At 48.2% G+C, this 230,686-nt stretch carries 209 protein-coding genes, 3 tRNA genes, 1 other RNA gene and 6 pseudogenes (1 of these 219 cut by a window edge); 191 read left to right on the top strand and 28 right to left on the bottom strand.

The genetic code is table 11. The features are described 5' to 3' along the window. Positions 1 to 287 precede the first annotated feature (287 nt). From SPSPH_RS15835 to buk, 23 genes are all read left to right on the top strand, one after another. Entirely contained in the window at positions 288 to 689 is a 402-nt protein-coding gene (locus tag SPSPH_RS15835) for an acyl-CoA thioesterase (protein WP_075757280.1), read from the top strand. 73 nt (positions 690 to 762) lie between these two features. Beyond that, positions 763 to 1,584, top strand: a complete 822-nt coding sequence (gene murI / locus SPSPH_RS15830; protein WP_075757281.1) for a glutamate racemase — start codon at positions 763 to 765, stop codon at positions 1,582 to 1,584. A gap of 54 nt (positions 1,585 to 1,638) precedes the next feature. Beyond that, a complete protein-coding gene (locus SPSPH_RS15825; protein ID WP_083945675.1) occupies positions 1,639 to 2,181 on the top strand; it encodes a hypothetical protein in 543 nt (180 codons plus the stop codon). An 11-nt stretch (positions 2,182 to 2,192) separates the two neighbouring features. After that, a complete protein-coding gene (locus SPSPH_RS15820) occupies positions 2,193 to 2,864 on the top strand; it encodes a coenzyme F420-0:L-glutamate ligase (protein ID WP_075757283.1) in 672 nt (223 codons plus the stop codon). A 66-nt stretch (positions 2,865 to 2,930) separates the two neighbouring features. After that, positions 2,931 to 3,923 carry a 2-hydroxyacyl-CoA dehydratase family protein gene (locus SPSPH_RS15815; protein ID WP_075757284.1) on the top strand — a complete coding sequence of 331 codons (993 nt, stop codon included), beginning with the start codon at positions 2,931 to 2,933 and terminating at the stop codon, positions 3,921 to 3,923. Positions 3,924 to 3,955: 32 nt separating this feature from the next. Then, positions 3,956 to 4,720 carry an acyl-CoA dehydratase activase gene (locus SPSPH_RS15810; RefSeq protein ID WP_075757285.1) on the top strand — a complete coding sequence of 255 codons (765 nt, stop codon included), beginning with the start codon at positions 3,956 to 3,958 and terminating at the stop codon, positions 4,718 to 4,720. Between the two features lie 52 nt (positions 4,721 to 4,772). Further along, a complete protein-coding gene (locus SPSPH_RS15805) occupies positions 4,773 to 6,446 on the top strand; it encodes a hydantoinase/oxoprolinase family protein (protein ID WP_075757286.1) in 1,674 nt (557 codons plus the stop codon). Further along, positions 6,443 to 7,768, top strand: coding sequence for a histone deacetylase family protein (locus tag SPSPH_RS15800; protein WP_075757287.1), 1,326 nt, complete (start codon positions 6,443 to 6,445; stop codon positions 7,766 to 7,768). The genes SPSPH_RS15805 and SPSPH_RS15800 overlap by 4 nt, the downstream gene beginning before the upstream one ends. Before the next feature lie 195 nt (positions 7,769 to 7,963). Further along, on the top strand, positions 7,964 to 8,707 hold the full coding sequence (rph, locus tag SPSPH_RS15795) for a ribonuclease PH (protein ID WP_075757288.1): 744 nt from the start codon (positions 7,964 to 7,966) through the stop codon (positions 8,705 to 8,707). A gap of 3 nt (positions 8,708 to 8,710) precedes the next feature. Then, positions 8,711 to 9,337 (top strand): XTP/dITP diphosphatase, encoded by a 627-nt coding sequence (locus SPSPH_RS15790; RefSeq protein WP_331250342.1) that lies wholly within the window; start codon positions 8,711 to 8,713, stop codon positions 9,335 to 9,337. After that, positions 9,315 to 9,791 carry a metallophosphoesterase family protein gene (locus tag SPSPH_RS15785; RefSeq protein WP_075757289.1) on the top strand — a complete coding sequence of 159 codons (477 nt, stop codon included), beginning with the start codon at positions 9,315 to 9,317 and terminating at the stop codon, positions 9,789 to 9,791. Before SPSPH_RS15790 ends, SPSPH_RS15785 begins: the two co-directional genes overlap by 23 nt. Before the next feature lie 266 nt (positions 9,792 to 10,057). After that, positions 10,058 to 10,261, top strand: coding sequence for a 4Fe-4S dicluster domain-containing protein (locus SPSPH_RS15780; protein ID WP_075757290.1), 204 nt, complete (start codon positions 10,058 to 10,060; stop codon positions 10,259 to 10,261). A gap of 14 nt (positions 10,262 to 10,275) precedes the next feature. Beyond that, positions 10,276 to 11,343, top strand: coding sequence for a 3-methyl-2-oxobutanoate dehydrogenase subunit VorB (locus SPSPH_RS15775; RefSeq protein ID WP_075757291.1), 1,068 nt, complete (start codon positions 10,276 to 10,278; stop codon positions 11,341 to 11,343). A gap of 2 nt (positions 11,344 to 11,345) precedes the next feature. Then, positions 11,346 to 12,098, top strand: coding sequence for a thiamine pyrophosphate-dependent enzyme (locus SPSPH_RS15770; RefSeq protein WP_075757292.1), 753 nt, complete (start codon positions 11,346 to 11,348; stop codon positions 12,096 to 12,098). Then, entirely contained in the window at positions 12,095 to 12,646 is a 552-nt protein-coding gene (locus SPSPH_RS15765; protein WP_075757293.1) for a 2-oxoacid:acceptor oxidoreductase family protein, read from the top strand. Before SPSPH_RS15770 ends, SPSPH_RS15765 begins: the two co-directional genes overlap by 4 nt. A gap of 79 nt (positions 12,647 to 12,725) precedes the next feature. Next, the gene (locus tag SPSPH_RS15760) at positions 12,726 to 13,937 is read left to right on the top strand and encodes a sodium:solute symporter family transporter (RefSeq protein ID WP_233139160.1); all 1,212 of its coding nucleotides are present in this window, start codon (positions 12,726 to 12,728) and stop codon (positions 13,935 to 13,937) included. Positions 13,938 to 13,973: 36 nt separating this feature from the next. Then, on the top strand, positions 13,974 to 15,269 hold the full coding sequence (gene larA, locus SPSPH_RS15755; RefSeq protein ID WP_075757294.1) for a nickel-dependent lactate racemase: 1,296 nt from the start codon (positions 13,974 to 13,976) through the stop codon (positions 15,267 to 15,269). Between the two features lie 106 nt (positions 15,270 to 15,375). Beyond that, positions 15,376 to 16,758, top strand: coding sequence for an FAD-binding oxidoreductase (locus tag SPSPH_RS15750; RefSeq protein WP_075757295.1), 1,383 nt, complete (start codon positions 15,376 to 15,378; stop codon positions 16,756 to 16,758). 3 nt (positions 16,759 to 16,761) lie between these two features. Further along, positions 16,762 to 18,066, top strand: coding sequence for a (Fe-S)-binding protein (locus SPSPH_RS15745; RefSeq protein ID WP_075757296.1), 1,305 nt, complete (start codon positions 16,762 to 16,764; stop codon positions 18,064 to 18,066). Continuing rightward, the gene (locus SPSPH_RS15740) at positions 18,042 to 18,173 is read left to right on the top strand and encodes a hypothetical protein (RefSeq protein WP_269147953.1); all 132 of its coding nucleotides are present in this window, start codon (positions 18,042 to 18,044) and stop codon (positions 18,171 to 18,173) included. Before SPSPH_RS15745 ends, SPSPH_RS15740 begins: the two co-directional genes overlap by 25 nt. Positions 18,174 to 18,233: 60 nt before the next feature. Continuing rightward, positions 18,234 to 19,955, top strand: coding sequence for a methyl-accepting chemotaxis protein (locus tag SPSPH_RS15735; protein WP_075757577.1), 1,722 nt, complete (start codon positions 18,234 to 18,236; stop codon positions 19,953 to 19,955). A gap of 27 nt (positions 19,956 to 19,982) precedes the next feature. Next, complete coding sequence (locus tag SPSPH_RS15730) at positions 19,983 to 20,912, top strand: phosphate butyryltransferase (RefSeq protein ID WP_075757297.1); 930 nt, start codon at positions 19,983 to 19,985, stop codon at positions 20,910 to 20,912. Further along, positions 20,902 to 21,978, top strand: a complete 1,077-nt coding sequence (gene buk / locus SPSPH_RS15725) for a butyrate kinase (protein ID WP_075757298.1) — start codon at positions 20,902 to 20,904, stop codon at positions 21,976 to 21,978. The genes SPSPH_RS15730 and buk overlap by 11 nt, the downstream gene beginning before the upstream one ends. Before the next feature lie 154 nt (positions 21,979 to 22,132). On the opposite strand, the gene SPSPH_RS15720 is transcribed toward buk, so the two are convergent. Then, positions 22,133 to 22,846 (bottom strand): FadR/GntR family transcriptional regulator, encoded by a 714-nt coding sequence (locus tag SPSPH_RS15720; protein ID WP_075757299.1) that lies wholly within the window; start codon positions 22,844 to 22,846, stop codon positions 22,133 to 22,135. Positions 22,847 to 23,205: 359 nt separating this feature from the next. On the opposite strand from SPSPH_RS15720, the gene SPSPH_RS15715 reads away from it, so the two are divergent. The 25 genes from SPSPH_RS15715 to SPSPH_RS15600 all read left to right on the top strand — a co-directional run bounded on the left by SPSPH_RS15715 (position 23,206) and on the right by SPSPH_RS15600 (position 43,950). After that, positions 23,206 to 24,417, top strand: a complete 1,212-nt coding sequence (locus SPSPH_RS15715; RefSeq protein ID WP_223226375.1) for a hypothetical protein — start codon at positions 23,206 to 23,208, stop codon at positions 24,415 to 24,417. Positions 24,418 to 24,787: 370 nt separating this feature from the next. Further along, complete coding sequence (locus SPSPH_RS15710; protein WP_075757300.1) at positions 24,788 to 25,765, top strand: GntR family transcriptional regulator; 978 nt, start codon at positions 24,788 to 24,790, stop codon at positions 25,763 to 25,765. A 5-nt stretch (positions 25,766 to 25,770) separates the two neighbouring features. Beyond that, positions 25,771 to 26,181: a methylaspartate mutase subunit S gene (gene glmS, locus SPSPH_RS15705; protein WP_075757301.1), complete on the top strand. Its 411-nt coding sequence runs from the start codon at positions 25,771 to 25,773 to the stop codon at positions 26,179 to 26,181. Positions 26,182 to 26,197: 16 nt separating this feature from the next. Continuing rightward, positions 26,198 to 27,580, top strand: a complete 1,383-nt coding sequence (gene glmL, locus SPSPH_RS15700) for a methylaspartate mutase accessory protein GlmL (RefSeq protein ID WP_075757302.1) — start codon at positions 26,198 to 26,200, stop codon at positions 27,578 to 27,580. A 23-nt stretch (positions 27,581 to 27,603) separates the two neighbouring features. Continuing rightward, positions 27,604 to 29,052 (top strand): methylaspartate mutase subunit E, encoded by a 1,449-nt coding sequence (locus tag SPSPH_RS15695; protein ID WP_075757303.1) that lies wholly within the window; start codon positions 27,604 to 27,606, stop codon positions 29,050 to 29,052. 165 nt (positions 29,053 to 29,217) lie between these two features. Next, the gene (locus SPSPH_RS15690) at positions 29,218 to 30,462 is read left to right on the top strand and encodes a methylaspartate ammonia-lyase (RefSeq protein WP_075757304.1); all 1,245 of its coding nucleotides are present in this window, start codon (positions 29,218 to 29,220) and stop codon (positions 30,460 to 30,462) included. 18 nt (positions 30,463 to 30,480) lie between these two features. Next, the gene (locus SPSPH_RS15685) at positions 30,481 to 31,422 is read left to right on the top strand and encodes an alanine-tRNA synthetase second additional domain-containing protein (protein WP_233139162.1); all 942 of its coding nucleotides are present in this window, start codon (positions 30,481 to 30,483) and stop codon (positions 31,420 to 31,422) included. Positions 31,423 to 31,441: 19 nt separating this feature from the next. Then, positions 31,442 to 31,732: a citrate lyase acyl carrier protein gene (gene citD / locus SPSPH_RS15680; RefSeq protein WP_075757305.1), complete on the top strand. Its 291-nt coding sequence runs from the start codon at positions 31,442 to 31,444 to the stop codon at positions 31,730 to 31,732. Further along, the gene (locus SPSPH_RS15675; RefSeq protein ID WP_075757306.1) at positions 31,732 to 32,604 is read left to right on the top strand and encodes an HpcH/HpaI aldolase/citrate lyase family protein; all 873 of its coding nucleotides are present in this window, start codon (positions 31,732 to 31,734) and stop codon (positions 32,602 to 32,604) included. Before citD ends, SPSPH_RS15675 begins: the two co-directional genes overlap by 1 nt. An 8-nt stretch (positions 32,605 to 32,612) precedes the next feature. Then, a complete protein-coding gene (gene citF, locus SPSPH_RS15670; RefSeq protein WP_075757580.1) occupies positions 32,613 to 34,151 on the top strand; it encodes a citrate lyase subunit alpha in 1,539 nt (512 codons plus the stop codon). Positions 34,152 to 34,444: 293 nt separating this feature from the next. Beyond that, complete coding sequence (citC, locus tag SPSPH_RS15665; RefSeq protein ID WP_075757307.1) at positions 34,445 to 35,491, top strand: [citrate (pro-3S)-lyase] ligase; 1,047 nt, start codon at positions 34,445 to 34,447, stop codon at positions 35,489 to 35,491. A gap of 67 nt (positions 35,492 to 35,558) precedes the next feature. After that, positions 35,559 to 36,404, top strand: coding sequence for a fumarate hydratase (locus SPSPH_RS15660; protein WP_075757308.1), 846 nt, complete (start codon positions 35,559 to 35,561; stop codon positions 36,402 to 36,404). Positions 36,405 to 36,416: 12 nt separating this feature from the next. Beyond that, positions 36,417 to 36,974: a Fe-S-containing hydro-lyase gene (locus SPSPH_RS15655; RefSeq protein ID WP_075757309.1), complete on the top strand. Its 558-nt coding sequence runs from the start codon at positions 36,417 to 36,419 to the stop codon at positions 36,972 to 36,974. A 113-nt stretch (positions 36,975 to 37,087) separates the two neighbouring features. After that, positions 37,088 to 37,164 (top strand) — tRNA-Pro (locus SPSPH_RS15650). A gap of 21 nt (positions 37,165 to 37,185) precedes the next feature. Beyond that, positions 37,186 to 37,259 (top strand) — tRNA-Gly (locus SPSPH_RS15645). Positions 37,260 to 37,277: 18 nt separating this feature from the next. Next, positions 37,278 to 37,353, top strand: a tRNA-Arg gene (locus SPSPH_RS15640). 473 nt (positions 37,354 to 37,826) lie between these two features. Continuing rightward, entirely contained in the window at positions 37,827 to 39,215 is a 1,389-nt protein-coding gene (gene ltrA / locus SPSPH_RS15635; RefSeq protein ID WP_075752891.1) for a group II intron reverse transcriptase/maturase, read from the top strand. A gap of 161 nt (positions 39,216 to 39,376) precedes the next feature. Further along, a complete protein-coding gene (locus tag SPSPH_RS15630) occupies positions 39,377 to 40,468 on the top strand; it encodes a hypothetical protein (RefSeq protein ID WP_075757310.1) in 1,092 nt (363 codons plus the stop codon). Positions 40,469 to 40,529: 61 nt separating this feature from the next. Then, positions 40,530 to 40,943, top strand: a complete 414-nt coding sequence (locus SPSPH_RS15625) for a hypothetical protein (protein ID WP_075757311.1) — start codon at positions 40,530 to 40,532, stop codon at positions 40,941 to 40,943. 125 nt (positions 40,944 to 41,068) lie between these two features. After that, positions 41,069 to 41,419: a hypothetical protein gene (locus tag SPSPH_RS15620; RefSeq protein WP_075757312.1), complete on the top strand. Its 351-nt coding sequence runs from the start codon at positions 41,069 to 41,071 to the stop codon at positions 41,417 to 41,419. 144 nt (positions 41,420 to 41,563) lie between these two features. Next, positions 41,564 to 42,286, top strand: coding sequence for a polysaccharide deacetylase family protein (locus tag SPSPH_RS15615; protein WP_075757313.1), 723 nt, complete (start codon positions 41,564 to 41,566; stop codon positions 42,284 to 42,286). A gap of 116 nt (positions 42,287 to 42,402) precedes the next feature. After that, on the top strand, positions 42,403 to 42,948 hold the full coding sequence (locus tag SPSPH_RS15610; protein WP_075757314.1) for a hypothetical protein: 546 nt from the start codon (positions 42,403 to 42,405) through the stop codon (positions 42,946 to 42,948). 47 nt (positions 42,949 to 42,995) lie between these two features. Then, positions 42,996 to 43,130, top strand: coding sequence for a DUF2310 family Zn-ribbon-containing protein (locus SPSPH_RS15605; RefSeq protein ID WP_233139164.1), 135 nt, complete (start codon positions 42,996 to 42,998; stop codon positions 43,128 to 43,130). Beyond that, a complete protein-coding gene (locus SPSPH_RS23570; RefSeq protein ID WP_075757315.1) occupies positions 43,093 to 43,554 on the top strand; it encodes a DUF2310 family Zn-ribbon-containing protein in 462 nt (153 codons plus the stop codon). The genes SPSPH_RS15605 and SPSPH_RS23570 overlap by 38 nt, the downstream gene beginning before the upstream one ends. A gap of 126 nt (positions 43,555 to 43,680) precedes the next feature. Then, positions 43,681 to 43,950: a hypothetical protein gene (locus SPSPH_RS15600; protein WP_075757316.1), complete on the top strand. Its 270-nt coding sequence runs from the start codon at positions 43,681 to 43,683 to the stop codon at positions 43,948 to 43,950. A 138-nt stretch (positions 43,951 to 44,088) separates the two neighbouring features. On the opposite strand, the gene SPSPH_RS15595 is transcribed toward SPSPH_RS15600, so the two are convergent. Beyond that, positions 44,089 to 44,286 (bottom strand): hypothetical protein, encoded by a 198-nt coding sequence (locus SPSPH_RS15595; RefSeq protein WP_075757317.1) that lies wholly within the window; start codon positions 44,284 to 44,286, stop codon positions 44,089 to 44,091. A gap of 249 nt (positions 44,287 to 44,535) precedes the next feature. On the opposite strand from SPSPH_RS15595, the gene SPSPH_RS15590 reads away from it, so the two are divergent. Next, positions 44,536 to 44,952 carry a cupin domain-containing protein gene (locus SPSPH_RS15590; protein ID WP_075757318.1) on the top strand — a complete coding sequence of 139 codons (417 nt, stop codon included), beginning with the start codon at positions 44,536 to 44,538 and terminating at the stop codon, positions 44,950 to 44,952. Positions 44,953 to 45,125: 173 nt separating this feature from the next. Here SPSPH_RS15590 and SPSPH_RS15585 read toward each other — a convergent pair whose 3' ends face one another. From SPSPH_RS15585 to SPSPH_RS15570, 4 genes are all read right to left on the bottom strand, one after another. Beyond that, a complete protein-coding gene (locus SPSPH_RS15585) occupies positions 45,126 to 45,593 on the bottom strand; it encodes a hypothetical protein (RefSeq protein WP_198931010.1) in 468 nt (155 codons plus the stop codon). Continuing rightward, the gene (locus tag SPSPH_RS15580; protein ID WP_338735850.1) at positions 45,542 to 46,327 is read right to left on the bottom strand and encodes a hypothetical protein; all 786 of its coding nucleotides are present in this window, start codon (positions 46,325 to 46,327) and stop codon (positions 45,542 to 45,544) included. Before SPSPH_RS15580 ends, SPSPH_RS15585 begins: the two co-directional genes overlap by 52 nt. A gap of 640 nt (positions 46,328 to 46,967) precedes the next feature. Beyond that, positions 46,968 to 47,114, bottom strand: coding sequence for a hypothetical protein (locus SPSPH_RS15575; RefSeq protein ID WP_158027105.1), 147 nt, complete (start codon positions 47,112 to 47,114; stop codon positions 46,968 to 46,970). 140 nt (positions 47,115 to 47,254) lie between these two features. Further along, positions 47,255 to 47,785: a hypothetical protein gene (locus tag SPSPH_RS15570; protein WP_075757319.1), complete on the bottom strand. Its 531-nt coding sequence runs from the start codon at positions 47,783 to 47,785 to the stop codon at positions 47,255 to 47,257. A gap of 325 nt (positions 47,786 to 48,110) precedes the next feature. Between SPSPH_RS15570 and yddG the strand changes: the two genes are divergently transcribed. The 4 genes from yddG to fliD all read left to right on the top strand — a co-directional run bounded on the left by yddG (position 48,111) and on the right by fliD (position 53,673). Further along, positions 48,111 to 49,028, top strand: coding sequence for an aromatic amino acid DMT transporter YddG (gene yddG, locus SPSPH_RS15565; RefSeq protein WP_338735846.1), 918 nt, complete (start codon positions 48,111 to 48,113; stop codon positions 49,026 to 49,028). A 390-nt stretch (positions 49,029 to 49,418) separates the two neighbouring features. Beyond that, a complete protein-coding gene (locus tag SPSPH_RS15560; protein ID WP_075757321.1) occupies positions 49,419 to 49,841 on the top strand; it encodes a Fur family transcriptional regulator in 423 nt (140 codons plus the stop codon). A 17-nt stretch (positions 49,842 to 49,858) separates the two neighbouring features. Continuing rightward, entirely contained in the window at positions 49,859 to 52,054 is a 2,196-nt protein-coding gene (katG, locus tag SPSPH_RS15555; RefSeq protein ID WP_075757322.1) for a catalase/peroxidase HPI, read from the top strand. 320 nt (positions 52,055 to 52,374) lie between these two features. Then, a complete protein-coding gene (fliD, locus tag SPSPH_RS15550; protein ID WP_075757323.1) occupies positions 52,375 to 53,673 on the top strand; it encodes a flagellar filament capping protein FliD in 1,299 nt (432 codons plus the stop codon). Between the two features lie 109 nt (positions 53,674 to 53,782). On the opposite strand, the gene SPSPH_RS15545 is transcribed toward fliD, so the two are convergent. After that, the gene (locus SPSPH_RS15545; protein WP_075757324.1) at positions 53,783 to 55,252 is read right to left on the bottom strand and encodes a sigma-54 interaction domain-containing protein; all 1,470 of its coding nucleotides are present in this window, start codon (positions 55,250 to 55,252) and stop codon (positions 53,783 to 53,785) included. A 280-nt stretch (positions 55,253 to 55,532) separates the two neighbouring features. Between SPSPH_RS15545 and SPSPH_RS15540 the strand changes: the two are divergent. The 12 genes and pseudogenes from SPSPH_RS15540 to SPSPH_RS15480 all read left to right on the top strand — a co-directional run bounded on the left by SPSPH_RS15540 (position 55,533) and on the right by SPSPH_RS15480 (position 70,835). Further along, a pseudogene (locus SPSPH_RS15540) lies at positions 55,533 to 56,338 on the top strand (pyrroline-5-carboxylate reductase family protein). Positions 56,339 to 56,562: 224 nt separating this feature from the next. Further along, positions 56,563 to 57,201: a cobalamin B12-binding domain-containing protein gene (locus tag SPSPH_RS15530; RefSeq protein ID WP_075757325.1), complete on the top strand. Its 639-nt coding sequence runs from the start codon at positions 56,563 to 56,565 to the stop codon at positions 57,199 to 57,201. 30 nt (positions 57,202 to 57,231) lie between these two features. After that, positions 57,232 to 58,644: a trimethylamine methyltransferase family protein gene (locus SPSPH_RS15525; RefSeq protein ID WP_075757326.1), complete on the top strand. Its 1,413-nt coding sequence runs from the start codon at positions 57,232 to 57,234 to the stop codon at positions 58,642 to 58,644. 558 nt (positions 58,645 to 59,202) lie between these two features. Beyond that, the gene (locus SPSPH_RS15520) at positions 59,203 to 59,841 is read left to right on the top strand and encodes a corrinoid protein (protein WP_075757327.1); all 639 of its coding nucleotides are present in this window, start codon (positions 59,203 to 59,205) and stop codon (positions 59,839 to 59,841) included. Between the two features lie 15 nt (positions 59,842 to 59,856). Then, positions 59,857 to 60,657 (top strand): methyltetrahydrofolate cobalamin methyltransferase, encoded by an 801-nt coding sequence (locus SPSPH_RS15515; protein ID WP_075757328.1) that lies wholly within the window; start codon positions 59,857 to 59,859, stop codon positions 60,655 to 60,657. 56 nt (positions 60,658 to 60,713) lie between these two features. Further along, complete coding sequence (locus SPSPH_RS15510; RefSeq protein ID WP_075757329.1) at positions 60,714 to 62,114, top strand: trimethylamine methyltransferase family protein; 1,401 nt, start codon at positions 60,714 to 60,716, stop codon at positions 62,112 to 62,114. 181 nt (positions 62,115 to 62,295) lie between these two features. Beyond that, positions 62,296 to 63,894: an L-carnitine/gamma-butyrobetaine antiporter gene (caiT, locus tag SPSPH_RS15505; protein ID WP_075757330.1), complete on the top strand. Its 1,599-nt coding sequence runs from the start codon at positions 62,296 to 62,298 to the stop codon at positions 63,892 to 63,894. A 174-nt stretch (positions 63,895 to 64,068) separates the two neighbouring features. Beyond that, the gene (locus tag SPSPH_RS15500) at positions 64,069 to 65,607 is read left to right on the top strand and encodes a BCCT family transporter (RefSeq protein ID WP_075757331.1); all 1,539 of its coding nucleotides are present in this window, start codon (positions 64,069 to 64,071) and stop codon (positions 65,605 to 65,607) included. 91 nt (positions 65,608 to 65,698) lie between these two features. Then, positions 65,699 to 67,666 carry a hydantoinase/oxoprolinase N-terminal domain-containing protein gene (locus SPSPH_RS15495; RefSeq protein WP_075757332.1) on the top strand — a complete coding sequence of 656 codons (1,968 nt, stop codon included), beginning with the start codon at positions 65,699 to 65,701 and terminating at the stop codon, positions 67,664 to 67,666. 60 nt (positions 67,667 to 67,726) lie between these two features. Further along, the gene (locus SPSPH_RS15490; protein ID WP_075757333.1) at positions 67,727 to 69,682 is read left to right on the top strand and encodes a glycine betaine ABC transporter substrate-binding protein; all 1,956 of its coding nucleotides are present in this window, start codon (positions 67,727 to 67,729) and stop codon (positions 69,680 to 69,682) included. 102 nt (positions 69,683 to 69,784) lie between these two features. Further along, a complete protein-coding gene (locus SPSPH_RS15485; RefSeq protein WP_075757334.1) occupies positions 69,785 to 69,967 on the top strand; it encodes a hypothetical protein in 183 nt (60 codons plus the stop codon). A 181-nt stretch (positions 69,968 to 70,148) separates the two neighbouring features. Continuing rightward, on the top strand, positions 70,149 to 70,835 hold the full coding sequence (locus SPSPH_RS15480; protein ID WP_075757335.1) for a vitamin B12 dependent-methionine synthase activation domain-containing protein: 687 nt from the start codon (positions 70,149 to 70,151) through the stop codon (positions 70,833 to 70,835). Between the two features lie 158 nt (positions 70,836 to 70,993). Here the strand turns inward: SPSPH_RS15480 and SPSPH_RS15475 are convergent, their stop codons facing one another. The 4 genes from SPSPH_RS15475 to SPSPH_RS15460 form a co-directional block, all read right to left on the bottom strand. Continuing rightward, positions 70,994 to 71,836, bottom strand: a complete 843-nt coding sequence (locus tag SPSPH_RS15475; protein WP_075757336.1) for a prohibitin family protein — start codon at positions 71,834 to 71,836, stop codon at positions 70,994 to 70,996. A 300-nt stretch (positions 71,837 to 72,136) separates the two neighbouring features. Next, positions 72,137 to 72,616, bottom strand: a complete 480-nt coding sequence (locus SPSPH_RS15470; protein WP_422396905.1) for a DUF1638 domain-containing protein — start codon at positions 72,614 to 72,616, stop codon at positions 72,137 to 72,139. A 151-nt stretch (positions 72,617 to 72,767) separates the two neighbouring features. Beyond that, entirely contained in the window at positions 72,768 to 73,526 is a 759-nt protein-coding gene (locus SPSPH_RS15465) for a 4Fe-4S binding protein (RefSeq protein ID WP_075757337.1), read from the bottom strand. A 57-nt stretch (positions 73,527 to 73,583) separates the two neighbouring features. After that, positions 73,584 to 74,030, bottom strand: a complete 447-nt coding sequence (locus tag SPSPH_RS15460; protein WP_109298186.1) for a MarR family winged helix-turn-helix transcriptional regulator — start codon at positions 74,028 to 74,030, stop codon at positions 73,584 to 73,586. A gap of 342 nt (positions 74,031 to 74,372) precedes the next feature. Between SPSPH_RS15460 and codB the strand changes: the two genes are divergently transcribed. Together codB and SPSPH_RS15450 are read left to right on the top strand one after the other, a co-directional pair. Then, positions 74,373 to 75,641 (top strand): cytosine permease, encoded by a 1,269-nt coding sequence (gene codB, locus SPSPH_RS15455; protein ID WP_075757339.1) that lies wholly within the window; start codon positions 74,373 to 74,375, stop codon positions 75,639 to 75,641. A gap of 4 nt (positions 75,642 to 75,645) precedes the next feature. Then, positions 75,646 to 76,923: a cytosine deaminase gene (locus tag SPSPH_RS15450; protein WP_075757340.1), complete on the top strand. Its 1,278-nt coding sequence runs from the start codon at positions 75,646 to 75,648 to the stop codon at positions 76,921 to 76,923. Between the two features lie 118 nt (positions 76,924 to 77,041). Here SPSPH_RS15450 and SPSPH_RS15445 read toward each other — a convergent pair whose 3' ends face one another. Then, a complete protein-coding gene (locus SPSPH_RS15445; protein ID WP_158027106.1) occupies positions 77,042 to 77,188 on the bottom strand; it encodes a hypothetical protein in 147 nt (48 codons plus the stop codon). Between the two features lie 714 nt (positions 77,189 to 77,902). Here SPSPH_RS15445 and SPSPH_RS15440 point away from each other — a divergent pair. The 14 genes from SPSPH_RS15440 to SPSPH_RS15375 all read left to right on the top strand — a co-directional run bounded on the left by SPSPH_RS15440 (position 77,903) and on the right by SPSPH_RS15375 (position 94,548). Continuing rightward, positions 77,903 to 79,819, top strand: coding sequence for a sigma 54-interacting transcriptional regulator (locus tag SPSPH_RS15440; protein WP_075757341.1), 1,917 nt, complete (start codon positions 77,903 to 77,905; stop codon positions 79,817 to 79,819). Positions 79,820 to 80,048: 229 nt separating this feature from the next. Continuing rightward, positions 80,049 to 81,395, top strand: coding sequence for a glucarate dehydratase (gudD, locus tag SPSPH_RS15435; protein ID WP_075757342.1), 1,347 nt, complete (start codon positions 80,049 to 80,051; stop codon positions 81,393 to 81,395). 87 nt (positions 81,396 to 81,482) lie between these two features. After that, a complete protein-coding gene (gene garR / locus SPSPH_RS15430; RefSeq protein WP_075757343.1) occupies positions 81,483 to 82,367 on the top strand; it encodes a 2-hydroxy-3-oxopropionate reductase in 885 nt (294 codons plus the stop codon). 34 nt (positions 82,368 to 82,401) lie between these two features. After that, positions 82,402 to 82,857 (top strand): tripartite tricarboxylate transporter TctB family protein, encoded by a 456-nt coding sequence (locus tag SPSPH_RS15425; protein ID WP_075757344.1) that lies wholly within the window; start codon positions 82,402 to 82,404, stop codon positions 82,855 to 82,857. A gap of 14 nt (positions 82,858 to 82,871) precedes the next feature. Then, positions 82,872 to 84,383 carry a tripartite tricarboxylate transporter permease gene (locus SPSPH_RS15420; RefSeq protein WP_075757345.1) on the top strand — a complete coding sequence of 504 codons (1,512 nt, stop codon included), beginning with the start codon at positions 82,872 to 82,874 and terminating at the stop codon, positions 84,381 to 84,383. A 49-nt stretch (positions 84,384 to 84,432) separates the two neighbouring features. Beyond that, complete coding sequence (locus tag SPSPH_RS15415; RefSeq protein WP_075757346.1) at positions 84,433 to 85,458, top strand: tripartite tricarboxylate transporter substrate binding protein; 1,026 nt, start codon at positions 84,433 to 84,435, stop codon at positions 85,456 to 85,458. 334 nt (positions 85,459 to 85,792) lie between these two features. After that, entirely contained in the window at positions 85,793 to 86,989 is a 1,197-nt protein-coding gene (locus tag SPSPH_RS15410; RefSeq protein ID WP_158027107.1) for a uroporphyrinogen decarboxylase family protein, read from the top strand. A gap of 36 nt (positions 86,990 to 87,025) precedes the next feature. Continuing rightward, positions 87,026 to 87,658, top strand: a complete 633-nt coding sequence (locus SPSPH_RS15405) for a cobalamin B12-binding domain-containing protein (protein ID WP_075757348.1) — start codon at positions 87,026 to 87,028, stop codon at positions 87,656 to 87,658. A 35-nt stretch (positions 87,659 to 87,693) separates the two neighbouring features. Then, on the top strand, positions 87,694 to 88,488 hold the full coding sequence (locus SPSPH_RS15400; RefSeq protein WP_075757349.1) for a methyltetrahydrofolate cobalamin methyltransferase: 795 nt from the start codon (positions 87,694 to 87,696) through the stop codon (positions 88,486 to 88,488). Positions 88,489 to 88,510: 22 nt separating this feature from the next. Then, positions 88,511 to 89,416: a 4-hydroxy-tetrahydrodipicolinate synthase gene (gene dapA, locus SPSPH_RS15395; RefSeq protein WP_075757350.1), complete on the top strand. Its 906-nt coding sequence runs from the start codon at positions 88,511 to 88,513 to the stop codon at positions 89,414 to 89,416. 117 nt (positions 89,417 to 89,533) lie between these two features. After that, positions 89,534 to 90,835 carry a lactate racemase domain-containing protein gene (locus SPSPH_RS15390; RefSeq protein ID WP_075757351.1) on the top strand — a complete coding sequence of 434 codons (1,302 nt, stop codon included), beginning with the start codon at positions 89,534 to 89,536 and terminating at the stop codon, positions 90,833 to 90,835. A gap of 4 nt (positions 90,836 to 90,839) precedes the next feature. Then, entirely contained in the window at positions 90,840 to 91,928 is a 1,089-nt protein-coding gene (locus SPSPH_RS15385; protein ID WP_083945681.1) for an iron-containing alcohol dehydrogenase family protein, read from the top strand. Between the two features lie 141 nt (positions 91,929 to 92,069). Then, a complete protein-coding gene (locus SPSPH_RS15380; protein WP_075757352.1) occupies positions 92,070 to 93,440 on the top strand; it encodes a hypothetical protein in 1,371 nt (456 codons plus the stop codon). A gap of 13 nt (positions 93,441 to 93,453) precedes the next feature. Next, positions 93,454 to 94,548 (top strand): DUF362 domain-containing protein, encoded by a 1,095-nt coding sequence (locus SPSPH_RS15375; protein ID WP_075757353.1) that lies wholly within the window; start codon positions 93,454 to 93,456, stop codon positions 94,546 to 94,548. A 65-nt stretch (positions 94,549 to 94,613) separates the two neighbouring features. On the opposite strand, the gene SPSPH_RS15370 is transcribed toward SPSPH_RS15375, so the two are convergent. Continuing rightward, a complete protein-coding gene (locus SPSPH_RS15370; protein WP_075757354.1) occupies positions 94,614 to 95,771 on the bottom strand; it encodes a glycerate kinase in 1,158 nt (385 codons plus the stop codon). 242 nt (positions 95,772 to 96,013) lie between these two features. Here SPSPH_RS15370 and SPSPH_RS15365 point away from each other — a divergent pair, with 242 nt between their 5' ends. Then, positions 96,014 to 97,174, top strand: a complete 1,161-nt coding sequence (locus SPSPH_RS15365; RefSeq protein WP_075757355.1) for a CdaR family transcriptional regulator — start codon at positions 96,014 to 96,016, stop codon at positions 97,172 to 97,174. Here the strand turns inward: SPSPH_RS15365 and SPSPH_RS15360 are convergent. Next, entirely contained in the window at positions 97,171 to 97,755 is a 585-nt protein-coding gene (locus SPSPH_RS15360) for a YueI family protein (protein WP_075757356.1), read from the bottom strand. The genes SPSPH_RS15365 and SPSPH_RS15360 overlap by 4 nt on opposite strands. 159 nt (positions 97,756 to 97,914) lie before the next feature. Here SPSPH_RS15360 and SPSPH_RS15355 point away from each other — a divergent pair, with 159 nt between their 5' ends. The 8 genes from SPSPH_RS15355 to hpf all read left to right on the top strand — a co-directional run bounded on the left by SPSPH_RS15355 (position 97,915) and on the right by hpf (position 104,264). Beyond that, entirely contained in the window at positions 97,915 to 98,649 is a 735-nt protein-coding gene (locus tag SPSPH_RS15355) for a DUF169 domain-containing protein (RefSeq protein WP_075757357.1), read from the top strand. Positions 98,650 to 98,832: 183 nt separating this feature from the next. Continuing rightward, on the top strand, positions 98,833 to 99,948 hold the full coding sequence (locus tag SPSPH_RS15350) for an HD-GYP domain-containing protein (protein ID WP_075757358.1): 1,116 nt from the start codon (positions 98,833 to 98,835) through the stop codon (positions 99,946 to 99,948). Positions 99,949 to 100,286: 338 nt separating this feature from the next. Further along, positions 100,287 to 100,583: a zinc-ribbon domain containing protein gene (locus SPSPH_RS15345; RefSeq protein ID WP_075757359.1), complete on the top strand. Its 297-nt coding sequence runs from the start codon at positions 100,287 to 100,289 to the stop codon at positions 100,581 to 100,583. A 283-nt stretch (positions 100,584 to 100,866) separates the two neighbouring features. Beyond that, the gene (locus SPSPH_RS15340) at positions 100,867 to 101,655 is read left to right on the top strand and encodes a basic amino acid ABC transporter substrate-binding protein (RefSeq protein WP_075757360.1); all 789 of its coding nucleotides are present in this window, start codon (positions 100,867 to 100,869) and stop codon (positions 101,653 to 101,655) included. Between the two features lie 206 nt (positions 101,656 to 101,861). Beyond that, positions 101,862 to 102,527: an amino acid ABC transporter permease gene (locus tag SPSPH_RS15335; RefSeq protein WP_075757361.1), complete on the top strand. Its 666-nt coding sequence runs from the start codon at positions 101,862 to 101,864 to the stop codon at positions 102,525 to 102,527. Continuing rightward, a complete protein-coding gene (locus SPSPH_RS15330; protein WP_075757362.1) occupies positions 102,514 to 103,233 on the top strand; it encodes an amino acid ABC transporter ATP-binding protein in 720 nt (239 codons plus the stop codon). The genes SPSPH_RS15335 and SPSPH_RS15330 overlap by 14 nt, the downstream gene beginning before the upstream one ends. Positions 103,234 to 103,316: 83 nt before the next feature. Next, a complete protein-coding gene (locus tag SPSPH_RS15325; RefSeq protein WP_075757363.1) occupies positions 103,317 to 103,517 on the top strand; it encodes a cold shock domain-containing protein in 201 nt (66 codons plus the stop codon). A gap of 207 nt (positions 103,518 to 103,724) precedes the next feature. Beyond that, complete coding sequence (hpf, locus tag SPSPH_RS15320; protein WP_075757364.1) at positions 103,725 to 104,264, top strand: ribosome hibernation-promoting factor, HPF/YfiA family; 540 nt, start codon at positions 103,725 to 103,727, stop codon at positions 104,262 to 104,264. A 65-nt stretch (positions 104,265 to 104,329) separates the two neighbouring features. Here hpf and SPSPH_RS15315 read toward each other — a convergent pair whose 3' ends face one another. After that, the gene (locus SPSPH_RS15315) at positions 104,330 to 104,554 is read right to left on the bottom strand and encodes a hypothetical protein (RefSeq protein WP_223226254.1); all 225 of its coding nucleotides are present in this window, start codon (positions 104,552 to 104,554) and stop codon (positions 104,330 to 104,332) included. 267 nt (positions 104,555 to 104,821) lie between these two features. Here SPSPH_RS15315 and SPSPH_RS15310 point away from each other — a divergent pair, with 267 nt between their 5' ends. The 21 genes from SPSPH_RS15310 (at position 104,822) to rd (ending at position 132,190) form a co-directional block, all read left to right on the top strand. After that, the gene (locus SPSPH_RS15310) at positions 104,822 to 106,081 is read left to right on the top strand and encodes a [FeFe] hydrogenase, group A (protein WP_075757365.1); all 1,260 of its coding nucleotides are present in this window, start codon (positions 104,822 to 104,824) and stop codon (positions 106,079 to 106,081) included. A 13-nt stretch (positions 106,082 to 106,094) separates the two neighbouring features. Beyond that, positions 106,095 to 106,406, top strand: a complete 312-nt coding sequence (locus tag SPSPH_RS15305; RefSeq protein WP_075757366.1) for an iron hydrogenase small subunit — start codon at positions 106,095 to 106,097, stop codon at positions 106,404 to 106,406. A gap of 12 nt (positions 106,407 to 106,418) precedes the next feature. Further along, positions 106,419 to 107,117 carry a cytochrome b/b6 domain-containing protein gene (locus tag SPSPH_RS15300; RefSeq protein ID WP_075757367.1) on the top strand — a complete coding sequence of 233 codons (699 nt, stop codon included), beginning with the start codon at positions 106,419 to 106,421 and terminating at the stop codon, positions 107,115 to 107,117. 236 nt (positions 107,118 to 107,353) lie between these two features. Further along, positions 107,354 to 109,876, top strand: a complete 2,523-nt coding sequence (gene secA / locus SPSPH_RS15295; RefSeq protein WP_075757368.1) for a preprotein translocase subunit SecA — start codon at positions 107,354 to 107,356, stop codon at positions 109,874 to 109,876. 43 nt (positions 109,877 to 109,919) lie between these two features. Continuing rightward, a protein-coding gene (prfB, locus tag SPSPH_RS15290) for a peptide chain release factor 2 (RefSeq protein WP_181382928.1) occupies positions 109,920 to 111,021 on the top strand; the annotation gives its coding sequence in 2 pieces (ribosomal slippage) (positions 109,920 to 109,991 and positions 109,993 to 111,021; 1,101 coding nt in all). 34 nt (positions 111,022 to 111,055) lie between these two features. Continuing rightward, complete coding sequence (locus SPSPH_RS15285) at positions 111,056 to 111,748, top strand: DUF2993 domain-containing protein (protein WP_075757369.1); 693 nt, start codon at positions 111,056 to 111,058, stop codon at positions 111,746 to 111,748. Between the two features lie 63 nt (positions 111,749 to 111,811). Next, a complete protein-coding gene (locus tag SPSPH_RS15280) occupies positions 111,812 to 113,884 on the top strand; it encodes a DUF5693 family protein (RefSeq protein ID WP_075757370.1) in 2,073 nt (690 codons plus the stop codon). Further along, entirely contained in the window at positions 113,877 to 114,965 is a 1,089-nt protein-coding gene (csaB, locus tag SPSPH_RS15275) for a polysaccharide pyruvyl transferase CsaB (RefSeq protein WP_075757371.1), read from the top strand. Before SPSPH_RS15280 ends, csaB begins: the two co-directional genes overlap by 8 nt. An 18-nt stretch (positions 114,966 to 114,983) precedes the next feature. Then, positions 114,984 to 115,829 carry a YitT family protein gene (locus tag SPSPH_RS15270; protein ID WP_075757372.1) on the top strand — a complete coding sequence of 282 codons (846 nt, stop codon included), beginning with the start codon at positions 114,984 to 114,986 and terminating at the stop codon, positions 115,827 to 115,829. Positions 115,830 to 116,021: 192 nt separating this feature from the next. After that, positions 116,022 to 116,867 (top strand): transketolase, encoded by an 846-nt coding sequence (locus tag SPSPH_RS15265; RefSeq protein ID WP_075757373.1) that lies wholly within the window; start codon positions 116,022 to 116,024, stop codon positions 116,865 to 116,867. 65 nt (positions 116,868 to 116,932) lie between these two features. Continuing rightward, positions 116,933 to 117,877, top strand: a complete 945-nt coding sequence (locus SPSPH_RS15260) for a transketolase family protein (RefSeq protein ID WP_075757374.1) — start codon at positions 116,933 to 116,935, stop codon at positions 117,875 to 117,877. 497 nt (positions 117,878 to 118,374) lie between these two features. Next, complete coding sequence (locus tag SPSPH_RS15255; protein WP_075757376.1) at positions 118,375 to 119,115, top strand: site-2 protease family protein; 741 nt, start codon at positions 118,375 to 118,377, stop codon at positions 119,113 to 119,115. A gap of 203 nt (positions 119,116 to 119,318) precedes the next feature. Beyond that, positions 119,319 to 120,005 carry a cell division ATP-binding protein FtsE gene (gene ftsE, locus SPSPH_RS15250; RefSeq protein ID WP_075757377.1) on the top strand — a complete coding sequence of 229 codons (687 nt, stop codon included), beginning with the start codon at positions 119,319 to 119,321 and terminating at the stop codon, positions 120,003 to 120,005. After that, the gene (ftsX, locus tag SPSPH_RS15245; protein ID WP_075757378.1) at positions 119,995 to 120,882 is read left to right on the top strand and encodes a permease-like cell division protein FtsX; all 888 of its coding nucleotides are present in this window, start codon (positions 119,995 to 119,997) and stop codon (positions 120,880 to 120,882) included. Before ftsE ends, ftsX begins: the two co-directional genes overlap by 11 nt. An 8-nt stretch (positions 120,883 to 120,890) precedes the next feature. Further along, positions 120,891 to 122,018, top strand: a complete 1,128-nt coding sequence (locus SPSPH_RS15240) for a murein hydrolase activator EnvC family protein (protein ID WP_075757379.1) — start codon at positions 120,891 to 120,893, stop codon at positions 122,016 to 122,018. 301 nt (positions 122,019 to 122,319) lie between these two features. Next, positions 122,320 to 123,456, top strand: a complete 1,137-nt coding sequence (locus SPSPH_RS15235) for a S41 family peptidase (RefSeq protein WP_075757380.1) — start codon at positions 122,320 to 122,322, stop codon at positions 123,454 to 123,456. A 62-nt stretch (positions 123,457 to 123,518) separates the two neighbouring features. Then, entirely contained in the window at positions 123,519 to 124,760 is a 1,242-nt protein-coding gene (locus tag SPSPH_RS15230) for a trypsin (RefSeq protein ID WP_075757381.1), read from the top strand. A 176-nt stretch (positions 124,761 to 124,936) separates the two neighbouring features. After that, the gene (uvrB, locus tag SPSPH_RS15225) at positions 124,937 to 127,021 is read left to right on the top strand and encodes an excinuclease ABC subunit UvrB (RefSeq protein ID WP_075757382.1); all 2,085 of its coding nucleotides are present in this window, start codon (positions 124,937 to 124,939) and stop codon (positions 127,019 to 127,021) included. A gap of 237 nt (positions 127,022 to 127,258) precedes the next feature. Then, on the top strand, positions 127,259 to 130,102 hold the full coding sequence (uvrA, locus tag SPSPH_RS15220; protein ID WP_075757383.1) for an excinuclease ABC subunit UvrA: 2,844 nt from the start codon (positions 127,259 to 127,261) through the stop codon (positions 130,100 to 130,102). A gap of 24 nt (positions 130,103 to 130,126) precedes the next feature. Next, positions 130,127 to 131,935 carry an excinuclease ABC subunit UvrC gene (gene uvrC, locus SPSPH_RS15215; RefSeq protein ID WP_075757384.1) on the top strand — a complete coding sequence of 603 codons (1,809 nt, stop codon included), beginning with the start codon at positions 130,127 to 130,129 and terminating at the stop codon, positions 131,933 to 131,935. A 96-nt stretch (positions 131,936 to 132,031) separates the two neighbouring features. Further along, positions 132,032 to 132,190 carry a rubredoxin gene (gene rd / locus SPSPH_RS15210; RefSeq protein WP_075757385.1) on the top strand — a complete coding sequence of 53 codons (159 nt, stop codon included), beginning with the start codon at positions 132,032 to 132,034 and terminating at the stop codon, positions 132,188 to 132,190. Between the two features lie 117 nt (positions 132,191 to 132,307). Here rd and SPSPH_RS15205 read toward each other — a convergent pair whose 3' ends face one another. Beyond that, positions 132,308 to 133,417, bottom strand: a complete 1,110-nt coding sequence (locus SPSPH_RS15205) for a PucR family transcriptional regulator (protein ID WP_075757386.1) — start codon at positions 133,415 to 133,417, stop codon at positions 132,308 to 132,310. Between the two features lie 175 nt (positions 133,418 to 133,592). On the opposite strand from SPSPH_RS15205, the gene SPSPH_RS15200 reads away from it, so the two are divergent. After that, positions 133,593 to 133,781: a hypothetical protein gene (locus SPSPH_RS15200; RefSeq protein WP_075757387.1), complete on the top strand. Its 189-nt coding sequence runs from the start codon at positions 133,593 to 133,595 to the stop codon at positions 133,779 to 133,781. 125 nt (positions 133,782 to 133,906) lie between these two features. On the opposite strand, the gene SPSPH_RS15195 is transcribed toward SPSPH_RS15200, so the two are convergent. Next, positions 133,907 to 135,016, bottom strand: coding sequence for a PucR family transcriptional regulator (locus SPSPH_RS15195; protein ID WP_075757388.1), 1,110 nt, complete (start codon positions 135,014 to 135,016; stop codon positions 133,907 to 133,909). A gap of 332 nt (positions 135,017 to 135,348) precedes the next feature. Here SPSPH_RS15195 and SPSPH_RS15190 point away from each other — a divergent pair, with 332 nt between their 5' ends. The 43 genes and pseudogenes from SPSPH_RS15190 (at position 135,349) to smpB (ending at position 181,329) form a co-directional block, all read left to right on the top strand. After that, positions 135,349 to 135,906, top strand: coding sequence for a DUF3841 domain-containing protein (locus tag SPSPH_RS15190; RefSeq protein ID WP_075757389.1), 558 nt, complete (start codon positions 135,349 to 135,351; stop codon positions 135,904 to 135,906). After that, positions 135,864 to 136,472, top strand: coding sequence for a DUF3841 domain-containing protein (locus SPSPH_RS15185; protein WP_075757390.1), 609 nt, complete (start codon positions 135,864 to 135,866; stop codon positions 136,470 to 136,472). The genes SPSPH_RS15190 and SPSPH_RS15185 overlap by 43 nt, the downstream gene beginning before the upstream one ends. 212 nt (positions 136,473 to 136,684) lie before the next feature. Beyond that, entirely contained in the window at positions 136,685 to 137,698 is a 1,014-nt protein-coding gene (locus tag SPSPH_RS15180) for an alpha-hydroxy-acid oxidizing protein (RefSeq protein WP_075757391.1), read from the top strand. Beyond that, entirely contained in the window at positions 137,692 to 138,231 is a 540-nt protein-coding gene (locus tag SPSPH_RS15175) for a methylated-DNA--[protein]-cysteine S-methyltransferase (RefSeq protein WP_083945686.1), read from the top strand. Before SPSPH_RS15180 ends, SPSPH_RS15175 begins: the two co-directional genes overlap by 7 nt. 127 nt (positions 138,232 to 138,358) lie before the next feature. Further along, the gene (locus SPSPH_RS15170) at positions 138,359 to 138,703 is read left to right on the top strand and encodes a phage holin family protein (RefSeq protein WP_075757392.1); all 345 of its coding nucleotides are present in this window, start codon (positions 138,359 to 138,361) and stop codon (positions 138,701 to 138,703) included. A gap of 67 nt (positions 138,704 to 138,770) precedes the next feature. Further along, positions 138,771 to 139,568: a Cof-type HAD-IIB family hydrolase gene (locus SPSPH_RS15165; protein WP_075757393.1), complete on the top strand. Its 798-nt coding sequence runs from the start codon at positions 138,771 to 138,773 to the stop codon at positions 139,566 to 139,568. A 124-nt stretch (positions 139,569 to 139,692) separates the two neighbouring features. Then, positions 139,693 to 140,118: a response regulator gene (locus tag SPSPH_RS15160; RefSeq protein WP_075757394.1), complete on the top strand. Its 426-nt coding sequence runs from the start codon at positions 139,693 to 139,695 to the stop codon at positions 140,116 to 140,118. A 14-nt stretch (positions 140,119 to 140,132) separates the two neighbouring features. Continuing rightward, positions 140,133 to 141,821, top strand: coding sequence for a putative bifunctional diguanylate cyclase/phosphodiesterase (locus SPSPH_RS15155; protein WP_075757395.1), 1,689 nt, complete (start codon positions 140,133 to 140,135; stop codon positions 141,819 to 141,821). 115 nt (positions 141,822 to 141,936) lie between these two features. Next, entirely contained in the window at positions 141,937 to 142,812 is an 876-nt protein-coding gene (gene rapZ, locus SPSPH_RS15150) for an RNase adapter RapZ (protein WP_075757585.1), read from the top strand. A 165-nt stretch (positions 142,813 to 142,977) separates the two neighbouring features. Next, positions 142,978 to 144,333: a gluconeogenesis factor YvcK family protein gene (locus tag SPSPH_RS15145; RefSeq protein WP_075757396.1), complete on the top strand. Its 1,356-nt coding sequence runs from the start codon at positions 142,978 to 142,980 to the stop codon at positions 144,331 to 144,333. A gap of 17 nt (positions 144,334 to 144,350) precedes the next feature. Next, entirely contained in the window at positions 144,351 to 145,316 is a 966-nt protein-coding gene (gene whiA / locus SPSPH_RS15140) for a DNA-binding protein WhiA (protein ID WP_075757397.1), read from the top strand. Then, a complete protein-coding gene (locus SPSPH_RS15135; RefSeq protein ID WP_075757398.1) occupies positions 145,313 to 146,065 on the top strand; it encodes a polysaccharide deacetylase family protein in 753 nt (250 codons plus the stop codon). Before whiA ends, SPSPH_RS15135 begins: the two co-directional genes overlap by 4 nt. A gap of 94 nt (positions 146,066 to 146,159) precedes the next feature. After that, complete coding sequence (locus SPSPH_RS15130; RefSeq protein WP_083945687.1) at positions 146,160 to 147,251, top strand: copper amine oxidase; 1,092 nt, start codon at positions 146,160 to 146,162, stop codon at positions 147,249 to 147,251. Between the two features lie 97 nt (positions 147,252 to 147,348). Further along, on the top strand, positions 147,349 to 147,489 hold the full coding sequence (scfA, locus tag SPSPH_RS15125; RefSeq protein ID WP_075757400.1) for a six-cysteine ranthipeptide SCIFF: 141 nt from the start codon (positions 147,349 to 147,351) through the stop codon (positions 147,487 to 147,489). A gap of 194 nt (positions 147,490 to 147,683) precedes the next feature. Beyond that, the gene (gene scfB, locus SPSPH_RS15120) at positions 147,684 to 149,039 is read left to right on the top strand and encodes a thioether cross-link-forming SCIFF peptide maturase (protein ID WP_075757401.1); all 1,356 of its coding nucleotides are present in this window, start codon (positions 147,684 to 147,686) and stop codon (positions 149,037 to 149,039) included. Between the two features lie 61 nt (positions 149,040 to 149,100). Continuing rightward, positions 149,101 to 151,365, top strand: coding sequence for a carbamoyltransferase HypF (hypF, locus tag SPSPH_RS15115; protein WP_075757402.1), 2,265 nt, complete (start codon positions 149,101 to 149,103; stop codon positions 151,363 to 151,365). Between the two features lie 2 nt (positions 151,366 to 151,367). Further along, complete coding sequence (locus SPSPH_RS15110) at positions 151,368 to 151,595, top strand: HypC/HybG/HupF family hydrogenase formation chaperone (protein ID WP_075757403.1); 228 nt, start codon at positions 151,368 to 151,370, stop codon at positions 151,593 to 151,595. Then, positions 151,579 to 152,676 (top strand): hydrogenase formation protein HypD, encoded by a 1,098-nt coding sequence (hypD, locus tag SPSPH_RS15105; RefSeq protein ID WP_075757404.1) that lies wholly within the window; start codon positions 151,579 to 151,581, stop codon positions 152,674 to 152,676. The genes SPSPH_RS15110 and hypD overlap by 17 nt, the downstream gene beginning before the upstream one ends. Further along, positions 152,669 to 153,685 carry a hydrogenase expression/formation protein HypE gene (gene hypE, locus SPSPH_RS15100; protein ID WP_075757405.1) on the top strand — a complete coding sequence of 339 codons (1,017 nt, stop codon included), beginning with the start codon at positions 152,669 to 152,671 and terminating at the stop codon, positions 153,683 to 153,685. Before hypD ends, hypE begins: the two co-directional genes overlap by 8 nt. A 71-nt stretch (positions 153,686 to 153,756) precedes the next feature. Further along, complete coding sequence (gene rpoN, locus SPSPH_RS15095; RefSeq protein WP_075757406.1) at positions 153,757 to 155,166, top strand: RNA polymerase factor sigma-54; 1,410 nt, start codon at positions 153,757 to 153,759, stop codon at positions 155,164 to 155,166. 165 nt (positions 155,167 to 155,331) lie between these two features. After that, the gene (locus tag SPSPH_RS15090; protein WP_075757407.1) at positions 155,332 to 155,901 is read left to right on the top strand and encodes a glycerol-3-phosphate responsive antiterminator; all 570 of its coding nucleotides are present in this window, start codon (positions 155,332 to 155,334) and stop codon (positions 155,899 to 155,901) included. Between the two features lie 336 nt (positions 155,902 to 156,237). Next, positions 156,238 to 156,966, top strand: a pseudogene (locus SPSPH_RS15085) (MIP/aquaporin family protein); the annotation flags it as partial. 57 nt (positions 156,967 to 157,023) lie between these two features. Further along, complete coding sequence (gene glpK / locus SPSPH_RS15080) at positions 157,024 to 158,520, top strand: glycerol kinase GlpK (protein WP_075757409.1); 1,497 nt, start codon at positions 157,024 to 157,026, stop codon at positions 158,518 to 158,520. Between the two features lie 143 nt (positions 158,521 to 158,663). Then, positions 158,664 to 160,274 (top strand): anaerobic glycerol-3-phosphate dehydrogenase subunit GlpA, encoded by a 1,611-nt coding sequence (gene glpA / locus SPSPH_RS15075; RefSeq protein ID WP_075757410.1) that lies wholly within the window; start codon positions 158,664 to 158,666, stop codon positions 160,272 to 160,274. Further along, positions 160,261 to 161,505, top strand: coding sequence for an anaerobic glycerol-3-phosphate dehydrogenase subunit GlpB (gene glpB / locus SPSPH_RS15070; protein WP_075757411.1), 1,245 nt, complete (start codon positions 160,261 to 160,263; stop codon positions 161,503 to 161,505). The genes glpA and glpB overlap by 14 nt, the downstream gene beginning before the upstream one ends. A 12-nt stretch (positions 161,506 to 161,517) precedes the next feature. Continuing rightward, entirely contained in the window at positions 161,518 to 162,714 is a 1,197-nt protein-coding gene (locus tag SPSPH_RS15065; RefSeq protein ID WP_075757412.1) for an anaerobic glycerol-3-phosphate dehydrogenase subunit C, read from the top strand. A 31-nt stretch (positions 162,715 to 162,745) separates the two neighbouring features. Then, positions 162,746 to 163,579: pseudogene (locus tag SPSPH_RS23565) on the top strand (methyl-accepting chemotaxis protein); the annotation flags it as partial. Positions 163,580 to 163,621: 42 nt separating this feature from the next. Next, positions 163,622 to 164,566: a phosphate/phosphite/phosphonate ABC transporter substrate-binding protein gene (locus tag SPSPH_RS23560; RefSeq protein WP_422397037.1), complete on the top strand. Its 945-nt coding sequence runs from the start codon at positions 163,622 to 163,624 to the stop codon at positions 164,564 to 164,566. Positions 164,567 to 164,583: 17 nt separating this feature from the next. After that, entirely contained in the window at positions 164,584 to 166,341 is a 1,758-nt protein-coding gene (gene pyk / locus SPSPH_RS15055; RefSeq protein ID WP_109298188.1) for a pyruvate kinase, read from the top strand. Between the two features lie 146 nt (positions 166,342 to 166,487). Continuing rightward, complete coding sequence (locus SPSPH_RS15050) at positions 166,488 to 167,510, top strand: sugar-binding transcriptional regulator (RefSeq protein WP_075757415.1); 1,023 nt, start codon at positions 166,488 to 166,490, stop codon at positions 167,508 to 167,510. Positions 167,511 to 167,667: 157 nt separating this feature from the next. Further along, positions 167,668 to 168,675 carry a type I glyceraldehyde-3-phosphate dehydrogenase gene (gene gap, locus SPSPH_RS15045; protein WP_075757416.1) on the top strand — a complete coding sequence of 336 codons (1,008 nt, stop codon included), beginning with the start codon at positions 167,668 to 167,670 and terminating at the stop codon, positions 168,673 to 168,675. A gap of 78 nt (positions 168,676 to 168,753) precedes the next feature. Continuing rightward, positions 168,754 to 169,941, top strand: coding sequence for a phosphoglycerate kinase (locus SPSPH_RS15040; protein WP_075757417.1), 1,188 nt, complete (start codon positions 168,754 to 168,756; stop codon positions 169,939 to 169,941). Positions 169,942 to 169,957: 16 nt separating this feature from the next. Further along, the gene (gene tpiA, locus SPSPH_RS15035) at positions 169,958 to 170,719 is read left to right on the top strand and encodes a triose-phosphate isomerase (protein WP_075757418.1); all 762 of its coding nucleotides are present in this window, start codon (positions 169,958 to 169,960) and stop codon (positions 170,717 to 170,719) included. 25 nt (positions 170,720 to 170,744) lie between these two features. Continuing rightward, complete coding sequence (gpmI, locus tag SPSPH_RS15030; protein WP_075757419.1) at positions 170,745 to 172,286, top strand: 2,3-bisphosphoglycerate-independent phosphoglycerate mutase; 1,542 nt, start codon at positions 170,745 to 170,747, stop codon at positions 172,284 to 172,286. Between the two features lie 19 nt (positions 172,287 to 172,305). Next, positions 172,306 to 173,592, top strand: a complete 1,287-nt coding sequence (gene eno / locus SPSPH_RS15025) for a phosphopyruvate hydratase (protein ID WP_075757420.1) — start codon at positions 172,306 to 172,308, stop codon at positions 173,590 to 173,592. A 28-nt stretch (positions 173,593 to 173,620) separates the two neighbouring features. After that, a complete protein-coding gene (locus SPSPH_RS15020) occupies positions 173,621 to 173,830 on the top strand; it encodes a hypothetical protein (protein ID WP_075757421.1) in 210 nt (69 codons plus the stop codon). Positions 173,831 to 174,051: 221 nt separating this feature from the next. Next, positions 174,052 to 174,282: a preprotein translocase subunit SecG gene (gene secG / locus SPSPH_RS15015; RefSeq protein WP_075757422.1), complete on the top strand. Its 231-nt coding sequence runs from the start codon at positions 174,052 to 174,054 to the stop codon at positions 174,280 to 174,282. Positions 174,283 to 174,365: 83 nt separating this feature from the next. After that, positions 174,366 to 176,372, top strand: coding sequence for a sodium-translocating pyrophosphatase (locus SPSPH_RS15010; RefSeq protein WP_075757423.1), 2,007 nt, complete (start codon positions 174,366 to 174,368; stop codon positions 176,370 to 176,372). Between the two features lie 190 nt (positions 176,373 to 176,562). Then, a complete protein-coding gene (locus SPSPH_RS15005) occupies positions 176,563 to 177,291 on the top strand; it encodes a gamma-glutamyl-gamma-aminobutyrate hydrolase family protein (RefSeq protein ID WP_075757424.1) in 729 nt (242 codons plus the stop codon). Positions 177,292 to 177,319: 28 nt separating this feature from the next. Continuing rightward, on the top strand, positions 177,320 to 178,054 hold the full coding sequence (locus tag SPSPH_RS15000; RefSeq protein ID WP_075757425.1) for an alpha/beta hydrolase: 735 nt from the start codon (positions 177,320 to 177,322) through the stop codon (positions 178,052 to 178,054). 49 nt (positions 178,055 to 178,103) lie between these two features. Then, positions 178,104 to 178,499: a PaaI family thioesterase gene (locus SPSPH_RS14995; protein ID WP_075757426.1), complete on the top strand. Its 396-nt coding sequence runs from the start codon at positions 178,104 to 178,106 to the stop codon at positions 178,497 to 178,499. A 1-nt stretch (position 178,500) separates the two neighbouring features. Further along, positions 178,501 to 180,777 (top strand): ribonuclease R, encoded by a 2,277-nt coding sequence (rnr, locus tag SPSPH_RS14990; protein ID WP_075757427.1) that lies wholly within the window; start codon positions 178,501 to 178,503, stop codon positions 180,775 to 180,777. A gap of 81 nt (positions 180,778 to 180,858) precedes the next feature. Then, positions 180,859 to 181,329, top strand: a complete 471-nt coding sequence (smpB, locus tag SPSPH_RS14985; protein ID WP_075757428.1) for an SsrA-binding protein SmpB — start codon at positions 180,859 to 180,861, stop codon at positions 181,327 to 181,329. 14 nt (positions 181,330 to 181,343) lie between these two features. Here the strand turns inward: smpB and SPSPH_RS14980 are convergent, their stop codons facing one another. Next, a complete protein-coding gene (locus SPSPH_RS14980; protein ID WP_233139168.1) occupies positions 181,344 to 182,255 on the bottom strand; it encodes a DMT family transporter in 912 nt (303 codons plus the stop codon). Between the two features lie 184 nt (positions 182,256 to 182,439). Here SPSPH_RS14980 and ssrA point away from each other — a divergent pair. The 5 genes from ssrA (at position 182,440) to SPSPH_RS14955 (ending at position 186,239) form a co-directional block, all read left to right on the top strand. Continuing rightward, positions 182,440 to 182,785, top strand: a transfer-messenger RNA (tmRNA) gene (gene ssrA / locus SPSPH_RS14975). Positions 182,786 to 182,851: 66 nt separating this feature from the next. Then, on the top strand, positions 182,852 to 183,019 hold the full coding sequence (locus tag SPSPH_RS14970; RefSeq protein WP_158027108.1) for a hypothetical protein: 168 nt from the start codon (positions 182,852 to 182,854) through the stop codon (positions 183,017 to 183,019). A gap of 226 nt (positions 183,020 to 183,245) precedes the next feature. Then, complete coding sequence (locus SPSPH_RS14965; RefSeq protein WP_075757430.1) at positions 183,246 to 184,805, top strand: ASKHA domain-containing protein; 1,560 nt, start codon at positions 183,246 to 183,248, stop codon at positions 184,803 to 184,805. 212 nt (positions 184,806 to 185,017) lie between these two features. After that, the gene (locus tag SPSPH_RS14960; RefSeq protein ID WP_233139170.1) at positions 185,018 to 185,710 is read left to right on the top strand and encodes a metallophosphoesterase; all 693 of its coding nucleotides are present in this window, start codon (positions 185,018 to 185,020) and stop codon (positions 185,708 to 185,710) included. A gap of 361 nt (positions 185,711 to 186,071) precedes the next feature. Then, on the top strand, positions 186,072 to 186,239 hold the full coding sequence (locus SPSPH_RS14955; RefSeq protein ID WP_158027109.1) for a hypothetical protein: 168 nt from the start codon (positions 186,072 to 186,074) through the stop codon (positions 186,237 to 186,239). A gap of 156 nt (positions 186,240 to 186,395) precedes the next feature. Here the strand turns inward: SPSPH_RS14955 and SPSPH_RS14950 are convergent, their stop codons facing one another. Then, positions 186,396 to 187,586 (bottom strand): M24 family metallopeptidase, encoded by a 1,191-nt coding sequence (locus SPSPH_RS14950; RefSeq protein WP_075757432.1) that lies wholly within the window; start codon positions 187,584 to 187,586, stop codon positions 186,396 to 186,398. Between the two features lie 339 nt (positions 187,587 to 187,925). Then, complete coding sequence (locus SPSPH_RS14945; protein ID WP_075757433.1) at positions 187,926 to 189,260, bottom strand: dicarboxylate/amino acid:cation symporter; 1,335 nt, start codon at positions 189,258 to 189,260, stop codon at positions 187,926 to 187,928. 712 nt (positions 189,261 to 189,972) lie between these two features. On the opposite strand from SPSPH_RS14945, the gene SPSPH_RS14940 reads away from it, so the two are divergent. Both SPSPH_RS14940 and SPSPH_RS14935 read left to right on the top strand, forming a co-directional pair. Next, entirely contained in the window at positions 189,973 to 192,255 is a 2,283-nt protein-coding gene (locus SPSPH_RS14940) for a cation:proton antiporter (protein ID WP_075757434.1), read from the top strand. Positions 192,256 to 192,756: 501 nt separating this feature from the next. Further along, on the top strand, positions 192,757 to 193,158 hold the full coding sequence (locus tag SPSPH_RS14935) for a hypothetical protein (RefSeq protein WP_075757435.1): 402 nt from the start codon (positions 192,757 to 192,759) through the stop codon (positions 193,156 to 193,158). Between the two features lie 106 nt (positions 193,159 to 193,264). Here SPSPH_RS14935 and SPSPH_RS14930 read toward each other — a convergent pair whose 3' ends face one another. Beyond that, a complete protein-coding gene (locus SPSPH_RS14930; RefSeq protein ID WP_198931003.1) occupies positions 193,265 to 193,744 on the bottom strand; it encodes a MarR family winged helix-turn-helix transcriptional regulator in 480 nt (159 codons plus the stop codon). 348 nt (positions 193,745 to 194,092) lie between these two features. On the opposite strand from SPSPH_RS14930, the gene SPSPH_RS14925 reads away from it, so the two are divergent. Then, positions 194,093 to 195,211, top strand: a complete 1,119-nt coding sequence (locus tag SPSPH_RS14925) for a metallophosphoesterase family protein (RefSeq protein ID WP_075757437.1) — start codon at positions 194,093 to 194,095, stop codon at positions 195,209 to 195,211. A 259-nt stretch (positions 195,212 to 195,470) separates the two neighbouring features. Continuing rightward, positions 195,471 to 196,901: a sigma-54 interaction domain-containing protein gene (locus SPSPH_RS14920; RefSeq protein WP_075757438.1), complete on the top strand. Its 1,431-nt coding sequence runs from the start codon at positions 195,471 to 195,473 to the stop codon at positions 196,899 to 196,901. Between the two features lie 147 nt (positions 196,902 to 197,048). Here SPSPH_RS14920 and mttB read toward each other — a convergent pair. Both mttB and SPSPH_RS14910 read right to left on the bottom strand, forming a co-directional pair. Then, a pseudogene (gene mttB / locus SPSPH_RS14915) lies at positions 197,049 to 198,524 on the bottom strand ([trimethylamine--corrinoid protein] Co-methyltransferase). A 30-nt stretch (positions 198,525 to 198,554) separates the two neighbouring features. Beyond that, on the bottom strand, positions 198,555 to 199,187 hold the full coding sequence (locus tag SPSPH_RS14910) for a cobalamin B12-binding domain-containing protein (RefSeq protein WP_075757441.1): 633 nt from the start codon (positions 199,185 to 199,187) through the stop codon (positions 198,555 to 198,557). Positions 199,188 to 199,837: 650 nt separating this feature from the next. Between SPSPH_RS14910 and pylSc (SPSPH_RS14905) the strand changes: the two genes are divergently transcribed. The 23 genes and pseudogenes from pylSc (SPSPH_RS14905) to SPSPH_RS14795 all read left to right on the top strand — a co-directional run bounded on the left by pylSc (SPSPH_RS14905) (position 199,838) and on the right by SPSPH_RS14795 (position 221,876). Continuing rightward, positions 199,838 to 200,671 (top strand): pyrrolysine--tRNA(Pyl) ligase large subunit, encoded by an 834-nt coding sequence (pylSc, locus tag SPSPH_RS14905; RefSeq protein WP_075757443.1) that lies wholly within the window; start codon positions 199,838 to 199,840, stop codon positions 200,669 to 200,671. 53 nt (positions 200,672 to 200,724) lie between these two features. Beyond that, complete coding sequence (gene pylB, locus SPSPH_RS14900; RefSeq protein ID WP_075757444.1) at positions 200,725 to 201,870, top strand: methylornithine synthase PylB; 1,146 nt, start codon at positions 200,725 to 200,727, stop codon at positions 201,868 to 201,870. Positions 201,871 to 201,893: 23 nt separating this feature from the next. Continuing rightward, entirely contained in the window at positions 201,894 to 203,090 is a 1,197-nt protein-coding gene (pylC, locus tag SPSPH_RS14895; RefSeq protein WP_075757445.1) for a 3-methylornithine--L-lysine ligase PylC, read from the top strand. Continuing rightward, positions 203,087 to 203,905, top strand: a complete 819-nt coding sequence (gene pylD / locus SPSPH_RS14890) for a 3-methylornithyl-N6-L-lysine dehydrogenase PylD (protein ID WP_075757446.1) — start codon at positions 203,087 to 203,089, stop codon at positions 203,903 to 203,905. Before pylC (SPSPH_RS14895) ends, pylD (SPSPH_RS14890) begins: the two co-directional genes overlap by 4 nt. A gap of 38 nt (positions 203,906 to 203,943) precedes the next feature. Continuing rightward, a complete protein-coding gene (gene pylSn, locus SPSPH_RS14885) occupies positions 203,944 to 204,267 on the top strand; it encodes a pyrrolysine--tRNA(Pyl) ligase small subunit (protein WP_075757447.1) in 324 nt (107 codons plus the stop codon). A gap of 126 nt (positions 204,268 to 204,393) precedes the next feature. Next, positions 204,394 to 205,785, top strand: a pseudogene (mtbB, locus tag SPSPH_RS14880) ([dimethylamine--corrinoid protein] Co-methyltransferase). 36 nt (positions 205,786 to 205,821) lie between these two features. After that, the gene (locus SPSPH_RS14875; RefSeq protein WP_075757450.1) at positions 205,822 to 206,472 is read left to right on the top strand and encodes a methyltransferase cognate corrinoid protein; all 651 of its coding nucleotides are present in this window, start codon (positions 205,822 to 205,824) and stop codon (positions 206,470 to 206,472) included. Positions 206,473 to 206,508: 36 nt separating this feature from the next. Further along, positions 206,509 to 207,303, top strand: coding sequence for a methyltetrahydrofolate cobalamin methyltransferase (locus SPSPH_RS14870; RefSeq protein ID WP_075757451.1), 795 nt, complete (start codon positions 206,509 to 206,511; stop codon positions 207,301 to 207,303). Between the two features lie 57 nt (positions 207,304 to 207,360). Continuing rightward, the gene (locus SPSPH_RS14865) at positions 207,361 to 207,726 is read left to right on the top strand and encodes a helix-turn-helix domain-containing protein (protein ID WP_075757452.1); all 366 of its coding nucleotides are present in this window, start codon (positions 207,361 to 207,363) and stop codon (positions 207,724 to 207,726) included. 360 nt (positions 207,727 to 208,086) lie between these two features. Then, positions 208,087 to 209,364: a helix-turn-helix domain-containing protein gene (locus SPSPH_RS14860; RefSeq protein WP_083945690.1), complete on the top strand. Its 1,278-nt coding sequence runs from the start codon at positions 208,087 to 208,089 to the stop codon at positions 209,362 to 209,364. Between the two features lie 340 nt (positions 209,365 to 209,704). Next, entirely contained in the window at positions 209,705 to 210,358 is a 654-nt protein-coding gene (locus SPSPH_RS14855; RefSeq protein WP_075757454.1) for a corrinoid protein, read from the top strand. Next, positions 210,285 to 211,748, top strand: a pseudogene (locus tag SPSPH_RS14850) (monomethylamine:corrinoid methyltransferase). The gene SPSPH_RS14855 and the pseudogene SPSPH_RS14850 overlap by 74 nt, the downstream one beginning before the upstream one ends. 218 nt (positions 211,749 to 211,966) lie before the next feature. Next, complete coding sequence (gene pylSc, locus SPSPH_RS14845) at positions 211,967 to 212,800, top strand: pyrrolysine--tRNA(Pyl) ligase large subunit (RefSeq protein WP_181382930.1); 834 nt, start codon at positions 211,967 to 211,969, stop codon at positions 212,798 to 212,800. A 52-nt stretch (positions 212,801 to 212,852) separates the two neighbouring features. Then, entirely contained in the window at positions 212,853 to 213,998 is a 1,146-nt protein-coding gene (gene pylB / locus SPSPH_RS14840; protein ID WP_075757457.1) for a methylornithine synthase PylB, read from the top strand. A gap of 18 nt (positions 213,999 to 214,016) precedes the next feature. Beyond that, positions 214,017 to 215,243 carry a 3-methylornithine--L-lysine ligase PylC gene (gene pylC / locus SPSPH_RS14835; RefSeq protein ID WP_075757458.1) on the top strand — a complete coding sequence of 409 codons (1,227 nt, stop codon included), beginning with the start codon at positions 214,017 to 214,019 and terminating at the stop codon, positions 215,241 to 215,243. Further along, positions 215,215 to 216,033, top strand: a complete 819-nt coding sequence (pylD, locus tag SPSPH_RS14830) for a 3-methylornithyl-N6-L-lysine dehydrogenase PylD (RefSeq protein ID WP_075757459.1) — start codon at positions 215,215 to 215,217, stop codon at positions 216,031 to 216,033. The genes pylC (SPSPH_RS14835) and pylD (SPSPH_RS14830) overlap by 29 nt, the downstream gene beginning before the upstream one ends. 37 nt (positions 216,034 to 216,070) lie before the next feature. Continuing rightward, the gene (gene pylSn, locus SPSPH_RS14825; RefSeq protein WP_075757460.1) at positions 216,071 to 216,394 is read left to right on the top strand and encodes a pyrrolysine--tRNA(Pyl) ligase small subunit; all 324 of its coding nucleotides are present in this window, start codon (positions 216,071 to 216,073) and stop codon (positions 216,392 to 216,394) included. Positions 216,395 to 216,493: 99 nt separating this feature from the next. After that, positions 216,494 to 217,288 (top strand): methyltetrahydrofolate cobalamin methyltransferase, encoded by a 795-nt coding sequence (locus SPSPH_RS14820; protein ID WP_075757461.1) that lies wholly within the window; start codon positions 216,494 to 216,496, stop codon positions 217,286 to 217,288. A gap of 57 nt (positions 217,289 to 217,345) precedes the next feature. After that, entirely contained in the window at positions 217,346 to 217,702 is a 357-nt protein-coding gene (locus tag SPSPH_RS14815) for a helix-turn-helix domain-containing protein (protein WP_075757462.1), read from the top strand. Positions 217,703 to 218,301: 599 nt separating this feature from the next. Then, on the top strand, positions 218,302 to 219,600 hold the full coding sequence (gene ltrA, locus SPSPH_RS14810; RefSeq protein ID WP_075753482.1) for a group II intron reverse transcriptase/maturase: 1,299 nt from the start codon (positions 218,302 to 218,304) through the stop codon (positions 219,598 to 219,600). Positions 219,601 to 219,796: 196 nt separating this feature from the next. Further along, positions 219,797 to 220,477 carry a superoxide dismutase gene (locus tag SPSPH_RS14805; RefSeq protein ID WP_075757463.1) on the top strand — a complete coding sequence of 227 codons (681 nt, stop codon included), beginning with the start codon at positions 219,797 to 219,799 and terminating at the stop codon, positions 220,475 to 220,477. Positions 220,478 to 220,755: 278 nt separating this feature from the next. Further along, entirely contained in the window at positions 220,756 to 221,211 is a 456-nt protein-coding gene (locus SPSPH_RS14800) for an O-acetyl-ADP-ribose deacetylase (RefSeq protein WP_198931005.1), read from the top strand. Positions 221,212 to 221,351: 140 nt separating this feature from the next. Beyond that, on the top strand, positions 221,352 to 221,876 hold the full coding sequence (locus SPSPH_RS14795; RefSeq protein ID WP_075757464.1) for a ferritin-like domain-containing protein: 525 nt from the start codon (positions 221,352 to 221,354) through the stop codon (positions 221,874 to 221,876). A 199-nt stretch (positions 221,877 to 222,075) separates the two neighbouring features. Here SPSPH_RS14795 and rsgA read toward each other — a convergent pair whose 3' ends face one another. After that, entirely contained in the window at positions 222,076 to 223,155 is a 1,080-nt protein-coding gene (gene rsgA / locus SPSPH_RS14790; RefSeq protein ID WP_075757465.1) for a ribosome small subunit-dependent GTPase A, read from the bottom strand. Between the two features lie 803 nt (positions 223,156 to 223,958). On the opposite strand from rsgA, the gene SPSPH_RS14785 reads away from it, so the two are divergent. Next, positions 223,959 to 224,399, top strand: coding sequence for a GNAT family N-acetyltransferase (locus SPSPH_RS14785; RefSeq protein WP_075757588.1), 441 nt, complete (start codon positions 223,959 to 223,961; stop codon positions 224,397 to 224,399). Between the two features lie 105 nt (positions 224,400 to 224,504). On the opposite strand, the gene SPSPH_RS14780 is transcribed toward SPSPH_RS14785, so the two are convergent. Beyond that, the gene (locus tag SPSPH_RS14780) at positions 224,505 to 224,654 is read right to left on the bottom strand and encodes a small acid-soluble spore protein P (protein ID WP_083945691.1); all 150 of its coding nucleotides are present in this window, start codon (positions 224,652 to 224,654) and stop codon (positions 224,505 to 224,507) included. Between the two features lie 303 nt (positions 224,655 to 224,957). Here SPSPH_RS14780 and SPSPH_RS14775 point away from each other — a divergent pair, with 303 nt between their 5' ends. Together SPSPH_RS14775 and SPSPH_RS14770 are read left to right on the top strand one after the other, a co-directional pair. Further along, a complete protein-coding gene (locus SPSPH_RS14775) occupies positions 224,958 to 225,275 on the top strand; it encodes a hypothetical protein (protein ID WP_075757466.1) in 318 nt (105 codons plus the stop codon). A 12-nt stretch (positions 225,276 to 225,287) separates the two neighbouring features. Beyond that, positions 225,288 to 225,416 carry a hypothetical protein gene (locus SPSPH_RS14770; RefSeq protein ID WP_269147956.1) on the top strand — a complete coding sequence of 43 codons (129 nt, stop codon included), beginning with the start codon at positions 225,288 to 225,290 and terminating at the stop codon, positions 225,414 to 225,416. A 69-nt stretch (positions 225,417 to 225,485) separates the two neighbouring features. Here the strand turns inward: SPSPH_RS14770 and SPSPH_RS14765 are convergent, their stop codons facing one another. The 3 genes from SPSPH_RS14765 to SPSPH_RS14755 all read right to left on the bottom strand — a co-directional run bounded on the left by SPSPH_RS14765 (position 225,486) and on the right by SPSPH_RS14755 (position 229,254). Beyond that, a complete protein-coding gene (locus tag SPSPH_RS14765) occupies positions 225,486 to 227,000 on the bottom strand; it encodes a bifunctional diguanylate cyclase/phosphohydrolase (RefSeq protein WP_075757467.1) in 1,515 nt (504 codons plus the stop codon). Between the two features lie 213 nt (positions 227,001 to 227,213). Beyond that, entirely contained in the window at positions 227,214 to 228,206 is a 993-nt protein-coding gene (bioB, locus tag SPSPH_RS14760; RefSeq protein WP_075757590.1) for a biotin synthase BioB, read from the bottom strand. 322 nt (positions 228,207 to 228,528) lie between these two features. Beyond that, positions 228,529 to 229,254, bottom strand: a complete 726-nt coding sequence (locus tag SPSPH_RS14755) for a GntR family transcriptional regulator (protein ID WP_075757468.1) — start codon at positions 229,252 to 229,254, stop codon at positions 228,529 to 228,531. 386 nt (positions 229,255 to 229,640) lie between these two features. Between SPSPH_RS14755 and SPSPH_RS14750 the strand changes: the two genes are divergently transcribed. Further along, positions 229,641 to 230,686, top strand: the 5' portion of a protein-coding gene (locus SPSPH_RS14750; protein ID WP_075757469.1) for an aspartate aminotransferase family protein. The gene runs 340 nt beyond the window's last position; 1,046 of the gene's 1,386 nt are visible here — the first part of the coding sequence; its start codon is at positions 229,641 to 229,643; the stop codon falls past the right edge of the window.

The following is a 230,686-nucleotide window of genomic DNA, read 5'->3' as shown; positions in this document are numbered from 1 at the left end:
AAATGAAAATTATTCTCAATTAAATTATAAAGTGAATGATACGTCACGTCAATAGCATGTATGGAAAATTTGAGAATTATTCTCATTAATTTTATTGTAAGGTTAAATTTACGTTACCGCTAGAGGGAGTTTGCCCCCGGCAGCGCAATCTGGCATTGACAAAAATGTCCAATCAAGAGTACAATAAATACATAAATTCTTCTACCAGCATGCTGATAGCGTGCTTTTTTTCTTATCCTAACAGCAAGTATAGCTTTTTATCAATAAATAAGGCAGGATATGTGCGTATGATTACCGTACGGGATAAAGTAAGATTTGTTGAAACCGATTTGATGGGAGTGGTACACCACTCCAATTACTTTCGCTGGTTTGAAATGGCCAGAGTGGAGTATCTGCGGCAGATTGGCATTTTGCTTACCGATATGCTGGATGAGGATATTGTTTTTCCGATTACCGATGTGGCGTGCAAATACCGGGCTTCGGCTAAATTTGATGACTGTATTCTTATCGAAGCTGTTTTGGCTGAAGTATCAAAAGTAAAAATGATTTTTACTTACCGGGTGCTGAGAGAGCATGACGGCCTGCTGCTGGCTACCGGGCGTACCCAAAACGCCTTTACGGACAGACAAGGCCGGATTATCCGTTTGCCGGACAAGTATTTTGCCAAACTCAGTACGCCTTTCCCGTAAACCTGTTCGTGTACCCTTTGCCTGCATATTATATATGGCGCCAAGAAAGACTAAGTAGATAGGAGGTGGCGTCATGGGAGATAGTGCGCCAATCGGGATTTTTGATTCCGGCCTGGGTGGGCTTACCGTTCTCCGGGAAGTGCTTAACTTATTGCCGGGAGAAGATGTTATCTATTTTGGCGATACTGCCCGGACTCCATATGGCTCACGGCCGCCTGCGGAAATTTTACGATTCTTGCATGAAATCCTACCTTTCTTTTCTGCACAGCAAGTCAAGCTGGCGATTATTGCCTGCAATACCATGAAAGCAATTGGTTTTGAACAAGCAGGTACCAAAGTCCCCTTTTTATTGACAGGAGTAAACTATGGTGCCCGGGCGGCACTGGCTGCCAGCCGCAACAAGCGCATTGGCGTTATGGCTACAGCGGCTACCATTGCCAGTGGTAAACATGTCCAGGCAATTAAAGCCGAAGAACCGGCGGCAACGGTTGCGGTTCAGGCCTGTCCCCGGCTTGTACCCCTTATCGAACAGGGAAAGCTTTTTGGGCCTGAGCTGGAAAGTGCGGTTACCGATTATCTGCTGCCACTCAAGGAAGCCGCGATTGACGCCTTGATACTGGGTTGTACCCATTATCCGTTTATTATTCCGGTGATCAGGCAGGTTATGGGTCCGGATGTGGTGCTTATTGACCCGGCCAGAGAAACGGCTGCCGAGGCGCGTACTACACTTGCCCATCATGACAAGCTTACCACGCGGGCGCAAGGACGGGTGCGGCTGTGCTTTTCCGCCGATTTGCCGCGGGCTGAGCAGTTTGTCGCCGGTGCTATTGAATTTCCCTGGGCGGAGGAACTCTCTCTCAGGTTTGAATTGGTTAATTTATTGGATTATAGATAGAAGTTTAAATTATAGGGTTTCTGTCCGATGATACCCGGATACGGAGGCAGTAGTGTGGAGTTTCTAGCTATTTTATTACTTATTGTGGTAGGCGCGGTGGTTGGCATATGGCTGTTTATCGCTAACCAGGGGGATGCTAATTTCAAATTCGTGGTTGACCAGCGTACCGCTTTCAGCCTGACCGGCATCACCGAGGATACGGCAACTTTTGTGAGCCAGATTCCCTTTGTCAATAATGGAACCCAGGGCGGTACCTTAATGGACGTATATCCCCGGCACTTGTTGCCCTGTGAACAGTTTGACGCCGTGGAGGTTGATTCCCGGCTGACGCTGGACAAGGCTAACCGGAGTGACGGTTACTGGGAAGCCTACATTGTTCTTAAGAATACCGGCGGCTCGATTATTTTGACGGTGAAATTTACGGCAAAATCAGGCGATATCAAGGCTGCACTTGCCGATATGGTAGACATGCCTATTGACATTGTCTATCAGGTGGTTGCCCGCGGTCCATGGTATATAAACAAAGAGCGGCTGGTTATGACGGCCGACGAAATACATAGGGCTCTTGCTGCCGGCGAACAGGCTGCAGCCAGATAGGGGGAATACATATGACTGAGCAGGCGCTAGCGCTACAACCGGTGCCTACCCGGATACTTACCGATAAAGATGATATTGTTGATATTATTGAAAAATATGCCAAAGAGGATATTGGTCCCCATGATGTGGTAACTGTGGCTGAAAGTGTTGTCGCCATTACCCAGGGGCGAATTGTGCGGCCGGAGGAGATGACGCTGTCCTTATTGGCCAGGGTGCTTTGCCGCTTTGTGCCGCAGGAAGGCAGTTTATCCAGCTCCTATGGCATGCAGAGTGCCATGAATGCAGAAGGCAGCTGGCGGATAGCCTGGTCGATGTTCATTGGCATGCTTGGCAAACTGGTGGGGAAAAACGGTTTGTTTTACCAGCTGGCTGGTGGGCAGACAGCGCTGATTGACGATGTTACCGGCACGATGCCGCCTTTTGATAAGCACCTGGTGTACGGGCCAGCCGACCCCCATGGGGTGGCGGAAGCCATAAAACAGCGGCTGGGGTGCCATGGTGCCGCGGTGGCTGATGTCAATGACCTCAAGCGGGCGGCCGTGCTGGGAGTGACGCAAGGGCTTGACCCTGCCGAACTGGCGCGGATTCTCATAGATAACCCGTTTGGTAATGCTAGTCAGAAAACGCCGATTGTTATTATTAAAAACTATGGTTTGGTTGCCCAAAAAGCTGCCGCGCAATAATATTCTTTCCATAAGACAGAGGATAGAGGCTATCCTCTGTCTTACATGTCTGGAGGCGAGATAACTATGACCCGCATCGGCATCACAACAACTGTGCCGGTTGAAATTATTCTGGCGGCAGGGCATATCCCTGTTGACCTTAACAATATATTTATTACCAGCCCGGAAGCCGGAAAATTTGTGGAAGCTGCCGAAGAGGCCGGGTATCCCCGCAATATTTGCGGCTGGATCAAGGGCTTGTATTCCATTGTGGTTAATCGGGATGGTAATACCGGTGACGGTATTGATAAGGTCATTGCCGTTACCCAGGGCGACTGCAGCAATACTCACGCATTGATGGAAACCTATGAGCTGGCAGGGGTTGAGACCATTCCCTTTGCCTATCCGTATGACCGGGATTATGATTTATTGAAATTGCAAATGGAAAAGCTAATGGGCGCCCTGGGAACCGACTGGGAGGCGGTAGCTGCCGTCAAACGCCAGTTAGATAAGCTGCGCCTGAAAGTAGCTGAGATTGACCGGCTAACCTGGGAGGAAAACACGGTTAGCGGTTTCCATAACCATTTGTACCAGGTAAGCTGCAGTGATTTTAATAGTGATCTGACTGCTTTTGAGGCAGATGTGGATGCTTTCCTGACCAAGACGGCGAGTGCCGCCGAATATACCGATGATCTCCGGTTGGGCTTTATCGGTGTGCCGCCGATTTTTCCTGATTTATACCCCTATTTGGAGACTATGGGGGCCCGGGTGGTGTACAATGAAGTGCAGCGGCAGTTTGCTATGCCGTTTGTTACCGACGATATTGTTGAGCAGTACCGGCTTTATACCTATCCGTACGGTGTATTTGGCCGGATTAAGGATATTGAGGCCGAGATAGAAAGGCGCAATCTGGACGGTATTGTCCATTATGTGCAAAGCTTCTGTTTTCGCCAGATTGAGGACATTATTTTACGCGAGAAACTGGACATACCGATTCTGACCATTGAAGGGGATAAACCCGGAAAAATAGATGCCAGAACCAGGCTGCGGATTGACAGCTTTCTGGAGATGCTGCGTTAGTCTTGGCAGACTACTAGAAGGAGGCAAAGCTTATGCAATGTGGTATCGATCTGGGCAGCCGTAGTGTGAAGCTGGTCATTATGAATCCCGGCACCAAACAGCTTGCCGCCGCCAATGTATATGAGACAGCCAGGTTTTACCGGGAGTATGGCCAGCGGACAGACAAGGGCCTGGCGGTGGACTTCGGGGCGCTGGGGTTGCCGGCGGTGACCAGCCTGACGGCCACCGGTTATGGCCGCAATACCATTGCTATTGTCGGCGCAACCATTATTCCCGAGCTGAAGGCCCATATGCTGGGCGCAAGCTATCAGACCGGACTGACAGACTTTACGCTTTTGGATTTAGGCGGACAGGACAGCAAAGTCATCAAAGTCCGCAAAGGCCGGATGGTGGATTTTCAAACCAATGACAAATGTGCGGCCAGTACCGGACGCTATCTGGAAAATATGGCAGCTGTGCTGGACATTTCGCTGGCAGAATTGGCCGATTACAGTGAAAATCCGGTAGAGCTTAGCGCTACCTGCGCTATTTTCGGGGAATCGGAACTCATCGGGCGAATGGTGGAAGGGTATACTACGGCTGAACTGGCAGCCGGGGTCAACTATAGTATTTATAAACGGATTAAACCCATGCTGAGTGCGCTCAAAAGCGATAAAATCGTATTTACCGGCGGTGTGGCGTTGGGCAGTGCCATCAAGACATTTATTACCCGGGAAATGGGGGCAGAGGTTATTGTCCCCGAGCATCCCCAGCTCAATGGGGCGATTGGCTGTGCCGTATATAAAGCAGATAAATAACTGACAGAGTTTTAGTGCCGGGTACAGCCGGTTTTGTTTGGAGGCGAAGGGCATGTTATTGGGAATTGATGTTGGCGGAACCTTTACCGATGCGGTACTTATTGCCGACGGCCAGGTTGTGGCTGCGGCCAAGACTCCCACCACCCGGCAGTCGCTGCTAAACGGGGTTGTTACCGTTATCGACAAGGTGCTTACAGGGGTTGATGCTAAAAAAATCCGGCGGGCTGCCCTTTCGACAACCATTGTAACCAATGCGCTGGTGGAAGGGAAAACCGACAAAGTAGCTCTATTCCTGCTGCCGGGTCCGGGGCTGAATGTAACCGGGCTGATACCCGGCGAACCTCACTTTTTGTCAGGTTATACCGACCATCGCGGGCGGGAACAGGCCTGTCCGGCAGAAGCAGAAGTGGCGGCCGTTTGCCGTAAGCTTGAGGACCATGAGGTGGCAGCCGTAGCCGCCAAATTTGCGGTGCGTAATCCCCGGCAGGAGCAGCTGGTAACCGATTGGGTTAATAAGTATCTGCAGCCCAAGCATATCACACTTGGCACCCAAGTCTCCGGTTCGCTCAATTACCTGCGGCGCATTAATTCAGCCTACTATAACTCGGCTGTTTGGCGCATCTTCAGCCGTTTTGCCCAAGCCATAGAAGCGGCTCTGGCTGAACGGGATATTATTGCGCCGGTATATATACTCAAAGCTGACGGCGGCACGCTGCCGCTGACGACAGCCAAATCAACGCCGGTTGAGGCCATCTTTACCGGACCGGCAGCCAGCGTGCTGGGGATTATGGCTTTGACCAAGCCGGTGGAACCGGCCATCTCGCTGGATATGGGCGGTACCACCACCGATATTGCTTTATGGCAACATGGTATGCCGTTATTTGCCCCGGACGGAGCCAGGGTGAAGGATTATCCTACGGCGGTTCGTTCTTTTTGTCTGCGCTCGGTGGGGATCGGCGGCGACAGCTATGTGCGCCGGGAAAACGGCCTGCTGGCTGTTGGCCCGATGCGCTGCGGCCCGGCTATGGCCAATGGCGGCTTAGCGCCTGCCGTGACGGACGCGCTTAGGGTTGCCGGGTTAATTGACTATGGCGACATCGGGCTGGCCAGGCAGGCGATGGAAAGGGTTGCTGAGGCTACGCAGACAGCGGCAGAGGCTGCCTGGGAAACGCTGCGGCTGGCCGCCGCCACCGTATGTCAGGCAGTGCAGGATATGCTGGCAGAACAGGCGGCAAGACCGGTGTACAAGGTGGAAGAACTGGTGGCAGGCCGGCCGTTTAAACCGGAATTGCTGATTGGGGTAGGTGGTGCGGCCAGCGGGCTTGCGCCGCTGGTGGCCAAGCAGCTGGAACTGCCCTGGCAGATACCGCCGGGACATATGGTAGCCAATGCTGTCGGTGCCGCTGCTGCCAGGCCGACAACCGAAATTACGCTCAGGGCCGATACGGCGCAGGGTTTTTATACAGTACCGGAATTAGGCGTTATCCAGGAGTTTGCTAAACGGCGCTTTACCTTACAGGATGCCTGGACTGCCGCCGGTACTCATCTGGCAGAGCGGGCGGCGGCCGGAGGAATGGCGGAAGCCGCCGACTGCAGTGAACGCCTGTACGAAGAAGAATTCAACCTAATCCGCGGTTTTAACACCATCGGGAAAATTATGACCTGCAAGCTGCAGATCAAGCCTGGTGTGTTGATGCCGGTACAAATGCGGGAGGCGGAACTATGAAGGCTGCATCGCTGGGATTAGTATTTTTTCCGGCGTTTGATTGGGCGATAACCCCCACTCACCCGGAACGGGAAGAACGCCTGCTCTATACCCGGGATCAAATTGTGGAAGAAGGACTGCTGGATTTGCCGGCTATCAAAGAATACCGGCCGCAGCTTGCCGGACTGGCCGATATTGAGCGGGTTCACATCGGTGTGCCCAATATTGAATCCCTGATTACCGATGCCCATCTGCTTTCCGCCGGTGGCGCCATTGCCGCGGCCCAAGCCGTGATGCGCCGTGAGGTGACCAATGCCTTTGCCCTGGTGCGGCCGCCGGGACACCATGCCATGAGGGTAGTGCATGGTACACGGGGTTTTTGCACCATTAATATTGAGGCCGTTATGGTGGAATATTTGCGCCGCCATTATGGGGTGCAGCGCATCGCCATTGTCGATACCGATGTCCATCATGGCGACGGCACCCAGGATATTTTTTATCATGATCCGGACACGCTGTTTATTTCCTTTCACCAGGATGGACGCACCCTGTATCCGGGAACCGGCGCCATGAGTGAGCTGGGCAGTCCGGGAGCCTTCTGCTCTACGGTTAATATTCCGCTGCCGCCAGGCACCACCGACGCGGGGCTGCATGAGGTGCTTGACCGGCTGGTGCTGCCGATGCTGGAGGATTTCAGGCCGGACATGATTATTAACTCAGCCGGGCAGGATAATCATTATAGTGATCCACTCGCCAATATGGCGGTGACAGCCCAGGGGTATGCCCGCCTGGCGGAAAAGCTGAAGGCCGATATTGCGGTGCTGGAAGGCGGCTATTCGATTGAAGACGCGCTGCCTTATGTTAATACCGGCATCATTTTGGCGATGGCAGGTCTGGACTATAGCCGGGTAATTGAACCGGATAATGCCCGGTGCCCGCGCCAGTCGGTGGCAACCACCAACTATATTGCCAAACTGGTAGCCGAGTGGCAGGACATTTGGCAGGGGCGGGACAGGTTGCGCCGCGAAGCCGTCGCCAAGGCCGGAGGCTGGTGGCAGCAACGCCGGAACATCTATTATGATGACAGCGGTATTCAGGAACGGCAAACGGAAACGGTGCGGCTTTGCCCCCGGTGTCATGGCTATCAGCTCATTGACACCCAGGCACAGGGCTACCCGTTCGGGATGAAATCAGCATTTGCCGCCATTATCCCCCGCAACAGCTGCCCGGCCTGCCGTGCACAGGCGCGTGATGCGGTACATAAGGCGCGGCAAGCGGGGCGGCATGACTGCTGCTTTATCCAGGATAAGCAGGAGGATATACTAGTACCTTGCGGCACTTAACATTTGAGAGTAGATAGTAAGGATTTTTTCGCCCTGCTAGGCGGAGGAGCCGCGCATATCGGACATATGTAAGGCGACGACAACGACGCAGGGTGGAAAAAGACTGCTATATAATCCAAATAGTTAGGTGACGCAAGGTACTAAACAACTGTAATCCAATCTTCGATATTTTAATATTTTTTAGGAGGGCTTTTCATGGCCAGAGCAGACGGACGCACAAACAGCGAACTCAGAAAAATAAAAATTACCCGCAATTATTTAAAATATGCCGAAGGATCGGTGCTTATTGAGTTTGGCGACACCAAGGTGATTTGTGCGGCTACTATTGAAGAAAAGGTTCCGCCATTTTTGAAAGGGTCAGGCGAAGGCTGGGTGAGTGCCGAATATTCCCTGTTGCCGCGTTCCACCCAGAGCCGCAATGTCCGGGAAGCTGCCAGAGGCAAGCAAAGCGGCCGCACTCACGAAATTCAGCGGTTGATTGGCCGGGCGTTGCGCAGTGTTATTGACCTTAAAGCCTTAGGGGAAAAGACCATCTGGCTGGACTGTGATGTGGTGCAGGCTGACGGCGGAACCCGGACAGCCGCCATTACCGGTTCGTTTGTAGCTCTGGTTGATGCGGTAAGCCGCATTTGGGGCGATAGTCAGAAGCCCTTTCCGGTCAAGGACTTTTTGGCGGCCGTGAGTGTCGGCGTCATGCCTGAGGGAGTTTATCTTGATTTATGTTATAGTGAAGACTCCATGGCTGTTGTTGACATGAATCTGGTCATGACCGGCAGCGGTGAATTTGTTGAAGTGCAGGGAACCGGTGAAAAAGGAACCTTTAGCCAAACACAGCTAAATGAAATGATTGCAGTGGGCAGTCAGGGGATTGACATTCTGCTGGACATCCAAAAAGAAACACTGGGCCAGTTGGCATGGAAAGTAGGCCGGGAGGGATAAACGGTGCAGGAAAGCATGATTGAAATTATTGTCGCCTCCAAAAATGCCGGCAAAATTGCCGAATTTAAAGAGGCGTTACGCGAACTGCCCTATAAGGTTAGTTCATTGGCCGACCTGGGGAGCTATCCGGAAGCACCGGAAGAGGGTGTGACCTTTGCCGAGAACGCCTGCGCTAAAGCCAGCTTTTACGCGCGGCTGACAGGCAAGCTTTGCCTGGCCGATGACTCCGGGTTAGAGGTGGATTATCTGCAGGGAGCGCCGGGCGTGTATTCGGCCAGATATGCGGGCGAACACGCCGGTGATGAAGATAATAACAAAAAGTTATTGGCCCATTTAATTGGTGTACCTGATGAAAAACGGCAGGCAAGATTTCGTTGTGTGCTTGCTCTGGCTAAGCCGGAGCAAGTGCTGCTCACCGCGGAAGGGACAGTGGACGGGGTTATTCTCTCCAAGCCGCGCGGGGGTAAGGGTTTTGGTTATGATCCGCTGTTTTTGGTGCCGGAGTTTGGCCGCACACTGGCAGAAATGTCATCAGCGGAAAAAAACAATATCAGCCATCGCGGCCGCGCGATACAAGCATTAGTGAAGCAACTGGCGGCGCTTGAACATGAGAATCGGCGTTATCAGTGACACCCATGGCGATATAGCCGCACTCCGGCAGGTAATTGCCGCCGCCGGTCCGGTTGATCATTGGCTCCATGCCGGCGACTACTTTCAGGATGGCTGGAAACTGGCAGAACTGACCGGCTTGCCGGTAACGGTGGTGGCGGGAAACTGTGACAGGACGACGGCTGTGCCTGTGGATGCCTATGCGGAATTGGCCGGTAAAACTATTTGGCTGACCCATGGCCACCGCTATAATGTGAAGTATGGCATGCAGGAGCTTGTCTGGTGGGGGGCCCAATATGGCGCTGATATCGTGGTTTTCGGTCATACGCATGTTCCCTATAGCGGCTGGCATGACGGACGGCTGCTGTTTAATCCGGGCAGCCCGGGAGCGCCCCGGGGCGGTTCCAGGCCGGGCTACGGAATCTTGCATATTCAGGAAAATGGTGTAATTGAAGAACATATTATGGAATTATAACCTCGCCTTTACGGCGGGGTTTTTCTTATTTTTGTTTTGCGAGAAGGCTAAAATAGTGCGTGAGAGCACTGTTTTTTGAAATGTAAAAGAAAATAAATAATATCATAATATCTTTCGCAATTGACAGATTATTTACTCAATGGTATGATGATAATATGATATTAAGGTAATACGTTGCCTGTTCATTATTGACAAAGACCAGGCTGAAAGAAGGAATGTGGAATTCATGTTTGGCAAGCTTAGTCAATTTTTAAGGAGGGGAAAGTATGCCAAAACCAACTTTTCGTGAGGAAAAATGTAAAGGTTGCGAGTTATGTTTGGATGTGTGCCCAAAAAACATTATTGTAATGTCTCCTGATTTTAATGCTAAGGGCTATCATCCCGCAACTTGCCCTGATGCTGACGAATGTGTGGGTTGCGCCTTGTGTGCCAAGGCTTGTCCGGATGTAGTAATCGAAATCTACGAATGAATGGGAGTGGAGAAATGGCAGAGAAGGTATTGATGAAAGGTAACGAAGCTATCGGTGAGGCCGCTGTTATTGCCGGTTGCAGGTATTATTTTGGTTATCCTATCACCCCGCAGTCTGAGCTAATCGAATACATGGCTAAACGCTTGCCGCAGGTAAACGGTGTATTTCTCCAGGCGGAAAGTGAAGTAGCTGCCATTAATATGGTTTATGGTGCAGCAGGTGCCGGCGCGAGAGTAATGACTTCTTCTTCAAGCCCGGGCGTAAGCCTTAAGCAAGAAGGTATTTCCTATATTGCTGCCGGTGAATTACCCTGCGTAATTGTAAACATCATGCGAGGCGGCCCGGGTCTTGGCGGCATACAGCCTGGTCAGGCAGACTACTTTCAGGCGACTAAAGGCGGCGGTCATGGTGATTATCACTGTATTGTGGTTGCACCAAACAGTGTTCAGGAAATGGCAGAATTGACTGTGCTCGCGTTTAACCTTGCCGATCAATATCGAAATCCGGTAATGCTTTTAGGCGACGGTGCTCTTGGTCAAATGATGGAACCTGTTGATTTTCATAATCTGCCGGTAATCCCGGTGGAAAAGCCGTGGGCGACAACCGGCATGGGTGAGCGGGACAAACCTAATATAATAGATACGCTTCGTCTTAACCCTGAGGCATTGGAAGCGGTAAACGACGCGCTGCAAAAAAAATACGCACTGCTTCAGGAACAGGAAGTGCGCTGGGAAGAAACCTTCACCGAAGATGCCGAGTTAGTGCTGGTGGCTTATGGAATATCGTCGCGTGTTGCGTATTCAGCGATGGAAATGGCAAGAGCACAGGGCTATAAAGTGGGTCTGTTCCGGCCGATTACCTTGTGGCCTTTTCCGAAGGCGGCGTTGTTAAAGGCGGTTGATAAAGCGGCTGCTGTTTTAACAATAGAGCTTAGTGCCGGGCAGATGGTTGAAGATGTTAGCCTGGCTATCCGATGCTCCAGGCCGGTTCACTTTTATGGCCGCACCGGCGGTATGATGATGAGCCCGCAGGATGTTTACCAACAAATAGTGGAAATATTTGAAACAAAAGGGGGCAAATAACAATGGCGGAGAAGTTGTTTGCTAGACCGCAATCGCTGCTGGATGTATCGACACACTACTGTCCGGGTTGTCAGCATGGTATTATTCATCGTTTAGTTGCAGAAGTGATTGATGAGCTGGGGATACAAAAAAAGACGATCGGTGTTGTACCTGTTGGTTGTTCTGTACTGGCAGATCAATATTTTAACATAGATTCCCAACAGGCAGCACATGGCCGTGCTCCGGCGGTGGCTACCGGTATTAAGCGTGTGCATCCGGAAAATGTAGTGTTTACATACCAGGGAGACGGAGACATCGCCGCCATTGGTATGGCGGAAGTAGTGCATGCCGCTGCGCGGGGTGAAAAGATAACAACAATATTTGTAAACAACGCCATTTATGGTATGACCGGAGGCCAAATGGCGCCGACAACCTTGGTAAACCAAGTAACCGCAACCTCTCCTTACGGACGCCAGCTGGCAGTGGCGGGGTCGCCTATCCGTTTATCCGAACTTTTGGCAACCCTGGACGGAGCTAAATATATAGCCCGTGTTTCGGTTAATGATCCGGCTAATATGACTAAGGCCAAAAAAGCCATTAAAACCGCTTTCGAAGTTCAGATTCGCGGTGAAGGTTTTGCCTTAGTGGAAGTATTGGCTACCTGCCCGACAAATTGGGGCAAGACGCCGGTAGAGGCCAAAACCTGGTTAAAAGAAAACATGCTGCCGCAATTCCCGCTTGGCGTTTATAAAAATATTGAGGAGGTGAAACAATGAGACACGAAATTGTCATGTCAGGCTTTGGCGGTCAAGGGGTTATGGTTATGGGACAATTGTTGACCTATGCGGGAATGCTTGAAAACAAGAATGTATCATGGATGCCGTCTTACGGTCCTGAGATGCGCGGCGGCACCGCTAACTGCTCTGTCATCATTACCGACGGGTCTGTGGGGGCGCCGATTGTTACCAAGCCGGCAACTGCCGTAATCATGAACTTGCCGTCACTGGATAAGTTCGAGTCAGCCATGGCGGTTGATGGAGCGATGATTATTAATAGTTCTCTTGTCAGTAAGGAGGTGGAGCGCCAGGATATCAAGAGCTACCTTGTACCCATCAATGAAATTGCTAATGAGTTAGGTAACATCAAGATGATCAATATGGTGGCATTAGGGGCATTGCTGGCTGCTACCGCTGTGGTAGCCAAAGAATCTCTTATGGATGCTTTTGCCAAGAAATTTGCCGCGAAGCCCGGAATGATACCGGCAAATCAAGCGGCGCTAACCAAAGGGTATGATTATGTGATGCAGCTTAAAACCAAGCAGTAGCTATTTTTCAGTTGTAACTTAATAAGGGGTAGTAAGTCTGCGTTCTTCCAGGTGAAATATATACATTGGAGGCGTGACGATGAGTAATATCAATAAAGGGCAGCAACTGACCGGTTTGCCAAGTGCAGAGCCAGGCGGGAGAAAACCGATGACAATGGGGTGGGGAGTCGGGCTTTCCATGGGAGCGGCCTGGTTTGCCACTCATTGCGGCGGGGGATTTGCCACAGGCAACCAGGAAGTTAATTTTTATGTCAGGTTTGGCTGGTATTCGATTATCCTGCCAATATTTGCGATGATTATTCTGGGCTGGTGTCACCGGAATGCCCTCGTATTGGCCAAGGATCATAAGGCGTACAACTATAAAGCCTATGCCGATGTTCTGTTTCATCCCTATGAAAAATATTTTGGTCTTGTATTTGAGTTCGGGAATCTTATGCTGATTGCCTGTGCTGTGAGTACGGCGATAGCGGGCGCAGGTTCCCTGCTCCAGAGCACCATTGGACTTAATTACGGTATCGGTATCACGGCGGTAGGATTTGTCACCTTAGTCTTAACCATCTTCGGCGGCCAACTGGTTATTAAGGCCTTAAACTTTAAGGCGTATTTCCTGGTTCCCACTCTCGGTCTTTTAGCCTATCTGGGCATTGAGTCCGGTGCGCTCCAATGGAAGAATTTTCTTGCTACCCAGGAAAGTTTCGGGACCAGCTTCGGGGAAGCCTTTTGGCTTATGCTGATCTATATCGGGTTCCAGTCCTTTACCATTATGCCCATGCTGTCGGCAGCGCAAGGTATTAAGAGCACCAAGGAATGCAACTGGTTCATGGTCTTTGGCACCCTGTTCAACGGCGTATTTTTGCTGCTTGTCTGCATCATGCTGTTGGGGTTTGCGCCCGGTTCTCTGAAACAGACCTTGCCGGTATATTATGTTACTACTCAATTGGGTATAGACTGGCTGAAGGTGCTGTACAGCGTCATTTTGTTCGTGGCTCTCTTAGGCAGTGGGGTAGCGCTGACCTTTGCCGCCGTTGCCCGGTTTGAATCAGTGATAAAGCCTGCCGGCATGTTTGCAAGCCTCCAGATGCGAAGAGTTTTTGTTTCGTTTATCACCATCGCTATCTGTACCGGTATATCGATTTTCGGCCTGACCAATATTGTTGTAAAAGGTTATGGCTCGGTTGGTTATATCGGCCTGTTCTTCGTAATTATCCCAGAGCTTATCGTCGGTACCATCAAGATCAGGAATAACGCCAGAAAGCGCAAAGAAATGGGCATTGACGAAGAAGCGCTGTAAAAGGCAAGGCAGAAGACGAAAAATAGGAGGGATAGTATGCGTGAATCCGTATTTGAGTTTGGTTACGGCAATGGCAAGATAGCGGTAGCCCTGCCGGAAGCAAAGATCATTAATAATGTTGTGGGCAAGCCATGTCCGGCAATTGCCGATATACCCTCAGCCGTGCGTGAGGCACTCCGTAATCCAATCGGAACGCCGCCGCTTAAGGAAGTGGTAGAGCCTGGCGACAAGGTTGCCATAGTAGTTAGTGACATAACCCGCGCCTGGGTAAAATTTGATCAATTTCTGCCGGTTTTATTAGATGAATTGAACGATGCCGGCATTCCCGACCAAAACATATTTATTGTCATTGCTCCCGGCGCCCACCGTTTGAATACGGAAGAAGAGTTTGTCATATTGTGTGGCGATAAGGTCTGCAAGCGGGTCGCCGTTGCTAACCACGACTGCCATAATCAAGATCAGCTTGTATACACCGGTAAGACCAAAAACGGGGTTGATTGCTATATCAATAGAAGCGTTGCCGAGGCCGACAAGGTGATTTTGACCGGTGGCATTGTTCACCATTTAATGGCCGGTTTCGGCGGCGGACGCAAAGCCATTTTGCCTGGTATTAGCGGTTTTAAGACAATTCAGGGTAATCATCTGTTTTGTATGAATAAAGAAGTGGGCAAAGGTCTTAATCCGAACTGTATTTCCGGTAAGCTGGAAGGCAATGAAATGAATGAGGATATGATTGAGCAGGCGGCTCTGGCTAAACCGGACTTTTTGCTGAATGCCGTATTTACACCGGAGAATCAGTTTGCCAGGTTTGTGGCCGGACACTGGCATGAGGCCTGGCTGGCAGGAACTAAGATGGTAGATGATATCTACGGAGTTCCCGTTACGGCGCAAGCTGATTTGGTTGTTTCCAGTGCAGGCGGTTTTCCCAAGGATATCAATCTATATCAGGGCGTGAAAACAATCGACAATGCCTATATGGCGACTAAGCCGGGAGGTGTTGTAATTTGTTTCATGGAATTGCCGGATATTATGGAGCCGGCCGAATTTAGTAATTGGTTTAACTATCCGACAATGTTAGAGCATGAGATGGCTCTGCGGGCCAACTTTACCATCCCCGGATTTTTGGCTTACAGGCTGCTCGATATAGCTCGCCAAATATCGCTGATCATTGTGACCAAACAGGAGAATGCCGGGTTTATCCGGAAAGCCGGCATGATTCCGGCGGCAACTGCGGCAGAAGCGCTGGCAATAGCGCAAGAAAAGCTTGGACGGGAAGATTACACAATTACGGTAATGACTGCGGCAGCAAATACAGTACCTGTAGTTAGGTGAAAACAACAATAAGTATAGTTTTTTAATACACCACTTGTATTTGGGACACGCTTGGGCGTGTCCGCTTTTCTATAACACTAAAATAAAAGAAAGAAGTGAAAAAAGTATGGAGAGCTGTTTGTTAAATGAATTAAGAAGGATAGTAGGAACAGCGTATGTTCTAACCGATAAAGAAGATCTTCTCTGCTATGCCTATGATGCGACTCCTGGTTTTTCACATATGCCGGATGCCGTCGTGTCTCCTGCAAATACAAATGAAGTTTCCCAGGTATTAGCGCTGGCCAATACGGAAAAGATACCCGTTTACCCTCGCGGTTCAGGCACCAATCTGAGTGCCGGTACTGTACCGACAAAAGGCGGGATTGTCCTTCAGATGACCCGTTTTGATAAAATCCTTGAAATCGATGAGGCGAATCTTGTTGCCACCGCCGAGCCGGGAGTTATTGTTGCCGCTCTTAACAAAGCGGTCGAGCAGTTTGGGCTGATCTATCCGCCTGACCCCGGTACCGTAGCCACAGCAACCCTTGGCGGCACGGTAGCGGAGAACGCCGGCGGCTTGCGCGGCCTTAAATATGGTGTTTCCAAACACTATGTAATGGGTTTGGAAGTTGTGCTTGCCGACGGCAGTATCTTACAAACCAGTGGCAAGAATGTGAAAGACGTAGCCGGCTATGACCTAACCAAGCTATTTACCGGTTCGGAAGGCACCTTGGGGGTTATAACCAAAATCATTGTCAAATTGGTGCCCGCCCCGGAAGCAAAAAAATCCATGATGGCCATATTCTCGAACTTAGACAATGCCGGCAACTCTATTGCCGCAATCATTGCCGGCAAAATCATTCCCGCTACCCTGGAAATACTGGATAACGCAACCATACGAACGGTAGAAGATTACGCCAAAGTGGGGCTGCCGACAGAAGCCGAGGCCGTGCTGCTTATTGAGGTTGACGGTATTCCCGAAGTAGTGGAAAAAGAAGCCGCCAAAGTGGTGGAAGTGCTCAAAGCCAACCATGCCGATCAAATCCAGGTAGCGAAAGACGCTGCCGAGCGTGACAAAATATGGGCAGCCCGGCGTGCGGCCCTGCCGGCCCTGGCAAAACTCAGGCCCACTACGTTTACCGAAGACGCAACTGTTCCACGCAGTAAGGTACCGGAAATGATCCGGGCGGTAAATCAGGCAGCCGCAAAACATAAAGTCACAATCGGCACCTTCGGCCATGCAGGCGACGGCAACCTGCATCCTACCATCGTCTGCGATCTGCGCGACAAAGAGGAAATGGAACGGGTCTATAAAGCAATGGATGAAATCTTTACCACTGCCATCAGGCTTGGGGGTACTCTTAGCGGTGAGCATGGAATCGGGCTGGGAAAATTGAAGTATATGGAGGACCAATTCGGCGAGGTCGGTATGAAAACCATGCGCGCTATTAAAAAGGCGTTAGATCCTAACTGCATCCTCAATCCTGGAAAACTAGTCGGGGAGTGTTAAGGTATGAAAGAGGATAAAAAGCTGCTGACAGACATTGAAGATGCTCTTGCTAACTGTATGAAATGCGGCAATTGCATGGAAGTATGTCCCATCTATAAAGAAATTCAGACAGAAGCGGCGGTGGCCCGGGGTAAGCTGTCGCTTATGGAGGCTGTAATCAACGGTAATGCCGAAATTTCCGCAGGCTTTGATCAGCGGATGGCTATGTGTGTGTCCTGCAAGGCATGTGCTGTTAAATGTCCCTGTGGTGTCAAAGCTGACGAACTTATCTTGCGCGGACGCCAGGCAGCGGTTAAAGCCAGAGGTCTGAACCCGATAAAAAAACAAGTGTTTGCATTGCTTGCTAACCGGACGCTGTTTGATTTCGCTCTGCGCATGGCCGGCCTGTTCGGTCCGCTGCAAATGAAAAAACTGCCCGGACGAATGGCTGTTGTTGCCCGCTTTCCGATGCCCGGACTTGACCGGCGGCGAGTGTTAGCTCCCTTTGCGGCCACGCCGCTGCGCAGCCAATTTCCTGAACATATTAATGCAGCTAAACCACGGATGAAAGTGGCATTTTTTACTGGCTGCACCATTAACTATGTATACACCGATATCGGTCAGGCAGTAATCAATGTACTGAAAGCCAATAATGTGGCAATCACCATACCGGCGAAACAACACTGCTGCGGTACGCCGGTGTATATGTCCGGTGACGTTGAACTGGCTAAAGTTTTTGCCAAACACAATGTTGAAACTTTTGAACGCGTCAATGCTGATTATATTGTTGCCGCCTGCGGCTCTTGCGCGGAAGCCTTTAAAATCGAGTATCCGGAACTGTTCCATGATGAGCCGGACTTACAGCGGCAGGCCAGGAACCTGGCTGCTAAGACCTATGAAATCAGTGAGTTTTTGGTTGATGTCTTGCGATTCCGGCAAGATACTTTGGGACCGGTACCTGCCACGGTAACTATGCATGATCCCTGCCATATGGCCAGGGGAATTGAAGTGACTGCTCAGCCGCGTGCCATTGTCGCTGCCATCCCGGGAGTGAAATTCGTCGAAATGAAAGAACCGGCCCGCTGCTGCGGGGCGGGCGGCTCCTTCAGTTTGGCGCACTATGATGTTTCCCGAAAAATCAATGATCGCAAAATTGCCGATATTGCTTCAACGGCTGCCGATACGGTTGTAACCAGCTGTGGTTCCTGCCGAATGCATATTGTTGACGGACTGGTTCAAAATGGAAGAAATCAAGAATGCCTTCATGTTGTGCAATTGCTCGACAAGGCATATGAAGCGGGGAAATGCCTGCAATTCAAGCAGCCATAAATCAGGAAACACCCAAAATTACATTACCTGGCCGCCTGGCGGCTGCTATTTTCCGTAAAGCAGGCAGCCGCCGGGCAATATGCCGGTCACTGGAGACCTCAGGCTAAGACTCATAGTAAAAACATGAGAAATTCAAGGGGGCTGAACAGAACTTTATGGGGCGCAATATGAAAGTAGGTACAAAAATTACGCTTGGCTTTATGGCAATGATGTTCTCAATTATAGTATTAAGCATAATTTCCTATTACTCCGTTAACGGCATCCGGGATCAGGTAATAGAATTAGAGAGGGCTACCACTAGGTTGACCTTATCATTAAAAGTAGAAAATGAATTTACCGGGGCGATTGGTGAGGCACGGGGTTTTGTTGCGTATGGCAATGAAAAAATGTTAGATAACTTTAGTAAAAAGTTAAATAATGCCATTGAAATAGAAAAACAGATTATGGCAGTAACTGATGCGGCAGAACAGCCTGTAGTAGAAAAACTGATAAGCGACACTACTATATATACAAAGGGGACAGAAAGTGAATTTGTGACAATTATCCGGGAGCAAATGGCCGAACAGAAAGCCGGTAATTTGGAACAGGCTAAAGCATTACAAATCCAGTCTGTTGAAATCGGAAAAAAATATGTACCTTTTGCTGAAGGGATTATGAAAGGCAGTCACATGTTAGCTGAGGAAAATACGCAAATTGTTAAATCCCGCCTGGCGGTTATCCGGGAAATTATACAAAAGATTATCATGATTTCTGCCGTCATTGGTACTGTAACTATGCTTATTGCCGGATTTTTGACAATCACCATTCCCGGCTATATAAAAAAATCCTTACATTCCATTCTTGATTCAACAAAACGCTATGCGACAGGCGATCTAAGGTTAGCTATCGCTGCTGACAGACCTGATGAATTTGGTGAGATTAGCAGTGCTATTAACGCAATGGCCAAAGGCATTAGCAATATGGTGGTAATGATGGCTCAATCCTCAGAGCAGTTGGCGGCAGCTTCCCAGCAATTGACTGCCAGCGCTGAACACTCAGCTCAGGCGGCAACCCAGGTGGCCGGATCAATTAATGATATTGCCCAGGGTGTAGAAAAACAAATGAACGAAATCGATGCTGCAACCACTGTAATTGAAAAGATGTCAGTCAGTATCACCGAAGTGGCTGCTAATAGCAGCCATGTATCGAAAATCTCATGCAAGGCCGCCGATAAAACCCAAGAAGGTAATGCCTCTGTGGTGAAAGCTGTCAATCAAATGACTTATATTGAACAGACTGTAAACCATTCTGCCCAGGTTATCACGAAACTGGGTGAACGCTCCCAGGAAATTGGCCAGATTGTTGATACAATATCAGGCATTTCCGGGCAGACAAACTTACTGGCGCTTAATGCTGCGATTGAGGCTGCCAGAGCGGGAGAGCAGGGAAGAGGCTTCGCGGTGGTAGCGGAAGAAGTGAGAAATCTTGCGGAACAATCTCAGCAAGCAGCAAAGCAAATCGCCACTTTGATTTTTGAAATTCGGGAGGATACCAATAAAGCAGTGGTTGCAATGAGTGAAGGTACCCGGGAGGTTAAGGTGGGAACAGAGGCTGTAACTATGGCCGGGTATGCGTTCAGTGAAATAGCAACACTGGTAACACAAGTATCTGAACAAGTGCAGGATATTTCTGTTGCCATAGAGCAACTGGCAAATAGCAGTGAACAAGTGGTAGCCTCTGTGGAACATGTCGACGATTGCAGTAAAACGGCAGTTGGACAAGCCCAAAAAGTAACGGCAGCTACCGAAGAACACTCGGCTGCCATCGAGGAAATTGCCGCTTCCAGCCAGAGCCTGGCCAAGCTGGCTCAGAGTTTCCAGACAACGATAAATAAGTTCCAAATTAGTTGATCCTATTTTAGCTGGAGGAGGTAGTGCATGATAACAAGGTTCGAAGAAATTGTAAAGATTTCTCAGCTGAAAGGGCCTAAAACCATTGCTGTGGCAGTTGCCCAGGACTGTGAAGTGCTGCTGGCAGTCAATAGTGCCCGGGAATTAGGGATAGCTGCCGCCATATTAGTCGGCAATGAGACTGAAATCCGGCAGATCGCGCAAGACAACCATATTGCTATAGATAAGTTCAAAATCATTGACCAAAAAAACAGTATTGAAGCCTGTAGAACGGCGGTACGACTGGTTGCACAGGGAGAAGCGCAAATAGTTATGAAAGGACTGGTAGATACTGCCGTAATACTAAAGGCTGTACTTGATAAAGAATTCGGGCTTAGGACGGAAAACGTACTGTCTCATGTGGCGGTAGCCGGTGTGACCGGCTATGACAGATTGTTTTATATTACCGATGCGGCCATGAATATTGAACCAGATGTAGCGGTAAAAAAGCAGATCATCCAAAATGCAGTACAAGTTGCTAATGCACTTGGCAATGATAATCCCAAAGTAGCTTGTATCTGCGCGGTAGAAAAAGTGAATACCAAGATGAAGGCTACCCTGGAGGCCGAGGCATTGGTAAAAATGAACCAAGCCGGCGAACTAACAGGCTGCCTTGTCGCAGGACCGCTTGCCTTGGATAATGCAGTATCACCAGAGGCCGCTAAACATAAGGGCATTACCCAGCCGGTGGCAGGTAATGCCGACATTCTGCTAATGCCGTTTATCGAAGCGGGAAATGTATTGTATAAATCCATCGTGTTTTTTGCAAGAGGCCAAATAGCGGGAATCATCGTGGGAGCTAAAGCCCCGATTGTTTTGACATCACGGGCCGATTCCGATATTGTAAAGCTCAACTCCATAGCAATCGGTGTTTTAATGGCAAGTAAAAGTGAGGAGGAAAAAAGCTATGAAGGATAAGTTTAGAATATTAGCAATCAATCCAGGATCAACGTCGACCAAAGTGGCGGTCTATGACAATGAACAGTTGCTGTATGAAGAGGTAGTCAGATATTCGAATGCGGAACTGGCAGCATTTACAACTGTGATTGGACAATACCAGTTTAGAAAAAATGGGATACTTACACTATTGGCTGAAAACAACATAGCTATTGATATCCTGGATGCCGTAGTGGGGCGGGGCGGCTTGTTAAAACCCATTGAAGGCGGCACATATGCGGTTAACGAAACCATGATCAAAGATCTGCGTCTTGCCCACAGGGGGGAGCATGCTTCGAACCTGGGTGGAATCATTGCGAAGGAAATCGCGGATACTCTGGCTATTCCTGCGTTCATTGTTGATCCGGTGGTGGTTGATGAACTTGCCGACATTGCGAAAATATCCGGTCTTCCCGCTTATGACAGGATAAGTATCTTTCATGCGTTGAACCAGAAGGCGGTTGCCCGTAAAATCTCCAGGGAGTTGGGAAAACCGTATAATGAAGTTAATCTAATTATTGCCCATATGGGCGGTGGTATATCTGTCGGTGTCCATACGGGAGGAAAAGTCGTTGATGTCAATAACGCCCTTTGCGGAGAGGGGCCATTCTCCCCGGAACGGGCAGGTGGTATTTCTACCGGCTACTTGATTGAATTGTGCTTTTCCGGGAAGTATTCAATGAGTGAAGTCAGGAAGTTGCTTGTCGGCCAAGGGGGATTAGTAGGTTATTTGGGCACCAATGACGGCAGGGAAGTGGGAAGAATGATTGCAGCAGGTAATGCCAAAGCAAAACTTGTTTATGAAGCCATGGCTTATCAGATTGCCAAAGAGATTGCGGCAGGTTCGGCCGCAGTGGCCGGCCGGGTGGATTCTATTGTTCTGACCGGTGGCCTTGCATATGATCAGCTGCTTGTCAAACTGATTACAGACCGGGTACAATTCATCGCCGATATTAAGGTTGTTCCGGGAGAAAATGAAATGATTGCTTTGGCGGAGGGGGCGCTGCGAGTGCTTAGCGGTGAGGAGCAGGCCAAAGTATACCAGTGAACTTGTTCCAGCTTTGCTGAAACATCGTGGGTTCAGGTGGAGAGTCGACTCCACCTGAACTGACACCGCCTGTAGCGGCGGGAGTCTTGACTCACCATACCAATAAAAATAGCCCCTGGAAGGGGCTATTTTTATTGGTATGGTTCCGTAGAACCTATTTGTTATTTTCCCGGCTTTTTCTGTGAGAAACATCTGATAAAACAATTCCCGGCAATAAGGATAAATGTTGCTGCATGCAAGCTTGGGCTTTCTTGGCATCGTTTTTTTCAATGGCTTTAATAATCTGTTTGTGGGTTTCCCATGCTTGCTCCGGCACACCCGGTATATTGGCTATGCGGGTTTGTTCTTCCTTAATCAGAGACATGATGGAAGTCCAGAAACCCAAAAGAATTGGGTTGTCACTTAATTCAATAAGCAACTGATGAAATAAGAAATCCTGTTTTGGGAAATTTTGGGGAGTCAAGTTATCTTTTTCTGAGCTAATACTCTCATAGAGTCTGGCAACATCCTCGGCGGTAGCACGGTTGGCAACTAATTTTATCGCATACATCTCTAAACATTCTCTGGCTTCCAAAAGCTTGGTCATATCGGTATTGCCGAATATGAAGGCAGAGTTGATATGGTTATATATAGTAGGTGGCGGACCATCGTTTACATAGGTTCCGTCACCTTGGCGAATAGACATTTTGCCCAATAATTCAAGTTTTTGAAATGCTTCTCGCAAGGTCGTCCGGCTGACACCAAATTCTTTTGTCAAAACACTTTCTGACGGGATTTTTTCCCCAGGCTTAAACCGGCCGTTTTCAAGAGCCTTTAAAACTTCTTCGACTACTGTATCAGATAATTTGACTTTTTTAATTTGAGCCATAGTTGATCCTCCGGTAAATCTAGGATATCTTATTTATATTACATGAATTTGAAATATTTTTCAACTCGACAGGTAAAAGTTTTCAGTTCAAAGATTCAATTTTTTTCAGATTCATAATTATGGAATTATGAATCTCGCCTTTACGGCGGTTTTTTTTGTCCTGACAGCAAGTATAACTTTCTGCTAGGACAGGATAAGGGTAACACCGATGCCATAATATCTTTCGCGATTGACAGGTTATTTACACAATAGTATGATGGTAATATCATATCAAGAAAGGAAGAGTATGCCAACAACGAACTTTATTATTTTTAGGCCATTAAAGGCGGCGGTGAACTACATACATTGGAGGCGAGAGGATGAGTAATATCAATAACGGGCAGCAGATGACCGGCCCGGGAAATGCAGAACCAGGCAGGAAAAAACCGATGTCAATGGGGTGGGGAATCGGACTTTCCATGGGGGCGGTCTGGTTTGCCACCCACTGTGGCGGGGGGTTTGCCACCGGCAACCAGGAAGTCAACTTTTATGTTAAATTTGGCTGGTATTCCGTTTTTCTACCAATAATCGCTATGATTCTTTTAGGCTGGGGCCACCGGAATGCCCTTGTGTTAGCCAAAGATCACAAGGCATACAACTATAAAGCCTATGCCAATGTTCTCTATCACCCGTACGAAAAGCAGTTTGGAATTATATTTGAATTCGGGAACCTTATGCTGATCGCCTGTGCCGTAAGCACGGCGATAGCGGGTGCGGGCTCCCTGCTCCAGAGTACCATGGGACTTAATTATGGTATCGGTATTACGTCAGTGGGTTTCATCACCTTGCTGTTGACGATCTTCGGCGGCGGTTTGATTATTAAGGCCTTGAACTTCAAGACTTATTTCCTGATCCCCACCCTTGGCCTGCTTGCCTATCTGGGTATTGAGGCCGGCGCGCTCCAATGGCAGAATTTTATCGCTACCAAGGAAACCTTTGGCACCGGTTTTGGAGAAGCCGTTTGGCTGATGCTTATTTATGTCGGGTTCCAATCGTTCACGGCGATGCCGATGCTGTCGGCGGCGCAAAATATTAAGACCACCAAGGAATGCAACTGGTTCATGTTCTTCGGCACATTGTTCAATGGCGTCTTTCTGTTGCTTGTCTGTCTCATGCTGCTTGGTTTTGCGCCCGGTTCTGTGAAACAGACGCTGCCGGTATACTATGTCACTACCCATCTGGGCATAGACTGGCTGAAGGTGCTGTATAGCCTCATTCTGTTCGTTGCCTTGCTGGGCAGCGGGGTAGCGCTGACCTTTGCTGCCGTTGCCCGGTTTGAATCGGTGATAAAGCCTGAAGGTATGTTTGAAAGCCTCCGGGTGCGCAGAATTTTTGTTTCGTTTGTCACGATTGCAATCTGTACAGGCATATCGATTTTTGGCCTGACCAATATTGTCGTAAAAGGTTACGGCTCGGTTGGTTATATCGGCTTATTCTTCGTACTTATTCCGGAAATCATTGTCGGTACCATCAAAATCAGGAACAATGCCAGAAAGCGCAAAGAAATGGGAATTGACGAAGAAGCACTATAAAAGTAAGGCAGAAGTCGAAATGCCATATATATCAGTAGGTTAGAATAAAAGACAACAATATAGGGTTGCTGATGCATGATTTGTACTTGGGGCACGCTTAGGCGTGCCCCAAGTTTTGTTATAACCCCTCTTTGTTTTGTCCTGACAAGATATATATGTTTTGCGTGCCCAACATAAGACCTGGCGGACGGCTAAAAATACATAGCCAGGAAACACTATTTTCAGAGGTGAAAAGCAGATAAAAAAAGTTTAATGAATACAGTATTTTTTTGTAGAATTTTCTTGCTTTTTCGCAAATGGTATGAGATAATAGCTTTAGAAATTCAAATTGGATTAATCCAATGGTCCAATTTGGTGGGATGATGATATTATGATTGTGCAAAAACTTGGCATACCTATTTATTTGCAGGTAAAAGCGTACATCTTGGACAAAATCAAGACAGGCTATTACCAAAAAGGCGATAAGCTGCCGACAGAACGCAGTTTGGCCGAAGAACTGGGCATTAGCCGCAATACCGTCAGTGTTGCCTATAAGGAACTTTTGCTTGAAGGAGTTCTTGAGGCCCGGCAGGGACGCGGTACTTTTGTCCGCGGACAGGCTGGAGATATAACGGCGGCTGGCGCGGATGTCGCAGGCAGCCGGATTGAACGGGCGCTCAAAATTATTGACGCGGCAATGGTACAGGTGGTTGAACTGGGGTTTACTGTGGAACAGTTTGCCAACATTACCGCCATCCGGGCCAAAGAACGCGAACTGTCAACCAGGCAGCTCAGGGTGGCTGTTGTGGATTGTACCCTGGAATATGTGGAACAGTTCATCGCTCAGCTCAGTCAAACGGCGCATGCGCAATTTGAACCGGTAGTGCTGTCAGACCTCTTAGCCGGTGTGGTAAAGGTTGAATTTCTTGCCGCCTGTGATCTGGTGATCACGACGGCGGAACACCAGTCGGTTGTTGCGGGGGTGCTCGGCAATACTGCCAAGTTGCTGGCTGTGGCTTCTGTACCCAATCTCGAAGCGGTCATTAAGCTGGCCCGACTGCAGCCTGGTACTGAGGTGGCTGTTGTTGCTAAAACACAGGAATTTGTGGATGCGCTTGATCGTCTCCTGACCAAGATTGGCTGTAACGGTATTGGGCTGAAAGCCTGTACCGGGACTGAACGGGAGCAGGTTAGGCAATGTATAGCCGGGTATAAGGTCATTATTGCCGCCGAGTCGATGAAGCAAATGGTACGCCAGGCAGCTGCAGAAACACAGGATATCATCACTTTTTACTACGAAATAGACCAGGGATCGCTCCAACAGGTCATCGGCCGGTTGGTAGCAGAGACTGATAAAGCAAAGGAGTAGTGGAGATGACAAACAAGGAAAAGGTTATTTTAGGCGTAATTGGCGCTGACTGCCATGCAGTCGGCAACAAAATCCTCAACCATGCTCTCACAGCGGCCGGTTATGAAGTAATTAACCTGGGGGTGCTGGTGCCTCAGGAAGAATTTGTTAATGCGGCAATCGAAACCGATGCCAAGGCAATTTTGGTGGCTTCGCTTTATGGACACGGCGAAATTGACTGCCGTGGTTTAAGAGACCGTTGCCGTGAAGCCGGCATTGAAGACATTCTGCTGTATGTTGGCGGTAACCTGGTTGTTGGTAAATCTGATTTTACTGAAGTTGAGAAAAAGTTCCTTGCTATGGGCTATGACAAAGTATATGCGCCAGGCACACTGCCTGAGCAAGTGCTTGCCGATTTGAAAGAGGACTTGAAATAATAAAGGGGTCTTTGCTTTGAATAACGTTTTGCTTATCGATTTTGGCAGTACATATACCAAAATTACAGCAGTAGACGTTGAACAGGAGCAAGTGTTAGGTACTGCCAGAGGTATTACTACTGTCGAGACAGATATCATGGACGGTTTGAATCAAGCATTAGCCGCACTCACTGCCAAGACTGGCAAGCTGGAGTTTGAGAAGGTGCTTGCCTGCTCAAGCGCTGCCGGCGGGCTTAAAATGATAGCTGTCGGCCTGGTGCCTGAGATGACTGCTGAAGCAGCCAAACGGGCTGCCTTGGGAGCCGGTGCCAAGGTGCTGAAGGTATTTACTCATGAACTGAATGAATATGAGATTGAAGAAATTGCCGGACTTAAGCCGGACATCATTCTCTTGGCCGGCGGCACCGACGGCGGAAATCAAAAAGTAATTTTGCATAATGCCAGGATGCTCGCTGAACTGGGGCTGGATGTGCCTGTTGTCGTGGCAGGCAACAAATCGGTAGCCCCGGCGGTGGTCAAAATTCTATCAGAAAAGCTTTCTGTAGTGCGTCCTACCGAAAATGTTATGCCAAAGCTGGATGAACTCAATATTGAGCCCGCCCGCGCCGTGATCCGGGATATCTTTTTGAAGCGGATAACCGAAGCAAAAGGCTTGAACCGGGCCAATAAAATGGTTGACCGTATGGTAATGCCGACACCGGCTGCCGTGCTTAGAGCCGCTGAGCTCTTAAGTCAGGGAGCGGGCAAGGAGCCTGGTCTGGGTGATTTGATGGTTGTTGATATCGGCGGGGCAACTACTGATGTCTATTCCATTGCCAAAGGCGACCCGACGGTCGGCGGGGTAAACTTAAAAGGTTTGGCTGAACCGTTTGGCAAGCGCACGGTCGAAGGCGACCTGGGTATGCGCTACAGTGCCGGAGCGCTGTTAAAGGCAGCCGGAGCTGAGTTGATTGCCGAATTTGCCGGAGTTACCGAAGCAGAAGCTGCGGCCTATGTGTTAAAAGTGGAAGCTGATATTGATCACCTGCCGCAAACCGAAGCCGAGGCCAGGATTGAAATTGCCATGGGCAAAGCCTGTGTGCGGCTGGGGGCGGACAGGCATGTCGGACACTTAATCACCTACTTTACGCCAATGGGCAGCTCGTTTGTCCAGCATGGCAAGGATTTGACAAAAGTGACGGCAGTAATTGGCACAGGCGGGGTTATTGTCAACAATCCCGAGCCGGAAGAAATTTTAAAAGGCATATTGTTTGATGAAGCCGATCCGCTGGTGCTCAAACCGAAAGAAGCCCGGTTCCCTATTGACAAAGAATATATCATGTCCGCAATGGGCCTGTTGGGAGAAGAATACCCGCAGGTTGCTGTACGGATGATGAAAAAGTATATCGTAACGAAATAAATGATTAGAGGAGGCTACTTAGCATGGAACTTAAGAATAAAAAGTGGTCGCTTGACGAATTTAATGCCATTCGCGCAGAAGTTCTCAAAACCTGGCCAACTGGTGAAGGTGTAAATTTTGAAGAAGGCGTAAAATATCAGGAAACTATTCCGGCCAAGCGTCATTTTGCCAAGCTGTTGGTAAAAGCTAAGAAAAACGGGGAAACCCTTACTCAGCCGCGTGCCGGTGTTGCTCTGATTGATGAGCATATCAACCTCTTGAACTTCCTTAGAACAGAAGGGGAAGCTGATCTTCTGCCTTCGACTATTGACAGCTACACTCGTCAAAACCAATACAAAGAAGCCCAAAACGGCATCGAAGAAAGCCTCAAGGCCGGTCGTTCACTTTTGAATGGCTTCCCGGCTGTTAACCATGGTGTAGAAGGCGTTCGCCGCGTAGTGGAAAGCGTAGACGGAGCGCTTCAGGTTCGTCATGGCACTCCTGATGCCAGACTGTTAGCAGAAATTACCATGGCTGCCGGTTACACCTCTTACGAGGGCGGCGGTATTTCCTACAATATCCCGTACGCAAAAAGCGTTTCTCTGGAAAAAACCATTTTTGACTGGCAGTATTGCGACCGTCTGACCGGTCTGTATGCTGAGCACGGTATCGAAATTAACCGCGAGCCGTTCGGACCGTTGACAGGTACCTTGGTACCGCCAAGCATTTCCCATGCGGTTGCTGTAATTGAAGGTATCCTGGCTGCCGAGCAGGGTGTAAAAAATATTACCCTGGGCTATGGCCAGTGCGGTAACCTGGTGCAGGATATTGCTGCCATCAGAGCATTGGAAGAGCTGGGCGAAGAATACATGGCCAAACATGGCTATCAGGATATGGTTCTTACCACTGTTTTCCATCAATGGATGGGCGGATTCCCGCAGGATGAAGCGAAAGCCTTCGCTGTAATTTCCTGGGGTGCTGCGGCTGCGGCTCTGTCCAAAGCCACGAAGGTTATTGTTAAGACTCCGCACGAAGCGCTCGGCATTCCGACCAAAGAAGCCAACGCTATGGGCCTGAGGACTACCAAGCAAATGATCAACATGCTCAAAGATCAGGTATTCCCACAGACCCGCGAACTGGAGCTTGAAATTAACATGATTAAAGCCGAAACTCGCTGCATTCTTGACAAAGTATTTGAATTGGGCGGCGGCGACTATGCTATCGGTACTGTACGCGCTTTTGAAGCCGGTGTACTTGACGTACCGTTTGCACCAAGCAAATTCAGCCTGAACAAAATCCTGCCTGCCCGCGACAATAATGGCGCTGTTCGCCTGTTTGACGTTGGCAACCTGCCGTTCACGCCTGATATTGTTGCTTTCCACCAGGACAAAATTGCTGAGCGTGCCAAGGCAGAAGGCCGTGCGGCAAGCTTCCAGATGGTAATTGATGATATCTATGCCATCTCCAAAGGCCGTCTGGTAGGCCGTCCGTAATCCGGATATAAGAACGCCGTCCAAATCGTAAATTAAGAAAAAACGGGGGGTGAGATTGCTGCGCAATATTGCAATAGCTACAGGAGGGTACCAATCTCATCTGTTGTCAAGCAAAGGCAAAGCAATCTCACCCCTACATTTTTAAAAATAAGGAGAGATTTTATCATGAAAATAGTTGACGTAGTATGCTCCAAAGGCCGTACCGGTTTTTACTTTGACGATCAGCGGGCGATCAAAGCCGGCGCTGGCCATGACGGTTTCACTTACATCGGAGAACCTATTACCGAAGGTTTTAAATCAGTTCGCCAAGCCGGCGAAGCGGTATCGGTAATGCTTGTTCTTGAAGACGGACAAATTGCTTACGGCGATTGCGCAGCCGTTCAATACAGCGGTGCAGGCGGACGCGACCCGCTGTTCCTGGCCGACGACTTCATTCCTGTTATTGAAAAAATGATTAAGCCCCGTCTGGTTGGCCGTGAGCTTTCCTCTTTCAGAACGCTTGCCGAAGAAATTGACAGCCTGAACGACGAGAGTGGCAAGCGGATTCATACCGCCCTGCGTTATGGCGTAACCCAGGCCATCCTTGACGGTGTTGCCAAAGCAAAAAAACAACTCATGTGCGAAGTGGTTGCCGAAGAATACAATACTACCGTCAGCGACAAAGCCATTGCTATCTTCACCCAGTCCGGCGACGACCGCTATAACAATGTTGACAAAATGATTATTAAAGCCGCTGAAGTACTGCCGCACGGTCTTATCAATAATGTTAAAGAAAAACTGGGCGAAAACGGCGAACTGCTGGTTAAATATGTTGCTTGGCTGAGAGACCGTGTAGCCCAGCTCAAAACCACTGGCGAGTACCAGCCGGTATTGCATATTGACGTGTATGGAACTATCGGCCAGGCTTTCAACAACGATGTTGAGCGCATCGTAAGCTATATGCGTGAACTGGAAAAAACCGCAGCTCCTTTAAAACTCCGCATTGAAGGTCCTGTTGACGTGGAAGAGCGTGAAAGACAAATTGAAGTACTTGCCCAAATTACTTCCCGTCTGCATGAAGAAAAAATCAATGTTGAAATTGTTGCCGACGAATGGTGCAACACACTGCAAGACATCAAAGACTTTGCCGATAAAGGCGCCGGTGACATGCTGCAAATCAAAACTCCTGACCTTGGCGGCATCAACAACACCATCGAAGCTGTACTGTACTGCCATGAAAAAGGGGTTGGCGCTTATCAAGGCGGCACCTGCAACGAAACTAACCGTTCAGCCGAAGTATGCGTCCACGCTGCTATGGCTACCAAGCCTGTACAAATTCTGGCTAAACCTGGCATGGGTGTAGACGAAGGTTATATGATAGTTTATAATGAAATGCAACGTATTTTAGCAGTACGTAACGCCCGTAAGTAATAAAGGGGGAGCTCGTTTATGAAGTCTGCCATGATGCCAGGTTACGGCAATCAACTGATGTATTCCAGTTATTTTGCGCCGCGTGGACGCAACCGGATGTACGCTTTGGGACAGCAATTAAGTGAACGGTATTTATCGCCGCTTGACCGGCTTATCGGTATTATCGGTGATGCCGGCGCAGGCAAATCATCCTTGGTCAAGGGCATGTTTCCCGGTCTTGAGCTTACCAATGATGACGACGGCGTAAATATCAGACCACTGCCGCTGCTCAAAAATATCGACAGAGGCTTTTTTTCAAGCCATACCTATCATGTGGATATCCGGTTTGAACTGGCGTTTACGCAAATACACGAATTAGTTGAAGCTGTTACCCTGGCGCTGGCTCATAATAAACGGGTTATCGTCGAACATTTTGATCTTTTGTATCCTATGCTCAAAACCAACGCCGATGTACTCATCGGCGTTGGCGGCGAGGTTATTGTTGTAAGGCCGACGGTGTTCGGGCCGGTGCCGCAGGAAATACGCGACGTTGTTGTCAAAACTTTGCAGTTCCGTAAGATGGCACACACGGCGGAAGACCTTACCAACCGCATTCTGGTGGAAGAGTATGGCGCTATTCTGGAATTTAGCCATCGTGATGTCCATCACGGTTTTGTCCTTGAATATCCGCTGGAGCTATCTGCCGATATTAAAGAAGTTGAAGCTAAGGTTAAGAAGCTGATTGATGAAGGAATAGCTATAAGCTACTGTGATGAAGGCCATATTAAGATTGGCGATTTGTCCTGGTCGTGTTCAGGACCGCGCACCCATGTGCGCAATACTGAAGATATTGAGAATTTCCGGCTTGTGCCGGAATATAAATATGACCCTAAAACGCGTACCTATCTCATTATCGGTCTTGTTGGACCGAGGTCTGACACCCTTGATGGCTTTACACTTTTAAATACCATCAATTGCTAGAGGTTTTCAGGAGGTTAGTATGAATGCACTCAAACCGGCGCAAGCCGGTACTTTAGAATCGAATGATATTATGATAACAGTTGCGCCGGGCAGTAAAGGCAGCGGTGTCGTTATTGAGCTTGAGAGCAACGTTTTGACCCAGTACGGTCAGGCGATCAAGCAAGCTATTGCCGCCGTAGCTGCCAGGCAAAATGTTACCGATGTATATATTAAAGCCGTTGACAGAGGGGCACTTGACTGCACAATTCAGGCCCGTACCCTTACGGCTCTGAGCCGGGCCGGCATTATTCTCCAAAAGGAGATGATATAATGGATTTGCGCCGGACTATGCTCTTTATGCCAGGCAACAATCCTGGCATGCTGCAAAACGGCGGCGTATTCGGGGCCGATGCCCTGATTCTCGACCTGGAGGATGCAGTAGCGCCTCAGGAAAAAGACGCTGCCCGTCTGCTGGTTGCCCAAGCATTACAAACCGTGGATTATGCCACAAGTGAAAAAGTAGTGCGCATCAATCCCCTTGATACCTTTGCCGCAGAAGACATCAAGGCAATTGTGCCTTGCCGCCCGGATGCGCTGCTTGTTCCCAAAGTGGAAAAACCGGAAGATATTATTGAAGTGGTTCGTATGGCAGCAGCTGCCGAACAGCCGGGACAACCCCCGGTTAAGCTGATTGCTCTGTTGGAAACTCCTGCCGGTATTGCCGAAGCTTATCGCATTGCCAAAGCAGATGCGCGGGTAGTGGCGCTGGCTTTTGGCGCGGAAGACTATACCGCCGCCCTTGGTGCCAAACGTACCAAAGAAGGAACCGAAATTTTCAGTGCCAGGAGCATTGTGGTCAATAGTGCCGCTGCTGCCGGCATTCAATCGATCGATACCCCGTTTACCGATGTAAATGACCGGGAAGGTCTGCTTGAGGATACTGAACTCGCCAAACAGCTTGGGTTCAAAGGCAAATTAGCCATAAATCCGCGGCAAATTGACGACATCCACAAAGTGTTTAATCCTACTGACAAGGATATTGACTGGGCACAGCGGGTGATAAAATCCATCCGCAAAGCTGAAGCCGAAGGCTCAGGCGTAGCTTCGCTTGACGGCAAAATGGTGGATGCGCCCATTGTTGCCAGAGCGGAACGTATCCTGTATTTAGCCCGTTTGCTGGGCCTGGCAAAGGAGGGCGTATAATGAATCAACTGAAAAATGCCATCGGCCGCGAACTGCCTGAATATATTGAGGGGTATGGCAAGGTACGGCCTTTTGCCGGCGCTTTTGCCACCAGGCCTGATATGGAGCGCCGGGCACCTAAAGTGAAACGGATTCTGCCTGGTGAGCAAAAACTGGCAGATGATTTGGAAACCGTGTTTAAACGTATCCCGGTTACCGACGGTATGACCTTGTCTTTTCACCATCACCTCAGAAATGGTGACGGTGTTGTAAATATGGTGCTGGCAGTGGCTGCCAAGCTGGGAATTAAAGATCTGACCGTTGCGTTAAGCTCTGTTTTCCCGGTGCATGCGCCAATTCTTGAACATGTTAAAACCGGTGTGGTTACAGGACTGGATACCAACTACATGTCCGGTCCGGTAGCCCAGGCCGTATCACGCGGTGAGTTTCCCCGTCCGGTTGTACTTAGAACCCATGGCGGCCGGGGCCGCGCCATTGAATGCGGCCAGCTCAAAATTGACGTAGCCTTTATTGCCGCCCCGGCGGCTGACGACTACGGCAACCTGAATGGCATCGAAGGTCCTGCGGCTTGCGGCTCACTGGGCTATGCCATGCCTGACGCGCAATTCGCTGATCATGTGGTGGCCATTACCGACAACCTGATGCCTTATCCGCTGTCTCCTATCTCCATCCCGCAAACCCGGGTGGATTATGTGGTTAAAGTAGACTCAATTGGTGACCCCAAAGGGATAGTGTCCGGCACAACCAAGATAACCCGCGACCCGGTGGGACTTAAAATTGCCGAAACTACCGCGAAAGTCATCAAAGCCGCCGGACTTATTAAAGACGGTTTTTCTTTTCAGACCGGAGCGGGCGGAGCATCACTGGCTGCTGCTTACTATGTGCGCCAAATGATGGAAGAAGCCAATGTCACCGGCAGTTTTGCCTTAGGCGGAATCACCGGCTATATGGTAGAAATGCTGGAGTGCGGCTTATTTAAGAAGCTTATTGACGTGCAAGGGTTTGATTTGGAAGCCGTACGCTCTCTGGCAGCCAATCCCAATCACTTGGAAGTGGGGGCCGACTTTTATGCCAGCCCGTTCAACCAGGGGGCAGCCGTAAACAAATTGGATGCTGTAGTATTGGGTGCTACTGAGATTGATACCAATTTTAACGTCAATGTTGTAACAGGTTCTGACGGTGTGGTTATGGGCGGTTCCGGTGGACACAGCGATGCTGCCGCCGGTGCTAAAGTAACCATTATTGTTGCCAATTTGCTGCGCGGTCGCCTGCCGATCATCATGGACAGGGTGCTGACAGCAACCACACCCGGCGAAACCGTCGACGTGCTGGTTACCGAACGCGGTGTTGCGGTTAATCCCCGCCGTACCGATTTGTACGAGCAGTTTAAAGCGGCAGGTTTACCGCTTAAAACTGTGGAAGAATTAAAAGAACTGGCTGAAAAAATTGCCGGTGTACCGGAAAGCATCTCCACTCAGGACAAAATTGTTGCTGTAGTTGAGTACCGTGACGGTACGGTAATTGATGTTGTAAAACAAGTAGGCTAGTACTATGTTGACCATAACCTGAGATTGCTCCGGCTGCCTCCTGGCAAGTGACTTACCGTCATTGCGAGTGCCAGCGTGGCAATCTCGGTTTTTCATGTAGTACCTTGTCGCATCTAAAATTTGAGATTAGATGGCAAGGATTTTTTCGCCCTGCTAGGCGGAGGAGCCGCGCATATCGGACATATGTAAGGCGACGACAACAACGCAGGGCGGAAAAAGACTGCTATATAATCCAAAGAATTAGGTGCGATAAGGTACTATGGCGCCGGTGTTTTAAGGAGGGGTGTGTGTGTATGTGGGGTAACTATGATATGCGGGAAATTAACCTTGACAGTACCCGGGAAGTGGAGGCTGTCCGTGCCTTTTTGGCAGACTTTGACCTCACTTTTGACGGTGCTGTTGAATATACGGTAGCCTTTTTTCAGAATGAGGAGATGGTTGCCACCGGCTCGCTGGCAGGTGAAGTGCTGCGAAATATTGCTGTTTCACCCCGGCTGCAGGGAGAAGGGCTAACCGCCAATGTGGTAAGCCAGCTCATGCAGCAGGCCAGACAGCGCGGCATATATCATTATTTTATTTACACCAAACCTACTGCCGCTCCGATGTTCGCCGGATTAGGTTTTAAAGAAATAGCCCGCGCCGAACCGCACGCCGTGCTGCTGGAAGCAGGCTTAGGTTCGATTGAGGAATATTGCCGGGAAATAGCTAAAAAGGCTGAAAGCCTGCCTGCAGGTCCCCGAGCGGCGCTTGTTGTTAACTGCAACCCGTTTACCCTGGGGCACAAAGCGGTAATTTCCAAGGCAGCCGCAGATAATAAGGCAGTTGTTGTGCTGGTTGTCAGTGAAGAGCGGTCTTTGTTTCCTTTTGAAGTACGCTTGCGCCTGGTACAGGAAGGTTTGGCCGAATTTGATAATATTCTGGTATTGCCTGCCGGAAAATATATTATTTCAGCGGCGACCTTTCCCGCTTACTTTACCCGGGGGGAGGCTGCTTTTCAAGCTCAGACCCGTCTGGATGCCACGGTATTTGCCCGCTACATTGCGCCGGCACTTGGTGTTGACAGGCGGTATGTCGGTGATGAGCCATATTGTGCGACAACTTCCAGTTATAACGAAGCTTTGGCTGACCTATTGCCGCAATATGGAATCAGTCTTACTGTTATGCCCCGGATTATGAGCGGCAGTGAGCCCATCAGTGCCTCGCGCGTGCGAGAACTCGTGCGCCAGGAAAATTGGCCTGCCATCAAAGAACTGGTGCCGGCAACAACCTATCAGTATTTGCTGTCACCGGAGGCTCAGCCTGTCATTGCCCGCATTAAAGCCAGTCATTCACGGCATTAATGTAACCGTCTTAAACCGATTCGAATCGTACAACGAGTTACGCGTAACCGTTAAAAAGGAGGATATGATGCGTACAATTGAAGCTTCTCAAATCACAGCCGCTGTAGCTAAACTGGCTGTTGATGCCAACTATTATTTGACAGATGATATCCGCGCCGCTTTGGAGGCTGGCCAGGAAAGAGAAGAATCACCCCTGGGCAAAGCCATTCTTGGCCAGTTAGTAGAAAATGCCTGTATTGCCCGTGACGAGCAAATGCCTATTTGCCAGGATACCGGCATGACGGTAATTTTCATGGAGATTGGCCAGGATGTCCATATTACCGGCGGCAATTTAGAAGATGCCGTTAACGCCGGGGTAGCCAAAGGCTATACCGAAGGCTATCTGCGCAAATCAGTGGTTATGGAACCGCTGTTTAACCGTAAGAATACCGGGAATAACACTCCTGCAGTACTGCATACCAGCATTGTTCCTGGTGACAAATTAAAAATTACCCTGGCTCCCAAAGGCTTTGGCAGTGAAAACATGAGCACTTTAAAAATGTTCAAGCCGTCCGATGGATTGCCGGCAATCAGAAAATTCCTTGTTGATACCATCTTTAACGCCGGCTCTAATCCCTGTCCGCCGATCGTTGTTGGTATTGGCATTGGCGGCACTATGGAAAAAGCGGCCCTGCTGGCGAAAAAAGCCTTGTTGCGCCCTATTACCAAACGCAACCCGCATGAAGAGTATGCCAAGCTGGAACAAGAATTCCTTGAGCTTGTCAACAATACAGGTGTCGGTCCGCAAGGCCTTGGCGGCCGGGTGACAGCGCTGGCTGTTAACATTGAATATTATTCAACACATATTGCCGGGTTGCCTGTGGCGATTAACATCAACTGTCATGCTACCCGTCATGCCGAAGTTGAATTGTAGGAGGAACGCCAGATGAAAGAAGCTATTAAAATAGTCACCCCGTTGACTAAAGAAAAAGCCTGTGAACTTAAAGCCGGTGACCTGGTGCTTATTACCGGCACTATCTATACATCCCGGGATGCTGCTCACAAGCGTATGACCGAAGCCTTGGCGGCAGGTGAGAAGCTGCCGGTTGATTTCACCGACCAGATCATCTATTATGTCGGTCCGGCTCCTGCTAAGCCAGGCAATGCTATCGGTTCAGCCGGCCCCACCACCAGCGGCCGTATGGACGCATACACTCCGCGTATGCTGGAAGAAGGCTTACGTGGCATGATTGGCAAAGGCTATCGTTCGGCGGAAGTGGTAGAGTCCATGAAAGAGCATGGTGCCGTATATTTTGCCGCCACCGGCGGTGCAGCGGCGCTTATTGCCAAAACCATTAAGAAATATGAAGTAGTAGCTTACGAGGATCTTGGACCTGAAGCATTGTCCCGCTTAACGGTAGAAGACTTCCCGGCCATTGTTGTTATTGACAGTGAAGGCCGGAACTTCTATGATGAAGGACAGGCTAAATACCGCAATCTGTAAAATAACAGGCTGCTGCCCAATGCCGAAACAGGTGTTGGGCAGCAGTAAAAAATACCTTACAAGTAGCTGCTTGACAAACAATTGAAATATCAGTATAATATGTTTTGTGACTACGGGGCGTGGCTCAGTTTGGTAGAGTACCTGGCTTGGGACCAGGGGGTCGCAGGTTCGAATCCTGCCGCTCCGACCACATCATATATGACCATTTGTTGCGGGTGTAGCTCAATGGTAGAGCACTAGCCTTCCAAGCTAGCTACGAGGGTTCGATTCCCTTCACCCGCTCCATTCTATTTTCATAATTATGCGCCTGTAGCTCAGAGGATAGAGCAACCGCCTTCTAAGCGGTTGGTCGTAGGTTCGATTCCTACCAGGCGTGCCAGAGAAATCAAGGCTTCCGAGAAATCGGAAGCTTTTTGTTAGTTTGCCTCGAATGGGTGATAACTTGGTGGTGAAAGTCCACTACAGGCTTGGCAGTAGGAACTGTTAGCAGAGGGCAAGGGTGTCCGCCGTGAGGCGGAATCTGAAGTAAGCCTAATGCAAACCCTTGGTCTGACGAATAGAAACTACATATAAGGCATATGCAGGGAGGACGAGTTTGCTAACTAAAACAAAGTCCAATACTGCCCGAACCCTGTGGTGTAAATGTAGCAGATATATGAGGGGAAGGTTATCGCTCTTAACGGGGGAGGTCTCGCAAGGCTCCGAAAGACATAGGCAACCCCATGACACCCGGAGAACCCATGCAGTGATGTATGGCTAAATTGCAAGAAGTCAGCAGAGGTCATAGTACCGGATTTTTTTTCCGGGAAGGACCGAACAATAGTAGTCTTTGAACGAGAGGACGGTGAAGCAATGCAAAGAGAGCAGAAAACGACGAAAGTCGGCTACCGGTGTGAGGGTATGTTGGAAACAGAGAGTAATAGCGGAGCGCGGAGCATTGTTACGCCTGAAACCGCAGAGAAAGACGGTGCAAGTCGTTTGCTCGAAGCCATATTACACAGGGACAACCTCAATGCAGCCTACCTACGAGTAAAGCGAAACGGCGGCGCTCCGGGAGTTGACGGAATGGCAGTAGAAGAAATGCTGCCCTATCTAAAGGACCATAAAGAGGAACTGTTGGCAAGTATTCGTGCCGGATGGTACAACCCCAAACCGGTCAGACGAGTAGAAATACCAAAGCCAGACGGGGGAAAGAGAAACCTTGGAGTACCAACGGTCATAGACCGTATGGTACAACAAGCCGTAGTACAGGTAATGCAACCCATGTTTGAGCCCCATTTCTCCGAAAACAGCTACGGTTTCCGACCGGGGCGCAGCGCCCATCAAGCCATGAAGAAGGCCGAAGAATATTATAAGCAGGGTTATATCAGAGTCGTAGACATAGACCTCGCTAAATATTTTGATACAGTCAATCATGACATTCTCATAGATAGGATAAGAGAAGTAATTAAGGATGAGCACGTCATCAAGCTGATACGTAAGTTCTTAAAGAGCGGCGTTATGGCAAACGGCTTAGTCAGTCCGACAACGGAGGGAACGCCACAAGGAGGCAACCTTTCACCACTTCTCAGCAACATATACCTTACGGCTTTCGACCGAATGCTGGAAAGCAGAGGTCATAAGTTTGTAAGGTATGCGGACGACTGCAATATTTACGTCAAAAGTCAAAGAGCGGCCGAGCGGGTAATGACCAGCAGCACGAAATATCTTGAGAACAAATTAAAACTTAAGGTAAACCAGGAAAAGAGCAAGGCGGGGAGCCCATTAAAACTTAAATTCCTAGGTTTTTCCCTATTTAAGACAGGGAAAAGAATGGGTATACGGCCACATGCCAAGTCGATGGAGAAATTCAAGAACAAAATCAGGCAATTAACAAGCAGAAAGCAAGCCAAGCCTATCCCGGCAATTCTAAACAATATCAGGAAATATACAACCGGATGGTTAGGCTATTATGCAATAGCTGAAATGAGTTCCAAGATAAAATCTCTTAACGAATGGATACGCCGAAGAATAAGGCAAATCTTTTGGAAACAGTGGAAGAAACCCTCCGCAAAATTTAAGAACCTCATGCTCCACGGTATACCAAAGCAGAAGGCTAGAGAATGGTCTTATTCCCGACTAGGATATTGGCGTATTGCAGGTAGCTGGATTTTATGCAGGTCATTAACGAACGAATACCTCGCATCCATCGGCTATGATGATATAGCCAAAAGATACGAGGTATTGCACTTAAGCTATTGAACCGCCGTATACGGATCCGTACGTACGGTGGTGTGAGAAGTCGGCTACTCAACTAATGCGTAGCCTCTTACTCGATTGTAAATGTTGATGTTTATTTCAAAACAGGGAGGATTTTACAAATATATGTATAATTTGTAAAGTATTTATATATAGTTTTGGGGGTGGATACTCTGCTAGACATACAAAACATAACGCATCATAGTGATCTGCTGAAACTTTCAAAAAATCAATTAGTTGAAATTTGTACTGATATGAATTTACCGACTGATGGTTACCGACCGGAGCTTGCCTTTACTATTTGGGAAAAGATAAAGGGAAATACTGAACTTCAAAATGAAAAACTGAAGGCTTGGAAAACAAGGCTTCTGTGTGGACGTACATCCGTGATGTGGTACCAGTTAGATGTAGGTACATCCAAAGGGATAAAAGAAACCCTTATAAAGCAATGCGGTTTTAACCCGTTTAATTATATAAAAATGCCACCGAAAGAAGAATTAACGAGTACACCAATTTTAATTAGTGCTGCTAATGGTGATACTGAAAGCGAGTATTTCCTAAGGTTCATTTATAAATCTGGAGTAACAAAAAATATTTATGGAGATGAAATGCAGCTAATCCCTAGCAGTAGTATTGTTACGGTATATGTTAATGAAGAGTTAAATTGTTTTGAAGTTCGCTCTGAACCTGGAACTGCTTCAAAGGTGGCAAGAAGTTTTGCGCGTTTAATTAACCGTGAAATAGCATTGACACCTAGGAACATACTAGTTCCTTTTGGTAATAATGTAGAAGCAATGGCAGATGCGTTGGAGGGAAATTTGATTGAAGCTCTTTCCAAACCTGAGTCGTTGCTTGAGGATTTTACAGCAGAACAAACAGAAGCTATTGCAAAAGTGCTGACTGCATTTGATGAATACTTGGCTGCTGAGGATGTCGATAGTTTAACTAAAGAGCTAAAAGACGCAAAGATTGCTTTCGGAGGTGAAATGCTAAGTGTTCCTTTTGCAGCATTAATATTATCGGGAATTGAAAAGGTATCATTGGGCGTTGCTGGTCGGGATCTGAGAGAGCTAGTATTATACGATTTTTTAAAACCGTATTTGCAGCATCAAGGTGGTTTCATTCAGTTTGTAGTATCGGATGAAGGTTTGCCACAAAGTTATACAATAAAGGTAGGTCTTAAAAGCAATAGTGTATATTTTGTTACACCTGCGACAGAAAACGTTTTAAAATTTGTTCGCGAACGTATCTTTTAACCTTGACAAATGGTATAATTTATAGTAATAAATATATACAAAAAGAGGGAGGTGACTGGGTATGGCTTTAGTATGGAAGATAGATGAGGTCGTCAATGAAATAGCATTGTGGCCTGTAAAGAAATTCTATCCTACACTGATTGCAAAGCGTACCGGCCTCCCGATAGATACTGTTTTTACTCGCCTTCTGGAATTAACCAAGGATCATAAACTATGTGTAAAGTGGGAATTAAGATGCCCAGGAGATAACTGTGCACGTACACTGCTGGTTCTTGACGAAAAAGCTGTTAAGCTTAGAGATGTGTTTTGCCAGTATTGCGGTCATGATTTTTGTGAAGGCGACGATGGTGATGTATATGATTATATCTATCCTGCTTTTGAAGTCTGCAAAGATTACAAAGAATATCTAAGGCAATTGGACCTGCAAACTAAAAAAAAACAACCACCAATGAAAGGCAAGAAACATTTAAACTAGCAGAAAACCAACCAATATCTTTAACGCAGATATTTAAGGGTAATATTGGTAATCTTCCATCGGAAATAAGTGCACCACTTATGGTTAATATTTTTCGGAATTGCGATTTTGCGGAGGGGTTACTAGTGAATTCCAAAAACAGTTTTGGCGGAGTTACTGTTAATGATAACCATGGCTCTTTAGGGATCGGTTCTGATCAGACAATTGTTAATATAAATCAAACGGCTAAAGAATTGTCAGCAAATTTAATTAGAGAAATAAAAGCATCAGATATTCCAGATACAACTAAAAAAGAGCTGGAAGAATCTATTAACGAAATTGATAAACAGGTTAATTCAGGCAGCCCTAATAAAATTACCTTAACCGGCATATTAAGTGGAATTAATGCAGTAATCAATACTATAAATAACTCCCCGTCATTAATAGAAACATTTACAAAGTGGAAAGACTTTATAATTCCTTTAGTTGGAAAATAATTGGTAATTGTAATAGCCGCACCTCATCCGGGGTGGGGCTTTTTTTTTTGTCAATAATTTAAATTTAGTGAAATATTTGAGTACACCTTGCATATATTTGGCACAGTGAGGTGCTTCTGATGAAGCGAAGGGAGGTAAGTACCGATGAGAAGATTTCACTTGATGCTATGCGCTGCAGTAATAATGGCTGCAATGTTTGTGCTAATAGATAGGGAGTCATCCAACGATACCAAAATAATTTCTAAAGTTCCTACTACTCAGAAAGTCGTTGCATTGACAATAGATGATGGACCACACAATAAGGTGACCCCCGAAATACTTGCAATCTTAAAAGATAAAAACGTAAAAGCAACATTCTTTGTTTTAGGAAAAAACGTTGAGGATAATCCTCGAATTTTTGCTCAAGAAATAGCCGACGGTCACGAAGTTGGAGTTCATACTTATAGTCATTCGTCGTTACCAAAGTTAAGCGATAAAAAAATTGAAGAGGAATTTGAAAAAGCGGAAAAAGTGATCCTGCCAATTACTGCTATGCCGACTTTATTCAGACCTCCCGGAGGAGCTTTCAACGAACGGGTGATTAGGATAGCCAAGCAACGGGGCTATCAGGTGGTTTTATGGTCAATAGATACACGAGACTGGGAGTGTCCACCAGAAAAGAGAATTATTGATGAAGTTTATAAAGCAGTAAAGCCTGGAAGTATTATTTTAATGCATGATGGACAATATCCAATTCCAACGCCACGCGTACTTGGTACTATAATAGACGGTCTTCGGGAGCGTGGTTATATATTTGTTACCGTAAGTGAATTATTACAGTACAATGAGGTTGGGCATACATTCAGGCCTTTTGGTAGTCCTTTTTAAAATTAAGCCGGAGATGTTTTTGGGACTGTTACTTGCTTATAAAGGTTTTTAAGGACAAGGGAAGAAAATAGAAGTAGTATAATAAATGAGTTTGTGAATTCCAAGGATGTGAATGCATGTTTAAATTCGGTAGTCACAGCAACAGCGAATCCCAGGAGTATCATTACTTTGACATATATAATGTGGAGCAAAACAGTAGCTATGAAAGAATTGTTTTGGGACTCACGCAAAGCCATATTGATACAATGTTAGATTTAGTAGGCGTATGCAATGGACCGTTTTACATCTTGTATGTCCTGCACACCCCGCATTCATGTGAAGAAGGTAGATACCAAACTGGGGAACTTACTTATGATGAAGTCAGTACGCTGCTTAATTGCTATAAAGAGTTTTTTGAGAATGACGGACGTCATGATATATGGATTCATTCACCTGAAACAAATACAACGATCGTTTATGATCGGCATAATCTCATATATTTATATGGTTTTACAGGTGATCACCTACATATTATTGACAGAATGGGATTAAAGAAGGAATCAGTAAATATTCCATGCCCTCACGTGCATTGCTATAACTCCGAATATGACAACTTTGAACTAAAACTCATCAATGAATATCGATGGAAAAGGAGGCCGCTGCATGAAGAGGATAGGCAGTAATCAAATATGCTACTTGTGGAATCTTTTAATAAAGGAAGAATGGAGTCATGTTTGTTGTAGAAGGTATCTTTAAACCTGCCGTATCGCAGGACCCTGAGCAAATACAGGAGGTACTTGATCATTTATTAGGCGCATTAAGGATGAATGGGCAGATTCTGGGGCGAGAAGTATGTATCACTTGAATCACCCATCCGGTGTGGAGATTGTTTTGGGGGTATACCTTTGTATCGATTGCCGGCAACCAGGGATGATGAATACGGGGATATCATTACCTGGGAAAGCGATTATAAAGCCTGTGATACTCTTCAAATGAATTGCAGTACAGGAGAACGGTTTGGCCTTTCTCAACTTTCGAAACACGATAGTAGTTTAGCAATAAGAGGAAGAGAGATTTGTAACCGAATAACCGTTACGACTGGAATACCCACATACTATTATCTGCTGAAATCAAGCGGTAAGGGACTGAAAGCAGAGCAAGCAAGGAAATGTCCATCATGTAAAGGTGAATGGTTACTCCAAGAGCCACTTCATGGATTATTTAATTTTCAGTGTGACGGTTGCAGGTTATTATCAAATATTGCCTGGTCAGTTCGATCAATAGGCTAGCAATAAGTATTTATTACTTATAAGACAATAGAGGATGGCAAGGGCAGATTTGTCATGGAAAGAAAAGTTTTCGAACTTCGTTATCGTGGCAGGCATGATATGCTATAATAATTGCTAAGAGGTGGTATGGTGGAAGAATTACTAAAACAGATGCTTGCTGAGATTAAGGAACTCAAAGCAGGACAGGCACGTATTGAAGCTGCTACAACACGCATAGAATATAATCACGGTACTATGTTAAAGGCTTTAATTGACGCTAGAGAAGTTCAACAAGATGTTAATGATATGATAATAGAGAAGCTTAATACTATAGCTATGAAGGTTGATACACAAGACTTATTAATACGTAAACATGACAGAGAGCTAGATAGGCTTAAAAAGGTTATTAATATATAAACCGGTATAATAGCCGGCTTTTTTTTTATCCAACAGAAAGTAGAACTTAATTGGGGTTGGGTTCTGAAATAAGCCTGCTGGCCTTGAGTGGTTAAACATCACTATGTGGGCAGGAACAAGGGGCTTGTCCATGATTGGCTAGTTATTTCCACCTAATACAATGTAAAGCATAAGAAAAAAACCTAACACAATGATCCAATTTTTTATCCGTTCTTTTATCTTTGGGAATTTTGGCTGGTTGCGCCGAGCACGTTCAGCCTCGATGCGTTCTCTGGCCCTAATACGTTCACGTTCTTCTTCATAAATTTTTTTCTTTTGCTCTTTGGTTAATGGCATATGAACCACCTCCAAAACCTTCCTATATATTAATTGCCATGTTAATATTTTCCAATTATAAAATACGATTAACTTACAGTATATTCCTGCTTAGAATGTAATATTATTACAGGGACAAAGACCAGGTACCTTGTCCCTGTGTGATTCCCTTCATCCGCTCCAGTATGGAAGACATAATAGATTACATCACCTAATTCTGCGCAGCGTCATATAATGGTAATAAACTCCGGAAAAGGAGGATGATATCAATTGTCTGACCATGGTCCAAAACCTTTTGTTATAAATATAGCGCAGACAGCAAAACAAAATAAGGCATTTCGCACCACTATGTGGACGGGCGAATTTATGCAGCTAACTCTAATGTGTATTCCTGTTGGCGGTGAAATCGGGTTGGAAGTTCACTCCGATCTTGACCAGTTCATTCGTATTGAAAAAGGGGTAGGGATTGTTAAAATGGGTCTTCGCAAAAATGATTTATGCTTCCAAAAAAACGTAGGCCCTGGTTATGCCTTTATTATTCCGGCAGGGACCTGGCATAACTTAATTAATACTGGGGAAAGACCGTTGAAACTGTATTCAATCTATGCGCCACCCCAACATCCAAAAGGAACAATACATCTAACAAAGGCAGATGCCGAGGAAGACGAACACGAGCACAGTTATTAACAAACTAATAAACAGCCCGCAGCTAGAGCATGACCCATTCAGAATTGCTGATATTTTAAATAGTAAAGAAACGGTATTTTCGGAATCGATATTACGAAAGAGCGGCTGGTCAATTGACCAGCCGCTTTACAATGGAATTTATAATCTGAGCACCAAAATACTGGTACTTAAATTTATGCCAAACGCATAATCAGACCGCCATTAAATCCCATCGTTGGTGCTAGCGCCAATGATGGACCTACGGGCATTTTAAGTCCCAGGCAGATCATGACTTGTGTTCCCTTTGTCAATGTAACACTAATGTCATTTGATTCGCCGTTTACAATAGTAGTATTAGCGGGGTAAATTTGTCCCCCTAGATATGGTGCTGTATCAAAATAAGTTTCTGGAACAAATGTGAAGTTTCTGCTATCAGGTGGTGCAGTCGCAATAACAATATAGGGAACAAGGTTGTTAAAAGCAGTGAGATCAATAGCTGCGCCGTTCACCACACTTGCCACTATCTTAGTGAGTATTACGTCAGCAGGTAAGGTAAACATATAAAAATCATCCGCTATAACAGGCGAAAAAGTATTGCCGTTAGGCGCTCCTAGTGCAATGTTAAGTCCACTTTCTCCAAATCCAGTAACCGCAATGCGCAAAGATTGGCCAGCTGCATTTGTTGTGGGGGTTGCGATAGCAGTATATCCAGTAGAGAATGGGACCATAAATAGACCAGCCGTTCCAGTAGGTCCAGTCGGGCCGGTAGCTCCAGTTTCGCCGGTAGGTCCAGTCGGGCCGGTAACTCCAGTTTCGCCGGTAGGTCCAGTCGGGCCGGTAACTCCAGTTTCGCCGGTAGGTCCAGTCGGGCCGGTAACTCCAGTTTCGCCAGTAGGTCCAGTCGGGCCGGTGGTCCCAGTTTCGCCAGTAGGTCCAGTTGGTCCGGTAACACCAGTTTCGCCAGTAGGTCCAGTTGGTCCGGTAGCTCCAGTTTCGCCAGTAGGTCCAGTCGGGCCGGTGGCCCCAGTTTCGCCAGTAGGTCCAGTTGGTCCGGTAGCTCCAGTTTCGCCAGTAGGTCCAGTCGGTCCGGTAGCTCCAGTTTCGCCAGTAGGTCCAGTTGGTCCGGTAGCTCCAGTTTCGCCAGTAGGTCCAGTTGGTCCGGTAGCTCCAGTTTCGCCAGTAGGTCCAGTTGGTCCGGTAGCTCCAGTTTCGCCAGTAGGTCCAGTCGGTCCGGTAGCTCCAGTTTCGCCAGTAGGTCCAGTCGGTCCGGTAGCTCCAGTTTCGCCAGTAGGTCCAGTCGGTCCGGTAGCTCCAGTTTCGCCGGTAGATCCAGTCGGTCCGGTAGCTCCAGTTTCGCCAGTAGGTCCAGTCGGACCGATAGGAGTAATATCTTCAATTGTCACAATTGCAGAGCCTTCAGTCACAGTAATATCCAGTGTTGTGGATTGGAAGATTAAACTCTCGCCAAACCCTACAGTGGCTGTTCCTACAGGGCCAAGTACGCTAAAGAGAGTTTCTCCGGTATCAAAGGCGCCAGTAGCACCTGTAGGTCCGGTTGCACCGTCGGCTCCAGTGGGACCCGTTGGACCGGTTACTCCGTCAGCACCTGTAACACCAGTCGGACCTGTTGCTCCCGTAGCGCCTGTCGGTCCAGTTGGTCCCGTGGGGCCGGTAGGACCTGTCGACAAGTTGGAACCTAAACAGTTGTTAATTATAACCGTAGGTTCACAACAGCATTCTTTCTCGTGAGGATGATAGCAGCATTCCTTTTCACTATAATATTTTCTGTCCATACGCTAACCTCCAATATAATACCACATACAAAAAAAAATACTTTATGCCATTATATGCAGTATTACATAAATATGCTTTGGTAGTGAATGCTAAAAACAAAAAAGGGGTGTCGCAAAACGCTTTATGAAAAAGCGCAAAGCGACCCCTCTTTTTAATGGGACAAACGGCCTGTCCCGGCGTCCCTTGAAGTCGATAGAGTTACCGGGGGAAAAAGAATATACCGCCTTTTAGGCGGTATATCGTCATTTTTCTCTATTTCCCTCCGGTAACTGAGGTTTATTGATCGAATTTACTTCTTTGGCACTTTCCTTGTTGGAAACGTATTTAGGATCACCAAGGGTAACGCGGGGAGAATTTCCGGTTTGCTTGCTTTGATATAGATCGCTCATATTGCACCTCTTTGGAGTAATGGTTGATATTAGCGTTTCCCTGGATGAGGCAGGCCATACTCTCAGTAATAATTGATTGGGAGAATAAGCAATGAGAATAGTTCTCAAAGCAATGAGCACGAAGTTAGAATAAGATGTAGTTAGTCATTGGGATTATCATCACGGAGTGACTTCGCCGCTGCTGGTTGTAATTTTGTTCTGCAGATGTTTTTTTCAGACCTAACCAATATTCCCTCTTGCCACATTTGATAACCGTATATTAATACACCATCAAGCGTAGTAATTACAGCGTTTACAAAAGGGGTAATGCCTACTTCCTGAAACAGTCCTCTACTGCCAAGAAAATAAACATGAAATAAATAGATAAATCCAAAGTTTAGGAGTATGTCAATTACCAGATAGAACCAAAATCTACCATAGGCAAAGTGGAATAACCATATAGTTGTCACAATATTTAATCCAAAAATAACATACGAATGCGTTCTTAGCGGCAAAGCAACTTCTGCATAAATAAACCAACCTAGATTTTCTCCTGTCTCTACAACCAGTATACTTGTAAGTGCAGAGAATAGAGCGACAGGCATATAATATTTGATATTTTCTTTAGGTATGAAGAATAGTGTTAACCAAGGAACGATCAGCATTGACCATAATATAGCTTGATTACTCATAGGGCTCACTCCTTATTTAATGTATTGCTTAGTATCTGTCTTTTCAGATTTTTAATGCCCGCATAACTATAAGGACAAGGTGGCGGATACCTAGTCCCATTATATTTTCAGATATGATACTTTCTCATATCTGAAGTAAGAATTTGTCGTTTTACTTTATAGTAAACCCGTTGTATAGTACAATAGGTAAATGACAAGGTACAGGTGACAGGGGGCAATTGTATGCAATATGGATATTACGGCAAGTGAAAGTTGCGCTAGCTGACTTTATTGGGCATTTTTAACAAGCCTGAATTACTACTTCATTAAAAAGGGGATTATGTCGTTGAATACACGCACCAGGAGCAATGCTACTTTTATTGGACTAATTGCTATCATACTTTGGAGCACAATGGTTGGTTTAATTCACAGTGTAAGTGAACTGCTTGGCCCGATTGGAGGTATTGCTATGATCTATACCTCCGCGTCTGTGATTCTTATTGTTACGTTTGGAGTACCCAAAATAAAAACTTTCCCTTGGAAATATTTGCTACTGGGAGGTTTTTTATTTGTGGCCTATGAAATATCTTTTGCGATGGCGATTGGCTTTGCCAACAATGGGAATCAGGCAATTGAAATCAATATTATAAACTATCTGTGGCCTTGTCTTACCATTGTATTTGCTATCCTTTTTAATAAACAAAAATCCACACTTCTGATAATTCCGGGGCTGATCCTTTGCCTTCTTGGCGTTTGTTGGGTATTAGGAGGCGAGAAAGGTCTGGATGTAAGTGGGATGATTAGCAATATAAAAAGCAATACATTTAGTTATGCTTTAGCCTTTGCAGGCGCTTTCATTTGGGCTGCATACTGCACTATCACAAATAGGTTAGCGGCAGGGAAAAACGGAATTACCCTATTTTTTATTCTTACTGCTGCAGTTCTTTGGGTTAAGTTCTTCATTAGCGGAGCTGCTGTGCCCAATCTTAGTGTGCGGGCCATAATGTATGTGCTGGTGGCAGGCTGCGCGATAGGTTTTGGGTATGCTTCCTGGAATTATGGTATTTTGCATGGCAATGTCTCAGTACTTGCCAGTGCCTCCTATTTCACGCCGATATTATCATCGTTGTTAGGCTCGTTGCTTTTAAATGCCCCGCTTTCAGTTCCCTTCTGGCAGGGTGTATGTATGGTATGTTTGGGATCAATATTATGTTGGCAGGCAACTAAGAACCAGTCAGAGAAAAATAAGGTTTGCGCTTCATAATTATTTTTGAGCACTTTCGTACCTGTGCGGGCAGTTCAAGCTGTCTGACACAGGTATAATAATATTGTGATATCATCTTTGAGCCGCTAACATTGTTAGCGGCTTTAGGTATTGGGAGAACACTTAGTGTCCGGCTATTGTGCTTGCAGGAATTTAATGGAATTTGTCGAATGATTTAGTGTATAAGCTATCAATGCAGCTAGGGAAGCGATGCTGTAAATTGACGCGTCAGCAAACAGCTTATTACTTCAGCTCCAAGGATTTTTCTACTGAAGCAGTTTTACAGGTAATTAGAGATTGACAAGTTTTAATTTATTGAATAAAATAAAAATGTAATCATTACAAAACTGTAATGATTATTGTTAACAAGAGAGAAACGCAGGGATTATAATGCTGAGAAACAATCCGTTTGTGCAGGAACTGCTAAAAAGAAATATTACCCCGTCGCATCAGCGTGTCATGATTTTACGGTATTTGATTGAAAACCGATGCCACCCTACGGTGGAGCAGATTTTCAGCGCGCTGCGCAGTTCGATCCCTACTTTGTCCAAAGCTACCGTATACAACACATTGAATATCTTCCTTGAGGCCCACTTAGTTCGCATTTTGTCGGTTGAGGAGAATGAAACGAGATATGACATCGTGATGGAAAACCATGGGCATTTCAAATGCTCTTCCTGTGGCAGCATCTATAATTTTGCAGTGAATATCGACCAGTTCGTATCAGAAGAACTGCGTGGTTTTCAAATTGCGGAAAAGAATGTCTATTTCCATGGTGTATGCCCTAGTTGCATTGCCAAAATAGAAAAATAAAAGAAGGAGTTGGTCTCATGAGTAATGAAAGCAAGTGCCCGGTGACAGGCATGACCAGAAAAGCCGTTGCCGGTGGTGGCACCTCAAACCGGGATTGGTGGCCTAATCAATTGAACCTGAATATTCTGCATCAGCATCCTGCAAAATCCAATCCGATGGGCGAGGATTTCAACTATGCAGAAGAGTTCAAGAGTCTGGACCTTGACGCCGTAAAGAAGGACCTATATGCGCTGATGACCGATTCCCAGGATTGGTGGCCTGCTGATTACGGTCATTATGGACCGCTTTTTATCCGGATGGCGTGGCATAGTGCCGGTACCTATCGTCTGGGGGATGGACGCGGCGGCGCGGGTTCCGGCTCACAGCGCTTTGCCCCCCTCAACAGCTGGCCTGACAATGTAAATCTCGATAAAGCCCGCCGGCTGCTTTGGCCGATTAAACAGAAATATGGCAGGAAGATTTCCTGGGCAGACCTGATGATTCTTGCCGGAAACTGCGCTCTGGAATCCATGGGTCTTAAAACCTTCGGTTTTGCCGGTGGACGCGTTGATATTTGGGAACCGGAAGAGGATATTTATTGGGGCTCTGAAGGCGAATGGCTGGGCGATAAGCGTTATTCCGGCCAGCGGGATCTTGAAAATCCGCTTGCCGCCGTGCAGATGGGCCTGATTTACGTGAATCCGGAAGGTCCTAATGGACAGCCCAGCGTACTTGCTTCCGGCCGTGACGTTCGCGATACCTTTGCCCGTATGGCTATGAATGATGAAGAAACGGTCGCACTTGTTGCCGGCGGTCACACGTTTGGCAAATGCCATGGCGCCGGCCCCGCGACCCATGTAGGGCCTGAACCTGAAGCCGCCGGCCTTGAAGAGCAGGGCCTCGGCTGGAAAAACAGCTTTGGGAGCGGCAATGGCGGTTATACCATCGGCAGCGGCATTGAAGGCGCCTGGAAACCAAACCCGACAACCTGGGATATGGGTTATTTAGAGACTTTATTCAAATATGACTGGGATTTGGTTAAAAGTCCTGCCGGCGCCTGGCAGTGGATACCGACCGACCCGGCTGCGGCAACTACGGTGGAGGATGCGCACGACCCGTCCAAGCGTCATGCACCGATGATGACTACCGCAGATCTTTCCCTAAGAATGGATCCCATCTATGGTCCGATTGCCAAGCGGTACCGTGATAACCCTGAGGAGTTCGCAGATGCTTTTGCCCGGGCCTGGTTCAAGCTGACACATCGTGATATGGGACCCCGTTGCCGTTATCTCGGACCGGAAGTTCCGGCAGAGGAGCTAATCTGGCAGGACCCGGTGCCGGCGGTCGATCATGAATTGATTAACGAACAGGATATTGCAGAACTCAAGGCAAAGCTGCTTGCTGCCGGTCTGTCGATTCCCGAGCTGGTTTCAACAGCCTGGGCGTCGGCCTCCACCTTCCGCGGCTCTGACAAGCGCGGTGGAGCCAATGGGGCGCGCATTCGTCTCGCTCCGCAAAAAGACTGGGAGGTTAACCAGCCGGAGCAGCTTGCGAAGGTGCTTGCAGCTCTGGAAAAAATTCAGGCAGAGTTCAACAAGGCACAGCAAGGCTCTAAGAAGGTTTCCCTGGCCGATCTGATTGTTCTGGGCGGCTGCGCGGCTGTCGAGAAAGCGGCAAAGAATGCCGGTTATGAAGTGACTGTTCCCTTTACGCCGGGTCGCACGGATGCCACCCAGGAACAGACTGAAATTTATTCTTTTGCCGTGATGGAACCAAAGGCGGACGGCTTCCGCAATTATATGAAGGCCAAATATGCCGTATCAGCCGAGGAAATGCTGGTAGACCGGGCACAGTTACTGACTTTGTCCGCTCCGGAGATGACCGTTTTGGTCGGCGGCATGCGTGCCTTGAATGCCAACTTCGGGCAGTCTCAGCACGGCGTGTTCACCAAGCGTCCGGAAGCGCTTACCAATGATTTCTTTGTGAATTTGCTGGATATGGGTACGGTGTGGAAGGCCGTTTCCGAGGAAGCCGAGGTCTTTGAAGGCCGCGATCGCACCACCGGTGAACTTAAATGGACCGGCACCCGTATTGATCTCATTTTCGGCTCCAATTCACAGCTCCGGGCAGTTGCGGAAGTCTATGGCTGCCAGGATTCTCAGGAGAAATTCCTGCAAGATTTTGTAGCGGTGTGGACTAAGGTTATGAACCTTGACCGTTTCGAGCTTGCCTAAGTCTGGTTGGGTGCTGTAACCAACTGCTAAACAGCCGGACAACGAAGCTTCCCATTACCAGCGGCTGCTGCCGGGGAAGCAGGCGACAGAAAATAATTTAACAGGAAACAGCCTGGGATGATCCGCTTTGGATTGCCTCAGGCTGTTTTAGTTGCTTATCTCATTCCTCATTAAAGAACTTCACCTTTAAGGTTTAGCAATTTACAAGATTTTCTTGCAAAACTCGGGGGATTGTGGTACAAAAAAAGTAAGGAAGGCGTGTCCAAACACAGCAGAAGGCGAATCAGGGATGAACGTCCGGGTGCAAAGGAGTGAGCAGCGTGTTTAGGAGCGGTTCTGTTGCTAACCAATATACCTCGTGGGGACAATATGGCATTTATGCGTCAATGCTGCAAAGGCAGGATTTTGCCAATAACGGTCAGACAGGCCGCACAGGCACCCTCTTGCCCGGCGGGTCTGATGTGCTTTATGATTATGCGTCAGACAGCAGGAACCAATTGGCCAGTATCCTGGCTGACCGGCAGAAAAAACTTGCTATGGCCACAGAGATTGTCGAGAATTACAATAACCTGGCGTCAAGCTTTTACAACGGCTTTGATTCGTCGATGAAAGCATTGAAGGATGCAGCTTATGATCTGAAAAATACCAGCCTGAACAGCGCCGTCAACCAAATTGGCTATGGCAGTGATAACAGCAAGGTCGTCACGGTGACGTCCAAGTTTGCACCAGGCCGTGACAGTTTTAATGTGGAGGTAAGTCAGCTTGCCGGCGGACAGAAAACGGCCTATGCTGCTCTGGCTGCGGAAGGTGCGGGAGCTTTTGCCGGTAAGAGCAGTCTTACCTTGAACAGCGGTGATAAAACCTATAAGTTTGACTTTAATTTCACTGCCGGCACGACCAACAAGCAGGCCTTGCAGTCAATCGCAGAGAAGGTCAATGAATCAGGCGGCAGCCTGAAAGCCAGCGTCACGGAAAAGGACGGTAAAAGTCAGCTGCAGCTTTACACCAGCGGAACAGGAGCCGCAACCGCCTTCAGCGTGACCATGACCGGAGCGCTGGAGCAGCAGTTGCAGACAGAGCGCCAGGAGACGGCGCAGGATGCTGTTTACCGTGTGAACGGTGTTAGCCATACTTCCGGGAAAAATGAAATTGAACTGGCCGAGGGCGTTTCCGCTACCCTGACCGGAACCGGCGAGGCTAAGGTAAGTCCGGATCAGATGGATGCCGGTAAGCTGGTGAACGCGGTTAAACAATTTGCCGGCGCCTATAATGCTGTGGTGGAGCATCTGAAAGCCAATGCCGGTTCGTCAAAAGCTATTTCCAATCTGGCCGGTTCATTTGCGAACATTCGCTTTTCCGCTGGTTCTTTGTCCCAACTGGGGATTGACGTGGGTGCCGGCGGCAAGCTCAGCGTTAACGAGAATCGGCTGACAGAAGCGGCAACGAACAATCTGGATTCCTTGCAGCGGCTGGTAGGCAGTTCGGACGGCATTGCCGGTGTAACTTACAACAAGGCTTTCAGCGCGCTTATCCATAAGGATAATCTGCTGCCGCTGCCCAGTCTTACCAATGGCTACTACGGCGTTGCCAAGGGATTATTTTTTGATATAATGGCATGACATGTTAAAGAAGCCGCCAGCTGCGAGTTCCACTCTCGCGCCTGGCGGCTTTTGTTGCAGTGTAATTAACCGGTTACGGTGGTTGGCGGCCACAGTAACCGGTTTTCGTTTAAGGCACAGGGGAATCTGTTGCATCGCCGACAGACTGGGCTTTATACAAAACAGCTTTAATTCCATGCCGGCGGAGGTGATAATGCAAATTTTGCCTGGTAATTCCCAGTTGAATAGCGCACTGGCTTACGTTCCCATTCTTTAGTATCAGTGCGTTTTCAATGGTTTCTTTCTCGTATTGACGCAACAGTTCGGCTAGCGACTTATTGGCACCTGCTTCACTATCACTTGAGCCGGACTTTGTTTGATCACTCATCAGTCTCTTTTTTAACATCCTGGGCAGATGCTCCCTGGATAATATGGTTTCTGTATTTTCGGCCAGGCTCATCGCGCTTTCAATGATATGCTCCAATTCACGCACATTTCCCGGCCAGCGGTAATATAAAAATAGCTGCATCAAATCCTGGGATATGATTTTTATGTTTAGCGCCAGTTCATCGTTAAAGCGGTCTACAAATTCTCTTGCCAGCAGCGGTATGTCCTCTAACCGCTCACGTAAGGGCGGAATATCCGCAATAACGGGAGTCAAACGGTATAACAGATCTTCACGGAAAAGGCCGCTCTTTGCCAGCGCAAATAAGTCCTGATTGGTTGCACTGATTATCCGGCACGAAATCTTGCGTTCTTTATTATCGCCCAGGCGTCGTATTTTTTTATCCTGCAGTAATCTTAGCAGTTTTGCTTGCAAGGAAATAGACAGCGAGTTTATTTCATCTAAAAATAAAGTTCCATTTTCAGCCTGCTCAAAAAAACCGGGCGTATCCAATGCTCCGGAAAATGCACCCTTTACAGTTCCCATCATCAGGCTTTCCATCAGTGTTTCCGGGATTGCGGCGCAGTTTACGGCAATAAAGGGGCGGGATTTGTAAGGACTGGCGTTATGTATACCTTGGGCAAACAACTCTTTACCTGTGCCTGTTTCCCCCACAAGCATGACGGTAGACTGGCTCTGCGCCATTTTGCGGGCTTGTTTCAGGGTTTGCCGGATGACGGTACTGCTGCCGATAATATCTTCCAACGTATAGATGGTGCCATTGGTGACTCTGTTAGATTTTTTACTGTTAAATGAATTTAGCACCATGGTAACTAATTCGTTTATGGAGGGCTTATCTCTGCCAATGGAAATGACGGCAGATAATTTTCCATCCTGAAAAAACGGGTAGGAATTATATACAATATCAACTTTTTTGCCGCTTATCGACGTATAGGTCATATGCTGATCCCGCAATGGTTCGGGATTTTTGCATACAACATGCCGCTGGAAGTTTTCAAATCCCGGATATACGTCAAAATCTTTTTTTCCCACCATCTGGCTGCGGGTTGTCCCCTCCATTTTTTCAAAGGCTTTGTTGTAGAAGAGAACAGTGCCATCCACGCTTACTGCATAAGCCCCGTCGGATACTACATCAAACATGGCATGCAATAAGCGGTTTTCAGACTCCAGCTCTTCATACGTTTTTTTTACCATTAAGCGGCCTCCCTGTCAATAAAAAGATCGGCACATGTTCTTATCAACTGAAGGGATTTTTTCAGTTATTATAACATCTTTTGCGATAATTAGTAAACTGCATTTATTTTAAATATTCGCAAAACAAAATTATCCATGTCCGGTTGCGGTACAAGTTTGTCTTGCTAAAAAATACGTTGCTTTTTAACATATTCAAAAACTGGTACGAATTTTGCAATAGTCAAAGGTGATGGCACGATAGTTGTGTCATACTACATAATATTTTTTAGGAGATGTTTTAATGAGTACAATAGTTGGCTGTATAGGAGCTGGTAATATTGTAAAGGCATTGCTTGCAGGGGTAGAGAAGAGCGGTGTTTATTTTCCGAACCGGATTGGAATTTTCGATGTCTCACAAAAAGTATGTGATGATTTTAGGGAAAAGGGGTACACCGTTTTTTCATCAATTGATGATTTGGTTAAAAGCGCTCGCGTTGTTGTAGTTGCTGTAACCCCTCAGGTAATCGATTCAATCATGCAGCAAATTAAGAATGCTTTATCTGCAGACACTATTTTTCTTTCACTTGCAGCAGGAGTCAGCATCAAATGGTATCAGGAACAATTGGGAAAAGACTGTAAAGTGATTAGGTGTATGCCTACGCTAACGGCCCAAGTGGGATTGGGCGCTTTTGCAGTTTCACGCGCTGAAACAGTAGCTGATGATGACTATAAAGCAGTTGAATGTTTTTTGTCAAGTTGCGGTATTGTAGAAGAAATACCGGAGTCGCTTATGTGTGAGGTGGTTCCAATTAATGGATCTGCCCCGGCTTATTTTTACCATATGACTCGTGTTATCTTGAAAGAAGCCGTACATATGGGATTTGACGAAGATACTGCATTACGGCTTTTTGTGCAAACCATGAAAGGCGTGCAGAGATGCTGCTGAATTCCGGGATGAGTGCCGAAATGCTGGAGGATAAGCTCCGCTTGAAGGGTGGAACAACGCTTGCAGCGCTTGATAAAATGGACGAACTCGGCTTTGACCGTTGCTTAACAGAGGGTATAAAAGCATGTGTTTCACGTTGCAAAGAGCTGGGTAATTTATAATTATTTATAAGACGGGGGGCGGTGGCATTGTCTTGCTTGAATTGGTAAGACGATACCACCGTCCCCCGTCTTGCTGGTTTTTGAAAAAGAGATTATGTTATTTTTGCAACATAATCAATAAGTGGCACGAATTGTGCAATAGTTATGGGCAGTGGCACAAGCACGTTTTTACCGGTGTCATTATGCGTATAATCAATACCAAATTTTTAGGAGGTCGGTACTGTATGAGCAATTTCGAAAAGCTGGCAGAAGCGGTGTATCAGGGTGATGATTTAGCGGTAAAGACAATTACCCAGGGTATGGTAGCAGCCGGGGTAAATCCGATGGAGATTGTCAGCAAGGGCCTGCTGGCCGGCATGGACATCGTCGCGCCCAAGTTCAAGGCCGGAGAGATGTTTATTCCGGAAGTTATGATGTCGGCCAAAGCCTTATCCGAAGGGCTGAGCATTGTCAAGCCGCTGTTGTCGGCGGAGGATTCGGCCAATGTATCCACCTTTGTCATGGGCACGGTAAAAGGCGATTTACATGATATCGGCAAAAACCTGGTAGTCATGCTGCTGGAAAGCGGCGGCTTCAATGTAGTAGATCTGGGTGTGGATGTTACGCCAGAGGCTTTTGTTGCGGCCATTAAGGAGCATAAGCCCCGGATTGTCGGCATGTGCGCACTGCTCACCACTACCATGATGGCCATGCAGGATACTCTTGATGCCATCACCGAAGCCGGCCTGAGAGATAAGGTGAAGGTGCTGGTTGGCGGCGCTCCCTTATATCCGGAGTTTGCCGAAAAAATCGGGGCTGACGGCTATTGTGTCGATGCCGTGGCCTGCAAGGAAATGGCTGCTAAGATAGTGGCCGGTAACTAACAGAAAAGGGATAAGAATAGGGGGATGGACATGAGTGTAGCGACTATGACGGAAGACTTAAAGCAGATACATCTGGCAACGGTGAAAATTCTTGAAAAAACCGGCATGAAGTTTCTTCATCCGGACGTAATTGAGCTTTTACAGAAAAACGGAATCAAGGTTGACGGGCAAACGGCTTATTTTACCGAAGAACAACTGCTGGAGTGGATTGGCAAGGCTCCGTCGTCCTTTGCGATGTATGCGCGTAATTCCAAGTATGATATTACCGTGGGCGGCGATAACGTCGAGTGCTTCCCCGCCTATGGTCCGCCGCTCGTACTGGAGCTTGATGGCAGCAAGCGGCCGGCGCAAATGGAGGATTATGTCCGGTTTTTGAAGCTTTATCAACAATGCGACCATTTTAACGCCAATGGAGGGATGATTGTCCAACCGGCTGACCAGGGTATCGGTGCCTTGTTATACGCTACACTGCTGCATTCCGATAAATGCATTGTTACCGGATCAGGCAAAGCCGATGAGGTAGAAGCGCTTATGGACATGTTAGGCATCGTTTTTGGTAAAGCTGACTTGGTAAATAAGCCCAGGGCGACGACCATTGTCAATACTAATACGCCGCTGCAGTTAGACCGTACGATGTTAGAGACCTTATTAGTCTTTACTAAGTATTCTCAGCCGGCAGTTATTGCGGCCTGCGCTATGGCGGGGACGACTGCGCCGATAACCCTGGCAGGCACAATGGCCTTGCATAATGCAGAAGTTTTGGCCGGTATTGCCGTCGCTCAGATGATGAATCCAGGCACACCTGTGGTATACGGAACCCAAACCACCACCTCTGATATGAAGAGCGGCAGTATTGCCAGTGGTTCGCCGGAAGGAGCGTTATGTTATCAGTACGGGGCGCGGCTGGCAAAGGCCTATGGACTTCCTTGCCGGGGAGGTGGTGCTGTAACCGATGCGAAGTCGCTGTCAATACAAGCCGGTTATGAGAGTATGCTCACACTGTTGGCCGCACATGGGGCAAAAACCAATATCATTATCCATGCTGCCGGTATTGTTGACAGTTATAGCTGCATAAGTTATGAAAAGCTGATTGCGGATTTTGAGATTATCGGTATGGTCAGACGTTTCTTAAAAGGGATAGAGGTTAACGAGGAGACTCTTGCTATTGATGTAATTAATAACGTAGGCATTGCTGGTCATTTCTTAACTCAGACTCATACTATGCGGCATTGCCGTAAAGAATCTTTCTTACCGGAAATCAGCCTTAAAGGGGCTGTTACCGGTGATCCAAACCAAGAAATACTGCAGAATATCAATAAAAAGATGGATAAAATGCTGGCAGCGTACGCAAGACCGGAACTGCCTGAGGCTACTGTCCGGGAGCTTAAAAAATATCTCGCAGATAAAGGGCTTAACCAGGCAGAACTTGATAAACTGGGCTAGACAAAAAGGCCGCGTTGGACTGTCGTTCAACGCGGCCTCTTTTTGCTGATTCACAGGATGTAAGGTTGTGTGTGTTTAAAAGGGCAACTTCGGCTTCCATCGTCGCCAAAGGCTCGGCGCAAGCCGTGTTTTCTTTACCGCCTGCAAATATTCCTATCAACTGAAAGAAAAACTTTCACTGCCTTGCACTACTTTTCACAATAGTCAGCAAGGTGCTATTTTGTTGAAATATTCGAAAAATAATGACAGCAGTAGCTGTAATTTTCCTGTATTTGAGTGAAAGGAATCCTTTCGGTAGGGAAGGTCCGCGGCACTGATTTCGTGGTTTTCAGGGAAAGTGGTTAATCTAGGCACCCGGGTTTACCGGCTAAAATGCCCCAAAATGCTTTTATTACGAATAGTTTATTGAAAAAAATGAGTAATTTTAAAAAATTTCCATTCTTTACACTATTTTTATCGCCTGCAAAAAAGGGTGGCACGAATTGTGCAATAGTTAAAAGTGACGGCACAATAACGCTGAAGGAAAGCAAAATTCAAATTTTAGGAGGTAGATATTGTATGAGCAATTTCGAAAAGTTAGCAGAAGCGGTGTATCAGGGTGATGATGAAGAGGTAAAGACGATTACCCAGGGGATGATAGCAGCCGGTGTAAAGCCGATGGAGATCGTCAGCAAGGGCTTGCTGGCCGGCATGGACATCGTTGCGCCCAAGTTCAAGGCAGGCGAAATGTTTATTCCGGAAGTTATGATGTCGGCCAAAGCTTTGTCTGAAGGGTTAACCATTGTTAAGCCGCTGTTATCGGCGGAGGATTCGGCTAATGTATCCACCTTTGTCATGGGCACGGTAAAGGGCGATTTGCACGATATCGGCAAAAATCTGGTAGTCATGCTGCTGGAAAGCGGCGGCTTCAATGTAGTGGACCTGGGTGTGGATGTTACACCAGAGGCTTTTGTTGAGGCTATCAAGGAGCATAAGCCACAGATTGTCGGCATGTGCGCGCTTCTTACCACTACCATGATGGCCATGCAGGATACTATTGATGCCATCACCGAAGCCGGCTTGAGAGATAAGGTGAAGGTGCTGGTTGGCGGCGCTCCCTTATATCCGGAATTTGCCGAAAAAATCGGCGCTGACGGCTATTGTGTCGATGCGGTGGCTTGCAAGGAAATATCTGCTAAGATTGTGGCCAAAAACTAAAATGGAGGTTACATTGTGCTAATTGTAGGAGAACTGATTAATACCAGCCGAAAAGCCATCAGTGAAGCCGTTGAAGGAAAAGATGCCCAATATATTCAGCAAGTGGCCCGGGAGCAATTAGACGCAGGCGCTAACTATATTGACGTCAATTGCGGCAATAAGGTGTTTAATGAAGTGGAGTATATGCAGTGGCTGGTAACTACCATTCAGGAAGCCGTGCAGGCGCCGCTTTGTATCGACAGCCCCAACCCGCAGGCGCTGGAAGCCGGTTTGGCCTTGGCTAAATACGGTACACCAATGATTAATTCCATTACCGACGAGGGTCCAAGATTTGAGGCCATCCTGCCCTTGGTACTGAAGTATAAAGCCAAAGTAGTCGCCCTGTGCATGGACGATCATGGGATGCCGGAGACAGCGGCAGACCGGATGCGGGTGGTGGACAGCCTGTATCGCAAACTGACTGCGGCAGGGGTTAAGGATGACGATATCTATTTTGATCCTTTGGTAAAACCGGTAAGCAGTGTGCAGACAGCAGGAGTCGAAGTGCTGGAGACCATCAAGCTGATAAAACAGAACTATCCTGACGTTCACTTTATGTGCGGTCTGAGCAATGTGTCGTACGGGCTGCCTAACAGGAAAGTGCTGAACCGGTTATTTGTGGCTCAGACTATGACCCTGGGAATGGACGGCTATATTTTGAATCCTACCGATAAGAGCATGATGGGAGTCATTTACGCCGGCGCGACGCTGTTAGGCAAAGATGATTACTGCATGGGCTATTTAAAAGCTCATCGTAAAGGGATTTATGAAGAATAAACAAATTATAGCTTCCAGTTCTAAGAGGAGTTATTAATGAGGAGGAAATAAAACAGATGCAAAGATATCAGACAGTTCGCACAGAGGATATCGAGACAATCCATCAAACCTCGCTTAAAATCATGGAGGAAGTCGGCGTTATCTTTAGTTACGCGCCGGCCCGGGAGATTTTGGCCAAAGGCGGCGCTAAAGTTGAGGGAGAAACAGTCTATTTCCCTAAAGGTATGGTGGAACGGGAACTGAAGCATGTTCCCTCCTCGTTTACCCTGCATGCCCGCAACCCGGAAAAGAACGTTGAGTTTAATACGGAAGAGACGAGATTTGTGGGTCCTTATGGTGCGCCTTTCGTCATGGATCTGGATAATGGCCGGCGTCCAGGCACCTTGGATGATTTTATCAAGCTGGTAAAATTATGCCAAATGATGAACAATATCGACGTTCAAAGCCATATCCCCTGCGAACCTGGCGATACGGATGCTGACACCCGTCATCTGGATATGGTTTACAACACCATTAAATACAGTGATAAACCGCTTATGGGCAGTGTTTTGGGCTATGAAGCATCCAAAGAAAACATTGAAATGGCAGCAATTGCTCATGGCGGTCTGGACGCCATCAAAGATAAGCCTGTAATTATTTCTATTCCTTGCACCTTGACGCCACTTAGCTATGACGACAAAATGGCCGGCGCCATCATCGCTTATGCCGAATACCGCCAGCCGCAGCTGGTTAACTCGCTCTGCCTTGCCGGAGCCACCTCGCCGGCAACTATTGCCGGAAGCATCGCCGTGCAAAATGCGGAAATTTTGGCAGGGATTGTTTTGGCTCAGTTAGTAAGTCCCGGCACTCCTATTGTCTATTCTGCTTCCGGTTCCAGTACCGATATGCGTTATGGCAACCTGTCCATTGGCGCCCCCGAAAGCGCTCTCTTCTCGCTGGTCAATGGACACCTGGCAAAATATTATAAGATTCCCTGCCGGATAAGCGGTACTCTCTCTGACAGTAAACAGGTCGACGCCCAGGCAGGTTATGAGTCTATGATGACCCTGATGATGGCGCAAATGGCCGGCGGCAACTTCATTCTCCACTCTGCCGGTATTTTGGATACTTATAATTGTGTATCTTTCGAGAAATTAATGATCGACGATGAAATTATCGGGATGGTAAAACGGATTGGCCGGGGCGTTACCGTAAATGACGAGACTTTGGCATTCGATGTCGCTAAACAGGTCGGTCCCCGCGGCGAATATATCACCAACAAACATACCTTCGCTCATTTCCGTAAAGAGTTTTATCAGGCTCAGTTGAGTGACAGAGCCAGAGTTAACCAAGACGGTCTGACGATAGAAGAGCGGGCTAATGCACGCTGGAAAAAGATGCTGGAGGAATACGTACAACCAGTATTGCCTGAGGATGTAGACGCTGAGCTGCAGCGCTATATCGCCAGCAAAAGATAATTAAAAACAAGTCAGCAGCCAGATAATAAAACCCCATTTCCTTCTGTGAAGGGGTGTCCGGAGGGCGGGGTGGTTTCCACTTGCCGAAAAGACCACGCCGTCTAAAGCGACACCTCTCCACTGGGGGAGATGGGGATATTTTTTATGGGTTTGAGGCATTGAAATATAGGGGGAATGGCGCATGAAAAAAGATAGTGGTGCAATTGATAAACTGTTGTTTTGGCCGCCCTTAGTATTGGTTGGGATTATTAGTGCAGCAATTATCGCTAATCCCGAGGCGAGCTCTGCCACCGCAAATAAAGTATTTGCGTTTTTAAGCGGCCCGCTGGGATGGACATATCAGCTCTTTGTTTTGATTAATTTTGCCGTGGTGCTTTATTTTGTATTTGGCAAGTTTGCCAATAAACGTTTTGGCGGCGATAAACCCGAATTCAGCACTTTGAGCTGGCTGGGGATGCTGTTTTCCGCAGGCACGACGGCAGCCATTGTGTATTGGGCTCCCATTGAGTTCTACATGTATCTGTCAGAACCGCCTTTTGGCCTGGAACCGTTCTCACCTCAGGCCGCGGCAATGGCTTCCGCGTATCCGCTGCTTAACTGGGGGCCGAGCAGCTATGCTCTCTATGTGGGGATTGGCGTAGTATTTGGCTACATATTCTTTGTGCAGGGTACAGATGTATTCAGGCCCAGTGCGGCTTGCCAGGAATTCATGGGCGAGTACGGCGGCAGATATGTCGGTAAGGCCATTGATGTTTTTTATATGGTTGGTATTATCGCCGGCATTGGTACCTCCATCGGTCTGGGGACACCGCTTTTAAGCGAGGTTATTACCAGGATCACGGGTATACCGCACACGCTGGGCATGGATGCGGCGCTGCTGGTTAGCTGGACAATTCTTGTGGCCATTTGCGTCTATGGCGGACTGGATAAGGGGATTAGATTCCTGAGTGATTTCAGGAACTATCTGGGCTTTGGTTTGCTGGCCTTTGTGTTGGTGGCTGGACCGACTTCGTTTATCTTTAACAATTTCTTTGACAGCCTGGGCGTAATGCTTACGAATTTTTTCCGTATCAGCTTATATACTGATCCGATTCAGCAATCGGGAATTCCGCAGAACTGGACGATCTTCTACTTTGCCTGGTTCCTTTCCTTTGCGATCAGCACAGGGATGTATCTTGCCAGAATATCCCGAGGCAGAACAGTGCGGGAGTTTACGCTGGGTGCGACACTTTCGGGTGTAACCTGTGTATACACCTATTTTGCGATATTTGGCAACTACACGCTTGACTTACAAACCAGGGGAGTAATCAATCTGGGGAAAATTATTAAAACCCAGGGTGTCCCGGGAGCCATTGTCGAGATATTTTCCACCTTGCCTATTAGCTTTATTATCTTACCTATAGTTTTGGTACTGCTGTTTATCTCCAATGCAACCGTTATTAACGGTATCGCCTATACACTTGCTATGGTAACAACAGCAAAGCTGGGGGCCGGCGAAGAACCGGCAAAATGGAATCGCGTATTTTGGGCGGTGGTTTTAGGCGGTTTTTCGCTCACGCTGATATTCCTGGGAGGTATGAAGCCGCTGCAGACCTCAGTAGTTGCCAGTTCCTTCCCGGCCATGTTTATCATTGGGATTATTGTATATGGCTTTATCAAGAAGGCAGGTAAGGACTGGAACGATACACAGCCGGAACCCTGTGAAACGCCCCATAATTTTACCTCAGGTACAGGTACTGAAGTACCGGTTGAGCCGCGCAATGGTAATGAGTCCTGCTGATATTGAATGTAATTAATCAGTTGCTTGACTGACCGGAATTATTGTGCCGGTTGCAAACACTATGAGAGAAAAATACAAGGTTACTACGGAAGCTAATTTCGGCATACCTTGTATTTTTCACTCTATGGCTAAGCTTTAGCCGGTGTATTTATTTCAGGAAAAGAGGGCTAACCCATGACTAATATTTTCGGCAAGATTGATAGAGCGATGTTTTGGACAGCCATTATTATTTCCGGTATTTTTGTTGGCTGGGCTGTTATCACGCCGCAAGGTATGACTGAGGATCTGGGGAAGATTTTAAAGTTTTTCACAGAATATTTTGGTTGGCTCTTTATCAGCGGGGTAACCATATTTTTGGCGTTTTGTCTTATTCTCGCCTTCAGTAAATATGGAGATATCAAACTTGGAAAAGATGAGGATGAACCGGAATACAGTACCTATGTGTGGATTGCCATGCTATTTAGTGCCGGTATGGGGATCGGGCTTGTTTTCTGGGGGATTGCAGAACCAATGACGTATTTTGGCAACCCGCCTTTTGGGGAGGCTAATAGCCCGGAAGCAGCAGCTATAGCTATGCGTTATTCCTTTTTTCACTGGGGTCTGCACCCATGGTGCATGTACGCAGTAGTTGCAATGTCTTTAGGCTATTTCCAATACCGGAAAGGATTGCCGGGTTTGGTCAGTTCCTGCCTGTATCCTATTTTGGGTGAAAAAGGTATCAAGGGTCCTATTGGCAGAGGCATTGATTCTTTTGTTGTAGTCACTACTCTGTTCGGTCTTGCCAATATTTTGGGAATGGGCAGCATGCAAATTAACAGCGGTTTGAACTTTGTTTATGGCCTGCCTAATAATACGGCAGTAACCTTGGGGATTATCGCAGTTCTTACTGCGATGTTTTGTGTTTCCTCGGCTGTTGGCATTGAAAAAGGCATGAAATTTTTGAGCAAATCTAATATGGTGCTTTTCTTTTCGATGATGGCGTTTATGCTGGTTTTTGGTCCTACAAGATATATTATTAACATGTTTTTTGAAACGCTGGGACAATATTTTCATAACATTGTATGGATGAGTCTCTACCTGGATGCCACCGGAACTGTTGCCAAAAAAGTGGGATATAACTGGGTTGGCAGCTGGACCATATTTTACTGGACATGGTGGATCGGCTGGGCGCCATTTGTAGGCGGATTTATCGCCAAAATATCCAAGGGCCGCACCATTAGGGAATTTGTCCTGGCGGTTTTATTTGCTCCTTCTTTGCTTAGCTTTGTTTGGTTTGCGATTACCGGAGGATTAGGTATGGATATCGACTTAAACGGAGCTGGAGGAATAGCGGCAGCCGTGGCTAAAGATGTTAGCAGTGCATTGTTTGTGGCTTTGAGTCATCTGCCTATACCGGCAATAACCAGCACAATTTGTATAGGGCTGATTTTAACTTTCTTCCTTACTTCTGCCGATTCGGCAACCTCTGTATTGGGGCAAATGACCTCCGGCGGAGATTTGAATCCCTCCAAGGCTTCAAAAGTGCTTTGGGGAGTTATCGAAGGAGCTGTTGGGGCAATTATTGTAGTAACCGGAGGAGTTAATGCCGTAAAATCTGTTTCTGTTGCTTTTGGCTTTCCTATAATGATTATCATGTTGGTTATGTTATATCCATTTGTTAAGGCAATGAATGAGGATTTGATAAAAAATCAATCTGACAAGAAATCTCAGTAGGAATCCTCAACGATAGAAGAAGTCTCTTATAGAACAATGGATACGTCCGGTTCGGGATTACAAGTGTGATTGCGGAAGGGAGATGCGGGAAATGGCGTTTAGACTTGGCATAGACACTGGTGGCACCTATACTGACGGAGTAATATGGGAGGATTCCGAACAAAAAATAGTTACCAAAGCCAAAGCACTAACCACACATGGCAATTTAGTGGAAGGAATAACTAACTGTCTGCAGGCATTGCAGTTTGATGATTTGACCAGGATTAAAGGGGTGGCACTGTCAACGACCCTGGCGACCAACGCCATTGTTGAAGGGCGGGGGTGTGAGGCTGGCCTTCTGTTAATCGGTCATCAGCCGATAGCTGCAATACCGACTCCCTATGTTGAGGTTGTTACCGGCGGACATGATGTGCGGGGCAATCCATTAGCTGAGCTTGATACTAATGGCATTCATTTAGCTCTGGACAGGTTTAACGGCAAAGTGGAAGCGGTGGCAATTTCCGGTTATTTCAGTGTCCGCAATCCCGAGCATGAAGCGATCGCCCGCGAGCTTGTCAGCAGTAAGCTGGGAATTCCGGTGGTATGCGGCCATCAATTGACAACAGCACTGGGGTTCCATGAACGGACAGTAACGGCGGTATTAAACGCCAAACTCATTCCGGTTATCGCGGAGCTAATCACTTCTGTAAAAGCGGTCATAAGCAGCATGGGTATTACGGCACCCTTAATGCTGGTAAAAGGTAATGGCACCCTGATGAACGAGGAAACCGCCAGGAAAAAGCCTATTGACACCATTCTTTCCGGACCGGCTGCCAGTGTTATTGGCAGCACTACGCTTGCCGGCTGTCCGGAAGCTGTCGTCATAGATATGGGCGGAACAACCACCGATATTGCGATATTAAAAAATCATAAGCCGCGCATCAGTCCGGAAGGAGCCACGATCAATAACTGGCTGACACGGGTTGAGGCGGCAGAAATATATACATACGGCATCGGCGGTGACAGCTATATTCATCTGCATAATGGCAAAGAGCTGGTGGTTGGTCCCCAAAAAGTGTGGCCGTTGTCCCTGGTAGTTAAGCAATATCCATATCTGCAGGAAGAAATACAAGAGCAGGCGGAAATAAAAAGCTGCTGGACTGATTTTCAGCCTACCGATGCTTTTATGTTAGTAAAAGACAAGTATGAAAAAGGCACGGCAATGGAGACAAGTATCATAAAATTGCTGGCAGCCGGCCCGCACACTTTTGACTATCTCGCAAGGCAGCTGCAGGATGAAGGGCTGGAAGACTATCAGCTGTTAGCTGCCCTGAGGCACCTGGCCGGAAATGGCGTTTTGGTTAAAACATCCTTGACACCCACCGATTTGCTGCATGTTAGGGGGCAGTATACTGCCTGGGATACTGATGCTGCGAAACTGGGTGTAGCCATTATGGCTAAAGAATTGGGCGTGGATACTGAGCAATTCTTAACAAGGGCATGGGCTGCCATTATGGAGAATCTCTATTTTGCGGTTATTCAAAGCTTGCTCAACTATGAAGGCAGTTCGATTTTGCTGCATAAGAATAACGACATTAAATACTTATTCCAACAGGCGTTCTATGCAGGCGGAGAAACTTTGGGATTAAGCGCTCACGTTACTTATCCCATCATCGCCATCGGCGCACCGGCTCATGCCTATTTGCCGCAGATCGCCAAGAAGTTGAATTGTGAATTGATTATACCTGAGAATGCGGATGTTGCCAATGCTATTGGTGCGGTAGCCGGACAGGTGGTCGAGAAGCTGAAGATACTTGTTAAAGCCCTGCCGGGACATGGAGCAGTCGTACATTTTCCATGGGAAAGAAAAACGGTTTCCGACTATCCGGCGGCTAAGCAGTTAGGAATCGAACAGGGACAATTGCAGGCAAAAGCGATGGCTGAACAGTCAGGCGCAGCCGATATTGAGATTGTAATGGAAGTGGAAGAGGTTTATGGCGACTCAAATAGAAGCTTAGGCGACAAAACCCTGCTGGAAACAAGGATCACGATAATAGTACTGGGTCGTCCAAAATGGTGAGTCTAGAGTCAGGGAACAGTCCCTTGACTTGCGCAGCCAAATTTGCCGGGGAGTGGTAGTATGGTAATCAGGCCTTTATTAAACGCTATCGTATGTGTAGGGATTAATATACTGTGCTATTTCTCGTTAAACTTCTACGAAAAAATTAGCGTTTGGTCATTTCTGGCCATGCAAGTAATTGTTGTATTCTTCATCCTTATTTTTGATAGGGTTTCTTTAGCAATAGACAATAAGGATAATCTTGCTGACCAGATTGCGGAAGATTTAATAGCCGGTAATTTTTCCAGTAGTAATCACAATAGCAAAGCCAGCTTGCTTGAAGGGAAGCTAAGTCAATTTACGGGACAGATACGGAAAACCATTGCCGAGATATACGGGGTGGTACGGGTGGCAAGCAGTACCGGCATCTATCTGGCAAAAGATATTGCTGGCATGCTGCAAGCTACCGATAAGATTTCAGGTACATTGACTTATATGGCGCAAGGAAATTCCGAAGTTGCGTATTCGGTATCAGAAGCATCTGGTAAAATGGCGAAAGTGTATCAGGCAGTGGTGGAGATAAAAAATCAAATTGAACTGATTAACGACAGCTCGCAAAAAACCATGCTGCTGGTTACGGAAGGGAACCTGGCTTTAGAGGTTCAAAGCCAAAAATTGTATGAAAGTATCCAATCCTTTAAACAAGTTGTCGGTGTTATCGGTATTTTGAAAAAGAATGGGCTTGAAATTAATTCAATTGTTAACACCATTTCCAATATTTCTTCGCAAACCAACTTATTGGCGTTAAATGCAGCTATTGAGGCGGCTCGTGCCGGTGAAGCCGGCAGAGGCTTTACCGTAGTGGCGACAGAAGTAAAAAAGCTTGCGGAAGAGTGTAGTAATTCGGCTGTAAAAGTCAGGGAATTAATTGGAAAGATTAATTGTGAAATAGATACGGCCACAGAAGTGATAAATAACAATAATCAAACTGTATTGGAACAGGAAACTCATTTAAACAATACCAAGGAAGCATTTTCAAAGATAAATGGGGCAATGAATGTTGTTGAGAAAGAAATAGAAGATATTTTTGCTAAAATAAATGCGCTTACTACTTCCAGTGAAAGCATAAATGCCGATATGGAAAGCATTTCGGCGGTGTGCCAGGAGGCTGCAGCCAGTTCTGAAGAAATAGGCGCAGCGATGCAGGACAATGCTAACTCCATCGGCAGTATAACCGAAAGGTTCAGTGAACTGACCCAAAAAATTGATCAGATTTCCACTCAGCTTGAAAGCTACAAATATGTTAAGATTGCACATACCGAATTTACCGAGTCGCTATTTCAGGTAGAAATATTAAAAGAAATAATAAGACAAAAGTTGGGTATGGCAGCCGAAGGGATACTTGTACCTAATCCGGAAACCTGGAAATTGATAGCTGCAGGCAAAGCCGATGTCACGCTGTCATCGTGGCTGCCCTATGTGGATGAGGAATTGGAGCAGCAATACGGACATCAGGTAGAGAATCTGGGACCAAACCTTCCGGGCTGTAAGTTCGGTTTAGTGGTTCCCTCCTATGTTACGGTTAAGAGCATACCGGAACTGAAAAATCATTCATATAAATTTAGAAATAGAATATGTGCGCTGCAAAGGCGTACCAAAGTCAGTCAATGTACGGCAACGGCTTTAAAAGTATATGATTTACATGATTATATCATCGACTACAGCGACGAGGAAACCATGCTGCAGGCGGTGGAACAAGCGATTAGGAATAACGAATGGGTGGTTATGACCGGCTGGCAGCCTCATTATAAATTTTCGGTATATGACTTGAAATTCTTAGAAGACCCTAAAGGCGTATTTGGCAAGGAAGAGCATCTTACTACACTGGTTAGAAAAGACCTGAAAGCAGAGAATAAAGAGCTGTATGAGATCATCAGGAATTTCAAACTAAACATGGTTGATGTCAATACTGCCTTGCATGAAATAAAACAGGGAGCAAGGGTTAAGGATGTAGCCATGAAATATTTAAAGTCGTAATTGTTTTGTTCCTGTAAGTCATTAAACAGACCGAGTTTTTGACCATATTGCCGCATAGCCGGGTAAGAGGAGAAGAGTAAAAGATATCAGGTGGTGGAATGAATGTCACAATTACAAAACATTCAGGATAGCAGGCAAAGAACTTGTAACCATGAAATTATAGAAGAAGATACAGCGAAAACTATTATTAAAATTGTGGACATTGCAAAAGAAATTTTATTAATAACTGAACGTGGCTTGCCCATGGACGGCAACAAAAAGGAAGAACAGGATACAACCCAATAAACCTGTTAAAAGAAGGAAAAACTGTATGGCACATATTGAATATCATAGGTAATTGAGCTATAGTAAACTTAACTATTATAGGGTGAGTTGAGGGCGGGTTCTCTGACTCATTTCGTTAGGCACCTTAAAAATACGGACGAGTCAGGAAGTGTTCCCTGACTCGTGGAAGGGTAGTGATATTATGATTACCAAGCTTGTATATGAAGGTGATTCCATTACTATCGATATGGAGCAGCTATGTAAGGTTCTGCGTGTGAAGGCCGAAAGCCCGCATTTTGCTGGGATTCAGGAATTAGCTCTTGCAGCCCGGAAAATTGCAACCGTCAAAGCAGTATATAAAGTTGCTTTTGTAGAAGCAAAAAGTGAGAGTTCTGTTACAATCGACGACATAACATTTACCAGCCGGGTGCTGAGTGTGAATCTTGCCGATACTTACCGGGTATTTCCTTATGTAATAACCTGCGGGGAAGAGCTCGCCGCCTGGGCTAAAAATCAGCAGGATATGCTTGACAACTACTATGCTGACACTATCACCGAGATGATACTGAAAAATACACGCCAGACTTTCTTTGAGCAGCTTGATGAACATTGGGGTCTGGAGAGTACTGCCAATATGAATCCGGGTTCACTGGCTGACTGGCCAATTACCGAACAGAGGCCTCTCTTTAAGTTAATCGGGGATGTAGAGGCTCTGATTGGGGTTAGACTTAACGAAAGCTGTCTCATGGTACCCATAAAAAGTGTTTCCGGTATTCACTTTCCCAAGCAGGGCTCCTGGGAAAACTGCCAGCTATGCCCGCGGGAAAACTGTCCGGGGCGAAAGGCACCCTATGATGAGCATCTTTTTGAAGAGAAATTCAAACTGTGAAGCAGTACCGGATGCTATGCTTCACTTTTGCCGCCAGATAGGCTGGCTCCAGTTCACATGAGAATAAGCGCTCCTAAAAAAAACGTGAGTCAAGGAACAGTTCCTTGACTCACAATTATTTGTAGTTGCTTCCGCGGAGGTGCCAGTATAATCAGGGGTTATTTCACTTGATTGATATCAATGAACGGGGTGGCTCCCCCTGTTACTGAAGGCATTTTGCCATCCCATTTCTCAATAGCCCTCATTTGCGCTTCAATGCGTCTTAAGTCAATCAATTCCTGTGTAACCTCTTGCTTTTGCAGGCGCAGGGATTCAGCCTCCGCTTTGGCCCGCTCAACTTTTTGCTGAGCCTCAACGGCGATACGCTGGAGGTCAAGCTTAGCCTTTAAGGCATTTTGTTCAGCAATTTGCTTTTGTTCAATGGCATTATTGTATTCTGTGCTGAATTTGAATTCGGTAATATTGATTTCATCAAGTGCCATATGGTAGGTTGACAGTTTGGCGGCCAGGGTTTCCTTGACTTTGGCGCTAACCTCTGACCGTTTGGAAATCAGTTCTTCCGCCGTGTACTGAGCAGTAACAGCTTTAACGGCCTCGCCAATAGCCGGGGCTACAATGCGGTCTTCATAGGCTAACCCGACATTCTGGTAAAGCGTATTGACCTCGTCAGGTACCAGGTGAAAGTTTACTGCAATCGTAGTGGTCACAATTTGCAGGTCCCTGGAAGCGGCAGTTTGATCTGACTGGGCTTTGCCAACCCGCACATCAACGGGGATGACTTGTTGGACGAACGGAATTTTAAAATGGAGTCCTTCATTCAAGACCAAAGGTTGCACTGCTCCCAACTGGAGTACGATTCCACGGGTACCGGCTTGTACAATAACAATCGAGTTGAAAGCCAGGAGCAAGAGAATAATTCCTGCTAACACAAACGGAAGTAACACTTTAGTAAATTTTTCACCATTTTTGAGATTCATTTTTATTACATTGTCTTTTTCCATATTAGCCCCCTTAAAAAAATTGTTTCTCCAAGTATAACAGCACTATGCAGAATATGCAAAAAATTCTGCTCGATTTATGCAAAAAAAATGTCAACCAAGACCTTAATACCCCAAACTGGATCATCCCTAACCACTTCAGCCAGTGAGGAAGGTACCAGATTCGATTGATTCCGTCTGGGTAATTAGTAATGTATTACGATGCAAAATTTGGCTAATTATGGAATGTTTATAAAAAAGGGTAAGCAGTCTTAGTTCGATGGCGGTTCGAACCAGGAATGCTTACCTTTTTTTGCGGACTCGTCATACCTGCCCTTGTTTCCCGGTCAATATGGCTTGCCGGATGGCTGTTGTAATAGCCGCTTTAAAAGCGGCCAATCCTCCTTGCTCCACTTCAATGGGAATCCGGGTATGTTCAAAAAAATCCAGCAGTTGTTCATCGGTAATTTCGCTTACACCGGTATCTGTAAACAATATCCTGTCATAACAGGCAAAACTCTGGCGCATGGCAACCTCATCCACACCCCAGCCGGTGTCGAAAATTTCCCGCCATTTGAGCATCCAGCCGGAAGTCAGGCAAAAAGTCCGGGAATCCTGGCTGTGTTCACCCAGAATCAACTCAATACAGTTAGCCGGCTCGAACCGGATTACCGGATAATTTTGCAAAAACTCATCAAACTCGGGGTGACATTTGGAACCATAGAGCAGGATGATGCGGTCAGCAGCTACAGTATCCAGCGCCTGAAGGACAGCCGTTTTCAATTTTTTTAAATCCACATGCAATTTTGCTGGCAGATAGGTTAGCTCCAGTTCGCATGAGTACAACTTTTCCTGCTTAATTTGCGCTAAAACCTGCTCTAATTCAGGCTGATAAATTTCGCAGGCCAGGAAACATATTTTCATCATTGGCTGGCTCCCTGTTTATATTTACGCTCTAGGCTAATCCTATTGGACAGCTCTTGAGACAGTTGAAGCACATATACTGGTTGCCTAAATGCGCCGCCTGCCGCAACCGGGCATATTGTTCGTCCATAAGCATCTGCTTTTGTTCCTCCGGGGAACGCCCTAGTTGCTGTAACTGGAATGTAATATCCGCTATCAGGCCATAAGGCTGGGAATGCCCCAAACATTTCCTGATATCGGTTTTTCCCGCCTCGTCTAAGGCGCGGGCAGGGCAATTTTCAACACAGAGATTGCATTGGGTGCAAAAATCTTCACATTGGGGTGAAGGCTGCAAAGTGAGGTTGGTAATAATACTGGTGAAAATAACCCGGGTGCCAAACTGGGGATGAATCACCAGATTATGGCGGCCAAACGACCCCAAGCCGGCGGCCACGGCTGCATGCCGCTGGGAAAAATCGGCAAGCGCTTTGCGGTCGTTATGAATTTCAAACGGATAAGCAATAGGCATGGTAGCAATTTTGGCCTTGTAGTTACGCTCCAGAAAGCGGGAAATCCGATAACTGGCAGACCGCGCAAATGAGCCTAAGTCCAGATAGCCGTTCTGAGCTGCGCTCATACTGGGACTTTCACAACTTGAAAGCGGTTTGAACGCCAGCACAATGATGGATTTGGCCTCAGGCAGGAGTTTGGTGATTTCGTAGGACTTAGGACTGTGATAGTCCTGGGCGCAGGCAAAGCCAACGTCATCCACACCCAGATCCAAAATATAATTGCGAATTTGCTCTTCCAATCTAAACACTCCTTGTAACTTTATTTATGTGTATATACACTTGTTATAAGAAAAAAATTAGGGCACCAGCGCTTCCAGCTTGGCAACCAGACGGTTAAATTGCGCTGTCTCTGTTTCACCCAGATATTCCTGCAAGGATGCCTGGGCCTGGTCCCATAGCGCCAAAGCACTGCCCAGCGCCGACTTGCCGGCCGCAGTAAGCTCAACCTGCCGGGACCGGGGATCTTCGCCCGCACGAACGGCAATAAGTCCGGCACTCAGCAGCGGCTTCATATTCCGGTTCAAGGTAGTCCGGTCAATCCGCATGATGTGCGCCAGCCTGGTAATGGTAACCGGCTCGGTTTGTTCGAGGTGCCGCAGCAGGGAATATTGGGCAATTTTAAGTCCGCTGGGTTCCAGCATCTTTTCATAAAACGCGCTCACTGCCCGGGAGGCACGGCGGATATTGAGACACAGACAGGGGCTGGACCGCTTCGGGAAATAACCGGCATCAGATTGCATCATGTTGATCACCTTTTCTGTAGTTAGCTGTATTAATGTGCATATACACGTATGTGATGTCTTTATATTATATCCTAAAACTCGTCATGTCAAGCAAAAATTCCACCACTGTGGCTGCCGTCCGATTGTCTTTTAAACGGTCGGTCCACACCTTGACAACATCCCTTTTTAGTGACATAATAAGACAAAATAAAAGGCACCTTTAAAGGCAGTCCAGAGAGGCTGATAAGGTGAGCGGATTTGCGATTAGCTACGCAATGTATTAGCTATCGTGGAAGGCTCTCTGTCAGCAATGGCAGAGAGCCTTTCCGTGTCTACAGGGTGCCTGACCTGAGGAGGAAAAATATGAAAGAAAATGTTCAGCTTGTTGATCGCGATTTTTCATTATCCGAGGTGCCGCAAACGGAAAGACGCGGGTTTTGGTCCATGTTTGTGCTGATGGTTGGTTTTACCTTTTTTAGTGCCAGCATGTGGGCCGGTGGCACACTGGGTGCCGGCTTGACTGCCTGGGAATTTATTTTTGCAGTCCTGGGCGGCAATATTCTTTTGGGTATTTATACCGGGGCCTTGAGTTATATTGCGGCCAGTACCGGGTTGTCGACCCATCTGCTGGCAAGATACGCGTTTGGCGAGAAGGGCTCGCAACTCGCATCGCTGATGCTGTCAGTGACGCAAGTCGGCTGGTTTGGCGTCGGTGTAGTTATGTTTGCCCTGCCGGTGCAAAAGGTTACCGGTCTGAACCTGTATCTATTGATTGTCGTCGGCGGGCTGCTCATGTCGACAACCGCCTACTGGGGAATTAAGGCCTTAACTATCCTGAGTGTGATTGCTGTGCCCTCCATTGCCCTGCTGGGAGCTTATTCTGTGGGTAATGCCGTGGAATCCATCGGCGGCTTGCAAGCCTTAATGCTGCTGGAGCCGGCCGAAAAGCTATCCTTTGCTACGGCACTGACGATCTGTGTCGGTTCTTTCATCAGCGGCGGCACGCTATCGCCTGATTTTACCCGGTTTGCCAAAACCAGGACTGTCGGTGTGTCCACAACAGTCATCGCCTTCTTTCTCGGCAATTCGCTGATGTTTTTGTTTGGCGCGATGGGGGCTGCCGCTACCGGTCAGGCTGATATCTCTGAGGTTATGTTTTTGCAAGGGCTGATTGTTCCGGCAATTATTATTCTTGGTCTGAATATCTGGACAACCAATGACAATGCCTTATATGCTTCCGGTCTCGGGTTTTCGAATATTACCGGCATACCGAAACAGAAGCTTGTCCTGTTCAACGGCTTCATCGGGACGCTGCTTGCTTTTTGGCTATATACTAATTTTATCGGTTTTCTGACCTTCCTGGGGTCAACACTGCCCCCCATCGGCGGCATCATTATTGCCGACTACTTCCTGGTACAGCGCAGATGTTATCCGCCCATTGCCGACATGCAGTTTGAAGCCGTAAGATGGCATGCGCTTGCCGCCTGGGCCGGCGGTGTGGCATTAGCCCACTTCGCGCCGGGAATTCCGCCGGTTAACGCCATTCTTGGCTCCGGGATCGTATATGTAACGCTGTCAGCTTTACGGGGGACAGCGAAAGAGTCTGCCATGCAGCCGCGAAAGGCAGGGTAAGCCCATGTATATCCGGAATGCGCGTTTATGCGGAAAAGAAGGTTTGTGGGAAATTGCTATTAAGGCCGGTCAGATAGTGAGTATTACCGCACAAGCAGACGGTCTTGCCGGAAACGGGGAAGACATGATTGATGCTGAGGGTGGTCTGGTGCTGCCGCCGTTCGTTGAACCGCATGTGCATCTTGACGCGGTGCTAACCGCCGGCGAACCAAGATGGAATGCCAGTGGCACACTGTTTGAAGGCATAGCCTGCTGGTCGGAAAGAAAGCAGCTGCTGTCGCGTGCCGACATCAAGGCCCGGGCGACGGAGGCGTTAAAATGGCAGCTGGCCCAGGGTATCCAGCATGTAAGAACCCATGTTGACGTAACTGACCCGCAACTGGTGGCTTTGCAGGCCATGCTGGAAGTAAAAGCTGAAATGGCGCCCTGGATGGATTTACAGATTGTAGCTTTCCCCCAGGAGGGCATCGGCTCCTTCCCGCGGGGCTTTGAACTATTGGAAGAGTCGCTGGTTATGGGCGCCGATGTTGTCGGTGCCATTCCACACTTCGAATTTACCCGGGAATATGGTGTACAATCGGTCAAACAAGCCTTTGACCTGGCGGAAAAGTATAACCGCCTGGTTGATGTTCACTGTGATGAAATTGACGATGAGCAATCTCGCTTTATCGAAGTTGTAGCAACCGAGGCGTACGAGAGAGGCATGGGCGAACGAGTGACGGCCAGCCATACCACGGCCATGCATTCCTATAACAATGCTTATGCCTACAAGTTGTTCCGCCTGCTGAAACTGGCTGATATTAATTTTGTCGCCAACCCGTTGGTCAATATCCATTTGCAGGGGCGTTTTGATACCTATCCTAAACGCCGCGGTATTACCCGGGTGAAAGAACTGCTTGAAGCCGGCCTGAATGTTTGTTTTGGCCATGATGATATTGTCGATCCCTGGTATCCGCTCGGGACCGGCAATATGCTGCAGGTGCTGCATATGGGGCTGCATGTATGCCAGTTGATGGGGTATGACCAAATTGCTGCCGCCTTGCAACTGATAACCCATAATAGTGCCAGAACCCTGCATATTCTTGACACCTACGGCATTGAGGCCGGGAAACCGGCCAATCTGATTATCTTGCCGGCCACCGACGGCTATGATGCCATCCGCCGTCAGGTTCCTGTGCGTTACTCGCTGCGGCAGGGCCGGGTAGTCGCCCAAACCCAGCCGGCCCAATCACAACTGTTTTTGCAGGCAGAACCGGAAATGGTGACTTTTGCCAGAAAATAATTGCAGTACATCCTTTGCAACAGCTCCAGCTCTCGGCCAGTGGCCGGAAGCGGGGGCTGTTTATATTTTGGCGTATACGCAAAAAAAGAACCCACCCGGTAGGCAGGTTCATTTTGACTCACTTTCCAAGAATGGAAAGGGCTAATATATAAAAAACCAATGCTGCAATTGCAAAACAAATTCCTAGAATGAATGGAGCGGCGCGATAGAAGAAGTGCAAAGTATCTAGTGATTTTTCAACAGAACTGAGAAAAGATGCTCTCATTTCAATCCCTCCCTAGATATAATGCTTGTACCTATATTTTATCAAATTTTTGTTGGCATGGATAGTCTTTTCCTATTTATCTTTTCCCATCCGGCTTGCTAATTTTTTGCCGGCCCAGTAACAAAACTCCCCCCTGGTTCATAGCATGTAATATCTCCCCTATCACACAAAAAGGAGGTTTATACTTATGGGATTCGGTTTTGGCGGTGGCTGCGGCAATGGCAGTAATAGCTGGATTATAATCATCATTATAATCATTCTCTTATTCTGCTCGTTCAATAATGATTGCAATTCAACCTGCTAACATTATCCTGTGACTAAACTGCTCCGCACTTGCAATTCAAGCAGGAGTTAAAGACAGCTAAGTCCCTGGATGAGGGCGGCTGACGTTCAGCTGGGTTATATCCAACTGGAGCTGAGTTTGCTTTATCCTGTCATTATTATGCACAACGAATCTATGAGTATCGCCCGCTTAGATTACCGGTTTGTGCCATAGCCCCAAAATACAAGCCGTCTGCCTTCGGGTCGGCGGCCTGTTTATTTTTGTCTGGAATGCATAAGTTTGGCGCCTCAATAATGTCAGCAGTTGTAAGGACCGGCGTCAGCGGGTTTTAGCAGAGGGCATATGGGCCTGTATTGCGCTGTCTGCATAGTTAGCTTAGTCCATACACATTATGTTATAATGTAGAAAAGTAGATAAGCCAGGTGATGTAAATGGGGAAAATTGCCTTCATAGCACCCTCGCCCGAGATGCTGGTGGTAGGCCGGGAAGTAATTGCAGAATTAGGAATGGGGGAGAAGGTTGAGACTTTTCTGGGGGGCTTGCAAGAGGGAGTTGAGATAGCCAGACAGGCAGAGGCCGATGGCTTTGACGTTATTGTTACCCGGGGCGGTACGGCCAAGCTCATCCTTGATTCTGAGATAAAGATACCGCTTATCGAAATACCCATCACTATTCAGGATTTAGCGGAAGCCTTGCTTGCCGCACAGGTTATTACCGGGAAAAGCAACCCCAAAATCGGGGTATTGGCTTTTAGTAATATGATTTACAGTATTGAGGTCTTTAGTAAAGTAACAGATATTGATTTAACGATTTATCCTGTGTGCTCGGCCCTGGATTTTGCCAAAGAGGTTCACCGCGCGCTTAGCGTGCAAACAGATGTTATCATTGGCGGAATCGAGATCAACAGACTGGCGGCCAGCCTGGGGTCTAAAACCGTTCTGCTGGTTTCCGGCAAAGATTCCTTCCGGACAGCCTTTCTTCAGGCCAATAGCGTGTCCTATGCCCGAAAGATTGAAAAAGAGCGGCTGCAAAAATTCCGGGTTTTGATTGATTATTCCGTTCAGGGGATCATTGGCATTGATTGTGAAAAAAGTGTTGAGGTATTTAATAATGCCGCCGAGCGGCTGTTGGGGTGTAAGGCAGTCGCTGCTGTCGGCAGGAATATTGAGGAAATATGTCCGTCCTTGCCTGTGGACAGGACTTTGCAGAGCGGCCAGGCCGGGCTTGGCGAGCTTATCGAGTTCAACGGCCGCAAGCTGGTGGCCAACATTATCCCTATCACGATTGACGCCCATGTCACCGGTGTCATGATTACGATTGAAGATGTAGGACAAATCGTGGCAATGGAAGCTACGATCCGCAAAGAAATTTATAGCAAAGGACTCACCGCTCAATACCGTCTGAGCGACATTCTGGGGTCATCGGCCAAGATGACGGAAGTAAAGCGAATTGCCGAGGAGTACGCCGCTACAGACGCCACTGTATTAATTATGGGCGCGTCAGGGACAGGCAAGGAAATGTTTGCGCAAAGTATTCATAATGCCAGCAGCCGGCGGCAGCGGCCTTTTGTTGCGGTAAATTGCGGGGCCATTCCCTCCAGCATATTGGAAAGTGAATTATTTGGCCATGTGGAGGGCGCGTTTACCGGAGCCAACAGGAAGGGCAAAGCCGGATTTTTTGAGCTGGCCCATGGCGGCACCCTTTTTTTAGATGAAATTGGCGAGATGGGGAAATTAGCGCAGACAAGCCTGCTGCGCGTGATTCAGGAGCGGCGGGTAATGCGGCTGGGGGATGATAAATATCTGCCGGTTGATGTCAGGATTATTGCGGCTACCAATAAGAATCTGGCGCAATTGGTGAAAGACGGCCAATTTAGAGAAGATCTTTATTACCGGATCAATGTATTGCCCTTGGAACTGCCGGTCTTAAAAGATCGTGCCGGCGATGCCGTCAGTATTGCCGAATATTTCATTACTACCTATAACCGCAGATTTTTCCGGTCGGTAACTTTGAGCCCGGAAGCTAAGGAATATATTCGTGTTTATGATTGGCCGGGCAATATCCGCCAGCTTCGCAATGTTATGGAACGCATCGTAGTTGTGGCCAAGGAGAATGTTATCTCCGGTGAACTGATGCGCAGCATGCTGGATATACCGGAAGAAGTTATCATCCCCCGCACCGAAACCGTGCATGAGGATATTTCGGAAAAGGCCCGGATTCTGCGGGTGCTTGCCGAAAATGGATATAACCAGAAGGAAACGGCTAAATGCCTTGGCATTGACAGAAGTACGCTGTACCGGAAATTAAAGGCCCTGCGTATCGAGGTGAAAAAAATCTGCAACACGTGATGTGGTGTTTGCAACACGTGAGGAAGTCTGCAACAAATGTTGCGGGCTTTTTTTTATATTTCAGAAATTACCGTTTCGATTGAAAAAACTAACAATTGAGACTTTATCGGTGTTGTTCCCTATGATTCGACAAAATAATGAAACATACACGGCTTTGGCATGCTACTTGCATTATCATAGAAACATACAGAGCAATTCTGAAAATCGCATAACTGAATGGAGTGAAATTATGGACTGCCAAAAAAAGCCGGCCGGTACACCGGTTATTACCGAGATGCTGGTTATCCCTGTTGCCGGTCATGATAGCATGCTGCTTAATCTTAGTGGTGCCCATGGGCCCTACTTTACCCGGAATATAGTCATCCTCAAGGACAATGCCGGTCACTCTGGGGTTGGCGAAGTGCCGGGCGGCGAAGGGATCCGCAAGACCCTGGAAGACGCAAAAGCCTTGGTAGTGGGACAATCTGTCGGGAATTATAACAATATTCTTAACAAGGCCCGCAAGAATTTTGCTGACAGGGATGCCGGCGGCCGTGGTTTGCAAACCTTCGATTTGCGTATTGCCATCCATGCCGTTACCGCTCTGGAAGCAGCACTGCTGGACCTATTGGGCCAATTCCTGAATGTCCCTGTTGCCGCCTTGCTGGGTGAAGGACAACAGCGGGATAAAGTTGAGATGCTGGGCTATCTCTTTTATGTTGGCGACCGCAGCAAAACCGATCTGCCTTATTTGAGCGCTCCTGAGGAACAAGATGCCTGGCTGCGTTTGCGCCATGAAGAAGCGTTGACGCCGGAGGCCATCGTCCGGCTGGCAGAAGCGGCCCATGCGCGTTACGGGTTCAATGATTTCAAGCTAAAGGGCGGCGTGCTGCGCGGTGAAGAGGAAATTGAGGCGGTGACTGCGCTGGCCAAGCGTTTCCCCAACGCCCGGATTACGCTGGACCCTAACGGCGGCTGGCTGCTGGCAGATGCCATTAGGCTTTGCCGCGATATGCACGGAATTCTGGCTTATGCCGAAGATCCCTGCGGGGCTGAAAACGGCTATTCCGGCCGTGAGGTTATGGCTGAGTTCCGCAGAGCCACAGGCTTGCTGACCGCAACCAATATGATTGCCACCGACTGGCGGCAAATGGGGCATACCATTCAATTGCACTCGGTGGACATTCCGCTGGCCGATCCGCATTTCTGGACAATGCAAGGCTCGGTACGGGTTGCGCAGATGTGTCATGAATGGGGACTTACCTGGGGCTCTCATTCCAATAACCACTTCGATATATCTTTAGCCATGTTCACCCATGTAGGTGCCGCCGCACCGGGAAAAATTGCGGCCCTGGATACTCACTGGATTTGGCAGGATGGTCAGCGTCTGACCAAAGAACCGCTTAAAATTGTAGAAGGCATGATTGCTGTTCCGGAAAAACCGGGTCTTGGTATCGAGATTGACATGGAGCAGGTGGCAAAGGCCCATGAACTGTACCGGCAGATGGGACTGGGTGCCCGTGATGATTCGGCAGCTATGCAATATTTAATTCCCGGCTGGAAATTTGACAACAAACGTCCTTGCCTGGTTCGCTGATTTGCCAAACACAGAAGTGGTCTCCCGGAGGAAAGGATTTTGACCGCTTCTCAAGAATAAAACATAAAAACTGGAGGTTATGTTAACATGAAAATTGGATTTATTGGATTAGGAATTATGGGTAAACCCATGAGCAAAAACTTGATCAAAGCTGGTTATGATCTGGTAGTGCTTGATATGAACCAAAGCTCGGTGGATGAGGTTGTTGCCGCCGGCGCGGCGGCCGCCGCTACGCCCAAGGCGGTAGCGGAACAGACAGATATTATTATTACCATGCTGCCCAATTCCCCGCAGGTAAAAACGGTAGTGCTGGGAGAAAACGGTGTCATTGAAGGCGCTAAGCCAGGGGCTGTTGTGGTGGACATGAGTTCGATCGCACCGCTGGTCAGCCGTGAGGTGGCCGGGAAACTTGCTGCCAAGGGTGTTGAGATGCTGGATGCGCCGGTAAGCGGCGGTGAGCCTAAAGCCATTGACGGCACGCTCTCGGTTATGGTTGGCGGCAAGAAGGAAATATTTGAAAAATGCTACGATGTTATGAAAGCCATGGCAGGTTCGGTTGTACTTACCGGTGAGATAGGTGCAGGCAATGTAACCAAACTGGCCAACCAGATTATTGTAGCCATCAATATCGCCGCTATGTCGGAAGCGCTTGTTTTGGCAAGTAAGGCCGGCGTTGAACCGGAACTGGTGTATCAGGCTATCCGGGGCGGTTTGGCAGGCAGCACTGTGCTTGACGCCAAAGCACCACTGGTACTGGACCGCAAATTTGACCCGGGCTTCCGCATTAATCTGCATATCAAAGACCTGGCGAATGTGCTGGAAACCTCGCATGAAGTCGGAGTGCCGCTGCCGCTTACCGCCGCCGTTATGGAAATGATGCAGGCGCTCAAAGTGGATGGCATGGGCGATAACGATCATGGCAGTCTGGTAAGATATTATGAGAAGCTGGCACAAGTGGAAGTGAAGCGCTAAAGCATCAATAAGTTCAGCAAAAGGCGGAAGGATAATGACAAAACAAGAACGTATGGCAGGCCTGTTGTTAGTTTTGCTTGGTATGGCAGTGGTGTACTATGGCTTTTCCGTTTTGACGGTCGGTACGATCCAAGAACCCGGTCCCGGCTTCTTCCCCGCCATCTGCGGGACAGGTATCGTTATTCTCAGTGTAATCTGGTTTATCACCAGTCTTAAAACAGAAGCCTGCGCCGCGCCGCTCTGGGAAAAAGGGGCATGGTTATCTCCGTTGATAGCTGTTATTCTCATAGCCGTTTATGCCTCCATTATGGAAATATTGGGCTATATACTGGCCACAATCGTGTTTTTGATTGCCTGGCAGCAGGCGATTGAACGGGAGAAATGGTTAAAGACAGGGATAATAGCCATTGTCGGCACCACGGTTATGTATGTGCTGTTTGCCTATTTGCTGGGAGTGCCGTTACCGGAGGGAATACTAATAGCTGATTAAAAAGGTGGCTTAAAATGGAAATATTTCAAGGATTAGTTGACGGCTTTGGTATAGCGTTGACTGGAAACAACCTGCTTCTCTGTTTCCTAGGGGCGCTTTTAGGCACTGCGGTAGGCGTATTGCCTGGATTGGGGCCATCTGCCACAATATCTCTGCTGTTGCCGATTGTCTATTCGCTGGGTTCACCGGCTTCGGCGTTAATCTTTTTAGCCGGAATATTTTATGGTGCCATGTATGGCGGTTCAACAACCTCGATACTGCTTAAGATACCCGGCGAGGCGGCATCGGTAGTTACTGCCATTGATGGTTATGAAATGGCCAAAAAAGGACGGGCGGGGGCGGCGCTTGCTATCGCGGCCATCGGCTCCTTTGTCGCCGGTACGGTAGGGGTTATCGGGCTGACCTTTGTCGCGCCGCCGCTGGCGGAATTCGCTCTCCGGTTTGGTCCGCCCGAATATTTTGCCCTGATGCTGATCGGTCTTTTATTGGCGGTGTTTTTGACCGGCGGCTCGGCGCTAAAAGGAACCATCATGCTGTTTGTCGGGATATTGCTGGCCAATGTAGGCGTTGACCCAATATCCGGCAAAGAGCGATTCACGTTTGGCGTTCTGGCATTACAGAACGGATTTGATTTCGTAACCTTAGCCATGGGCTTGTTCGGCTTAAGTGAAGTTTTTGTTACCCTGGAAAGCAAGGGCGGAGCCGAATTTGTTACCAGAAAGATTGGCAAGCTTTTCCCCAACGCGCAGGAGTGGGCCGAGAGTAAGTGGGCCATCTTCCGCGGCTCGATTATCGGCTTTTTCACCGGCGTTATTCCTGGCGGCGGCGCTATCGTAGCCTCGTTGACCTCCTATGCGGTGGAGAAAAAAATAGCCAAAAATCCGGGCGAATTTGGCAAGGGGGCCATTGCCGGGGTTGCAGGTCCCGAATCGGCGAACAATGCGGCCTCCAGTTCTTCCTTTATTCCCTTGCTGACGCTGGGAATCCCCTGTAATGCGGCTATTGCCATGATTTTTGCCGCCTTGCTGGTTCAGGGCATTACACCTGGTCCTTTCCTGATTGTAGAACATCCCGATGTTTTCTGGGGTGTAATTGCGTCAATGTATATCGGTAATGTCATTCTGCTTATCCTGAATCTGCCGCTAGTGGGGTTATGGGTGCAGTTAATCCGGGTGCCGTTTGGGATATTAGGACCAATTATCGTTATGTTTACGGTGGTTGGCTGCTATAGCCTGGAAAATGACATGTTTAATGTGTTTATGTTTCTTGTCTTCGGTATTGTGGGGTATATTCTGAGAAAACTGTGTTTTGATCCGGGCCCCATGTTGATGGCGTTTATCCTTGCTCCGCTAATAGAGAACGCGTTGCGCCAGTCGCTGTTGATGTCTGCCGGTGATTTTTCGATTTTTGTTTCACGGCCGATATCTGGCACACTGATGGCTGTTTTTGCACTTATCATCATTGGCCAGCTGGTTGTGGCCTTTAAGAACAGGAACAAAAAGGCTGAGTGTGTAGTAGACGAGTAGAACGGTGGGTTTTCTGAGAGGGGTAAAAATAAAAAGAGGGGGAGATACAATGATTGGTAAGATGAATAAGAGCAAGTGGAAAGTGGTCGTAGGCGGATTGCTGGCAGTTTCTATGCTGGGACTTGTCACCGGATGTGGCAAATCAGCCGACACGAAGAAAGAGGGGGAAAAAGCTGCCTTTAAACCGGATAAACCGATTACGCTGGTAGTACCCATGGCAGCCGGCGGTTCTACCGATATGCTTGGCCGTACAATCGAAAAAGTCTGGACAAAATATAGTTCACAGCCGATCCAGATTCTGAACAAGCCGGGCGGCGGCGGGGTTGAAGGCTCCAAATATGTATCCCGTGCCAAGCCTGACGGCTATACCTTGCTGATGGGTACCGGTTCCGGCCATGACATTGTTATGCCGCATATTCAAAAAGTAGAGTATGATCCGTTCAAAGATCTTACCTTTGTTTCGCGCCTGTCCATCCACACGGTAGTTGTGCTGGCGCCGGCCGATTCGCCGTTTAACTCCATCAAAGATGTGGTTGAGTGGGCTAAGAAAGAGAATAAACCCGTTACAGCCGCTGTATCCACCAAGGCTGGTGCCGTTGACCTGGTAATGCGTGGTTTGGGCAAATCGACAGGCATTAACATTACTCCCATCCCGCATGCCGGCGGTGCACAGGCATTGACCTCACTGATGGGCAACCAAACAGCCATCGGTGGTGCTCATCCTACCGAAGCCATGTCCCAGATTAAGGCCGGCCGGGTGAAACCGCTTGGTATTGCCACCCTGGAAAGAGACCCTGCTATGCCTAATGTTCCTACATTAAAAGAGCAAGGAATTGATTTCTATACCTGGGGTTCCATTAAAGGCATAGCTTTACCGAAAGATACTCCGAAAGAAATCGTCGACTACTATGCCGATATCTTCAAAAAGATCAGCGAAGACCCTGAATACAAGAAAACTATGGATGATATGATGCAGCCGGTCATGTATCTTGGACCGGACGAGTTTGCCAAGAACCTGAAACAAGCGAGTGACGACTATGCCAAACTGATCAAAGAAACCGGTTTGGATAAATAGTAAGACCGCCGAACAGGGTGCCGGCAGTGCAGCAGGCGACGGTAAGTGCCTGCTGCCCCGTCCCCCCGGTTGACATACTGGGAAAAGGATGAAATTGCCATGTTCATGGTTGTTTCTTCAAACGTCCACTGCTTATGGTGATTTGATCCTTTTTAATAGAAGGTATACGTTGTGCGCGCCAACACAAAATCCGCGCAGACGCGCCGTTATACAACGCTGCGCCGCTGGCGCTTAACCTCCGTTTATGGATAACGGCCGCCTGCGCCTCAATTGTTTTGTTTACCTGCAAGACAGCAATAGCTATCAATAAATGAACTAAATGGGGGAGAAAGCAATGATGACTTACCGGGAGAGAATGCTGGCAACGCTGGAGGGACGGCCAACCGATTGTATTCCCTTCGTGCCGCGTCTTGATTTGTGGTATCGGGCAAACAAATATAAAGGTACGTTGCCTGACAAGTATAAGAATGCCACCTTGATGCAGATTGTGGAAGATTTGGACATCGGGGTTCATACTGTTTCGGCTGACCGCAGTCTATATGACGATTCGCTGGATATCGTCGACAGGGCGCTTGGCATTTGGCGGGTCCATCACAAGCCGCACCGTCCGGCGCTGAAGAATATCAAGCGGAATATCACCTATCAGGGCGATACCACCATTGTTGAGTACCTTACACCGCATGGCAATATCCGGACAAAAACAGTTTATGACGAATCTATGCGTAAAGCCGGGATTTCGTTATCCCATGTCAGCGAGCACGCCATTAAGAGTGTGGATGATTTTGAGGCTGTGGGTTATATCTTTGAAAATATGGATGTTTATGCCGATTATGAGGGAATGGAGCGGCAGAAAGAGGAAATTGGCGACCGGGCGCTGCTAGTGGGTACGGCCAATATGGGAGCTTCGGCTATGCACTATATCATTCACGAACTTATGCCCTATGACTTATTTTTCTGCGAGTATTATGACAACTATGATGAGTTGGTACGTCTGGCTGAACGCATCACTCCTTATTTCAACAAAGTTGTTGACATTGCAGCCAATAGCCCGGCTGATATCATCCAGTCAGGCACCAACTATGATGCCTCGATTACCTGGCCGCCTTTCTTCGAAAAGCATATAATGCCCAATATGATTGAGACTGCCGACAAGCTTCATGCTAAAGGCAAGTTTATGCTGAACCATACTGACGGTGAAAACAAGGGGCTCTTGCAGTACTATGTACAAGGCAAGCTTGATATTGCCGACTCCATTTGTCCTGCACCGATGACTTCGCAAACCCTGCGGGAGATCAGAGAAGCCTTTGACGGCAAGATTACTATCTGGGGCGGTATCCCCTCGGTTTCCGTTCTGGAAAATTCGATGAGCGACTATGAATTTGAAAGCTATTTGGACGACTTGTTCCTGCAGATGGGCAAGGGTGATCATCTTATCCTGAGCATCGCTGATACAGCACCGCCGGAAATGAAATTTTCACGCTTAGAGCGGATTGCCAGACTTGCCAAAGAGTTCGGGCCTGTTAATTCTTAATACAGGCAAAAGTGATAAATAATGGGGGAAGAAATTATGGAACAATTAATGAGTGCCATTCGCGAAGCCGTTTGGAACCACGATTCTAAAAAGGTTAAAGCCTTGGTAGAGCAAGCTGTGGCCGAGCAGGTTGATATTAATACAATTGTTAATGATGGTCTTGTCAGCGGCATGAATGCCTTGGGAGCAAAATTCAAATCAGGTGAGGTATTTATGCCGGAAATATTGGTCTCCGCCCGGGCCATGGGAGCCGGCATGGCGGTCATCAAACCGCTCCTGGCACAAGCCGGGATTAAGGAGAAAGGCATTTTCCTCATCGGTACAGTCAAAGAAGACCTGCATGATATCGGCAAGAACATTGTCAATGCTATTTTTGAAGGCTCCGGTTACAAGGTTGTTGATTTGGGCATTAATGTGCCGTCAGAAAAATTTATCGAAGCCATTGAAGAACACAAGCCGGATATTGTGGGGTTGTGTGCCTTGCTTACTACTACTATGGTAAATATGAAGGAAACGACAGCTGCTATCAAAAACAAGTTTCCTGGCACAAAAATTATTGTCGGCGGCGCTCCGATAACCCAAAACTTTGCTGATGAAATCGGCGCCGATGCCTATGCCCAGGATGCAGCCGTTGCTGTCGAAAAGGCTAATATGCTGATTGGCGCATAAGCTTCAACCATTGTTATGAAAGGGGATTTCTCGCCATGATCATTGTCGGGGAAAGAATTAATACCAGCCGCAAAGGTCTGGAACCGGCTGTTAAGAGCCGGGATGCCGCATTCATTCAGGCAGAGGCCGAAAGCCAGCTGAAGGCAGGCAGCACTTATATTGATGTAAATTGCGGCACACTGCTTGGCGATGAGCCGGAAGCCTTAAGCTGGCTTGTTCGGACAGTACAGGAAAAAACAGACGCTGCCTTATGCATCGACAGCCCTAATCCGGCAGCGTTGGCAGCGGCGCTGAAATTCCATAAAGGCAAAGCACTGATAAACTCTATCAGCGGCGAAAGCGGCCGCTATGAGCCGGTTGTGTCTTTAATCCAGGAGTATAAGGCCTCGGTTGTGGCTTTGGCTATGGATGATGCCGGGATGCCGTCAACAGTGAAAGACCGTCTGGCGGCAGCCGACAGGCTGATTACCCGCCTGACCAAAGACGGGGTTGCGGTGGAAGATATCTATATTGATCCGTTGATTCAGCCTATTTCAACAGACGGAACACAGGCAATGGCAGTTTTTGAAACCATTTCCACCATCATGAAAGCCTATCCCGGAATCCACACCATCTGCGGCTTGTCCAATGTTTCTTTTGGCTTGCCGGGACGGGGTCTCTTAAATCGTTCTTTCGTAATTATGTGTATTACCGCCGGCTTGGATGCGGTTATCTGCGACCCTTTGAATACCGAAATGATTAAAGCCATCTACGCTGCCGAAGCCTTAAGCGGCAGAGACGAGTTCTGCATGGAATATATTGATGCCTTCCGGGCCGGACGTCTGGCTTAGAGGGATACAGGGAGGATATAGCATGAGTAGCAAAACCAGCTTCAAACCCCAGGGAATTATTCCGGCGGTGGTTACACCGCTTACACCGGCAGGTAAATTTAATGAACAGGCAATGCGCCAGTTAATCAAGTACCTGATTGACGGCGGTGTACACGGCCTCTTCATTACCGGCACAACCGGAGAATTTTACGGGTTGACGCCGGAAGAAAAACGTGAGATTTTCCAGGTTACCTTAGATGAAACCAACGGCCGGATTCCTGTTTATGCCGGAACTAACGGGATTACCACCCGCGAGAGTGTCATGCTGACCCAACTGGCCGAAGAATGCAAGATCGATGCGGTTTCTGTTTTGACGCCGATGTTTATTACCCCCAGCCAGGACCAGTTATATACCCATTACCAAACCATTGCCGCTAATACCTCGCTGCCGGTATTGCTGTATAATAATCCGCCCAAAACCGGCGTTAATCTCACGGCGGCTACTGTGGCTAAGCTGGCTGACATTCCGAATATTGTCAGTATCAAAGACTCCAGCGGCGACCTTACGCTTACTGCCGAGTACATCCGCCTGACTCAGGGCCGTGAGGATTTTAACGTGCTTATGGGCCGCGACACATTGATATATGGAGCACTCTGCTATGGTGCGGCAGGTTCAATTGCCTCCTGCGCCAACGTGGCACCAAGGCTTTGCGCCGATATTTATGACAAATTCATGGCCGGTGACCTTAAAGGATCGCTTGAAGCTCAGTTTAGGTTAGCGCCGCTGCGCATTGCTTTCACTATTGGCACCTTCCCGGCGGTTATCAAGGAATCGCTGGCATTACTCGGTATCGATGCCGGACCTTGCATGGAACCGGTAGGCCCGATGACAACAGAGGAACGGGAAAAACTTCGCCAGGTGCTTATTGGCATGGGGCTGCTCAAGTAAATTAATTAGGAAAGGTCGCTTAGTTCACGCGGCGGTAATGCCGCGTGAGAGGCGGCCTTTGTTTGTCCTGGCAGAAAGTAGAGCTTTCTATAAACCATAGCAAAAGGCGGTGGAGAAATGTCAATTATTACAGAAATGCTGGAACAGGTAACTTTGCCCAAAATGGTTAAAATCAGGCAGAAGTTTCCGGCTGCCGAGCTTCAGGATGTGGCCCAAACGGTAAGGGAACAGCTTGCCAAACCGGAGATTGCCGGCCGCGTCAAAACCGGAATGCGGGTGGCCGTGGCTGTGGGCAGCCGGGGGATGACCGATATTTCATTAATTGCCCGGGTTGTTGTTGCAGAACTTAAAAGACTGGGAGCAGAGCCCTTTATTGTGCCTGCCATGGGCAGCCACGGGGGCGCTACGGCTGAGGGACAAAGCGCAGTGCTGGCCGGCCTGGGGGTTACCGCAGAGAGCGCCGGCTGTCCGATACTGTCGTCAATGGAGACGGTGGAATTAGGTGTAATAGAGAGCAGCGGCCTGCCGGTGTTAATAGATAAACATGCCTTTGAAGCCGATGGTATTGTGGTTATTAACCGCATCAAGGGGCACAATGCCTTCAGCGGAGCGGTGGAGAGCGGTCTGAGTAAGATGATTTCCATTGGCCTGGGCAAACAAAAAGGCGCCGATGCCTGCCATGCCTTTGGCTTTAAGCATATGGCCGAGCAGATTATTGCCATGGCTGAGATTAAATTAGCCAAAGCCAATTTCCTGTTTGGCGTTGGCACCGTAGAAAATGCCTATGACCGGATTACCAGGCTGGTGGCTGTACTGCCGGCAGACATTATCGCCACCGATAAAAGACTGTTGCCGGAAGCAAAGGCCAATCTGCCTAAGATTCTGTTTGAGCATATTGATGTGCTGGTGGTTGATCAGTTGGGCAAAGAGTTTTCCGGCGGCGGGATGGACGTGCACACCATCGGGCGGTCTTCTACCGATTATGCCCGCTCGGCAGTTGCTTCGCCGGAACGGCTGGTAGTCCTGGATGTTACCGACTACAGTCATGGGAATTGCTGTGGCATGGGTTTGGCAGACTTGGTGACAAGGCGGCTGTTTAACAAGATAGATTTTGAAGTTACTTATGCCAATGTCTTAACCTCAACAGGCACCCGTTCGGGGCGGATACCTTTGATTATGGACTCAGACCGCCTGGCGATTCAGGGGGCGGTGAAGACCTGCGGCGTTCCTGACAGCAAGCGGCTGCGGCTGGTGCGTATCCCCAATTCGCTGCACCTGGAAGAGATTTATATATCAGAATCCATGCTGCCGGAAGCCAAAGCCTGTGCCGATATCGACATTCTTACTCAACCCCGGGAGTGGACGTTTGACGCCGCCGGCAACCTTAACGACATCGGTTTTGCTAAAAAGGAGGGTTAATGTTATGGAAAAACACATGGAACGCCTGCCATTTCCTGCGAAAGTTTTTCGGGGACCGGGCGCGTTAAAGCATGTAGGCGATTTTTGCAGGACACAAGGTAAGAATGCCTTTATTTTGGGTGGAAAAACCGCATTGCTGAAAACAGAGGAACAGCTGGCAGCCTCGCTGACTGAAGCAGGTGTCAAAGTTGTTGCCACTGAATGGTATGGCGGCGAATGTACTATGGAAAATATCGAACATCTGGCAGGGGCGGCGGCAGCGCAAAAGGCCGATTTTATTATTGCAGTTGGCGGTGGCAAGGCACTTGACACCGCCAAAGCGGTTGCCGCTAAAAGCAAGCTGCCGGTAATTACGGTACCGACGATCGCGGCTACCTGCGCGGCTGCAACACCCCTTACGGTACTTTATAACAACAAAGGCGAATTTACCAGTAACCTGTTTTTAGCAGACTGTCCGGCTGCCATCGTTATTGATACAGCTATTATTCTGGCTACTCCGGTATCGTGGCTGATTGCCGGCATGGGGGATACGCTGGCGAAAATGTATGAACTGCGTGCCGCAGCCTCCTGCATGACACCCACAAGTTTAACAATATCGGCTGTGATGAATGGTCAAATCTGCTATGATATCATTAAGCGGTTTGGCGGTGAAGCCAGACAAGCGGTTGAAAGCCAAACCCTGTGCGGTGCTTTTGACTCCATTGTGGATGCCATTATTCTGGCTGCAGGTATTTCTTCCATCTTTGGCGGGGACAAGCTGCGTAATGCTGCGGCGCATGCCATTTATAACGGCTTTACTAAAATACCTGCGACCCATGCTGTTGCTCATGGTTCGATTGTCGGTTATGGCAATTTATGCTTGCTGGCATTGGAAGGCCGTGCAGATGCTGAAATTATAGAAGAAATTACACTGGCGCAAAATTGCGGGATTCCTACAACCTTAAAACAAATTGCCGATTTGTCGGACGATGAAATGCGGCTGGGTGCCGAGGCTTCCTGCAAGGCAGCGGCCATGTCCTGCATGCCTTTTCCTGTAACGGCCGAGATGGTGCTTGACGCTATACGGCGGGTGGATGCTCTGGCCGCACGTTAGTTTGGCTTACACTTATATTTAGCTAAGATATAGCCGGCCCCGGAGGTTTTTTCAGACAAAGCTGCACCGCTGACGCTTGACATATGCTGTATATTTAGTGATGCTATGGAGAAATTCTTTTGGGCGGGCGGGAGACGAGAAATGAAATTACTTTGTAAAATTGTGCTGTTGGCTTTGGCAGGTCTGCATCTTATCAAACCTTTTGTCACTATTGATCTATCGGCGGCAATATGTATTACAGCCGTTGTTGTTCTGCTTTCAGGCATGACCATGATGGGCAAAGGCTTTTTTAAAGCAACGCTGACTTTTCTGTTTATTGGCCTCGCGCTGCTATTTTATTTTGGACAGCCGCTGTCAATTTGGGCAGAGGCTGTTACTTCCATGACCAATGTTATTGCCATACTGGTAGTTATGCAGACCTTTTCCATACCCATAAAAATTGGCCAATATAATACCGCGCTGCAATATTGGCTCAATAAATCTGTCAGGGGGGAAGGACCGCTCTTCCTGCTGACCACTGCCGCTACCCATGTTTTTACCAGCTTTTTAATGTTCGGCGCTATTCCTGTGATGATTTCGCTTATGGAACATACGCTGAAAAAATCGGTGGGCAATTATCAGCGCTTTATGGCGGCAGCCGTGTCGCGCGGCTATGCGCTGGCCTCCTTATGGGCGCCTGGGGCCATTAATCTTTTTCTGGTGATTCAGGCAACCGGCGTAAGCTGGTCTGCCGTATTCGTACCCGGTGTGATATTAAGTTTTATTGGGATGGCTATATCGTATGGTATTGAGAGCAAGCTGCAGCTGAAAGCTGACGCTGTCCGGCCTGATGTGTCCGGGGCGCAAGGCCTGCCGGCTGAAAAACCGGCAGGGCGCAGAGTGCTCCATATATTTTTGGCAGTCGCCGGCCTGATAATGCTTACCCTGCTGTTTGACAGGCTGCATATTGGCGCCACCTATAACCGGATTATTTTAGCCGGTTTTGTGGTTATTTTCGCCTGGCTGTCCTGGCTTAGCCGTGAAGTCAGCATCACAGCGGCAGTTAAAAGTTACTGGCAGGAAGGTGTTCTCAAAACAGCCGACCTTGCGCCCTTTTTTATCGCGATGGGGATTTTCTCCACCGCTCTGGAGCACTCCGGCTTTATGGTACTATTGCAGGCCGCTTTGCAGCAGGCTGCCGGCGTCTTAGGTGTTTTCTCCATTGTCCTGGTGCCGCTGCTCATCATCCTTGCCGCAGTATTTGGGCTTCACCCGTTTATGACGATTGTCATGTTTGGCAAAATCCTCACCCTGCTTTCCCTGCCGGTTACTTCGCTTACCCTGGCGCTGTGTCTTGCCGTGGGCGGGTCAATTTCCTATATGGTCTCGCCGTTTGCCGGGTTAATTCTGACACTGGCAAAAATGATTAATGCCAAGGCGGAAGAGGTGGCGCTGCGTTGGAATTGGCAATTTTGTCTGGTATACTTTTTTGTAGGGATAGTATTTGCATATTATTGGGGACAGAACATGTAAAGGGGGAACGGGTATGATTAAGCAGGAGCTTCACGTAATATATGGCACCAATTACCGCCAGATGGTTAAAGACCTGCTGGCAAAAATGCAGCTGGCCGCCGGGCTTGACAGTCAGATGCAGGTGGCCATTAAGCCGAACTTAGTGGTTGCCAAGGAAGCCAGCCAGGGGGCAACCACCACCCCGGCTGTTATTGAAGGAATTATTGAGTACCTGCAGGCGAATGGCATACATAATATCAGCATTATGGAAGGCTCCTGGGTTGGCGATGATACCAAGCGGGCCTTCAGGGTCTGTGGGTATACCGATATTGCCCAAAAGTACGGCGTGCCTTTGTATGATTTGAAAGATGATGATTTTCTGGTGAAAAGAGTAGGGGAGCTGGAGCTAAAAGTCTGCAAGAAGCCGTTAACAGCGGATTTTCTGATCAATGTACCGGTGCTTAAGGCGCATTGCCAGACCCTGCTTACCTGTGCCCTGAAAAATCTAAAAGGCTGTATTCCGGACAGTGAAAAACGCCGGTTTCATCAAATGGGCCTGATGAAGCCTATTGCCTATTTGGGCAAAGCATTACCCCCGGGAATAACCATTGTTGATGCGATAGCCGGTGATCTTACTTTTGAGGAAGGCGGCAACCCGGTGCGGATGGATAGAATTATTGCCGGACGCGATCCGGTGTTGCTTGATGCCTATGCCGCCTGGCTGCTGGGGTATTCGCCGTCAGATATTGAATATATTGGTATTGCTGAGCGTATCGGTGCCGGTTCTGCTGATTTGGCCGGAGCCCAAATCATCGAGCACAACACCGAGCATAAGCAGGCAAGCCGGTTCCAGCCGGGCAACCGGGCCAAACAGCTGGCGCGGCATGTAATCGCGAAAGAAGCCTGTTCTGCCTGTTATGGCAGTTTGATCCATGCGCTGCAGCGGCTGGAGGATAACGGTACTCTCCGGTTGCTCAAGCAGCCTGTTTGTATTGGGCAAGGTTACCAGGGGCAGGCGGCAGCCGGCCTGGGCATCGGTCAGTGCCTGCGGCAGTGCGGCAGCTATGTACCCGGCTGTCCGCCGACCGCCAAGAGCATTGTTGACTTTCTCGAAAAACAGCTACGTTAACTAAATAGAAAAAAGCGGGTCGGCCTGATTGTGTCAGGCCGACCCGTTTGGCTTTATCCGAGGTGTTATCGTGACTGCCGGCTGTTCATTTTGCTGCCGGTAACCAGCAGGCGGCACAGCCTGCCTGTTGCGGCTTGCACCAGTGCGGCAGCCGAGCTTAGGCATTCATCAAGTGTCATGGGATGGGGAATAATGCTCATTATGCCATCAATACCGTGCGCTAAGACCTGCTCATGATCTTTGCCCAAACCGCCTGACAGGCAGACTGTGGGGACATTATGACGCTGGGCAATTTTGGCTACCCCGACAGGGGCTTTACCGAAGGCTGTCTGAAAATCGGTATTACCTTCGCCGGTAATAACCAAGGCGGCCTCTTTAACTATGTTTTCAAAACCGGTGGTTTCCAGCACAATTTCCACCCCGGGTTTAAGCTGGGCATTGGTAAAGAATAGCAGTCCGGCGCCTAATCCCCCGGCGGCTCCTGCTCCCGGCAGCTCGGCTATGTCCTTGCCGGTAGCGGTTTTGGCGATAATGGCAAACTGGTGAAGCGCGGCATCCAACTCGGCTACCATGGCCGGAGTAGCCCCTTTTTGCGGTCCGTATACGGCAGAAGCGCCTTTGGGCCCGCACAGCGGGTTATCCACATCGCACGCCACCATAATCGAGGCCTCGCTCAATCTGGCATCCAGGCCGGAGAGGTCGATAGCCGCCAAACCGGCAAGGGCGGCGCCGCCATACGGCAGTTCCTGCCCGGCGGCATCCCGGAATTTGGCGCCCAAAGCCTGGGCCATGCCGACACCGCCGTCATTGGTTGCGCTGCCGCCAATACCAATAATAAACTTTCTGATGCCTTGTTCCAGGGCGGCCTTAATCAGCTGGCCTGTACCAAACGTAGTGGTGATGCGCGGGTCCCGCTTTGCTTTAGGTACCAGCGGCAGGCCTGAGGCAGCCGCCATTTCAATGACTGCCGTTTCGCCGTCGCCTAACAGGCCCCAAAAAGCTGTTACCGCTTCACCTAAAGGCCCGGTTACCGTTTGCTGAATTATGCGGCCGTTGGTGGCTGTTACCAAGGCTTCTACGGTGCCTTCGCCACCGTCGGCGATAGGAACCTTATACACCTCGGCCTGCGGGAAGACAGAGAGGATTCCCTGTTCCATAGCTGTAGCCACAGCTACGGCCGAGAGGCTGCTTTTATAGGAATCGGGAGCTACGACAATACGCATTGAGCAATCACTCCTTAGTAAAATAACTATGTATCTTTATTGTACTGATAATTCCGACCTTTTTCAATTATCGGCATTTACTAACATTAGTGCCTTTTACCTGGCGCAAATTAGTGATTTTGTACAATGAAAGTGCAAAATAATCCCTATTATTGCCGATATTTATGTATAATATAAACAGTAGGCTGGTGCCCTGCCTGCGCTTTCAGGCAGAGACGGGCCACCAGGTGGGAGGCAAAGCTATGATTATCACGGCAGAATTAGCTCAGCACATTGTGGATAATATTATGCCGCTGGTCCAGCAAAATATCAATATTATGGATAGTGCCGGCGTGATTGTCGGGTCCGGCCAAAAGAGCCGGCTCAATACTTATCATCAAGGTGCGATGGAGGTTATCCGCAGCGGGCAGGTTGTAGAAATATTTCCTGAGGATATGGAGCGTTATCCCGGGGCGCTTCCTGGTTTAAACTGGCCCATTGTTCTCGGCAGCCAGGTGGTTGGTGCGGTGGGGGTTTCCGGCCATCCCGACAAGGTGCGCAATACCACCAAGCTAGTAAAAATGGTCACAGAACTCATTTTGGAGCGGGAAAACCTGGTGGAGGAATTCAGAGCCAATCTTCAGCTCAGGGAACAATTCATGCAGCATGTTTTGTCAGACCGCTATCAGGACAATGCCATAGCAAAAACAGCAAAATTGTTGCGCTTTAGCCTAAACCTGCCGCGGCTGGTGGCGGTTGTTTCTGTTGGCCTCATCATCCGGGATGCATGTAATCAGTATGGAGTGCATGATTTGGTAGCGCTTAGGACAAGGGAAACACTCGCCCAACTGCTGGAGCATTCCTCGCTGCTCGATTCCCAGGACCTGTTTGTTTTTTTTGAAGATGAATTGGTTATTCTCAAACAATTCCCGGCAGATGCCGGCGAGGCTGAGTTTTACCAATGGGGCTCAGCCATACTTTCACTGCTTGGCGGCCCGCAGCAGCAAGGTTTGCGTATGGGGCTGGGGAGCTTTACCGGCTCGCCGGCAGAACTTCATGAGTCTTACAAGGAGGCCCTATTCTCGCAAAATAATAAAATGGACGGCACTGCTGTTGCTTCCATTTATGATTTTGATATACTTGTCGATTATCTTATCAAGGAGCCGGGCGCTATTCATTCTTGTCTGGCGTTGAAGAAATTGAAAGACCTCATACTGGCACAGCTTGACCGCAAATATGATATGCGCAATACTGTCAATGCCCTGCTGGATAATAACCTGAACGTGTCAAGCGCGGCTAAGGCATTATTTGTCCATCGCAACACCCTGGTTTTCCGTTTGGAAAAACTAAAAGAACTGACAGGGTTGTGTCCCAGTCAGTCCTTAAATCATGCAATGCTTTGCCGGATACTATTCAGTTATTAATCCTGATGGGCCGGGCAGCGTTCGCCGGTGAGCCTGTCCAGCCAGGTAAGCCCGGAATAGTTTATTGCTTCACGCGGGTCGAGACTGAGAATGCTGTTTAAGCAGGTTTCACAAATTTTTTTGCCGGCGCTGGCAATGAGTTTTTCGGAAACCCCTAATTTTTGCAGCCGCAGCCGGCGGTCGTCGACAGCAATATCCTGCAGGTCTACTGCCTCGCTGCCTGCTACAACAAGGCCTGCCGCCCGGGCACAATCAGCATCGGCAACCATGGTGTAGGCTTTGTTCTTTTCTCTGGCCAGCGTTTGGTATTTGTTGGTATAATAAGCAGCCAGGCTGCTGTTGATAATCAGTTTTTGAAATTTCTCATGCTCCAGGGCTTCGGCAATTTCCGGATAAAGGGCAGCTTCTTTCACCTGGTCCTGGGTAAGGAAAGCAATGACCTGTTCTCTGAATACCCCTAAATAAGCCTGCTTTTCTTCCTTCTTTATTTCCGGTCCGCCATGCAGGCCTGCAAGAAGGGTTTGCTCCAAGGCGTCTTTCTGGTTCCAGACTTGACAGATTTTGTTGGTATCATTCAGCATGCTGCGCACCTCACTCTTTGTATATATGTAGTACAGGTTATATTATGCCCTAATTGGTCGAAAAAAGGAAGTCAATATTTGTGGGGCCGCGGCAGGAGAATAAGGTTCAATCGCCAATTAATATATTGAATATTCTAATAAAAAGAAAGGGGTGTTCGTATGCGCAGTGAAATTGCGGAGCGGTTAAAACTTAGATATGCGCCGGTAGCCATTCTTTTTACCAATGAAAAGCCGGAAAAGGCTTTGGAGTTTGCGGAGGGGCGCTGGGGGTGTGCGGCGGCCATGTTAACTGCTGCCGCCAAAGGGCGGCAGGCGGTGTTTAGCCGCAGCACCTTTGGCTGTCCGGGTGGTAGTGTTGGCTTAGGTTTAGGCAATATGTATCCGAATTTCCCGGGCGGTTTTGAATATTTTTTGTCAATTGGCAAAGAGGGGTACCGGGAAGGCGAGGCTTACAAAAAGACGCCGGAACTGGCGGAAAGTTTTGTCGAAGCCTTGCCTATTCAGGAGATACCTGAACAATATGTTGTTTTTAAGCCGCTTGCCGAGGCAACTGCCGAGGAACCCCGGGTGGTTGTCTTCTACGCCAACCCGGATCAGTTGTCGGCATTGGTGGTATTGGCCAATTATGGACGTCCGGGCAATGACAATGTAATGATCCCTTTTGGGGCAGGCTGTCAGAGCACCTGCCTGATTCCCTGGAATGAAGCTTCGCAGGAACGGCCCAGAGCTGTGGTGGGCATGACCGATATTTCGGCCCGTCCGGTTATTGATGCCGATTTGTTGTCCTTCAGCGTTCCTTTCTGTATGTTCAAGGAAATGGAAGCCAACGTAGCAGGCAGCTTCCTCGACAAGCATGCCTGGGAAAAAGTAGTTAAACGCATTCCGGCAAAGTAGCTCTATTTTGCAAGTTATGATGCCCTGACCGGGCTCACCGGCAGGGCATCAACTATTAAAATTTAACAGATATATTGAAATTTTTTGTAAGTTGGCTAATAATAGGAAGTAAGTGCTATTTATATAGAGAGCTTTAACAAGCAAGATTGAACTGGAATCAATGTCTCAAGAGGAGCGATTTATATGGCTGAAAGTTATACTATTATAAAATGTTCTGTCCACCAACTCCGTCCGGGCTTCGAACTGGGGGAATCGGTATTTTCACCTGACGGCAGCGGCTTGCTTCATGCGGGCACCATACTTACAGAAAGGCAAATTGCCCGGATTCTCAATTATGGGCTTGATTCTGTTCGCATTCGCCAAACGGTTCTGACGCCGGAGGCGGCACCAGAGCCGGCAGCAGAGGCATATTGTGAACCAGATATGGCTGCCGGTGTATCGGAGCAGGAAAACGAATTTTCCGGCCTCTATAGCCGCTGTGTGCAGGATATGAAAAAATGCTTTACCCTTATCAGACTGGAAAGGCACCTGGATTACGCTTTGCTGGATACCCTTGTTGACTCGGTGGCTCGTCTGGCCTCCCGCGGCATTGCCGCTACGGCTTTGCTGCACACGCTAACCCGCACGGAGGATTATTTGGTTCATCATTCTGTCAATGTTGGTATCTTAGCTCATATTATCGGTGAGTTAAGCGGTGTTTTTAGTTTAATCCAGCAGCGCAACCTGATTTTGGCAGGTATTCTTCATGATATCGGCAAGCTGGAAGTGTCGTCCAAGGTATTGTATAAAAATGGCGCACTGACAGAGGACGAGTTAGCTGCCGTGCGTCAGCATCCGGCGATAGCCTTTAAATTTTTCAGCCGGTATAAAGAAATTCCGGAAAGTGTTCGTTTTGGGGTCCTGCAGCATCATGAGCGTGATGATGGCTCAGGCTACCCGCTGCATACCAATGCCGCCAAAAATCATCCTATTGCCAAGGTGCTTGGTATTGCCGATGTATATGATGCCATGACTTCAAAAAAAACCTACGGGCAGGAAATATCGCCCTTTGCCGCTATTGACACCATCCAGGCCGATATGTTCGCCGGCAAGTTTTCGCCGGATTACAGCACACCGTTTTTGCATGAATTGTGTCAGACGCTTATCTGCAGATATGTAACACTCAGCGATGGACGTACCGGGCAGCTGGTTTTTTGGAACCGGAGCGGCAAAGAAAACTGTTTAGTCCGGTTTTCTGACGGGAAAATACTGGATGTCAGTCAGCAGCCTGGCCTGAAAATAGCCAAATTGGTATGCTAATGGTAATATTAATCTGAAAATATCTGCTTGCTTTTTTTCTTATGGAATTCTATAATTTAAGATAAGAACCAATTTGCTTAGGTCTGTGGTTGAAAGTCGATGCCAGTCGCAGGCGAAACGACCCACGTAAGAAGCCCAAAGCGGCTTTGAGCATGGTGCGGCTTAGAGGTAAGTCCTGCCGGTCCGTAAAACAACAGTTACATATATTTTGATCGAGAGAAGCAGTAGTGAGGGGATTGAGTTCCTAGTAGCGACCCTTCCTGCAGGCGAGTGTGGGGTCAAAGACCAGGTCGGCTAAGCAGTGGTTTTTAAATTCATAAGGTGAGGGGATTTCGTTAATGGCTTTTCAGGACAAAACTCTTAAGTGCAAGGACTGTGAAAAGGACTTTGTTTTTACAGCTGGGGAGCAGGAGTTTTATGCGGAAAAAGGTTTTGAAAATGAACCTGCTCGTTGTCGTGAATGTCGGGGTAACAGAAGACGCAGCCGTGATGGCGGTGAAGGACAGACAGCTCCCAGGGAAATGCATGAAGCGGTATGTGCCGAATGCGGTGTAACCACCCAAGTTCCATTTAAACCTCGCAATGATCGTCCGATTTATTGCCGTGACTGCTTTATCGCCCAAAAAGGGCAATAATACATATACATGCAGTAACAGCCCGGGATTTGATTCCGGGCTTCTTGCGTTCCCCTGATGAAGCTACACTACGCGCCGGAGCTGAACGGCTTTGTACCTGATTTTGTATACAATTTGACTTCCTGTTTAACCTGATAGGACAACGAAAGGTTGCGCATGTATACATTATCAAACTACTTGTGTAATTATGCATTGAATTGTATAATTACTAGTAATCTGCCAAGTCTGATGCAGGTCTGGCGGACTATTGCGTGAAGTGTACATTATAGAGGGGGTTATTGGTGTGCCGAAAAAAGTTGGTATTTTATCTATTTTCCTTATGTTCCTTCTGGCCGCAGGTCTAACCGGCTGCGGGCAGCAAACGGCAAAACCGGCCGAGACGCCGAAAGCTAAGGTGCTTAAGGTTGGTTCCGAGACTACGTTTGCACCGTTTGAGTTCCAGGATGAAAAGAGCAAAGAATATGTGGGCTTTGATATGGACCTGATCCGTGCTATCGGCAAGGAAATGGGCGTAGAAGTGCAAATTCAGAGCATGGGCTTTGACGGCCTGATTCCGGCGCTCGAGGCCGGCAATATCGATGTTGCGATTTCGGGGATGACGATTACTGCCGAGCGGGCGAAGAAAGTCGATTTTTCCACTCCCTATTACAAGTCTGGTCTGTCCATGGTTGTTAAAGTCGATAATGATACATTAAAGACGTTTAAGGATCTTGAAGGCAAACGCATTGCCGTGCAAATCGGCACTACCGGCGCCATGGAAGCTAAAAAAATTAAAGATGCCACCATCCGTGAGTTTAACAATGCGCCGGAAGCTTTTATGGAGCTGAAGGCAGGCGGTGTAGACGCGGTTGTTAATGATCTGCCTGTTAACGAATATTATATTGCGCAGGCCGGCGGCAAGGATGCCAAGGTTGTAGGCGAACCACTCACTTCCGAGGAATACGGTATTGCCATCTCCAAGAAAAACACCGAGACAACTGAAAAAGTCAACAAAGCTATCGAAGCATTGAAGAAAAATGGCGAATATGAAAGAATATACATGAAATGGTTTGGCAAAAAGCCTCCCCAATAGTTGAAGAAAACATGGCCCCGCTCAACTGCGAACGCAAGCAAAGGCCGATGCTGTCTTAAGGCTTTCCTGACCAACTCCAATGGAATGGCGCGAACTCTCGCGCCATTTTTTGTGTCTAAAATTGTATTGACACCCATGGTATGTCCGCATATAATTGACATGTGATTTTTATGCAACCTTGTTAATTTTTATTAAGGGTGAGAATGTTGGACTTTGATTTTAATTTAATTGTTGACTCGTTTCCCTTGCTCCTCATGGGGGCCGGTGTCACCGTGCAGATTACTGCGCTTAGTGTCGGCTTTGGTCTTTTGATCGGTATGTTTGTCGGTATAGCCAGGCTATCAACCCTATGGCCAGTGAAAATGCTGGCTGCCATATATGTGGATTTTATCCGGGGTACACCACTGCTGGTACAGATTTTTCTCATTTATTTTGCATTGCCCCTGATGGTGGGACAGCGGATTGATCCTTTTATTGCCGCCATTACGGCCTGCAGTGTGAACAGCGGCGCTTATGTTGCCGAAATTTTCCGGTCAGGGATTCAGTCCATTGACAAAGGACAAACAGAAGCCGGACGGTCGCTAGGTATGACCTGGGCCCAAACTATGCGCTACATAATTCTGCCGCAGGCCTTCAAGCGCATTATTCCTCCTTTGGGCAACGAATTTATTGCCATGCTTAAGGATTCTTCGCTGGTGTCGGTAATCGGTTTTGAAGAGCTTACCCGGCGCGGTCAGCTGATTATTGCCCGTACCTATGGCTCATTTGAAATTTGGCTGACTGTCGCTTTTATTTACCTGATTATGACCTTTACCATATCCCGCCTTGTGGATTATCTTGAGCGGAGGTACAAGACTGATGATAAGCATTAAAAATCTTCATAAAAAATTTGGTAATTTGCATGTGCTAAAAGGCGTTAATGCCCATATCAGCGAACAAGAGGTTGTTGTTATTATTGGACCGAGCGGCTCCGGCAAGAGTACGCTGCTCCGGTGCATGAATTATCTGGAACAGCCTACAGAGGGCGAAATCATTGTGGACGGCATTCCCCTCACTAATGAGGCTAATATCAATAAAGTCCGGGAAGAAGTCGGCATGGTTTTTCAGCGCTTCAATCTGTTCCCTCATATGACAGTACTGCAAAATATCGCTTTGGCGCCGGTAAAAGTCCGTAAGCTGACGCAGCCGGAAGCCGACAAGATCGCCCGCGACCTGCTGGAAAAGGTTGGGCTGGAGGACAAAGCCGACGCTTACCCTGATCAGCTCTCCGGCGGCCAGCAGCAACGGGTGGCTATTGCCCGGGCGCTTGCCATGAAGCCGAAAGTCATGTTATTTGATGAGCCTACCTCGGCACTTGACCCGGAAATGATTAAGGAAGTTCTGGATGTTATGAAGACTCTGGCTAATGAAGGCATGACCATGGTGGTGGTTACCCACGAGATGGGTTTTGCCCGCGAAGTGGGCGACAGAGTCATTTTTATGGATGAAGGCCGGATTGTGGAAGAAGGCACGCCTGATGCGGTATTTTTGCATGCTAAAGAAGAGCGGACCCAGGCCTTTTTGTCGAAGATTTTATAAATTGACACTGCTGCCAATATATGTTATACTTCCTCTTGTGGCTGCATAGTGCAGTCGGTAGTTTATCTTAGGAGGAGTTTCACATGATTGGTAAAGTTAAATGGTTTAGCGCAGAAAAAGGTTACGGATTCATTGAAAGAGAAGATGGCGGCGACGTGTTCGTACACTTCTCGGCTATTCAAGATCAAGGTTTCAAAACCCTGAATGAAGGCCAGCAAGTTGAATTTGAAATCGTTGAAGGCGCTCGTGGACCGCAAGCCAGCAACGTATACAAGTGCAACTAAATATAAACATATACCCGGCAATGTAACTACATTGCCGGGTTTTAATTTAGTCTGCCAGAAAGTATACGTTTTCGCCTGGGTATAATTACCAATTTGCACGATTCTGAGTTTGTAGAAAACACAGAAAAAATATTGCAAATTAGGACAGGAATTTTACGTTTTATAGGGAATATTAAATATATAGGATCCAGAAAGGGGATGGGTAGTATGGCAATTACAGTACGAGGAAGAAATATTGAGATTACACCGGCACTAAAAGATCATGTCGCAAAACGCATTGGTAAAATTACCAAGTATTTTGACAGTGCCAATATGGGAGAAATTACTGCAATCCTCACTGTTAACAAGGGTAGGCATATTGTTGAGGTTACCGTACCGATTAATGGCATACTCTTACGCGGCGAAGAAGCTACCACCGACATGTACGCGTCCATTGACTTAGTTATTGATAAGCTGGAACGGCAAATTGAAAAATATAAGACGAAATTGTCCCGTAACCTTAAAAACGGTACTTTCAAGGCAGAACCGGTGCCTGCCGCAGCCTTAGCCAATGATGATGAGGATTCCAATATTATTGTTAAAACCAAGCGCTTTGCCGTCAAACCAATGGCAGTTGATGAAGCGGTTATGCAAATGAATTTGATTAATCACGACTTTTTCGTATTCACCAATGCGGAAACAGAAGAAGTGAATGTTGTATACCGGCGTAAAGATGGCCAATACGGATTGATTGAGCCGGAATTCTAGACCTTAAAACCAAAAAATGAGCCGGGTACGCGTCCGGCTCATTTTTGTGTAAAGTATTATTTTCGTTAACGCGGCTTTCGCAGTTCTGAGCGGCGTTTAATAATCATCTCGGCCAGGGAAGCTGATTCGAGTTCCTGCGTTTTTTGCGCGAACTCCTGTCTGGTAAAGAGCCCTTTATCAATTAATAACTCTATCAGTGCCGCAATTGCCAGTGTATTTTTATAATCAACATCTTTTAGGCTGGCAAGCTGACCGGCTATATCCAGTATCCCAAGCACATCACGACTCACAATGATACCTCCAGGAAAAATCGATACTTTATATAGTATGCACAAGGCGGGACATTTTTAAACCATTCTTTGAATATTTTGTCAATGAGTGAAATAAATAACTTGTTCAGACTATTCCAATATTTATTGACAAGTCCTGCTTTTTACACTACAGTTAAATCGTGGCAATTCTCTAATACCAAATAGGCTTTAAACGTTCCAAATTTCACAATACCGGTTTTGTACAGGAATTTTATATCAATTTTTATGGGGTGAGGAGGTTTTGTCTTGAAAGGTTTTCAATCACAGGAGTTAACCAGCATCATTGAGATTGACCGCAAGACATGCAAAGGCTGTGACTCATGCAAGTCGTTTTGCCCAACAGATGCAATTGAGGGCAAGTATGGAGCCGTTCACAGAGTCAACAGCGAGAAATGTATTTCCTGCGGTCAATGCCTTATCAACTGTCCGTTCGGGGCTCCCAAGGATACGGTTGACGTGGTGGATAAGGTAATTGAAAAACTCAAAAACAAACAGCTGACAGTAGTTGGCACCATTGCACCGGCTGTTAGGGTGGCTATCGGTGAAGAGTTTGGCATGGAGCCGGGCAGCCTGGTAACGGAAAAATTGTATGGCGCGATGAAACAAGCCGGGTTCAAGGTGCTTGATACCAACTTTACTGCCGACCAGACAATCATGGAAGAAGGCATGGAACTGATTGCCAAAATCCGGCACTTTGCTCTGGGTGAACCGTCAGAGCATCATTTAGGGCCATTGCCGCAGTTTACTTCCTGCTGTCCGGCCTGGGTCCGGTATGTAGAGCTTTACTATCCGACACTGCTGCCGAATATGTCTTCCGCCAAGTCGCCGATGATGATGGCCGGCGCGCTGGCTAAGACTTATGGGGCTAAAGAGGTTTGGAAAGTTAATCCGGAAGACATTTATATGGTTGGGATTATGCCCTGTACGGCTAAAAAGTTTGAAGCTTCACGGCCTGAGTTCCACAGTGCGGCCCACTATTGGCAAAGCCAGGGCAAAGCAGGCAGTTATCCCGATATTGATGTGGTGTTAACCACCAGAGATCTGGCCCGCCTGTTTAAAAAGCTGGGGATTGATTTTAACACAGTACCGGAATTTACCGATAAAGATAATCCGTTGGCCCAGTACAGCGGTGCAGGCACTATTTTTGGCAATACCGGCGGGGTAATGGAAGCGGCGTTAAGAACAGCCTACTTTGTTATTACCGGCAAAGAGCTGGATGTGCTGGACTTCAAGCCTGTACGCGGTCTGCAAGGTGTGAAAGAAGCCAGTGTTACGATGAAAGACGCCAAGACAGGCAAAGAGGTTACCCTTAAAGTTGCAGTGGCGCATGGCATTAAGGAAAATGTGAAAGCGCTGTTGGAAGAAACCAAAGCCGGCAAATCACCTTATCACTTTATTGAGATAATGAACTGTCCCGGCGGCTGTGTCAACGGTGGTGGCCAGCCAATCAATCCAATGGGCACCTCATGGCTGGGTAAAGCCAAGGCCGTATTGCCTTGGTCATAAGGAGGGAACAAGAGTGGCGCGTTATGATTATGTAGAAAAGGCCGTCAAAGTAACACGGCGCGAATTTTTAGGAGTAATGGGTGTGGCTGGTGCAGTCTTGTGGACCGGCGCTTATGTGGCCACCGATTTGGTTCAGGACCGCACAAAGTACATTAAGATGCGGGCGCAGGGCATCTACAAAGATGATGCAAAAGCAAAAATCCGTCAAAGCCACAACAACCAGGCGGTAACGGATGTCTACAAAAAATTTGCTCAAAACCCACTGAGTCATTTGGCCGAAGAACTGTTTCATACCAAATATGTAGACAGAACTAAGTTGGTGTAGGAGGGATAATCAATGAGTCATCATGATGAACATGGTCCGCGGGTACTCAAGCACCCTCTTATCTCACGGTTGTTTCACTGGGGCTTGATTTTAGGTTTTTTACCGGCTGCCATTACCGGCTTTGCCATTTGGCTGCAGCCTTTTAGCGAGAATGTACAAAATCTGATCATGCAAATCCATATTATTGGTGCCAGCATTCTTACCATATCTTGTATACTTTACACCATATTTGGATTTGACAGAGTGATTGCTTTTACCCGCCGCATATTTTCCTGGGATGACCGGGATATTGCCTGGATGATGATTGGCGGCGGCTATCCGCAAAAAATGCTGCTCGGGAAAAAGATTCCTGTGCCGCCGATGGGAAAAATGAATTCAGGGCAGAAACAGATGGGAATTATGATGCTGTTCGGCGGTATCATTCTGATTGTTACCGGGTGGGCGCTGTACGCTTTCCTGCCGGTAGCTCCCAAAGCAGCTATGTACTGGTTTGATATGGTGCATTTGGTTATCGGTATCTTCCTTGGATTATGTGTATTTGCTCATATTTTCCTTGGCATCTACAATTGGGGTGAGTTCCTGTGCATGTTTGGCGATGGTACTCAATCCATTGAAGAAGCCAAACATCATAATCCGGTATGGGTAGAAAATGAAATTGAGCCGGTTAAAGGTGGTCAAACCAACCTTCCCGGTCAGCATCAGGCAGGTTAAATCTTCATTTGACCTGAGCAGTTAGGCGAAAAAGTGAAAAGCGAGATTGCTTGCAAAGCAATCTCGCTTTTGCATGTTTTAACCAATCCAGTTTTTGACTTTGAACCGGGTTTCTGTTAAAATCATATATTAGGCACATACTAACCGTAGGACTGTTTATAATTGCGGCCTCTGCGCACTTGTAAGCCGTCTTTTGGGCTTACTGTGTATTCATTGTTTGGCGGGGAGTTGATATTTTGTTTAAATTTTTGAAGAACATATTTGGCGATGATAACGAAAAAGAAATTAAGCGCATGTTAAAGCTGGTGGAAACCATTAACGCGTTTGAACCCGAGCTTCAGAACATGAGTGATACGACGCTGACTGCCAAGACGGCTGAGTTTAAGCGGCGTCTGGACAAAGGGCAGACAGTGGATGACATTTTGCCGGAAGCCTTTGCCGTTGTGCGGGAAGCGTCCCGCCGGGTGCTGGCCATGCGTCATTTTGATGTGCAAATGTTAGGCGGCATTACCCTGCATGAAGGCAAAATTGCCGAAATGCGGACAGGCGAAGGTAAAACCCTGGTGGCCACCCTGCCGGTGTACCTGAATGCTTTAACCGGCAAAGGCGTGCATGTCGTTACTGTCAACGATTATTTGGCTCGCCGTGACAGCGAGTGGATGGGAAAATTGTATCGCTATCTTGGCTTGTCTGTGGGACTTATTGTGCATGGACTTGACTTTGATGAACGTAAATTAGCGTATAGCGCTGATGTTACATACGGAACCAATAATGAATTTGGCTTCGATTATCTGCGGGATAATATGGTGATTTATCCGGAGCAGATGGTACAGCGGCCGCTTAACTATTCTATTGTCGACGAAGTTGACAGTATTTTAGTCGACGAAGCACGGACACCGCTCATTATCTCCGGACCTGGCGAGAAGTCTACCGAGCTTTATTATGTGCTGGCCAAAATTGTGCCAAAACTAAAAGCCGTCGAAGATTATACCATTGACGAAAAGGCCAATACGGTAGCACCTACCGAGGCCGGTGTTGCGAAAGCCGAGAAGCTGTTAAATGTTCAAAATCTCTATGACAGCGAAAATATGGAGATGTCCCATCACTTTAACCAGGCGCTCCGGGCGCATGCCTTGATGAAGCGGGATAAGGATTATGTGGTTAAAGACGGCGAAGTGGTTATTGTCGACGAATTTACCGGCCGTTTAATGTTTGGCCGGCGCTACTCCGAAGGTTTGCATCAGGCCATTGAGGCGAAGGAAGGCGTTAAAATTGAGCGTGAAAGCCAGACACTGGCCACCATTACCTTCCAGAACTATTTCCGGATGTACAAAAAATTAGCCGGCATGACCGGCACGGCCAAGACCGAGGAACCGGAATTCCGTAAAATCTATAATCTTGACGTTATTGTTATTCCTCCGAACAAGGATATGCAGCGGCAGGATTTGTCGGATGTAATTTATAAAACCAAACGGGCAAAATATAAGGCAGTTGTGACTGAGATTGTGGAACGGCATAAAAATGGCCAGCCTATTCTTGTCGGTACGACCTCGATTGCCCAGTCGGAAGAATTGTCGGCCATGCTTAAGAAGCAAGGCGTGCCCCATAATGTGCTGAATGCCAAGTATCACGAAATGGAAGCCCAGATTGTGGCGCAAGCCGGTCAGGCGGGCGCGGTCACCATTGCCACCAACATGGCCGGTCGCGGTACCGACATTGTATTGGGAACAGGTGTGGCTGAACGGGGCGGTCTTCATATTATCGGCACCGAACGCCACGAAAGCCGCCGGATTGACAACCAGCTGCGCGGCCGTGCCGGACGTCAGGGCGATCCGGGTTCCACCCGTTTTTATTTGTCCTTGGAAGATGATCTTATGCGCTTGTTCGGTTCTGACAACATTGCCGGTATCATGGATAAGCTGGGCATGGAAGAAGACGAACCAATTGAACATGCGCTTATTACCCGTTCCATTGAACAGGCGCAGAAGAAAGTGGAAGCCCGCAACTTTGACATCCGGAAATATGTTCTGGAATATGATAATGTCATGAACCAGCAGCGGGAAGTTATCTATAGCCAGCGCCGGAAAATTCTCACAGGCGAGAATCTCAAAGAAAATATCTACAATATGATTGAGAAAATCATTGACCAGGGCATGGATGTATATGCCAATGAAAAGATCTATCCGGAAGAATGGGATTATGCCGGCCTGATTGAGTTCTGCGAGGGTTATTTTGCACCCGCAGGCGAGCTTACAGAGGCTGTGCTTGATAAAATGAGCCGGGATGAACTCAGGGAAGAGCTTATGCGGGTGGCCGATGCCGCTTATAGTGGCCGGGAAGCCCTGTTTGGCGCCGAAAATATGCGCGAACTCGAAAAGGTGGTTATGCTCAAAACGCTTGACGCCAAATGGATGGAGCATCTTGATGCCATGGATATGCTGCGTCAGGGGATTGGCCTGAGAGCCTACGGGCAAAAAGATCCGCTGATTGAGTACAAAATTGAAGGCTATGACATGTTCCAGCAAATGATGGAGTATATCCAGGAGGATATTGTCCGTTATATGTTCAGAGTCAATATTATTTCCCAGGCGCAGCCGGAGGATCATCTGCGCGGCGCTCAGGCAATGCGTGGCGGTGAAGAAGGCGAAGAACAGACTCAGCCGCTGGAGCCGATTGTAAATAAGGATGTAACCGGCCGCAATGAATTGTGCCCCTGTGGCAGCGGCAAGAAATATAAGCGTTGCTGCGGCGCTAACTAAGGCTGGCAGTCCAAACCTGAGTTTGTAATGGGGAGTTGAAAAAATGCTGTTGGAAGATTTACGCGGGGCTATTGAGACCCTGGCCCACAGGCTTGATGAAATGAGGGCTTCTCTTTGACGTTGCCGGTAAAACGGAACAGATTGAGGAACTGGAAGATAAAATGAGTGACCCGGCCTTCTGGGATAATCCGGACGAGGCGCAGAAAATTGCCCAGGAGGTCACCCGGTTAAAAGACAGTATCGGCCAGTACCGGGACATGGCTGACCGCCACAGCGATATGGCTGTTTTATGGCAACTGGGCATGGAAGAAAATGATGAAAGTGTTTATCCTGAGGTAGCGGCAGCACTTACCGCTCTTGAACGGGATATGGAACACCTGGAACTTACGCTGATGCTGTCAGGCGAATATGACGCGAATAACGCCATCCTGACCTTGCATGCCGGTGCCGGTGGTACCGAAGCCCAGGACTGGGCGCAAATGCTGCTCAGGATGTATGTCCGCTGGGCGGAAAAAAATAATTACAAACTGGAAACCATGGACTTTTTGGCCGGAGATGAGGCTGGTGTGAAAAGCGTTACCATTATGGTGGCCGGTACTAACGCGTACGGTTACTTGAAATCCGAAAAAGGCGTCCACCGCCTTGTCCGGATTTCACCCTTTGACACCAGCGGTCGCCGCCATACCTCGTTTGCCGCTGTCGATGTCATGCCGGAAATTGATGATTCGGTGCAAATTGATATTAACCCGGCTGATCTTAGAGTAGATACCTTCCGCGCCGGCGGTGCCGGCGGCCAGCACATTAATAAAACCGATTCGGCTGTCCGCATGACTCACCTGCCGACAGGCGTTGTGGTGCAATGCCAAAGCGAACGGTCCCAGATTCAAAACCGCGAGCAGTGCATGCGCTTGCTGCGGGCCAGGCTGTTTGAGCTTGAACGGCAAAAGCAAGCAGACAAGAAGGCGGAACTGGGCGGCGAATATCAGGCAATCGAATGGGGCAGCCAGATCAGGTCTTATGTTTTTCATCCCTATAATCTGGTTAAAGATCATCGGACAGCCGCGGAGACAGGCAATGTTCAGGCTGTCATGGACGGAGAGATTGAATTGTTTATTGAAGCTTACCTGAAAAGCGGTACACGGTAAGCTTATTCGGTAGTTTGCTTAAGGGGGATTCCCTATGAATCGTTTTACCAGAATCATCCTGTTTCTCGTAATGGTGATAGCTGCCGTGCAAATGATCTTACCCAAGGTTGTGTCAGATGCGGTGGCCCAGGGACTGCGTGAAATGACCGGCAGCAAGCAGGTGACGGCTAAGGTTGATAAAAGTCCGGCCCTCTTAATGCTTGGTGGTAAGTTTGACAGGGTAACGGCAGAGGTCAGCGATGTAAAAACCGAAAAAATCACCTTTCGCACAATGCATATCAATCTCACCGATGTTGATGTTGATATTAAAACCTTGCTAACCGGCCGCAAACTGGTGCTGGAAAAGCTTGGCGACGCTGCGATTACGGCAACGCTTACCCAGGAAGAACTGGCCGCTTTTCTCAACAGCTCGGTAAAAGGGGTTAAAAACGCGGTTGTATCCATACACTCCGGCAAGGTTGAGGTCAGCAGCTCTTTGACGTTAGGCGGGTTTGCCCGTGTTGATGTCAAGTTTGAGGGACGGATTGCCGGTGACCGCGAGCAACAGCGGATTACCTTTGTTACCGACCGGTTTTTGTTAAACAACACCCCGGTAGGCAATATTGGCGGCTCGCTGCTGACCGAGGTGCCGCTGGTTGACCTCAAGAAACTTCCGTTTGGTGTGAATGTGCGTGAGGTTGTCATGGAAGATGGCCAGGTTATTATTTATACCGATAACCGGGAATAGTAATAGTATACAGTAGATAACATTTGAAACCGTACTTGACAGTTTCAAAAAGGTGGAGAGATTTTGTCAACCTTTCAATATAATAAATGGCTGATTGCCTTGATCATCCTGGGCTTATTGGCTTCGCTTACAATTAACTGGCAGCGTCATACTGTTGAACAAGCCAATGCTACTGTTGAAATGGTCATGGAATATGAAGATATTATGGAATTGGCGCAGATGGAAGGCGCTGAGCCGGCCGGACTGTTTCAGCAGTTTAAAGCAGCAGGCATTACTTCTTTGGCTGTCTATGAGACCACTCTGGAAAAGCTTAATAAAAGCGGCAAGCTTACTGCACTGCCTGGGGCGGATATTCTCCACCAGGACCGCACCGGCATGCTGACAGATCCTTTTTGGCGCAGCTTAATTGCCGGTGGCAGGGTATTGGCTGAGGATGTATATATTGTCGGTCAGGATAAACAGGTTTTTGCGGAAGTCATGAGTGATTTAGAGCGGCGGTTAGGCCCGGACAGGGTGACGCTGCTGGCCGAGGGCGACCGCCCGGTACTGGCGGTAAAAGCCAACTTTGAAAAAGTGGTAAAATGGAATCTGGGATTGCCGTCTGACGAGCTTAGGGCTGTTGATAACCTGGGCTTCTACATAGTGGCCCGTCCAACCAACTATACTAAAGTAACGGCAGACGATGTCAATGCGGTATTTCAACGCCTGGCAAGCGCTAAAAACCTTTCGGCCATTATGTTTTCCGGGGATGAGATACTGGGTTATCCGGATCTGCTGCCACTGACTGTCAGTTATTTTAAAGAGCGCCAAATAACCCTGGCCATGATTGAGCACCCGCTGCAATTGCAGTTTTTAAAACAGGAAGGTCTGACTCAGGTGGCGACAGCTATTAACTATCAAGCTGCCCGGGTGTATGCCATTCCGAAAGATGAACAGCCTAAACTTAAAATGCGTGATGCCATTCAGCGTTGGGCGGTTACGGATCAGGAACGCAATATTCGTATCAATCTTATGCGCAAGTATGACAAGCCTGAGCCTGGAAAAACGCTGGTGGAGACTAACCTGCAGTATATTGCCGATACGAAAGCGGCATTACTGGCCGAGGGCTTTGTTATGGGGAAGGCGGCTATTTATCAGCCGTACTTTGCTGCGCCCTGGCTTTTAGCTTTAATTGTGCTGGGGGCCACTGCCGCCGGTGTATTGTTTTTGTCACAGGTGTATCCGTTTGCCGCCCGGTGGCAGTATCTGCTTACAGGGCTCATCGCTATCCTGTTAATCTTCCCGGTGCTTAAAGGCGGCGGGACTTTGAGCCGTCAAATGGCTGCCCTGGCCAGTGCCATTATTTTTCCCGTCCTGGCTATGACCTGGCAGCTTGACCGCTGGCGCAAACAGGAGGCGGCCGGCCAATTTGCCGGTTCTGTAGGCATTGGGCGCATTATTACCGCCGGTATCGGCGCGCTGATTGCCACCACCTGTTTATCGTTAATCGGCGGACTGTATGTCGGTGCCGTTCTTAGTGATGTGCGCTTTTTCCTGGAGATGGAAATCTATCGTGGCGTAAAATTAACCTTTGTTGCGCCGCTGATTTTAGTGACTGTCATATACTTAACCCGTTACAATGTATTTGATAAAGTTCAGACAGTCAATGCCCGGGGCTTGTGGCGTCAGCTAACCGGGATTATGGAACACCCGGTCACCATCAAAATCCTCTGCCTGTTCGGCGCAGCCGCCGTGGTGGCCTGGATATTTATCGGGCGTTCCGGACATACCGCCGGTGTGCCTGTACCAGCTATCGAACTCAAGCTAAGGGCACTGTTGGAGCAGGCCATGTACGCCAGACCCCGCAGCAAGGAATTTTTAATTGGTCATCCGGCCTTTTTGCTGGCGGCAATGGCTATATACCAGCAATGGCCGCGGCTGGCTCAGTTCCTCCTGATTGTGGCGGCTACACTGGCCCAGGGTTCACTGGTTGAGACCTTTGCACACCTTAGAACTCCGGTGTTGATGTCAACCATCCGCGGACTTGACGGTTTGCTGCTGGGGGCCGTGATTGGCGCGGCGGCGGTGGTTGGCGTATATGTGATCCAACTCATAGCGGCCCGGTTGGTGGGAAGGAGTCCGTCAGCCCATGAGTGATATCGTTGTTTCAGGCTATTATGGTTTTGGCAATGCCGGTGATGAAGCTATGCTGGCGGCCATGATTGAGGCTTTGACCGACATTGAACCCAATGTTCAGATTACGGTTATTTCCGGAAATCCTGATGATACTAAACGGCGGCACGGTGTTTGTGCCGTCTATCGCCTCAATTATCCGGAGATTGTTAAAGCGCTGGCCAAAAGCCGGCTCTTGATTAGTGGCGGCGGCAGTTTGCTGCAGGACGTGACCAGTGATCGCAGTCTCTACTATTATCTGAGCATTATGATGCTGGCCAAAAAGCTGAACAAACCGGTTATGCTTTATGCGCAAGGCATTGGGCCGGTGCAGGGAACGCTGGCTCAGAGTGCCATGCGGTATATCGGCAATATGGTGGATTTGATTACCGTCCGTGATGACGGATCTTATGAAGAGCTCAAGCGGCTGAAGGTAACGGTACCGCCCATTTATGTAACAGCCGATCCGGTGCTGGCCATGCATCCGGTGGACAGGCAGATTGGCCGCAGTATTTTGCGCAAACACGGTCAGGAAGGGGTGGCGCCGCTTATCGGCATTTCGGTGCGGGAGTGGAAGGAATGGGGGCATTTTAAGCAGGTATTGTCCCACGCTGCCGACCGGATGATTGAGGAATTGGGCGTCCGGGTTGTATTTATTCCCATGCAGTGTCCTGATGACCTGGGTGTTTCACAAAAAATAGCCGGCCGGATGAAAAATAAAGCCGAAGTGCTGCCAGGTGAATATACTACCAGTGAGTTATTATCACTTGTCGGCAACTTGGATCTGCTAATCGGTATCAGGCTGCACGCCCTTATCTTTGCCGCGGTTATGCATGTGCCGATGGCCGGTATATCCTATGACCCCAAAATTGACCGTTTTTTGGAAACCATTGGTGAACGGCATGTTGGTACCTTAAAAACAGTTACTACCGACAGCCTGATGGCACGAATACTGCAATTGTGGGATGAACGCAAACATCCTAATAAGCAGCGGGAAGAACGGATTACTATGTTAAGAAATAAAGCTTTTCAGAATGCCGAACTGGCGCTAAGCCTGATGAAATAATGCAAGCAGGAGGTAGCCATGGTAAAATGGAAGTGGCTGCGGGGCTATCTGGGAATCGTGCTGGGTACGGTGATTACCGCCCTGGCACTGAATATGTTTCTCATTCCTAACAAAGTCGCGGCAGGCGGCACAAGCGGCCTGGCTACAGTACTTCATCATACTTTTGGACTGCCGGTGGGTTTGACCATGCTGGCCATGGATATTCCCATGTTTTTGCTCAGTATTAAATTATTAGGTGCCCGTTTTGGTGTGAATACGCTGCTGGGAGCGGGCGTTCTGGCGCTCACCATTGATCTGACGGCAGCGTATGTGCCGCTGTTAACCCGGGACTTATTGCTTAATTCCTTGTACGGCGGCGTTCTTTCCGGTATTGGCATGGGGATTGTGTTTAAGTTCAAAGGAACCACTGCCGGTACGGATTTAGCGGCCGCGATTATTAATAAATTAACAGGCATTAGCGTGGGGAAGGCACTTCTGTCTGTCGACCTGTTCGTTATTGCTCTGGCCGGAGTGGTATTCGGCAGCGCGGAATTAGCCCTGTATGGCATTATTTCTTTATTTATCACCACGCAGATTATCGACCTGGTGCAGGAAGGCCCCAGTGCCGCCAAAGCCTTTTTCATCATGTCCCGCTCCTCGAAAGAAGTGGCAGATGCCATTATGGACGAGCTTGGACGGGGTGTAACCCTGTTAGCCGGACGCGGCGGCTATACACAGGCTGACGGCGAAATTGTTTTCTGTGTGGTCAGCACCAGGGAGGTTTCACAAATAAAAGAACTGGTGTACCGTATTGACCGCCAGGCGTTTGTTATTGTTGCCGATGCGCATGAGGTTTTGGGCGAAGGCTTCCAGTCCCCGCGCTGAAACTGGCAATAAACGCCCATCTACTTCGTTTCTCCTGCGGGCGTTCCCTCCGACGTACTTCCCAGTACGACTGCGGTCACGTCCTCGTCGCGCCTCGCATATGGACATTTCTTGCCAGTTTCAGGTCTTGTGGCTATGAAGTTATATAGTGCATACCCGTTTAAGCTAGATAGATTACAGGAGGTTGAAAGAATGACACAGAAACTTACCCCTAAGCAGCTTGCAGAATTGGCTGTTCGGGCCACATCCATCAGACGCAATATTGTAAGCATGGTTACCGAAGCTAAATCCGGTCATCCCGGCGGTTCACTGTCGGCGGCGGATATGCTGGCGGTACTTTATTTTGCCGAAATGAAGGTAGACCCTGCCAATCCTACGGATGCCGGCCGTGACCGCTTTGTGCTGTCAAAAGGTCATGGCGCTCCGGTATTGTATGCTACCCTTGCGGAGAAAGGCTATCTGCCGGCGGCAGAATTGCTTACCCTGCGCAAAATTGACAGCCGCCTGCAGGGACATCCGGAAATGAAACACATTCCCGGTATTGATATGTCGACAGGTTCTTTGGGACAGGGCTTAAGCGCCGCCAATGGCATGGCGCTGGCCGGCAAACTGGATGCCAGGGACTATCGTGTATATGCCCTGCTGGGAGATGGCGAGCTGGAGGAAGGACAGATTTGGGAAGCCGCCATGTTTGCTGCTCACTACAAGTTGGACAACCTTACGGCCTTTGTTGATTTTAACGGCTTGCAGATCGACGGCCCGGTTGCCGAGGTTATGTCGCCGCTGCCTATTCCGGAGAAGTGGCAGGCTTTCGGCTGGCATGTACTGATTATTGACGGCCATGACTATAATGCCATTTATGACGCCATTCAAACGGCTAAGACCGTAAAGGGCAAGCCAACCATGATTGTGGCCAAGACCATTAAAGGCAAGGGTGTTTGCCAGATGGAAAATGTCGCCGACTGGCATGGCAAGGCTCCCAGCCGCGAGGAATGTACCAAGTTTTTGGCAGAGCTGGAAGACTTGAAAGATAAATAAAAGTTACCAATACATATCATCATTGTTTGCAACTTCAAACTGAAAGAACGAGGTGTGAGATACATATGGCTAATCAATTAGCAACCAGAGAAGCCTACGGCTTAGCCCTGAAAGACCTGGGCGACCGTAATAAAAATGTTGTAGTTCTGGACGCCGACCTGTCCAAGTCTACTAAAACCAATGTATTTGCCAAAGCCCATCCTGACCGGTTCTTCAATGTCGGTATTGCCGAGCAAAACATGATGGGGGTTGCGGCAGGACTGGCTGCTGCCGGCAAGATTCCGTTTGCTTCCACTTTTGCCATGTTCGCTACCGGCCGGGCCTTCGAACAAGTCCGCAATTCCATTTGCTATCCCAAGCTCAATGTTAAGATTGCCGCCACTCATGCCGGACTGACTGTCGGTGAGGACGGTGCATCCCATCAATCCATTGAGGATATTGCCATTATGCGGGTGTTGCCGAATATGACAGTTATTGTTCCGGCAGATCCGGCTGAAACCAGGCAGGTAATCGATTTTGCCGCCGAATATCAGGGGCCTGTATACATCCGGCTGGGCCGGGCGGCCGTGCCGGATGTTTTCGGCGAGGACTACCGGTTCCAGCTTGGCAAAGCGGCTTTACTGGCTGACGGCAAGGATGTAACCCTTATCGCTTGCGGCATTATGGTGGCTCCGGCGCGGCATGCGGCCGAGCAACTTATTTCCCAGGGAATAAGCGCCAGGGTGCTTAACATGGCCTCCATTAAACCGATTGACAAAGAGGCCATTATTGCTGCCGCCCGTGACACCGGTGCGATTGTTACCTGTGAAGAACACAGTATTATTGGCGGCCTTGGCAGCGCTGTTGCCGAAGTACTGGGAGAAAATGAGCCTGTGCCGCTGGAGCGGGTAGGTGTCATGGATACCTTCGGTGAATCCGGTACACCTGGTGATCTGTTGAAAAAATATAATTTGACTGAAGCGGCTGTTGTGGCTGCTGCTAAGAAAGCAGTCAGCCGTAAAAAGGCTTAAAAAATCAGTCAAGAGCATTAAAGGAGCCCGCACGTGCATATGTATTATGTATGTGCGGGCTTCTTTTGGCTGTCTGGCAGAATTTATAAATTTTGCACGCCGGCACAAGACCCGGCACGAACGGCCGTCATGCAACACTGCTATGCCGGCGCTTAACCTCCGCTTATGTGTAACGGTCGCCCACGCTTCGGTACTGTTTATACGGTGCACCCCTGGTAACCCCCGTTCCCCAGCGGCCATTGCCGGAAAAAGCGTTCCGCAGGAGAAAAGCCGGGCGGTATTCCGTTAAGAAATCTGTACTGTTTGAGCGTAGCGAGTTTACAGATTTTAGGAATATTGTCCGGCTTTTCAGTTTTTGGAGGCTTTGGGCCTAGACTTTTTGTTACTTTTGGGGCGATGCCAAAAGTAAAACCACTTCTCTTGTATTCCAGGATTAACTATGCGTGCAAAACCAAAGGATCGAGTTAGTGGTTTTTCTATTTTGAGGAGGGATGGCAGTGAACTCCTGGAGAGTGATTAATCTGGGCCGGCGGGTAGTGCGCCGGGCCGGAATTGGTTTAGTTGGCCTGCTGGCGCTGGTACAAATGGGCGGAGCCCTGTCAACCACCGCGTCGATGCTGGTGTCGCTGGCCTTCTATGCAATGGCTTTTGGCTTTAGGTTTGCCGCTGGCTTTGTCCTATTGCTGCTTGTGCATGAATTAGGTCATGTAGCTGCCTCGCGCATTGTCGGGCTGCGGGCAAAGGGGCCTACCTTCATTCCGTTTATTGGTGCTGTTATCAGTCTGAATCGTGCGCCGGTTAACGCCAAAATGACAGCTAATATCGCTATCGGCGGACCGGCTGCCGGTACTCTCAGTGCGCTGGTGTGTCTGGCGTTTTACCTGTGGAGTGACAGTACCCTGATGCTGGTATTGGCGTATACCGCCTGTTTGCTGAACCTGTTTAATCTTATTCCCTGCGCGCCGCTTGACGGCGAACGGATTGCTGCCGCTATTTCCCCGCGGCTTTGGTGGCTTGGCAGTTTGGTTATCGGTATTGTGTTTTTATATACACACAATATATTGGTTTTAATTATTTTCCTATTTTCGCTGTTTGCCTTATGGCGCGGCGAGGAAGAACAAGATGAGCGCTATTATCAATTAACCGCCACCCAGCGTCTTAATGTTGCTTGGTGGTATTTTGGTCTGTTAACTGTCCTTGCCCTGACAACACTCTATACGATGGATCTGCTAAAGTGACCCGGGTTTCAGGTGGAGCGCCTGCTCCGCCTGAACCGACACCGTCTGCAGCGGCAAGAGCCAGGGGCAGGCGTTTGTGAGAAAAATGTATGGAAAAATATAGAAATAAAGGTATTAAATTTATAGAAAAAAGAGGTTTTGCATGACAAATGTCGAATAAGTAATCGTTTTGTCTTTCACTTTACAATGGAGGTACTTTAGTATTGATTTACATGAATGAAGTGTCGAAAGTATATAGTAGCGGCTCGGTTGCATTATCAGATATTACAGTGGAAATTGGCAAAGGTGAGTTTGTTTTCGTAGTAGGTCCGAGCGGTGCAGGCAAGTCGACCTTCATAAAGCTTATCCTCCGGGAAGAATTGCCTACCAGCGGGCGGCTTGTAGTTAATGGCCGCAGCTTGCTTGAGATGCCGTCAAACCAAGTGCCGTATTTACGGCGGGGCCTGGGGATTGTTTTCCAGGATTATCGCCTGTTACCCAATAAAACGGTATATGATAATGTGGCCTTTGCTATGCAGGTCATTGAATCTTCCCGCCGGGAGATGCAGAAGCGGGTACATAATGTGCTTGATCTAGTAGGTCTTAGACATAAGGTGCGTACTTATCCGTCAGAACTGTCAGGCGGTGAGCAGCAGCGGGTGGCGATTGCCCGGGCCATTGTCAATAACCCGGCAATTGTTATTGCCGATGAACCGACAGGCAACCTGGACCCGGAGACTTCATGGGAAATTATGAAGGTTTTTGACACCATCAACAAAGCCGGTACCACTATTGTTATGGCTACCCATGATAAGACGGTGGTTGATGCCATGCGAAAACGGGTTATCGCTATAGAAAAAGGCCGTATTGTCCGTGACCAGGTGAAAGGGGTATACGGCTATGAAAATTAGAACCTTGGAATATTTTGTGCGGGAGGCTGCTTCCTCCATCCGCCGCAATGGCCTTATGAGCATTGCTTCGGTGAGTACGGTGGCGCTGTCGCTCCTGATATTGGGCATGTTTTTGGTTATGGTGCTTAATCTTAACCATATGGCCTCCACCTTGGAAACCCAGGTGCAGATTACTGTCTATATGGAAGACGGTTTGTCCGATTTGGAAATGCGGGAAATCGGCACCCGGATTACCCGGTTGCACGGTGTTACCCAGGTTATGTTTGTGGATAAAGAAGAAGCAATGACCCGGTTTAAGGAACGTTTGGGAGAACAGCAAGGCTTGCTTACGGCATTAGGGGAAACCAATCCGTTGCCCAATGCCTTTGAAGTGAAAGTGGACAGGCCTGAGTATGTTAAGCCGGTGGCCCAGGCCATTGGCGAGCTAAAAGGGATTGAAACGGCCAAATATGGTCAGGAAGTTATTGAACAATTGTTCTCGTTGACAAAAATGATTCGGATTTTTGGCTTGATCCTGATTGTCTTCCTGGCGCTAGCCGCTTTGTTCATTATTTCCAACACCATCCGGATTACCGTTTTTGCCCGCCGCCGGGAGATCGGAATTATGAAGTATATTGGTGCTACCGATTGGTTTATCCGGCTGCCGTTTATGATTGAAGGCATGATTCTGGGCTTTGGCGGTGCGTTGTTCGCGGTGCTGATTCTTAGTCAGACCTATAGATCGCTTACCGAAAAAGTGTATGAGTCACTGGCGTTTTTGCCGCTGATTCCGCAGGATCCGTTCTTAACCCATATCAGTATTGTGCTGCTCATTGTCGGTACGGCGATTGGGGCGCTCGGCAGCACGATTTCCTTGCGTCGGTTTATGAATGTCTAGGAGGGAGAATTTTGCCAAGTAAACGAATTTTATCGGCAGGGCTGGCCGTTGTTCTGGGCATTAGTGTGCTGGGAACCGCGCTGGCGGATGAGCTTGACCAGAAGCAGCGTGAACTGCAAACGATTCAACGGCAGATGGAGGCGCAGCAAAGCAAGGTTGCGCAGGCACAGCAGCAGGTAGACAGCGTATCAGACCAATTGCGGCTGATCCAGGGAGATTTGGATGCTGCTGCCGCCGATTATAAATCAATCTTAGCCAAACTGGAAGCCACAGAACAGCAAATCGAGCTTAATACGGAATTATTGGCTAAGGTGGAGAAGAATCTGGCTGAGCGCAGCCAAATTCTTAACAAGCGGATGCGGGATATTTATAAGAATGGACAAGTCAATTATCTTGATGTACTGTTTGGCGCAGCCGATTTTGTCGATTTTACCACCAGAGCCGATTTGTTGAAGCGGGTGGTTAACCTTGATATGACACTGGTTGCCCAGGTAAAGGCCGAGCGCGAGCTGGTAGTGCAGAAGCGGGCTGAGCTGGAGCGGGATAAAGCCGCTATTACTGAGCTTAAAGCCGAGGCTGCTGCCAAAAAAGCGCTCATTGAAGTCAGGAAAAACGACCGGGAAAAGGTTCTGGATGATGCGGTGAGTGAACGCGACACTGCTGAGCGCGCCTATCAGGAGCTTATGGAAACTTCCCGCCAAATTGAACAAATGATTCGCCGCAGTCAGAAGGGCGGTGCTGTCGAAGGCACCGGCGCACTCTTATGGCCGGCTTCAGGTCCGATTACTTCCCCCTTCGGCTGGCGGACCCATCCGATTTTTGGCACCCAGCGTTTCCACAGCGGTATTGATATTGGCGCCGACTATGGCGACGCCATTGCTGCAGCCGACAACGGTACTGTTATTTTCAGCGGCTGGATGGGCGGCTATGGCAAGGCTGTTATTATTGATCACGGCGGCGGCATATCAACCCTGTATGCTCATAACTCCGAACTGCTGGTGGAGGAAGGCTACCGGGTATATAAAGGCCAGACAATTTCCCGCTGCGGTTCGACCGGTTACTCGACCGGCCCGCACCTGCATTTTGAAGTACGGGAAAATGGTTCGCCGGTCAGTCCGATGGGATATTTGCCCTAGTAGTCTGCCCAGTCTAAAGCCATAGGATGAATTGCGCGAGATTTTTCGCTCAGCGAGGCGGAGGAGCCGCGCATATCGGACATATGTAAGGCGACGACAACGAAGCTGGGCGGGAAGTATCGCGCCAAGAACACTGTGGATTTGGGCTTGGCGGACTACTAGAATATTTACAGCCATTTTGACATATAGTTAAAAGGATGAAATGAAAAAAGGCGTAGTCCGGAGCGAGGCGGCTGCCGGGTTCTGCGAATGCGCAGAACCCTGTATCCATCCAACCCGCGACTCTTGCGAGGTGTGTTGATTGAGCCGCCGTAAAATACTTTTTGGCGCAGTACTTTTGGTTTTGATGACATTTTTGGCTACATCTGCCGGCTTCTTATATTTGATGAATGCCTGGTCATCTGATGTTGTGAGCACGCTCAGAGTGCTACGTGCATTGCAGGTCGTTAAGTCACGGTATGTCGAGGATGTGTCTGTTGACACCCTGATGGCCGGGTCAATCAAGGGAATGGTCAACTCCCTGAATGATCCGCACTCCATCTATATGGACAACAAGATGTTTAAGGATTTCATGATTGAGACAGAAGGCTCTTTCGGCGGTGTCGGTATTGTTATTGGCACCAAAGATAAACTGCTTACCGTGGTAGCCCCCATTGAAGGAACCCCTGGTGAAAAAGCCGGCATTAAGAGCGGTGACCAGATCATCAAAATAGACGGCCAGGATACCAAAGATCTGGCCCTGGACGAAGCCGTCAATAAAATCCGCGGGCCGGAAGGCAGTAAGGTGGTCCTGACCATTAAGCGCGGTGAGGATACCCAAGACTATACCTTAACCCGTTCCAACATCCAGATTAAGACAGTTGCCGGAAAAATGATGGATAATCATATTGGCTATATTCGCATATCCATGTTTAACGAAAATACCGGTGACGATTTTATTCATAAGCTGCAGGAACTTGAGAAACAAGGGATGAAGGCAATCGTACTGGATTTGCGGGACAATCCGGGCGGCCTCCTGAACGAAAGTGTTGAAGTGGCCAGCCAGCTTGTACCAAAAGGTCCGGTGGTTTCGGTAGTTACCCGGGACGGGCAGCGGGAGACGCATTCCTCTAACCTGGCAGTACCGAAATATCCGGTAGCTGTTCTGGTTAACGGCGGCAGTGCCAGTGCTTCCGAAATTGTAGCCGGAGCTGTCCAGGATACCGGTGTCGGCACCCTGATTGGCACCAAAACCTATGGCAAAGGTTCTGTTCAAACGGTTATTCGGCTTGATGAAGCTTCGGCTGTCAAACTGACCATTGCCAAATACCTGACGCCAAAAGACCGCTCCATTAACGGGGTAGGTATTGAACCGGACATTACTATTGAACTGCCTGAGACCAAAGACAAAGATGTACAGCTTGAAAAGGCGCTTGAGGTTTTGCAAAGCAAATTATAATAAAAGGTGAGGTTGGTTTATATATATAAACCAACCTTATTGTTCATTGAGGTGAGGACAAGTTGTTTCCATGGTCTGATATTATGCTGCTTATTGTTCGCGGTGCTGTAGGTATCGTATTTAATTTTAACTTTTGGCTGATCCTGGCGCTGGTTGGTTATCAGTACTGGCAGATGCAAAAACGTCAGCTCCAAATGTTTGGCGTATACAACTACTCGCTGACCCAGCAGATTATGCTGGCCGGGGCTTACGGCCTGCTTGGCGGCATAGCGGCCAGCTGGCTGCTGACCCTTGTCGGTGTCACCATCAACCAACTTGGTCTTGCCTACATTTGGCCGGTGGCGCTGGCACTTATGCTGATTAACATGCGGTTTTTGTGCTTTGCCTATGCCGGTGGTTTGGTGGCTTTGTCCAATGTATTGTTTGGCTGGCCTGAGGTCAATGTGCCGCAGGTATTGTCGCTGGTTGCCGTACTGCATATAACCGAGAGCTTGTTAATTGCCGTCAGCGGCGGTTACAGCTCCATGCCGATGATTATTAAAAAGAGCGATGGCACCTTGGTCGGCGCCTTCAGTCTGCAAAACTTCTGGCCTTTGCCGCTGGTTATCCTGGCCGCGGTGGCTGTTCCCACAGGTACCGGAACCGGTGGCATCCTCAACATGCCGGACTGGTGGCCGCTGCTGCCGTTAGTGCAGGAAGCACCGGCCGGTTCGGCCTGGGTTTATGTTATGGCACCGGTGGTAGCCGCCCTTGGTTATGCCGATATGGCCATTGCCAGCCTGCCGCAGCAGCGGCGGCGGCAATCGGCATTGCATTTGGCTGCCTACAGTATCGTGCTGCTGGTGCTTGCCATATTATCGGCTAAATACACCTGGCTTCAGGCCATTGCCGCCGTATTGTCGCCCCTCGGGCATGAATTTCTTATTCAGCGTGACAACCGGCGCGAGATGGACGCTCCTCCCCGTTTTGTTCCGCCGCCGTATGGCGTAATGACGCTTGATACGGTTGTTGATGCACCGGCAGCCAGGGTGCTGGCGCCGGGAGATATTATTACCCATATTGCAGGCTTTACCATCAACAGCCGTTATGACCTGGCAGTGGCTCTCGCTCAAGCGCCGGAACGCTTTGAGCTTGTGTTTGAACGTGAAGGGACCACGCAGGTTAAAACTATTAAATTCAAGCGCGGCGAGCGCCGTTTGGGGGTAATTTTGGTCCCCGACGGAGATGAACAGTTTTACGCCGTGATGACAGAGGAACGCTATGGACTGTTTGACTGGGTCCGGGATAAATTGAGAAGACTTTGAAATGCTGAGATATTTGACCAGAACATATGTGCGTGCTATAATAAAAACAAAGCAAACATATGTTCTGGATAGTGATATTTATGAAAAACTTTCTTATCTGACGGGGATGCAGATGGGGTTGGAGCCTCATCTGCATCAAGTCTCCATTTATTTATAAAGTAAGATAGGTGATAACTATGGCAACCGTACCAAAACTCAATACCGTCCACCATGAGGGCAGTATTCCGTTCAAGGTGGAAGCGCCCTTCGTGCCGACAGGTGATCAGCCGGCAGCTATTGTCCAATTGGCTGAAGGCATCAAACAGGGTGATGCCGCTCAGGTGCTGCTGGGAGCTACCGGTACCGGTAAGACCTTTACTATGGCCAAAGTTATTGAGGCTGTACAAAAGCCGACTTTGGTCATAGCCCATAACAAAACCCTGGCGGCTCAGCTGGCCAGTGAGTTTAAGGAGTTTTTCCCCAATAATGCTGTTGAATATTTTGTCAGCTATTATGACTATTATCAGCCTGAGGCCTATATTGCGCAGACCGATACCTATATAGAAAAAGACGCTTCCATCAATGATGAAATTGATAAGCTGCGCCACTCGGCCACCAGTTCGCTGTTTGAACGGCGGGATGTTATTATCGTGGCCAGTGTTTCCTGCATTTATGGTTTGGGTTCGCCGGATGAATACCGGGGGCTGGTGCTGTCGCTGCGGCAGGGTCAGCTAAAAGACAGGGACGAAATCCTGCGTAAGCTTGTCGATATCCAGTATGAGCGCAATGATTACAATTTTACCCGGGGAACCTTCCGGGTCCGTGGTGATGTTGTGGAAATTTTCCCGGCAGCCTACGGGGAAAAGGCTTTGCGGGTCGAATTGTTCGGCGATGAAGTGGAACGTATTTTGGAGATTGACACCCTGACTGGTGAAATTGTCGGGGAAAGGAAACATATTGCGGTTTATCCGGCCTCTCACTATGTTACCTCCCGGGAAAACATGCTGCGGGCAGTGCAGGACATTGAAGCCGAACTAGATGACCGCCTGGCCTCTCTGCGGGCCGGCAATAAGCTGCTGGAGGCCCAGCGCCTGGAGCAGCGCACCCGCTATGACCTGGAAATGATGCTGGAAATGGGCTATTGTTCAGGCATCGAAAATTACTCCCGCCACCTGACCCAGCGTCAGCCGGGAGAGTCTCCCTATACGCTGGTGGATTATTTTCCGGAGGATTTTCTGATTGTTATTGACGAATCTCATGTTACCCTGCCCCAGATTAGGGCCATGTATGCCGGCGACCGTTCACGCAAAGAATCGCTGGTTGAAAATGGCTTCCGTTTACCCTCGGCGTTCGATAACCGGCCGCTGACCTTTGATGAGTTTGTCGAGCGGATTAATCAGATTGTCTATGTTTCGGCCACACCGGCTGCTTATGAACTGAAGGCAGCCAGTCAGGTAGCCCAGCAAATTATCCGGCCAACCGGACTTATTGATCCTGAAATTGAAGTACGTCCCATCAAAGGGCAGATGGACGATTTGCTGGATGAAATCAAGCTGCGCACAGCCGCCAATGAGCGGGTGCTGGTTACTACCCTGACCAAGAAGATGGCGGAAAACCTGACAGAATATCTAAAAGGCATGGGCATCAAAGTAACCTATCTCCATTCTGATATTGCGACAATCGAACGGGTGGAGATTATCCGGGATTTGCGGGCCGGGGTGCATGATGTGCTTGTCGGTATCAACCTGCTCAGGGAAGGCCTGGATATGCCGGAAGTATCGCTTGTCGCTATCCTGGATGCCGACAAAGAGGGTTTCCTGCGTTCAGAGACCTCGCTGGTACAGACCATCGGCCGCGCTGCCCGTAATGTCCATGGCAAGGTTATTATGTATGCCGATACCATCACCGACTCCATGCGGCGGGCGATGGGTGAGACCGAACGACGCCGCGAGATTCAGATGGCTTATAATACCAAGCATGGGATTACGCCGAAAACCATTGAAAAACGGGTTAAAGAACTTATCGAAACCACCAGGGTTGCCGAAACTCCGGCTGAATATAAAGCCGACCGTATTGGCAATATGCAGCGTGCCGATATGCTGGACTTGGCGGACAATTTGGAGAAAGAAATGCGTCAGGCCTCCAGACAGCTCGAATTTGAGCGGGCGGCTGAACTTAGAGATATGATTGTCGAACTCCGGCAAAAAGCCGGGGGTGGAACAGGTAAAGGCAAAACAGCCGGCAAAACCGGCAGTAAGACGAATAAAGCCAGGAAGAAGTAGCAGCTCCTGTTGCCCTTATCCGCTGGCTAAACTCGCTATAAGACTCCCGCTTCTAAAAGCGGGAGTTATACCCATACGGGCACAGGCGAGCGAGTAAGCCCCCTGGATAATTCCGGGTCGCTTTGTAATTTTACGCTGACAAGATGCTACCATTATCATTAAGATACTGGTATAATATAAAACGAATAATTGCTATCCATTAATATGCAGTAGTTAAAAGAGGGGAATAAGACAAGCATGACAGACAGTATTATCATTAAAGGTGCCAGACAACACAATTTAAAAAACATTGACATAACTATTCCACGCGACCAACTGGTGGTTATTACCGGGCTGAGCGGCTCAGGCAAATCATCACTGGCGTTTGATACCATTTATGCCGAAGGGCAGCGGCGCTATGTGGAGTCATTGTCCGCCTATGCCCGGCAGTTTCTGGGCCAGATGGACAAACCGGATGTCGACTATATCGAAGGCTTATCGCCGGCGATATCCATTGACCAAAAGACCACCAGCCGCAACCCGCGTTCCACCGTGGGGACCGTTACTGAGATTTATGATTATCTTCGCCTGCTGTTTGCCCGGGCGGGACGGCCGTATTGTCCCAAATGCGGCAAGCCTATTGCGCAGCAGACGGTGGAACAGATGGTCGACCAATTGCTGGCTTTAGGCGAGGGTGCCCGACTGAGCATTATGGCACCGGTAATTCGCGGGAAGAAGGGCGAGCATCAGAAAGTTCTGGAGGATATCGGCAAACAAGGCTATGTCCGGGTGCGGGTGGACGGCGAGGTCCGTGATGTTACGGATGAGATTAAGCTGGAAAGGCACAAGAAACATACCATCGAAGTTGTGGTCGACCGCATTGTAGTGCGTGACGGGATTGCTACCCGTCTGGCCGACTCTATTGAAACTGCGCTTGAACTGGGCGGCGGCATTCTTACTGTCGATACCGGCGGCACTAACGAACTGATATTCAGCCAGAATTTTGCCTGTGTGGATTGCAGTATCAGCCTGCCGGAGATTGCCCCGCGGATGTTTTCTTTTAACAATCCCTTTGGTGCCTGCCCGGACTGCACCGGTCTCGGCAACAACCTGGAAATAGACCAGGCGCTGGTCATTCCTGACCCGGGCAAGTCTTTTATTGACGGGGCCATTGCGGCCTTGAGCAAGAATACCAATTCCTATTTCATGTGCCAGCTGGAAGCCGTGTTGGAACGCTATGGCAAAACCCTGTATGACACCTGGGAAAATACCCCTGATGATCTGAAGGAGATTATTCTTCATGGCGGCGGGGCTGAGAAATTCACTTTCCGTTATGATAATATGTATGGCGAAACCAAAACCTATTACTCGGTGTTTGAAGGGGTATTGCCGATGCTTTCCCGGCGGCACCGTGAGTCCACTTCCGACTGGTCCAGGGAAGAAATTGAAGAATACATGAGCTCCAAGCCCTGCCCGGCGTGCAAAGGGGCAAGACTTAAGCCGGAAGCGCTGGCCATCAGGGTCGGCGGCAAAAATATTTATGAAATCACCCGCCTGACGGTGGCTGAGTCTCAAGCCTTTTTCAGCAAGCTGGAGCTTACTGAGCGGGAAAAAGTCATTGCCAACCAGATATTAAAAGAGATTAATGCCCGTCTGGGCTTTTTGCTCAATGTCGGCCTGGATTACCTGACGCTTGACCGGGCTGCCGGTACGCTTTCCGGCGGTGAAGCTCAGCGCATCCGGCTGGCGACGCAAATTGGTTCAGGCTTGGTCGGGGTGCTGTACATTCTGGATGAGCCCAGCATCGGCCTGCATCAGCGCGACAACAACCGTCTCCTGGACACGCTGAAGCATTTGCGCAATCTGGGAAATACGCTGCTGGTGGTGGAACATGATGAAGATACCATGTATACCGCCGATCATATTATCGACATTGGCCCGGCTGCCGGTGCGCACGGCGGCAATATTGTCGCCGCAGGTACTGTCGATGACATCAAAGCCTGCGAAGACTCGGTAACAGGCCAGTATTTAAGCGGACGCAAAGCCATTCCCGTACCGGCCGAGCGCCGTCAGCCAAACGGCAAATGGCTGGAGGTTATCGGAGCTAAGGAAAACAACCTCAAAAAGGTCAATGTCCGGTTCCCGTTAGGCGTGTTTACCGCTGTTACCGGGGTGTCGGGTTCTGGCAAAAGCACGCTGGTCAACGAAATTTTATACAAGGGCCTGGTCAGTCAGCTGTATCGCGCCAGCCGCGCCCGGCCGGGAGACCATGACAGTATTCGCGGTCTGGAATATATTGATAAAATTATTGATATCGACCAGTCGCCTATTGGCCGGACACCGCGCTCCAATCCGGCGACCTATACCAGTTTGTTTGACAGCATCCGGGAACTGTTCAGCCAGACGTCAGAAGCCAAGATGCGGGGCTACCGTCCGGGCCGCTTCAGCTTTAATGTCAAAGGTGGCCGTTGCGAAGCCTGCAAAGGTGACGGCATTATTAAGATTGAAATGCACTTTTTGCCTGATGTCTATGTGCCTTGTGAAGTGTGCAAGGGAGCCCGCTACAACCGTGAGACGCTGGAAGTCCACTACAAGGGGAAAAGCATTGCCCAGGTTCTGGACATGGTGGTCGACGAAGCGGTTGAATTTTTCCAGAATCTCCCCAAGATTCACCGCAAGCTGCAGATTATGAAGGATGTGGGCCTGGGGTATATCAAGCTTGGTCAGCCTGCGACCCAATTGTCGGGCGGCGAGGCGCAGCGGGTTAAGCTGGCCACCGAACTGGCACGGCGCAGTACCGGCAAAACGCTGTATATTCTGGATGAGCCCACTACCGGTTTGCATACCGCCGATATTCACCGCCTGCTGGAGGTGCTGCAGCGGCTGGTTGACGGCGGCGATACGGTTGTGGTTATTGAACACAACCTGGATGTGATTAAAACCGCTGATTATATTATTGACCTGGGGCCGGAGGGCGGCAACCGGGGCGGCACCATTGTCGCGCAGGGTACGCCGGAGCAGGTGGTGGCTGTGGCGAAATCGTATACCGGTCAGTATTTAGCCCCCATCCTGGCGCGCGGGCCGCGGCAGCAGCGTGAGTAAAGGAGGTGTCCGGTCATTTCTGTAATATCTCCTGCAGTTGAGGAAAAACTGGCATTATTGCCTGACAAGCCTGGCGTCTATCTGATGAAAGACGGGAAAAACCGGATTATCTATGTCGGCAAAGCCATTAATTTGAAAAACCGGGTGCGCTCCTATTTTCAGTCAAGCCGTAATCATTCGCCCAAAGTAATTGCTTTGGTGGCGAGGATTGCCGACCTGGAGTATATCATTACTGCTTCTGAAATTGAAGCCCTGATACTGGAGTGCAATCTGATAAAAAAACATCGTCCCAAGTACAATATCAGCTTACGGGACGACAAAAGCTACCCCTATATTAAGGTGACGCGAGAAGACTATCCCCGAGTATATGCCACCCGTAAGGTGGTAAAAGACGGTGCCAGGTATTTCGGTCCGTACACCAGTGCCGGCGCGGTGCATGAAACGCTCAAGCTCTTAAAAAACCTGTTTCCGCTGCGTTCCTGCCGCCAGCTTGACGCCAAGCGTCCTTGCCTGGAACACCATATTAAACGCTGCCTGGCTCCGTGTGCCGGGAAAGTGGATCATGAAACCTACGGCGGGATGATTAAAGCCGTGGGTCTGTTTCTGGAAGGCCGCAGTGACGCGGTTGTTAAGCAGCTTAAGCAGGCCATGGGACAAGCGGCGGAAGACCTGGAGTTTGAACAGGCTGCCAGGCTGCGCGACCAGCTTGCGGCTGTCGAGAAAATTATTGAAAAGCAAAACATGGTAACAGGCAGCGGCGACCAGGATGCCATTGGCTTGGCCAGGTCGGCCGCCGGGATTTGTGCCCAGGTATTCTTTATTCGCAGCGGCAAAATGGTGGGACGGGATCACTTCATGCTGACAGGCGGCGAGGATGAAACCGATCAGACTATCCTGGAAGCCTTTGTTAAACAGTACTACAGCCAGGCTGCCTTTATTCCCCGGGAAATCCTGCTGCCGCTGGCGCTGGCGGAGCAGCATCTTTTAGCCGAGTGGCTGAGCGGTGTCAAAGGCGGGCGGGTACAGGTAGAAACCCCGAAACGAGGCACGAAGAAAGATTTGGTCAATATGGCGGCAGGCAACGCGGCCACCGTACTGGAAGAACAGGCGGTGCGGCTGGAAGCCGATGCCGGCAAGACGGCCGGCGCCGCAGCCGAGCTTGGACAGTACCTGGGCTTGCCGGGTGCGCCTGAACGGATTGAGTGTTTTGACATTTCCCATATACAAGGTTCGGAAACGGTGGCGTCGATGGTGGTGTTTGAGGGCGGGCAGCCCAATAAGAATGAATACCGCCGCTATAAGTTAAAAACCGTCGAAGGCAAGCCGGATGACTTTAAGTCCATGCAGGAGGTAGTGGGGCGGCGTTATCGCGAGGCAATCGAAAAAGGACCTGTGCCGGATTTGATTATTATCGACGGCGGCAAAGGCCAGCTTAGCTCGGCCCTGCCCATTATTCGTGCTGCCGGGCTTACAGAAGTGACGGTAGTGGGGCTTGCCAAGGAATTTGAACATATCTTCCGTGAAGGAATCAGCGAACCGCTCATTCTGCCACGGCACTCCCAGTCGCTGTATTTGGTGCAGCGCATCCGCGACGAAGCCCACCGCTTTGCCATTACCTACCACCGAAAATTGCGGTCCAAGCGTAATCTGGTGTCAGTGCTTGACCATATCCCTGGCATTGGCGCCAAACGCCGGAAAGCGCTGTGGGATCATTTCGGCAGCCTGCCCAAAATTAAAGCCGCCGAGGTAGCGGAACTAACGAAAGTTAACGGCATGACGCTGCCTGCGGCTGAAGCGGTGTACAATTTCTTTCGCAAGAAAGTGTATGAATAAGTACAGGTACTTATTGGCAGCTTTTGTTTGCAATCTTCTTGTAAAAATAGTAAAATATTAGACAAGTAGTTTATTATTAATAAGGAGTGGATAGTAATGGAAAAGTATAGATGTATGGTATGCGGTTATGAGTATGATCCGGATCAGGGCGACCTGGACCATGGCGTTCAGCCGGGAACAGCATTTGCCGATGTATCGGAAGACTGGCAATGCCCGGTCTGCGGCGTAGGCAAAGACCAGTTCGAGCAAATATAGCACATAAAACAAGACTTGGCTTATGCCAAGTCTTGTTTTATTTAATAGCAGGTGTAAGGCTTGTAATGGTGATTATTTCACCGGCAGTAATGAACAATAATATCATGAGGAAGTATATTATCCTTGTCGTAAATCATAAAGGCAAAAAGCCAGTTGAATCCGGCAACGCTCTTGTGCGGAAGACAAGTCGCTCTGGAGTAAGCTTTTGATTTTGGCAATACGGTAGTTGATGGTATTTCGATGGGTAAAGGTGTGCTCAGCAATGAGTTGTACACTGGAGTTAAATTCAATATAATAGCGCAGCGTTTCTAAATAACTGGATTTGTGTTGTTGGTCGTACTCTACAATAGGCTTCAGCGTTTGCGCATATAAATTGTCTAATATCGCCTCATTGGAAATGCCTAATATAATTTGATACAAACCTAAGTCATTATAGAAGCAATAAGTTTTGCGGGTAGCCATTGCTACTTGCAGGGCTTTATCTGCTTCTATTCGTTTATCAAATAGCGAGTGTATGCCCTGCCCCAAAGCGGCAATGCCATAATGAATAGATCCGGTGCTTAAGGACTTATGCAGGAAAGCTATTACAGCCGAAAAATTGCTTTCGGTTATGTTATACAGGATGGCATACTGTATCGTTTTTTTCGTCAAAATCAAATATTTTTGTTCCACTTGATTTAACAACGCAGTTAATTTATCGGCAGCAATGTTTTTGAAAGCGACAATTCCATAGGTGGAATAGACATACTGCTCCATATCTTCATGTTCAGCAATAAGTGCATTATCAATCCGATTATCAAACATGGCACTGGAAAATATTTTGCTGAAATATTGTGCTTCTTGTTTCTCTTTAATAGTATCATCATAGTAATCCTGCATAATATCAACCATGCGTATTTCCCACGGTATGATAAGTAGCGGCAAGCCATTGGCGTTGCAGTAGTCAATAAGAGAATTCGGCACATCCTTAATATAAGTTCCAATACATAAGATAATACCGCTTACCCCTTTTTTATGTACTGAATAAATGAACTCTTCAAGCCAGCGGTCATAATTGTTGGCAAGCCCGGTCGTAATTATTAACTCTCTGCCGCGCAGGTATTTAACATTATTCAGGTCCTCTAGCAGATAAACCCATTCGACAGGCTCATAGATACCCTTTTCACCAGCTAGTAGTGTTAGCTGGTGCTTTTTTTGAAACTTTTCATAAAATTGTTTTAGCGTCAATGATATACCCCTCATTTCATTTACTGAAACTATAAATAGTATAAATCGAATAGCAGTTGGTTGTGCAGCACGAAAAAGCAGAGTTTTTTTTAGGCTCCAATCTCATTGAACGCCGAAAAAACAAGTGCTAAAATACATACAAATTCAAAAATACACCAATGGGAGGAAATTATTTATGGATGCTGAAAAACCACTGAAAGATGTAATAAAAAATTATGTAGAGGAATATCACAAGTGTCCAATCCTCATACAGCTTGTAAAAAACATATCCGTATTCGACAAAATTCCCGATATAAGCAGTCAGCAAAAGAGCAAGAAACAGGGGAACGCGAAGCAGGGGAACATTCACTTTGCTTTGGAATAGTATCTTGTTTTCTCGAACATATAAGTTACCTGTTCTGATCATCAAACGATACCTGCGAGACAGAGGTCAGCGGATTTTTTGCGTCCGTTGACCTTTGCCGTTTCTAATATAACCGTCTCTCTGCTTCACTGCTGTAAGTCATAAAGACAAAAAGCCAGTTGAATCCGGCAGCGCTCTTCCATGGAAGACAAATCGCTCTGGAGTATTTTTTTGATTTTTCCAATACTGTAATTGATAGTATTTCGATGTGTAAAAGTGTGTTCAGCAACCCGTTGGACACTGGAATTAAATTCGATATAATAGCGCAGTATTTCTAGGTAATTGGAGTTATGCTCATTGTCGTAGTCGACAACAGCCTTCAGCGACTGTGTATATAAATCGTCCAATATCGCCCCATCGGAAATACCTAATATAATTCGATAAAGGCCTAACTCATTATAGCAGCAGTAAGTCTTGCGGGTAGCCATTGCTACTTGCAACGCTTTATCTGATTCTATTCGTTTGTTAAATAGCGAGTGTATACCCTGCCCCAGAGTGGCAATCCCATAATGAACAGGCTTGGTACTTAGAGACATATGCAGCAAAGCTGCTGCTGCCGAAAAATTGCTTTCAGTTATGTTATATAAAATGGCATACAGTGTAGTTTTTTTCGTCAGAATCAGGTATTTTTCCTCAGTTTGATTCAGGACGGCAGTTAATGTGTCCTTAGCAACATTTTTAAAAGCAACAATCCCATAGGTAGAATAAGAATACGGTTTCATATCCTCATGGTCTGCAATAAATTCATTGTCAATAGTATTGTTAAACATCGCATTGGAGAATATTTTACCAAAATATTCTCCTTGTTGTTTCTCTTTAAAAAAATCATCATAATATTCTTGCATAATATCAACAATATATATGTCCCAAGGTATGACAAGCAGCGGCAAATTGTTATAGTTGCAGTATTCAACAAGAGGAAGCGGTATCTCGGTAATATAAGCCCCCATACATAGGATAACACCGCTTGCGCTTTTTCGTCTCGCCGCACAAAGGAGTTCTTCAAGCCAGTAGTCGTCATAATGGTTGGCAAGTCCGGTTGTAATAATCAAGCCTCTGTCGCGCAGAAATTTAATATTATTCAAATCCTCTAACAGATAGATGCCTTCAATAGAAGCATGAATACCCTTTTCGCCGGCTATTAATGTCAGCTGATGTTTTTCTTTGAACTTCTCATAAAATTGTTTCAGTGTCAATGCGCTACCTCGCTTCTCACTATATTTTGTATAGATAGTATAAAATAGTACAAGTTGGTTGTACAGCACAAAAATGCAGAGATTTTTTAGGCTTTAGTTTTGTTGATTAGTTTAAAAAACAAGTGCTAAAATACATATAAATTCAACTAGTAGTCCGCCAAGCCTAAGATATAGGATGAATTGTGCGAGATTTTTCGTCCAGTAAGGCGGAGGAGCCGCGCATATCGGACATATGTAAGGCGACGACAACGAAGCTGGGCGGAAAATCTCGCGGCAAGAACACTATAGATTTAGGCTGGGTGGGCTACTAAGGAAATTAGGTGGAGAACAAAATGAAGAATAAGATAAGAATTTGGACCAAGCAACATGAAAACATCCTCAAAGATTTAGAAGCCAATGACCGGTATATCGTAAAAAAAGAATACATAGTGGGTAAAATGGAGGAACACGCCTCGCTGTACCTGGATGTATACAATTGGTATTATTTAGCAGCAAGCAAGTTGGTCATGCCTCCTCAAGATGTACAATACCCTATCTGGGTGTCTTTAGCAGAGGAAGAAAAAATAGCGAACAGCCCGGGCAATGTGCAGATAGAAATCCTGGTAGACGAAGATCAGCTTATTACCATGGATTTTGATAAATGGGGCCGGATCGTCAACTATATGTATATCCCTGCTGATGCACAGGATGAACAAGAACATGCGGCACTGCTGCGCCGTTATGGAGTTGACGATTGTACTGCTTATATGAAACCTTTCTACCCCAATATCAGACAAAAGATCATTAAAAGCTGGGATCGACTATTTGACGAGAGTATCGTTTTGACTGAAGCCAGGGTGGGAACTATATGGGAGTTGAAGAAAGAATGGATTGTCAGCATAACCAGATAACACTGTACACAGCCCAGACTGATGAAGTAGTCGCTAACCTCTTGGCGCATGGGCATCATTATGTCAAACTAGAGTACATTTCCCGGAAATATGCCGAAGTATCTGCTGTGTTTCTCCAGGCATATGCCTGGTATACTGAACATGCGCAGCGTATTGTTCCCAAACCGCAGCAAGCCGAATCGGCTGTCTGGTCTTTTTGTGATATAAAATACCTGGAACGTCATCCCGGCCACCAAATATTGAAGCTCAGCGTTCCCCTTGCGAGCGCGGTATTTTTCCGGATGAGCGACTGGAACAAGATACTGAACCTTAACTATATTGGTGAATCAGCAGCAGAGGAAGCTCTATTTGCCGAAAAGCTAGCTCGCTATGGCATTCGTTATGCAGGGGATATACACACAACCCCCTTTTATCCCCACCTCAAAAAAGAGTGCCGGGACAGCTGGCAAAATTTGTTTCGCTATGACCAAAAGGTAAAGGCGACCGGCTCCTGCCTGTACCCGGATATGCAGGCAGGTCTGTGGCAGGTCAAAAAAGAATGGATTGTTGCAAAGGTGGGAGACTGATTGCAGCACCGGTTTTCATCATTCTTGCGGGCTGTTAGCCCTGAATTAAGTCTCCATTTATCTATCGCAATCTGATTTAGGAAGCAAAGTGACTGTCCCCCTTTGCTTCCTAAAATTAAAATTATGCTTGCCTTTGCGGTTTTACCGGCAGGATTTTGACAGACAAACAAGAATTTCATCAAAATACTGAATGTATAATCAGGAGGGACGAAATGGATATTATAAGCATTAAGACGGCTGCAAAAGAAAAATTTCAGGGTGCCTGCCGGCTTTGTCCTGTATGCAATGGGATTGTCTGTGCCGGAGAAGTGCCAGGCATGGGCGGTTTGGGTACAGGTGCGGCCTTTCGGCATAATGTAGAAGCTCTGGCTGACTGCCGCCTGAATTTAAGAACCATTCATAGTGTGAAAAATCCTGATATGTCCTGTCGGATATTTGGTTTGGAATTAACGCTGCCCATTATTGCCGCAGCTATTGGCGGCATTGCGATGAATATGAAAGGTGCACTGACAGAGGAAGAATACGACACAGCCATTGTCAGCGGCTGTCGTAAGGCCGGCACTATCGGTATGACCGGTGACGGCCCCAATCCGGCGGTTTTTTCCACAGGTATGGCGGCAATTGGCAAGGAACAGGGCTGGGGAATACCGATTATCAAACCGCGTGAGACAGATAAAATTGTTGAACTGGCTAAACAGGCGGCTGCTGCCGGTTGTCCGGCTTTTGGCATAGATATCGATGCCGCCGCGCTGGTTAATATGACTAATGCCGGACAGCCTGTAGGCCCTAAGACTATTCATGAACTGGAATACATCAAAAACCGTACCACCATTCCTTTTATCGTTAAAGGGATTATGACCCCTGATGATGCTGAGGCCTGCTGGCAGGCCGGTGTTGATGCCATTGTCGTGTCCAACCATGGTGGACGGGCGCTGGATTATACGCCTGGTACGGCCGAGGTGCTCCCGTATATTGCCGAAGCTGTGAAAGGCAAGATGACTGTATTGGTTGACGGCGGCATCAGAAGTGGAGCTGATGTATTAAAAATGCTGGCTCTGGGTGCTGATGCCGTGCTGCTCGGACGGCCGCTGGCCATTGCCGCAGTAGGCGGCGGGGCGGATGGGGTGGATTTTATGATCAATAAATACCGGGCCGAACTCAGTGCGGCCATGACCTTGACAGGTACAGCCCAGACCAATGACGTGCCTGTAGAAATATTATGGTAAAGCCCACAGCAAAGCCACCGGCCTTGTATTGTGATCTGATTTCCACTGCCTGGGGTCCGATTGCTGCCATATGGTCTGATGTAGGCTTGTGGGAATTAGGGTTTCCGTGTGCTGACGAAACGGCTGCCTTGGCCGATATCCGTGTTAAAGAGTTCACCATGCTGGAGGCAGGCCGGGAAGCCTGCCTCTGGTCTGAGGAACTGAGCCGGGAGTTGCAACTATATTTTCAGGGGTTTCCGGTTACTTTCAGCGTACCGGTTGACTGGCGGCTGTATACCCCGTTTCAGACGGCGGTGCTCACCTATACGGCAGGCATCCCGTACGGTACTACTGTCAGTTATCAGGCGGTAGCCCAGGCTGTCGGCAATCCAAAGGCGGCCAGAGCGGTTGGCGGTGCGCTGAACGGCAACCGGACGCCGCTGGTGGTGCCCTGCCACCGGGTAGTGGGGGCTAATGGCAGTCTGACCGGCTTTGAGGGCGGTATCGACCTGAAACGGGCGCTGTTATTGCTGGAAACAGAGATTGTAGAGTAAAGCCGCAGCTGGTATGATGACAACTGCAAAAAAAATGGTAATAACCATATTGCCGAATTTTTGTCTCTTGGGATATAATAAATAGTGTCGGTTGATTTTGCCAGACCTTGGTGGAAGGAGTAGTACGGTGAGTGGTTTTTTGCTGCGGATTATTATTAATGCGGTAATTCTATTTATGGTAGTGGTTGAACTACCGGGTATTTTTGTGGATACTTTAGGCGGGACTTTGTTGGGTGCGACTATCGTCGGGGTGGCTAATGCCGCCATCAGGCCGCTCTTGTCAATTGCCGATTTGCCGCTTTCATTCATGAATCTGGGCGGTATTACTGTTGTGACCAATGTGTTTACTCCGTTCATGGTGGTCAAAGCATTGCCGGGGTTTCAAATCACTGGTATGGTAGCATCGCTGGCGGGGATTTTGCTAATAACCCTATGCAGTGTCACGCTGTCAAAAGTAATACATGACAGGTAGATAATTGGCAGGAATTTTGCGTGCAGCGAGATTCCTGTTTTTCATTATGGAGAAAAAGGAGAGTAACATGGCAATAAAATTAGTAGCATTGGATTTGGATGATACCTTATTAAACAGTAAACTGGCCGTCTCGCCGCGGGCGTGTGAGGTCATTCGCCAAGCCGTGGCGCAGGGGGTAACGGTGACGATAGCCACCGGGCGGATGTACCGTTCGGCCTTACCGTATGCCCGGCAACTGGGGTTGGATGTGCCGATTATTACCTATAACGGGGCGCTGATTAAGTCCTGTTTGTCAGGAGAGGTATTACTGGATCAACCCATTGAGCGGAAGCTGTCGCAGCAGGTGCTGGCCCTGTGCAAAGAACGGGGCTGGTATATTCAAAATTATGTCCGGGATGAACTGTATGTGGAAAAAATCAACCAATACGCTGAGCAGTATTCGCGCCTGGCGGCGGTACCGGTCACCGCTGTGGGGGACAGGCTGTATGACGGGGAAGAATCTTCCAATAAAATGCTGATTATGTCCACGCCGGAAGGCATTCTTGAGATATATGACATATGTAAGGCTCTGTTTGGCAATCAGCTCAGTATCGCAATATCCAAGCCAACCTATCTGGAGATAACTGACCCGTTGGCCAATAAAGGCAGAGCGCTGGCTTTTTTAGCCGATACGCTGGGAATAACAAAAGAGGAAACAATGGCTGTCGGCGATAGCGGCAATGATGTCGACATGCTCAAGTACGCCGGTTGGAGTGTGGCGATGGGCAACGCCAGTGCGGCCGTGAAAGCCATTGCCCGTTTGGAAACGCTGGCCAATGATGCCGATGGCGTGGCGGAAGCTATTGAAAAATATGTGCTGGCATAACGGTATGCATGCCTGTTGCGTCCGGCAAGCTAGCAAATTAATTATGTAACTTGCTGTCACAGGCAGGAAAATCCGGCCAATGGTAAGAACTACCTATGGTAACTGGTAGTCAGGGGGGCGCAGTATGCGGGATAAGAGCATGAACATTCTGCTCATCGAAGACGATGAAGTCGATATAATGAATGTTGAGCGGGCTTTTAAACGAATTAACCTTACGAATCCTCTCTATATTGCCCGTGATGGTGTTGAGGCATTAGCCATGCTGCGTGGTCAGAATGGCAAAGCCATTGTGCCCTGGCCCAGATTAATTTTGCTTGATATCAATATGCCCCGGATGAACGGTATCGAATTTTTACACGAAATCAGACAAGACCCTGCCTTAAAAATGATAACAGTGATTGTTCTGACAACCTCGAATGAAGAACGGGATGTTGTTGCTGCTTACCAGTTCAACGTTGCCGGCTATATTATTAAGCCGGTTTCATTTGAAGAATTTGTTAAAACCTTGGGAGCGCTTGACCATTATTGGACGTTAAGCGAGATGCCGTAAGGAGTTGTTTGGCTATGGCGGAAGAACTGAGAATACTGTTAATCGATGATGATGAAGTTGACCGGATGATGGTTAAGCGAGCACTCAGGGCTGCTCATGCCCAGATTATTATTCACGAGGCTGTTACCGGCAGCCAGGGGCTTAATGAGGCGCAAACAGGCAGATATGACTGTGTTTTTCTTGATCAATGCCTGCCAGGGGACAGCGGCCTGGCTGTACTGTCAGCCATTCGGGCCGCCGGGGTCAAAACACCGGTCATTATCCTGACAGGTCAGGGCGATGAACAGCTGGCTGTTGATGTAATGAAAGCCGGTGCTACCGATTATATGGTAAAAAACAAGCTTTCGGCCGACAGCCTGTCCCAGTGCCTGCGGGCAGCCATCAGGCTGGGACGGGCGGAGGCTATGATTGAATATCTGTCCTATTATGATGCTGCCACCGGGCTGCCTAACCGTCTCCTCTTAATTGACCGCTTAGTGATGGCTTTAGCAGGTATTGAGCGCAGCGGCGGCATGCTGGCGTTGTTGTTTGTCGGTGTTGACCGTTTTAAATTGGTAAACGATACCCTCGGACATGGTCTGGGTGACAAACTCATCCATCTTGTTGCCAACAGGCTGAATGCCTGCGTAGGCAAACAAGCCGTGGTTTCCAGGGTAGGCGGTGACGTGTTCGGGATTTTGCTGCCGGAACTGGCTGATTCCCAGGTGGCGGCCAGTATTGCCGAGGACCTGATCGAGGGCATCAGACAGCCGGTTGACTTGAACGGCTATGTCTGGCATACCTCTGCCAGTATCGGTATTGCCGTATGCCCTGACGACGGGCAGAATGTGGATGTGCTGCTAAAAAATGCCGAGTCGTCCATGTACCGGGCAAAAGAACAGGGTGGCGACGCGTACCAGTTTTATACTAAAAGTATGAATGAACGGGTTCTTGAGCGGATGCTGCTGGAAAATAGCTTGCGTCAGGCGATCGATAATAATGAACTGGTGATTCATTATCAGCCGCTCATTGATGGCACAACCGGACGTACCGTCGGCGTGGAGGCCCTGGTACGCTGGCTGCATCCTGAGCGTGGCCTGATACAGCCGATGGAGTTTATTCCCCTGGCGGAGGAAACCGGACTGATTGTACCCATTGGCGAATGGGTGCTCCGTACGGCGTGTGCGCAGAATAAAGCCTGGCAGGATGCCGGTTATCCGCCGGTGGTGATGGCTGTTAATTTATCCGGACGCCAGTTCCGTCAGCCGGATTTCACCGGCAGGATCAGCAAGGTACTGGCTGCTACCGGCTTGGCGCCGGAGTATCTGGAACTGGAAATTACCGAGAGCATTGCGCTGGAAGATGTGGAATATACCATTGCGATTCTCAAAGAATTAGGTGCTATGGGTATCGGAATTGCCATTGATGATTTCGGCACAGGGTATTCTTCCTTAAGTTATCTGAAACGCTTTCCGATAACAACCCTGAAGATCGACCGGATTTTTGTTCAGGATGCTGCCAAAAGCCAGCAGGATGCCGCCATTATATCGGCCATTATTTTACTGGCGCACAATCTGAATCTTAAAGTTGTTGCCGAAGGGGTGGAAACCCCCGAACAGCGGCTATTGCTGCGGGAACGGCATTGTAATATGATGCAGGGCTTTTTATTCAGCCGGCCGCTGCCGGCAGAGCAGGTGGCAAGTCTGTTTGATTTTTGCTGGTGAACTTGCAGTTCCCATTAATAAAAATAATGGGAACTGTATTTTGCTTTTTTGCCAATACTACCCTATAATTAAAGTAACAATCGCCTAGAAGGAAAAATTGAGGTGTATGTGTATGCTGGATAACTTTCGCCTGGTAATTATCACCGGTATGTCCGGTGCCGGTAAATCACAGGTGATGCGGGCTATGGAAGACCTGGGTTATTTTTGCGTGGATAACCTCCCGCCGATGTTAATTCCCAAATTCGCCGAATTATGTGCCCAATCAGGCGGTAAGGTCTCCAAGATCGCGCTGGTGGTTGATATTCGCGGCGGCGAATTTTTTGACACACTGGTTCAGGTGCTGGAAGATATGGAAAAGCAAGGCTTTCTTTATGAGATAGTATTTTTGGAAGCAGCGGATGCCACCATTATCCGCCGCTACAAGGAAACCCGCCGCCGTCACCCCATGGCACCTCATGGCCGCATCAGCGAAGGCATCTGCCGCGAACGGGACCGGCTGGAACAAATCCGGGGACGGGCCAATCACATCATTGATACTTCCGGTCTGTCAACCGCTGAATTGCGTGGTAAGATCACGACACTGTTTACCGAAGAGCGTGAACATGAGCGCATGACGGTTACGGTAGTGTCATTTGGTTTCAAATACGGTATTCCGCTGGATGGCGATATGGTATTGGATGTCCGTTTCCTGCCTAATCCCTTTTATGTGGAATCACTGCGGCGCAAAAGCGGACAAGAGGCTTTGGTCGGGGAATATATCTGGAAATGGCCGGTTACCCAGCAGTTTATGGAAAAGCTGTCAGGTCTTATTGATTTTCTTATTCCGCATTATGTTAAAGAAGGCAAGAGCCAGCTGGTTATTGCTATCGGCTGTACCGGCGGTTTGCATCGTTCTGTTTTTGTCGCCGAAAAAATGTTTGAATATCTCAAAGGCAAGGGCTTTAAGGTTAACGTCGAACATCGGGATATTAAACACAATATTATTGAATAGCAGGGAACATAGTATAAGTTCAGAACAGGTCGGAAATATCCGGTTGGGAGTGCCATGAGGCGCAAGACCGTCGCCTGTGAGACTGCGATACGCTGCTGGCAGACAGTATGCGTTGGCAACAGCAGCGGCAGCTAGGTGTTTAATCACCTGTTCGGGGGTGAAAAAGTGCATTTTTTAAAGTGGTTGTATCCTGGTATGAAGTTCAAGCGTTGGCTGCTCCTGTTTTCGGCAGGTGTTATCTTTGTCAGCATTGGCTTGGCCATTGTTTTTAACTATAAATATATCGGAGTGGTGGAAGAAGCCATCTTCCGCCTGTTTTATCTGACAACAGGCAGCTATTACTATGCTGTCACTACCATTGCCGGCAGCGCGATTGTTGTCCTGGGGCTGGCAACCATGCTGGCGGCAACCCGGCAGATTATTAAGTCTGTCATTAGTGTGCTGGTGCCGGAAGGCTCTGACAAGCTGGTTGAGATTATTTTTGAAAAACGCAAACTCAACCGGGGACCGGCAATTGCCGTAATTGGCGGCGGTACCGGCCTGTCGGTGCTGCTGCGCGGCATCAAGAGCATTACCAGTAATTTGACTGCCATTGTAACGGTGGCCGACGACGGCGGTTCGTCCGGACGCTTGCGGGAAGACCTGGGGATTATTCCTCCCGGTGATTTGCGCAATTGCCTGGTAGCGCTGGCCGATACCGAGCCGCTGATGGAAAAATTATTTCAACACCGGTTTGGCGGCCATGGTGAATTGGCCGGTCATAGCTTCGGCAACCTGTTTATTGCCGCTATGGCCGAGATTGTCGGTGATGTTGAGCTGGCGCTCAAGGAATCCAGCAAAGTACTGGCCGTACGGGGGCAGGTACTGCCTTCCTCTACCGAAAGGGTGCTGCTGGCAGCTGAAATGACAGACGGAACGCTGGTGGAGGGCGAATCGAAAATTTCGCTGGCAGGCAAAACAATTAAACAGGTATTTATCAAACCCGCTGATGTCGCGCCGGTAAAAGGGGCGGTAGAGGCCATTCATGAGGCTGATGCCTGCATTTTAGGGCCGGGAAGCCTGTATACCAGCATCATTCCCAATCTACTGGTCCAAGGCATCGCAGAAGCTTTACGGGAGAGCGATGCCGTTAAAATTTATATTTGCAACGTAATGACCCAGCCGGGGGAAACTGACGGCTATACCGCCTGTGACCACATTAAGGCCATCATCGACCATGCCGGTCCCGGCTGTATTGATATTGCCGTCATCAATGTGCAGGAAGTGGCACCCGAACTGCGTGAACTCTATGCAGAGCAGGGAGCGCAGCCGGTGGTGCCTGATGTGGAAGCCATTGAGGCCCTGGGGATTAAGGTGGTCAAAGCCAACCTTATCAGTGAGACTAATTTAGTACGGCATGATCCGGGGAGATTGTCGCGCACCATTATGTCAATGGTGTATGATTTGAAAATTAATTCAGACCGGATGCGGCTCCTGGATTACTACATCATGTCGGAAAGTATAAAAAAACTAAAAGATTAACCAAAGGACTGACGCATTTGTCTTTTTCAGCAGATGTAAAAAATGAGTTGGCCCGCATAGCCGAAGAAAATAGCTGTTGCTGTGGCGCCGAACTGGCGGCATTAATCCGGATGGGGGGCGCGATGGCTATTGGCGGCAATGCCAACTTAGGAATTAATTTCAGCAGTGAGAATGCCGCTGTTACCCGCAAGGTACTCAGCCTGATCAAACAATATGCCAATATTAAAACCGAAGTGATGGTTACCCGGGGACGACGGCTTAAAAAGAATAATACCTACCATGTGCGGGTGGTGCCGTCACCGGGAGTGAATAAGCTGTTGGCATCACTGGGAATTATGCGCGGCGATGCCCTGAACGTTCACTCTGACGGCGCTATTTTGCGCAAAACCTGCTGTCGCCGGGCGTATCTGCGGGGAGCGTTCCTGGGGGCCGGTTCTGTTAACCGTCCGGAAGGCTCTTATCATCTGGAGCTGGTGACAGGCAACGCCGAACTGGCCAAGTCACTGGTCAGGATTATGAAATCGCTGGGCCTGCCTGGCCGGATTACCGACCGCAAGGATGATTATATTGTGTATTTGAAGGACGGTAACGCGATTACCGCTTTTCTCCAAATCATTGGTGCCCACAGTGCCCTCCTGCAATTTGAAAATGTGCGGGTAGTTAAAGATATGCGCAATCAGGTTAACCGCCTGGTTAACTGCGAGACAGCCAATCTGCAAAAAACGGTAAATGCCGCTGTGCGGCAGATTGAGAGCATTCACCTTATTGAACAGTTCATGGGGCTTGACAAGCTGCCGGCACCGCTTAAAGAAGTGGCTGAAGTCCGGCTGGCTTATCCGGAAGCCACCCTGACCGAGCTGGCAGCCATTATGGAGAAACGGGTTGGCAAATCGGGCATTAATCATCGTCTGCGCAAGCTGGGAGAGATTGCCCAGGCCCTGGCCGCCAATCGTTCATCTCAGCCTGAGTTGGGGAGCAAATGATCAGAATTCTGCAAAGTGCTGCTGCCGTTATTTTACTGATAAGCGTTTGGCTGCTGGCACCTGGCACCGGTGTTCCTATTTTGGCCTATCATCAGGTTAGCAGTGCAGCTGAAATATATAGTATTGATCCGGCAGATTTTGAACAACAAATGCAGTATTTGGCCAGCCACGGCTATACGGCTGTCTCGTTGTCCGAACTTTTTGCCGCCAGGGAAGGGACCGGCCGGCTGCCGGAGAAACCGGTTATTATTACTTTTGACGACGGCTATGCCGATAATTATCTGACCGCATTGCCCATCATGGAAAAGTACCGGATGAAAAGCACGGTATTCATCATTACCGGCCAGGTGGGACAGCCGGCATATCTAACCTGGGAACAGATCCGGGATATGCAGGCCAGAACCACAGAAATTGCCTCCCATACTCACAGTCATGTGGCGTTAAATCAAATCGACCAGGCTGTGGTGGCGGAGGAGCTTAGACGTTCCAAACAACTATTGGAAGAGCATTTGCCGCAGCCGGTGGAATTTCTGGCCTATCCTTTTGGCCAGTATAATCGGCAAACCATGGCTGCCGTGCAGCAAGCCGGTTATCGCGGCGCTTGTACCGGGCTGCCCGGTCTGGGCACAACAGCCGGCGATGCTTATCAACTTAAACGGGTTAATGTGCCGCGACCCAAGTACGGTTTATGGGAGTTTCGCCTTAGACTGCTCCGGGCCCAGCTATATGCCAAGCTTTCCCGGCAGTGACAGGCAATTGGTAAAGTATCCTAACGGTTGAAGGCCGGACCATAGTCTGTTATAATTTTTGTTAGGTGGCCAAGCATTGTTAGGAGGTATGTATTTGTTAAAATGGTTACGCCAGGCAAGTGTGGCAGTTGCTGTCACGATTGCTGTATGCGTTATTTCTTCTCCCCAGCTGGTGCTGGCCAAATCCGGTGTTCTGTCTCCCGCTGATTTGGAAAGGCCGTCCGAGCTGCCTGCCGCTGTGACAGAGCAAAGCGGCAAGCTGCTGTTGTCAGACAGCCCTGAGATGGTACCTGATGACGGTATTATGTATCAGGATACGGTAAGTGGAGATATCCGGCTATTTTTCCATCATGTTAATGCAACTATGGAACCGAAGAAAATTGTGGTGCTGCTGGTTAACGACACCACTGAGGCTGCCGATGTGATTGTCAGCAGGCATGGGCTTGGCGGTCCGGATGTGGATTATCTGGCAGTAGGTAAAATTGCGCAAATGGAGTATCTGAATCAAGAGGAAGTCGAACTGATACATGTGCCGGCAAATGGCACGGCCCATCTGGTATCAGTCTTAAGAGATACTGTTGTTTTACCCAATGAGCTGGTTAACGGCATCTACGATTTTAGAACCAAAATTCCGCTTAAAGTTGTTGTCATGATGCTGCCTGTCGAGGCGGAAGCGGCTGAATTTGCCGCCACTGCGGCGGTATTGCCTGCCGATAGTCAGCGGCTGCGGGGAACCTTTCACGGCAGTGACCGCCTGATTGTTCCCAGTAAGGTGTATAATGCCAAGAAAGACGGCATTATTGCGATTACCCTGGCTGATCATAAGCGGGATATGTATGTGTCCGGTATTGATGCTACTGATGGTTCGGAGACGCTTAACTACGGGAATTATGGTGTTGTGTACAAAGTATTTCTGCCGACAGCTTTTGAACAAAAATATGCTGTCTACTTAAATCCCCGGGGTGGGGAATATGCCGGTGGGATAAAAGTAAAATATCGCCACCAACACGAAAATACCATCGGCACTCCGGCAGACAAATTATTTTTTGGCACTAAAACGGTAACCGATGCGGCTCACCTTGGCAACTATGAGGGCGGCCAGTCGCTGTGGCTGACCTTTTCACCACCAGGTGCTTCTAACCTGCCGGTAAAAATTATTTTGGCTCCGGCCGGTAAAACGGAATAACCCGCACATTTCCCCTGTTTCTGCTTTTCCTATTGATTCCTGGCGGCAAAAAAGCTAAAATAATAGAGTAGCAGTTTAGTAAGGAGGGAAATTGAATATGAAAAAACATGTTGTGACAATTAATAAAGCATCACTTGCCCAAACTGTACATACCGGCGGCTGCGGGGAATGTCAGGCTTCCTGCCAGTCGGCCTGCAAGACTTCCTGTACTGTTGGCAATCAGGTCTGTCAGAAGTAGGCCGTGGGACAAGCCCCTTGCACAACAAGGGGCTTAATTTTTTGGGCGACGGCTTACAAACGCCCATTTGCTTAGCTGCTCCTTAAAACGCTTGCTTGCGTATGCACCCATGTACGCGGCGCTGCGCGTTTTCCGGGGGCCTTGCATGTGGACATTTCTAAGCCGCCGCCAATTTAGAAAGGATTAACTATTTCATGCAAGTTCATAAGTTTCAGTTAAACGGATTATATATTGTACTGGATATCAATAGCGGCGCCGTACATGTTGTGGACAAGATGACCTTTGATATCATGGATTTTTTTACCGGCGCCAATGATGAGGAAGTTATTGCCGCACTTAAAACTGCCTATGCTGTCGAAAATTTGCGTGAGGCGCTGGAAGAGCTTAAAGAACTTGTCAGTGCCGGGCAGCTGTTAGCCCCTGAACTGACTGTGCCGCTTACCTTCAGTGAGAAGCCGCTGGTTAAGTCGCTTTGCCTGCATGTGGCGCATGATTGTAACCTGCGCTGCGGCTATTGCTTTGCCGGGACAGGTGATTTCGGCCACAGCCGTGGTCTGATGCCTAAAGAAATTGGCGAGCGGGCCGTTGATTTTATTATTGAAAATAGTGGGCAGCGCCGCAATTGTGAATTGGACTTTTTTGGCGGCGAACCGCTCTTAAATATGGATACCGTGCGTCATGTTGTCAGCTATGTGAGAAAACGCGAAGGCGAGACAGGCAAGGTGTTTAAACTGACACTGACCACCAATGCCGTACTGCTCACAGATGACATCATTAATTATCTGAATGACAATAACATCAGCCTGGTGCTTAGCCTGGACGGACGGCAGGAGGTTCATGACCGCATGCGTCCTGCCGCTAACGGCAAAGGCAGCTATGAGAAGGCTGCCCGGTTGTCCAAACAGGTAGTGGATGCGCGCGAGGGCCAGAATTATTATCTGCGTGGCACCTTTACGGCCTATAACCTTGATTTTGCCGCCGATGTGCTGGCAATGGCCGATGCGGGCTTTGCCCAATTATCGGTGGAGCCGGTAGTGGCTAAAGATGCGGACTATGCTTTGACTGAAGCTCACCTGCCGGAACTGTTTCAACAATATGAAATTCTGGCAGAAGAGTATCTGGCCCGCAAGCTGGCCGGCAAAGGCTTTGAGTTTTTTCACTTTAATCTTGATTTAAGCAACGGCCCCTGTGTTGCCAAACGCCTGAGCGGCTGTGGCGCCGGACATGAGTATTTTGCCGTAACGCCGGAAGGGGATTTGTATCCCTGCCATCAGTTTGTCGGCCGTGACGAATACAAATTAGGCAGCATTTATGAAGGCGTGACCAACACCGCCATGCCGGTGCAATTCCGTCAGGCGCATGTGCTGAATAAGCCGGCCTGCCGCGAATGCTGGGCCAGATTCTACTGCAGCGGCGGTTGCCATGCCAATGCTGATTTGTTCCATAATGACCTGCATCAGCCCTATGAGCTGGGCTGTGAACTCCAGAAAAAGCGTCTGGAATGTGCCATTATGATCCAGGCCAAGCTGGCGATCGCAGGCCAGGAGTAAGCTGGTCCCAGCGGCATGACCAACCGATTAAGCTAAAACGGGAGCAGTAAGGAGTCTGTTTATGACTAACACAGCTGTTCATATCCATATAACCGGTATCGTCCAGGGGGTGGGTTTCCGCCCCTTTGTCTATAATCTGGCCGAGCAGTATGGGGTACGCGGCTGGGTGTCAAATAATGCCAACGGTGTGGAACTGGAGCTGGAAGGAAGCCAGACGGCCATTGACGGCTTTATCGCGGCCCTGAAGCACCAGGCTCCGCCGCTGGCCGTCATTGATGCCATTACGGTGGCCTGCCGTGAACCCTGCGGCTATGCCGGCTTCAGCATCAGGCCCAGTGTTGACGGCCAGTGCAAGACAGCGCTGGTTTCGCCCGATGTGGCCACCTGCCCTAACTGTGTCAGGGAACTTTTGCAGCCGGACGACAGGCGTTACCGTTATCCTTTTATCAACTGCACCGACTGCGGTCCCCGTTTTACCATCATTGAGGATATTCCCTACGACCGGCAGGCTACCACCATGCGCCGGTTTACCATGTGTCCGGCCTGCCAGGCGGAATATGACAATCCCGCCAACCGCCGTTTTCATGCCCAGCCTAACGCCTGTCCGGTATGCGGCCCGGCTTACCGGCTGCTTGATAATGCCGGGCGGCCGCTCAGCGACGGGGATATATTTGCCAGGGCCGCAAAACTCATAGCAGGGGGTTCCATTCTGGCGGTAAAAGGGATTGGCGGTTATCATCTGGCGGTTAACGCCAGGGACGAGGCGGCGGTGGCCCGGCTGAGAGCGCGCAAAGTCCGCGAAGATAAGCCGTTTGCCTTGATGGCCGGCAGTCTGGCAGCCGCCAAAGCGCATTGCCTGGTGTCTGCTGCCGAAGAACAACTGCTGACCAGTGCGGCAAGACCGGTGGTGCTTCTGGCGAAAAGGGACAACTGCCGGCTGGCTGGCAGTATTGCCCCCGGCAATCCTTATATCGGCATGATGCTGCCCTATACCCCGGCGCATTACCTGCTGCTGGGCCAGGACGATATCTGGGTTATGACCAGCGGCAACAGCAGTGATGAGCCTATTGCCTATCAGGATGATGACGCATTGGCGCGTCTTAATACCATTGCCGATTATTTTTTGGTTCATGACCGGGATATTTATTGCCGGGCTGATGATTCGGTAGTCAGAGTGGTGGAGGAGCAGCCTTATTTTATCCGGCGCAGCCGGGGGTATGTACCGGCGCCTGTCAACCTGGCGCGTGAGCTGCCGCCGGTGCTGGCTGTGGGCGGTGAACTGAAAAACACTTTTTGCCTGACAAGAGGCAAGCAGGCTTTCTTAAGCGCCCATACCGGCGATTTGGAAAATCTGCCTACCTATCAGTCCTATGTGGAAGCCATTGAGCATTATCAGCGGCTGCTTAGTGTTACGCCGCAGGTGGTTGCCTGTGACCTGCATCCCGGGTATCTGTCAACAAAATATGCGGCGGCGCTTGACTTGCCGATAGTTGCGGTGCAGCATCACCATGCCCATATTGCCGCCGTTATGGCCGAACATCATTTGCAAGGTCCGGTTATCGGCATTGCTTTTGACGGTACCGGCTATGGCCCGGACGGCACCTTGTGGGGCGGCGAATTTCTGGTAGCTGACCTAAAAGAATACCGCCGGGCAGGACATCTGGCGACACTGCCGCTGCCGGGCGGGGCTAAAGCCATTCGCGAGCCCTGGCGGCCGGCTCTCTGGTGGCTGCAGGAACTGTATGGCCAGGACTTTGTTAACCGGAATATACCGCTGGCACAGGCGCTGCCGCCTGGCTGGGAATTGGTGCTGGCGGCTGCGGCAAAGGGCATTAATACTCCGCTGGCCTCAGGTGCCGGCCGGTGGTTCGACACTGCCGCCGCGCTGCTGGGTATTCGCCGCACCATTAATTATGAAGGCCAGGCCGCTGTTGAGCTTGAACTGGCGGCTCAGGGCCATAACGGCAGGGTGCTGCCATATGCTGTCAGTGAAACCGGGGGAAGCTGGGTACTGGACTACAGGCCGCTATTTGGCGCCCTGTGCCGGGAAATCCAGGCAGGCACAGCCAGCGCGCAGCTTGCCGCCGACTTTCATACAACGCTGGCGGCAGCTACTTGTGAGGTTGCACGACATATCAGCCGGGCCGCCGGCATCCGGGAGATCGTCTTAAGCGGCGGGGTTTTCCAGAATATTACCTTATTACAACAAATTATCGGAATGCTCGCGCAAAACAGGCTGACAATATATCTTCACCGGCAGGTACCGACCAATGACGGCGGTCTGGCGCTCGGCCAGGCCGTCATTGCCGGGGAAAGGAGCAGATAATTATGTGTTTGGCCGTTCCTGCCCAAATAACAGAACGCAGCGAATATATGGCCACCGTTACGGTCAGCGGCGTAACCCGTCAGATTAGTCTGATGCTGCTGCCGGAGGCTGCGGTGGGCGACTATGTGTTAATCCATGCCGGTTTTGCCATTCAGGCCATTGATGAGGCAGAAGCAAGGCGTACTTTGGAATTATTTAAGGAGCTGGAACAATATGCGGTTGACAGCTGAGGAAACAGCCCGCGCCGCGGCCTTTTTTACGGAAGGCATAGCCAGGCGGGTCAGCCGGCCGGTGCGCCTGATGGAAGTATGCGGCACCCATACGGTGGCCATTTTCCGCAGCGGTATCCGGCAGTTGCTGCCGGCGTCTGTGGAGCTGGTCAGCGGGCCGGGCTGCCCGGTATGTGTCACGCCCAATGAGTATCTGGATACCGCGATAGCTTATAGCCGGCGGCCGGACACCATTATTACCACCTTTGGCGATATGCTCAAGGTGCCGGGTTCCGACTCCACGCTGATGGCGGAAAAAGCGCGGGGAGCCGATATCCGCATTGTTTACTCGCCATTGGAAAGCCTGCCGGTTGCCCGGGATAATCCGGGGAAAAAGGTGATTTTTCTGGCGGTTGGTTTCGAGACAACCGCTCCCACCGCGGCGGCTACCGTGCTGCAGGCTGAGCAGCAGGGCCTGGACAACTTTTTGGTACTGTCGGCGCATAAGCTGGTGCCGCCTGCCTTGCAGACCATCCTGTCGGCACCGGACGGCAAGGTAGATGGCTTTTTGCTGCCAGGGCATGCGGCAGCTATCAGCGGCCTGGAACCTTACCGGTTTGTCGCGGAAACCTATCAGGTGCCTGCTGTCGTTACCGGTTTTGAAGCTCTCGATATCCTGCAGGCCATCTATATCTTAATCGAACAGCTTGCTGGCGGCAAAGCCGAGTTGGCCAATCAATACCGGCGGGTGGTAAAGCCGGAAGGTAATCCGTCAGCCAGGAAGATTCTTGAACAGGTATACCAACCTGCAGCCGCCAATTGGCGCGGGTTTGGCGGCATTGACGGCTCAGGCCTTGCCTTACGGCCGGAGTACCGGCATTTTGACGCGCAAACCAGACTGCCGTTAGACAATGTGGTAACCCGTGAACCGGCCGGCTGTCGCTGCGGTGAAGTGCTGCGCGGCCTGATTGTGCCGGATGCCTGCCCGCATTTTGGCCGGAGCTGCACGCCGGAGCAGCCGGTGGGAGCCTGTATGGTGTCGGTGGAAGGAGCCTGCGCCGCCTGGTATAAATACGGCCAAGGACGGTGGACCTATGCATAAAAAACAGGAACAGATTCTGCTGGGACATGGCAGCGGCGGCCGCCTCAGCCATGACTTGCTGAAAAATATTATTCTGCCGGCTTTCAGCAATCCGGCACTGGACGAACTGCATGACGGGGCCAGAGTCCTTGCCGGCGGTGCCAGCCTGGCGTTTGCCACCGACAGCTATGTGGTAAAACCGCGCTTTTTCCCCGGTGGCGATATCGGCAAATTGGCTGTTTGCGGTACTGTCAATGATTTGGCTATGTGCGGTGCCGTGCCGCTGTATCTGAGCGCCGGGTTCATTTTAGAAGAAGGGCTGCCTGCTGCTGAACTTGAGCGGATTGTAGCCTCCATGCGGCTGGCTTCCCGGGAAGCTGGTGTTCAGATTGTTACCGGTGATACGAAGGTTGTGGAAAAAGGAGCGGTGGACGGTATCTATATCAATACCGCCGGCATTGGCCTCCTGCAGCCTGGGGCAGATATTACCGCCAAACGGGTTAAGCCGGGTCAGGCAGTTATTGTCAGCGGTTATCTGGGGGATCATGCCATTGCTGTTATGAGTGAACGGCATGGACTGACACTGCCGGCAAAGATTGTCAGCGATTGCGCGCCGCTGAACAAGCTCATCCAGGCCATGCTTACCGAAGTGCCGGCGATTACTATGCTGCGGGACCCTACCCGGGGCGGGCTGGCGACAACGCTGAATGAGATTGCCGGCGACGCCGGTGTCGGGATAATTCTGGAGGAAAGCCTTTTGCCGGTGAGGCCGGAAGTACAGGCTGTCTGCGAAATATTGGGATTTGACCCTTTATACCTTGCCAATGAAGGAAAAGTGGTTGTTTTTGTCGAAAAAGAATATAGTGATAAAGTTCTGACAATCATGCGCCAGCATCCGCTAGCCGGTGAGGCCTGTATTATCGGCAGTGTGACCGAGCAGCCGGCCGGGCAGGTGGCACTTAAAACCACAGTAGGCGGATTGCGTCTCCTGGACATGTTGTCAGGTGAACAATTACCGCGAATTTGCTGACATAAATTAGTAAGAATTGTCATAGTATTATGATAGAAGGACAGGCATAGACCTGAGGGGGGGTTAACGCTGTGCAATTGGATTACGGGCTTAAACTGGAAACCACACAAAAGTTAATAATGACTCCCCAATTACGCCAGGCAATTGCGATTCTCCAGCTGCCGGCCACCGAGCTGGCGGCATTGGTGGAAAAGGAATTACTGGAAAATCCGGTACTTGAACCAACCGCAGACGGGAACGGGGAGGAACCTGCAATGGAAGCCGAAGCACCCGTCCGTGAGTACGACACCCAGCCGGAAGCCGATGGCTGGATGGAATATTTACTAAGCGGCAAGCAAACAACCGGCAGTACCCATTCAGGAGCCGCCGAACCGGCACCGCGGCGGGAAATCGCTGATACTGACGCCGTTTCGCTGCAGGATTATCTGGAAATGCAACTGCATTTTGCCGTGTTTGAGGCCTCGCACCTGATGATCGGCAAATATCTTATCGGCTGCATTGATGATAATGGTTATTTATGCGACACAACCGCCGAGGCTGCGCTTCGGCTAGGGGTGGAAGAAGCGGCGGTAATTGAGGTGCTGCAAATTATTCAAACCTTTGATCCCCTGGGCGTAGGCGCCCGCAGCCTGCAAGAATGCTTGCTCCTCCAACTGGAACACAAACAGTCGGAAGGCGACAGCGCGAAAATTGATTTGGCAATTGCCGTGATCAAAGACCATCTTGACCAGGTAGCCGCAGGCCGGTATAAGCAAATTGCCGACAAACAGCATTGTTCGATGCATGAGGTGCAGCAGGCTGTTGATATAATCCGTACCCTTGATCCCAAACCGGGGCAGGCCTTTGGCGGTGGCCAGGCAGCCTATATTATTCCTGATGTTACTGTCGAACGGGTGAACAATGGCTATAGCATCCATATTAATGATAATTATGTGCCGCAGATATCCATCAATCCCTATTACCGCGAAATTGCCCGGGATGCCGACAGCGATGCGCGAAAATATGTGGAAGGCCGGATTAATGCCGCCGTTTGGCTGATCAAAAGCATCGAACAGCGCCGGCGTACCTTATATAATGTGACAGAGGCCATCATTGGCCTGCAGAGTGAATTTTTTGATGCCGGCCCCAAATGCATCCGGCCGCTGACCATGAAAAAGGTAGCCGAGCAGATCGGGGTTCATGAATCAACGGTAAGCCGGGCTACAGCCAATAAATATATGGCCACGCCGCATGGGGTTTTCGGTATGCATAGTTTTTTCACCTCCGGCGTACAGGGAGCCGATGGGGAAGACGTATCGGCCAGCCGGGTGAAACAGGAGATCAAGGAACTGATTGCCGCCGAAGACCAGAGCCAGCCGTTAAGCGACCAGGCGTTGTGCGATACGCTTAACAGCAAGGGAATTATGCTTTCACGGCGGACTATTGCCAAGTACCGGGAAGAATTGGGAATTGCCGCCTCCAGCAAGCGCAAAAGGCATTAAGTACTGGAAAAGCTGTAAATTCACTGTTACCTTTTCAGGTTGACAGTGAATTTACTTTTAAAATTTTACATTAAATGGGAACTAAATATTGTAATGCCGAAAGGTATCTGTAAAGTAATGGCGAATAAAGAACAAAAAAACTATTATTGAGGCGGTGAATGCCTGATGGCAGCGTGCAGTATTGTAAAACTGCTATGCAACGGCTATGTCATACCCGCACCACGTAATTATGAGGATTTTAAGTATGCGCTGGAGCATTCCTCCAGTCCCAGTATCAGCCTGCTGTTTGGTGATATCAACATATTGCCGGAGCTGTTGGTGCAAGCCCGGGCCAAAAAGAAGCGCGCCCTGGTGCACCTGGATCTACTGGGCGGTGTTGGCAAGGATAAAGCAGGTATTGTATTTTTAGCCCGCATGGGTGTGGCAGCTGTTATTACAACTAAACCGCAACTGGGAAAACTGGCCCGTGAATCCGGGATGCTGGTTATTCATCGCTTATTTTTAATGGATTCGGAAGCCATTAAAACCGGCGTAAATTTGCTTAAAGGCTATAAACCGGATGCACTGGAACTGCTGCCTGCTTCTGTTCCGGCGAACGTGGTGGCAGAATTGGCCGCTTTGACCGGGTTGCCGATTTTGGGCGGCGGACTAATGCATACGGCGGAAGATATTAAGCAGGCCATTAACAGCGGTCTAAGTGCCGTGAGTGCCAGCAAGCGCGAATTATGGGGATGACTCAGGCAGGGAGTCTGCCTCTTCCCGGCAGCGCCGCAGCTGCAGCCGTAGTCATAATTCGTGAAGTAAATAAGCTGGAAGATGAGTGAAAATAATAACTTTTCAAACTCTTCGAAATAAGCAGGAATTATAAAAAGGGAGTAGAATATATATACTCATAAGAATATGGGACAGAGATAAAGAAAAGTCCGAATTTCCATCTGGACAGCATTGGCTGTTCTGGTGTTAATTTTGACTTTATTTTTTTGTCCCTGTAAGGAGGCGGTCAGACGGCAGACAGGATCAGCAGCTATTGTCAGGAAGTCTAATGCGTTATAGAAGAAGAGGAGGGTCTTATTTATGACAAATTTGTTTGGTGAATTTTTTGGCACAATGGTTCTGTGTATTTTTGGTTGCGGCGTTGTCGCTAACTGCCTTTTATCAAAATCCAAAGCCGAGGGTGCCGGTTGGCTGACTATTGTAACAGGCTGGGCCATGGCCGTTATGCTTGGCGTATTCAGCGCCATCGCTACCGGCGCGCCCCAGGCCGATCTTAACCCGGCAGTTACTTTTGCTAAAATGTTCTTAGGCGTATATGAGCCTGGTCATGCGGTTGTTACCATGCTGGCTGAAATTGCCGGCGGTATTGCGGGTGCCACGATTGTTTGGCTGGCCTTCCTGCCACACTGGGAAGCTACGGAAGATAAAGGCTTAAAATTGGCGGTATTCAGTACAGCTCCTGCAATCCGTAATACCTTTTCCAATCTCTTATGCGAAATTATCGCCACTGCGATGTTAGTTATCGGAATATTTGCTATCTTCTCCAAGCCTGTTGGCGGTCTGGCTCCTGGTTTTGGCCCTTATCTGGTAGGTATGCTGGTATGGGCACTGGGTCTCAGCCTTGGCGGTCCTACCGGTTATGCGCTTAACCCTGCCCGTGACCTTGGTCCCCGTATTGCCCATGCTATTTTGCCGATTGCCGGTAAAGGCGGTTCTGACTGGGGGTATTCCTGGATTCCGGTGCTTGGCCCAATGATGGGTGCAGGGCTGGCCGTAATAGTGGCTAAAGCCGCCGGAATGCTGTAATTGGGATTTCACACAAGAAATCTCCAAATATAAATTAAAAATAAGGGAGTTGCTGTCATGTCTAAAAAATACGTACTTGCGCTTGACCAAGGAACAACCAGTTCGCGGGCTATCGTCTTCGATTCGGAATCCAATATTGTTGCAGTTGCCCAAAAAGAGTTTACTCAGATTTTTCCCAAACCAGGCTGGGTAGAGCACAATGCCGATGAAATCTGGGGTTCCCAAATTGGCGTTGTCGCTGAAGCTGTGGCCAAAGCCGGCATCAGTACCGCCGATATCGCGGCCATAGGGATTACCAACCAGCGTGAAACCACGGTGGTATGGGAGAAAGCAACAGGCAAACCGGTATATAATGCGATTGTCTGGCAGTCCCGCCAAACCATGGACATCTGCAATGACTTGAAGGCCAAAGGCCTGGAAGACACTTTCCGTAAAAAAACCGGTCTGGTAATTGACGCTTATTTTTCCGGCACCAAGGTAAAATGGATCCTGGATAATGTCGAAGGCGCCCGGGCTAAAGCGGAAAACGGCGAACTGCTTTTCGGCACGATTGATACCTGGCTGATCTGGAAACTGTCAGGCGGCAAGGTACATGTCACCGACTACTCCAATGCCTCCCGGACTTTAATGTATAATATCCGCGAGCTCAAATGGGATGAAGAACTGTTGGCCGCCCTGACTGTGCCGGCTTCCATGCTGCCGGAAGTGCATCCGTCAAGCGAAGTTTACGGTCATACCGACCCCGCGGCATTCTTTGGTGCTGCTGTGCCGATTGCCGGCGCCGCCGGTGACCAGCAGGCCGCCTTGTTCGGTCAAACCTGCTTCCAGCCCGGTATGGCGAAAAACACCTATGGAACCGGTTGCTTCATGCTGATGAACACCGGCGACAAGGTGTATGAGTCAAAGAACGGCCTGTTAACCACCATTGCCTGGGGAATTGAAGGCAAGGTTGAGTATGCTTTGGAAGGCAGTATTTTCGTTGCCGGTTCGGCAGTTCAATGGCTGCGCGACGGTCTCAAGCTGATTGATGCCGCTCCTGACTCCGAATACTTTGCCCAAAAAGTCAGCGATGCCGAAGGCGTGTATGTTGTTCCTGCCTTTGTCGGCCTGGGTGCTCCATATTGGAACATGACCGCCCGCGGCGCGATTCTCGGTCTGACCCGCGGCACTACCAAGGCCCATGTGGTTCGGGCTACCCTTGATTCCATGGCTTATCAGACCAAAGATGTGTTAAGCGCGATGGAAGCCGACTCCGATATCAAGCTGCAAGCCCTCAAAGTGGACGGCGGCGCGGTGGTAAACAATATCCTTATGCAGTTCCAGGCAGATATTCTGGGCGTTCCGGTTGACCGTCCGCAGGTTACCGAAACTACCGCTTTGGGTGCCGCCTATCTGGCCGGCTTGGCTGTTGGCGTATGGGGCAACAAGGAAGAGTTGATTAAGAACTGGAAACTTGACAATCGTTTCGAGCCGAAGATGGCAGGCGAGCAAAGTGCCAAACTCTATAAAGGCTGGCAAAAGGCAGTTAAGCGCTCGATGGATTGGGAAGAGTAAAGAATTCAGTTTTTAAAAACGCTATACAACGGACTTAGAGATGAAGAGAAGTCCTTCTTGCGCCGGATCGTTGGCCCAAGGGGACTTCTCTACCTTTTTTTGCCCTGACAAAAGGCAGAATTCTCGCAAAGGGGATATAAATTATGAGGCAAGCTACTGTAGTAGTCATCGGCGGCGGGGCAACCGGGGTTGGTATTCTCCGGGATTTGTCCATGCGCGGTGTAAAAACAATTTTAGTTGAACAAAAAGATTTGGCTTATGGCACAAGCTCGCGCTTTCACGGGCTGTTGCACAGCGGCGGCCGGTATGCGGTAAAAGATGCCGAATCGGCGCAGGAATGTATTGAAGAAAATATGATTTTGCGGAAAGTGGCCAGACACGCGGTGGAAGAAACTGAGGGTTTGTTTGTCAGGCTGCCGGAGGATGACGAAGCCTTTGAAGCCGCGTGGGTGACAGCCTGTGCGCAGGTGAATATTCCGGCCATCCCCATAACCCCGGCAGAAGCCAGACGCCTGGAACCGCAGCTTTCCGGCAGGGCGGTTGCCGCTTACCGGGTGCCGGATTCCGCCATAGACGGCTTCCGTCTGGTTTGGCAAAATGTTATATCAGCCCGTAAGTATGGGGGGGAAGCATTAACCTATACGGAAGTAACCGCTATTGAACATGTAAATAATCAGGTGGTGGGAGTTAAGGTCAGAAATACCCTTACAGGCCAGACCGGCTCAATTGCCTGTGATTATATTGTCAACGCCACTGGCTCCTGGGTGGGACAGGTAGCGCATCTGGCCGGAGTGGACGTTCATGTCAGTCCTGACAGAGGGGTGTTGATTGCCTTTAACCACCGGTTTACCAGCCGGATTGTCAACAGGCTGCGGCCGCCGTCTGACGGTGATATCTTTGTGCCGCACGGTTCAATTACTATTTTCGGCACAACTTCTTCGCCGGCAACCAGGCCTGACGACACCATCCCGCGGGCAGCCGAGGTGGCCACCCTGCTGAAAATCGGCCAGCCATTATTTGAAGATATTTATCATTACCGTATCCTCAGGACCTTTGCCGGAACCCGCCCGCTCTACAGCGCCGATCCGGCGGCCGGCAGGGCGGCCTCCCGCAATTTTACCATCATTGATCATGAACAGGACGGCCTCAAAGGCATGGCGACAATTGTCGGCGGTAAACTGACGACCTACCGGCTTATGGCCGAAAAGATGGCTGACAAGGTATGTGAACACCTTGGTGTCATGGCTGAGTGCCGGACTGCCGCCGAACCGATGATTGCCGATGCGGCAGCCGCCGATATCGAAGCGGCCAGACGGTTTTTCCCGGCCTATGGTGTTGACCGGGCGGCTTCCCGGCTTGGGCCCAAATTTCCCGAAGTCGTAAAAGCCATGGAAACCGACCCGGCTAAGCGGCAGCTCTTATGCGAGTGTGAAATGGTTACTCTGGCTGAAGTCGAGGCTATGGCGGCCGATGATACCAGCTACAGTCTGGAAGATGTACGGCGCAAAACGCGCATGGGTATGGGGACTTGTCAGGGAGCCTTTTGCGGTTTTCGCGGCGTAGGGGCAGCTGCAGCCAATGAGTTAATTACCGGCAAGGATGCCCCCCGGCTTATTGAGGATTTTTTGGAGGCCCGCTGGAATGGTATCCGGCCGGTGCTGTGGGGGAATCAGTTGCGGGAAGCCGAATTGATGCGGGGCATCTATGCGGCGGCATTAAATATAGATGGAGCGGTCGATCATGAGAACAAGTGATGTTATTGTAATCGGCGGCGGTCTTGCTGGCCTGACAGCAGCCATTACCGCAGCCGGACGAGGAAAAAAGGTTACGCTTATGACCGCCGGTGCCGGCACACTGGCTATTGGCGGCGGTACTATCGATATCCTGGGCTATTTGTCAGGCGGCACCCCGGTGGCCAATCCCCGTACAGGACTGGCAAGTTTGCCGCCGGAACATCCGTACACCAAGGCCGGTATGGAGACAATTACAGCGGCAGTGGACTTTTTTCTGACGCTTTGTCAGCAAGAAGGCTTTGCCTATCAGGGCAGCCTTAACGAGATGCAGTGGCTGCCGACAGCTATCGGCACCTTAAAACCCAGCTGTCTGGTGCCGCTGACTATGGATACGGCGGCTGTTCAGACTGCCAGCCAGGTAGTGGTGGCCGGATTTACCCGGTTGAAGGATTATTATCCTGAACTGGTGATCAAAGGCTTAAGCAAGCTGCCGGGGTATCAAAAACAGTATGAAAAGCTGGAAATTGATCCTGGCTTTCGCGGCGGGCGGGATGTGAGCACCGTGGATATTGCCAGATGGCTGGACACAATTCAGGGGCAGCAGGCTTGCCGGGAACAATTGTCAAAACAGCTAAAACCAGGCAGTGTTGTAATTATTCCGCCTGTTTTGGGGGTCCGGCCGGGTTACGCCGTTAAGGATACTTTGGAAAAAATGCTTAACTGCACTTTTGTGGAAACCGTCATTATGCCGACCTCTGTTACCGGTTTGCGGTTACGCGCCATGCTGCTCGAGCGGGCTAAAAAGCTGGGAGTCAGCATCATGGAACAGGCACATGCCATTGGGGTAAAGCAAGACGGTAACGGGGTTGCGGCTGTTGTCACCGGCAACATTGACCGTGAACGCACCTATCATACGAAGGCGGTTATTCTGGCTACCGGCGGCTTTTTTGGCGGCGGCCTTGTGGCAGAACATGACAGTGTGAGTGAAACCGTATGCAACCTGCCGGTAACTGCTCCGGCCGATAAGGAAGACTGGGGAACCCTCAGACTGTTTACCGGTACAGCCCAGCCTTTTGCCAAAATTGGTATTAACGTGGATGCCAGCCTGCGGCCGGTAGATGCACAGGGGCGGATACTGCTTGATAATGTCTATATTGCCGGTCGTAACCTGGCTGGCTACGATTATTGCCTGGAAAAGTCGGGCAATGGAGTAGCGCTGGTATCTGGTTATAAAGCCGGTATGTCTGTATAGGAGAGAATAACTATGAAAAAACATCATTACAATCCGGACAGTTGTACGTCCTGTACCGCTTGTGTGGTTCACTGCCCGGTCACTCAGGCTGTGCGGGAGTTCCGGGGCCCCAAGCTGGCAGGTCCGGCCGGTGAACGGTTCCGGTTATTGGACGAAGAGTATGAGGCTGCGCTGGAATATTGTTCTAATTGTAAAAACTGTGATATCAGCTGCCCCTCGCGGGTACCCATTTCCACCTTGAATATGAAGGCCAGAGCCAACTATTACAAGACCCATAAGCAGCCGCTGCGGGATTGGCTGTTGTCCCATGGCGAGCAAATGGCCAAAATGGCCGGCCTTACTCCCGGTCTTGCCAATATGGGCATGCATAATCTTCTGAGCAAGACGGTACTAAAGGGGATCGGGATATCTGACCAAATGCCGCTGCCGGCCTATGCAGCCGCATCCTTTACCAAACAGTTCCGGAAAATTAAACAAAAGCCGCAGGCCGATAAGGTGGTATTTTACCCGGGGTGTTTTGTGAACTATAATCAGCCGCAGGTCGGACTTGATGTTGTGGCCGTGCTGCAATTGAGCGGCTTCCAGGTAATTGTCCCGGAAGATACCGTATGCTGCGGTTCGCCGCTGGTGGTTAACGGGTATATGGAGGAAGCCGAGGCCAACGCCCGGAAGAATATGACGATCTTACAGCAGTATGCTAAGCAGGGGCTTCCGATTATAACGGCTTGTACCAGTTGTGGTTTGATGCTTAAGCAGGAATACCAGGAGCTGTTCGACATTGAGGATCAACAGCTTGTGGCCGGCCGTGTCTATGATATCTCGGAGTTTTTACTGGAGCTTTATGACCAGGGACGGCTTAATACCAATTTTGCCAAACAGGCAGGCCGCTATATGTATCATGCCCCCTGCCATCTCAGAGTGCAGGGCATTGGCACCCCCGGCCTGGAACTTATCCGTATGCTTCCCGGTATTGAGGTGGTGGCTGCCGATGCCGGCTGCTGCGGCATCTCCGGCAACTACGGCTTTAAAGCAGACAAATATGAGATAGCCATGAATATTGGCAGCAATCTGTTCGAGACCATTAAGGCCAGCGGTGTAACTACCGCGCTTTCCGACTGCGGCACCTGCCGCCTGCAGATTGCCCATGGTGCCGGGGTTAAGACAGCCCATCCCATTTCCCTCGTAAGGGCTGCCTACGAAAGGAAATAGTAGCACATACGTAAGAGGTGAAGGATGACGTATGGAAAAAAGACGAAGCTGGATGGCACAACTTGCAACAGGACTGTTCAAACAAGCAGCCTGCGCGCAGGAACCGGGAAAAGTAAAAACAGTCCCACTTGCTGCGGCGCATAAACCGGATGGCTCTGCCGATACCATTGACATGTTTGGCATTGCCGGCGATTTAGCGTTTATATCTCAGCAGGTAGTCTGGGAGATGCAGCAAAGTAAAACCGCGTTAACCCAATTGGGAGAACTGTCAAAAGCCGTAGCCAGAGAAACCGAAAATAATGCCAGCAGTACAGAGGAGACCGCTGCCGGCATCGAGGAAACCGCAGCCACTGCCGGCGTTGTGACCCATTCGTCGCGGGAAGTGCTTGAACAATGCAGGGCTTCCCTGGAGTTGACGGTAAAGAGCCAGGAAGAGTTTATTCATGTGACCAATACCATGACCGATGTAGCGCGGGTGGTTGAGGCGGCGGCGCGCTCGGTAGACGGCTTAAATGAAGCTTCCCGGCGAATTAGTGAGTTTACCGGCAAGATACAGCGGATTGCCAGTCAGACCAATCTGCTGGCATTAAATGCGGCCATTGAGGCCGCCAGGGCCGGGGAACACGGGCGGGGGTTTGCGGTTGTTGCCCAGGAGGTAAGAAACCTTGCCGGGGAAAGCGCGCAAATTACCCAGGAAGTGGATGCCGTTATCGGTGATATTACCAGAGAGACTGCCCAGGTAACGGCAAGCATGCTGGCAGGCCGGGACAGACTGGCAGGAATGGAAACCATGGCCCGCCAGTCCACCCAGGCCATGCAGGACATTGTTGAACATATTACCGGTATTGGCAGCACGGTGGAGCGGCTATGCCAATTATCTGAAAGCCAGACACTTACCACCGAACAAATGGCGTCAGCTATCGGGATTATTGGCACGGCGACGGTGGAAATTGCGGCAAATACCCAATCCATACAGGCCAGTGTCAACCTGCAGCAAGAAAATCTGGAACAGGTTTTTGCCCATGCCAAGGCCATTACCATCGTGGCCGACAAACTGCAATCGGTGGCTGTGAAGTCCAAGTCGGCCACAGATATTGTAGTTGGTGTAAATCCCTTTACCATTCCGCAAATCATCCGCGAAACCTATGTCCCCATCTTGCAGCATGTGGCCCAAAAGGTTGGCTTGTGTGCCCGGGTTATCATCGTCTCCGACTATGATGCGCTTGGCCGGGCCATGTTTGACGGAATTGTGGATGTAGGCTGGTTTTCGCCGTTTGCTTATGTTTCGGCGAAGCGGGCGGGCGAACTTATGCCGCTGGTTACGCCTGTTGTCAATCATAGCGCGTCCTACACCGGCCTTATCATTGGCGCAAAAGAAAAAGGCAATACGCTTGATGCCTTACAGGGTAAAAAGTTTGCCTTTGTGGACCGCCAATCGGCATCCGGCTATATCTATCCGCGGGCCCTGCTGGCGCAGCGCGGTAAAAATGCCGACACTTTCTTTGGGGAAACGGTATTTTTAGGCAGTCATAACCGGGTTATCGAGGCAGTGCTTGAGGGGATTGTTGACGGCGGCGCCACGTATTCTGAGGCGATAGAGACTGCCAGAAGCAAAGGGTATCCGGTGGAAAGGCTGGCAATTCTGGCTCAGACAGAAGCAATACCCAAAGATGCCATTGTCTGCAGGCCGGAAATACCTTCTGAGCTGTCAGAGCGGTTACGCCAAGCCTTCCTGGAGACTACCGATAAGGATAAACGCTGTGCGGTTTTGCTGGCAAAAGCCGGGATCAATGGTTTTACCATCGCCCGGGATCAGGCCTATGATGTGGTTAGAAAAGTTGCTCAGTACTAAATAATAGGGGGATGCAGATGAAAAAAACAAAGATTATCTGTACAGTCGGGCCAAGCACTGATAAACCCGGTGTGCTGGAAAACCTGCTGCTGGCAGGAATGAATGTCGCCAGATTTAATTTTTCCCATGGTTCTCACGAAGAGCATGCCCGGCGCATCGCTATGGTGCGGGAAGCGGCGCGGGCCACTAAGCTGGCGGTGGCCATTATGCTGGATAATAAAGGGCCGGAAATGCGGCTGGGAAAGTTTGAAGGGGGCAAGACAATCCTGTCACAGGGCCAAACCTTCACCCTGACCACCCGGGATATTGTCGGCAATAATTCGGTGGCGGCAGTCAATCACCCGCATTTTCATGAAGAAATAGCGCCAGGGGATATGATTTTGCTTTCTGACGGACTTATCAGCCTGAAGGTGGAAGCCGTATCCGGGCAGGATATCACGACAACTGTGCAAAACAGCGGACTCATTTCAGACCGCAAGCGGGTGGCTGCACCGGGTGTATATGTCAAATTGCCGTTATTAGCCGACCAGGATGTCGCCGATATTCAATTCGGGATCAAACAAGGCATCGACTTCATTGCCGCTTCTTTTGTGCAGCGGGCCGGTGATATCCTGGCTATCCGCAAGCTGCTGGAAGAGGCCGGTGTGCAAAATGATATTGATATTATCGCTAAAATAGAAAATGCCGAAGGTGTTAAACGGATTGATGAAATTCTTAAGGTAACCGACGGGGTAATGGTAGCCAGAGGTGACTTAGGGGTGGAAATTCCGGTAGAAGAAGTGCCGCTGGTGCAGAAGATGATTATTGAGAAATGCAATAAGGCCGGTAAACCGGTGATAACGGCTACCCAAATGCTGGAATCCATGCTGACAAATCCCCGGCCTACACGGGCGGAAGCCAGTGATGTCGCCAACGCGATCTTAGACGGGTCTGACGCCATCATGCTCAGTGGTGAAACGGCGTCAGGGCAGTATCCGGTGGAAGCGGTGCAAACTATGGCCAAACTGGCTGTACGCATAGAAGCGTCCCTGCCGTATGACCGAATGCTGCTGGCTAAAGGGATTGGCCAGGAAAAAACGACAACCGAGGCCATTAGTCATGCCAGTGTCCAGGTGGCTCACGGTCTGGGAGCGGCAGCCATACTTGCTGCAACCCACACAGGCCATGCCGCCAGAATGGTATCAAAATACCGCCCGAAATCAGCCATTATTGCCGTTACTCCCCGGGAAAATACCTTGCGCCGTTCGCTGCTGTACTGGGGTGTCTACCCGGTATTGGCGCCGGATGCAACCAGCACGGACGAGATGACGGCCAATGCCATCGGCAGCGCGTTAGCGGCCGGCGCAGTCAAAGAAGGTGATCTGGTTGTTGTTACTGCCGGCGTTCCGTCAGGAACCTCGGGAACCACGAATATGATCCGGGTGCATGTTGTCGGCAATATTCTACTTAAAGGGACGGGGATTGGCCGGTTGGCGGCGGCCGGGAAACTGTGCATTGCCCGCTCGGTCAAAGAGCTGAAAGCTAAATTTCAAAAAGGCGATGTTCTGGTACTAAAGGCGGTTGATGAGGAAACCGCGGTGTATGCCGCCCAGGCGGGAGCCATTATTGCCGAAGAGGGCGGGCTTACTTCTCACGCCGCTGTTGTCGGCATTAGCTTTGGCATACCTGTCATTGTCGGTGCCGATGGCGCCACCGAGCGTTTGACTGACGGCATGACGGTTACTGTTGATCCAAAACAAGGCATTGTGTATCAGGGAAAAATTAACGCCAGGTAATTGCAGGAGAAAAAATGCCGGATAATAGATAATCAGGCAGGATTTTCATTATGACTAGCGAACATTATAAAGTGAAATCGATATTTTTTATTCAATATGGGACATGATATGTACATGTGGGACTTACTTTAGCCCGGGGAGCTAGTATGGAAAAAATCATTCAACTGCAGCGCAAATTTGCGCCTGAACTTACACAAATTATTGAAGCAAGATACAATCTCCTGCGCCATATCCAGCATACCCAGCCGGTAGGCCGGCGGGCGCTGGCAACGCTGCTCCATATGGGGGAGCGGGTGGTCAGGGCACAGGTGGATTGGCTGAAAGATGCCGGACTGGTCGAGTTTTCGCCGTTAGGGATGAGTGTAACCGCCGAAGGGCAAGCTATAATGGCCGATTTGGCCGAATACATCCGTCTGCTCAGGGATTTAGTCGGCTTGGAGATTGAACTGAGCCGGCAGCTGAACCTCAGAAAGGTTATCATAATTCCCGGCGACAGCGAGATCGACCGTGCTGTACGGCGCGAACTTGGCCGGGCTACCGCCGGTGTGCTTGGTCAGTATCTGACAGACCAGATGGTGGTGGCTGTAAGCGGCGGCTCCACTATGGCCAAGGTGGCGGAAGCCATTAATTTCAGTTTTCCTGCCACTACCGTTGTTCCCGCCCGGGGCGGCCTGGGGGAAGTGGTCGAATATCAGGCCAATACCATCGCCGCGGTTATGGCCGGCAAGTTAGGCGGGCGCTATCGGATGCTGCATATTCCTGACGGAGTCAATGAAGAAACGCTGGAAGCCATATTGGACGGCGACACGAACCTCAGAGCGGTGGCGGAAATGATCAAACACGCCGACATTCTGGTTCATGGTATCGGTGAAGCCGCCGAGATGGCTGAACGTCGCGGCGTACCGCCGGAAACCTTTGCCAAGATTGAGCGCTGCGGCGCTGTGGGTGAAGCGCTGGGGCAATACTGCGCTTTACCGGGGAAAATTGTGCATGTTACCAGCAGTATCGGTTTACGACTGGATGACCTGGCCGGAATTGGAACCGTAATTGCCGTAGCCGGGGGCAGCGCCAAAGCTAAGGCCATTTTGGCCGTAGTTGGTGCAGGCGGACAAGATGTCCTTGTTACCGACGAGGCGGCGGCTAAGGCCATTCAGTTATTAATAAAGTAGACTTAGCTTCAGGTGGGGTTTTAACCCCAGCTGAAGGTTAGTCGCCCTTATCCAGGGGCTTAGCCGCTCTTGACCCCCACTTATAAAAGATGGGAGTCTTAGAGCGGGTTAGCCATCGGATAAATACTAATCATTAATATTGAGGAGGAGTTCTATTATGACTATTAAAGTAGGTATTAACGGTTTTGGCCGTATTGGCCGGAATGTTTTTCGGGTAGCACTAAATAACCCGCAATTTGAAATTGTGGCGGTAAATGACCTGACAGATGCAAAAACTCTTGCCCATCTTTTGAAATACGATTCGGTTCACGGCACCTTAGCCGGCGACGTTAAGGCTGTTGAAGGCGGTATCGAAGTTAATGGCAAGCTGGTAAAAGTGCTGGCGGAAAGAGATCCGGCAAACCTGCCGTGGAAGGCCATGGGTGTTGATATTGTTGTTGAATCAACAGGCCGTTTCACCGAAAAAGACAAAGCCATGGCTCATATTGAGGCCGGCGCTAAGAAAGTCATTATTTCGGCTCCCGCCAAAAACGAAGATATTACCATCGTTATGGGTGTTAACCAGGACAAATATGATGCCGCTAACCATCACATCATCTCCAATGCTTCCTGCACCACCAACTGCCTGGCACCGTTTGCCAAAGTGCTGCATGAAACCTTCGGCATTAAGTCCGGCTTGATGACTACCGTTCATGCGTATACCAATGACCAAAACATCCTTGACCTGCCGCACAAAGACCTGCGCCGGGCCCGTGCCGCCGGTATGTCCATTATTCCGACAACTACCGGTGCCGCTAAAGCGGTAGCGCTGGTGCTGCCTGAACTCAAAGGCAAGCTGAACGGTTTTGCCCTGCGCGTGCCTACCCCGAACGTATCTATCACCGACCTGGTAGCGCAGCTGGAAAAACCGGCCACCGCTGAAGCCGTCAATGCAGCGTTAAAAACCGCAGCCAATGGTGAACTCAAAGGCATTATGGCGTTTGCTGAAGAAGAGCTTGTTTCCAAAGACTATAACGGCAACCCGCATTCCTCCATTGTAGATGGCCCGTCCACCATGATGGTAGGCGACAATCTGGTAAAAGTAGTATCCTGGTATGACAATGAGTGGGGCTATTCTAACCGGGTCGTCGATCTGATTAACTTCATTATTGGTAAAGGTCTGTAAGTCTTATTATAAAGAAGCAATCTCAAGCATTGGGATTGCTTCTCCTACCTCACCTTACCTAATGCGGGAGGAGTACATATGAATAAAAAAAGTTTGAATGATATCTGGGTATCTGGCAAAAAAGTGCTGGTCCGGGTGGATTATAATGTGCCGATGGATAAAGAGGGCAATATTACTGATGATACCCGTATCCGTGCCACCATTCCCACCCTGGAGTTTTTGCTTTCGAAAAACGCTGCTGTTATTATTATCAGCCACCTGGGACGTCCTAAAGGCAAAGTTGCGCCCGAATTCTCGCTTAAACCGGTGGCGCAAAAGCTGTCCCAGCTGCTCTATGGCCGGGAAGTGCAGTTTGCCGCCGATTGTATCGGCCCAGAGGCCCGCAGCCTGTCAGCCGCGCTTGGCGCAGGCCAGGTGCTCATGCTGGAAAACCTTCGCTTCCATGCCGAGGAAGAGAAAAATGATCCGGAATTTGCCAAACAGCTTGCCGGATTGGCGGACATTCTGGTAAACGATGCCTTTGGGGTATCCCATCGCGCCCATGCCTCGGTGCATGGCATTGCCAAATATATCCCGGCAATATCCGGCTTCCTGATGGATAAAGAACTGTTGTTTCTGGGGCAGGCCGTTACCGACCCGGTACGTCCGTTTGTCGCCATTATCGGCGGGGCCAAGGTTTCCGATAAAATCGGCGTAATCGAAAATCTGCTGCAAAAGGTAGACACCCTGATCATCGGCGGCGGCATGGCCAACACCTTCCTGGCCGCCCAGGGCTACAAATGCGGCAAATCGCTTGTGGAAGCCGATAAGCTGGAATTGGCCAAAAACCTGATAACTATGGCTAAAAGCAAAGGCGTCAGCCTGCTGTTGCCGGAAGATGTGGTGGTTGCCGACAAATTCGCCGCCGACGCCGACCGGAAAACAGTCCCTGTTGATCAAATTCCGGCAGAGTGGATGGCGCTTGACATTGGTCCGGCTACTGCCGCCAAGTTTGCTCAAAGCCTGCAGACGGCCAAGACAGTAGTATGGAATGGCCCTATGGGAGTGTTTGAATTTGACGCTTTTGCCGTAGGTACGGAAGCGGTTGCTAAAGCCGTAGCCGCCTCAGGCGCCAAGAGCATTGTCGGCGGCGGTGACTCGGTAGCCGCGCTGGAAAAACTCAAGCTGGCTGCCCAGATTACGCATATTTCAACAGGCGGCGGTGCGTCGCTGGAGTTCCTGGAAGGTAAGGAACTGCCGGGGATTGCTGCGCTGGCGGATAAATAAAATAAGGAGTGATATGATGCGCAAGCCCATTATTGCCGGTAACTGGAAGATGTATAAAACTGCCGGTGAAGGCGCTCTACTTGTGCGGGAATTAGCGGCTTTGACCAAGACTGTTACCGATGTGGATATGGTGGTGTGTCCGCCGTTTACGGCGCTGGCAGCCGCTGCCGGTGCGGTAGCAGGGACTGCCATTGGTTTGGGCGCTCAAAATATGCACTGGGAGGAAAAAGGCGCCTTTACCGGCGAAATCGCTCCCGGCATGCTGAAAGATATTGGCTGCACCCATGTGATTATTGGTCACTCTGAACGGCGTCAGTACTTTGCTGAAACCGACAAAACCGTAAATCAGAAAACCAAGGCTGCTTTCAAGGCCGGTTTAACTCCCATCGTATGTGTGGGCGAGACGCTGGCTGAGCGGGAAGCCAATGCCACGGAAAAGGTTGTCGGTATTCAGGTTGAGGGCGGCTTGGAAGGTCTCACCGCCGAGCAGGCCGCGAACCTGGTAATTGCCTATGAGCCGGTTTGGGCTATCGGCACCGGGCGTACGGCTTCGGCCGGGGATGCCAATGCGGTATGCGCTTTTATTCGCCGTACGGTAGGCGCGATGTTTGGTCAGACAGTTGCCGACAGTCTGCGTATTCAATATGGCGGCAGCGTCAAACCGGACAATATAGCTGAACTTATGGCCCAACCTGACATTGACGGCGCCCTGGTTGGCGGAGCGAGTCTGGAAGCAGATTCTTTCAGCAAGCTGGTGATGTTTTCGGGGAAAGCCTAGACCTTATGAATAAAGGAGAATAAACGTGGCTAAACTTTCTTCCCCCATTGCGCTGATTATAATGGATGGCTGGGGTATTGGCCGTGTTGATGATGAATACAACGCTATTGCCAAAGCCGGTACCCCGCATATTAAGCTGTTAACCGAAATGTATCCCAATACTGCCCTTGTTTGTTCCGGTGAGGCGGTTGGTTTACCGGAAGGGCAGATGGGCAACTCCGAAGTAGGTCACCTGAATATCGGGGCAGGCCGCGTTGTTTATCAGGAGCTTACCCGTATCAGCAAATCTATCCGGGACGGTGATTTTTTTCATAATCCGGTGTTTGTCAAGGTTTGTGAACAAACCAAAGCTTCGGACGGGACGCTGCATCTCATGGGCCTGCTTTCCGACGGCGGCGTACACAGTCATATCAACCATTTGTACGCCCTGCTGGAATTAGCCAAACGACAGGGGATAACCAAGGTCTATGTTCACGCCTTTCTGGACGGGCGGGATGTGCCCCCCTCCAGTGCTGTTACCTATATTAAAGAGCTGGAAGCCAAGATGGCGGAAATCGGCGTTGGCGCTATTGCCACCATCTCCGGGCGCTACTATGCCATGGACCGGGACCAGCGCTGGGAGCGCACCAGCAAAGAATACCAGGCACTGGTTTATTGCCAGTGCGCCCAGGCTCCCACCGCCGTCGAAGCCGTCGAAGCCTCCTATAAAGCCGGCATAACCGATGAATTTGTAGAACCGACCGTGGTTGCCGGTTGCGGCTATTGCGGGATAAAACCCAGAGACGGCGTCATCTTCTTCAACTTCCGTCCCGACCGGGCCCGCCAACTCAGTCATGCCTTAAAGGATGCCGCGTTTGAAGGATTTGAACGGACCCAGGAGGACCTGCCGCTCTACTTTGTGACAATGACCCAGTATGACGAGACGCTGGCCTTGCCGGTGGCCTTTCCTCCGGCTCACACGGCCAATACCCTGGGCGAAGTATTCAGCCGGGCCGGTTATACTCAACTGCGTATTGCCGAAACGGAAAAATATGCTCATGTTACCTACTTCTTTAATGGCGGCGAGGAACAGCCTTTTGCCGGCGAAGAACGGCTGCTTATTCCTTCACCGAAAGTAGCCACCTATGATTTACAGCCGGAAATGAGCGCACCTGAAGTTACCGACAAGGTAGTTGACGCCATAAAATCCGGTAAATATGACCTTATCATTCTTAACTATGCCAATGGCGATATGGTAGGCCATACCGGTGTGCTGGAGGCCGCGACCAGTGCGGTAACAACGGTTGACCAGTGTGTCGGCCGCGTGGCCGGGGCGATGCGCGAACGGGGCGGGATTACGCTGATTACGGCCGACCACGGCAATGCGGAGGTTATGCGTGATCCGGTAACCGGGGAAGCCTTTACCGCCCACACCACCAACCGGGTGCCCTTTATTCTGGTTTCGGAAGCCCACCGGGGCGCCAGCCTGCGTGAGGGGATCCTGGCCGATATTTCCCCGACGATTTTAGCGCTGGCCGGTATTGCTCAGCCGGCGGAAATGACCGGCAAAAGTCTGTTAGCCAAATAAATATGCAGGAGGAAAACACATGTCTACAACCATTGTTGATGTTTTAGCCAGAGAAATTATGGATTCCCGCGGCAATCCGACCGTAGAAGTCGATGTACTGTTAGAAGACGGCACCATGGGCCGCGCCGCTGTTCCTTCAGGGGCATCCACCGGCGCTTATGAAGCGGTGGAACTGCGTGACGGTGATAAAAGCCGTTATCAGGGAAAAGGCGTACTGAAGGCTGTCGAGAATGTAAACGAAATTATTACTCCGGAAATTATCGGCATGGATGCGCTTGACCAAATCGGTATTGACCAAGCCATGCTGGAACTTGACGGTACACCCAACAAAGCCAAGTTAGGCGCTAACGCCATTCTGGGCGTATCCATGGCGGTAGCTAAAGCAGCGGCAGCCGCTTCCGGGCTTACCCTGTATCAATACCTCGGCGGCGCTAACGCCAAAGAAGTGCCGGTGCCGATGATGAACATCCTCAACGGCGGCAAACATGCCGACAATAATGTCGATGTTCAGGAATTCATGATTTTGCCGGTAGGCGCAGACAGCTTTGCCGAAGCTCTCCGCATGGGTTCGGAAATTTATCACAGTCTCAAAAAAGTGCTTGGCAGCCGCGGTTTAGCTACTGCTGTCGGCGATGAAGGCGGTTTTGCTCCGAATCTGTCTTCCAATGAAGAAGCGCTTAAAGTTATCATTGAGGCGATTGAAGCTGCCGGTTACAAACCGGGTGAACAAATTATGCTGGGACTTGATGTGGCTGCCACGGAAATTTTTAAAGACGGAAATTACCATCTCGAAGGCGAAGGTGTTGTGAAAACTCCGGCTGAAATGGTGGAATACTATAGTCAGTTAGTTGAAAAATATCCGATCATTTCGATTGAAGACGGAATGTCTGAAGACGATTGGGATGGCTGGAAGCTGCTGACAGAACGTTTGGGCGGCAAAGTGCAGCTGGTCGGCGACGATTTATTTGTAACCAATGTCGAGCGCCTGAGCCAGGGAATTGCCACCAGAACCGCTAACTCCATTTTGGTTAAAGTAAATCAAATCGGCACCCTGACCGAAACCTTTGACACTATCGAAATGGCGAAGCGGGCCGGCTACACTTGTGTTATCTCCCACCGTTCGGGTGAAACCGAGGATGCCACTATTGCCGATATTGCCGTAGCCGTTAATGCCGGTCAAATTAAAACCGGTGCTCCGGCCCGTACCGACCGGGTGGCAAAATACAATCAATTGCTCCGGATTGAAGAGCAATTGGGTGATCTTGCTCAGTATCGCGGCCGCAAGGTCTTTTATAACCTAAGATAAGTTCGCGCCGGAAGGAGGTGAACTCATTATGCCGAAGGGATATTTTATTCGATGCAGTGACTGCGGTTATCTGTATGAGTGTGAAGAAGATTTGATGGAGTGCCTGAATAAGCATATCTGCGAGCATTGCGGCAGTTCCAATATGGAAGTCATTCAGCAGCAGGAAGGCCGGTTTGGCTGCACCAGCCGCATGAATACGCATGTCGTTAACGCCGACCTGCATCCCGATTTTCCCTAACCGGTTCTCACCTCCGTTAAGGCGTAAAACAGTATGGAAAGACAGCCGGTACCCCCGGCTGTTTATTTTTGAAAATTTTGGGTAAAATATTGTAGCAAATATGTGAAAAAATCGACTAGATAATTGTCAAGCATCCTGGAGTGTGTTAGAATGTTGTTATGCCTTGGCAACGTGATTTGGCAACAAGAAATAACGGTATCAGTCGTGAGGGGGGTTAAGAAGTGATAACAGGACTGATGATTTTGGAAGGCATACTTTCGATTGCATTAATTGCCGTTGTAGTGTTGCAGTCGGGGAAGAGCGCGGGTTTATCGGGTTCGATTGCCGGGGGAGCCGAATCTATTTTCGGTGGTAAAGGTAAGGGCCTTGATGGAATTCTGGCAAAGGCAACCATTATCCTCGCCACTTTGTTTGGAATAGTAACATTGATTTTGGTTAAATTGATGCAGTAGCGTCACTAACCTCAATGGCTGGATACTATCCGGCATATTGGGGTATTTTTGAGGGGTTTATTTCAAAGGAGGAAAAGTTAACAATGGATTTATTGTACTTTGCGCCGGTGGCAGGTATTGTCGCACTGGCTTTTGCTGCGTATTTGATGGCCAGCGTTTTAAGAGAAAGCCCTGGCAATCAAAAAATGCAGGACATCTCTCAGGCTATTTTTGAAGGTGCTATGGCCTTCCTTAATCGTCAGTACAAAACACTTATTCCGTTTACTATCGTTATTTTCTTAATTCTATTTTACATCGACGGTTACAAATTGGCTGTATCCTTTCTGGTAGGTGCCGTTTGTTCGGCCATTGCCGGTTATGTGGGTATGACCTCAACCACCAAATCCAACGCCCGTACCACCGAAGCGGCCCGTCACAGCCTGAACAAGGCGCTGAGTGTTTCTTTCCGCGCCGGTGCGGTAATGGGTATGTCGGTTGCCGGTTTAGGACTTTTAGGTGTATCCGGTCTATACATAATCTTCAAAGACCCTGTTGTTATTAACAGCTTTGCGTTTGGCGCAAGTGCTATCGCTTTCTTTGCCCGTGTCGGCGGCGGTATCTTTACCAAAGCAGCCGACGTTGGCGCTGACCTGGTCGGTAAGGTAGAAGCAGGCATTCCGGAGGATGATCCCCGTAATCCGGCTGTTATTGCTGACAATGTCGGTGATAATGTTGGCGACACCGCCGGCATGGGTGCCGACCTATTCGAATCCTATGCGGCTACCGCTATTGCCGCTATGCTTATCGGTCAAACTGTGTTCAAAGGCGATATCAATGGTGTACTGTTCCCGCTGGTTATCGGTGCGGCCGGTATTTTTGCATCCATTGTCAGCACCTTCCTGGTTAGAACCAGTGAAGACGGCGACCCTCAGGCGGCCTTAAACAGAGGTATCTGGGGCACCAATATCCTGGTGGCTTTTGCTACCTATGGTTTTGCCAGCATGATGTTCCCGGCTCAGGCTATGGGCATTACGATTGCGGTTATTTGCGGTCTGGCGGTTAACGTACTTGTTGGCGCTATTACCGAATACTATACTTCCAATAACAAGCCTCCCACACAACACATTGCCGATGCTTCCCAAACCGGTCCGGCTACCAACGTTATTGCCGGTATTGCCTGCGGTCTGAGAAGTACCGCACTGCCGATGCTGGTATTTGCCGTTGCTATCTGGGTTGCCTACAGTGCAGCCGGTATCTATGGTATTGCTATGGCAGCCATGGGCATGCTGTGCACAGCAGGCATGGTTGTTGCTGTTGACTCCTTCGGTCCGGTAGCCGATAATGCCGGTGGTATTGCCGAAATGGCTGAACTTGGACCTGAAATCCGTAAAACCACTGACAAGCTGGATGCGGTTGGTAACACCACTGCGGCTATTGCCAAAGGTTTTGCCATTGGCTCGGCGGCGCTTACCGCCCTGGCCTTGTTCACCGCGTTTGGTGAAGAAATAGCTAAAAACCCCAAACTGTCCGGTCTTCTGGTTAATGGCCATCTGGTAATCAACCTGACCGAACCGGCTGTTATTATTGGTATCTTCCTGGGCGCGACCCTGCCGTTCCTGGTGTGTGCTTTTACTATGGAAGCAGTTGGTAAAGCTGCCTTTGAAATGATTGGTGAAGTTCGCCGTCAGTTCCGTGAAATCCCCGGCATTATGGAAGGCACAGGCCGTCCTGACTATGCCAGCTGCGTGGATATCAGCACTAAAGCCGCTATCCGTGAAATGATGCTGCCTGGTCTCTTTGCCGTAGGTTCTCCGATTCTGGTTGGTTTCGTACTTGGCGCGAAAGCGCTGGCAGGCTTCCTGGCCGGTGCTACTGCTGCCGGTGTGCTGCTGGCTCTCTTTATGTCCAACGCCGGCGGCGCCTGGGACAATGCCAAGAAATGGATTGAGACAGGCAAATTAGGCGGTAAAGGTACTCCTGCCCATGCTGCCGCAGTTATCGGCGACACGGTTGGTGACCCGTTCAAAGATACTTCCGGTCCTGCCATGAACCCGCTGATTAAAGTTGCCGGTACTATTTCACTTATTATTGCTCCGCTGCTTTTCTTCTAAAATCTAATGATGAAACGCCAAGCTATTGTAGCTTGGCGTTTTTTTAATCTAAAGGAACTTCTCTCCTAATAACTTGGTTTTCTGCTTACGGGGCGATGCCAAAAGTAAAACCGCTTCTCGCGTTTGTTTTCTTTCTGTGGGAGATAATGGTATAATAGTATAAGTAAAATAGGTGGTGAGGTGAAGCGATATGCGCAAACCGCTGATTGGTATTACTGCCAACCAGTTTGTGACAGAAGGCGGGATCATGGCCGGCACCAAACGGCAATTTGTCAGTGATGCCTATGTCCGGTCGATACTTAGCGCCGGCGGGGTGCCTGTGTTGCTGCCAATTATTACCGAGCAGTCAGCCATTGAGCAACAACTGGCTGCAATGGACGGCCTGCTGCTCACCGGAGGTGGCGATATGCAGCCACAGCTGTTTGGGGAAGAGCCGGTGCCGGCACTGGGTAAAGTCATCCCTGAGCGCGACACGCATGAATTGCTGCTTGTCGCTTTGGCACTGAAGGCAGATAAGCCGGTACTGGGCATTTGCCGGGGCTGCCAGGTGCTGGCCATCGCGTCAGGCGGCACTATTTATCAGCATTTATCGGCAGATGAAGCCACTATTCAGCATGACCAGAATTCTCCTGCCGATTATGCCGGACATACCGTTTTGCTGGAGCCTGGCTGCAAATTAGCCACGATATTAGGGGACAAAGTTATGACCAACAGCTTCCATCATCAGGCCGTCAAGAGCGCTGGCCGCGGGCTTACCGTGAGCGCACGGGCCAAGGATGGAATTATCGAAGCCATTGAGCATGAAACAGCCGCTTTTGCGGTGGGCGTTCAATGGCATCCTGAACTAATGATTGACAGCAATCCGGCCATGCTTGCATTATTTGAAGCGTTTGTCAGTGCGGCCGGCCGGAAATACTAGTAGTAATTGTTCAATGGGGGAGTTTGAATTGGCTATTATGCCAGGATCTGAACCTTTTTTTCTGCCTGGTGGTGAACAGGGTGTACTTTTGGTACATGGTTTTACCGGAGCGCCGTCAGAGATGCGCTTGGCAGGAGAATATTTACATAAGTTAGGCTATACTGTATTAGCGCCCCGGCTGCCGGGGCATGGAACAACGCCCCGGGAAATGGCGAAAACAACCTGGAATCACTGGTATGGCAATGTTGAGGACGGTTATCATTTATTAGCGGGAATATGCAGCAGTGTTTCGGCGGTGGGGTTGTCCATGGGGGGGCTTTTGACCTTGAAACTGGCCAGTGAATATCCGCTGAGGCGGCTGGCAGTTCTTAGTACACCCATCTATATTGCCAACAAGCAACTGCCCCTGCTGCCCTTGTATCGCCTGTTTACCGATTTTGTTCCCAAGAAGCGCAAGCGCCTGCCGGATATTGGCGAAGACTATTCGATTACCTATGAGGTAACGCCACTCAGCAGCTTATCCAGCCTGCTTGCCCTCATAAAAGAGGTTGACGCCTTATTGCCTTCAATCACCGTACCGACACTGGTTGTACAATCAAAGAAAGAACACACGGTTAAGCCCGAGAGTGCGCAGCATATCTATGATAATCTGGGAAGCACCGGAAAAAAACTGGTATGGCTTAATAATTCAGGTCACATTGTGACCCTTGACAGGGAACGTGACACTGTTTTTCAGGAGATTAGTCAATTTTTTACGCTATAAAATTCCAGGTTTACCTGGATAGTATATAGGAAAATGAAGAGGTGTGTTGATGAACAGAAATGATGAATGGTGCTTTGCCTGCGGCCGGGATAATCCCATAGGGCTGAAACTTGACTTCCGTGAAGAAAATGACACATATATATCAACCTTTACTCCCGGTCCGGAGCATCAGGGCTATGGCGGCATTATGCACGGCGGTTTGGTAAGCACGCTGCTGGACGAGATTATGGCGCGCTATTTGTATGCCAAAGGCCTTACCGCCGTTACGGCCAAGCTCGAAGTACGGTTCCGGCATCCCACTCCCATTGGTCAGGAATTACGCATCTGTGGATGGATTACCGGCCAACGGGGAAAAATGTATGAACTAGCCGGTAACATTAGTTTGCCGGACGGAACAGTAACGGCCGAAGGAAAAGCGACGGTTGCCGTAAAAGGAGATGAATAATATGGACTTAGCTGACAGAATACTGGAGTTCATGCGGGAGGAAGCCTATAAACCACTTATGGCCGAGGACTTAGCCGCCGGGATGAATATCCGCGGCAAAGAACTGGAAGAATTTTGGCAGGTATTGGACAAGCTGGAGGCTGCAGCGGCGATCATAAAAACCCGCTATAACAAGTATGGTGTGCCTGAGCGTATGAATCTGGTTGTCGGCAAGTTTTCCGCAACAACCAAGGGTTTTGGCTTTATTTTACCGGAAAACCGGGAACTGGCGGACGTTTTTATTCCCCCTGACGCTATTGGCGGCGCCATGCATGGCGACCGGGTGGTAGCGCGGATGCACCACCGGCATGTGTCCGGCAAAGCAGTAGAAGGCGAGATTATCCGGATTGTTACCCGGGCCAATACTAAGGTCGTGGGCACTTTGGAAGCCAGCCGTAATTTTGGCTTTGTCTTGCCGGATGACCGGCGCATTGGCCGTGATATTTTTATTCCCAAAGAGGAACTTGCCGGCGCTAAAACCGGCTCCAAGGTTGTCGTCGAGATTACCGACTGGCCGCACAAGCAGAAAAGCGCGGCAGGCCGGGTTATCGAAGTGTTAGGCCGGCAGGGCGACCTGGGGATTGAGATACTCTCCATTATCAAAAACAATAATCTGCCGACAGAGTTTCCGCCCGATGTCGAAAAGGCTGCCGCCCGCGTCACCACCACCATTAGTGATGAGGATTTATTAGGCCGCCGCGACCTGAGAGACTTAGGTCTTGTGACCATTGACGGTGACGATGCCAAAGACCTGGACGATGCCGTGTATGTCGAACGCCTTAAAAACGGGAACTATCTGCTGGGTGTGCATATTGCCGATGTCAGTCATTATGTGCGGGAAAATACGCCGCTGGACAATGAAGCCAGACTCAGAGGCACCAGCGTGTATCTGGTTGACAGGGTACTGCCCATGCTGCCGCCGCGGCTGTCGAACGGCATTTGCAGCCTGAATGCCGGGGAAGACCGGCTGACACTGTCGGCCCAAATGGAAATAGACGGGCGGGGTCAGGTAGTCAATCATGAAATATTCCCCAGTGTTATCAGAGTCAAAACCAGACTGACCTACAACATCGTGCGGCAGATTCTGGCCGATCATGACGAAGTGTTACGGGACAAGTATGCCGAGCTGGTCAGTCCTTTAGAGCAGATGGAGCGCCTGTGCCGGATTCTGCGGGACCGCCGCATGCGCCGGGGCGCCATTGATTTTGATTTCCCGGAAATAAAAGTAAAATTAGATGATGAAGGGCATCCGATTGCCATTGAAAAAAGGATTCGCAGTATTGCCGAATCCATTATCGAAGAGTTCATGCTTGTGGCCAATGAAACGGTAGCAGAGCATATGCACTGGCTGGGTGTGCCGTCCATGTTCCGGGTGCATGAAGAACCTGACGAAGAAAAAATGAGCAGACTCAACCTGTTGCTTAATAACTTTGGCCAGCGTTTGCCGAAGACACAGGAAATTGAGCCCATGGCGCTGCAACGGGTACTTAGCAAGATTGCCGGCAGGCCGGAAGAACGTATTATCAGTACTGTTGTGCTGCGGTCCCTGAAGCAGGCCCGCTATGATGCCGAAAACCTGGGGCATTTTGGGCTGGCAGCCACCTATTATACCCACTTTACCTCACCCATCCGGCGTTACCCGGACTTAATTGTTCACCGTCTTATCCGGGAGACCTTTTCCAAAGGGGATATCTCGGCCAAACGGCGGCAAAAACTATCGGTCATGCTGCCGGAGATTGCGCTGCATTCCTCAGAACGCGAGCGGGCTGCCGCAGAAGCCGAGCGGGCAACTGTTGACCTGAAAAAAGTGGAGTACATGGCACAGTTTGTCGGCCAGGAATTTGATGGTATCATTAGCGGTGTTGCCGCCTTCGGCTTTTTTGTTGAGATAGAAAATGGGGTGGAAGGCTTGGTGCGCGTATCCAGCCTGCAGGATGACTATTATCAGTATGTGGAAGAGCAATATGCCTTGATTGGTGAGCGTACCAGTAAAATCTACCGGCTGGGCAATAGTGTCAGGATTACTGTTACCAGAGTCAATCCGGCAGAACGGACCATTGACTATGTCCTTGCCGAATCCGGCAACTTGCTGCAAGCCATTGACAATCAGGTCTCAGACCAAAAACGCAGCACCCCCGGAACAAGGCGCAGCGCTAGCAAAACCCGGACAAGTACGGCAAAAAGGAAAACTGCCTCTACTGCTGCCAAACCGAAAAAGCCCAGGGCGCCGAAAAAGTAGCCAGGCAAAGCAATTGACGTAAGACTGTAAATCGGCTACAATAGGTATGCATATCAGCAGGATTCTAAGAGGTGACAAGCGGTGAGCAAAGAAGCAGGCATAAAAATAGCGGCGGAAAACCGGAAGGCCCGCCACGATTATCATATTCACGAAACCTATGAGGCCGGGATTGCACTTACCGGCACGGAAGTTAAATCACTCCGGGCCGGCAAAGCTAACCTGAAGGATGCCTACGCCCGCATTGATAATGCCGAGGTTATGCTCCACAATATGCATATCAGCCCTTACGATCAGGGCAATCGCTTTAACCATGAACCGCTGCGTACCCGCAAACTATTGATGCACCGGTATGAAATCAATAAATTAATTGGCAAAACCAAAGAAAAAGGCTATACCCTGGTGCCGATCAAATTGTATTTTACCAGAGGCAAAGTTAAGGTAGAACTGGGACTGGCCAGTGGTAAACATACCTATGACAAGCGCCAGGACCTTGCCGAGCGGGATGCTAAACGCGATATGGAGCGAGCGCTGCGGGACCGGCAAAAAGATTAGTTTAAGGCTTATTCTTAGCAGTCATTAGCGCAGCTCATTTCTTTCGGCCGCTTTTCCTTATTTCCGGCCCAAAGCTGCAAAATCAATATACCGAAAAGTATTAGTACGCCGCCGCCTATTTGCTGCGGCGTTACTTTTTCATTAAGCAGTGCCACCGATAACAGCACGGTAATGACAGGTTCCAGGGTACTGATAATGGAAGTGTTAGTAGCGCCCACACGGAGCAATCCGGCAAAGAAGGCGATAATACTGACAATGGTGGGCAGCAGTGCGATGGCGATAATGGACAGCCACCCTTGGGCTGGCAGGTTAAAAATCAGCGTGTTGGTGGCGATACCGCTGAGTACAAATACCAGGGCTGCCGCAATGCAGACATAGGTGGTAGTAACCAGCGGATCGGTATTTTTCAGAACCCTGTTGCCAACAACAATATAAATGGCATAGACTATCGCCGCCCCAAGCCCCAGGATAAAGCCAAACGTATTGATATTATCAAACGATACACCCAGCACAAAAAACAAGCCTGAGAAACAGATGCCCAGTGCCAGGCCTTTTGACCAACTGAACTGTTCATCGCCAATAAAAAAAGATAGTACGCTGACTATCGCGGGATAAGTGTACAGCAGCATGGCGGCCAGTGATGCCGGCAGATATATGACAGCCAAAGCAAAAAGCATTGACATTGCTCCATAACCCAGTCCGCCCAGTAAAAACAGCCGTTTCATCAGGCTTTTTTCTATCGTCAGTGGCGTACCGCGCAATTTTAGAATAAGTGCGAGGCAGATAGAAGCCAGTACAAAGCGTCCGGCAAGGATCGTAATCGTATTCGCCCCTGCAGCGTAAGCGAATTTAATAAAAATGGCTAATGTGGCAAACCCGGCAGCCGATGTTGCCACCAGCAGCATACCGGTATGTTGTTGTTTCAAGCAAAATCACTCCTTATCTTACAATATATTCGGCATTAAGCCCGATGTATCCTGTAGAATAAGTTGACTGGGAAAAGTTTTATTTGGCTAGATTCAATCTTTATGCTATAATAAACTAATGTAATAGGAGAGTATTCTTATTTGCAAAAGACATGACATACCATTCCAGCATACCCATTTATATGGGGGCGTACTGGTTTCGACAGGGGTAGTTATGGTATAGGTAGCGAGCCGGGGTTCCATTTGCCCGTCAAGACGGTGGAAAATAGTAAACGCAAACGAAGAATACGCTTTAGCAGCTTAATGCTAACGTCCTGCCTACGCACTCCCGCGGCCTAGGATAGGGCGTCACTTAGTGGGATACCTGAAGCTCAATTCTCGGAGAGCCGACTGGGAACCTTTATCGAGATAGTGCTTGCGCAGCCTGTCTGTGGGCGGCAAGGGCGCGAAATTTAAATCACCGACTGCGCTCGGAGAAGCCTATGCAGTAATGCCTTTGGACGCGAGTTCGATTCTCGCCGCCTCCACCACAATTTGAATGTCGCCTCCATTTTTGATATTAGGATAATTTATATCAAAGGTGGAGGTTTTGTTTTATGAAAGTAATATGTCATCTGTGTGGTGTGGAATTTGAGAAACCGGATAAAGAAGTGCGAAGGCAACAAAAAGAAGGAAGAGATTATTTCTTTTGCAGCCGTAGTTGTACAGGTATTTATGCTAATAAAATCCGGCATAACACTCCGGATGATGTTTTACGATATTGAGAATATAGCTTTTAGCCATGCGAAATGTAACTATGAGGCAGGAACTAAGACATTTGTAAGCAATTGTAAGAATGAGATAAGGGAAGAAGCAGGTTTGTACATATATTAGGTAGAATTATGAGATGAGTATATCAGGATGCATTACAATACAAATGAAGCAGCTACCGGGGACTATTTGTACGAGCTCTGGTAGTATGTGACATAATAAGCATAAAGAGGAAGAGTTATGAAGAATGTAATTTGTAAAAAAATATACCTTGAATTGAGAACGCCGGGTAACGGAGACTTTGTGGCTGACATTGACAGAATCCTTCAAGCTTTAAAACCGGAGTATGGAGAGGTTCAGATTTCTATTGAAACTATTAAATTATCCTATAAGCTGCTGCGGGATTTTGACTGGAAGCTCACAGTTACCTTAGTACACAAAGGTTTTGCCTGGGAGATTGTAAACCTTGAGCGGGGAAATACTTCAGATAAGAATTTCGCTTATGCAGCTGATCTTGGGAGCACAACGGTTATTATGCAGCTGATCGATCTGAATACTGGAAATATTTTGTGTGAAGAAAGCAGGGTCAATCATCAAGTCCGTTTTGGTGATGACATCCTTAGCCGAATCTTTTACGTTAAAGATAATGATGCTCATTTAAGAGAACTCCAGCAATGTACGCTGTTGAATTTTATTGAACTCATGGAGAAAATTCAAACTGCGACAAGCATTTCTCCGGACAAATGCGGGATATTCATTATCGGCGGCAATACTACCATGATTCATTTTCTGTTGGGGATTGATCCCTGGTTTATTTTCTTTACTCCCTATACGCCAGCTTTTAATCGGAGCGGTTTCTTTGTTGGCCGTGAAATAGGTTTACCCTTTAATGGATTAGTATACTGTTTTCCTTCTGTAGCTAATTATTTAGGTGGCGATATTATCAGCGGGCTGTTGGCGTCCGAGATGTATGCACAAAATGAACTGGCTCTCTATATGGATATTGGAACAAACGGCGAAATGCTTTTGGGCAACAATGAATTTCTGATTTCAGCTGCGGGTGCGGCAGGACCTGCCTTGGAAGGCGGTATCAGCAAGCAGGGAATGCGGGCGAAAGCAGGAGCGGTAGATTCGGTGCAGATTGTTCAAAATCAGTTGAAAATCACTACAATAGACAATGCAAAGCCAGTGGGCATCTGCGGTTCAGGGATTGTTGACCTGCTTGCTGAAATGTTGCTGGAAGGCTGGATTGATTACTCTGGTCGGTTTATTCCCGGCAGATCAGAGAGAATCCTTATGCGGGACGGAGAATATGTCATTGTTTACGCATGGGAGTATGAATCAGCCTCTAATGAAGACTTAGTATTCAGTCAGACGGACATTTTAAGATTTATGGATACAAAAGCAGCAGCAAATACCATGGTAGCGTTTTTACTGGATGCAGTGGGTATTACACCGGATAAGATTCAACGGATATATATGGCCGGAGCCTTTGGAACCTACATCAATATTGAGTCAGGGATAACCATTGGGTTATATCCCGACCTTCCCCGAGAGAGGTTTGTTCAGCTGGGAAACGGCTCTATAAAAGGAGCCTGCAAGTTGTTAGAAAATGCAGATCAATTATTGGTTGTAGAAGATCTAATTAGCAATATAGCCTATCTTTCCTTAGCTGAGGCACCGGATTTTCTGAATAAAATGTCAGCAGCCAACTTTTTGCCCCACACGGATTTTTCATTATATCCCACGGTCATTGAAAAGATCAGAAGCCGTAAACACTTGGAACGTAGTTCCCGTTAACAAACCTTAAACGGTTGCGAGAATGGGTGGATTTGCAAGGTTTTGGATCGCCTCTACCTGATATATAATGGATTTAGAGACTATTATATATCAGGTAGGGAAGAGTTTAAGCTAGAAGTTGTGAAAGTAGTGGGGATTACCGATTTATAGATAAACATGGTATCTTAAATTACGAAGCTGAGGTAAATAGTATGAGGATTGTTGACCGGATATTGGCAATATCTGATATTCATGGTGAGAACCAAAGATTTCAGTCTCTATTAAAACAAACTCAATATGACCCGGCAGGTGATTTACTGATTATCTGTGGCGATATGATAGATCGTGGCCCGGAAAATTTGGAGGTGCTAAAAACTTGCCTAATACTTCAGGCCCAAGGTGCAGTGCTTTTAAAAGGGAATCATGAACAATTTTTAGAGCAGAGTGTAATTGAAATGATTGAATCCGATTCCTGGCGGAAAAAGCCATCAGAGAACTTATATAATTGGGTTAAATATAACGGCGGCGCTACTATGTTTGAGGAAATAGAAACCTTAGCACCCGGTAAACTAGCAGAAATTCTTCAGTTTGTGCAAAGTTTGCCGTTATATTTTTCAACCGGTAAATTCCTCTTTTCCCACGCGGGTGCTAATACGCGGAAGCCCATAGAAAAGAATATTGAAGATGATCTGGTTTGGATGGAGGATCGCTTTCCTTATTGTCCGGCGTACAAAGGGAAGATACTTGTTTTCGGACATATTCCCACGTGGAATCTCTATCGCTACGATAAGAAATTCAAAAAAACAAATGCCCGGATTTGGTTTGACCAAGAGTACCAGGACAAAATAGGCATCGATTGCGGCGGGTGTTTCGGTGGCCGGCTGGCGGCTTTAGAATTGCCAAGTTACCGGGAATTTTATGCTTAAGAGTACTTCCGGAAACCTCTATAATTAATCTGACACTAATGATTACCGCAAGTCTGTTTAGGGATACTAGTTTGAAAAATTAAGTATATGGGGTGAAACAATGAAAAAAATCTGGTTAATTCGTCACGGCGAAAGCGTGGCTAACGCCGGGGCCGCTACGGAAAGTAGAAGCAAAGGGACGAAGCAAGGGGACGTTCTTTTTGCTTCTTTATCTTTATATAAAATGATATAATAAAGACCAAGAAGGATAATGTACAATAAGTTTCGCAAATTCAATTACGACAAAAAAAAGAGGACAAGTTTACAGTCAAAAGGTAAAGTGAAGTCACAACAACACCATTTACCGAAGGAGACTGCAAACATGTCCAAGGAATTTATACAGTTTAACGAGGAAACCATCAAAGAAGCTTATGTCGGTAAGCCTGCCCCCGCGACATCTGGGGAGCAGGCTTTACATATTGCATTATGGTCTGCCATCATCCGTGTATCACAGGTACATTGTTCCACTTGTGTTTTTATTTCCGGCTGATGGCTTTGAACGCCCATATGAACGGCTTTACCTTGCTTTTCTGAACAGGCTTTACATATTGCATTGTGATCTGCCATCATCGAGATAGTACACGTGCATTCTCCCATAACAAACACTTCCTAACTATTTAAGAGTCGAGTATTCTCCCACTTTACGCTAGCAGGTAATGTACGTGATAACTTCGGGAGATGTGTTTAAACGTTGAGGTCCGGTTTCTGTCATAACAAAACTATTTTCCGTACCAATAGCCCCTTCGGGGAAAACGAACTTTGGTTCAAGTGCAAAAGTCATTCCCGGCATTATCGGCGTCTTCATTCCTTTGGCTAAAATTGGCCATTCATCCAATTCCAGGCCGATACCATGGCCAATAAATTTGACCTGGTCCTGCTTATAGCCCATGAAATTATCCTGATACCCCAGCTCTGCTGCCAGCTTGAGTGCCAGCAGATAGGGTTCCTCGGCTAAAGTTCCCGGCTTAATGCTTTTTACTATTTCTGTTTCAATGAGTACCGCATCATCAAAGGCTTTAACCAGCTTAGCCGGAAGCTCGCCAATGCAGAATATCCGGGTTTGGTCACCTGTATATCCCCTTACGATACAAGTATAGTCTATATAAATAACCTCATTGCGGTTTATCTTTTTCCAGCCGGCTCCTTGCGGCTGGGCTACACTGGCTCCCTGCCCACCAACCGGTCCATCGAAATAGTTGGGATAAAAGCCGCTGCCGCCGGTACATATATTACCCAAGTAAAAATCTTGATTGAAGGCTCGCATCTTGCAAGGGCCGGCAAAGCCGCGTTTGCGCATCTCAGCCTCAAATAAGGCAGCTAATTCAAGTTCTGACATTCCCTCCCGTAAAAAGGAAGGTACTGCTAAAAACGCTTGATCACTGACCGCTAATGCACCGCGCAGTAGATCAATTTCATAGGATGACTTTATCGCACGGGTTTCTTTGATAGCAGGAGAACAGTCGACAAATTCAGTATTCGGAAAAATCTTTTCATAAGACTTATAAATATTAAAGGGTAGTACATCTAATTCCAGCCCAATTTTGCTAAAACCGTTATACCCGTAGGCCGCCAAAATTTCCGGGATTTGCTTAGGGTTCTTAATTGCAACAATATTTTTTAACGGAGACTCCTGCTGACCGCGTGTTATGCTTTTTTTCACCATAAGCACCGGCTCGCCGCTGGCAGGTATAAACAAGTAGGAGTTTTGTACTGTCCCGGTAAAGTAGAAAATATCACTTTGCAGTAAAACAACGGCCCCATCGACTGCTTGTTCAACAAGCTTCTGCTGAAAGTTACGGGTTCTACACTGGATTTCTGATGCTGGTGTTAATTCCATGATAAAGTTCCTCCCATCTGTATTTTTTGATTGCCTTGCTGATATCCCTTTGTTTTCCCAGTACTTGAGTATATGGCAGCAACTAACACTTCCATTTGTGTCCATCAGCTATTTTATTCCATTTCTCCATTCCATATCCTCGTGCTAATCCTATACTAATTCGACTTATTCCAGAAGAAACCTGCCCAGGCAGGAAGGTGGAATAGCAGGAAGACAATAACCGTCCCTGCGTGTTCCAAAATCTTGCGTGAATAGATGAGATAAGAAAAGACACGTAATGACGTTTGTCAAATTTACGTGTCTTTGTGTTCCATGAGAAAGACTTCCAGACGGAAACCCCTATTTGTTCATATCATTGGTTTGCGATCCATTTTTGTCACTTCCACGTTCTAACTCTTGTTTGAGTTTTGCGAAATCCAGTTCATTTTCCCACTTGGAAACAACAATTGTTGCAACACCGTTACCGACTAGATTGGTTAATGCTCTACCCATTGACATGAAACGATCGATGCCGAATATAACGGCGAGAGCTGCTACCGGAATCCCCGGTATAATCGATAGGGTGGCAGCCAGAACGATAAAGCCGCTGCCGGTAACACCGGAAGCTCCCTTGGAGGTTAAAAGCAGCACAGCCAATATTGTTATTTCCTGTATTAGGGTAAGATCCGTATTTGTGGCCTGCGCCAGGAAGATGGCAGCCATTGTCAAATAGATGGAAGTGCCGTCTAAGTTAAATGAGTAGCCTGTCGGAATGACAAGGCCGACAACCGGTTTTGAACAGCCGAGCTTCTCCAGCTTTTCCATCATGCGCGGCAGCACACTTTCGGAAGAGGATGTACCAAGTACGATGAGCAATTCTTCTTTAATATAAGAGCAAAACTTTATAATACTGAATCCGGTCCATTTAGCAATAGGTCCAATAACCAAAAAAACGAATGCCAGACAGGTTAGATAGAACACAATTAATAGTTTGCCCAGCGGACCAAGAGAGGCTATGCCGTACTTACCTATTGTGAATGCCATAGCGCCAAAAACGCCAATCGGCGCTGCTTTCATAATCATGTCCACCATCTTAAAGAGGGCCTGGGTTATCTCGACAATAATTCCATATATAGTCTTGCCTGCTTTCCCCATGGCAGACAAGGCTCCCCCGAACATTACCGAGAACAGCAAAATCTGAAGTATATCCCCTTTGGCAAACGCGTCTATTACCGTGTTGGGAATAATATTCATAAAAAAGTCCACTGTACTCTGAGATTTGGCTGCAGTTGTATATGCAGCAATATCTTTGGTGTCTAAAGCTGATACATTTACATTCATGCCTGCCCCAGGTTTTAATAAGCTCACAGCTACTAAACCCATGATCAACGCAAATGTCGTTACAACTTCAAAATATATTAACGCTTTCGTTCCTACTCTGCCAACCTTCTTCATATCATCCATACCGGCGATTCCGGATACGATGGTGCAGAATATAATCGGCCCAATAATCATTTTGATCAGCTTAATGAAGGCATCCCCTAACGGTTTCATTGCAGCCCCGGTGTCGGGAGCAAAATGGCCTAAGGTTATGCCTAAGAAGATGGCTAGGAAAACCTGAAAGTGGAGGGATTTGTAAAACGGTTTTTTATTAGTATTAGCTGGTAGTGTTGTTGCATTATTGGTTGGTTCCATGATATTCTCCTTTTTTTGTCGTGACAAAATAGTCTTTCCTATGATGATTGCTGCCGCGTGTCATCCGGTTTTTCTGGCCAAGATTTAGGATAATGTAAATAGAGAATAAAAAAATTCACCTTTCATAGTACCAAATCTTAGGACCTAATATTAAAATATCATAGCATTACCATTTTGTAAATGTTTAAATTTTGTCCTGGCAAAAGGTAAAACCGTCACTATTGTCCTCAAAGTATAAAACACGCAGCAACCGTCCCTGCGTGTTTGTCTGAGAGAAATATAGCATAGGTAGTTCAATTCGGCTTTTCCAGAGCAGTTATCACATAATAAACCGCCTTATTTAGTACTATAAAGGGATTGATGTCTAGTGGTAAATAGTAGTATAATTGACATTACTTTCTGGGTGTCAGGTGGGGCGGCGTTGTTGCTACCCTAATTTTGCGAAAATATGGAAATAAAATTTGAGAAAATTATATATTGATGCTGTATACTTATAGTGGAGGTAGGAAATGACTGAATCAGAAGAGTTGTCCCCCCTGACATCGTCCTTGGTTATGTTTGGGAAAAATTTTCTTTTCCGTGTATGAAGAAGCCGAATACGTCATACTATTTATTCGGAACACATACAGTTGAGGGAATTTTTACCAGGCAATATGCCGAGATGAATATACTGGCTTAACGAATTGTTACTATTTTTGAAAGGAGTATGTTTATGCACATACCTGAGCTTATTTCCGATTTAGCTCTCATGCTGCTGGTAGCTGGGATTATGACGCTGATCTTTAAGCGGTTCCGGCAGCCTTTGGTTTTAGGGTATATTATTACCGGTTTTATGGTTGGGCCTTATTTTACACTGGTTCCGGCAGTTACCGATACAGTAAGTATTAGTACCTGGAGTGAAATCGGCATTATTATCCTGATGTTCTCATTGGGGCTGGAGTTTAATTTACATAAACTAGCTTCTGTCGGTGGTACGGCAATTATTACGGCAATTACCGAAGTTGTTTCCATGTTGGCGGTTGGTTTTGTCTGTGGCCAGTTGATGGGCTGGAGTGTTATGAACAGCGTATTTCTCGGCGGCATGCTGTCGATGTCGTCAACAACTATTATTATCAAAGCCTTTGAGGATTTGGGCTTAAAAGGGAAGAAATTTACTGAACTGGTATTTGGCACACTAATTGTTGAAGATATTGCCGGCATTTTTATGATGGTCATGTTGTCGACTATTGCTGTCAGTCAGGGAATTTCCGGCGGCGAGCTGGCCGTGCATTTGCTGAAAATGATTTTTTACCTGGCTCTCTGGCTGATTTTAGGGATATATCTTTTACCCACGATACTCAAAGATGTGCAAAACCTGATGAATGACGAAACATTGTTAATTGTGTCGCTGGGCATTTGTTTTGGCATGGTTTTTTTAGCCCATCATCTGGGCTTTTCTTCGGCGCTGGGATCTTTTTTGGCCGGTTCATTACTGGCAGGCACTATTCATGCTGAAAAAATCGAGCATATTAATAAACCGATACGAGATTTATTTGGCGCCGTATTTTTTATTTCGGTCGGTATGATGGTCGACCCGGCGCTCATCGTAAAGTACGCAGGGCCAATCGTGCTTATTACAATCGCCACGATTTTCGGTAAGGCGGCGCTCTCGTCATTAGGCGTACTGCTTTCGGGGCAACCGTTAAAAACGGCGATATTATGCGGTTTTTCACTCGCACAAATTGGGGAGTTTTCGTTTATTATCGCTTCGTTAGGCATATCGCTGGGAGTAATCAGTGATTATATCTATTCGATTGTCGTTGCAGTTTCGGTTATTACGACATTCACCACGCCGTTTGTTATCAAGGCGGCCGAGGGGAGCTACTACTATTTAGACAAATATCTTCCCAATAAAGTTTCTAAATATCTAAACAGACATACCTCAGAAAATCAGTCTGAAACTGAAAAAGACGGCGACTGGGTTGCTTTCTTTAAAAAGTATTTTTCCCGTTTGATACTTTACAGTGTTATTATGCTGGGAATCATTTTGGCAGGGACTTCATTACTGGAACCATTTTTAGCGGCGCATCTGCCGCCAAAAATTGCGGACATATTGGCAACGCTGGTTACTCTAATACTGATGGCGCCATTTCTTAAACAATGTTTGTTCAGAAAGAATGAATATTTTATCCCGCTGTGGTTTAAAAGCGCAACAAACCATTTGCCTTTGATCATGCTGCTTTTACTAAGGAAGGGAACGTTACTCTTTTTGGTTATGCTTCCCATTTCCATTATGCTTGAGTTGTCTACGCCATATATATTGGCAATAGCTGTCGGGCTGGTATTTCTTATCGCCCGCTCCGACTGGCTTATTAATCCGTACTTAAAAATAGAAGCGCGTTTTTTGGCTAACTTTAATGAAAGAAAATTAGAGGCAAGAAAAGGGAAAGATATTGGCCACAGCTGGCTGGATGAGCGGATTTACGTCAGTAAGTTCCGGTGCAGTGACCAAGTTGCCGTCTTAGATCAAACATTAGCCAATTTGCCGGGCACCGAACATTCAAAGCTGAAGGTTATTAAAATTATTCGGGGTGGCAAACATATTAATATTCCGGAAGGATCGGAACATATCCGGGCAAACGATATCGTTTTTGTTGCTGGCAGCGATAGAATGCTCGATTCTTTTGCTATTTTAACGCAGGTTGAATTAGATAAAAAGGCAGACGGCATGTATGCGACCTTGCGGGAGTTTATCAAAAATCAGGAAGCCTATGCTGAAGATGACCAGCTGTTTTGCTATGCCGTAACTGTTGAAAAGGAGTCTGACTTGTCAGGTGTGGCGATTAAAGACTCTAAGATAAAAAGCGAGTGGGGCGGGTTTCTGCTTGGCTTAGAACGAAATCTTTACCCCATTCTGGCTCCGGATATTAATATGCACCTTCAGGAAAATGATTTGGTCTGGATTTTAGGTACACAAGAAATGGCCGGGAAATTGGCCAAAGACGACTTGCTGTAACAGCAGATTAATAAATGAGACTTGATTCAGATGGGATTTTAACCCCATCTGAATCTAAGTCATTGGATAAAAAGAGAAGGCCTTGCCGCGGCAAAGTCTTCTCTTTATTTAATACTTTAAATTCTATGATGGGGATCAGCATAGGATTAATTGCATTACTTCCATGGGGCGTAGTGCTTACAAACTCAGTGATCAAACTATTTAGGATAGTGCATAAAGGTATGATGCGGAAGACTTAGTTAATATCCCGCGATTAAAAGACTTCGTGATGATTGTACCAGGGCTATATCTAGGTTTTTTTTGATATCGCCCGGTAATCCGGGATCAAAAACTCTTCCCTCAATAAATTGCCAAGAAGTAATTGACAAATAAATGTTAATATATTAACATTTATTTGTTAGCATGCTAACGTTTTACAACAATGAGCTCACCTCCAAAAGAAAAACAATTTATAGCAACAAATGAATAACAACAGACTACAGTATGAAAGGAAGGCTAATTATGCTCTGTACCAAATGTAATAATGAAATCCCTGAGGGAGAACAATGCCTGCATCGGAACCAACTGCTTTGTGAGGATTGCTATCTTGAAAGGCTGGAGCCCCCACGTACCTGTGACGTTGCCGCTGTGCACAGTGCCAAATTATCCCGTAAGATGGCTGGGCAGGAAGGCACCGATGGGTTGACCGAACTGCAAAAAAGCATATACGATTACATTAAGGCCGAAGGTCCGGTTACTGCTGAGCAAATTATGAATAAACTCAGTTTGACTAAGCTACAGTTGGAAAGAAATTTTGCCATATTAAGACACTGTGAACTTGCCCATGGGTTTAGAGAAAATGGTAAGATTCTGATCAAACTTTGGGGAGAAGATACACTAGGCAAAATGAATATCGCTGATTAACAAAATCCGATAAAGCAACGTCGACCAACTATCGGCCTAACCAATGTATAAAAGCAGGGACAATTTTGCCTCTGCTTTTATACATTTGTATTTATTTACCTGAAGCTCACACTTCTTCCAACCCTTTTTTCAACTTGTCCAACAAAGAAATCAGCAGTTTTTTTTCATCTGTATCAAGTGTGGACATGAGCTTATGTACATACTGGTTATGAACGGGAACGAAAGCATGCATGAGAATATTGGCCCGGTCTGTAAGATACAGTTGAAAAGCCCTTTTATCGACAGGATCAGTCTTGCGAACCACCAGGTCTTCTTTTTCTAACCGATCAATCAGTCTGGTGATATTGGCGCGGGAAACCAGCAGCTTTTTACCTAATTCTGATTGTGTCAGGCCTCCTCCTCCGGTCATATATAACTGAATTAAAGCACTAAACTTAGCCCTGGATAAACCGTACCGTGAAAAGTGCATCTCCAAAACATCATCTAAATTATCCTGGAATACTGTCAGTTCAATCAGCGTACGTATTGAAAAATAACTATCCGAAATATCATTGTGCGTGATCTCTGTCAGCCTCCCCAAGCTCAATTGTTAACATACTAGCAATATTGTAAAAGCATTACCAGTTTAAGTCAATAGCTCAGGTGACTGCTTATGCTATTATACTACTGGCGGAAATGAGTGATGAGCACCCACTTATACGCACAAGGGGACGGTCCGAAACCACTGAAATGACCCGTTCGGGCATTTTTTTGACGGTGTTGGCTATGGTATGGGTGGCATCAATGCTAGCGCCGGCCTCAGGGTTAATTCCCGTCTTTGTCCACATAATAGCGGAAATATATGATAAAGTTGTTAATTTTGCTATAATAGAGAGCGTAGTAACGGTTTGACTCGAAGAATGTTCTACTTAAACCTGAACGGGGAGAATTTACAATGATTTATATAACCGGGGATTTGCATGGAGAAATCGATAAGGCCAAATTAAGTACAAAAAACTTCCCGGTGCAAAGGGAATTAACGAAGAATGATTATGTCATAATTGCCGGTGACTTTGGCTGTATTTGGTCAGGCGGCAAACAGGATGAATGGCTTTTGGATTGGTTGGAAAGCAGGAATTTTACCACCCTTTTTGTAGACGGCAACCACGAAAACTTTGATCTTCTGTATCAATTCCCTATCATGGACTGGAACGGTGGCAAGATCCATCAAATAAGGCCATCTGTAATTCATTTAATGCGGGGCCAGGTGTTTACAATTGAAGGGAAAAAAATCTTCACATTTGGCGGTGCCGAATCAGTAGATAAACAATTCAGGAAGGAATTTATCTCGTGGTGGAGAGAGGAAATACCTAGCCGGCGCGAATTTGAAGAAGGCATCAAAAACCTGGAAAAGCATGATATGACTGTGGACTATGTAATAACACATACTGCTCCCCGGGATATAATCGGTCAGCTTAATAGTTTTTTTGGTGACAAAATCAATGATTCTACCAGTGAAATGCTGAATTATTTTAAGAAAAACATCAGGTTTAAGCACTGGTTTTTTGGTCATTTCCATACAAACAAAACCATCGGTAAATTTACAGTATTGAATGATAGAATAGTGGTATTGCAGGAAAATGTATTTATGCCCAAAGACCCGGAGCCGCGAGATTGGAAGATAGAAAAATACAGGAGTAAGTTCAAAGCAGCCTTTCCGGATATGAAACAGCCGACATATGAGGAAGCCGGAGCGCTGATTGACCAGTGGGATCAAGAAGGCAGACATATAACCTACCCGTTGGCGGGGCTGAACTGGAATGAACTGGAATGGAAAAAAGAGTATCGGCGAAAAAGAGAATTTAAGATATTGGCTGAAAAAATTATAAATCATCAAACCGATGGAGAAGAAAATTTTATGGCTTGCGGCAATGGTGAGCAATGTCCCCAAAGTGATAATTGCAAGTGCTGGAAGCTTTATCAATACATGCTGGAGAATGAGATAGCAGGCCATACCTGCAAGTTAAACAAACCGGAAAATTGTAAGGAATTTAGGTCGTATGGAGATAAATAGGAAAATCGAATATGTAATTGGAATAGCAGTAACAGCAAGCCGGTCGGAGTGGTTTTATCACCTCGACCGGCTCTTTTTCCATTTTAGCTGGATAGGGGCGGTATCGCCTGGTAATCCAGGCGTATCGGATTGTCCATAGCATAAGTATACATCATAAAAAAGTTTGCGACTTGGAGGAATATATTAAATCAAGGGAGAAATTTACATATATTGATTCATTTGGGAAATTCAAAAAGACAATTAATGTCGGAGGCTAACCATGGAGAAGAAAGATGTTGTCCGGTTAGAAGAATTAGAACGCGAGAATCAATTATTGAGGAATATTATTGACAAAATTCATGAATATGTTTTGGCTATTGATGAAAAAGATAACATCGTTTTGTATAATCCTGTGGCTGAAAAAATAGAAAAGCTAGATAGGAAGGACGTAGTTGGCAGAACACAAAAGGAGACCTTTAATCATTGCCCCGATTTCTCTGAAAATGTATGCGAAAAAGTATTAGATACCGGTGAGCCGCTATTCGACCAGCAATACCAGTACCTGCTCAGAGACGGGAGAAAAACCTATATAGTTTTTAATGCTTACCCGTTTTTTTATAAAGATGCGATAGCCGGGATGTATGTAATCGGCCGCAATATGGAGACTATGGGTGAATACATCGCTAAAACACTGGAAATTCACAAGTGGATAACAAATCAGGAAGACCCGAAAACAACGGGCGCAAACTTTTGTCTTAGTGATATTGTCGGCGAAAGTAATGCTATAACCGAAGCTATTTTGACAGCCCGAAAATTCGCGCGCTATAACTCTCCCGTGATGCTTATTGGCGAGACGGGAACAGGAAAAGAGCTTTTTGCCCAAGGCATCCATAATGCCAGTACCTTTGCCGAGGGACCTTTTGTGCCGATTAATTGTGCGGCGATTCCCGATACACTGCTGGAAAGTGTGCTATTCGGAACCGTGAGAGGCGCCTTTACCGGTGCTGTTGATATGCCGGGCCTGTTTGAGCAAGCCGAGGGCGGTACGATATTTTTAGATGAGATAAACTCGATGCCATTTTTTCTTCAGGCCAAACTGTTGCGAGTTCTGCAGGACCGGGTGATTAGAAGAATAGGCGGGAAAAAAGAAACACCGGTAAACTGCCGGATTATAAGTGCTGCCAACGCCGATCCTTTTTCTATTGATAATGACGAGATCCTCCGGTCTGATTTACTGTATCGCTTAGCCAAAGTAACTCTGTACATTCCACCACTGAGAGAGCGGCAGGGAGATGTTACTTTTTTAGCCCGGTATTTCGCCAAACGGGCAAGTAGTAAATTTGGGTTGGTAATAAGTGAGATAGCCGATAAACTACTTGAACTGCTGGAAAGCTACCATTGGCCGGGTAATGTACGGGAACTGGAAAATGCTATTGAAACCGCAATGCATTTTGTGGGGAGTGAAGAGTCACTCCTGCAATTTAAGCACTTGCCCCCCCATTTTAAAAACAGAATCAATGGTAAGCCGAAAACAGGTTACCCGGAATTGCAAACTTCCAATACCACCTTTTCCGGAACTTTACTGGAGATTGAAAGAAGACTCATTAAGGATGCCTTATTAAGAAACGCCGGCAACATATCCAAGACGGCCAAAGAATTAAATATTTCCCGGCAGAATTTACATTATAAGATAAAAACCTATGAAATTTAATAAAAAAACTGACCCGTTGCCGAGGGTCAGTTTTTTTTTGTTGACCGGATTTCTTTTCTTGTGCCGCCAAAGAGTATGAGGCCCTGCTCGCGTCTAATGGCGACCGGGAAAAGACCGGTCGTAGTATTTACGCTTTGCTAGTTGCTTTTATTTATGCCCCGTCATGTCTTTGTCGGCTTGCTCGACAATGGCGCGGAGTTCTTTGAGGACAGTAGCGGGCAGCGGTTTCGCCTTGTGGTTTTCGATAATATCGATAGCCTTCTTGGTAGCTGAATCAATAAAGGTGACGCTGCCGTTTTTGACCCATTCGGACCGGTTGTCACGGTCAATGAATTTGGGAAGTACATGAGCCGTTTTCATCCGGTCGGAAGTATGGTCTTCTAAGAGATAGTGGCCGCCGGGTCCTACCTTGCTGACCACATCCAAAGCCATAGTATCCTCACTAACCGGAATACCCTCAAGGGTTCTTCTGAGTACACGGACAATTTCATTATCGGCAACATATTGTCCGTAACTAAAAGTCATGCCAAGCTCTAACATCCCTGAACCATAGATGATGTTGGCGCCTGCCAGCATCGGTAACAGGTAAGTTACAGTCTTTTCAAGACCTGTTTGCAAATCAGACACTTTGCTGTCTGCCTATCCACCGGCAACAAAACTGGGCAGGTTATAATACTGCGCCATTTTGGCCACACCGGCACTAATTAGCCCTAACTCCGGGCTGCCTACCGTAGCGGTTGCTTTTCTCAAATCAAAGTTGGTGGTTGAGCTGCCGTAAATTACGGGAGCTCCTTTTTTGACCAGCTGACTTAAGACTACGCCTGTTAATATTTCGGCATTGATCGTAACTAAAGTACCTGCCAGAGTAACAGGCCCGGTACCGCCGGCCATAGCCATGGTAAGTACGAGGAAGGGGAGATCCTCTTTGGCAAATTCAATTAGGCTGTCACTGAGAAACTCAGGCCAGGTCAGAGGGCTTATCGGGCAGCCCAGACCGGTAATGATCGGCCGGGCTTTTAGATTTTCTTTGCCGCCGACAACCTTCCCGGCCATTTCAATGAGAAGCTGGGCTGTTTCCGTATTTTCGGGGCTGACAAACATGTGCTTAGTGGTGTTGGCTACATGCGCTTCATAAGAATGCAGGCAAACCGTATGCGGGTTGACATCTCTGGGAATTACAGTATCCCAGCACACATCCATTTGATCCAGATAGTCGGTAATTGTGGCAAGCTGCTCAATGTCTTTTTTTGTTGACGGCCGGCATTCGCCGGTATAAGGGTCAATAACCGTTACGCCTGTCCCAAAGGGAGTGACGTAGACCCGTCCATATTCTACAATGATATCATTTTCAGGGTCTCTTCCCGCTAACAGTATTTTTCTGGGAGCGGTGCGCACGGCTTCCTCCACCATCCAGACAGGAATCCGCACAATTTTATTTTCACGGTCGACATCAGCGCCTGCTTGTTCGAAAATATCAATAGCTCTATCGCTTTTTACATTTATGCCGGTTTTCTCCAGCACTTCCAATGTACTGCAATGGATGGCTTCCACATCAAAATCAGAAAAAAGCTGAATGCCGCAGCCGACCCAGTTATAATGACCTGACGGCAGATTTCTTTTCATGCTCTAGCAACTCCTTTTTGTGATAATATCTTAAGCGACCCATTCCTTGCATATATCAACCGCGATGGCTGCATCCGACGCGTAGCCGTCAGCGCCAATCTGGTTTGCAAAATCTTGCGTTACCGGAGCGCCGCCGATGATTACTTTCACTGTGTCGCGCAGCCCTTCTTCGGTCAGTAATTCTATAGCATGTTGCATAACAGGCATGGTGGTGGTTAAGAGTGCCGCCATGGCCAAAATGGTTGCTTTGTGTTCTTTGACGGCAGCAATAAACTTCTCGGTGGAAATGTCGATACCCAGGTCAATAACCTTAAAGCCGGCGCCTTCCAACATCATGACTACGAGGTTTTTACCGATATCATGAAGGTCGCCCTGAACCGCGCCGATTACAACTGTTCCTGTGGCAGGCATATCTTTGTCGGCTATGTGGGGCTTAACTATAGCAAGACCGGCGGACATGGCTTTGGCGGCACGCAAAACCTCCGGCACAAACATATCCCCTACTTTAAACCTGGCACCAACTACATTCATTCCGTTAATCAATCCGTCAGTAATAATAGCCAAGGGATTTGTACCGGAATCAATCAAGGCCTGTACCTGTTCTTTAACCTGACCTTCCCGCCCGGAAATAACACTTTGGGCTAAGCTTTCAAAACTCGCCATCTTCTCCACTCCTTCTCTACATTTTGTGTGCCATAACCAATAACGTTTTAGTTACTTATCACCTCCTGACCGGCAGCATAGCAGCCGGGAATGGATAGTAGGTAACCAAAGGTCATTCACACATTCCTGCCACCCGGAGGGTGAAGGGTTGTGAATTTGCAATTTGGTTTCTCATTTCAAACTTATTGCAAGAATAATACCAATGTAAAACAGGAATGATTTTATTTGCGAATTAGACCGATATAGCTGTCGGTGCGGCTACCTGCCGGAAAAAGTTTTGCAAGCAGAGGTCCGGATTAGTGATTGCCGGTGGAAAAATATGTAAAGATTTTTTTCACAGTGTAATTTTTTTTTTCACCTTTTACCAGGAGTTGGCAAGCAGGAAAGAGAAAAACAGGCAACCGGTATCAAAAATATCTGCAAGTGAAAAGTTCATAGTATTACTGGAAATAGAAAGGAGCAGCCATAGTGTCACAGGCAGCTCCTTTGTTTTGCTCTTACTCTTGGCATCGATTTTGCATAACTGATAAGCAAACCAGTTAACGTGAAGATTATGGGGGGTGGATCGGATAGATCACGCGGACTCTAAATTCGCGCAGGCGGGTGAAACTCCCGTACTCCCCGCCACTACTTTACAAGGAGGTATCTAGGTGGATATTACCTGGACACCCATACAAAAACAACGGTTAAAAGAACTTAATGCCAGTCCGGTTTGCCAGGAAAAGCGTTTTGCATCAGCCAACGAGCGTGATTTTTCGTTTCAAGACCTGGAGAGGCAGTTGGTGGCTAAGGGACGGCAGCACTTAACGGAATTTCAGAACAATAGTAAGCGGCCGCTGTTGAGCAAACTTGAACAGCGACTTATCGAAGCCCTGAACCTGCGGGGATTCGTTCAGGTCATGACGCCGACAATTATATCCAAGGGCTCTTTGGCAAAAATGTCGGTCGACGATCAGCATCCGTTATTTTCCCAGGTATTTTGGCTTGATTCCAAGCGGTGCCTGCGGCCGATGCTGGCGCCGAATCTGTACACCTTATGGAAAGATTTGCTGCGCTTATGGAAGCCGCCGATCCGCCTTTTTGAAATCGGCACCTGTTATCGCAAGGAATCCCAGGGGGGATTGCATCTCAATGAATTTACCATGCTCAATATAACCGAATTGGGGTTACCTCTTAACGAGAGACAGCAACGCCTGGAAGAAATGGCTGCATTGGTTATGTCTGTCGCCGGTATTGATGAATATCAGCTGGAAGTAACCAGTTCTGTCGTGTATGGCGATACCTTGGATGTGATAAAAGGCATTGAGTTGGGTTCCAGCGCCATGGGACCGCATGTACTTGATAAAAAATGGGGTATCACTGTCCCCTGGGTAGGAATCGGTTTTGGGCTGGAACGCTTGTTAATGGTTAAAGAGGAGGCGCAAAATGTCCAGAGTATGGGAAGAAGTCTAAGTTACCTGGACGGAGTGCGATTAAATATCTAAGTCCTGACAAAGCTGGAAAAAGCCAATGCATTTCTATAGGTAGGTGATGATTGATGGCACTGCAACAACCGGCTATCCTGACCAGGATACTGGGAAAAGCTTTGGAGGAAGAGCCGCTGACCAGGGCTGAGCTTTTATATTTATTGAGAATTTCCTCAGCGGATGAAATCTCCAGCGTATTTGCTATAGCCAGAATGCTTAGGAATCGCTACTTTAAGAATAAAGTATTTCTCTATGGTTTCGTTTATTTTTCAACATACTGTCGCAATGAGTGCACGTTCTGCTTATATCGTAAGTCCAACCAAGCGTTGCGCCGTTATCATAAAAGCCAGGCCGAGATCATGGAAACGGCTTACCGGCTGGTAGAATCCGGAGTACATTTACTGGATTTAACGATGGGGGAAGACCCCCGGTATTATAGCAATAATGGCGCCGGTTTTGAGCCGCTGATAGCAATGGTGCGGGCTATAAAGAAAAGTACAGATATACCGGTTATGATTTCGGCAGGCGTCGTCCCGGAAGACGTATTACAGCAATTTAAAGATTCCGGTGCCGAGTGGTATGCCTGCTATCAGGAGACTCATAACCCCGGCTTATATGCAAAACTAAGACTAGGTCAAAGCTTTTCTGAACGAATGGAACGAAAAAAGGAAGCCCGGGATATGGGCTTCCTGATTGAGGAGGGCTTACTGACCGGGGTCGGGGAAAGGTATGAGGATTTGATTGATTCCCTGGTGGCTATGAGGAGCCTGGGCGCAGATCAGGTACGGGTGATGAGCTTTGTACCGCAGAAGGATACACCCATGCAGCATGTTCCGTCGCTGCCGCGGACGAGAGAATTATTGATGATTGCAATCATGCGCTTAATCTTTCCCGACCGTCTGATCCCCGCATCTTTGGATGTGGACGGTATCCATGGCTTAGCTGACCGCCTTAACGCCGGCGCCAATGTCGTAACCTCGATCATTCCGCCGGAGGCCGGTCTGGCCGGCGTATCCAATCAGGAACTGGATATCGATGACGGTAACCGTACGGTTGACAGTATCCTGCCGGTATTAGCGCAATGTGGTCTGGTGCGGGCCAGTATGGAAGAATATACGGAATGGGTATCAGCCCGTTCGGCAAGACTCGCTCCTTGCCAGCGGCTGAACAACGAAGTGAAAGAAACTTATACAGGCTGGGCTGTACAACGTCATTAAAGCTCCGGAAGGGGGGATTCATAATGAAAGTTGCCATCGTCGGCGGCAAGCTCCAGGGAGTCGAAGCTGCATATCTGGCTAAAAAAGCGGGCTGGGAAGTTTTCGTTGTTGATAAAAAACCTGAGGTCTTGGCTGCGGCAATCGGTGATCATTTCTGTGTCATGGATGTCACTCATCGGGCCGATTGGTTACTGTTTTTAAAAAATATCGACCTGGTTATCCCGGCGTTAGAAAACAAAGAAGCGTTAACCTGTTTAGTCAGAAGTGCCAAATACGCAAAGGTACCTTTGCTTTTTGACAAGAACGCATATTCTATTTCTTCCTCAAAAATTATTTCCAACGAAATCTTCAGGCGCCTTTCCATCCCCGCGCCTGTGCCTTGGCCGCGGTGTGGTTTTCCTATTATTATCAAGCCTTCCGGCGCTAGCGGGAGTGTGGGAGTGATTAAGGTGGAAACTGCTCAGGCGCTTCAGCGTTTGCAGGTTAAAAGGTCTATAGCCGATACCGTGATTGAAGAATATTTGTCAGGCCCCTCTTATTCGCTTGAAGTCATTGGCTACCAGGGCGTATATAAAACCTTGCAAATTACCGAGATTCAGCTGGATGCCCAATATGACTGCAAACGGGTGCTAGGTACGGCGGTGCTGACAAAAAGACAGCAAGAAAGCTTCGAGCAGATCGCGCTAAATTTGGCTGACTTTTTGCATCTGAATGGAATTATGGATGTAGAAGCCATTCTCCATGCAGGCCAGCTAAAAGTTTTGGAAATCGATGCCCGGACTCCCAGTCAAACCCCGACAGCCGTTTATCATGCCACCGGTATTAATATGCTGGAGCTTCTCGGTAAGGCATTTGTCCAAGGAAGCCCGTGGGAGGACTTTAGCATCAAAGCGAAAAGAGGCGCCATTTACGAGCACATTCACGTAAAGGGCGATACCCTTGAAGTGTTGGGTGAACATATTCTGCCTGACGCCGGCGGGCCGCTTCGCCTGTGTACAGATTTTTTCGGAGCAGATGAAGCACTGACAACGTATTCACCAGGCAAAAACGAGTGGGTAGCTACTCTCATCATCACCGGCGCGACCATGCGGGCGGCATGGAATAAGCGGGAGCGGATTATGGGTGCGATTAAGCAAGCCTGCCGGCTTCAACATTATTGTGAGCGTTATCCCACGGTTGAGGTTGAAACCGGTGCAGCAGAAGCGGGTGGGGGACAATGACACGGCTGAAAGCAGACGATATCAGTAAAGTGGTAGCCGGACTAACGCAGTATGATGTTGAGTTAATCAGCAAGACGGGGTGCAGTCTGAAGGCCATTGCCGCCCGGGCTGCCCAGCGGGACTTGGACCATATCTCAGCGTCCCGCCTTAAAATCGCTGTTATTCCTGTTACCAGCGGCCAGGGAATTATTGGCGGCTTTACTGCGGCAGTGGCCGGTATCCTGGATTATCTTGGTTTTGATACGTTTATTACCCAAAACTCTGATGTTGCCGGTATTGCCGAAGCTATACACGGTGGGGCCGAGGTGGTATTTGCGGCCGATGATCATAAGTTTATTGCTTTTAATCTGCGAACCGGGGCGATAGCCGATAATGGAGCAGCGACAGGCCAGGGCTACATAACGGCCTTAAACCAAATGTGCTGCGGGTTGACGGAAAAGCCTGTGCTTGTTATTGGCGCCGGGCCGGTAGGCCGGAGCGCGGCCGGTTTGGTCGCAAAACTGGGAGGACTGGTTTCCGTATACGATATCGATGTAACCGCCAGCCGGGCGTTAGTTGATGAGCTGAGGAAACAAGGGCAGCCGGCCAAGGTGGAGACTGATTTGGATTATGCTTTAAGCAGGCACCAGGTTATAGTGGACGCCTCGCCGGCGGAGGCTGTTATTCCTCCCCGGCATATTACCGAGCGCACAATCATCGCAGCGCCGGGAGTTCCTTTAGGGGTACCGCCAGAACAGCGCGGGAAACACAGTGCCAGAATACTGCATGACCCGTTGCAAATTGGGGTAGCTACCATGTGTTTTTTAGTTATCTGAAGACTTTGGGCGATTATGAATGACGGGAGTGAAGGTGTATGGCCCTTACCGCAACCAAGCAGAAGCGCTATTATCGCAAAAATGTCGACTTTTTTAAACTTGTTACCAAACTTAAGCTTTGGCCCTCAAGAAGCGGGAAACTGCACGGCATCAAAAGTATGAAGATTATCGGCAACACCGCAGAAATTACTACCCATTGCAATGAAACATTCCTGATACAAAATTCGAAGCATAGCCGGGCTGCCCGCTGTTTACGCAATAAATTATTTTTTCATTCCTGCCGTATCTGCAAAATTCCCCAGTGGAAACTGGAGAAATACGCGGGAACGTATATGAGCCAAAGCTATGGAGCTACTTTATAGATAAAAAAAATCCCGTGGTTTTCTTATCCATATCCTTTGCGCAAAAGACGCAAGCTGCGAAAGGAGGGGGGGCTTATGTAATACCAAGGGAAATTTAGAAAATAGAGAGAAGAAGGGGGCGTATCTATGGCAAAGAAATATTTTGTCCGTTATGGAGATGGCTATGGGGCCGAAATGACAATGGATGAAATCCGGGAAGAAATCCTGCTCGGCACCCAGGATGCGGCGGAAAGGGGTCAAATTCCGCCACTGACGGCTGAGGAGCAAGAGCATCTCCTGGAAATTTGTACAATGCCGGCAAAGTTTGTGACGGTAGAACCAGGGAAAGAAGTTGTCATGACCAATGATGAGGGAACTTTAAAAGTTTCCGTGCGCTGCGGTCTGTCTATCGACAGAACTACAGCGTTGTTGATCAATGAAAAGATTTTATGTATGGATTCTGCGGAACTGGCCCATATCGATTATAGCTATAAACCCATCAAAGGCATCATTCATGACGAGGTTTGCGCCATGCATCATGCTCAGCTTAATACCATCATACCGGTATTTTACGGTGCCATGCCCAATTTGGGTCTATATACCAAGCCTGACGGGCCTGTGGGAAATTGGGCAGAACTTCTGCCTGCCGGGAAGATTGCCGCCGCCCGGGAGGCCCAGGAAGAGGCAGTGGAACATTCGATAAGAGACATCGTTACTGTCGCCCATAAAATGTATGAGGCCGGTGCCGATGGCATTAATCTTGATACTGTGGGCGCTTCCGGTGATGCCGATGCGCTGGCTGCTTTCAGGGCTGTGAAAAAGATCCGGGAAATGCATCCCGATTTTGCCATTGAACTGGGGATGGCCGGAGAATTCATCCTCGGCATGCATGGCGGCCTGCAGTTTGAAGGTAAGACCCTGGCTGGTCTGTATCCTCATGAGCAGGTAAAACTGGCGGAGGCTGCCGGGGTGACCATCTTTGGCCCCACCGTCAATACCAATAGCAGCCAATCCTTCCCCTGGAATATCGCCCGGGTCTGCACATTCGTGAAGGCCTGCAGTGAGGTGAGCAATATTCCTATTCACCCCAACGTAGGCATGGGGGTCTGCGGTATGCCGCTGACAGATGCCGTTCCTTTGGACGCTGCCTCCCGCGCGGATAAAGCGCTTGTGGAGATTTGTAAGATTGACGGGTTGTAGATAGGCGTAGGTGATTGTTATGGTATGCCTATCAATCATGGAGTCGCAGCCGGGATGAGTGGAATCAGGACCTCCGGAGATCTGGTGGCCCGGGTTCAAATGGCTAAGGGACTTCGTATTGATGCGGCTAAACAGTATGTCGCTGATAAACTGAAGATCAGTTTAAGCGATTTGCATGATTCTTCTGTAATGAGGGATATCCGCAATCAATTGAATATCGGCGAAACCAATGCGCGGCCGGAATCTGCCGATGCCCTGGCGGCGAAGAGCCGCATTGCCCAAATACTGGATATTGAGATTAATTCCGTTACGCGTTTCAATAAAATGTCTAAAATTTAATTGAATTTGAGTGGAGAGAAAGGAGCGAAGAATAGTATGACCCAAGATGCTTTAATTTCAGCGGCAATCGCCAGCATTCTTAAACAGGATCTGGATGCTGCGCTTGAAACCGCTAAAAAAACACTGGCGTCCGGCGTTGACCCCATTATCATTTTGTCACAAGGCTACAGCGAAGGAATCAGGCAGGTTGGCGACCTTTTCGGCAAAGGCCGGATGTTTTTGCCAGAGTTAATTTCCGCTGCCGAAGTCATGAAAAAAGCCACTGCTGTTCTTGACGAGGCGCTCCAGGCGAAAGGTGAAAACAAGGGACATACAGGCAGGATGATTATGGCGACTGTTGAGGGCGATGTTCACGATATTGGCAAAGGCATCGTTGTTTCCTTAATTAAAACCCAAGGGATAGATGTTATTGACTTAGGCCGGGATGTGCCTGTAGCCACCATTATAGAAAAGGCGGAGGAGTACCAAGTGGATATTATTGGGACATCCGCTTTGCTGACAACTACTTTGGTTGAACAGAAAAAATTAGAAGAGGTCTTGAAACAGAGCAATCTGAGAGGAAAATATAAAACCATTGTCGGCGGTGCGCCGGCGACTCAAAGATGGGCTGACCGCATTGGCGCCGACGCCTACGCCGAAGACGCAGCAGAAGCCGTTACCAAGGTGTTGAAACTGCTGGAAGCCTAAAAAACTTTCCTATCATTATTACAGGGAGTGAATGTTATGATTATTGTCGGCGAACTGATTAACGCCAGTCGCAAGCCAATTGCGGAAGCCATCAGAAATAACGATGCCAGCTATATTCAACAAGTGGCTAAAGATGAACATATGGCCGGGGCCAGCTATATTGATGTGAATGCAGGAATTTTTGTCGGCGAAGAGGCTGACTACCTAAAATGGTTGGTTCAATTAGTCCAGGCAGTTGTTGATGGCCCTTGTTGTATTGATAGCCCTGACCCGAAAGCCATTGAGGCCGCATTAGCGGTTCACAAAGGGCCGGCAATGCTCAATTCCATTTCACTGGAGAAAGAAAGATATGATGCCTTCATACCCTTAGTGAGTGGAACAGCTCATAAAGTCGTCGCCTTATGCATGAGTGATGATGGTATGCCGGAAACGGCAGCGGCCAGAGTCAAAATTGCTGATGAACTCATTAACCGCCTTGTCAAAAAAGGACTGTCGCTTGATCAGATTTACGTCGATCCTCTGGTACAGCCGTTATCCACCAGTGACATTTACGGTATCGAATTTCTGAAGGCGATTGAGATGATTATGGACAATTATCCCGGCGTTCACACGATGTGTGGCTTATCTAACATCTCTTTTGGCCTGCCGTTGCGTAAGTTTCTCAATAGAACCTTTGGCATTATGGCGATAGATCGCGGTCTTGACGGCATGATTATGAACCCGCTTGATAAAGAGTTCATGGCCAGCATTATTGCTGCCGAAGCGTTACGGGGGAAAGACGAGTATTGTATGAACTACCTTCAGGCTTATCGCGATAAACTGCTTGAATAGTAATCATATCAATGATCCCTTGCCAGTTGCCCGTAATTTCACTGGGAGGGATTGGATATGAATTTTGGAGAAAAAGTGCGCTATATACGCAAGAAGTTTTCGCTGACTACCGAGCAATTAGCACGGTTATTAAATGTGACACAATCCTATATATCCCATGTGGAAAACAATCGCCGGAAATTTGGTCGTGACAAGATTGCGTTATTGGCTAATAAACTATACATTCCGGTTGAATTCTTTCTGCGTGAAGATGTAAAGACGCTGGAACAGATTACATTTAATAATCACTTGACAGCCATATTCAAGGATGAAAACTATCCCAACTATTTCGGGGTGGTGGACCAGGCTGTAAAAGCTAAAATTAGCCCGGAGGAATTGGAACAGGCAATAGAATTTATAAAGAAATATAAGAGAATGTACTGAATTTTTACAAACCGCGACTGTCTGCATTTATGTTGCAGACAGTCGCGGTTTTTTACTATAATAAAATATCCGGGAGGCATAAACGGTTACGAGGAGTTCAGAGAGAATGATGGGGTATTTACCATTTTCTGAAAAAAATACTAGAAAATCTAAATATAATACAAGGCCGGGTTATAAAATCTGTGATATAATTTTCAAAATAGAATAAAATACCGAACGTTTAGAAATTCGGAACTTCCCGGACGGTAAACGTGCTGCCGGAAATGGCCAGAGTTGATGGTTTGTAGAGACATAGGCGATTGTTACAAGAAAAGCTTGTCATGATGCAGTCATTCCAAAACGTCTTGACTAAGGAGAGCGATGTATATGTCTAAAACACAAGATCATAGTTCTCACTTTCTTACAGATATCAAGGCGGCCATTCAGGATTACGAATTGGTAACAAGAGTTAACTGCTATTTTTTTGATAAAGCAGGTAAACGCGTTGGCAATAGAACCTGTTACCAGTGCAATAATCTTTGCAATTTTATCAAACGCTTTGATCCCAGCGGCGGCTGCGTTCATGACTATCTCGGCAGCTGCCGGCCGGCACTGGAAATGGGGACAAGCCATGTATATTACTGTCCATACGGCTTGTTGAATATTGCGGTTTGCGTTTTGCTGGAAGATGAAACGCTTTACTTTGTTTCCTCCGGTCCTTTGCGGCTGGAGCCAGCGGGAAAAGGGTTCATCAATCGTTTTATAGAAACAAATGAGCTGCTGTCCTCCCATTATGCTGATATTGCACAATTAATGGGGGGCGTTCCTTTGGTGGATGAACATTATCTCGATGCATTGGGAAATATGTTGCAACGGTCAGTTTCTGCTTTTACTACTGATGCTACTAAGAAGTTCTGGAAAAAACAGGATGTACTTGCCTTTTTGGTGAAATCTTTAGATAAAGCGGCGAACGAATCCTTTTATCCTGAATACCGCCAACAAGTTTATGTAATGGAAAGAGCAATTGAACTGCTTTCTTCCCGGCATGATGGCAGCGAGAATCTGAAAAAAGAGGCACTGCAAACAATTCTTTCTGTTTTAATTGACAGCATATATGAATATAGGTCTTACACAGAGGTAAAATCACGGAGTGCGGCGTTTTTTCTTTCTTTAATTGAAATTGGCAAAAAAAGAGACATGAATTTGGAGTTTGTTTTTAACAAAAACTATGAGGCTATTTTTCAATTGTTAGAGGCAGAAGATTATATCATTTTGGGTGAGGTTATTTATGCGGCGGCAGACCGTTTTCAGAATGCATTTTTGCAGGAAAACAGCTACCGGATTAATGAAGCTATCCTTCAGGGCATGAATTATATCCGGCAAAACTATATGAATGTGAGCTTAGCTGATGTGGCAAAAGAGGTTTCTTTAGCCCCCAATTATTTTAGCGATCTTTTTAAGAAACAAACAGGACAAAGTTATTCGGACTATTTGAATAAGGTAAGAATTGAATTTAGCAAACAGTATATACGGAAAAACGTACCGCTTGCTCAGGTTGCGCAACAGGTGGGGTTTGCCGACCAAAGCTATTTTGTGAAAATATTTAAGCGATATGAAGCGATTTCGCCCTCAAAATGGCGGATGCTTACCTGCAAATAAGCGCAATTTACTATATATGCTAGTTTAAGCGGGTTAACTTAATGACATTGGGTAGTTTCCACGGGTTTTGCCGGGAAACTGCCTTTTTTTTATTTGGTGAGTTACCTGAAGATAACACCAGAAAATCCTAACATAATACAATACCGGGTGATGGGCTGTTTGCTATATTTTAAACATAGAACAAAATATTGATTATTCAGAAAGGATGGTGCTATTGATGTACTTGTGCAGCGGCAAAGAAGAATTGTTATGGCTGCTTAGAAGTAAAAAAGGACCATAACGCCGGCCGCGGACCCAAGGGACCCCACTTTTAAGGAGAGTATTCAGGAGGTGTTTCAATATGAGCAAATATGCTAAATTAAAGGATGCTATCAGCAATCTGGATAAGGACCTGGCTGAAGCGGCTGCCAAAGAGGCCGTCGCCGCCGGCCTTAATCCACTGGATTGCATCAGTGAAGGGCTTTCCGCAGGTATGCAGATCATAAGTGATCGCTTTGATGACGGCGAGGCTTTTGTTCCGGAATTAATGCTGGCGGCGGAAGCTTTTGAGAAGGCGGTGGCAATCCTGACTGCCTCGGTGCCGCAAAGCGAAATGAACACTATGTCTGCCGGCAAAGTGCTGCTGTATACTGTTGAGGGCGATGTGCATGACATCGGTAAGAATATCGTCAGAACCATTCTCAGCGCCAATAATTTCGAAGTCACTGATCTTGGAAAAACCGTGCCGGCACGCACGGTTATTGAAAAAGCGGAGGAGTTGAAGGTCGATGTAATCGCCGGTGCGGCTCTCATGTCGACCACCATGCCCCGCCAGCGGGAGGTTGTGGAACTGTTGAAGGAAAGAGGGCTGCGGGACAAGTACATTTGCCTGTTCGGCGGAGCTCCGGTCACTCAACAGTGGTGCGACAATATTGGTGCGGATGGATACTGCGACTCCGCGACAGCTACGCCGGTTCTCGCTAAAAAAGCTTTGGCTAAAAGGAAAGGAGTATGACATGAAAGCAATAGCAAAACCGATAACCGTCTTTGATGTTTACGAGCGGGCGCAAAGCGGCCCCGAAATGTCGGAAGCCGACTGGGATTTTGGCGTCATACCCCAAACCGCCAAAAAGCTCAAGGAAAAGTACGGCATAAAGATAGACCGCAAAACCATTATCCCCGAGGACGAAGACCTTATTAACAATCTGTTCCAGGCCGGTCTTGACATGCTGGTGGAATGCGGCGTTTATTGCATTGACACCAACCGGGTGATTAAATACACCCGTGACGAGGTGCTCTTGGCCATCAAATCCGCTCCTGACCACTTTACTTATGGAGAAAACCAGGAAGCCATTCATGTGGTTCCCCGGGCTTACAACTCAAAGAAGGTACCGGTCATTCAGGGCGGACCCACCGGTTCGCCTTGTTCGGAAAAACTGTTCATGCCCATCCATCAGGCCTACGCCCAGGAGCCGATTGTGGATACCATCGTTAACGGCGTAATGCAGACCGTGATGGGCAAAGACCCGGTACCCGAATCTCCGTGGGAGATTATGGCCGTGCGTTCGGAACTGCTCCAGGTGCGCGAAGCGCAGAGCAGGGCGGGGCGTACAGGCATGGGATTGTAGGGGAGTGAAACTTCTCTGAGCCCGGCCGGCGTAATTATGTCGGATTTTCCGGGCGGCATGCGGGAGTCTGATTCTCATGAAGTGTCACAGCTCTGTGAGCTCAAAATCGACGTAGGTGCGTTGGTTGTTGGTGCTTATTACGCTGTGTCCGGTGTATGCGTCATGGTCGAGCAGATGCCCATTTTCGGCGGCTATTCCGGAGGTCTGGAAGAAACGGCGATAGTTGATGTGGCGACGACCCTGAACTCTTTTGTGATGATGCAGGCAACCTGGCATTTGGACGGACCGGTTCATGTCCGCTGGGGCATTACGACCACCAGAGAGGCTCTGGCAGTCGCAGGCCACGCGGCCAGGGCCATCGAAGAAAACACTCATCTGCTTCTAGGCAACCAGTATTACACTTTGGCCGGCCCCTGCACCGTAATGTGCCTGCTGGAGACGGCGGCCCAGGCTATCACCGATACGGTAAGCGGCCGTGAAGTGCTCTCCGGGGTGGCCGCCGGCAAAGGCGTCACTACCGATCTGTTTACGGCCATGGAGGCCCGGTTTATGGGCGAAGTGGCTCACGCTGTGGCGGGGATGGATCTGCACGAGGTCAACATCCTCCTGGATAAACTGGTCGCCATGTATGAAAAGAATTATAAAACTGCGCCGGCAGGAAAAACCTTCGATCAGTGCTATGATCCGGTGAAACTGGTTCCCACCGATGAATATGTACAGATCTATAATGAAGCCGTTAAAATCTTGTCCGATTTGGGGCTGACTTATTGGGATTAATTATAATTAGACAGACGCGTTAAGATTGCCGTTTACCATCGTTTGGACAGGGGTGTATATAGATATTATATGCGCCCTTGCCATTTCGTTTTACCTTTGCTATACATTGTGCTGGCAAGATTACGGGGGGTGGATCGGATGGATCACGTGGACTCTAAATTCGCGCAGGCGGGTGAAACTCCCGTACTCCCCGCCAACAATTTCAAGGAGGCAGCTAGGTGGATATTACCTGGACATCCATACAAAAGCAGCGGTTAAAAGAACTTAATATCAGCTCAACTTTGCAAGAACAACGTTTTGAATCAGCCAGCGAGCGTGATTTTGCGTTTCAAGACCTGGAGAGGCAGTTTGTGACTAAAGGAAGACGCCATTTGGCGCAATTTCAAAAATTTATTAAGCGGCCGTTGCTGAGCAGGCTTGAACAGCAACTTACCGAAGCCCTGAACCTCCGGGGATTCGTTCAGGTCATGACACCGACAATTATAGCTAAGGGTTCTTTGGCGAAAATGTCTATAGACGATAAGCATCCACTATTTTCCCAGGTATTTTGGCTTGATGCCAAGCGGTGCCTGCGGCCGATGCTGGCGCCAAATCTGTACACCTTATGGAAAGATTTGCTGCGCTTATGGCAGCCGCCGATTCGCCTTTTTGAAATCGGCACCTGTTATCGTAAGGAATCCCAGGGGGGATTGCATCTCAACGAGTTTACCATGCTCAATATAACCGAATTAGGGTTACCCCTTAACGAGAGGCAGCAACGCTTGGAAGAAATGGCTGCATTGGTTATGTCTGTCGCCGGTATTGATGAATATCAGCTGGAAGTAACCAGTTCTGTCGTGTATGGCGATACCTTGGATGTGATGAAGGGTATTGAATTAGGTTCAGGCGCCATGGGGCCGCATGTACTTGATAAAAAATGGGGAATCACCGCGCCTTGGATAGGCATAGGCTTTGGCCTCGAACGTTTGTTAATGGTTAGGGAGGGAGCGCAAAATGTTCAGAGTATGGGAAGAAGTCTTAGTTACCTGGACGGAGTACGATTAAATATTTAAGGCCAAAGAAATAGCAGGAAGCTAAATGTACTTTAAAAGGTAGGTGATTTTCATGGGGCTGCAACAACCTGCCACCTTGATCAGGATATTGGGAAAAGCTTTGGAGGAAGAGCCGCTGACCAGGGCTGAGCTTTTATATTTATTGGGACTTTCCGCAGAAGATGATATCGCCAGGGTATTTGCCATAGCCAGAATGCTCAGGCATCGATATTTTAAGAATAGAATATTTCTCTATGGTTTCGTTTATTTTTCAACCTATTGTCGAAATGAGTGTGCTTTCTGTTTATATCGTAAATCCAATCAATCGTTATCCCGCTATCATAAAACCCCGGCGGAAATTATGGAGACCGCTTACCGGCTGGTGAAATCCGGAGTACACTTGCTGGATTTAACGATGGGGGAAGATCCCCGGTATTATAGCAATAATGGAGCCGGCTTTGATTCGCTGGTAAGAACGGTGAGGGCCATCAAGGAAGACACCGACATACCGATTATGATTTCGGCAGGCGTCGTCCCGGAAGATGTATTAAGAGCGCTTAAAGATTCCGGTGCCGAGTGGTATGCCTGCTATCAGGAAACCCATAACCCTGGCTTATATGCAAAACTAAGAATAAGCCAAAGCTTCTCGGAACGAATGGAACGAAAAAAGGAAGCCCGGGATATGGGTTTCCTGATTGAGGAGGGCTTACTGACCGGTGTCGGGGAAAGATATGAGGATTTGATTGATTCCCTGGCGGCCATGAGAAGCCTGGGAGCTGATCAGGTACGAATTATGAGCTTTGTACCGCAAAAGGATACACCCATGCAGCACGTCCCGTCGCTCCCGCGGACGAGAGAATTATTGATGATTGCCATCATGCGCCTGGTCTTTCCCAACCGTCTGATTCCCGCGTCTTTGGATGTGGATGGTATCCATGGTTTAGCTGACCGCCTTAACGCCGGCGCCAATGTCGTAACCTCGATCATTCCGCCAGAGGCCGGCCTGGCCGGCGTATCCAATCAGGAGCTGGATATCGATGACGGTAACCGTAGCGTTGACAGCATCCTGCCGATATTAGCGCAATGCGGTCTCGAACGGGCTAGTATGGAAGAATATATGGAATGGGTATTGGCCCGTTTGGCAAGACTCGCTCCTTCCCATAGGCAGATTAACGAAACGAAAGAAACCTATACAAACTGGGTTGTACAACGCCATTAGCCGGAAGGGGGATTCATAATGAAAGTTGCCATCGTCGGCGGCAAGCTTCAGGGAGTCGAAGCTGCGTATCTGGCTAAAAAAGCGGGCTGGGAAGTTTTCGTTGTCGATAAAAAGCCTGGGGTTTTGGCTGCGGCAATCGGTGACCATTTCCAGGCAATGGATGTTACGCATCGGGACGAGTGGCTAATGTTATTGAAAAAAATTGATCTCGTTATCCCGGCATTAGAAAACAAAGAGGCGTTAGACTGTTTAGCCAGCAGCGCTAAATATTCAAATGTACCTTTGCTTTTTGACGAGCAGGCTTATGCTGTTTCTTCCTCAAAAATTACTTCCAACGAAGTATTTAACCGCCTTTCCATCCCTGCACCCAAACCATGGCCACGATGTGGTTTTCCTATTATTATAAAACCCTCCGGGGCTAGTGGCAGTGAGGGTGTGATTAAGGTGGACAATGCTCAGGCGCTCAAGCGTTTGCAAGTTGAAAAAGCTATAGCTGATATGGTAATTGAGGAATATCTGGAAGGACCCTCTTATTCAATCGAGGTCATTGGCTGCCAGGGAGTATATAAGGCCTTGCAAATTACCGAGATTCAACTGGACGCCCAATATGACTGCAAGCGGGTGCTCGGTACGGCAGTGCTGACAAAAGGACAGCAAGCAAGCTTCGAACACATCGCGCTTAGTTTGGCTGGATTTTTGCATCTCAATGGAGTTATGGATGTAGAAGCCATTCTCCATGCAGGCCAACTAAAAGTTTTGGAAATAGATGCCCGGATTCCCAGTCAAACCCCGACGGCGGTGTATCATGCCACCGGCATTAATATGCTGGAGATTCTCGGCAAGGCGTTTGTCCAAGGAACCCCGTGGGAGGATTTCGACATCAAAGCGAAAAGAGGCGTGATCTACGAACATATCCGCGTAAATGGTGATAAGCTTGAAGTTTTGGGTGAACACATTCTACCTGACGCCGGTGAGCCGCTTCGTCTGTGTACAGATTTTTTTGGAGCAGATGAAGCGCTGACAACTTACTCTCCAGGCAAAAAAGAATGGGTAGCTACGCTCATCATCACCGGTGCGCATATGCCGGAGGCATGGAATAAAAGAGAGGGTATTATTTACAAGATCAGGCAGTCCTGCCGAATTAGCAACTATTATGACTGTTATCCCGCAAGTGGAGCTGAGGGTATGTCATTAGAAACGCGTGGGGGATGGTGCAATGACACGACTAAAAGCAGACGATGTTAATCAGATTGCGGCCAGACTAACGAAATACGATGTTGAGTTAATTAGCAAGACAGGATGTAACCTAAAATCAATCGCGGCTCGTGCTGCGAATAGGGATTTGAGCACTATCTCAGTGGCCCAATCCAAAATTGCGGTTATTCCTATTACCGGCGGCCAGGGAATTATTGGCGGCTTTACTGAGGCAGTGGCCGGTATCCTGGATCATCTGGGTTTCGATACTTTTATTACTACAAGCTATGATATCGCAGGTATTGCTGAAGCTATCTTACATGGTGCTGAGATATTGTTTGCAGCCGATGATGATAAGTTTATTGCCTTTAATCTAAGAACCGGTGCGATAGCCGATAACAGCGAAGCGACAGGCCAGGGCTATGTAACGGCCTTAAACCAGATGTGCTGCGGTTTGACGGAAAAGCATGTGCTTGTTATTGGTGCCGGGGCGGTAGGCAGAGGCGCGGCCGGTTTAATCGTCAAACTGGGAGGATTGGTTTCCATATATGATATCGATGTAACCGCCAGCCGGGCATTGGTTGATGAGCTGAGGCGACAAGGATATCCGGCCAAGTTGGAAACAGATTTGGATTATGCTTTAAGCAAGCACCTGGTTATAGTGGACGCTTCTCCGGCAGAGAATGTTATTCGTCCTGCATATATTACCGAGCGCACAATCATCGCCGCGCCGGGAGTTCCTTTAGGAGTACCGGCAGAACAGTGCGGGAAACACTTTGCCCAAATACTGCATGACCCGTTGCAAATTGGGGTAGCCACCATGTGTTTTTTAGTTATCTGAAACCTATGGCGATTATCGATGACGGGAGTGAATGTATATGGCCCTTAGCGAAAAAAAACAGAAACGCTATTATCGCAAAAATATCGACTTTTTTAAACTTGTTGCCAAACTTAAGCTTTGGCCCTCAAGAAGCGGGAAACTGCACGGCATCAAAAGCATGGAAATTATCGGCGACATAGCAGAAATTACTACCCATTGCAATGAAAAATTCCAGATACAGAATTCGAAGCATAGCCGGGCTGCCCGCTGTTTGCGCAATAAATTATTTTTTCATTCCTGCCGTACCTGCAAAATTCCCCAGTGGAAGCTGGAGAAATACGCGGGAACTTATATGACCCAAAGCTATGGATCCAATTTATGAGTCATTGCAGACTGTCAAAGAGGAGGTGTACTGAAACATGTAAACCACCGGCAGGCATGGGTAAAAAAGAAAAATATAAAATTACGGGGAGTGAAGGTTATGATTATTGTCGGCGAACTGATTAATGCCAGTCGCAAGCCGATTGCAGAAGCCATCAAAAACAGGGATGCCAGCTACATTCAACAAGTGGCCAAAGATGAGCAGGCGTCCGGAGCCAACTATATTGATGTGAACGCCGGGACTTTTGTCGGCGAAGAGGCTGAATACCTAAAATGGTTGGTTCAATTAGTTCAGGCGGTTGTTGATAGCCCGTGTTGTATTGATAGCCCTGATCCGAAAGCCATTGAAGCCGCATTAGCGGTTCACAAAGGGCCGGCAATGCTCAATTCCATTTCACTGGAGAAAGATAGATATGATGCATTCATACCCCTGGTGAGTGGAACGGCTCATAAAGTCGTCGCCTTATGCATGAGTGATGAAGGTATGCCGGAAACGGCAGAGGCCAGAGTCAAAATTGCTGATGAACTTATTAACCGCCTTGTCAAAAAAGGACTGACGCCTGACCAGATTTACGTCGATCCTCTGGTGCAGCCGTTATCCACCAATTACATTTTCGGTGTCGAATTTCTGAAGGCGATTGAGATAATTATGAACAATTATCCTGGCGTTCACACGATGTGTGGCTTATCTAACATCTCTTTCGGCCTGCCGTTACGTAAGTTTTTAAATAGAACCTTTGGCATTATGGCCATAGACCGCGGTCTTGACGGTATGATTATGAACCCGCTTGATAAAGAGTTCATGGCCAGCATTATTGCTGCCGAAGCGTTACGGGGGACAGATGCGTATTGTATGAATTATCTTCAAGCCTATCGCAAGAAACTGCTTGAATAGTAATCATATCAATGATCCCTTGCCAGTTGCCCGTAATTTCACTGGGAGGGACTGGATATGAATTTTGGAGAAAAAGTGCGCTATGTACGCAAAAAGTTTTCGCTGACTACCGAGCAATTAGCGCGGTTATTAAATGTGACACAATCCTATATATCCCATGTGGAAAACAATCGCCGGAAATTTGGTCGTGACAAGATTGCGTTATTGGCTAATAAACTATACATTCCGGTTGAATTCTTTCTGCGTGAAGATGTAAAGACGCTGGAACAGATTAAATTTAATAATCACTTGACAGCCATATTCGAGGATGAAAACTATCCCAACTATTTCGGGGTGGTAGACCAGGCTGTAAAAGCTAAAATTAGCCCGGAGGAATTGGAACAGGCAATAGAATTTATAAAGAAATATAAATGAATGTACTGAATTTTTATAAACGGCTCACTGTCTGCACTGGTGTCGCAGACAGTGAGCCGTCTTTTGCTGTTGTGGTACAATATAATTGGCATTTTGCGAAGCAAAATGTACGTCCCGTGCGCCAAGAAGCGCACGGAGTAAAGCGGGTGGAAATCCCGTCTGGGAAGGTCTAGCCAACCACCCAGTATCCAGCCTTGGGACTGAAGCGGTAACGCCAGGTCTAAGCGTAGGCAGGAAAGGTAGTAGGCCGAAAGCACAAGCTGAAGATGTAGAATCCCGAAATCATCAATGGTCAAGGTCGATGCATGGGACGAGCAGAAGACAACACCGCAGTTAGCGATACAGGCGAGCTAATCGCGGCAGCCCGGGATCGTAGGTCTTGGCATGCTACACACTGTTACTCCGTGTGAACTTGGGAGACCCTGCCGCTCTCAAAGGAGTATGGCGGACAAGTCGAAGATGAGGAAGCCAAATAAGCGACAGGGAGTCGGATTACGTCGTAGTACCGAAGAAGCCGGGTAATGCCAGCGGAGGGAAGGACGTAACATAGTAGTGGCCTTGGAAAAAGAAACAATGCTGCACTGGAGGCAGAGAACCCATTGGAAACAAAGCTGACAAGGATAGCTGAATTAGCCAAACAAAGACCGAGAGTCAAGTTGCAAACCCTTATCCATGCTATTGACGAGGAAAGCCTGAACGCGGCCCATAGTATTCTGTCAGCAGACAAGGCAGTAGGCGTTGATGGTGTAACCAAAGAAGAATACGGTGAAAAGCTACAGGAAAACATCAAGAATCTCCTGGAAAGAATGAAGCGGCAAGCGTACAAGCCGCAGCCAGTAAAGAGAGTCTACATCCCCAAAACGGATAAGAAGAAACGCCCACTAGGGATACCTGCCTATGAGGACAAACTGGTGCAGAAAGTACTTAATGAAGTCCTGACAGCCATCTACGAACCGGAATTTCTGGACTGCTCCTACGGTTTCAGACCAGAGAGAAATTGCCATGAAGCGCTGAAGGAAATCACCAAGATTCTCGAAAGCAAGAAGGTCAGCTATGTAGTGGATGCGGACATTAAAGGATTCTTTGACAACGTAGAACACGGGTGGATGGTGAAGTTTCTACAAGAACGAATCCAAGACCCGAATCTATTGAGACTGATAGTACGATTTCTTAAAGCAGGTGTCATGGAACAGGGGAAACTAGAAGAGGCGGACACCGGAACGCCGCAAGGGGGAATCATATCCCCAACCCTGGCGAACATATACCTGCACTATGTGCTCGACCTGTGGTTTATGGTAAAGATAAAGCGGGAATGCAGAGGCGAGGCCTATTTAATTCGGTACTGTGACGACTTTGTATGCTTCTTTCAATACCAAGAAGATGCCGAAGATTTCTACGGTAAGTTGATAGAACGATTGAGGAAATTCAACCTAGAAATAGCAGAGGAGAAAACAAAGACTATCGAATTCGGGCGCTTTGCTGAGGAAAGACGGAATAACCAAGGGGCCAGCAAACCGGAGACATTCGACTTTCTTGGGTTCACGCACTACTGTAGCAAGAGCAAGAAGGGAAAATTCCGCGTCAAAAGGAAAACCAGCCGGAAGAAATTGAGAGCAAAGCTAAAACATTTCGCTGGATGGCTCTATCAAAATATGCATACAGAGATAGGAAAATTGATTAAGCAGATAAACATCAAGCTGGTTGGTCACTTCCGCTACTATGGAGTAACCGACAACAGCAGCGCTATCAATACATTTGGATACTATATACGGCGTAAATTGTTTGAAGTACTTAATCGAAGAAGCCAAAAGAAGAGCTTGACCTGGGAAGGATTTGCAAAACTCAAAGATAGATTCCCGCTAGCTAAAGCGAGGATCTATGTAAATATCTATGGCTAAACGTAAGTAAATGCTGCTATGAAGAGCCGGATGCCTTAATAGGGCACGTCCGGTTCTGTGAGGGGGGCGTGCCGCGAGGCGCGCTTCTACTCGACCTCGCTTCCGTCCCTTCGCTTCCTCAATCTTTTGTAACCTCATTCTCATTCCGTAATATGATATAACAACGGAGTTTATAATATGAGGAGGTATAAGAGATTTGTTAGATCAAGCTTTAGGCCGATATGTACCACCAGGCAAACACAAATTACCACCGTTACCCTATCCATATAATGCATTAGAACCGATTATCAGTGCTGATACGCTTAAAATCCACCATGATCGTCATCATCAAACGTATGTAGATGGTTTAAATAAAGCAGAATTAGCGCTAGTAAGGGCAAGGGAGCGAAATAATTTTACATCTGTGAAGTATTGGGAAAACGAACTGGCATTTAACGGTTCAGGCCATATTCTTCACAGCATTTATTGGACAGTGATGGCACCTGCGGGCTGTGGTGGTGAACCTGGCCCATGCACTAGCAGAGAAATCAATAAATATTTTGGTGACTTTGATAGCTTCCTGGAGCAATTTACCAATGCAGCTATAAAAGTTGAAGCGTCTGGCTGGGGAATACTCGTTTGGAATCCAGCCTGGAAACATCTTGAAATTTTAACTGCTGAGAAGCACCAAAATCTTACTCAATGGGGGACTATTCCTATACTTGTCGTAGACACATGGGAGCACGCATATTATCTGGATTACCAGTATAATCGAGAGGCGTATGTTAGAGCATGGCTAGAATTAATAAACTGGTTTGAGGTTGAAAACCGTCTCATTTTAGCGATGGAAGGACAACTTCCTTTGCTGCAAACTATATGTGATGATGAGGGGCATTAATATGTGTTAGATAAAAAGTAAAGCAATCGTTTTTCAACGATTGCTTTTATAATTCACATGCTATGTATGTGGTTCCAAAAAGCTTAAGGGAAACATAGGGATGTTGTTTTTGCTTCTTTATTTTTATTGCATTTCACGAAGCAAAAGCAGCCATTATTTATGAAATAATGTGTTATGTTAAGGATTTTTAAGCTTATGGTACAATATAATTGTGATGATTAAAGGCTTGTATTGTATAATAAATATAATGTCCCTGATTAAGAACAGGAGGTATGGTAATGCCACTGGAAATACTGCATAATGATATAACGAAAGTTCATGCAGATGCTATTGTCAATGCGGCCAATTCGTCCTTGCTTGGCGGCGGAGGGGTTGACGGCGCAATCCATCGGGCCGCAGGACCGGAATTGCTTGCAGAATGCCGCACCCTGGGCGGGTGCCAGGTTGGACAGGCTAAGATAACAAAAGGCTATAAGCTGCCTGCAAAATATGTAATACATACTGTTGGTCCGGTCTGGCACGGTGGTGAAAATGGCGAGGAAAAACTGCTGGCCGATTGTTATCTGAACTCACTTTTATTGGCAAAAGAATATAAGCTTGAGAGTATTGCCTTCCCGCTGATATCGTCGGGTGCTTTCGGGTACCCCAGGGATAAGGCACTTAAAGTAGCGATTAACGTAATAGAAGACTTCCTGCTAAACAATGCTATGACAGTGTACCTGGTACTTTTATGAATGGCCTGCAACAGCTTGCTTCCATGCCTTAGCAGTGGATGCTAAAATAACACCTGGTTTGACAGGAAGGGCGGAACTATCATAATCTTCTATCCTCGCTAATACACTGTACCATGCCGGTATGAGAAGGAGGAAGATAGATGCACGATAACAACATCCACGAATGCCACTACAAGGTGAACGCGCCGTATCCGCCAGTGCGCGTGGATGGACCCAATCCCGTTTATGCCGACAAGATGCTTAGCAATATGGGAGATGTTGTCTCCGAGATGAGTGATATCACTCGGTATTTTTACATTGCTGTGGTAGCGAAGCCGCAGTTTGGTGCAATTGCGACCTGCTTCCACCACATCAGCATTGTTGAAATGCATCACCTCAATATCTTTGCTGAGCTTGCAATGCAGCTTGGCGCAGACCCGCGGCTCTGGTGCGGGCGGCCACGCAAACGCTGGTGGTCGCCTTCGTTTATCAGCTATCCGCGTGAAATATGCGCCCTAATTGCCGAATCAATTGAAGCGGAAAGAGCAGCCATCCGCAAATATACCAGACAGGCGAATATCATCTGCGATAGGAATATCGTGGCGATCTTAAACCGCATCATACTTGATGAGAAACGCCATATCCAGATTTTTAAGGAGATGTATCAGCAGCTTCAATGCTTGTAAAACGGACTTCAGTTTGTCTTCGGCAACATAAGGGCCTAATATGGCTATTTGCGGATACTATAAGGATAAAGCAATAAGCTCCGCAACAGCCTGAAGCAGACTGAGCGGAGCTTATTTATTGGAACTATCCCTGAAGCGCAGAATTTATACCGATCGTATCTTGGCGATGAGTTTGGCCGCCCTATACAATCTAAAAACCCTATCTTTTCTTACTTTTCTCTTTGAGAAACTTGCGTGCATTCTTTATTCCGCCTATTTCTGCGAACATGCTGGAAAGCTTTTCCGTCTCAATCTGCTTAGCATTCAAGCCCGCATACCTGGCCTCTTTTTTTAGCTTTACATAGCTTGCAAGCCGCTCGGCAGCTAAGAAGCCGTCGCTGATGGCCTGTTGTACTGCACAATGGGGTTCACCCGTATGAGTACAATCATGGAATTTGCATTTTGTTGAAAGTTCGTCAATATCGGCAAACGTTTTTGCCAGGTCGGCACTCTCGAGTCCCAGCTCTCTCATTCCCGGGGTGTCAATAACGATACCGCCGTCCGGCAGAACAAAGAGTTCGCGTCTGGTAGTGGTATGCCTGCCTTTATCATCACTTCTTATTTCTTTAGTTTCAAGGGTGTTTTTGCCCATGAGCTTATTAATTAAGGTTGATTTACCAACACCGGATGAGCCGATAAAAGCAATCGTTTTGCCGTTGGCAATATAATTGTTGACAGCTAAGAATCCATCCTGGCCCATACTGGAAGTAACAAGCACGTCAACACCGGCGGCCACAGCAGCAAGCTCTGCCAGCTTTTGCGGAAGATTATCACACAAGTCGGCCTTCGTAAGCACAATGACCGGAATGGCCTGACTATCCCAGGCGACACCAAGATAGCGCTCTAACCGGCGAAGATTAAAATCATTATTAAGCGACATGCAGATAAAAACCGTATCAATATTTGCGGCTACCACCTGTTCTGCATTTGCTGTTCCAGCAGCCTTTCTGATAAAGGCGCTTTTTCTGGTCAGAACGTGGTGGATAATTGCATTCCCTGCGTCAGCATGATTGCGGTCAAGCATAACGAAGTCGCCTACTGCAGGATAATCTGCCAACGTTGTGATTGTGAAACGAAACTTGCCGGAGATTGTTGCAGCCAGCTCACCATTTTCTGTTACGACTTTGTATAGGTCTTTATATTGGGAAATTACCCGCCCCACATAAAGACCGGCATATAATGCAGACTCAGTAATAAAGCTTTGGCTGAGTCCTAATTTACTCATAGTTGTTTCACTCAATTTTTTACCCTCCAAAAGTTTGGCTACTACCTTTTGGGAGGCATATACACTAAATTATTTTGTACACACCTCCCGGCTTGTTACAATCTCCGTTATAGTAGTGTTAAACATAAGAACAGCTCCTTTCGTTAATCATATGCAGCCTGCGAGCGAAAGCCTGGTGCTTCCTGTCGGCCGCATATTCAATGATTGTATTATAACACACTGCTTATTGTCAGGCACATGAAATTCCTAGTAGTCTGCCAAGTTTAAAGCTATAGGATGAGTGGAAATAGTTTCCATGATATAATTTAATTTATTATGAATAAATGACTTGCAAAAGCGCTATTGTTATGTTATTATTCAAATAAGCACCATCCTTATAGTGATCTGGATTCAACCAAGTATGCGGAGGTAGAAACTTTTCAGTTTCCGTAATTGCAAGAGGTTAGTATATCTGGTTCGGGATTGTGTTTTTTGTTTTAGTTTGCTGGTTTTAGTTTTCTGATCTCTAAGTATTGAATCTAAGTAGTGACTGTTTGAAACAAGTTTTTTCATTTGGTTTGTAGTGAACGGATGATTCTATCTGGCGTTACCTTAAGAGTGCGGACAAATCAATTTAGTAAGTTTGGAACAGGTTGTTTGAGATTGTCGTGTAAGTTTTATGCTATAGGGATGGATGCGAATAACAGGCAGGAAGGTTAACCTTCCTGCCTGTTTATTTTTAAGTCTGACAGCAGGTATCCGTTTTGCGCGCCAACACAAGACCTGGTACAGACGGCCATCCTGCCTGGTTCTGGCTGACTATGGAAGGGGATACTGCTATGATTGTACAACCGACTGTTGATGATTATGAAAAGCTGATTCAGATTTGGGAAGCTTCTGTGCGGGCCACCCATGATTTTTTAGCAGAGGAAGACATTCAATTTTATAAGCCGTTAATTTTGAACGAATATTTTTATAACGTGCAGTTATTATGCCATAAAGATAACGGCGGCAAAATAACCGGATTCATAGGAATCGCAGCTGATAAACTGGAAATGCTGTTTATTGATGCTGATGAACGCGGCAGGGGAATCGGTAAAAAACTGCTTACATATGCAATAAATCAACTGAAAGTTAAACAGGTAGATGTTAATGAACAGAATGATCAGGCTGTTGGCTTTTATAAACATATGGGGTTTTGTGTAGTTAAGCGGTCTGAATTTGACGGGGCCGGCAAGCATTATCCTATTTTATCCATGGTATTACAATGTTCCAGGTGATAATTATTCCCTGCAGTTCCCTTCAAGCAGAACTGCAGGGCATATATTGTTCAATGATTACTACCGGTCACACCGTCAGGTATTCAGCGCAGGGCAATAGAATTTTCAGGAGCCTTCGCCGTGGCGCTGACCGGTGTGATTTTGATTTTTTACTTTCTTAGATCCTGAAAGCGGCTCAGGCATAGGATTGTCATGATGCTTGGTATGGATGGGTGCATCCGGGGGTTCTACAGGGTAAGTTTCGGGCTTAGTCATAGTATCGCCTCCAGTTTATAGTTTGCTGCGAAGGTTTATTGCGCTTGGGGCATTTGCTGACCAATGGCTGGGAGAAACTTAACTCTTGGGTACAGTGATTGTCCATTGCTCGGAACCTTATACATAGCTTATGGCGCCTTACTTGCTTTTATTCGTGGAAGCTTATACCCTATTTTCAGCCCAAGAATAATTTGACAAGTTTATATCCGGAGTTGCAACAAAACAGTTACTGTGATATCTTTATATTATTTGAAATAAACGTTAAAAAAATTAAAAATATATAAGGGATAAGGGGACACTGGCATGCAATACCACAATCGACAGGAAAAACAATTACAAATGAATGATAAGCCGGTAATTAAGGACGACAATAAGATATACCGTGTCCAGAACCCTGTTCGCAACGAGTTATCGTTATCTGTTATTTTTCTCTTTAAATTCCATATTGCCCGCAGTGTGAAAAAAACAGCAGCAGCACACCCGCAGACTAACATTATTTTTGGTAAAGTCGGCGGTTCCTGGTGGAAAACTGAATACCACATTATCGTTGGCGGCAAGACAAAAAAGACAGTTCAGGCTGCCGCCGAGATGCTGCAAAAAGCTTTCAATGGTGGAAAATAGAAAACCTTAACAATGGAGACAACACAAAAAAACCGCGAATTTCGCGGTTTTTTTGTTGTTGCTTTGTTTATTCAAGAAGAAAAAGAAATCTTCAAGAGAATCGGGGTTCGCTATGGGCTTCGCGATGCCGTTTGCAAGTAATAAGCCCAATACTATGGCAAGAATGGCGGCAAAAACGGAAATCGCCGCCATAACAATAAGCTAGCCACACTAGATGACCGGATCAACTTGATTCACAATCAAGGCAATAAATAACTCTGTCAAAACTGGGTCAAACTGTTTTCCCGCATTGCGCCGCAGTTCCTGCAACGCCTCCTCATAACTCATAGCTTTATGATACGGCCGGTCATTGGTCATAGCGTCATAGGCATCTGCCAGGGCAAGTATCCGGCATTCAACCGGAATTTCCTCTCCCTGCAATTTCAGAGGATATCCTCCTCCGTTCCACCATTCGTGATGCCGCAGAATCAATTCGGCGATAGGCATCAACTCCGGTACCGCTTGGGCTATGCGGTATCCTATTTCGCAATGCTGCTGCATAATGCTATACTCTTCAGGCAATAACTTGGCAGGTTTGAATAAAATGGCGTCCGGTATGCCAACTTTACCAATATCGTGAAACTTCGAAAATAAACGCAGGTTCCTGCAACTCGCCTCCGACAAACCGACTTTTTGGGCCATCCATACAACAATGTCTTTCAGCCGCTCGCCATGCCCCTCGGTAATATAATCGCGAACTTCCAGAGCCGCGATAATTGCTTCAACGACAGCTTTTTTTTGCCATTCGCTATTACGCAGTTTCTCCCGATACATCAACCCGTCTGCTTCCATAAACAAGGCGTCAAACTTGCGGCTTGTTTCCGTTGGTATCGACCAGCCCACAGAAACACTGACCGGAAGATTATTATTGGCTTTGTTGTGTTCGGCGACAGTTTTATTGATCCGGGCACTGGCATGGGCAACAACTTCCGGCTCGGCATCACACACAATTACCGCGAACTCGTCGCCGCCGATACGCGCCACCACGTCAATACTACGAAAACAAGACCGGATTAGGTGGGCTACCGTCTTTATCAAGTCATCACCCGCCGGATGCCCCAAGGTGTCGTTAATAAACTTCAAGCCGTCGATGTCGCAGACAACGATCCCGGAGAAAGAGGCAGAAGTAGTATTGAGCCTCAATATCTCTCTTTCGAAATATCGTCGATTGTGCAGTCCTGTTAAGGAATCACGCAGGCTGAGAAACTCCCATGCTTCTTCCATTTGCTTTCGCTCGGTCAACCCTCTGATGATAATCAAAACCTCGTTCTTGCCGCTTGGAATAATCTGTGCCTCATAGTGGGCTTCATTACCGTTATGATCAAGTCGGTACTCATACCGTTGGATGCTGTGATTATCTACGGCCCGATCAATATAATGCAATAAGTTTCTGGCAATTTTGTCAGGCAGGATTTCGACAATCATTCTTCCGGCTAAATCAGTGGTCGGCAAATAATTGGGATGATCCGAGATATTTCTAAAATCCATGATGCCGCCCTTGCGGCTAACTATCAGCAGCAAATCGCGAACCGACCTCAGCAGGGCAGAATTTCTCGCTTTTATCCTACGCCAGTCGGTGATTAACTTTAGTGTTCGTTTCTTACAATAGTAAAGGAAGCCCCCGCACACGAACAGCATTGCGAACCCCACAACCACAAAAACTGTCTTAAGTTGATCAAAGCTCATGGTGCTTCCTCCTTGTACACGTTTAACCCGGCATAACTTCCTTGTTTAAGCCTTGCATGCGGCATTAACCAGAAAAATAAAAGGCCTAGGACAGAAAAAGTCTGTCCTAGGCCTTCAGCTATCTGATCAGCCGGAAATAATCGACAGTAAATTATTAATTATTATATATAACGTAGTAAATATTGTCAACAAACCATTCTGTTCTCTGCGTCCTTATGTGTGCTCTGAAATGGGTTTGAGTCCCAGGCTGTGAGCGGTGTTAAGGTCGGCAGCGGCTCCGCGTCCGGATGTCGTAAGGTAGTTGCCAATTAGCATGCCATTGATTCCGGAAAGAAACCCAAGCGGCACAAGTTCTCCCAAGGCTTTTTCGCGGCCGCCGGCATAGCGCAGGATTTTAGTAGGCAGGATGAGTCTGAAAATCGCAAAGGTTTGCAGCACTTCCAGTGGTTTAAGAGGGGGACGGTCTTCGAGGGCCGTTCCTTTAACAGGATTTAGGACATTAATGGGTATTGAGTCAACATCTAATTCTTTAAGTGCAAAAGCAAGTTCAAGACGCTGCTCCCAGGTTTCACCCAGGCCAATAATACCGCCAGAACAGGCTTCTAAGCCTTCTGCCTTAACATTCTTAATTGTTTCTACCCGTTCCTCATAGGTATGAGTTGTACAAATTTGCTCAAAAAAACTTTTGCTTGTTTCAAGGTTGTGGTGGTAACGGGTAATCCCTGCTGCTTTTAGCGACTTAACATGATCTGGAGCTAAAATACCCAATGAACAGCAGCGTTCCAGGCCTGTTTCGTGTCCAATACGCTGGATTGACTGGATAATTTTCTCGAAATCCGGGTCATGCTTCATGCCACAGCCGGCAGTCACAATGCAAAAGCGATACGCGCCATGGGATTCTGCAGTTTTTGCCGCTTGCAGAATCTGATCTTCGCTCATTAAAGAATAGCTGTCGAATTCTACATCATGGTGAGCGGACTGTGCGCAAAACTTGCAGTCCTCCGAACAACCCCCCGAACGGGCATTAACTATCTCGCAAGTGTCTATCTGATCACCAGTAAATCTTATGCGCACTTTATTGGCAATACCCAGTAAAATTGGGATATCAGCTTCGTCAATTTGCGTAAGCTGCAGTGCTTCCGCAAAGGTTAATTGTTCACCATTAAGAACTTTTCTGCCTAATGTAAAAATTAAATCATAACTCATATTTTTGCCTTCATTAGAACCCATTTGTTAGTCCCCCTTGTTTTGCATATCGTTAACCTGAAAAAAATAAAGAGTTTACCAACTAATTGCTATTTTATAGTGTTTAGGGTGGATTGTAAACCTATATAAAAAACATAGTTAACCATCCATGCCGAAATGTTGTTTTTATCTGATGACTAATTTGCGCTGGTGAACTTGTTTCAGCAAAGTTGAAACATTGGGGGGCAGGCCGAGTGTCTGCAAATGGCAAAAGGCCGGAAAGCAATAACAGCTTTCCGGCCTGCAGTTGTTCTGAACAGCCGGTTTGGAACTATCCTGGCGGTTAATTTTTTCTGCCGCGGGTTAAATTGATGCGGAAAGCGTACATATCACTGCGATAAATACTTTTTTCGTATTCAATAGGATTGCTATTATGATCCATTACCAAACGTTTGGACAAAAGCGCGCAACAGGGTTCTACAGTTAAAGCAAGCAGCCTTTTTTCTACGGCTGTCGGGATTATTGCGGCAATTGTTTGCTTGGCCTCCCAGAGGCTGACTCCAAGCTCGGTTTCTAAAATATCATAAGTAGAAACATTGTTTAAATCAAAGTTTGCCAATTTTTCCCCAATATCTAACGGGTAATACTGCGTTTCCAGGACAACCGGTGTATCATTGGCCAAGCGCAGCCTGATTGTCCGATATACTTGGTCAGTTTTAAAGATTGTGGCTGCATCTTGAGGGGCTTTTACCACTTCCTGGCTTAGAACCTGTATATTGGGGGTCATGCCCATTTCCTTGATGATTTCAAAGAAGGTACTTAAATTACCCAGCCATTCTTCGATAGGTCTGACAGCGACAAAGGTACCCAGACCCTGGCGCGATTCCAGGACACCCTCCTCAATTAAGCTGCGGATAGCACGTCGTATGGTAGCGCGGCTTACTGAAAACTTATTCATAAGATCATATTCCGGAGGGATTTTTTCAGTGTAAGTACCTTTTAAAATTTCGTTTCGTAAAATGTTTCGTACCTGTAAATGCAAGGGTATGGAATTTTTCTTATCTAACATAGAGCGGTATCCTTCCTTATTGGAGAAAGTAATTGTGTTATGCAAAAATATCGCTTGTTCTAGTATAACATTATACGGATGTATGGACAATTGTAAGGATAGTTTATTTAAATAACTATTGACAGTATATTACTGATATGGTATAAAGTATATAACTTAATAGTGAGCTGATCAGAATAACTGAAGGCGAAGATTAACATTCTGTACGGATGTGAGTCTTTGTCTTTTTATTTTAAAAAGACAATAGGACTTGCATTTATTACAAAGAGGAGGTGGCGGGATATAGTTGTACGTACATCATGATGTCTGTATAAATAGAAGCTATAATCCACGCTTGCGAGTGTGTATCCCATCAGGAAGTTAGCAACCGGAGGGAAGGGAATAAAATGAGCACAGATTTAGGCGGGTTTAGCCATGAAGAGTTGGCAAAAATTCACCGTGATCATTTGTGGCTGCATCTGACAAACCATAAGTTATTTGAAAAACAAGAGCCGCCGATAATGGTGGAAGGTCAGGGCGTTATTATCAAAGATGCCCTTGGCAAGGAATATATAGATGGTTTATCAGGCGGTGTCTGGGCCGTAAATGTAGGGTATGGAAGAGAATCTATAGTTAACGCTGTCTGCGAGCAGTTACGACGCTTGCCTTATTACGCCGGTTCAATGGCTACGCCGCCATATATTTTGCTGGCTCAAAAACTGGCTTCGTTACTGCCTAATCTGCCTAAAGTGTATATTTCAAACAGCGGTTCTGAGGCCAATGAAAAATCTTTTAAAATCGCCAGGCAATATTTCCGGGAAAAGTACCCTGATAAGGACAAATACAAGATTATATACCGGGACCGGGATTATCACGGCACAACATTAGCCGCGTTAGCCAGCAGCGGACAACGGGAGCGAAAAGCAAAATTTGGTCCGCTGCCTGAAGGTTTTGCCGAAATCCCGCATGCGCTTTGCTACCGGTGCCATTTTGGCAAAAGTTACCCCGGATGTAATCTTGAGTGTGCCCGCGCTCTTGAAACTGTAATCCAAAAAGAAGGGGAAGACAGTGTTGCTGCAGTTATTATCGAGCCGGTAACTGCCGGCGGCGGAATTATACCGCCTGTTGCTGAGTACTATTCGGTTATTCGGGAAATATGTAACCGGTATGAAGTGCTGCTCATCCTGGATGAGGTAGTTACAGGCTTTGCCAGAACCGGCTTGATGTTTGGTCATCAGCATTACGGGATAGATCCGGATATTATTACAATGGCCAAAGGTTTAGCCAGCGGCTATATGCCGATATCAGCGACTGTTGCCAGAAAAGGTATTTTTGATCAGTTTCTGGTTGAGGCAGAAGATGTAAGTGGTTATTTCCGGGATATCAGTACCTTCGGCGGCTGTGCCGGCTGCTCGGCGGCAGCCTTGGAGAACATTAAGATTATCGAAGAAGA

The sequence above is a fragment of the Sporomusa sphaeroides DSM 2875 genome, from assembly GCF_001941975.2.
Lineage (GTDB): Bacteria > Bacillota > Negativicutes > Sporomusales > Sporomusaceae > Sporomusa > Sporomusa sphaeroides.
The sequence above is the reverse complement of the archived record's forward strand: the minus strand, read 5'-3'. Positions and strand labels throughout refer to the sequence as shown.

Coding starts and splice junctions, on each gene's coding strand:
- pylC (WP_075757445.1), top strand. CDS start 201,894: ATGAAAGTTGCCATCGTCGGCGGCAAGCTCCAGGGAGTCGAAGCTGCA.
- SPSPH_RS15520 (WP_075757327.1), top strand. CDS start 59,203: ATGAGCAATTTCGAAAAGTTAGCAGAAGCGGTGTATCAGGGTGATGAT.
- SPSPH_RS14920 (WP_075757438.1), top strand. CDS start 195,471: ATGGAGAAGAAAGATGTTGTCCGGTTAGAAGAATTAGAACGCGAGAAT.
- SPSPH_RS15575 (WP_158027105.1), bottom strand. CDS start 47,114: ATGAGCGATCTATATCAAAGCAAGCAAACCGGAAATTCTCCCCGCGTT.
- SPSPH_RS15510 (WP_075757329.1), top strand. CDS start 60,714: ATGCAAAGATATCAGACAGTTCGCACAGAGGATATCGAGACAATCCAT.
- SPSPH_RS15345 (WP_075757359.1), top strand. CDS start 100,287: ATGGCTTTTCAGGACAAAACTCTTAAGTGCAAGGACTGTGAAAAGGAC.
- pylD (WP_075757459.1), top strand. CDS start 215,215: ATGACACGACTAAAAGCAGACGATGTTAATCAGATTGCGGCCAGACTA.
- SPSPH_RS15390 (WP_075757351.1), top strand. CDS start 89,534: ATGTCAATTATTACAGAAATGCTGGAACAGGTAACTTTGCCCAAAATG.
- scfB (WP_075757401.1), top strand. CDS start 147,684: ATGCAAGTTCATAAGTTTCAGTTAAACGGATTATATATTGTACTGGAT.
- codB (WP_075757339.1), top strand. CDS start 74,373: ATGAAAGAAAATGTTCAGCTTGTTGATCGCGATTTTTCATTATCCGAG.
- SPSPH_RS14970 (WP_158027108.1), top strand. CDS start 182,852: ATGAAAGTAATATGTCATCTGTGTGGTGTGGAATTTGAGAAACCGGAT.
- SPSPH_RS15685 (WP_233139162.1), top strand. CDS start 30,481: ATGAAGTCTGCCATGATGCCAGGTTACGGCAATCAACTGATGTATTCC.
- SPSPH_RS15180 (WP_075757391.1), top strand. CDS start 136,685: ATGGATATTATAAGCATTAAGACGGCTGCAAAAGAAAAATTTCAGGGT.
- SPSPH_RS15785 (WP_075757289.1), top strand. CDS start 9,315: ATGAGAATCGGCGTTATCAGTGACACCCATGGCGATATAGCCGCACTC.
- pylSn (WP_075757460.1), top strand. CDS start 216,071: ATGGCCCTTAGCGAAAAAAAACAGAAACGCTATTATCGCAAAAATATC.
- SPSPH_RS15410 (WP_158027107.1), top strand. CDS start 85,793: ATGATGACTTACCGGGAGAGAATGCTGGCAACGCTGGAGGGACGGCCA.
- SPSPH_RS15595 (WP_075757317.1), bottom strand. CDS start 44,286: ATGCCATTAACCAAAGAGCAAAAGAAAAAAATTTATGAAGAAGAACGT.
- SPSPH_RS15445 (WP_158027106.1), bottom strand. CDS start 77,188: ATGAGAGCATCTTTTCTCAGTTCTGTTGAAAAATCACTAGATACTTTG.
- SPSPH_RS15415 (WP_075757346.1), top strand. CDS start 84,433: ATGATTGGTAAGATGAATAAGAGCAAGTGGAAAGTGGTCGTAGGCGGA.
- SPSPH_RS14935 (WP_075757435.1), top strand. CDS start 192,757: ATGCTCTGTACCAAATGTAATAATGAAATCCCTGAGGGAGAACAATGC.
- pyk (WP_109298188.1), top strand. CDS start 164,584: ATGAAAAAAACAAAGATTATCTGTACAGTCGGGCCAAGCACTGATAAA.
- SPSPH_RS14860 (WP_083945690.1), top strand. CDS start 208,087: ATGTATATGTCTAAAACACAAGATCATAGTTCTCACTTTCTTACAGAT.
- SPSPH_RS15040 (WP_075757417.1), top strand. CDS start 168,754: ATGAATAAAAAAAGTTTGAATGATATCTGGGTATCTGGCAAAAAAGTG.
- rnr (WP_075757427.1), top strand. CDS start 178,501: ATGGACTTAGCTGACAGAATACTGGAGTTCATGCGGGAGGAAGCCTAT.
- SPSPH_RS15780 (WP_075757290.1), top strand. CDS start 10,058: ATGCCAAAACCAACTTTTCGTGAGGAAAAATGTAAAGGTTGCGAGTTA.
- SPSPH_RS15800 (WP_075757287.1), top strand. CDS start 6,443: ATGAAGGCTGCATCGCTGGGATTAGTATTTTTTCCGGCGTTTGATTGG.
- pylC (WP_075757458.1), top strand. CDS start 214,017: ATGAAAGTTGCCATCGTCGGCGGCAAGCTTCAGGGAGTCGAAGCTGCG.
- SPSPH_RS14765 (WP_075757467.1), bottom strand. CDS start 227,000: ATGAGCTTTGATCAACTTAAGACAGTTTTTGTGGTTGTGGGGTTCGCA.
- SPSPH_RS15110 (WP_075757403.1), top strand. CDS start 151,368: ATGTGTTTGGCCGTTCCTGCCCAAATAACAGAACGCAGCGAATATATG.
- SPSPH_RS15695 (WP_075757303.1), top strand. CDS start 27,604: ATGGAACTTAAGAATAAAAAGTGGTCGCTTGACGAATTTAATGCCATT.
- SPSPH_RS14940 (WP_075757434.1), top strand. CDS start 189,973: ATGCACATACCTGAGCTTATTTCCGATTTAGCTCTCATGCTGCTGGTA.
- SPSPH_RS14870 (WP_075757451.1), top strand. CDS start 206,509: ATGATTATTGTCGGCGAACTGATTAACGCCAGTCGCAAGCCAATTGCG.
- SPSPH_RS14855 (WP_075757454.1), top strand. CDS start 209,705: ATGAGCAAATATGCTAAATTAAAGGATGCTATCAGCAATCTGGATAAG.
- SPSPH_RS15720 (WP_075757299.1), bottom strand. CDS start 22,846: ATGGCTCAAATTAAAAAAGTCAAATTATCTGATACAGTAGTCGAAGAA.
- citD (WP_075757305.1), top strand. CDS start 31,442: ATGAATGCACTCAAACCGGCGCAAGCCGGTACTTTAGAATCGAATGAT.
- SPSPH_RS15460 (WP_109298186.1), bottom strand. CDS start 74,030: ATGATGCAATCTGATGCCGGTTATTTCCCGAAGCGGTCCAGCCCCTGT.
- glpA (WP_075757410.1), top strand. CDS start 158,664: ATGAGGCAAGCTACTGTAGTAGTCATCGGCGGCGGGGCAACCGGGGTT.
- SPSPH_RS15820 (WP_075757283.1), top strand. CDS start 2,193: ATGACTGAGCAGGCGCTAGCGCTACAACCGGTGCCTACCCGGATACTT.
- SPSPH_RS15260 (WP_075757374.1), top strand. CDS start 116,933: ATGGCTAATCAATTAGCAACCAGAGAAGCCTACGGCTTAGCCCTGAAA.
- SPSPH_RS14945 (WP_075757433.1), bottom strand. CDS start 189,260: ATGGAACCAACCAATAATGCAACAACACTACCAGCTAATACTAATAAA.
- SPSPH_RS15185 (WP_075757390.1), top strand. CDS start 135,864: ATGGGAGTTGAAGAAAGAATGGATTGTCAGCATAACCAGATAACACTG.
- SPSPH_RS15350 (WP_075757358.1), top strand. CDS start 98,833: ATGGCTGAAAGTTATACTATTATAAAATGTTCTGTCCACCAACTCCGT.
- tpiA (WP_075757418.1), top strand. CDS start 169,958: ATGCGCAAGCCCATTATTGCCGGTAACTGGAAGATGTATAAAACTGCC.
- gap (WP_075757416.1), top strand. CDS start 167,668: ATGACTATTAAAGTAGGTATTAACGGTTTTGGCCGTATTGGCCGGAAT.
- SPSPH_RS15190 (WP_075757389.1), top strand. CDS start 135,349: ATGAAGAATAAGATAAGAATTTGGACCAAGCAACATGAAAACATCCTC.
- SPSPH_RS15675 (WP_075757306.1), top strand. CDS start 31,732: ATGGATTTGCGCCGGACTATGCTCTTTATGCCAGGCAACAATCCTGGC.
- SPSPH_RS14995 (WP_075757426.1), top strand. CDS start 178,104: ATGAACAGAAATGATGAATGGTGCTTTGCCTGCGGCCGGGATAATCCC.
- SPSPH_RS15485 (WP_075757334.1), top strand. CDS start 69,785: ATGTCACAATTACAAAACATTCAGGATAGCAGGCAAAGAACTTGTAAC.
- SPSPH_RS15265 (WP_075757373.1), top strand. CDS start 116,022: ATGACACAGAAACTTACCCCTAAGCAGCTTGCAGAATTGGCTGTTCGG.
- SPSPH_RS15385 (WP_083945681.1), top strand. CDS start 90,840: ATGGAAAAACACATGGAACGCCTGCCATTTCCTGCGAAAGTTTTTCGG.
- glmS (WP_075757301.1), top strand. CDS start 25,771: ATGACAAACAAGGAAAAGGTTATTTTAGGCGTAATTGGCGCTGACTGC.
- SPSPH_RS15355 (WP_075757357.1), top strand. CDS start 97,915: ATGCGCAGTGAAATTGCGGAGCGGTTAAAACTTAGATATGCGCCGGTA.
- eno (WP_075757420.1), top strand. CDS start 172,306: ATGTCTACAACCATTGTTGATGTTTTAGCCAGAGAAATTATGGATTCC.
- dapA (WP_075757350.1), top strand. CDS start 88,511: ATGAGTAGCAAAACCAGCTTCAAACCCCAGGGAATTATTCCGGCGGTG.
- uvrB (WP_075757382.1), top strand. CDS start 124,937: ATGGCAACCGTACCAAAACTCAATACCGTCCACCATGAGGGCAGTATT.
- SPSPH_RS23560 (WP_422397037.1), top strand. CDS start 163,622: ATGGCGTCAGCTATCGGGATTATTGGCACGGCGACGGTGGAAATTGCG.
- SPSPH_RS15610 (WP_075757314.1), top strand. CDS start 42,403: ATGTTTAAATTCGGTAGTCACAGCAACAGCGAATCCCAGGAGTATCAT.
- SPSPH_RS15715 (WP_223226375.1), top strand. CDS start 23,206: ATGAGTAATATCAATAACGGGCAGCAGATGACCGGCCCGGGAAATGCA.
- SPSPH_RS15740 (WP_269147953.1), top strand. CDS start 18,042: ATGCCTGCAATTCAAGCAGCCATAAATCAGGAAACACCCAAAATTACA.
- SPSPH_RS14770 (WP_269147956.1), top strand. CDS start 225,288: ATGGAGACAACACAAAAAAACCGCGAATTTCGCGGTTTTTTTGTTGTT.
- SPSPH_RS15020 (WP_075757421.1), top strand. CDS start 173,621: ATGCCGAAGGGATATTTTATTCGATGCAGTGACTGCGGTTATCTGTAT.
- SPSPH_RS15090 (WP_075757407.1), top strand. CDS start 155,332: ATGGCAGCGTGCAGTATTGTAAAACTGCTATGCAACGGCTATGTCATA.
- ltrA (WP_075752891.1), top strand. CDS start 37,827: ATGCAAAGAGAGCAGAAAACGACGAAAGTCGGCTACCGGTGTGAGGGT.
- SPSPH_RS14865 (WP_075757452.1), top strand. CDS start 207,361: ATGAATTTTGGAGAAAAAGTGCGCTATATACGCAAGAAGTTTTCGCTG.
- SPSPH_RS15370 (WP_075757354.1), bottom strand. CDS start 95,771: ATGCGTATTGTCGTAGCTCCCGATTCCTATAAAAGCAGCCTCTCGGCC.
- SPSPH_RS14775 (WP_075757466.1), top strand. CDS start 224,958: ATGCAATACCACAATCGACAGGAAAAACAATTACAAATGAATGATAAG.
- SPSPH_RS15495 (WP_075757332.1), top strand. CDS start 65,699: ATGGCGTTTAGACTTGGCATAGACACTGGTGGCACCTATACTGACGGA.
- SPSPH_RS15760 (WP_233139160.1), top strand. CDS start 12,726: ATGAGTAATATCAATAAAGGGCAGCAACTGACCGGTTTGCCAAGTGCA.
- SPSPH_RS14785 (WP_075757588.1), top strand. CDS start 223,959: ATGATTGTACAACCGACTGTTGATGATTATGAAAAGCTGATTCAGATT.
- SPSPH_RS15420 (WP_075757345.1), top strand. CDS start 82,872: ATGGAAATATTTCAAGGATTAGTTGACGGCTTTGGTATAGCGTTGACT.
- SPSPH_RS14755 (WP_075757468.1), bottom strand. CDS start 229,254: ATGTTAGATAAGAAAAATTCCATACCCTTGCATTTACAGGTACGAAAC.
- SPSPH_RS15050 (WP_075757415.1), top strand. CDS start 166,488: ATGGAAAAAATCATTCAACTGCAGCGCAAATTTGCGCCTGAACTTACA.
- SPSPH_RS14955 (WP_158027109.1), top strand. CDS start 186,072: ATGTCCAAGGAATTTATACAGTTTAACGAGGAAACCATCAAAGAAGCT.
- SPSPH_RS15160 (WP_075757394.1), top strand. CDS start 139,693: ATGCGGGATAAGAGCATGAACATTCTGCTCATCGAAGACGATGAAGTC.
- SPSPH_RS15560 (WP_075757321.1), top strand. CDS start 49,419: ATGCTGAGAAACAATCCGTTTGTGCAGGAACTGCTAAAAAGAAATATT.
- SPSPH_RS15325 (WP_075757363.1), top strand. CDS start 103,317: ATGATTGGTAAAGTTAAATGGTTTAGCGCAGAAAAAGGTTACGGATTC.
- SPSPH_RS15545 (WP_075757324.1), bottom strand. CDS start 55,252: ATGGTAAAAAAAACGTATGAAGAGCTGGAGTCTGAAAACCGCTTATTG.
- SPSPH_RS15625 (WP_075757311.1), top strand. CDS start 40,530: ATGGCTTTAGTATGGAAGATAGATGAGGTCGTCAATGAAATAGCATTG.
- SPSPH_RS15770 (WP_075757292.1), top strand. CDS start 11,346: ATGGCGGAGAAGTTGTTTGCTAGACCGCAATCGCTGCTGGATGTATCG.
- larA (WP_075757294.1), top strand. CDS start 13,974: ATGCGTGAATCCGTATTTGAGTTTGGTTACGGCAATGGCAAGATAGCG.
- katG (WP_075757322.1), top strand. CDS start 49,859: ATGAGTAATGAAAGCAAGTGCCCGGTGACAGGCATGACCAGAAAAGCC.
- SPSPH_RS15200 (WP_075757387.1), top strand. CDS start 133,593: ATGGATGCTGAAAAACCACTGAAAGATGTAATAAAAAATTATGTAGAG.
- rd (WP_075757385.1), top strand. CDS start 132,032: ATGGAAAAGTATAGATGTATGGTATGCGGTTATGAGTATGATCCGGAT.
- pylD (WP_075757446.1), top strand. CDS start 203,087: ATGACACGGCTGAAAGCAGACGATATCAGTAAAGTGGTAGCCGGACTA.
- SPSPH_RS14820 (WP_075757461.1), top strand. CDS start 216,494: ATGATTATTGTCGGCGAACTGATTAATGCCAGTCGCAAGCCGATTGCA.
- pylB (WP_075757457.1), top strand. CDS start 212,853: ATGGGGCTGCAACAACCTGCCACCTTGATCAGGATATTGGGAAAAGCT.
- pylB (WP_075757444.1), top strand. CDS start 200,725: ATGGCACTGCAACAACCGGCTATCCTGACCAGGATACTGGGAAAAGCT.
- rph (WP_075757288.1), top strand. CDS start 7,964: ATGGCCAGAGCAGACGGACGCACAAACAGCGAACTCAGAAAAATAAAA.
- SPSPH_RS15330 (WP_075757362.1), top strand. CDS start 102,514: ATGATAAGCATTAAAAATCTTCATAAAAAATTTGGTAATTTGCATGTG.
- SPSPH_RS23570 (WP_075757315.1), top strand. CDS start 43,093: ATGGGCAGATTCTGGGGCGAGAAGTATGTATCACTTGAATCACCCATC.
- murI (WP_075757281.1), top strand. CDS start 763: ATGGGAGATAGTGCGCCAATCGGGATTTTTGATTCCGGCCTGGGTGGG.
- hypF (WP_075757402.1), top strand. CDS start 149,101: ATGACTAACACAGCTGTTCATATCCATATAACCGGTATCGTCCAGGGG.
- glpK (WP_075757409.1), top strand. CDS start 157,024: ATGTCTAAAAAATACGTACTTGCGCTTGACCAAGGAACAACCAGTTCG.
- SPSPH_RS15500 (WP_075757331.1), top strand. CDS start 64,069: ATGACTAATATTTTCGGCAAGATTGATAGAGCGATGTTTTGGACAGCC.
- SPSPH_RS15175 (WP_083945686.1), top strand. CDS start 137,692: ATGGTAAAGCCCACAGCAAAGCCACCGGCCTTGTATTGTGATCTGATT.
- SPSPH_RS15525 (WP_075757326.1), top strand. CDS start 57,232: ATGAGTGTAGCGACTATGACGGAAGACTTAAAGCAGATACATCTGGCA.
- gudD (WP_075757342.1), top strand. CDS start 80,049: ATGGACTGCCAAAAAAAGCCGGCCGGTACACCGGTTATTACCGAGATG.
- SPSPH_RS14925 (WP_075757437.1), top strand. CDS start 194,093: ATGATTTATATAACCGGGGATTTGCATGGAGAAATCGATAAGGCCAAA.
- SPSPH_RS15655 (WP_075757309.1), top strand. CDS start 36,417: ATGAAAGAAGCTATTAAAATAGTCACCCCGTTGACTAAAGAAAAAGCC.
- SPSPH_RS15480 (WP_075757335.1), top strand. CDS start 70,149: ATGATTACCAAGCTTGTATATGAAGGTGATTCCATTACTATCGATATG.
- SPSPH_RS15750 (WP_075757295.1), top strand. CDS start 15,376: ATGGAGAGCTGTTTGTTAAATGAATTAAGAAGGATAGTAGGAACAGCG.
- SPSPH_RS15475 (WP_075757336.1), bottom strand. CDS start 71,836: ATGGAAAAAGACAATGTAATAAAAATGAATCTCAAAAATGGTGAAAAA.
- SPSPH_RS15730 (WP_075757297.1), top strand. CDS start 19,983: ATGATAACAAGGTTCGAAGAAATTGTAAAGATTTCTCAGCTGAAAGGG.
- SPSPH_RS14950 (WP_075757432.1), bottom strand. CDS start 187,586: ATGGAATTAACACCAGCATCAGAAATCCAGTGTAGAACCCGTAACTTT.
- SPSPH_RS15615 (WP_075757313.1), top strand. CDS start 41,564: ATGAGAAGATTTCACTTGATGCTATGCGCTGCAGTAATAATGGCTGCA.
- SPSPH_RS15490 (WP_075757333.1), top strand. CDS start 67,727: ATGGTAATCAGGCCTTTATTAAACGCTATCGTATGTGTAGGGATTAAT.
- SPSPH_RS15285 (WP_075757369.1), top strand. CDS start 111,056: ATGAATCGTTTTACCAGAATCATCCTGTTTCTCGTAATGGTGATAGCT.
- SPSPH_RS15165 (WP_075757393.1), top strand. CDS start 138,771: ATGGCAATAAAATTAGTAGCATTGGATTTGGATGATACCTTATTAAAC.
- hpf (WP_075757364.1), top strand. CDS start 103,725: ATGGCAATTACAGTACGAGGAAGAAATATTGAGATTACACCGGCACTA.
- SPSPH_RS15155 (WP_075757395.1), top strand. CDS start 140,133: ATGGCGGAAGAACTGAGAATACTGTTAATCGATGATGATGAAGTTGAC.
- SPSPH_RS15605 (WP_233139164.1), top strand. CDS start 42,996: ATGTTTGTTGTAGAAGGTATCTTTAAACCTGCCGTATCGCAGGACCCT.
- uvrA (WP_075757383.1), top strand. CDS start 127,259: ATGACAGACAGTATTATCATTAAAGGTGCCAGACAACACAATTTAAAA.
- scfA (WP_075757400.1), top strand. CDS start 147,349: ATGAAAAAACATGTTGTGACAATTAATAAAGCATCACTTGCCCAAACT.
- SPSPH_RS15775 (WP_075757291.1), top strand. CDS start 10,276: ATGGCAGAGAAGGTATTGATGAAAGGTAACGAAGCTATCGGTGAGGCC.
- csaB (WP_075757371.1), top strand. CDS start 113,877: ATGAGTGATATCGTTGTTTCAGGCTATTATGGTTTTGGCAATGCCGGT.
- hypD (WP_075757404.1), top strand. CDS start 151,579: ATGCGGTTGACAGCTGAGGAAACAGCCCGCGCCGCGGCCTTTTTTACG.
- citC (WP_075757307.1), top strand. CDS start 34,445: ATGTGGGGTAACTATGATATGCGGGAAATTAACCTTGACAGTACCCGG.
- SPSPH_RS14815 (WP_075757462.1), top strand. CDS start 217,346: ATGAATTTTGGAGAAAAAGTGCGCTATGTACGCAAAAAGTTTTCGCTG.
- SPSPH_RS15815 (WP_075757284.1), top strand. CDS start 2,931: ATGACCCGCATCGGCATCACAACAACTGTGCCGGTTGAAATTATTCTG.
- SPSPH_RS14910 (WP_075757441.1), bottom strand. CDS start 199,187: ATGGCGAGTTTTGAAAGCTTAGCCCAAAGTGTTATTTCCGGGCGGGAA.
- garR (WP_075757343.1), top strand. CDS start 81,483: ATGAAAATTGGATTTATTGGATTAGGAATTATGGGTAAACCCATGAGC.
- SPSPH_RS15835 (WP_075757280.1), top strand. CDS start 288: ATGATTACCGTACGGGATAAAGTAAGATTTGTTGAAACCGATTTGATG.
- SPSPH_RS15440 (WP_075757341.1), top strand. CDS start 77,903: ATGGGGAAAATTGCCTTCATAGCACCCTCGCCCGAGATGCTGGTGGTA.
- SPSPH_RS15010 (WP_075757423.1), top strand. CDS start 174,366: ATGGATTTATTGTACTTTGCGCCGGTGGCAGGTATTGTCGCACTGGCT.
- SPSPH_RS15360 (WP_075757356.1), bottom strand. CDS start 97,755: ATGCTGAATGATACCAACAAAATCTGTCAAGTCTGGAACCAGAAAGAC.
- ftsX (WP_075757378.1), top strand. CDS start 119,995: ATGAAAATTAGAACCTTGGAATATTTTGTGCGGGAGGCTGCTTCCTCC.
- SPSPH_RS15570 (WP_075757319.1), bottom strand. CDS start 47,785: ATGAGTAATCAAGCTATATTATGGTCAATGCTGATCGTTCCTTGGTTA.
- SPSPH_RS15690 (WP_075757304.1), top strand. CDS start 29,218: ATGAAAATAGTTGACGTAGTATGCTCCAAAGGCCGTACCGGTTTTTAC.
- pylSn (WP_075757447.1), top strand. CDS start 203,944: ATGGCCCTTACCGCAACCAAGCAGAAGCGCTATTATCGCAAAAATGTC.
- SPSPH_RS14875 (WP_075757450.1), top strand. CDS start 205,822: ATGACCCAAGATGCTTTAATTTCAGCGGCAATCGCCAGCATTCTTAAA.
- SPSPH_RS15735 (WP_075757577.1), top strand. CDS start 18,234: ATGAAAGTAGGTACAAAAATTACGCTTGGCTTTATGGCAATGATGTTC.
- SPSPH_RS15400 (WP_075757349.1), top strand. CDS start 87,694: ATGATCATTGTCGGGGAAAGAATTAATACCAGCCGCAAAGGTCTGGAA.
- SPSPH_RS14795 (WP_075757464.1), top strand. CDS start 221,352: ATGCACGATAACAACATCCACGAATGCCACTACAAGGTGAACGCGCCG.
- caiT (WP_075757330.1), top strand. CDS start 62,296: ATGAAAAAAGATAGTGGTGCAATTGATAAACTGTTGTTTTGGCCGCCC.
- hypE (WP_075757405.1), top strand. CDS start 152,669: ATGCATAAAAAACAGGAACAGATTCTGCTGGGACATGGCAGCGGCGGC.
- SPSPH_RS15365 (WP_075757355.1), top strand. CDS start 96,014: ATGATTATCACGGCAGAATTAGCTCAGCACATTGTGGATAATATTATG.
- SPSPH_RS14800 (WP_198931005.1), top strand. CDS start 220,756: ATGCCACTGGAAATACTGCATAATGATATAACGAAAGTTCATGCAGAT.
- SPSPH_RS15005 (WP_075757424.1), top strand. CDS start 176,563: ATGCGCAAACCGCTGATTGGTATTACTGCCAACCAGTTTGTGACAGAA.
- SPSPH_RS15810 (WP_075757285.1), top strand. CDS start 3,956: ATGCAATGTGGTATCGATCTGGGCAGCCGTAGTGTGAAGCTGGTCATT.
- SPSPH_RS15450 (WP_075757340.1), top strand. CDS start 75,646: ATGTATATCCGGAATGCGCGTTTATGCGGAAAAGAAGGTTTGTGGGAA.
- glpB (WP_075757411.1), top strand. CDS start 160,261: ATGAGAACAAGTGATGTTATTGTAATCGGCGGCGGTCTTGCTGGCCTG.
- SPSPH_RS15805 (WP_075757286.1), top strand. CDS start 4,773: ATGTTATTGGGAATTGATGTTGGCGGAACCTTTACCGATGCGGTACTT.
- buk (WP_075757298.1), top strand. CDS start 20,902: ATGAAGGATAAGTTTAGAATATTAGCAATCAATCCAGGATCAACGTCG.
- SPSPH_RS14780 (WP_083945691.1), bottom strand. CDS start 224,654: ATGACTAAGCCCGAAACTTACCCTGTAGAACCCCCGGATGCACCCATC.
- SPSPH_RS15745 (WP_075757296.1), top strand. CDS start 16,762: ATGAAAGAGGATAAAAAGCTGCTGACAGACATTGAAGATGCTCTTGCT.
- SPSPH_RS15710 (WP_075757300.1), top strand. CDS start 24,788: ATGATTGTGCAAAAACTTGGCATACCTATTTATTTGCAGGTAAAAGCG.
- SPSPH_RS15065 (WP_075757412.1), top strand. CDS start 161,518: ATGAAAAAACATCATTACAATCCGGACAGTTGTACGTCCTGTACCGCT.
- SPSPH_RS15270 (WP_075757372.1), top strand. CDS start 114,984: ATGGTAAAATGGAAGTGGCTGCGGGGCTATCTGGGAATCGTGCTGGGT.
- SPSPH_RS15375 (WP_075757353.1), top strand. CDS start 93,454: ATGATTAAGCAGGAGCTTCACGTAATATATGGCACCAATTACCGCCAG.
- SPSPH_RS15660 (WP_075757308.1), top strand. CDS start 35,559: ATGCGTACAATTGAAGCTTCTCAAATCACAGCCGCTGTAGCTAAACTG.
- SPSPH_RS15135 (WP_075757398.1), top strand. CDS start 145,313: ATGATCAGAATTCTGCAAAGTGCTGCTGCCGTTATTTTACTGATAAGC.
- SPSPH_RS15405 (WP_075757348.1), top strand. CDS start 87,026: ATGGAACAATTAATGAGTGCCATTCGCGAAGCCGTTTGGAACCACGAT.
- SPSPH_RS14965 (WP_075757430.1), top strand. CDS start 183,246: ATGAAGAATGTAATTTGTAAAAAAATATACCTTGAATTGAGAACGCCG.
- SPSPH_RS15300 (WP_075757367.1), top strand. CDS start 106,419: ATGAGTCATCATGATGAACATGGTCCGCGGGTACTCAAGCACCCTCTT.
- SPSPH_RS15425 (WP_075757344.1), top strand. CDS start 82,402: ATGACAAAACAAGAACGTATGGCAGGCCTGTTGTTAGTTTTGCTTGGT.
- bioB (WP_075757590.1), bottom strand. CDS start 228,206: ATGAGTTATGATTTAATTTTTACATTAGGCAGAAAAGTTCTTAATGGT.
- SPSPH_RS15380 (WP_075757352.1), top strand. CDS start 92,070: ATGAAATTACTTTGTAAAATTGTGCTGTTGGCTTTGGCAGGTCTGCAT.
- SPSPH_RS15765 (WP_075757293.1), top strand. CDS start 12,095: ATGAGACACGAAATTGTCATGTCAGGCTTTGGCGGTCAAGGGGTTATG.
- SPSPH_RS15600 (WP_075757316.1), top strand. CDS start 43,681: ATGGTGGAAGAATTACTAAAACAGATGCTTGCTGAGATTAAGGAACTC.
- SPSPH_RS15530 (WP_075757325.1), top strand. CDS start 56,563: ATGAGCAATTTCGAAAAGCTGGCAGAAGCGGTGTATCAGGGTGATGAT.